We start from the raw sequence: 230686 nt of genomic DNA, 5'->3' as shown, positions 1-230686 counted from the left end.
AAAGTCATAACTGGAAACATTATGAAGCACGCCTCCAGGTACAGCGGGATTGTGAGCACGCAGAGTTCAGATTATATGTGCCTTCGGATCATGATCGTTGGCTTGACCATGTATCCACGGGGATGCTCTGGCTGGATCATATTTCGCTGCTTCCTTCTGATAGCGTAGGCAATGTACGTAAAGAAGTGATGGACATGACGAGAGACTTGAATGCCGGGATGATGCGTCTTGCTGGGAATTATATTAGTGCCTATCACTGGCAGCAGGCTATCGGCCCTGTCTATGAACGCCCTGCAGTCATTAATGAAGCATGGGGAGGCTGGACAAATAAATATTTCGGTACAGACGAGTTTATTGCATTTTGCCAGGAATTGAAGGTAGAGCCTCTTATCTGTGTAAATGATGGGTCGGGAACTCCGGAAGAAGCAGCCGAGTGGGTTGAATATTGCAATGGCAGCGTGCATACACCGATGGGTAAACTTCGTGCAGCCAATGGACATCCCAAGCCGTATGGCGTGAAATATTGGGAAATCGGGAACGAAGTATGGGGGGCATGGCAGGTTGGCCATTGCACGGCGGAGCAGTTCGCAGAACGTTATATGCGATTTGCGGAAAACATGAAAGCAGCTGATCCTGCTATTAAGTTGTTAGCCTGCGGTGATGACAAAATGGATTGGAATCAAACCTTACTAGAACAAGCTGCTGAGCACATTGATTTCTTAACCTTGCACTTGTATCACGGATGCAATCGTTTTGGAATGAATCATCGTACGTTAAGTGAAGAGCGTTATAAGGCCATAGTTTCTTATCCTGAATGGACAAGAGAAACCGTGCGTCGATTGCGGGAATTATTTGCAACATCAGACCGGTATGCCCACATTAAATTGGCGGTAACGGAGTACAACACCATGTATTATCCGAACACCATTCGTAAGGGTTTACCCAATGAACATACCCTTGAAGCAGCTGTGGCGAATGCAGCGAATTTGAATGAATTTATTCGAAATAGCGATTTGATCGAGATCGGCAGCTTCTCCGACTTAGTAAATGGCTGGCTTGGAGGGTGTATCCGGGTAGGGGATTTCTATGCTGACCAGTACCGGGGCAAATCTGCGGGAAGAAGCGAAAATGCCTTAACCATATATGGCTCGCCAACCTATTATGTCATGAAAATGTATGCGAACCGTGACCTTGGCTATGTCGTTGAATCCCACACCGATTGCGAAAGTTTTAGGGTAAGTAGTCCAGTCCAACTACCACATTTGGATGCCCTGCCGAATTTAGATGTCGTGGCTTGTACGAGCATTCAGGGAGATAAGCTGACGATTTTTGTAGTGAATCGAGGTCTCGAAGATACGATTACGGATATTCAGCTTGATGGATTTGCCGGAAAAGGTACTGCTCAATTGCTGGAAGTCACTGCGGATCATTATGAAAGCATCAATAATGTGCAAAATCCTGAAAACGTGGTCTGCACAGCCCAGGATCTGCCGATTTTAAAATCACAAGTGACTTGTCTATTGAGAGCTTCGTCTGTTTACGTATTAGAAATCACTCGCTAATGGGAGTAAAAGATAACCGAATGCGATGGGTTAAAAAAGCATGGAACATAGCCTTGGCTGTATGTGCCGCTATCCTAGTCATTGTGATTGTTGCTATGTATCCCCAAATGGGGGGCGGGAGGAGGCGAATAGGATGGAGGTATCCCTGGGTCAAACCTACCAGAATCCTTTTGTTTTGAATCAAGAATGGGAGGATTACGGTATTGGAGATCCTTACGTTCTGCGCTTTAACGGTAAATACTACTTGTATTGCAGCACGAAGGACAAAAGAGTCGGTGTTAAGGCATGGAGTTCAGATGATCTAGTGAATTGGCGTTACGAAGGATTGGTTACAGAGGAACCCGTTAGTGAAGGCGCGTATGCGCCGGAGGTTGTTTATTGGAACGGAGCGTTCTACATGTACACTTCTCCGGCAGGCAAAGGGCATTACGTCTTGCAAAGCGATAAGCCTACAGGACCTTTCGTGACAAAGACAGATAATCTCGGCTACACGATTGATGGCTCTGTCTTTATCGACGATGATGGGAAGTGGTATTTCACTCACGCGAAATTTGGCGGCATTATGATAAGCTCGATGCCCGATCCATATACCATCGAAGCAGGTAAGCAGTTGAACGCTTCGCTGGGTCATTGGACGGAAGGTTCAATGATCATCAAGCGAAATGGACGCTATTTCATCACTTACACGGGTAATCACGTTTTTAGCAAGGGCTACCGGGTTAATTACGGCGTGAATCACGAATCTCCCTCAAGTACATATACCATTCCTGAAAATAATCCGATCCTGATATCCACGGCGAACGATTTCAATGGACTTGGTCACAGTGCGACGGTTATGGGACCTAACCTGGATTCATACTACATCGTCTATCACAATCTGATAGGACGCTCTGCGGAAGGACCACCCGTCCGCAAGCTGAATCTGGATCGGCTTGTATTCAACGGAGACAAGATGTCTGTTCTTGGGCCGACACAGGGGACACCGCAAGAAGCACCCCGCATGCCGGAATTCCATGATGAGCTAGGTGCAATGCCATCCAGTGACAAATGGGAGAAGATCAGCCCATCTGGTGGTGGCGAGGCACTGCTGCTGACACGAATAGACACTGGCAGCAGTTATACGGCCGAGTACAATTTTCAAATGAATCAGCATGATAGTGTGCCTTCTTTGCTGGAAACTGTGTTCGCCTATACGGATGCGGAGAATTACTGGTCAACACGCCTAATTGAATCGTCGATGGAGCTTGCTCTCATTCATCGTGTGAACGGCAGCGAGACGGTTGTATCCACGAAGAAGCTGCCACAGGGCACCGATCTTACGAAGCTTCATACAATCCGCGTCGAAACCGGGAACTCAGGTATGATGATTTATTGGGACGGGCTGCTCAAGATCGAGCAGTCCAGCGTGGCGGCGAGTGCTGGCCGCATTGGCTATATGTGGCCGCTAGGAACGCAGCCCATACTGCATTACACGGCTTTTTCTAATGAATCGAATGGCAGCAGCGATCAGAAAGTGATCAAACCGCTGCCGGGTACGGTGGAAGCTGTTCATGGTGTTCAAGACGGTCATCCGAGCATCCGTTCCGGGATTACACCGGACGGTAGTGATGCCGTGATTTTGTCAGGTAAGGACGATGGACTGAGTTACCCGGTCAATATACGCCAAGATGGCAGCTATCTGCTGGCTGTGAATGTATCCAAAGCATCGGCAGGGTCAACGATATCGGTGGAAACGAATGGTGTGTTGAGGAAAATAAAGCTCGGAGCCTCCTTCTTTGCAGCCGATGCGGATTGGACGAAAGTACCGCTCGGAGTGTTCGAGCTGAAGAAAGGGACACAATGGCTGTCCCTACGCCATGTGTATGGAGAGATCGCGCTGAGGTATGTGGAAGCGAATCTCACCGTACCAGTGCCGGAACAGTCGGTCATTAAGCCGACGGCAGTAGGAATAGCCAATCGCTTCGGCGGCGATTGGGGTTGGACAGACTATACCGTCAGTTTTGAGTTGACCATGAAACAAGCTACAACGGACGAGGCAAGTATTCTGCTGCGAACGACGAATGAGTCGGAATTCAAGGAAAAGGTCAAAGATGCTTTCATGGGTTATGCACTTGCGTTTCATAACAGCAAGGTCAACCTAAGTCGAGTCAGCTATGAAAATGCTGTAGAAGAGGCAACCGGGTCTCTCGTTTTTGAGCCTGGCCAAACCCGAAAGGTGACTGTGGAGCTGAAAGGACCGACGATTAGCATCTTTTCCGATGCAAGCCAAAAGCCGCTCTTGAGTTGGACAGACCCGAATGCGTTTCTTAACGGGCGTATAGGTTTGCGAGGTGCTTCGCCCGATTGGGCGGTATCTCCACTGGCGGTAACTGGCAATAGATAAAAAAGAAGAGACACTGACGCGATATTACTGTGAGTGTCTTTTTTTCGCGGGGAATTGAACGTCAAGACTTATCTACTATTTGCATGGCACTCTCGACAAGAATATACTTAATATTGGTATAATCACATGTACGATGAAGGAGGCAATGACATAATGAAGCTTCGCTGCGCAATATTAGACGACTACCAGCAAGTGGCTTTAACTGCTGCGGATTGGTCATCGATTACGGACCAAGTAGAGGTCAAAAGCATCAATCGCCATATCGAGTCGTCAGATGAGCTTGTCGAACAAATCGGCGATTGCGAAATTGTCGTGATTATGCGTGAAAGGACTCCTTTCCGCGCATCTCTTCTTAAGCGGCTTCCCCAGTTGAAGCTGCTAGTTACCACGGGCATGCGGAATGCCTCCATTGACCTGGACGCTGCCGCTTCGCAAGGCATTACCGTTTGCGGAACGGGAGGCGCAGGCAATGCAACAGCTGAGCTTACTTGGGCATTGGTTCTTGGGCTCGCGCGCAACATCGTGCAAGAGCATAACGCAATTCGCAGCGGTCAGTGGCAGAGCACGATAGGAACAGATTTGTACGGCAAGACGCTTGGCGTGCTGGGCCTTGGCAAGCTTGGCACCAAGATCGCCAAGTTCGGCCAAGCGTTCGGCATGGATGTCGTAGCATGGAGCCAGAATTTAACGCAAGAGAAGGCCGATGAAGTTGGCGTGAGATTAGCTAGTTCCAAAGAAGAGCTGCTTGAGGGCAGCGACTTTGTGTCGATTCATCTTGTCTTAAGCGAAAGAACAAGAGGGCTGATCGGCGCGGCGGAGCTCAAGCGTATGCGGCCTTCTGCCTATCTGATTAATACGTCCCGTGCTCCAATCGTAGATCAAGAAGCACTTGCTGAAGCTTTGCAGAACCGCTGGTTCGCTGGAGCCGCAGTGGATGTCTTTGAGGTAGAACCGTTACCGCAAGATGACATCTACAGGACGCTTCCGAATCTTCTTTCTACGCCGCATATTGGCTATGTTTCCGAGGCGGGTTATCAGGCATTTTATAGAGATATAGTTGAAGATATTAAAGCCTATTTAGCGGGTTCACCGGTTCGAACTCTTTCCTGATTTACAAGGGAAGGTGGACAAAATCAATAACATGATCTAGTGGAAAATGAGCAGTTCCTGTGCAAGAAGGGGCTGCTCTTCTTATTGCTCAAGGGTGAAATAACAGGGATTTCTACTGTTAACAATGGCGCTGAGAGAGAGTTTTGTGGAATAAAAGGAGTTCCTCCAGTTCATAGGTAGGCAGCTTAAAAAGACAATTGCCACTATTTCGTGGCAGGACGCATAAGGGAAGTCGGGGACTTGATCGTTGACGCTCCATTCATGACAGTAAGTTTTTGGATAAGTCGGTGACTTGACAAGTGAATGTGAAAAACGTATTGTTAAGAGGCAAACAGTTAACTAATTAACTATTAAGACGGAGGTTATATCCTATAGAGAAGTGGAACCCTTTTGAACAATCTCCTCAACCAGTCAATGTTTTTTTGACGCTATATAAAACGAATCATCATTTGGTTCAGCAATTGGAGGAGCAACTCGTCAAGTTCGATTTGACCTTGGGCCGTTGGTGCGTCTTAGTTGCTCTTAAGTCGAGTGGAAGGGCAATGGTCCCATCGGAGATAAGCGATGACCTAGCCGTCACTAGAGCGAATATTAGCAACTTATTGAATTCATTGGAGAAAGCAGGACGCATCCAAAGAAATCTCGATCCAACCAACAGGAGAAGAATTCTAGTCAGTCTGACCCCAGAAGGTCATGAACTCATAGTACAAGTATGGCCTGTTTATGAACAGACTATTACACAAAATGTAGGTAATAAACTTAGCCATGAAGAACAAAATCAGTTGGCAACGTTGTTGAAAAAGTTGGTTTAAGCAATTACTTCTGTCCAATAGGGCAGATCTCCCAATAGTTAATTGATTAATTGTTAGTTGATTAATGAATAGGAACTTAAATTTATAAAACAAAAGGAGTTTTGGACATGTTAAAAGATAAAGTTGCAATTATTACTGGTGGCGGTGGCGGTATCGGGCTTGCCGCGGCTCGCATGTTTTCTGCAAAAGGAGCAAAAGTGCTAATCACGGGGCGCCAAATAGGTCCATTGGAAGAAATCGCAGCTAGCGATCCGAACATTAAAGCATTTGTAGCTGACGTAAGTGATCCAGAGTCGGCAAACAAAACGGTTGCAGCAGCACTAGAACATTGGGGACGTCTCGATATCGTCGTGAATAATGCAGGTGGTGGCGTTATTCAGCCGCTAGCAGATGTAAGTGCGAAATCAATTAGCGATATTTTCGCCGTTAATGTGACGGGTCCAACCTTGCTAGCTGCTGCCGCCATCCCGCACCTCGAAAAAACCAAGGGGGCCATCATCAACATGTCGAGTACTTACGGAAGTAAAGCAGCGGCAGGATTATCTCTTTATGCTTCGAGTAAAGCTGCTGTAGAACATCTGACACGTTGCTGGGCTCTTGAACTCGCTCCGAAGGGGATTCGTGTGAATGCCATTGCAAGTGGACCCGTAGAAACTGCTTTCCTACGAGATCGTATGGGACTTAGCGATGAGCAGATCAATGAAGTGAAGGAACAGGAACGCAAGATGATTCCACTTGGCCGTCGGGGTGTAACAGATGATGTCGCAAGTTGGGTTGTTAATTTGGCCGACAGAGACTCTGGCTGGATCACGGGACAAATTATTGGTGTCGATGGCGGACTCGTGATATCTTGATCCTTTTCAAATGAAGAATGAAGAACTGATAGCAATGAAAAAAGCAGCCATGAGACCATGGCTGCTTTTGGCTCTCAGGAAGAGCCATATCATGAGCATTCTTTGAATGCGATTACAAATCATTTTTTAAAGCTTTCCAAGTATTTGAGTGCGACTCCGAGTGCGCCAAGATAATAACCGATTAACAGTAAGAAGCCTGTAGGGTCAAGGGCCATCATATTGGAAAGCAAGAATAATGGGAATACGTAGAACAGTAAGTCTTTCAAGTAAGAGAGAAATAAAGAACTGGAGAACGTACCGGCTTTAAGAGCGGTGTATAAGTTGTATAAGAAGCTTAGGCCCATTAAACCGAGAACTACAAACATTGTGTAGAGCATCCATCCTGTAAGTGCTAGTGTCATTTGGATTCACCTCCCGATTGGGAAGATTTACTACTTAGATATCATATGTAGCTCGATGACAAGTCGTACTAGGACGAAGCACTCATTTTTTTGAAAAAGATAAAAATTGAATACATAATTTATATTATGTAAACAAATTTACAGCTGCATATTATTTCGGTAAATAAGAGGAGCCACGCCGACGTACTTTTTGAATAATCGTGAAAAGTAAAAGACGTCTTTAAACCCTAACGAATCAGCCACTTCCTTGACAGAATCCTCTGTATTCAGAAGAATGTTTTTCGCTTCAGCTATTTTCAAACGGTTGATATAAGCGTTGAGAGGATACCCTGTATACTCACTCACAACTCTACGAAGTGTTGAAATCGAGATGTGATGCCGCTTTGCGATACTTTTCGCATCGAAAGGCTGAAAGAGGGAATCCCCGAGATCATCCATAATATCGATGACTTGCTGTGTTTTCGTCGTTTGGGCTGTAGCTTGCGCTTTCAACATAAATTCAAAAAGCAACGTTTCCAGAAGCAGCGCGGCGCGATCAATGTTATCGGGTAATCCGCTCTCCATCAACATGAAGATACGTTCGATCCGGTTGAGTTGGGTGGCATCCTCATGGCCGACATGCTTCGCTTCATCGACATTCGTTAACCAACTGCCAAGCCATTCCTTTATACGGGCGCCCTCAAAGGTAAAATAATACTCATCCCAAAACCCATCCTGATCAGGACCATAATTATAAATAACGCCTGGTCGTAAGAAGAGGAGACTGCCGCTTTCCACGCGTTGTACGGGTCCATTATTTGCTTGATAAGACCCATTGCCACCAGACAAGTATATAAACGCCCATTTGGAGAAAGAAGCTTGATGTCGAAAAGAGATGCGTCCGGGCAAATGTCCGACGTTTGAAATAATTAAAGATTGCAGCCTAAGCTTGCTAGAATCGATAGGCAGCGTAATGATCCTCAGCGGATAAGGACTGATCATATAGTCCATGAATTTCGGCATTTCGTATATTCCCTCCGTATAATTCCTTGTCATTGTTGATTTGTAATAAATTTAATGGTGTTAACTAATTACATTGTATCTGAATATTTTATCCATGGGAAGCGTGAGGACGATTTAATTATTTTTCTTAAAGAGCTATAACCCTATGGTCAAAATAATAATTAATGACATTAATCATTAATGATATAAATTAAAAATAGCAGCTCAGTTTTGGGAGCTAGCTGTTGTTAAACAGACCATTTAGCTTCTCAAGAGCCCATATCTTTACTTTTAATTGTTTGGCAAAATGCAAAATGGGGGAATGCTCCGGAAGCTTGATCCCAAAAGAGGCTGGCAGGCTATTGATCCTAATGTTAGCCTCGGCCGATTGTAGGGGCCATGGTTCATGATCGATCTCGCCGCGATAGATCCTTCCACGGCGATCCTGACAATATAGACAATAACGCTCCGTAAGCCAGTATTCTAAAGTTCTTGGTACAGCATACCGAATGGGGGAGGAAGGACGGTACTCCGCTAAAAACTCACCATCCCGAGCGCGTGAATCTTGACGAACACTTCGGTAGAATGTGGTGTTATTTGCTATTTCCTTAACTTCAATTTGTGTATAGAAATAGGGGAGATGGAATAAAGTGCGCGCCGCTTCAACAGCGAATCTATTATGAGCGTCCAGGCTGAAGAAGTATACGCCTGGCTTACCATTAATTGTTACGTAGGTTCGGACATTGATTTCCGGGAATGAAGAGAAATAAGGCAAGGCAGGAATACCTCTGGGAGTGACACCTGTCATATGAAAAGGAACGACACCTAGCCAAGCCGTTCCATCAAAGGTGTCGATAGGAATAGGAGCAGGAACAAGTTCTCTTATAAGTTCGATAGGAATAGGCCAATGAGCGAATAGCAAATCGTTCCATATTTGATACATAATCCAGGGTCTTGCAGGTAGAGGCCACGAACGGCTCATAGTCGAAGCTCCTTCGTTAGAAGTATTCTATATCCATCATCGTATTGGTTAGCTTAATGGTTGTAAAGGGTTTTACTTATGTTTGGAGTTCGGGTAGGGAATGCGTGAGATATATGTTATAATGAAGCACAATCTCGAAAGAAAGCAGGCGACTCACACAACATGAATGGGCAAAATCGTAAAGATGTCCTGCCGGGAATCGAAGTCAATATTGTCTTGAAACAAGACCAACGGAGCGGAAAGCTAACAAGAGGAATTGTGAAAGACTTATTAACGAATTCACCGACACATCCACATGGCATTAAAGTAAGATTAACCGATGGACAAGTAGGAAGGGTTAAAGAAATTTTATCGCCGGCTAGGTGATTAGAACGCAGGGGGAGCGAGAATGGCAAAGGCGAAAGTTGCAAAAAGACCTACGCGCGACGAGTTTGTTTTAGAGGAAATTGGGAATCAACTCTCGGAAGCGAAGATGGAAAATTCAGAGATCGTCCTTACAGTTTGGGGTCGTGTAGAAACGGTACGTGGTCTTATCAAAACGATGGATTCACGAACAGGGCGGGTACATATGGAGACTAGCAACGGAGAATTGGATAAAGTTCCTTTTATGGATATTATGAAAGTGGAATACCCTAGAGATTAGCTCTTTTTCGGCCGAATTAGGCCGTTTTTTTCTGTCAAAAAAATTGCACTAAATCTATATTTAACGCAACTTAGATTCTAACGGACGGAGTGAACGAGGTTGGGACAAGTATTGGAGTATGATGACGACTATTTGGAGCTTTTTGATACCTGGATGAAGGATCAGGGATTTACCAAAAGAACGCAGCAAGCTTACTTAGGTGATGTTCGTTTATTTCTTTCGTCGATGGCTAAATCTTTAGACAACATAGAAGCCATTGATATTATGCGCTTTTTAACGAAAATGCGTCAGGGAGGGGCAGGCGATGCTGCACGTAATCGGTACTTGTCATCGATCCGAACTTTTTTCACAGCTTTGATCGAGCTTCAATTAGCGACTAGCAATCCATCTCTGAACATTAAGAAATCGAAGGTGGAGAAAAATCAGATTCCTACATTTCTAAGCGAGCAACTGCTGTCCGTTTTTCTGCAATCGATTGAGGGGAAATATCAAATTCGCAATGTAGCTATGTTTCTGTTGATGAGTTACGCAGGGTTGCGAGTAAGCGAACTGCATCGATTAAATACATCAGACTTCAACCTGACGACCAAATCACTACTGGTATATGGCAAAGGGCGGAAATGGCGCTTAATTCCACTGCCCGATGAATTGGTGAAAGTGCTGAATAAAGCACTGGCAGAGCGGTTGGATTCGCGCAGCAAAGGCGAGCAGCCTTTTTTCGTCTCGCAATTTGGGCGACGGATCAGTATTCGTATGATACAAACGATCGCAGAGAAACATTTTGAGGAACTGAAGAAGCATTATGCTGAGCTGCAAGGGAAGTCCATTTCCAGCCATAAACTGCGACATACATTTGCTACGATGCAGGTATTGGCAGGAACGGATATTCGAACTTTACAGGAATTGTTGGGTCATGCGAGCATACAGACAACTCAAATCTACACACACGTTGCGGACAAACAGAAGCAAGAGGCAATGAATCGGGTTACAGCGTTCATTCCGGCAGGGATGGGGATATAAATAGTTCAACCTAGGGTATATTTTTCTTTTTTGGCGCATATAAGGCAAAAGAGAGATTAAACCTTAGCAGTACAAGGGCATTGGTAGGAGGCATCCAAATGGCCATACAGCCCCCCATTTTACGCAGTGGTGACACCATAGGCATAGTTACGTTAGGAAGTCCGCTTGACGCTAGTATCATTGATGCAAGAATTGAGACGCTTGAAGGAATGGGTTTTGAAGTAATTGTAGGGAAATATGCGTATTCTTATGATGGAATCGTTGCTTCATCGGCTCAGCAGCGCGCAGAAGATTTTATGGCAATGATTTCGAATCCTCGGGTCAAAATGATATTGCCGACCAGGGGGGGCACAGGGGTAAGAGATATTTTACCGTATTTGGACTATCAGTTGATTAACAAACATCCCAAAATTATAACAGGCTACAGCGATATTACCATCTTATTGAATGTACTGAATCAATTTGCAAACTTAATTACCTTTCAAAGTCTTCTTTTAATTGATTTTAGCGCTAATACACCCGCCTATAATTTTGATCAGTTTTTCGCGGCGACATCGACATTAGTAAAGAGTAGAGTGATTCAAAATCCACCTGGGATGCAGTTGAAAAGTCTAGTTCAAGGCAATGTAAGTGGTCAAATTGTCGGAGGAAATCTGACCTCGTTCGTAGGATCACTGGGGACGCCGTATGAAATAAACACAACCGGTAAAATAGTGGTTATCGAAGAAACACATGAACCAACGAACACGATTTATCGCTATTTGACGCAATTGATTATGGCGGGTAAATTCCAACATTGCCAAGGGATTGTTATGGGTCAATGCACGAATTGTTCCGTTTCATATTCAACTTCTTATGAGGATATAATCAACAGTTTGATTTATCCGCTTGGTAAACCTCTTATGACGAATTTAAGTACCGCGCATGGTTACTACAAGGCTGCAATCCCAATCGGAGCCATGGCGGATCTGAACACATTCAATAACACGCTTACCGTACTTGAACCAACGGTTAAAATGTAGCATGAAAATTTGTTTACATAATATTAATTATGTAACGAATATAATAACCCTGACTCTACTATGAGACAGGGTTATTTGAATTCGAGAGGGAAGACTTTACACTCTGTCTCGTTGATTCATGAATTTCGGAACACATTGTATAATGTAATAAATGCTAGGTGTTATATAATATAACATATACAGTTATTGTAAATAACACGTCTATAACAGGGTGATAAGCGCAAGTTGAGGAGGAGCAGGATGAATTCAGAGCTTTCTCGTCAAAAGGTGGAAATATCATTGGATGGCGTATGCAAGGTGTTCGGTAAAAAAGGGAGGCAAGTGACAGTCCTCCAGGACATCACATTCGATGTGCTCCAGAATGAATTCGTATCCTTGCTTGGTCCGTCGGGCTGTGGTAAATCAACGCTGCTGCGAATAATGGCTGACTTGCTGCAACCCTCCAGCGGGCAAATTCTAATGGAGAAAGAGCATCCGCGGGAAGTTCGTTTGCGCAGAAAGTTCGGAATTGTGCTGCAGCAACCAACGTTATTTGAGTGGCGAACCGTGCAGGAAAATGTTGAACTTCCTCTCGAGGTACTAGGTCAAAGTCGCTCGGAGTATAGACATACGGTCGATCAGCTGCTGGAAACGGTTGGTTTAACCAAGTTTAAGGATTATTACCCTTGGCAGCTGAGCGGAGGCATGCAGCAAAGAGTCGCTATTGCGCGTGCTTTATCCTTGGATCCACCTATTTTATTTATGGATGAACCTTTTTCTGCGTTGGATGAGTTCACGAAGGATAAGCTGCAAATTGAGCTGCATGCGATTAAGAAAAAAACGAAGAAAACCATCGTTTTTGTTTCTCATAGCGTTTCCGAGGCCGTCTTCTTATCGGATCGAATCATTGTCTTAACGGCTCATCCAGGACGTATACATGCGATACATCACGTAGCCCTGGGAGAGGAACGAATCGCATTAACACGTGATTCTGACCCGTTTCATGCGATATCCGCCTCAATTCAATCAAGCTTGTACCAGAGTCAATCTTATAAATCTGAATGAAATATACATTTAACCTTAGCATCAAGGGATGTCTATCTCTTTATATACATAGAAATAATATAGGAGATTTTTTGGCAAGGATTACGAGGAGAGGAGGCTGTTTATGCCGAGTGAAGAACTGAGTGATCTGTCGACCAAGGAGGGGTTGCTTGAGAAAGATCGCAAATATGTGTGGCACCATATGTCTGCACATAACGAGAACCCTATGATACTGGCTTCCGGTGAAGGGAGTTGGGTGACGGATGTGGACGGCAACCGTTATTTAGACGGCATGTCGGGGTTATGGTGCGTGAATGTAGGCCATGGACGGAAGGAAATTGCCGAGGCCGCCGCTGCGCAAATGATGAAGCTTGCTTATGCCACCATGGTCCAATCTCACATCCCGTCCATTGAGCTTGCAGCGAAAATCAATGAGTGGCTGGATGGTGATTACCGAATCTTTTTCTCTAACTCGGGTTCGGATGCCAATGAAGTGGCTTTCAAAATTGCCAGGCAATACTACCACCAGAGTGGTAAAGCCACGAAACATAAGTTCATTTCTAGGCATCGCGCCTACCATGGGAATTCAATGGGGGCTTTAGGAGCAACAGGGCAAGCGCAGCGAAAGCTGAAATATGAACCACTCGGCGCCGGATTTCAGCATGTTCCGCCTCCATATTGCTATCGCTGTCCTTTCGGACAAAAGCAAGGGAGCTGTAGCTTGCAATGCGCTAAAGCCATTGAGGATGTCATTGTCTGGGAAGGTCCAGACTCCGTTGCTGGCGTCATTATGGAGCCCGTTATAACGGGAGGAGGCATGATTGTTCCACCGGACGAGTATTTGAAGACGGTCCGCAGCATATGTGATAAGTATGACGTTTTGCTCATCGTTGATGAAGTAATTTGCGGTTTTGGGCGTTCTGGTGAGAAATTCGGTCATCTTAATTATGGGGTTAGACCAGATATTGTAACGATGGCCAAAGGTATGACAAGCGCTTACTCACCGTTATCGGCAACGGCCGTTTCGGCGGAACTATATGATTCTTTCAAAAACAGCCAAGAACCCACAAGCCATTTACGCCATATTAACACGTTCGGGGGCAATCCGGTTTCCTGTGTTGTTGCTTTGAAAAATATCGAAATTTTAGAAAATGAAAATCTGGTGGCACGTTCGGCTCAAATCGGAAAAGCTTTTAAAGAAGGATTGAAGCCCTTAGTTAAACATCCGCATATAGGTGAAATTCGAATTTTTGGATCGGCAATGGGCATTGAACTAGTTGAAGATGTGCGGACCAAGGAGCCAGCAACGGCAGAGCGAGTGATGAGCATCATTACTGCTTGTAAGCAAAAAGGGCTGTTGATCGGCAAGAATGGGGACACCGTACCTGGGTACGCAAACATTCTTACTTTAAGTCCGCCATTCTCTTCAACAGATGAGGATATTGCATTCATCGTAGACACTTTACTTGCTGTGTTCGATGCCAATTAGGAGAAAGGATGAAGAACATTGTCTACAACACCTGGGATACAAATCAACACTTCACGCTTACATCAGCATATTCATGACCTTTCGCAGATCGGAAAAATCGGAGAAACTGGCGTGTGCCGATTGGCGCTCTCCAAAGAAGATCGCGATGGCGTAGAACTTGTGAAACAGTGGATGGAAGAAGCGGGGATGGAAGCTCACATCGATCCATTCGCCAATCTCATTGGGAAGTTGAAAGGCCGTAATCCAGATGCTCCAGTCCTCATGCTTGGATCTCACATCGACTCCCAGCCCTACGGCGGAAGATTCGATGGTGCAATAGGCGTGCTTGGCGCGATTGAGGTGGTTCAAACACTAGTCGATTCCGGCCAAACGCCTGAATGCGATATCGAAGTTGTGGCGTTCTGTGATGAGGAAGGATGCCGCTTCAATAAAGGTTTGTTCGGTGTCCGCGGAATGACTGGCAAGTTAGAAGACAATGAACTCGAACGGATGGATAAAAGTGGTGTTACCCGCCGGGAAGCGTTGATAGAATTCGGCTGTGACCCTGCAGATTTCGAAGGGTATGTGTTTCAACAAGGACGCATCGGTACGTTCCTGGAGCTGCACATCGAACAAGGGCCGATTCTCGAAACGTTGAATGCGCCAATCGGTATCGTTACAGGCATCTCCGGTCCGTTATGGCTCACAGTTGAGATGACAGGTTTTGCTGGTCATGCAGGCTCTGTACCGATGTCGATGCGACATGATGCTCTGCTTGGTTGCGCTAAGATTATCGTTGCTCTCAACGAGCTTGTTCAACAAGTGCCAGATGCCCCGACTGTTGGAACGGTTGGATCTCTCACGGTTTTTCCGGATTCTCGCAACATTATTCCCGAGAAAGTATCCTTCACGATTGACTTGCGCGATATCGATTTATCCCGTCGCAACGCGCTCGAGACGGAATTGTTGAGTGTGATCGAGAACGTTTCTAGGGAGCATGGACTTACCTATACGATTCGGGAGGATACGAACAGTGAACCCCGTTATTGCGCAGGTTGGATCATGCAAAGCTTGCGTGAGGAGGCTGGTGAGATGGGATTTGCTCCACCGGAGCTCATGAGCGGTCCGTTTCATGATTCTCTAGCTATGTCCCATGTTTGTGATTACGGGATGATTTTCGTTCGATGCTTGGAGGGGATCAGCCATAATCCCAAGGAGTATGCGAGTCCTGACGATATCACGTTAGGTACTGAGCTTCTTTATCGCACGGCGCGCCGGATTGCTTTGGAGAATCCAGGATCGCAGACTTGATGACAATCACCAGATAGTAAGCTTATACGCGCGGAGGTGTGGCAAATGGGGACATCATTTATTTCACTAAATGATTTGAAACGTAATTTCGCCGAAGTTAAAGCGGGCATGAAGCCGAAAGAGGCGATCGAAGAATCGAATCGATGTTTGTATTGTTATGATGCTCCTTGTGTACGCGCCTGTCCGACAGGGATTGAAATTCCTTCTTTTATTAAAAAGATCGCCTCAGGCAATCTCAAAGGCTCCGCCCGCATCATTATGGATGCTAATCCGGTAGGTGCTACATGCTCTAGAGTATGCCCGACGGAGGAACTCTGCGAAGGGGCTTGCGTACTTAATCATTCGTCCAAGCCTATTCTCATAGGGCAATTGCAGCGTTACGCAACAGACTGGGCGATGAAAAACGAGTCATTATTATTCAAAGCTGGAGCAAGCATTGGGAAATCTGTTGCCATCATTGGCAGCGGACCAGCGGGCCTCTCGGCAGCCAGAGAGCTCGCCCGATTCGGCTTCCAAGTGACGATTTTCGAAGCGAGAGATCAGGCAGGAGGGCTAGATACATACGGAATCGTTTCTTTCCGCTTGCCTCAGGAAATTTCACTCTGGGAAGTAGAGCAGATTCGCCAGCTTGGGGTTGATTTCAGATTGAACACACGGGTTGGCGTGGATATTACGGCTGAATCGCTGCTGGAAGACTATGATGCGATCGTGCTGGCGGTCGGGATGTCGAAGGTACCGATGCTCGGTATTGAAGGTGAAGCCTTAACAGGTGTCTTTGATGCTATTGATTTCGTTGAAGCTACGAAATCAGGCGGTGATCTGGATACGAACCTGATCGGGAAGCGTGTAGCCGTCATTGGCGCTGGAAATACGGCAATTGATGCAGCTACCTGTTCGGTAAGGCTTGGCGCAGATGAGGTTCAAATCGTATACCGGCGAACGCAAGCGGAAATGACGGCGTATGATTTTGAATTTGATTTTGCCAAGATGGATGGCGTTGAATTCAGATGGCTTACCGCTCCAAAACGGATCATTGGCGATGAAAACGGTAACGTAACAGCCTTGGAATGCGTTCGGATGGAACTAGTGGATGTTGAGGCTGGGCGCAAGCGGCCCGTCCCAATAGCCGGATCTGACTTTGTCCTACCGGTTGATGCCGTGATCAAAGCGATCGGACAAACGCGCCATGAATCCCTAATCGATCAATTCAAGCTAACGCATATCCGGGGGACAGTGACTGTGAATTCAGATACAGGTCAAACTTCGAATCCCAAAGTATTTGCAGCAGGTGATGTTATTTTCGGAGAAGGACAAGGGGAGGCGATGGTTGTTTCAGCCGCTCAGCAAGGGAAACAAGCAGCTTACGCCATCTACAAACAAATGCTTATTGCTCAGAACGAGTCTGCCTAATAGCTGGTCATTAATCGTACATCATACTGGAGGGATACTGCATGGCAGATTTACGCATCAATCTAGCAGGCATAACTTCACCAAACCCTTTCTGGTTGGCATCGGCACCCCCGACCAATACAGGTTACCAAGTCCAGCGAGCCTTCGAAGCCGGCTGGGGCGGGGCGGTATGGAAAACACTCGGAGACCCGATTATTAACACATCCTCACGGTTTGCTGCGGTTCATTTCAATGGACAACGTGTCGCCGGATTTAACAATATTGAATTGATCACGGACCGCCCGCTTGAGGTCAACTTGCAAGAAATATACGAGACTAAGAAGCGTTTTCCGGGTCATGCACTTGTTGTTTCACTGATGGTTGAACCCAAACGTGAAAAGTGGCATGAAATTGTAAAGAAGGTTGAAGCCGTCGGGGTGGACGGTCTCGAGTTGAACTTTGGCTGTCCGCACGGAATGGCGGAGCGCGGTATGGGATCAGCCTCTGGACAGCAGCCCGATCTTGTGGAAGCGCAAACGATGTGGGCGAAAGAAGCGGCGAAGACACCGGTCATCGTGAAGCTGACACCGAATATCACAGATATTACAAGCACGGCGAAGGCGGCAGTTCGAGGTGGAGCGGATGCGATCTCCTTGATCAATACGATTAATTCGCTAGCTGGTGTCGATATTGATACGTGGAATACCATTCCTCACGTCGGAGGGAAGGGCTCTCATGGTGGTTACTGCGGCCCCGCTGTGAAACCGATCGCGCTGCACATGGTCGCCGATTGTGCGCGCAATTCGGAGGTTGGCATCCCAATCTCAGGCATTGGCGGTATCTCTACCTGGCGCGATGCCGTTGAATTCATGTTGATGGGTGCTACAGGGGTACAGATATGTACGGCTGCCATGCATCATGGCTTCCGAATCGTCGAGGATATGATTGACGGATTGAACAATTATTTAGATGAAAAAGGGATCGCTAGCGTTATGGACTTGATCGGAAAATCCGTTCCCCGTTACTCGGATTGGGGGAATTTGGATTTAAACTACGCGGTTGTCGCCAAAATTGATAACGACACTTGCATTAACTGCAATAAATGCCATATTGCTTGTGAGGATACCTCTCATCAATGTATCGATATGCTGACAAGCGATAATGGACAGTCTTATTTGCAAGTGCGCGAAGAAGACTGTGTAGGGTGTAACTTATGCGCTATTGTTTGTCCTGTAGAAGGTGCGATCACCATGGTTGAGATGCCTAGCTCCGAGCCTCCCATGACATGGAACCAAAGGCAAGAGGCAATTACTAAGCTGTCCGAAGGGAATTCCAACAAAAAGGAGGCTGTATAACGATGGCCAAACTTATTAGGAATGGCACGGTTGTGACGGCTGCTGACCACTATCAAGCGGACGTTTTGATCGAGAACGGTATCATTGCACAAATTGGGCTTAATATTGAGGTAGAAGGCGCTGAAATCATCGATGCACAGGGACTTTATGTCTTCCCTGGCGGCATTGATCCGCACACGCATCTGGATATGCCTTTTGGGGGGACAGTTACAGCAGACAATTTTGAGACTGGAACGAAGGCTGCAGCGTTTGGAGGAACGACAACGATCATTGATTTTTGTCTGACGAATAAAGGTGTTCCGCTGAGTCAATCTGTTCAAACCTGGCATAACAAAGCGCAGGGCAAGGCAGTGATCGACTACAGCTTCCATCTAATGATTGCTGAAATCAACGATGATGTGCTGGCTGAGCTGCCCAAAATGATACATGACGAGGGGATCACATCGCTCAAAGTATTCATGGCGTACAAAAATGTATTTCAAGCCGATGACGGAACGCTTTATCGAACATTACTTGAAGCTAAGCGGCATGGAGCATTGGTCATGGTACACGCCGAGAATGGTGACGTGATTGATTATTTGATCAAGGAAGCGCTAGAGGCAGGGAATACGGAGCCGATCTACCATGCGCTGACACGTCCATCCTTGATTGAGGGGGAAGCAACGGGGCGCGCAGCCAAACTAACGGCTTTGGCAAACTCTCAGCTATATGTCGTTCATGTGACGTGCGAGGAAGCTGTTCAACAGATTGCCGAAGCGAGGAATCAAGGGGTCGATATTTGGGGAGAGACTTGTCCGCAGTACTTAATGTTGGATCAAACGTATTTAGAGAAGCCCAATTTTGAAGGTGCAAAATACGTGTGGTCGCCACCGCTTCGCCCGCAAAAGCATCAAGATGCGTTATGGACAGCACTTAAAAACGGACAGCTTCAAACGCTAGGATCCGACCACTGCTCCTTTAACTTCAAAGGTCAGAAGGAGCTGGGGCTGAGTGATTTTAGCAAAATCCCAAATGGTGGCCCTAGTATCGAAGATCGATTTTCGATTCTTTTTTCGGAAGGCGTACTGAAGGGGCGGATAACGCTCAACCAATTCGTTGATATCGTGTCTACGCGAAGTGCCAAATTGTTTGGTTTATTTCCTAGGAAAGGAACAATCGCTGTAGGCTGTGATGCCGATATTGTTATTTTTGATCCGAATGTAACTCGCGTTATTTCCTCCGACACTCACCATATGAATGTGGATTATAATCCATTTGAAGGTCTTGAAATTACTGGAGAGCCTGTTACAGTGCTATCGAGAGGGGAGTACGTGATCCAAAATAAACAATTCGTGGGTACGCCTGGTGTTGGTCAATATGTGAAACGGCATACCTATCCCTCTGAATCTCTTCAGGTTAAGCCTAAGCAAGATGCCGTTGATCAAAGGGGTGCAACACATGTCTGAGCATGCACAATTTATTCTCGAGAAGCAAAAGCTGGATGGTTTCGTTGCTCAGAAATTTAAGATCGTTGGGGTGAAGGAAGATTTGAGCGGCGCATGGTTGCAATTCGAACACCCCGGCGGTGAAACGGCGACCCTCCATCTGAAAACAGCGAATGCGAGGAAATATTATGCTACGTTGCTCATTCGGCAGGGTCAGGAACAGATCTAAGCTATGATTCCATGCATATATTCGTAACCATGGAGCGCTAACTCTATGGCCATCCTTTTGTCAGGCCGCATATAATCATCGCCTAATAGTAGGGCAATTTTGTCCAGACGGTGATATAGGGTTTGCCTTACGATGAAAAGCTCTTTGGCTGTTTCCTGTTTGGACCCGCTTAAAGCTAAATACATTTTCAGCGTTTTCAAAAGTTGACCATTTTTCTCCCGATCATAGAGCAGGATACGCCCGAGGTATTCTTCAATAAAGGATGCCAACGAGCCGCTTTGTTTCATCGTCAGAATGACTTTGCCCACGTGAAGTTCATCGTAGAAAGGTTTGGCCAGTACACCGATGTCTTTCTGAATTTCAATCGTATCAAGTGCGGTTTGATAGCTTATCTTGAGGAGAGAGGGATCACTGATTCTTTTGCCTATTCCTAGAAAAGGTGTGAAAAGCGCCGTCTCTTGCAGGTTTTCTGTCTTTTGCAAGCGCTGAATGGCCCTTATCATTCGATCCTGAAAGGGTGCTGCCCCTAGCTGATCAAGTAGAATGAAAACGAAATGAGAGTTGGTAAAGGCGGGGACCAAGTAGAAGCCTTCACCTTCGAAAATGGAGCGCGCTACCATGTGTTTTTGTAGGAGGTGCGCTTCATGATCGTTCGCGTCTTCACGTACAGATCTGCTTTCAATCACGCACACAATGGCTTGATCAAGCTTCACATGGGGTTTCAGGGCAAGCATGTAGTCTCGAATGACTTGCAGGTTATGCTTTCCGTTCAGCCAATCCATGACCCAAAGATCCTGCTTGTACCGCTTTTTCTCCTCCATATAGGTCGTGCGCATCATTTCTTGTGCAATAGCAGTTGCGAACCGGTCTAACGCAAGAATCTGAAATTCGCTCAACTCCTGTTCTCCGTACAAAAGAAGATCAGCAAACATGCGCTCAAGTGCTAGAATAGGGCGATGGGCAAGCTTGCTTTTTATATCAGGCAGTCGAAAGATTTCTCCAAATATCCATTGTTCGTAAAAGTGATCTGCTTCCGTCTTCGGTATTTCTGGGATAAACCGTGCTTCCTCTCCATATGGAAAAAAGGCGACCTGGGCTAGTGTCGTTTCGTGCAAAAGCCGTAAGAGTGGCTGCAGTCCTTTTCCTGAGAGGAGCAGCTGATTTAACTGTGTGGATAGAGCTTCAAGCTCAGACACCATCGTGTAATGCTGATGGATGAAATAGGCATGCAAATCTTGGGTAATATCTATATACCGGACTTCTTCATGGAAAAAGATAAGTGGAAAATGTTCGCTCAGGGCGAGCTCTTTCATTCGTTCGAGGGGCTGTTTCGTATAGGTTCCTAATTCAATACAAAGTCCAGATGCTCCGCTATCGATCAATTGTTGGAGGAAGGAGAGGCTTAATTCTTCGTTATCGTGCCAACCAATCCCTGTGTTGAGGATGAGTTCATGGCCATTCAATAGATGGCCTACTTGCGGTACTTCCATAATATGAACCCAACGAACAGAGCGGTTCAATGCTTCTTCACTTGCGATGGTCTCGACTTTCTGAAACAAAGGACGCTGCAAAATGTCTCTCACGGTTAATTGCAAAAGTGTCTGAACCAATTTCATCCACCGCCTATGTGTTAGTGAAGATAACATGAGTGCCGTATTGGTGATTTTTTACTATTATACAATGTGTCTAATGACTTGTGGAGATTATTCTTATAGGAAGAAGGAACCGCGAGCGATTGCGGTTTTTTTCTGCGTATATATTGACGCTAAGTCAGTCGTGAGGTGCCAGTAGTCCATGTTAGTGTTTTAAAATAGCTATTGAGCACGGGGTACTTCGTATTCCGTTGGATGATTTCCAATGAAAACGTCAATTATGTACCTAAAATGCACGTTCCATTGGACGAAATCCAATAGAAGTGCCATATCTAGCGATAAAACCCCACAATTTACCGACCTCATTGGATTTCATCCAATAGGATCGCTAATCGGGATCTAAATTCACTGTTTCCATTGGATTTCGTCCAATGAACTTGCAGACCCAACGCTAATCTGATTGCGCTTTCTCAGACTCAACTTCAATCTGATTGCACGCTATTCCACCCTCTCCCAGGCGGTGTTGATGATAATGAAAACGTGCGTTGTCGGTTGCAGTTCAATTTAGTATGATTGAATGTACGATTGGCAGAGGAGGACAATACTTAACGACATGAATAATTAATGTCATTAATAATCACTGGAGGCACTTACATAATGAAGGTGAAACCCAAAAAGAGTAACTCCATGGGACAGTATGCTGAGCTTTTAAGTCGATATTTGTTCCCGCAGAGAGGTACACTCGTTGTATTGACGCTGCTTTTGTTCGCTTCTATAGGATTACAGCTAGTCAATCCGCAAATTATCCGCTATTTTATTGATCAGGCACAAGCCGGCAGCGCCATGCAGCCGTTGATCACAGCAGCGATTTTCTTTATCGGTTTCTCGCTTGTGCAGCAGCTTGTCTCCGTTATAGCAACGTACTATAGCGAAAATGTCGGTTGGAAAACAACGAATAAATTACGCGTTGATTTGGCAGCACATTGCTTGTCGCTAGATATGTCCTTTCATAAATCGCATACGTCAGGCTCGCTTATCGAACGAGTGGACGGCGATGTGAATGCGCTTGCGAATTTCTTCTCCAGTATGATTATTCATCTATTCGGCAATCTGCTTTTGATGGCAGGCATTATCGTTTTATTATTCCGGGAGAATTGGATCATTGGCGCGGGAATGGCTTTTTTTGTCATCTTTGCAGTTTTTATGATTCAGTGGATTCGTAAATTCGCTGTTCCTGTGTGGGCGGGATGGCGGCAGGCGAATGCTGAGTTTTACGGCTTTATCGGTGAGCATTTGGAAGGGACGGAAGATATCCGCGCCAACGGAGCAGTAGGGTTCGTGATGAATCGTTTTTATACGATGCTAAGAAAAATGCTACCGCTGCGAGTCAAAGCCTTTCTAGGTTTCTGCGCGATGTGGAATATGTCGATTTTCGTTTTTGCATTGGGCAATGCCTTGGCTTTTGGCATTAGTGCATATCTGTGGTATAGCCAGAACATTTCCTTGGGTACGGTGTACTTAATTTTCTTTTATACAGAGCTGCTAGCTAAGCCAATCGAGAAAATCCGTACACAAATGGAGGATTTGCAGAAGGCGGATGCAAGTATTTCCCGAATTCGTGAGCTGTTTGCTACACAATCCGAGATTAAGGATGGGCCGGGTGCATTGCTGCCACAAGGGCCGCTTAGTGTTGAATTCCGTGATGTAACGTTCAGCTACGATGGGGACCAGCCTACGCTCAAAGGCGTAGAGTTGAACTTGAAGCCAGGGGAAGTCTTAGGCTTACTTGGGCGAACTGGCAGTGGCAAGTCAACAATGGCTAGACTTTTGCTGCGCTTTTATGATCCGCAAAGTGGCACAATCGCGCTAGGCGGGACCGATATACGCGATTGCACATTGGCAGAGCTGCGCAAACATGTCGCGCTGGTGACGCAAAATATTGAGATTATGCAGGGAACAATTCGCGATAATTTAACCTTTTATGATAACGCCATTACGGATAAAGAAATTGTTGACGTGCTTACTGAGCTTGGACTCGGCTCATGGTATGAGTCAATGCCTGAAGGGCTGGATACGATGCTTGCCTCTGGAGGAGGAAGCTTGTCGGCGGGGGAAGCGCAATTGCTGGCATTCGCACGGGTGTTTCTAACGAAACCAGGACTTGTCATTATGGATGAAGCATCTTCTCGGCTAGACCCTCTGACTGAGCAGCGCATCGAGAAAGCAGTATCTAGACTCTTGACCGAACGATCCTGTATCATGATCGCGCACCGATTAACTACGGTGCAGCGTGCGGATCATATCCTAATTTTGGATAATGGTCATGTGATGGAAACGGGAAGAAGAGAGCAGTTGGCCGCAGATCCCAAATCTCGATTCAGTCAATTACTTGCTACCGGGCTCGAGGAGGTATTGGTATGACTACGTTCCAATATTTGTGGCGGCTAATTATGTACCGTCCTTTGCGTTATTTTATTAATGCTCTTGCTTGGACAATTATTTACTTGGCGCCGATCGCGCCAGGCTTGATTACGAAACAATTTTTTGATTCTTTGACTGTGAATTCCACGCTCGGCTATGGCGTCTGGGGCTTGATCGCGCTGCTCATTGCTGCCGCTTTAGGGCGTATTTGCCTCATTATTATCGGGTTTATAACGGATGTTCATTTCCGCTTTCGGATGGGGATGCTGCTCAGAAGAAATTTGCTTGAGCATGTCTTAAAACAGCCAGGCGCACAAGCTATTCCCGTTTCTCCTGGGGAAGCGATTAGCCATTTCCGGGATGATGTGGATCAATCCGAAGAGGCGGTAAGCTGGTCTGTTGATGTATTTGGCATGACTTGTTTTGCACTCGTGTCCGGTTACATTCTGATTCGAATTGATGCTCAAATGACGCTGCTTGTGTTTCTGCCGATTGTGCTTGTTATTACGGCTGCGCAGCTAGCGACTGTTCGCCTTCAGAAATATCGCGCAGCGAGCAGGGAAGCAACGTCCAAGGTGACGGGGGAAATCAGTGAAATGTTCGGTAACGTACAAGCCATACAAGTGGCAGGAGCTGAGGACCGAGTCATTGAACGCTTCCGCAGCTTTGGCGACAATCGCCGCAAGGCGATGCTCAAGGATCGCTTAATGACGGAGCTGCTGGACTCCGTATTCTCCAATTCTGTGAATCTGGGAACAGGACTTATTCTCTTGTTAGCCGGCACGAAAATGAGAGCAGGTACCTTTACAGTCGGGGACTTCGCGCTGTTCGTCTACTATTTGACCTTTGTTACGCAATTTATAACGAATGTGGGTAAATTCATTACGTATTTTAAGCAGATGAGTGTATCGTTGGAACGGTTAACATTTCTTCTGCAGGGAGCTTCGGCGAAGGTTTTAACGATGGTTAATTCGCTGTATTTGAAGCCTAGCAGTGACAGCAGAGGCAAGCAGATGGAGCAGACGGAGCACCAAACGGGCCAGACCCAACCTGCTACGCACGGGGGTGCGAGCAGAACGGAGCTGACCGAGATTGCAACGCTCGGAAGCGAAGCTGCGCTGCAACGGCTTGAAGTGAATGGATTGAGCTACGCCTATGCGGATACAGGCAGAGGCATCTCGGACATTCGCCTTAGCTTGCAAAGAGGATCGTTCACCGTTGTAACGGGAGCGATCGGATCTGGCAAAACCACGCTGGTGCGCTCCCTTCTTGGGCTTCTGCCCAAAGGGAAAGGGACCATAGCGTGGAACGGAGTGCCCGTTGAAGACCCTGGCACCTTCTTCACCCCGCCGCGGAGCGCCTACACCGCGCAGGTGCCGCGGTTGTACAGCGATACGCTGCGCAACAATATTTTGCTCGGGCAAGCGGAGCAAAACGATAGCTTGCAGCAGGCGCTGCACGCGGCGGTGCTGGAGTACGACGTCGCGCAGCTGCCTGGTGGGCTGGACACCGTCATCGGCCCGCGCGGGGTGAAGCTCTCCGGCGGCCAGGCGCAGCGGACAGCTGCAGCGCGCATGCTCGTGCGCGACGCCGAGCTGTACGTCTTCGACGACCTGTCGAGCGCGCTCGATGTGGAGACGGAACAGAAGCTCTGGGAGCGTATGTTCCAGCGTCGAAGCGATGCGACTTGCTTGGTCGTCTCGCACCGCAAAACGGCTTTGACGCGTGCCGATCACATCATAGTGATGAAGGAGGGGCGCATCGAAGCCGAAGGTACATCAGAGGAGCTGCTGCAGCGAAGCGCGACTTTCCGAGAACTCTGGTATGGTGATGAGAGGCAATCAGAGTGATAGATGAAAAGGGAGCCATTAGGCTCTCTTTTTTTTGCGTATGTGGGAACTGGAGTCCCTTATTCATAGGAAAGCGGGCTGTTTTCACATTGAGCGGAACTAGGGGGTCTTATTTCGACTTCATGGCACGTTTTTCGGTGGAATCGGCAAAATAACGGCCTGGAGTTCTCTTCGAAATCGCTATGGCGATTTTTCATTATTTTTTAAACATTTTAGAGGGAATTACTGGTAGATAAACGAATACTTGATTTTAAGGGGGTTCAATTTTGAGGATTGGAGCGGAAAGCTTCGATATCCGGATTGTTTTTTATGCTAGAAAGGAGTGATGGCTCCCATGTTAAAAGCAATTATGTTTGATCTGGACGGAACGCTGCTGGATCGGCAGACATCTCTGAAAGCCTTTATTGAAAATCAACACCAGAGAATGACTGAACTTCAGCGCGTTGAAAAATCCGTGTACGTGAACAGGTTTATTGCCCTGGATCAAAGAGGTTACGTCTGGAAAGACAAAGTGTATCAGCAGCTCAAACTTGAATTCGATCTAGCCTTGCAATGGGAGGACTTGTTAGAAGATTACATGGAGCAGTTCAGCTCGCATTGTGCAGGGTTTCCAAATCTTCATGAACTTTTGACCTACTTGAAACATAGCGGATTTAAGCTTGGCCTGATTACCAATGGTTATGGTGTTTTTCAGACTAAAAATACAGAAGCACTAGGGATCTCGACCTATTTTGATACCATACTCGTTTCCGAAATAGAGGGGCTGCGCAAGCCAGAACCTGAGATTTTCCATAGAGCATTACATAGATTGGGAGCACAACCTAATGAGGCAGCCTATGTCGGTGATCATCCGAGAAATGATGTTTGGGCTAGCCGTAGTGTGGGGATGAGGGGAATCTGGAAGGAAGACGTCCATTTTGAAGGTGATTTTGAGCGAGATTATACAATTAGGGATTTGATGGAACTGAAGGATTATTTGGAGAAGCTTTAAGCTGGATCGGAATAGCGAAGGGGGAGAGCTAATGAATTCAGAGAAAATCGTAGGGCTTACAGCCGCTGCAGGCTTTCAGATTGGCGTTAGAAAGACGATTATTTTAAGCCAAGAGAAGACATGGGAACTGCTGATTTCGCCGCAAGGTCGCAAGCTTTGGTTAGGGGAGACTCCTACGATTACGTTCGAAAAAGGGCATGCATTTTGTACGAAAGAAGGGACTAATGGGGTTCTTCGCGTGGTTAAACCGAATGAGCAGCTGCGTCTATCTTGGCAGCCTGCTGGCTGGGCGGAAGCTTCAACTTTGCAAATTCGGCTGCTGCCCGCCGCATCTCCTGGCCGAACAACGATTAGTTTTCACCAAGAAAAGCTCGACAGCATGCAGCGCAGAGAAGAAATGAAGGTGCGTTGGGAAGCCGTTATGAACCGGCTGGTGGAGTTAACGACCAAATGACGATGACAAATACACTCATACTGGTTTTCATTTTAACGATGATCATTCATACCGCAGAAACTTTGTCTTACTCTGTACGTTTTGCTGGAGTGAAGGTGAACAAGCTGGCTGTTGCGCTTTCGCTAGTTGGGATTATCGTCCTCGTTTCCCGTACAGCCAATTTAATTCAAGCGCCTATGACGGCTAATTTCGTGGATTTTGCCAAGGCAGAGCCGACCTTTGATTTAGAAAGATACTTACGGATTACTTTGTTCGCGTCGTCCATTGGAACGCTGATTGCAATTGCTTTATTTCCTTCATTTATCAACATCAGTGTACGGGTTATTGCTCGTATCGAAGTGGCAGGCTCTATCCCGAAACTCATTTCTAGCGTAAAGATAGAGCAGTTGAAAAACACCAAAAGTTACTTGAAGAAGCCGAAGTTTAAGCTCAGCCAATTCCGCTATTTAGGCGTATCCAAAAGGTTTTTAGTCATCAATATCCTAGTAACGGCCTTCTACTCTGTGGGGGTGCTGTCTTCCTTGTATGCGGCACATTTGATACCTGAGTACGCAACTACGGCTTCCCAGGCATCAGGGCTTATTAATGGGATCGCGACGATATTGCTCACAATTTTCATCGATCCGCAGTTGGGACTCATCACAGATAAAGCGCTGCAAGACGAATCGCAACGTAGTCAGCTAGGGAAAATTTATGCACTTCTTATGACATCCCGTTTTCTAGGTACTTTGCTGGCACAAGCATTTCTTATTCCTTCGGCGTATTTTATCGGATGGATCGTCAAATGGATATTCTAAATCTTTCAATTCCTTTCTTTCAGGAGAGCAGCTTGTTATAATAGCTATTATCATAGTAGCGCAGCTAGAAACGGAGCCATGGCATGAAGAAGTTTAAAAAGTTTTATATTGAGATTACAAGTGTATGTAACCTAGCTTGTACGTTTTGTCCGCAAACGAAGCGGCAAGCTAATTTTATTAAAATAGATACGTTTACGAATATTCTTGATCAAATCAAGCCGCATACGGATCATATTTACCTCCATGTCAAAGGAGAGCCTTTACTGCATCCCAAGATCGACGAACTGCTTGATCTGAGCCATGAGAGAGGTTTTAAGGTCAATATTACAACCAACGGAACATTGATTAACAAAAATAAGCATAAGCTGTTGGACAAACCGGCGCTACGACAAATGAATTTTTCTTTGCACAGTTTTGATGGTCACGAAGGCTCAGAAGATAAAGAAGGCTATGTGATGAGCGTTTTGCGTTTTGCCAAGGAAATTGTAGCAAAGTCTAATGTCATTATTTCTTTCCGATTATGGAACTTAACGATGGATAACCAAACGAATCAAGAACGGCAGCGAAATCGCGAAGTGCTGGAGATGCTGGAGAAAGAGTTTGAGCTGGATTACAAGATCGATGAAGAATTTGTGCGTGGCAGTGGTGTGAAACTCGCAGAGCGCGTGTATCTGAATCAGGATCATGAGTTTCAATGGCCGGATCTGAAGGCCCAAGAAATTGAAGGACCAGGCTTCTGCCATGCCTTGCGGAATCAAGCAGGTATCCTAGTTGACGGCACGGTAATTCCTTGTTGTCTTGATGGAGAAGGCGTTATTAATTTGGGCAATATTAACCACACGCCATTCTCTGAAATTGTTGAAGGGGAGCGGGCGAATCGTTTATTCGAAGGCTTTTCCAGACGGGAAGTTGTGGAAGAATTATGCCGCAAATGCGGATATCGGGAACGTTTTAGTATGTAAAAAGAAGTTGATAATGGATGGAAAGCTTCTTCATCTCCACGGTTAAAGCGGAGTGAATGAGGCTTTTTTCTATCTTTCTTTGCATTTGTATCTAGTTAGTGAGATAATACAAGTTTGATTAGATTTCTATTTTTGGGGGCTTGCAACATGGGACGGTATCCATTTGAGTATGATCATTCACAGCCATTCATGCAGCAGGTTTCTGACTGGATTGCTGATTTATTTTATGAAGTTTTACCCGAAGCAGGGTTTGAAGTACGCGATGAGCAGATTTACATGGCGTTTCAACTCGAGCGGGCTTTTGCTGAGAAACAAACCATTTTTGCAGAAGCGGGTGTAGGTACAGGGAAGACACTTGTCTACTTGTTGTATGCGATTTGTTATTCGCGACTAACGAAGAAACCGGCCATCATCGCGTGTGCGGATGAATCGTTAATTGAGCAATTGGTCAAGCCAGGCGGCGATGTTGATAAATTAATGCGGCATTTGGATCTTGTGATTGATGCTCGTCTTGCCAAATCACCTGATCAGTATCTGTGTCTTCAGAAGCTGGATGAAGCTCGTTTTGGACACGAAGATTTAAGCTTATACCGGGAGCTACATGCTGGTTTGCCTGACTTCGTCCACACGCGGGAAGCTCTTCAATCTTTTTATGCCTATGGGGATCGTAAAGACTACCCGGATCTGAATGATGCACAGTGGGAACGTGTTAGTTGGGATGCTTATCAGGATTGTTTTGTCTGTGATAAACGACACCGCTGCGGTCAAACCTTGTCACGGGAGTCCTACCGGAAATCGGCGGATCTGATTATTTGTTCCCATGATTTCTATATGGAGCATGTTTGGACGTATGAGGGACGGAAGCGGGAAGGACAGCTGCCGCTATTGCCGGATCACTGCTCGGTAGTTTTCGATGAAGGACATTTGATGGAGTCGGCTGCGCAAAAAGCATTGACTTACAAGCTAAAGCATACCGTTTTTGAAGAATTAGTGGTTCGTTTGTTAAAAGGGGAAGTGCGCGAGACACTAGCAGTCTGTATTGATCAGGCGATTGAGCAAAGTGAACGGATGTTCGAAGTTCTCGAGAGCTGTTGTCAACCGATTGTGGGCTCGGATCGCAAGCAGATTGTGATGAATGATCGATTGCTGCGCGAAATTCACCGTTTATGTGATATTTTATCACAGATCGAAGAGGAGCTTGTCTTCGAAAGTGAGATGTTCACTTTGAATGACTATCAGCTCAAAATTGTCGAAGAGCATTTGGAAATGATGCAGAAGGCGCTGGCCTTGTTCCGCCATGATCAAGCTTTCATCTGTTGGGCAACGGAAAGTATAACGGGTCTGAGTTTGGTGATCATGCCAAGAACGGTGAAAGAAGTGCTGAGAGAGCAAGTGTTTTCTGCCAAAATGCCAATCGTTTTCTCCTCCGCTACGTTGTCCGTTGAGGGAACCTTTGATTATGTTGCGGATAGCTTGGGACTGGACAAGTATTTATCGTTCTCCGTGGATTCACCATATGATTATGCAGAACGAATGGAAGTGTTAGCTCCAACATGGACTTCTAGCGGGACTTTCCAGGAAAAAATGGAGATAGCCATAAAACTGCTGCAAAGAACGGAAGGACGGGCGTTAATTCTATTCCCGACCCACGAAGAGCTGCGCAGGTTTAAGCTGGAGATTCAGAAACGGAGCGAGTGCGAGAAGCTGCGGTTTTTATTCGAAGGAGATCAAGAAATCAGCCATCTCATCGCTTCTTTCCAAGGAGACGAGCATAGCGTGCTTGCAGCGGTAAGCTTATGGGAAGGACTTGATGTGCCAGGTCCTTCCTTATCGAACGTCATTATCTGGGCGCTTCCGTTTCCACCGCAAGATCCTGTTTTCATGGCGAAAAGGGAAGCAGCCACTAATCCTTTCGAGGAAGTGGACATTCCCTACATGCTGTTAAGGCTGAGACAAGGGATCGGCCGCTTAATCCGAACGCGGGAAGATAGTGGGATTATCGCTATCTTAAGCGAAGAGATTCACACGAATGACGCGCTTCGTGAGCATATTGTTGGTGTACTGCCTTCAGGAGTAGCGCTGAAATTTAGTCTGTAAGGCTGCCTGTTTAAGTGAACCAAATGTCGCGAAATCGTACCCACCCGAGAGAATCGAACGAAATGCCGCGTATGGACGGGTGGTAGGCGGTTTTGAGATGTTTCCGATATAGAAAAAGCAAACTGTAACGCTGCTTGAGCTGTGATTCTAACTGCTCAAGCAGCGTTTTTCTGCGTAGGGGCTCGATTTCAAAACGCAACAGCTGCAGGCAGTCATCGAGCAAAGACTTGACCTCAGGCGCCGCATGCTGCTGCATACTACTGTACATATCATAAAGCCGCAGTTCGCGGTGCTCATCCATCATGATGGCGAAAAGAACCAGATCAGCTGTCATGCGCAGCTCGCCATTGAACTGCTCCGCAGGAATGAGCATGATTTGGAGCTTGATGCCGGATTTCGCGTACATTTTCTGCAACAGAAGCGCATCCTGCTCGTATTGCGGAATCGTAGCGAGCATCAAAGTCTCTCCTTGATAACCTGCAGCGTGGAGCAACTGCTCGAATGTTGCTGATGGAAAAGAAGAAAGGGGAGCATTAGCATTCTCCTTAGCATGCACATCTTCTTCACCAACTGATTTCGGGAAAAATGAACGGGCCACTTCGATCACATCACCAGAAAGCTGCTCTAATAAATAAGCTTGATCTAATGCTTGGCTAAGAGCTTTGCGGATGAGTGGATTTCGTAAAGGACCTTCTTTCCTCTCATTAACCGTCATGAATTTCGTTGTCATACCCGATTGCCTCACCTGCTGCCAGCGCTGGGCATCCATGTCCGAAATTCGCACATTGTGCATGACTTGGAAAGGCTGCTTAGGATCGGAGTCAGACAGATGTTCATGCTCTGGCAGCGTCCACACTTCGACACGATCCAAGAAGCCTCTGCCTTGAAAGTACGCAGGAAATGCCTCCAGAATCCAAATGCCATGCTCGTGTCCCACTAAGCGAAAAGGACCCGTCCCGATAGGGTTCGTGCCCATCCAACCTCCGGCTGCTTCACACGCGTCTTCAGGAACAATCGCAGCGCGATTCGTGCTCAAGAATCCCAAAAACAATTCATTACGTTCTACGAGTTGGATGACAACTGTCGTGTTACTCGGGCAGGAAATATGCTTTATTCCCGCATATGCCCAGCTGTACAGCCCGCGCGGCGCTAAGCGCTGCAGTCTTTCGAGCGCATATTTGACGTCGCTAGCGGACATTTCGCGTCCATGATGAAAACGCACTCCTTTTCGGAGATAAAACGTCCAAACGTTTCTCGTTTCATCGACCTCCCATGCATGCGCCAAATGAGGCACGATGTGCTCACCCTTCGAGTCCATCCGAACGAGACCATCGAAGAGCTGGTTCACTAGATGGGATTCCCCAGCATAATGGATCGCAGCAGGGTCTAACGCGTGAATGGTTTGGGTCAGTGGGAAGCGCAGCACATCAGATCGCCGATCACCCTGCAGCTCGGAACGAAACCCGAATTGGCCGGACAACCATTCTTGAAACTGCTCTCTCAAGTGAGTGGGATGATCGGTTGTTTGCAGCAGCTCAAGAGCAGATTGCAGGTCTTGCTTGGCCACGAATTGTTTGGCTTCTTCCAGAAGCAATTGTTCTTTGCGCATATGAAAAATGAGGGTCGAGCGATTGCCGCGGCCTTTCTTGGGCTGCCAAGTGAGCCACTGCTCTTGCTGCATCCGTTTGAGGAGAAGCACCATGTTGCGGTGTGTACAGTCTACCTCCGCCGCAAGCTCTTCGAGCGTTGTCTCCAGTGGAGCCTCTTCATGGAGATGTGGAAAGGCATCCCGAAGTGTCAAATAATGCTTGCGAATTTTCATCAAAAGGCCTCCGTCATAAAATATGAAATTACTGAAATTAAACTTACACTTTTTGTTCTTGTTTTAAAGGTTACAATAAAAGGCAGGAATTATCAATTCCTTGCAATTCCATATCATTATGATTAAAGGAGAGAAAGTTCAATGAGAGATCCAGCTCCATGGCAAAGAAAATATAGCTACATGTTAGCGTACGCTTGTTTATTCGGACTGCTGGTGCAATATTTATTTATTGGCCGTCCAGCGGGTATTTCTGTATGTCTAAGCGTTGCCGGCTTCTATGGACTTTATTTTTATTCAATAAAAGGCAGATTAGGCGGATTTGAGCCGTGGAAAGGGCAAAGTACTGCCGGTTGGCTGCTGATGGTGCCGGTTACTTTGTTGGCGATGACCTATGCTTTGTTCGCAAACAGCTTTTTTCACTCTCTAAATATAATTGCTCTCCCGCTTTGTATCGTGATGCAGACGGTTGTGTTATCGAGGAATAGCAAACATGCCTGGTACCATGCTACATTCCTGCAAGACATGGTTAGGCACGTTATCAGCAGTCCGATTACTTATCTCCCTGTACCCTTCGGGATGGTCAAAGCATGGCTGCCAAACCGCGATAACCAAAAAGATTCGACTTGGGGGAAAGTTGTCAAAGTATTGGCTGGTCTTTTGCTGGCAGCGCCTATCTTGTTTATCGTTATCGGATTGTTAGCTTCTGCTGATCGGATCTTCTTATCTTGGATTGCGGAAGTTCCAGCTTGGTTCACTGGCGTGTCCATTGGGGAAGGGATAGGCCGAATCATTCTGGCAGTTGCCATTACCCTGTACACTTTTTGTTATATGTGGGGACTACTTTTCCCAAAAGTCATCGAAGCATCGCACCCATTTGACAGTACGGAAAATGAAACAGCTGCTGCTACTGCTGACGTGGTACGCAACAAACCCTTGCTTGATCCAATAACAGCAGGAACACTGCTTGTATGTGTGAATGTAGTTTATGTGTTGTTCGCGATCATCCAGTTTTCGTATTTATTCGGAGCCGCAGATGGCCTATTGCCATCAGGTGTCGCATATGCGGAATATGCTCGCAGAGGTTTTGCGGAGCTGGTTGTTGTCGCTCTTATCAATGTATCGCTGCTGTTTCCTGGTTTACATTGGATTCGCTCAAGCAGTCCATTAGGTGAAATGATTCGAAAAACTCTGCTAACTTTACTGGTAGCTTGTACAATAGTCATGCTAATTTCTGCTTATGGAAGGCTTTCGCTCTATGAAGAGGCTTATGGATTTACACAAACGAGACTGCTCGTGCATGGGTTCATGATCTTCCTTGGCATTTTGTTTATCCTTGCCTTTTTCCGGATTTGGGTGGAAAAGATGTCGATGTCCAGAGCTTACATAACGACTGCCATACTAGCGTATTTAGTGATGAATTACATGAATCTCGACCACCGGATTGCCATTAACAACATGGAGCGTTATGAAAAAACAGGAGTCATCGACCTGGATTATTTAGGTAATCTCTCAACGGATGTGGTTCCCGCTTTGAGGGATTTGCAGGTTAAGCATCCCGAGCTAAGTTCGGTTCAGCAAACCATAGATCGTGTGATGGGTGATCAAAGGGGCAAAACTTGGCCATCCTGGAATTTATCCAGCTATCGGGCGAAAAGGTAGGGAAATCGGTTTTTTTGGCGAATATAGACGAGAAATAAACATGGCAGGAGGTTGCCAGTGGGGAACCATAACGAAGTGCCAGGTCTAATACGACGTGTCAGAGAGGGAGATTCGATTGCTTTCGAATTGCTGCTCAGCGCGTATCGTTCAGCTGCCTTGTCATGGGCGCAAGCCATCGTTCGCGATGCGTTTCTTGCAGAAGATGTGGTGCAGGAAGCTTTTCTCAAAGTAAAAGACAATATACATGACCTGAAAGACGAAGAGAGATTCGGAGCTTGGTTCCGGGTTATGGTTCGCCGGATCGCGATGAATTCGATTCGTGGAGCTGCGAACCGGAGCGAATACATAACGGAGGAAATCCCAGAATCGAGTTGGGGAGAGCACAGCGGAAGCGAAGAGATTAGTCCACGAGCCTGGCAGGAGCGGGAAGAAGGCGAAGACCTGATTCGCAGTTCCATGCGCCCGCTTTCCGAGCAGGCACGTGAGGTTTTAAGCGCCAGCGCTTTTGATGAAGCGACCACGGAAGAACTTGCTGCCCGCTTCGGGATGAAGCAAAGCAATATCTATAATTTATTGTCTCGCGCGCGGGTGAAAGCGAATGAAGAGCGTTTCCGCAAGGAAATCGAGCGTTATCTGGAGGGACGGATAAGCAGTGGTCTGACAGTCAACAGAACGCTTCCTCCTCCAGTGTTTTCTCGGCCTTATGCGTTTCTGTCGGTTATGATCGGTGAAGCGCTTCGGACTGTAGGAGAGGAGAACCTTTCTCATACGGAGCTGATGGGAATCTCGGGTGATGCATTCCGTTTGAATGTAGCGAAAAGCAGTCACTCCCAAGGGTTCTCAACCTTTGACTGGAGTTACACCGCATATCGAATTCTTGAACGGTTAGGCATCCGCGGGACGTGCTTTGGGCGGCCTCAGCGAAAAACACTAACGCCGGAACAGCAAGTTCATATCTTATCCATCCTACATGGTTCTATCGATCAGGGTGTCCCCGCCATTATTTTGAATATGCAAAGTAGTGAGTTTGGATTTATTCATGGCTACAATGACAGTGAGCAGAAAATCTTGTATCTAGGTTATGACCGAGAGGAACACTCTGTTCGATATGACCAATTGGGACGAAAGGCTGATCAACCGCCGCTGTTCGTGCTAGGCATCCGCGGTAGAGTCGCACCTCCTCAGACAGAGGATGCTGCGCTCCGAGCGATAATAGAGCATGCAAGAGGGAAAGAACCTCCCTTGGATGGCTATGCTTTCGGTCTTGATGGTTACCGCCTCTGGCTGGAGGCTGTAGAAGATGGTTCACTTGATCTGCATGGACATGCCTATCAAGTTGCAATTCTAGCCGAAGCTCGGCAGCATGCGGCTCATTATTTGCAGAAGCTGTCGGAAAGCAGCAGCAATGTTTGGCGCAAGCAGCGTCTTGCTGAGGCGGGACTATGCTATACGCGAGTCAGCCAAGCCTTCACTCGCTTATACCCGAGCTTTCCCTTTGGTTACGGAGGCAGTCATGCAGGTCGAATGAGCAAGATTAGGGAAGAGCTGATGCTAGCGTGGGAGGCCGAAAAAGAAGGCATCCGCTTCATAGCAACTCTTTTTGAATGAATGTGATAGAAATGATGCAGCCGCTGTGTCTATACGTTGAACAATCAATTAAGGAGGAAATCGACTATGTCCCATCCGATTAACGCTTTTATGCCAGCTGTATTTGTTCCCGTTCAAGATCTAAAACGCTCCATTGAATGGTACGCGAAATTATTTCAGCGACCCATTGTTCCTCAACCGGATCAGGACACCCATGGTATTTATATTTTTGTTTTGGAGGACACTGAAATTATTCTAGACAAGAATACTTGGGGATCTCCGCCGACGGTTATGTTCGATACCGATGATATCCATGCTGCGCATCAATTTTGTAAGACTAAACCTCACACGGTCTTGACGGATGTTTTCCAAGATGAGTATATTTCAGTTTTCAATATGAACTCTCATATGGTTTGCAAAGCGAATCGTGATTTAGGTTTAACGGCGACAAGGCCTGCGAATGCTTTTCTGCGAAAAATTAGCCGCATCCTGGTGCATACCGATGATATCGATGATACGAAGGCATGGTATGAAGTTTTTGTTGGGAAAAGCGCAGGTTCAGACCCTAGGTTCAGTGATTTGCCGGCGATACCAATGGATCGAGGTGCTCATTTGCTTATTGATGATAACCGGTTAAGCCAGTCCTCAAGCAGATACTTTGAGCAGCTCCAGGTAGAAACACGCACCAATCCGATTATGATCATGGAGTCGCCGGATTTGGAAGCGGCCCTTGATCATGTCCGTTCTGTAGACGGCATTGTTAGGGAGGGGATTGAAAAGCGAATGGGTGTTACTTGTTTCCAATTTCAAGATCCGGACGGCAATGGATATCTGGTTGTGGAAGAAGCGGACAAAACAGCACAATAAGAGATGAAGCGGCGAGATGGCATATGGTGTCCAGCGATGTGAGTTTGGTAAAATTTGTTCAAACAGAGCAAGGAAGGGTTGAACATATGCCATTTTTATCATTGACGAGTTGGAGTTTGCACCGACTGTTAGGTCCATTGCGGTGGACACGCTGGGATGAATCGACACTTACACAAATCACGGCTCAGCAGGAGCAACCGGAACATCTTACGCTTCTTGAGCTTCCAGCTGTGCTAGCCAACAAAGGGTTTGCCTCTTTGGAAGTTTGCCATTTTCATTTTCCAGATACCAGTTCGCAGTATCTTAGTGCCTTGAAACAATCGTTTCAATCAGCAAATCTACGCTTATATACACTGTTACTCGAGTATGGGGATGTTTCTAGCGCTGATGAGGATCGCAGAGCCTCGGACATCGCATGGATCAAAGGATGGATTGATATTGCCGCGCTTGCGGGAGCAGAGCGAGTTCGGGTCATTGCAGGCGATGCGGAACCTTCAGATGTCCAAGCCTTAGCGCGTTCGGCTGATGCTTTACGAGAGTTAGGCGAGTACGCCAGCTCACGCGGTGTTAGGGTGGTTACGGAAAATTTCCATTCGCTGACTTCAGTAGCGGGTAATTGCCTTGCCTTATTGCAAAAATGCGAGGATGTCCTTGGATTCACTTCCGATTATGGCAATTTCAAAGGAAGTGATAAATTCGAATCGCTAGCCCAAACGATTCCATTCAGCGAATCCATCCATGCTAAAGCGCAAACGGATGCAGCAGGATTTCCGGATGAAGATGAGTTCATCCGCTGCATGGAGATTGCGAAGCAAGCAGGGTACGAAGGTCCGATTACTGTTGTCTATGACGGACCCGGCGACATGTGGGAAGGGATTGAGCGTGTTCGGAAGCTTGTCGCTCCGTATGTCACTTCATCATGAATGCGCAGCAGCCTACTGTATGACTTCCAGAAGTAGAGCGGAGCCGCAAAGTGGATACTCCATGAAGGATTGAGAAACGGCTGGAATTACCTGCAAAACATACAGTGAAATCAGCCGCTCAGTCTGAATTACTAACATTACCTGCATTTTGTGCAGGTAAATGCTATACAAACCGCCGAAACGGCTGATTTCCTCAACATTACCTGTACATTTTACAGGAAAACAGGTAAATCACGCGGTTTGGAGCGAATTAGCTGCACTTTTTGCAGCAGTTTCACCAAAGATGGCAAATGTGAGACTATCGGTGTAATTTGGATTAAAAAAAGGAACGGAGGCTTTGCCTCCAGTTCCTTTTTTTAATCCGTAATGTTATTCATATAGTAGGCGATAATATCTTTGCGGCGAATAATGCCCAGGAAAATTTGTTTGTCATCGACGACGGGAACAAAATTCTGATCGGCTGCTTTGGCCAGCATATCCTCCATATAAGCATCGATGGAGACACATTCGTTGCGAATATGCTTTTTAATACTGCTAACAGGGATCTCATCCATGTTGTCGAAGGTAACGCCTGGTTTATTTTTGAGCGTCCACAGGAGGTCACCTTCGGAAAGTGTTCCAACGTATTTTCCGCCTTCATCAACGATGGGAAGTGCTGTATAATAGTGCTGCTCTAATTGGTCCATTGCTTCCTTCATGGAAGAGGATGACTTAATAAAGGCTACTTTGTCTTTCGGAAAAAGAAATGAGGCAGTTTTCATGGTCGTAATTACCTTTCAGGGAATTTTCAAAACATGATACATCCATTAAACCATACTTTTGGCCAAATGGCCTTGAAAGATCTTTCCATAATCGAGAGAGACTTCATTATCATATACCCAAATCACTACAATTACTAACCGTATCCTACAAATTGTATCAAAAAAAATTAATAGAGAAAAGATTGTCATCTACGTATATACTTGTCTTATGGGAAACTATGCTAAATTGAACTACTAGGAGGAGTATGTCAACATGTTGAAAATTGCAATTGCCGGAACGGGATGGTTTGCCGATAAGCATGCAAGCTTGATAGCTGCTAGGGAGGATGCGCAAGTTGTTGCTTTTCTGGGTACTTCGCTACCCAAGGCAGAGAAGCTCGCGCAGAAATTTGCTGGCGCGCAAGCTTTTGACGATATCGAGCAAATGCTGGATACGGTTAAACCAGACGCAGTATACATAAGTGTACCACCTATGGCGCATGGTATGATTGAAGATGCAATTGTAGCACGAAATATCCCATTCCTGATTGAAAAACCGATTGGGTTGGACATGGAAACTGTGAATCGCATCCAATCTCAGGTGACAAACAAGAATATTATCACCTCTGTTGGCTATCATATCCGTTATACGGACACTGTACAAAAGGCCAAAGAACTGCTGGAAACCCGCAAAGTCGGTATGGCAGTTGGCAGCTGGCTAGGAGATATGCCAGGCGTTCCATGGTGGCGTAAGCAAAATGGCTCTGGCGGTCAATTTATCGAACAAACGACACACATTGTGGATTTGGTTCGCTATTTGGTTGGCGAGGTGGAGGAAGTATATGCGGTTTATGCGCAGCGCCATATGCACACGAAGCATGACGGCGTTGAAGTAGCTGATGTCGGAGCTGTGACTCTAAAGCTCGCAGGTGGAGCAGTTGCGTCCATCACGAATACGTGTATGCTGCCTTTCGGTCACCGGTCGGGCTTAGAACTGTTTACAGATAAAGGCGTTTTGGAAATTCAACAAAGTCGGTACTTAAAGAATCATGAAGGTACACAAACAACGGAGTATAAGAACCTCCTCAATCCATACGAAATCGAGACGGATGCCTTCTTGCATGCGATCAAAACGGGGGATCGGTCACGAATTTTGACAGATTACGCCGACGCGGCTGTTACGCTGCGCATTACCTTAGCAGCATTAGAGTCTTCTATAAGCGGGATGCCCGTTAAATTACGATAATAATAAGAATGAGAACAAACATCGCGAAGTGGCGGTGTTTTTTTCATGTATGCGTAATTTCATAGCCTGTCAGGTATAAGCCTTCAGCGTGACGTGTATATATAAAACATGTTGTTGGAAGTGGTTACAACTTGTCCAAAGAAGAAGCAAATCACCGATCTTATCCTCGGCCAAACATGCAGGAGTAGCTATCATGTCGAAGGAGGCGGTCATATGGAACTGTCCTTAACGGATGAACAGAATATGATTCGTGCTATGGTGCGGGATTTTGCCAAAAACGAAATTGAACCTACGGCTGCTCAAAGGGATGAAGAAGAACGATTCGATCGTACCTTGTTCGATAAAATGGGAGAGCTTGGCCTGACGGGCATTCCGTGGCCTGAAGCGTATGGGGGGATCGGTTCCGACTTCTTGACGTATGCCATTGTCGTCGAGGAACTCTCGAAGGCATGCGCTTCTACTGGCGTGATGCTTTCTGTGCATACCTCCCTAGTTTCTTGGGCGATCTCCAAGTACGGGACGGAAGCGCAGAAAATAACATTCTTGCGGCCGTTGGCCCAAGGGAAGAAGCTAGGTGCATACAGCTTGACAGAAAGCGGCTCCGGCTCTGATGCGGGAGCAATGAAAACAACGGCTATCAGGGACGGAGACCACTATGTGATCAATGGTTCCAAACTTTTTGTCACAAATGGTGGTGAAGCGGACCTTTATATCGTTTTTGCCATGACGGATCAACTGAACAAGAAGCGCGGGTGCAGCGCATTCCTCGTGGAGAAAGGGTCCGAGGGTTTTATTTTCGGCCACAAGGAGAAAAAACTGGGCATTCGCTCTTCGCCAACACTCGAGCTGCGATTTGAGAATTGCCGCGTACCTGCGGGTCATTTGCTAGGCGAGGAGGGCGAGGGCTTCCGGATTGCCATGCGAAGTCTGGACGGCGGGCGAATCGGCATAGCCGCGCAAGCGCTTGGAATCGCGCAGGCGGCGATGGAGGCTTCCATTGCCTATGCGAAGCAGCGCAAGCAGTTCGGCAAGCCGATCGGTGCGCAGCAGGCAATTGCTTTTAAACTTGCTGATATGGCGACCAAGATTGAAGCGGCAAGACTGCTGACATATCAAGCAGCGTGGAAGGAAAGCAAAGGCTTGCCGTATGGGAAGGAGGCTGCCATAGCGAAGCTTTTTGCCAGTGATACGGCTGTAGCTGTCAGTATTGAAGCTGTGCAAATTTTCGGAGGATATGGGTACACGAAAGATTATCCGGTAGAGCGCTATATGCGCGACGCGAAGGTCACACAAATCTATGAAGGGACGAATGAAATTCAGCGAATTGTGATTTCCCGCATGCTGCTTGCCGACTAGACGCGGCAGGAAGAGAGGAAAGGGAGCGATGAGATGAGTAACAGCTATCACCCTGGACTGGAGAATGTCATTGCAAGTGAGACGGGGATTTCCTTTCTGGATGTTGAGAATGAAGAAATTGTTGTTCGCGGGTATGATCTCATTGAGCTTGCGCAGCATGTTACCTATTTGGATGTTGCAGCGCTGTTGCTTGAAGGAGTACTACCTGATGAAGATGAACGAGTGTCGTTTGAAGCGAGAATTAAAAGTGAATATGGACTGCCATCGAACATTTGTTCTATCCTTCGCTTGCTGCCAGAGCAATCCAATCTAATGGATGTGCTCAGAACGGGGATTTCAGCTTTGGCTAGCTACGATAACGAGCTTGAAGATCGTTCTAGGGAGGCAAATACACGAAAAGCGATCAGGTTGCTGGCAAAGGTACCGCAAATTGTAGCAAATGGGTATCAAGCCAAGACCAAACAAACGTTCGTAGAGCCGCGTGAAGACTTATCCTATTCAGCTAATTTTCTATACATGATTACGGGTAAGGTACCTACGAAGATGGAAGAGGATATTTTTGACCAATCCCTCATCGTTTACAGTGAGCATGAAATGCCGAATTCGACATTCGCGGCAAGGGTGATTGCTTCGACGCAGTCCGATCTGTATGGCGCGCTTACTGGAGCAGTTGCTTCGTTGAAGGGAACGCTGCATGGAGGCGCCAACGAAGCTGTTATGGAGATGCTGCTTGCGGCAGGCTCGGAAGGCAACCTGGAAACACTCATGTTAAGCAAATTAGCTCGGAAGGAACGTATTATGGGTTTCGGCCATCGGGTTTATATGAAAAAAGCCGATCCACGCGCACTGCTGCTGAAAGATGCGCTAGCAGCGCTTGCCTTAGAGAAGAATCAACCTGAGCTGTACACGATGTGTGTGGTTGGTGAGGAAGTCATGAAGCGTGAGAAAAATCTGCACCCGAACTTGGACTATTATGCAGCCCCCGTCTATTATTTGCTCGGCATTCCGATTGAATTGTTCACACCGGTATTTCTCGCAGCCCGTACGATTGGCGTTAGCAGCCATGTGATGGAGCAGCACGCGAACAATCGGCTTTTCCGGCCTCGTGTACAGTACACAGGACCTCGCAACTTGCATCCTTGAACGCTGGAAATTAATTTACCAGAAAGGACGACATTGTGAATGAGTGGATTCGAGAACATAGCCGATAAGGAGATGACTTTTGACCCCTTAATTGAAGAAATAGCTGATTACACGTTAAACGCGCATATTGAAAGTGAAGAAGCGTATCACATTGCGCAGCATGTCTTATTGGATTCCCTTGGAACCGGCTTACTTGCGCTGCGTTTTCCTGAATGTACGAAACACTTGGGCCCGATTGTGCCAGGAGCGAGTTTGCCGGGAGGCGCCCGAGTACCTGGTACCCGGTATGAACTCGACCCCGTACATGCCGCATTCAATATCGGATGTATGATCCGTTGGCTCGACTATAACGATACATGGTTGGCTGCAGAATGGGGGCATCCTTCCGACAATTTAGGCTGTATTGTGGCGCTTGCCGACTATATTAGCCGCAGCAGAGTGGCAGAGGGCAAAATGCCGCTTTATGTGAAAGATATCCTCACAATGTCCATTAAGGCGCATGAGATTCAAGGCGTACTGGCGCTAGAAAATAGCTTAAATCGTGTAGGGTTAGACCATGTTCATCTTGTTAAAATAGCGTCAACTGCCGTGGCCACAGCCATGCTTGGTGGAACCAAAGCGGAGGTGTGCAGTGCTCTCTCGAATGCTTGGATAGATGGAGCCAGCTTAAGAACTTACAGGCATGCACCTAATACAGGCTCGCGCAAGTCCTGGGCTGCCGGGGATGCGACAAGTCGCGCCGTGCGTCTAGCCTTAATGGCTGTGGGTGGCGAAATGGGATATGCTACCGCACTTTCGGCCACAACGTGGGGCTTCCAAGATGTGTTATTCCGAGGCAAGGAGTTAACTTTAGGGCAAGCGCTCGGTTCTTATGTGATGGAACATATTTTATTCAAAATCTCATTTCCTGCCGAATTTCACGCACAGACGGCTGTGGAATGCGCGCTTGAGCTGCATCCTTTGATAAGTGAACGTATAGATGAAATCAAGTCTATCACGCTTACAACCCATCAATCCGCCATCCGGATCATCGATAAAAAAGGACCTTTGTCTAATCCGGCGGATCGGGATCATTGTTTGCAGTACATGGTTGCTATCGGACTGCTATATGGCACACTGACAGCTGAGCATTATGAAGAAAACATCGCGAAAGACCCGCGGATTGATGCGCTCAGGGCGAAGATGATCGTTACCGAAGAGGAACAGTACAGCAAGGATTATCTGGACCCGGACAAACGCTCGATTGCGAATGCTGTCCAAATTCATTTTCAGGATGGCACCTCTACGGAGAAGATTGTCTGTGAATACCCGATCGGTCATCGCAGGCGGCGTACAGAAGGGTTGCCTAAGGTGATAGAGAAATTTGAAAGTAACCTTCTAACCCGCTTCCCTAAGAAAAAATCGTCCGACATATTGACCCTTGCTCTCGATTATGAGCGTTTCATTCAGACACCATGTCAGGAGTTCGTTTCGCTATTTGTTATTTGACCACTGGTATGAAAGATGAAAGATAAAAGATGAAACATGATCATGCAGGAGGTTCCTATGGCATGGCTCATTGAAGAAGAACCTGATCAAGGGCAGTTAGCTGCCCGCTTTCGTCAACTCGTTGAAGCGGGTCCTATTGTCAAAATTCCCGGCGCACACGATGGGATGGCAGCTCTTCTTGCCAAGCAAGCCCAGTTTGAAGCTATTTATCTTTCTGGCGCCGCGTATACAGCTAGCAGAGGGCTGCCGGATTTGGGTCTCATTTACTCAAACGAAGTGGCAGAGCGCGCCCGTGAGCTGGTTCGCGCGGCAGGTCTTCCGCTGCTGGTTGATATCGACACTGGCTTCGGAGGTGTTCTGAATGCCGCACGAACGGCGAAAGAGATGGTGGAAGCCAAAGTCGCAGCCGTTCAAATGGAAGATCAAGAAATGCCGAAGAAATGCGGGCATTTGAACGGGAAAAAGCTGATTTCCGCTGAGGAGATGATGCAAAAAATCCAAACGATCAAGGCCGTTTCCCCTTCGTTATACCTGATTGCCCGCACGGATGCGAAAAGTGTGGAAGGATTGGAGGCAGCCATCGAGAGGGCGAAGCAATATGTGGCTGCGGGCGCAGATGCTATTTTCCCAGAAGCGCTTGAGAAGGAAGAGGAATTTCTTAGATTCAGCCAAGAGTTAAACTGTCCATTGCTGGCGAATATGACGGAGTTCGGAAGAACGCCCTATTTTACGGCGCAGCAGTTCGAAAGCTGGGGATTTCGCATGGTTATTTATCCGGTCACTTCCCTGCGTGTAGCGGCCAAGGCGATCGAGCAGGTGTTTGAGGAGATTCAGATGACTGGCACACAGAAGCAATCACTAAGCCAAATGCAAACACGCAGTGAACTGTACGAAACGATTCGTTATTTCGAATATGAAGCACTGGATGGGAAAATTGCCAAAACCGTTTTGCCCGAAAAGGGCTAGGCCTCACTGATACCTAATGTCGGTGGGGTTTTTGTGCACATCCGTCATCAGGGGGAGAGGAGGTTCAGCGGTGTCATCAGGCAATCATAAAGTGCGATTCGTCACTGCTTCCGCTTTGTTCGACGGTCATGATGTATCCATAACGATTATGCGGCGAATTCTGCAAGCTAGCGGAGCAGAAGTTATTCATCTGGGTCATAACCGGTCAGTTCAAGAGATTGTGCAGGCAGCGATTCAGGAGGACGTACAAGGCATTGCCGTTTCCTCTTATCAAGGCGGACATGTCGAATTTTTTACCTATATGATCGATTTGCTGCGTGAAAAAGGGGCCTCCCGTATCAAAGTTTTCGGTGGAGGGGGCGGCGTCATCCTGCCTTCGGAGATCAAACGGCTGCATGAATATGGCGTTACACGCCTTTTCACGCCTGACGATGGCAGGGAGCTAGGGCTTCAAGGAATGATTTCTTACATGATGATAGAATGCGATTTCTGTACCGTTGCTGCGGATTTGGAGGGAGGTAGCGGTACCAAGGAAAGGAAGGATCTTAGGTCACTGGCGCAGCGTATTACAGCGGCAGAACTTGCATGTGAGAACGCTGCGGACAGCCCGCCGGAAGAGCTGATCAACTTGCAGACACAGGTGCCAGCGTGCCCAATTGTTGGGATCACTGGCACAGGAGGAGCAGGTAAAAGCTCCTTAACGGATGAAATCGTCCAGCGTTTCCTGCGGCAATATCCCGATAAAACGATAGCGATTCTATCGGTGGACCCAACCAAACAGCGAAGCGGGGGAGCTTTGCTTGGGGACCGGATACGCATGAATGCTGTCCATTCCGAGCGCGTGTATATGCGCAGTATGGCTACACGCGGGTCGGGTAATGAGTTATCCGCTGCGATTAGCCCAGCTATTGCTGTTCTGAAAGAAGCGGGCTTTGATCTAATCCTCATCGAAACGAGCGGAATTGGTCAAGGGGATCACCAGATCACAAAACTCGCGGATGTTTCCCTCTATGTGATGACTAGCGAATTCGGCGCGCCTTCGCAATTGGAGAAGATCGATATGCTTGATTATGCAGACTTGGTGGCGATTAATAAATTCGACCGGCGAGGGTCAGAGGATGCTCTTCGGGATGTGAAGAAGCAGGTCCAGCGAAATCACAGCAGATTCTCTGAGCCCTATGAATCGATGCCTGTCTATGGCACGATGGCCAGTCAGTTTAACGATATTGGCGTGGATACGTTATTTAGGGCACTTATCCATACGCTGAACCGCAAGTGCTCATTGCAATGGCTAATAGATGGCTTCGCGCCAAAGGCTCAAACGAAAACGCATATCATTATTCCGGTGGATCGAACGCGATATTTGGGTGAAATCGCGCAGAGCATCCGGTCCTACCATACTTTTGCCGAAAAGGAAGCGGAGATGGCGAGTTCTTGTTATAGGCTGGATGGAGCAATTGCTGCCACAAGGCAAGTCCAAGCTCCAGATGAAAGCTTAGCTATGCTGCAAGCTATCAAGCTGAACTTAGAGAATCAAATGCATAAAGATACACTCCGTATGCTGGCGCAGTGGCCCGAGCGTCAGAAGCAATACAGCGGCAAGACGTTCATTACCCGTGTTCGGGATAAGGAAATGGTGACGGAACTCACTACGGCAAGCTTATCAGGACTAGATATCCCGAAGATCAGCTTACCTAAATACCGAGATACAGGCGATATTATTCGATGGCTGTACCGAGAGAATGTGCCTGGAGAATTTCCGTATACCGCTGGTGTGTTTCCATTTAAACGTACAGCAGAGGACCCCAAACGTCAGTTCGCAGGAGAGGGCACGCCAGAACGAACGAATTTGAGATTCCATTATTTATCCAAAAATGATCAAGCCAAACGTCTCAGCACAGCCTTTGACTCTGTCACGCTGTACGGGGAGGACCCTGATGAACGCCAAGATATTTATGGCAAAATTGGCGAAAGCGGCGTCAGTATCTGCACGTTAGATGATATGAAAAAGTTGTATGCCGGCTTCGATCTATGTGATCCAATGACTTCAGTCTCCATGACGATTAATGGGCCTGCGCCGATCATTTTGGCGATGTATATGAATACGGCGATGATGGATCAGATCGAACGTTTCGCGCAGAACTGCGGAAGAGAGCCAACAAAGGATGAGGCAGCCGAAATTCGCAGAACAACGCTGAAATCCGTCAGGGGAACGGTGCAAGCGGATATTTTGAAGGAGGATCAGGGACAGAACACCTGTATATTTTCCACAGAATTCGCGCTGCGGATGATGGGCGACATTCAGCAGTATTTTATCGATCAGGAAGTGCGGAATTATTATTCGGTTTCCATCTCGGGCTATCACATTGCGGAGGCTGGGGCGAACCCAATTTCACAGCTCGCTTTTACACTGGCCAATGGGTTTACTTATGTCGAATATTATTTGTCCCGTGGTATGTCAATTGATGACTTTGCGCCAAATCTTTCTTTCTTTTTCAGCAATGGGTTAGACCCGGAATATACCGTCATCGGGCGAGTAGCGCGCCGCATATGGGCTATGGCTATGAAAGTTAAGTATGGCGGGAACGATCGCAGTCAGAAGCTGAAATATCACATTCAAACCTCAGGACGTTCTTTGCATGCGCAGGAAATGGATTTTAATGACATTCGAACGACCCTTCAGGCATTGATGGCACTGCTGGATAACTGTAATTCACTGCATACGAATTCCTATGACGAGGCTGTAACGACACCTACGGAAGAGTCTGTTCGCCGAGCGATGGCGATTCAGTTGATCATTACGAAAGAGCTTGGTTTTATCAAAAACGAAAACATGCTTCAGGGTTCATTCATTATCGAGGAGTTGACAGATCTGGTTGAGGAAGCTGTTCTGCAAGAGCTAGAACGCATTAGTGATCGTGGCGGTGTGCTTGGCGCAATGGAGTCTCAGTATCAGAGGGGTAAAATTCAGAATGAATCTATGCTCTATGAAATGAAAAAACATCAGGGTGACTTACCGATCATTGGCGTCAATACGTTTCTGAATCCAAATCCACTTGAAGGGGACATGGATATTCCGCTAGCTCGGGCTTCAACAGACGAGAAAGATCAACAGATTTCCAATCTTCGGGAGTTTATAGGACGGAATCAACAGGCAGCTCCAGTAGCACTGCACAAGCTTCAAGAAGTAGCGCTCTCCGGCGGTAATATCTTCGCGGAATTGATGGATACTGTCAAGGTTGCGAGTCTCGGGCAAATTACGCGTGCACTGTATCAGGTCGGAGGCCAATATCGCAGAAACATGTAGAGAGCAGAAGAGGAGGAATGGCAATGTCTTCTCAGCACATTCTCAAACATCAACAGCTGGGTTTAACGGACGATGACGTGCTGAAGATGTATTCTTACATGCTGAAAGCGAGAAAATTTGATGAACGTGCTACACTGCTGCAAAGGTCTGGTAAAACAGCTTTTCACATTTCCAGCATCGGTCAAGAAGCAGCACAGGTGGCGGCGGCGTTTGCTTTGGATAAACAGCAGGACTATTTTCTTCCGTATTACAGAGATTATGCCTTTGTGCTAACGATCGGCATGACGGTCCAGGAGCTGCTGCTGGCTGCGCTGTTTAAAGCGGAGGACATTAACGGCGGCAGGCAAATGCCGGGACATTTCGGTTATAAGAAGCTCCATATCGTATCGGGCTCAAGCCCCGTGGCTACACAGGTTCTTCATGCGGTTGGGATTGCGCTCACGGCCTTGATGAGGAAGGAAGAGCATATTGCATTCGTGTCTTTTGGTGAAGGCTCGAGTAATCAGGGAGATGTGCATGAAGCTTTCAATTTCGCGGGTGTATTCAAGCTGCCTGTCATTTTCCTATGTGAAAACAATCAATACGCGATTTCTATTCCTGCTCATCGGCAGGTCGCAGGTCGTGTTGTTGATCGTGCCGCAGGGTATGGTTTTCCAGGCCAGCGTGTGGACGGTAATGATGCGCTGGAAGTGTATCGTGCGGTCAAAGAAGCGAGGGAACGTGCTGTTCGTGGCTATGGCCCCACATTGATTGAAGCGATGATGTATAGAATTCCGCCTCATTCCACAGCAGATGACGATATGCTTTATAGGACGAAGGAGGAAGTTGAGTACCACAAGGAACAGGATGGCGTCCAGCGGTTTCGGCGTTATTTGTTAGAGAGTGACGTGCTTAGTGAGGAGCTGGACCGCGCATTACAAGAGAATATTGCCAAAGAAGTGAATGAAGCCACTAAATACGCTGAAAAATCGCCATATCCGGCACCGGAGGACGTGCTGCGGCATGTGTATGCGGAAGATGGGGGTGATGTTTGAAATGCCAATCATAACCTACTTGGAGGCTATTCGTTCAGCGATGGCGGAGGAAATGGAGCGGGATGACTGCGTTTTTGTACTAGGCGAAGATATCGGCAAAGGGGGCGTCCTGAACGCTACGAAAGGCATGCGTGATAAGTTCGGGGAACTGAGGGTGCTCGATACGCCGCTTTCTGAATCTGCCATCGTGGGTGTCGCAATCGGGGCAGCGATGGTCGGGATGAGGCCGATTGCAGAAATCCAATTTGCTGATTTCATATTCCCGGCAGTAAACCAAATCATCAGTGAAGCCGCCAAAATCCGTTATCGCTCCAATAATGACTGGCATTGTCCGATCGTGATTCGCGCTCCTTATGGCGCCACAGGCGGAGGTGGCTTGTATCATTCACAGTGTCCTGAATCGGTGTTTTTTGGTACGCCAGGTCTCAAAATCGTTGCACCGTCAACAGCCTATGATGCCAAGGGATTATTGAAAGCAGCGATCAGGGACGAGGATCCAGTTCTCTTTTTTGAACATAAAAAATGTTATCTCTCCGTATCGGATGAGGTTCCTGCGGATGATTATATCGTGCCGATCGGTAAAGCGGTGACCCGTCGCCAAGGTACGGATATCACGGTCATTGCATACGGTCTATCTGTGCATCATGCCATGAAAGCAGCGGCTGAACTGGATTTAGAAGGAGTCAGTACAGAGCTGCTAGATCTGCGAACGCTTCATCCTCTCGATCAACCGGCTATTTTTGAGGCAGCAGCGAAAACAGGGAAAATTCTAATTGTCCATGAGGATAACAAGACAGGCGGCATTGGTGCTGAGATATCAGCTATGTTGGCTGAACATCTGTTGTACGAATTGGATGCTCCCATCATGCGCTGCTGTCCACCGGACGTTCCACCTGTCGGGATGGCTCCTACACTGGAGAAATTCTACCTGCCAAATGTGGATATTGTAAAGGATGCGATGCGCCAACTAGCGGAATTGTAGAGGAGGGTGGACATGGCGCATAACGAGAAGTTAGGTGCAGATGGGCTCCCAGGCGATCAAATGCTAGCTGTAACTCCAATGCGACAGGCGATTGCATCCCGTATGCAGCAAAGTGTCACTGAAATTCCGCATGCTTGGCTGATGATCGAGGTGGACGTTAGTCATCTTGTCGCGCTAAGGCAAAAGCTGAAGGATTCCTTCTTATTGACAGAAGGATTGCCGCTTACAATCTCCCCTTTTGTATTAAAAGGGATTGTGAATGCTTTAAAAGAATTCCCTCTGATGAATGCATCATGGACGCCCGAAGGCATTGCCGTCAAAAGGAATATAAATATCTCCATCGCAATTGGCTCCGAGGACGCGGTGATTGCACCTGTCATTCACCATGCAGACCGTAAGTCCATAGCTGGCTTGGCTTTTGAGCTGTATGATCTGGTTAACCGAGCTAAGGCTAGCTCATTACGGGTGACGGATATGCAAGGCGGTACGTTTACTTTTAATAATACGGGAGCCTTTGGCTCCATGCTTTCTTATCCCATTATTCAACACCCGCAAGCGGCTATTCTCACCTTTGAGAAAATAGTGCGAAAGCCCGTTGTGATCCAAGAAATGATTGCGATTAGATCCATAGTCTCTATCTGCCTTTCGTTTGATCATCGCCTGCTCGATGGCATGATTTGCGGTCGTTTTTTACAGAGAGTCAAGTATTATTTAGAAAAATATGATGAGGAAACTACGATCTACTGAGGCTACTCACCTTAGGAGGATTAACGTATGAGGGAAAGTGTCATTGTTGGAGGTGCTCGCACACCGTTTGGGAAATTTGGCGGCGGTTTAAAGGATGTCCCTGCAGTCGAGCTTGGCGGCACTGCCATTCGGGAGGCTGTTCAGCGTTCCTCACTAGAACCGTCTGCGATTGAGGCCGTCATCATGGGGATGGTTCTGCAAGGAGGAGCAGGGCAGAATCCCGCGCGTCAGGCAGCGCGCTTGGCGGGTCTGGACTGGAGCGTTACGGCAGAAACGATCAATAAAGTATGTGCATCGGGTCTGCGGAGCGTGACCCTTGCTGATCAAATGATCCGTTCTGGCGATGCAGCATGCATGGCTGCCGGGGGAATGGAGAGCATGAGCAGCGCACCTTACTTGCTGCCGAGCACCCGTTGGGGCGCGCGTATGGGGAATCAGACGACCATTGACTTGATGGTTCACGATGGATTGTTATGTCCATTTGAACAAGTCCAAATGTTCGTTCATGGCAGCGACGTAGCCGGAGAGTTCGGCTTAAGCCGTGAAGAGCAGGATAAGTGGGCCTTTCGTAGTCATGTTTTGGCGATTGAGGCGAGGAAGAAAGGTTACTTTTCGGAAGAAATCGTACCTATTGTTGTGCAAGCGAAGCATGGAACGAAGCTGATTGATCATGACGAAGGTCCGCGAGAAGATACGAGTATGGAGAAGCTTGCCGCATTGCCAGCACTGGTGAAAGGCGGGACGATTACAGCAGGAAATGCACCTAGCGTCAACGATGGGGCAGCAGCGATGGTCGTCATGTCGAAGGATCAAGCGTTGGCCCAAGGTATTAGCACGCTTGCAACGATTGTCGGTCATGCGAGCGTTGGGGAAAGAGCGCCGTACATTGCGATAACGCCTGCTCTGGCGATTCAAAAGCTTTTAAAGCAAACAGGCATGAAGCTGGATCAAATCGACCGGTTTGAAGTGAATGAAGCCTTCGCTGCTGTTTTGTTGACCAGCGAACAATTGCTTGGTTGGAATCCGAAGCTTGTTAACGTTATCGGGGGGGCTATTGCGCTCGGTCATCCCATTGGCGCAAGCGGTGCACGGATTCTGCTCACACTAATCCATGAGCTGCGAAGAAGCGGCGGCGGCTACGGAATAGCCGCAATTTGCAGTGGAGCTGCGCAAGGCGATGCCATTCTCATTCGCGTGGATGGATGAATAGGATTGAGGGGAGCGGGACTATGAACATACAGACTATCATGGTCATTGGCGCTGGACAAATGGGGAGCGGGATCGCACAGGTGGCTGCTGCTTCAGGCTTCCAGGTGCTGCTGCACGACTCATCCCTGGAATTTCTGAACAGGGGCCTGCTGGCAATTAACAAACAGCTAAACCGCAGTGTTGAAAAAGGTAAACTGACACCAGAAGGGATGTCTGAGATCGTTAGCCGCATACAACCAACTGAGTTTGTAGAGCTTGCGGAGCAAGCAGATCTGGTCATTGAAGCAATATCAGAGAATATGGCGCTGAAGGTCTTGCTGTTCCATAGGCTGGATGGCCTTTGCCCGCCTCATACGATTTTGGCGACGAATACGTCATCACTTCCTATTTCGGAAATTGCAGCTGTTACGGGTCGGCCTGAGAAAGTTATCGGGATGCATTTTATGAATCCAGTGCCGGTCATGCCTTTGGTTGAAGTGATCCGAGGATTGGAGACGTCACAGGAAGTGTTCGAGGTTGTTTATGAGCTGAGTCGGCGTATGGGAAAAACACCGGTTGAAGTGAATGATTTCCCAGGTTTTGTCTCTAATCGCATTCTGATGCCGATGATTAACGAAGCCATTTTCACCGTTTATGAAGGCGTAGCTTCTATTGAATCCGTGGATAAAGTGATGAAGCTCGGGATGAATCATCCGATGGGACCACTGGAACTAGCGGATTTCATTGGACTGGATACGTGTCTCTCGATCATGGAAATTCTATATGATGGTTTTAAAGATTCGAAGTATCGACCATGTCCGCTGCTGCGTAAATATGTGAAAGCGGGTCGATTAGGGCGTAAATCAGGGCAGGGATTTTACACCTATCAAGAATGAATGGCGCTCAGAAGGATGCTTCGAACAAAGCTAGGAGGGGACTACAGGACGTTATTTACTCTGAAAATGAGCGCTGCGACCATGTAGTTTCCTTATCTTAAGTTTGTGTTTACAGGGGAACAAATGTTTGGTAACATATGGTTATAAATTCCAATTTGGGGAGGCGAATGAAATGGGACGAGTTGTCTTATTTGAAATGAATAGTCAAGATCCTGAACGTGCGGCGAGTTTTTATTCTACTGTTTTTGGTTGGAAGATCGGGGCATCTAATTGGGGCTACTTACCGGTGACAACAGGAAATGAGGACAAGCCTGGCATTGATGGCGGTATTTCTAAAGGACCAAGCGACTATCCTCATGGCATTAGGATTCAAATTCAAGTAGATAACATAGATGAGGTTATACATAATTCCGTCGAAATGGGAGCTCAAGTTGTCAGAGGGAAGATGGAATTCGATACCTTCTATCTTGCTTATTTAGTTGATCCCGTAGGTAATGGTATCGGATTGATTCAGAATAAGTAGAGTGGGTTAGATTTAAGTAAAAGATACATCTCTGAATAGGGTGTTTTCTTAATGAATTGATCTAAATTTTGAATTGATTAAACTGAATTTTAAGTTTGGAAATGATTGGTCTTTCGTGGCATACCCCCGTAGAATGGTCTGGTAATGCGAACAAGTATACAGATGCAGTTAGTCATAATCATTTTAAATACACACGCTACTAGGGGCATCGTCTAATAAACAGCGAGAAGGAGCGAGTCATGTTAAAGAGATTGGAAGAACTGTTTGGTGTAGATTTGGGCACCTGTAATACGCTAATATATCAGCAAAAAAAGGGTATTGTTCTGCAAGAGCCGTCCGTAGTCGCCATTCAAACAGATACAGGGGAAATCAAAGCTATCGGCCAAGAAGCCTATGATATGATTGGGAGAACACCTGCGAATGTGGAGGTCATTTATCCGTTAAAAGATGGCGTTATAGCTAATTTTGATATGACCTTAGCGATGCTTAAATATTTTATTGGCAAAATTAGAAAAGGCTACAATTGGTTCCGGAGCTTTCACGTATTGATTTCAGTTCCGTGCGGTATTACCAATGTGCAGAAGCGGGCCGTTGAAGAGATGATCGTTCATAAAGGAGCGAGGCGGTCAACAACGGTGGAAGAACCATTAGCAGCTGCATTGGGAGCAGGTCTTCCTGTCGAAGAACCCATTGGCAGCATGGTTCTTGACATTGGAGGAGGAACGAGCCAAGTTGCGATTATCTCGCTTGGCGGCATTGTCGTAAGTGAAGCGATTCGTCGTGGAGGCATGTCCATCGACCAGGATATTATTGAATATGTGAAACGTGCTTACAATATGGTTATTGGTGAGCGCACAGCAGAGGACATCAAGAAAAATGTCGCAACTGTCGTGAAACCTGCTAAGGAAATCACGATGGACATTCGAGGTCGCGACTTGATGGAAGGATTGCCGCGAAGCATAACGATCACTTCATCGGAGATTTATGAAATTTTCGATGATTTTATGATTGCACTTGTGGAATGCATTCGACTTGCAATGGAGAAATGTCCTCCTGAGCTAGCTGGCGATGTTATGGAGCAGGGCATATTGCTTTGCGGAGGCGGCGCATTGCTCGAAGGGTTGGACAAGCGCCTTCAGCAAGAACTAGGCGTGCCCGTGTTTCTTGCGGAACATCCGATGGCATGTATTGCTCAAGGGACAGGGAAAATGCTAAACTTCAATGGGGCGATAATTGAACGATCTGCCAAACTGATCACACAGTCTGACAAGTTGATGACAGAGAATCAAGAGAGCGTCCAATAAAGGAGGCTTATCCATTGAAGTTTAGAGCTGTATCCGAGCAAACAAAAATGAATTATATGATGTGGAGCATTAGAAGAGAGATCATCAAAGAAAATGCTTATTTGAACGCTCTGCCTTATGATCCCACACCCATTATGGAGATCGTCAAGCAACTCTTGGATGCATGGGATCCTATCGGGCTTCTAGATATGAACGCTCTCGATGACGAATATGAGGGTGAAACACGTACGTTAACGATTTACATAACGAAACACCTGTTAGATTTAGATGCACATAGCCTTAGCACAGAGATCAATAAGTTGTTTCGTTCATCATTCGGCGAAGAGTATCAAGATCAGGATACTTCGGTTGAAATTGCAGCGGCAATTCTTCATACTCTCCGAACCAATCAAATTCTAGCTTAATGGTTGAAGCAAGTTTGGCACCAACTTTGGTGCCTTTTTTGCGTAATGCTGGACCCGTTATGGTTGCATTAACAAGCATTTTATAAGAGAATAGAGCGAAGGTATAGAGAAATGGGGTGTCATCGTGAGCGAAATGCTTAACAAATACTGTGCCAAATTATTTGGCAAAACCGGTTTTATTGTTGAAATTGGCGTCATTAAAAAAGTAACGAATCGGACCATCCACGTAGATTGGGGAACGAAGACGTGGATCTATCAGAATAAGGATTTTAAATGGATGCCGCTGGAGAAAGAAGAATTTGAACAAAAATATAAGAAGCCTAAATTCTCTGAAGCGGCACTAAACCGCGCTGTTGAATTAGGTTTGAAAATAACTTATAACTAACAGGTAGGCTATATAAATCGTAATGACTTGAGTTCCTCTGAGGAACTTCAGGTCATTTTTTAAAATGATGACTAAAGGGGATACAGGGATGAATATGCGAAAAGTTGCAGCAGTCACGGGCGGAGGCCATGGCATTGGACGGGCAATTGCACTTGCTTTTGCCCAAGAAGGATACGATGTTTCCATAGCGGATATTCACGAAGAGGCCGGTTTGGAGACGGTCAAGCTCTTGAACTCCTACACAGAGCATGTCGTGTTCACGAGGGTCGATGTTTCGAAGGAAGATGAAGTTAGGCATTGGATGGAACGCACGGTCTCTGAATTAGAAGGGATTGACGTTCTAGTTAATAATGCGGGGATTATGCATAATGTTGATGTCCTTGATCTCACGAGCGAACAGTTCCTGCGGGTCATCTCTGTGAATTTAGGTGGAGCTTTTATATGTTCGCAAGCCGCGGCGCGTGTGATAAAGGAGAAGGGGCAAGGCGGCGCCATTATCAATATCTCGTCTACACGGGCATTCATGTCAGAGCCTAACACAGAGGCTTATTCGGCATCAAAAGGCGGCATCTCTGCACTAACGCACGCGATGGCTATTAGCCTAGGAGAATATGGTATTCGTGTCAACGCCATTTCCCCGGGTTGGATTGAGGTTCGAGATTGGCACTATCCAGCTGTCAAGGATTTCATTGTTCACTCTGAAGTGGATAAAAAACAGCATCCAGTTGGCAGAGTAGGCAAACCAGAAGATATTGCCGCTGCTTGTCTATACCTAGCTGATGAGAAAGCTGGGTTCATTACGGGGCAGAATCTTACCATCGATGGCGGGATGACGGTTAAAATGGTATACGCAGAAGAGTAAATCTACATAGCGGATTATTAAAACAGCCCAAGACACATTGTCTGGGCTGTTTTTGTTATTTTTTATCTATAATAGCTACAGTGCAGCGTGAAATACATATCAGTTGATCTTTCTCATCGGAGATGCGAATGTCCCAAACCATCGTTTTGCGGCCTTTGTGAATGGGCGTGGCAACGGCTGTTACGATGCCGTCTCTTTTGCTTTTAAGGTGATTGGCATTGATTTCAAGTCCAACCGCCGCATATTTATCTTTGTCGATGATATTAATCTCCGAAGCAATCGAAGCTGCTGTTTCCGCCAATAGAACTGAGGCTCCGCCATGTAAAATGCCAGCAGGTTGATGAGTGCTAGGTCCGACCGGCATTGACATCACAACACGATCGGGCGCCAGCTCCACAAAGTCGATGCCGAGCGATTGGATAGCGGTGTGCAAGCTTCGTTCTTTCATAAAGGTGATAAATGACTCCTTATCCATCCCATACGACTGATAAATTTGTTCTGCTACAATCATTAGCAATATCCTCCTTCAGAGTTCGTACTCTTTCTAGTATACGTGTCGTTATGTTGCTAGTAGAAGGAAAAATTTTTGGAGAAAGGATAACAATTCCTTGATAGGAAATTCTAAGTTCAACAAAACGAAGGGGTTGGAAGCATGCAGGTTGATAATGAGATGTGGATGGAGTTTCAAGAGACTGAGCAAGTGGAAGACGCCGAATCAAAACATGATTATGAGTTGATTCGAGCGTATGCGGATCAGTTAAATGGAGAAGTTGAAGCTAGTGAGGAATAATCTAACCAGCGAATGAAGGAATGCCGCAATCTATGCGACATTTCTTTTGTTTTTAATGGTGGGAGCGAGCTGCAACGATGAAAAACATCGTTGCAGTACGCACGAGTCACGGTAGCGAGCATCGCAACGATGAAAAACATCGTTGGGAGCGAAGAACCGTGATTCGAGAAGGCAGCTGCGCAGCTGCAACGATGTAAAACATCGTTGTAGTACGCACGAGTCACGGTAGAGAGCACCGCAACGATGTAAAACATCGTTGGGAGCGAAGAACGGTGATTCGAGAAGGCAGTTGCGCAGCTGCAACGTTGAAAAGCATCGTTGGGAGGGAAGAACGGTGATCAGAGAAGGCAGCAGCGCAGCTGCAACGATGAAAAACATCGTTGTAGTACGCACGAGCCAAGGTAGAGAGTACCGCAACGATGTAAAACATCGTTGGGAGCGAAGAACCGTGATCCGAGAAGGCAGCAGCGCAGCTGCAACGATTTTAGCTGTTGACAAAAAGATACCCGAAGGCGTTATATGGATGTAATTAACAATGACATCTATAGCTAGAGGGGGCCCACCATGTTCTACTCGCTAAAAAACCGCTTAATCGTTTTTTTCGTCATCTTATTGTCCATCTCGTTCGGGTTGATGTCGTACTTGTTTTTCACGGAGTCACGATCCATTATACGTTCCTATATCGAATCGTCAGCTTTCGAAAAAATGGACGAGTACGGGTCTTTCGTCAATATGGCGCTGGTGCAAATTTATGATGTTTCATCCATTGTTTTTAATAGCTCAATGATAAAAAGCTGGGATAACGCGCTGTCAGATCCTGCTCTACCAGCAGGTGAAAAGATGCTGGCAAACATTAATTTGAGCCAATTTCTAACACAAACCACGAATAATTACTCTATTGTTTCGTCAGTGACGGTGTATAGGCAGGAAGGCATGTGGATCACAGCAGATAATCAGATGATGAACGATTCCTCGTTCAAGAAGGAACAGTGGTACGATCATTTTAAGACAAGAGGCATTCAATGGGTTTCTGCACATAAAGACCCAATTGAGTTGAATCGTTCGAAGACTTTTGATGTACTCAGTTTATTACTGCCAATCGGCACATTTGAACCTTCGCAGTCTAGAAATATGATGAAGATTAATGTTAGCTCTGAATTTTTCCTGGAACCGCTTAATCGGATTCATTTAGGGGAGAAAGGTACGATTTTCCTACTGGATGGCCAAGGAGAATCAGTTCTAGGACAGAGTGAATACAACTCTCACCCCGAAGCTGCCAAGCAAATGGAAACAATCCGCAATAGTTCGCAGCAAAACGGTGTCATTTATTTGGAGAATGAATCTGGTGCTAAGGACATTATGGTTTATAAAAAGCTGAAGTTAAACAATTGGCTGCTCGTTGGCATTGTGCCTGAAGTCGATCTGTACGGCAAGTTGTACAAGCTGCGCACAAGTTTATTCATCTTTGGGTCCTTGCTGCTAGTAGGTGCAATTGCTGCTGCCATCTGGCTTTCACATGGAATTTCGAAACCGCTCTCACGATTGGCATCCGGGATGCGTTATGTCCAGATGGGTGATTTTGACGGGGCAGAGAATCGTATACCTGCTGATGAGAAGGTGCGTAATGAAGTGAGTTACGTCACCGCAACTTTTCGAAACATGGTCAGTCGGCTCCGTTATCATATTAAAACTGAATTTGAGCTGAAGCTGTTAAAGCAGCAGGCGGAATATAAAGCTTTACTGATGCAGATTAACCCGCACTTTTTATTTAATACATTGGAATTACTAAGCAGTTTGGCCATGCAGCAACGTACACAGGATACGGTGAGGGTCATTGAAGCTTTGGGGAAAATGATGCGTTTCTCCCTGAAAATTAGCAACGATCTAACCCCGCTTGAAGAAGAACTGAAATATGTTCGCCATTATGCTTCTATTTTACAAATTCGCTTTGCCGATCGGCTGCACCTCTCGTTAGAGGAAGATGAACGGCTTCGTCAATGTGTTATCCCTAAATTCATTTTGCAACCACTGATTGAAAATGCTGTGAAATATAGCTTTAAGGAACAGGCAGAAGCGAAAGTCATAGTTAGAGTACGACGTGCAGATCAGCGTTTAATACTCACCGTTGCTGATAATGGTACTGGAATCACGTTGGAATTGTACCAGCAATTGCGCGCAGAATCGTTGACTTCCCATTTTGACCATATTTTGCGAACAAGGTCGGAGCAGATTGGCTTACGCAATGTATTAGCCAGATGCCAGCTCTACTACGGCAATTTGTTCGAATTTGAAATCATTCCGGGCGAATTAGAAGGAACGAGTATTTCACTGATTTTGCCTATTCAAGGAGGGACCTTAGATGTATAGTGTGCTAATTGTCGATGATGAACCAGAAATTCGTCTTGGTTTGAAGCTCAAGGTCGACTGGGAGAGTTTAGGCCTCAACATTACAGGTGAGGCAGGCAATGGAGCGGAAGCCATGGAGTGGCTGACACAACATCCTGTTGATGTGGTCATTACGGATATGAATATGCCTGTCATGAATGGTGTGTCATTTTTGGAAGCCTGTTATGAGCAATATCCTACTTTACGGTTGATTGTAATTACTGGTTATGAGGATTTTCATTATGCAAAAGCGGCGATTCGTAATCAGGCAAGGAATTATTTGCTTAAGCCTGTGACGCAAGATGAATTGACCGAAACGCTGAGCAAAATTGTTCAGGAGCTGGATGGTTTAAGGAATGAACGCGACCAACAAGTCATGATGCAGTGGCGGCTCTCGCAATATTACAAGGAAATGAAAGAGCATTTCCTTGTCCATCTTGTCAAAGAAGAGGTGGAACGGGAGTCCCTTCTTAGGGAGAGAGCCAAGTGGTTTCAACTGGATGCCTGGGAAAATCGCCAAGTGCGATTCGTTACCGTCGGTTCGATTGAACGACAAAATACGCAGCAGGAACGTTCGCCTGATAAAATGCGCTTACCTTTCGAAATGGTTTGCAGAGAAGCAGCGGAGAATTCAAATGGGCAGTATCATGTGTTTCGTGATGCGAATTATGCGGGGTTAATGCACTTCGTTACCGCAGCGGAGGATGGGGAACTGGAAGCTTTCGTGCATAGACTTTGCCATGCGGTAACTGAACATTTGGGCTTTGAGCCTGCGGTCGGCACGGGGCAGACCGTGATTGGACTAAGGCAGTGGAAGGATGGCTATTTATCTGCGCTATTAGCTTGGAATTTGAAAGGCAATCATGCTTCGAATGTTATTCAGCAGCAAACTGTGATGGAGGCTGTTCTCTCGGAAGAGACGACGAAGGTGCTGCAGCGTTATGTGACGCGAGGCGATTTATCGGCTTTTGAGCAAGCGATTCACAAAGAGTTAAATGCCGCTTTTGCCGCCTCGCAGGCCCGATTTGTGAAGCTAATTTTTCAGCTATATCTGATGCTGGATACAATGGCCTTTACAGCCGGCATTGCCTTAGAAAGCAGCGAACAGCTCTGGCTTCGTCCCGAGCAGGTCTGGGGCTTTGATACGACAGCTAAAGCTGCGCAATTTCTGAATAAACTGGCTGTGAAAATCATGGGCAGGCCAGAAAAGGGCGCGCTGGATGCCGAACATTCGATGATTCAGGCTGCCGAGCAATTTATTCAAGATAATTATATGTATGATCTGAATTTAACGATGTTAGCCGAACGTTTTAATTATAATTCTTCTTACTTTTCCGAGATGTTTAAAGCCAAAGCCGGTAAAACCTTTATTCAATATATCACAGATGTGCGGATGGCTAAGGCTGTGCAATTGCTGGAGGAAACCATGCTCAGTCTGTGGGACATCGCGGAGCTGACAGGCTTCTCGAATGCGAGTTATTTTAGTTCAAAATTTAAAAGGATGTACGGTATTTCTCCGTCCGATTACCGGATACGTCTAAAAGCACCTGAAAAATTTGATAATCAAGTACCGAAGAAATAGCATTCAAAGGAGCGCCGTAAATCCTTATGATGATCCTAATGGTGATAGATGGTCACCCGAAACGATCACGAAGGAGGAGGGCGCTCATGTCATCTCTACGTAAAACCGCCCTTTCGCGGCAAAATCGTACAGCCTATTTATTTTTATTGCCTTGGTTAGTCGGATTTTTCTGTTTAACGCTGGGGCCGATGCTGGGTTCGCTTTATCTGTCATTCACGAAATTCAATTTACTGAACAGCCCCCGGTTGCTGGGACTGGACAATTATGTGCAAATCTTCAAGGAAGATGACTCCTTTTTGCATTCCATGGGACTTACTTTCCAGTATGCCTTATTGTCAGTGCCTCTTCGACTGATTTTCGCTTTACTGGTGGCAATGGCGCTGAATAAAGGAATTCGTGCGCTAGGGGTTTACCGAACCGTCTATTACATCCCGTCTCTGCTTGGGGGAAGTGTTGCGATTGCGATCGTGTGGCGTAAAATATTCGACGGAGACGGACTGTTCAACCAATTTTTGAGCTGGTTTGGCATTGAGGGACCAGCCTGGGTGGCACATCCAGACTATATTTTGTCCACGATCATTACGTTATCGGTGTGGCAGTTTGGATCTGCGATGGTTATCTTTCTGGCTGGTCTGAAGCAAGTGCCTGCCGATCTGTATGAAGCTTCGCAAGTAGACGGTGCAGGAAAGATCAGACAGTTTTTTCAAATTACGCTGCCACTCTTGTCACCGGTTATCTTCTTCAACCTTGTCATGAGTATTATTAACTCGTTCCAGGTGTTTACGCCAGGTTATGTCATCGGTGACGGGCGCGGAGGTCCAGTTAACTCAACCCTATTTTATACCCTGTATCTGTATTTAAAAGGATTTGCTTTCTTCGACATGGGTTACGCGTCAGCACTTGCTTGGATCATGCTTGTTGTAATTGGCATATTAACGGCTGTTGTGTTCCTGACCTCAAAGTATTGGGTATTTTACGGCGATGGCAAGGATGAGAGGGGATGATTCAATGACTGTGAATAGGAACTATACAAAACTGCTCAAGCATTTGTTGATTATCGCTTTTGGCCTGCTGATGTTGTATCCCGTTTTGTGGCTGCTGAGCGCTTCGTTTAAGCCGAATCAGCTCATTTTCTCAACTACGAGCCTTTGGCCGTCAACGTTTACGTTTGACAATTATATCAACGGCTGGAGAGGTTTGCAGGGCACGACGTTTGGACGGTTTTTTCTGAATTCCGCACAAATTTCAGTGCTTTCCGTACTTGGGAATGTTATTACCTGCTCTTTTGCAGCTTATGCGTTTGCCCGATTGGATTTCAGGTTCAAAAAGCTTTGGTTCAGTCTCATGCTGGTGACGATTATGCTCCCTTACCATGTCACTTTGGTTCCGCAGTACATTATTTATAACAAGTTTGAGTGGATTAACACGTATCTACCGCTGATCGTACCTAAGTGGCTGGCACACGATTCATTCTTCATCCTACTCATGGTGCAGTTCATCCGAGGTATCCCGAAAGAACTTGACGAAAGTGCAACGATTGACGGCTGCGGACAAGGTCAAATCTATTTTCGGATTATGATGCCGTTACTGGTTCCAGCGTTAATTACAACCGCTATTTTCACTTTCATTTGGACTTGGGACGATTTTTTTTCGCAAATGATCTATTTGAACAACATCAAATTGTTTACGGTTCAACTAGGTATCCGCTCCTTGTTTGATCCATCCGGGGAGTCGGATTGGGGCGCGCTGCTTGCGATGTCTGTGCTTTCACTGGTACCGATCATGACGATATTCCTATCCTTTCAGAAATATTTCTTAGAAGGCATTGCGACTACAGGTCTGAAATAACCCGAAAAATTGAGTAGTCAACACCCGAAGAAATGACATTCTAAGTAAGCTTGAAATGCATTACGATCAGGATATCCACGATCATCATACGAAAAACAGGGGGAATTTATCTATGAAAAAACGGTTGATCATGACAACGTTGGCCATGTTGATGGCAGTGACATCGGCTTGTTCTTCAGGTACGGGTACAGGCAGCAGCACAACTAACACGCCAGCGGCAAGTACAGCTAGCGGAGCTGCGAAAACAGAGCCAGTTGAGCTGCGACTTATGTGGTGGGGCGATCAAAAACGTGCCGATCGCACGAATGAAGCGCTTCGCAAGTTCGAAGAGAAAAATCCGAATATCAAAATTGTCGGTGAGTTCGCGCCAAGCTCCGGATACTTTGATAAGCTCAATACGCAACTAGCTTCCGGCACAGCACCTGATGCGTTTTTCCTCGGCGGGAACGTCGTTGATTACGCCAACAAAAACGTTCTGCTAGAGATGGACCCTTATGTAGGCAAAGAGCTTGACCTTACCGATATGGATAAATCAATGATTCAATACGGGACCTTCAAGGGTAAGCTTCTGCATGTTTCTGCCGGAGCGAATGCAAGGGGAATCGTGGTCAATACGGAGTTGTTCAAAAAAGCGGGTATCCCGGTGCCGAAAGATGGTTGGACTTGGGAGGAATTCGGAAAAACCAGCAAAGAGATTTCTGATAAGCTAGGCAAAGATGTGTTCGGCACTTACAATTTCACCGTTGATGGTATGGATATATATCTGAAGCAAAGAGGCAAAATGCTTTACGACATGGATAATGCGAAGCTTGGCTTTGAGCAGCAGGATGCGGAAGAGTGGTTCGGATTATGGGATACAATGACCAAAGCTGGGGGCGTTGTAACACCTGCCTTGCAGGTATCGAATCCCCCTGCGGATACGAGTAAATCGCTCGTTGTGACGGGGAAAGTGGCAATGAGCTTGCTCGCTTCGAATCAGCTAGGCGCTCATCAGAACTTGATTCCAGATAAGCTGGAGCTAGTTCAACTGCCTCGCGGACCGAAAGGAACGGGTGTCGTATTCGAATCCAGCCAAGGCCTGTCCGGTTATGCAAAAACAAAGCATCCGAAGGAAGTGGCGATGCTGATGAATTACTGGATTAACGATCCGGATGCAGCGAAAATTTTGGGCAATGACCGTGGCGTTCCAGTTACTTCCAAAATGCGTGAGCTGTTGAAGAAGGATGCGAATCCAGTAGATCAAGTCATCTATGATTACACGAGTCGTGTTTCTGCAGCGACAAATAAAGAACCGTTCGCGGTCAGCTACAACCCTCCGGGCAATACGGAATATACGAAATTAATTGAAACTACCGTACAGGAAATCGGCTTTGGAAAAAAAGATGTAAAAAAAGGCGTGACCGACTTCTACACCGGGACTGTGAAGATTTTCAACAATAACAAATAAGGAATCCGCTTGCGGGAGAAAAGGCTGCCACTGGCAGTCTTTTCTTATCTGCTGAATGAGCTTGTTGGAATTCCTAATAGAGACAAGAAAAGAGGCTGAAGCATGAGAGAGGATTTGCTTACGAAACTTCGTGGGATTCAAACGGAGGAAAAGATCGGTGAACTCAGAAAAGCTTCTGATGGTCAAGTAGTCCAAGAATGGATGCAGCATGGCGTGAAATTTGCCGCATCCTCGGATAAATTTGAGGATGTCTACTACGAGGCTCTCCGCAAGTTGTTGGACTGTGTCGTTCCAACCCTCGGCGACAAGCCTATTTTACACGAAGGCGGCATCTATTTAGGGTGTTGGCTGGAAAGCACTGGGACGATTAATGCTGAGCTGCTTTCGCGGTTTATCCCATCCGTGTCGCAAACGACGTACGAAATGTTTGCTGACTACCAGCGTGAAGATGGTTTGATACCTTATAAATTGACCGAAAATGGCCCATCGTACAGACAAATCCAGCTGGTGACACCACTTGCGCGAAGCGTATGGAATCACTATCAAATGAATGGGAAGGATCAAACCTTCCTACGTAAAATGTACGCGGCAATGCAGCGCTATGATGAGTGGCTAGTCACTTATCGCAATACGCGAGGTACGGATGCTGTGGAAGCGTTCTGTACGTTCGATACGGGGCATGACTTGTCGCCGCGTTTCTGGCATGTACCAGATACGCCTCATAGGAATGATCCTCGAGAATACAATCCGGACTCGCCGATTTTACCGTTTATTGCACCGGATTTAACGGCAAATGTCTATTGTCAGCGCCTTTATTTGGCCAAAATGGCAGAAGAGTTAGGGGAAAGCGGTGAGCCATGGCGGGAAAAAGCAGCAATCAGTTTAAACCGATTATTCCAATACTGTTTCGATGAAACGGATCAGTTCTTCTATGATCGTGATAAAAATGACGAACTGGTCCGTGTTCAATCGGATGTCCTTCTGCGTGTGCTTGCTTGTGAAGTAGGCGATCAGGCATTCTTCGACCAAGCGCTGCGTAAATATTTGCTCAACACACGGAAATTTTTTGCCAAGTATCCTTTTACCTCAATTGCGATGGATGATCCTCGATTTGATCCTTTTTCATCCTACAACAGCTGGGCGGGCTCATCCAATTTTCTCAGCCTGATCCGTGCACCGCATGCCTTTGAGCATCATGGACGGTTCGTAGAGTTGACGTATGTGCTGTATCCAATCATGGCGGCTTTTCATAAAATGACACGTTTCGCTCAAGCGCTTAGCCCTTGGACAGGTGAAGAGGGTTTTACACAAACCTACTCACCGGCTATTATGTGCGTGCTGGATTATGTTGAACGTCTATGCGGAATTATGCCTAGACCGGATAATGAGCTTTGGTTCACGGGGCTGCTTCCGTATGCCGTCGACCACGGGGAAGAGATTGCTGATGCAACAGCCTATAGCCGTAATGTAGATGGCGTTACCTTTGAATTAGTGAATACAGTAGACGAATCTATCGTTTATCAGGACGGGAAAGTACTGCTTCGGTTTCCGAATGGACTCAGAGCCGTAACAGATCGAGAAGGAAAGCTGAAATCTTTGATAGGGATGAGTATTCGAACGGTTGAAGGCATTGTTTCTTATGAAGGGCAGGAGTGGCGTGTAGCTGTAAAAGGAAATGAACGATTCGATTTGGTTAATGGCATTGATCTGATCAAGATTGAGGCTGATAGGGGCGTTATCGCACCGACTTATCGGTAGTTCTATGTAAATAACCAAGTATAACCTCTCATCGATTAACAAATAATACCGTTGTTATGAGAAGGAGGGTATACAAGCTATGGTTGGAATTCGAAGCAAGCGGAGCATCGCTCTGTTAGCCGTCCTATTGGTTATGATGGCGGCCTCAGGGTGCGGGAAAAAGGAAACGGTCAAAGTCGGGATCGAGCAAAACTTCCGTCCGTTCACGTATATGGAAAACGGGGATAAGAAGGGCTTCGAGGTCGATTTGTGGCAAGCAATAGCGCAAAAAACGGATATAAAGTATGAGCTCGTTCCCATGGAGCATGGAGAATTAATCAAGAGCGTCAAGTCCGGTGCAGTTGATCTGGCGATGGCCGGCATGACAGTCAGCAACGCCCGTAAGAACAATTTTGAGTACTCCAGTCCTTATTTTCAAACGGGGCTAGTCGTGTTGACATCTACCGATAATGGTGTAATTAAAGGCAAGGAGGATTTAGCTCAAAAAGTGGTGGCAACCAAAAATGGATCGACAGCTTTTAACTACGCTGGTGAAATTCAAGGGGCTAAAATTCGGAGCTATTCCAATGTTGCGGATGTCTACAACGAATTAAAAAACAATACGGTGGATGCCGCCATATTCGATGAGCGAAACGCGCATGATTTTCTACAGGACAAAGCGCAAGGGCAAGTGAAAATGGTTGGAGAAACGTTCAACAAAGAAAGATACGCCGTCGTTGGGAAGAAACGCAATAAATATATTGGTAAAGTGAACCAAGGGATCGAGGCTATCAGTAAAGACGGGACATACGAAACGATGTATACGAAGTGGTTTGGCACTAAGCCGGATAAAATGCCAGATAAAATTAAAAAAGAGTTGGAATACGAAATGCAGCACGAAACTGTGAAAGGTCGCTAAGTAGCGGCCTTTATTGTTTTATCGTCGACCATTTCGGTTGACCTGGACTATACTCTAGGCAATAAGATGTTAGAGAGGAGGCTAAATATGGAACTTAAACTCTCAATCTCAGAGCTTTCTGAGAAGACGGGACTGACGATAGATACGATTCGGTATTATGAGAAACTCGGGATCCTACCGCTACCTAAGCGTAAAGGCAATGGACAGCGTGAATATACGAGCGGCGACCTTGAACGGTTCATTTTCATTACTCAACTGAAACGAACACAAATGCCGTTAAAAGAAATCGACCGATATATCCAGTTCTATATTGATCAAGACTATGAAAGTTGTTATCAAGTTCTTGATAAGCACAAAGTGGAGATAGAGGAACAAATGGCTGAAATGAGCATTGCTCTTGAGAAAATAAATTATAAATTGAATAATTTTAAGAGCCTAGTAACAGATCGGAATGGAGATCGAAGTTAATGTTCTAGTACTTGATGATATTTTGTGAGAGCCAACGTTTGTCCCTTTCCAATTTCCAGTAATCTCATAGTATAAACTGTAAGATTACTATAATGGAATAGGAAGTGACGAACTATGGGTTTCAGTTTCCGAAACGCCACGAATGCTGCACTGTTTATTTCCTTCGGATACTTTAATTTACTCTGTCGACCAACCACCTTTGTCAAAACAGGTTGGTACAGAGTGGACCCTGGGCAAACGAGACAAGTTTGGAGTGGGTTCGTTGGCGGGCAAACGTTTTATTATTATGCAGAGGATGCGTTCGGACGCCGCTGGGCAGGGCAATTCTTCACACAAGTACCTTCGACGCCGTATCGTTGGTGTTGGGACACAGGCTGCTCCACCTGTAGAACGGTTGGATTTAGAGGCATTCGAATGGGCTTACTTGTTGCGAATTTCACACTCACTTTAACCGCAATCCGTAGTGCGAATAAGGCTATTGGTCCCGTGGCGTTGCCGTCCAAGACCATCTCATCGCTGCGTAAAATTCCTACGGGTAAGCCGAGAAAAATGCAAGTGGGCAGACCTCTTCTGGGGGGCCGCACGTCAAATCGTTTGTGGCTGCCCAAAAAATAGTCACGCTTATAAATCCGCCTAACAGGCGGATTTATTGTTTTTAAGGGCAGCGAAAGGATAGTCAACTTTTATCGCGAATAATGGAAGTGCATAGAAAGTATTTACGCCACAGATTGACGCAAAGGAAGTGCTATGTGATGCAGGTTACCGTATTAGGCTGTGGGAGATGGGGATCCTTTTTATCCTGGTATGCGAGTAAACAAGGACATGATGTTAAGTTATGGGGAAGAGACGCTTCCCTTACTTATCAAAAGCTCTCGCAAACGAGAACGAATGATTATTTGCTTTTGCCACAAAATATTCAGTTAACGAATAACCTGGAAGAAGCCATTGCATTTGCTGAACTTATCTTCATCGCGATTAGCGCGCAAGAGCTTAGAGGCTTTGCTAAGCAGCTTACTTCATTGGATCTTACTAACAAGACTTTTGTTCTGTGTATGAAAGGTCTTGAGATGGAATCCGGGGAAAGGCTTACACGTGTGTTTCAGGAAGAAATTCAGCAGCCCGTTCGAGTTGCTATCTGGGTCGGTCCCGGTCATGTGCAAGATTTTGTGCAGGATATTCCGAACTGTATGGTCATTGACTCGGAGGATAATCACGTTACGAAGTTAATCGTAGATAGCTTGGGAAGTGAAACGATCCGCTTTTACTATGGGGAAGATGTATTAGGCAATGAGATTGGGGCGGCCGCGAAAAATGTGATCGGCATTGCAGCAGGGATATTGGATGGATTGGGTTATACAAGTTTGAAAGGCGCTTTAATGGCTAGAGGAACGAAAGAAATAGCCAGGTTAGTCAAGGCCATGGGCGGAAATGAGTTGACTGTATACGGATTGGGTCATCTGGGTGATTATGAGGCAACGGTATTTTCGAAGCATAGCCATAATCGGCGCTTTGGGGAGGCTTTTGTTAGACAGGAGCCTTTCGAGAAATTAGCTGAAGGGGCTGCCACTGTTAAAGCTTTACTTCAATTGTCTGCCAAGTATGAGGTAGAACTGCCCATTTGCCAGGCTGTGAATGCCATTGTTTGGGAAGCCCAAGATGCGCTAGAGCAGATTAATAAGCTATTTATGAGACCTGTTAAATTTGAGAACATTTAGATCATTACATAACTGGTGTTAGGGAAAAGTGTCAGCAACTTAATCGCTGGCACTTTTTTTCATGCTGGGATAAAAATATAATTGGATGAAAATACTAAAAAGTAGACGAGCATGTTGGATATGACTCATCTTCAGATGGTGTCGACAATAAGGAGGGAGGTTGTTTGGCTGAAGATACAGCGGTTTCCATAAACCCGATCGTTGAACATAACCTCGAACGAATTAAAAAGGATTTGGGCGGAAGCGATGACTTGGTCATCCGAGAGATCCGTTTCAATGAACAGTCAGACATTGCAGCAGCCGTCGTATATATCGATGGTTTGTCGGATACAACAGCCATTAATCATTATATTTATGACGTGTTAAATCATAAACTAAGCGTTGTCTCGCAGTTGGACAGTTTGGGTACAGAATCATTTGCCAAAGAACTATTAGTCGGAGTTGGATCGATTAACACAGTTACGGAAATGACGTCTTTGTTCACAAATTTACTTTCTGGTGAAGCCATCATTTTGCTCAAAGACACTAACATCGCTTATCGCGCAGACGTACGCGAATGGAAGGGACGCGAGGTGACCGAGTCGACGAACCAGACGTCCGTGCGCGGTCCAAGGGAAAGTTTCACGGAGACCCTTCGCACGAATACATCCCTGATCCGTCGTAAGATCAAGGACCCTCGGCTATGGCTTGAGACCATCTCGATTGGAGAAATAACCAAAACCGGTGTAAGCATCATGTATATCAACGGTTTAGCTAAGCCCTCAGTCGTTGACATGGTCCGTACGAGACTTAACTCCATTGTTATCGACAGTGTTCTTGACAGTGGTTATATCGAGGAATTGATTGAGGATAGAAAATTTACTTTATTTCCAACCATCTACAATTCCGAATTGCCTGATAACGTAGCTTCACAGCTGCTTGAGGGGAAAGTAGCGATTTTAGTTGATGGAACACCAAATCTATTGCTTGTTCCAAGTCAACTCATTACTTTTTTTCAATCGGCGGAAGACTATTACCAGCGTGCAGTTTATGCGAGTTTATTGAGACTATTGCGATTTGGGAGTGTATTCATTTCACTCTTGCTGCCATCCCTCTATATTGCCATTACAACCTTCCATCGGGACATGTTACCGGCTTCGCTGCTGATTGGACTGGCTGCGCAGAGGGAGGGGGTACCCTTACCCGCATTTGTTGAGGCACTTTTGATGGAGGTTACCTTTGAGATCTTACGTGAAGCTGGTCTGCGGATGCCACGCGCAATTGGTCAAGCCGTATCGGTTGTAGGCACGCTCGTTATTGGACAAGCTGCCGTTGAGGCAGGTATTGTTTCTGCAGCCATGGTTATTGTTGTATCTGTAACAGCAATATCCACCTTTACCTTGCCGGCATATGGGATGTCAATTCCAATACGCATTCTTCGCTTTGTGTTTATGGGTATAGCAGCCAGCTTTGGATTGTTTGGGATCATCATGGGCGTGTTTGTGCTCCTTCTGCATTTATGCTCACTACGTTCTTTTGGTGAGCCTTATATGTCCCCATTTTCTCCCTACAACAAAACGGATTTAGAGGATGCTCTTGTGCGCCTGCCAAGATGGATGATGTTTAAAAGGCCAGATACATCACAGGAAAACGGCAGCACTAGGGTACGTAAGCGTTAGGAAGGAGGAGCAGTCAACATGAAGCATAAATTGGCTGTTATTATACTCTGCTTGCTGATGTTGACCGGCTGTTGGAGCAGACGGGAATTGAACGAGCTGCTTATTGTTCTTGGAGTCGGTGTTGATTGGGAAGAGGGTGAGTATTTGATCTCGTTCCAGGTCGTTAATCCCAGTGAAATTTCGGCTCAAAGAAAAGGGGGAGAGCGTCCACCTAGTACGCTTTTTCAGGGGCGAGGCAAGACGATATTCGAGGCAGCAAGATCTTTGACAGCTGAGGCTCCGCGTAAAGTATATATGGGGCACCTGCAACTCTACGTGATCAGTGAAACATTGGCTAGAAGGGGGCTTAAAGATTTTATTGATAATTCATTTCGGGACAATGAGTTGCGAATGGATTTCAATATCGTTGTTGCAAGAGGGACAAAGGCGGAAAACATTTTAAAACTTTATACGCCACTCGAGAAATTATCCAGCCATAGCATGCAGCAATCTCTGCAAACTTCACAAAAAAATTGGGCGCCAACCGTTGCTATTACATTAGATGAAGTGCTGAATAAACTTTCTGAACCCGGTTTTGAGCTTGCGCTAACAGGCATCAAAATAATCGGGGAACCTCAAATGGGAGAATCGAAAGAAAATGTAGAATCATTTCTACCGCCGAGCCGCTTCCGATATACAGGCATCGCAGCCTTCAAAGAAGATAAGTTGATAGGCTGGCTTGATCAACAGGAGAGCAAGGGGTATACGGATATTACCGATAATCTGGATAGTACTTCCATTGATGTTGCGTGCGGAGGGCACAAATATATGGGAATCGAAGTCACTTCCTCCGACACCAAGCTAAAAACAAAGATACAGAATGGTCTACCTGAAGTTAATGTTCAAGTGAGAGCGGAAGCGAATATTGTCGATAGACCTTGCAACGATGTGGATTTGAGAGATCCTGCAACGATCCAGCATTTACAGGAAGAGGCAGAGAAAATTGTTCAATCCAACATCGAAGCGACTGTGGATAGAGCCAAACAGATTAAGTCTGATATCGTCGGGTTCGGGAATCAATTAGGGAAAGATCATCCCGATTATTGGGAGCAAGTCAAAGAAGATTGGAACGATGAAACATTCCCTAAGTCCAAAGTGCACTATGATATCCAGCTGTTAATCAGGCAAACAGGAACAATAGGAAATTCGACAATGAAATAGCAGGAGCGTAGAAAGGACGCGATTCAAGCATGTCCTCTTTTTTTGCTGTACTAGCGTTAGCGGCAGGAACATTCTGGCTGGAAGCTCCTGGACTAATCCGGCGTAAACACAAACGCGAGCTCGTTGTTTTCATAGTTCTCCTGTTATTGGCAACTGCTCTCTATGGAGCACTAACGTTAAAAGTAAACCTTCCGAATCCTTTTACCATTCTAAAATTGTTGTTTAAATGGTTGGACTAGCAATTAACCAGTGTTAGAAACAGAAAGGAGGGGGCAAATGAACGGTTATCACAATGGCAAGATATCCCTGCGTCAATTTACAATCTTGATCATTCTGGGAATCATTGGTGATTCCATCTTAATTTTACCGACAGTCATTGCCTCCTCAACGAAGCAGGATTCTTGGCTATCTATGATTGTAGCCACGTTCCTTGGATTCATCGCAGGGTGGCTATTCGCATCTATTGCAAACAAGCAACAACGAGTAAGCCTAATCATTTTCACACGTCAGAAGCTTGGTCGCTTCATAGGAGGCTGCTTCTGCTTGTTGTTCCTATTCGAATTTTTTATATGCATCCTCTCGCTTTTAAGTGAGATGAGTCAATTTATGACGACCCAAATGATGCCGGAAACGCCTGTTAACGCCATCATTATTGTATTTCTTACGGTAATTATTATCGCTTACAGGTATGGTATTGAAGCCTTCGCACGCATGAGCGAACTGTTATTTCCAGTGTTTATGCTGTTATTTCTCTTTCTCATCATCTTCTTGATGCCTCAAGTCGATTTCTCCAACTTAAGGCCGATTGCTTCCAGAGGCATGGGTCCAATATGGCAAGGTGCGATGCCAGCATTTACGTTCGGATTTACGGAAATGGTCATCTTACTCATGATGGTATCGCATGTTACTGGAAACACTAAATTGACAAAATCGATTCTGACGGGCATTGCTTTTGGTGGAGTCATCATGTTTCTCATTGTGCTGCTCTGCGTTCTCGTTCTCGGGACGAATCTAATGGAAACCAAATATTATCCGACTTTCGTATTGGCGCAGAAAATAACAATCGGTCATTTTTTGGAGCGCCTAGAGGTGATTCTCGCTTTTTTATGGATCACAACGGTTTTTTATAAAACGCTGCTGCTTTTTTTCTCGTTAACAACTGGCATCTCAGACTTGCTAAAACTGAAAGAAAATCATATGCTGACAATCCCAATAGGGATGATACTTCTGGTAGGTACCGTTGTAGGCACGCCTAATATCATCGTTTACATTGATCTTATGAAGGAATATTATGTCTGGTTTGATTTAAGTTTTTGTGTCGTTGTACCTTTGTTATTGTTTGTATTGCTTGTACTTGCTGATAAAAGAAACCCAGCTCTCTCGTCATCCAAATGAAATAGCATGTGGCTTACTTAGACACAAAAAGTTTACAAGTTGGTAACATGCACGTTACTCTAGAGAGGTATAATTTCACCGAGCATCCCTGTCCTTGATGTAAGAAATAATCAAAGGTTTGTGCGGGTGTCCATGGCATAATGAATGCGGAGGACGGATGGAGAAGACCAAAATATTACTGATTGAGGATGAAGCAGCGATTGCTGATCTTCTGGAATATGGCTTGCAAAAGGAAGGGTATAACATCCAAAAGGCATCCACAAGTGCCGAAGGCTTGAGACGGCTAGCATTGTTTCAACCAGACTTATTATTGCTGGACTGGATGCTTCCGGACGGGAATGGTCTGGATATTTGCAAAAAAGTTACCGCCTTATATAACATTCCAATTGTTATGCTGACAGCTAAATCGGATATTACAGATAAAATTCTTGGTTTGGAATTTGGAGCCGATGATTATATAACGAAGCCCTTTGATCTTCGGGAAGTAGTCGCCAGAATAAGAACGATATTGCGGCGGTTTGCTCAAGCGAATCGGACCACGAGCGAACCACAAGAAGAAGCTATCATCCAAATAAGAGAAATTACTATTTATACAAGTGAGCGTTTGATTCGCAGAAACAATGAACTCGTTGATTTGACCCCCAAAGAATATGATCTTCTGATGACGCTCTATCAATCCAAGGGGAAAATCTTCACCAGGACAGAACTGCTTGATCAGGTCTGGGGGTACGATTTCGCTGGAGATACAAGAACCGTGGATACTCACATTCAACGATTGCGCAAAAAGCTGTTACTAGGCGACCTGATTACTACCGTGTTTAGCATAGGCTACAAATTTGAAAAACAAGTGGACTTGTAACATGTTGAACACCATTAGAGGGAAGCTGCTCATTGGGTTCTTTCTCATTTTTCTTATTTTCTTTTTGATTTTAAATCAGATGGTAGCAAGAAATATAGAATCCGGTAACCAAAAGATGATGACTGATTCGTTAATTGCACTGAAAAATAACAGCAATGCCTATGTGCGGCAGTCCTTCATGATCCATCATTTTGCCAATGATGAACTGTATTTCGGACAAATCGCTGAGGAGATGGCGAAAGATTTGCTGCATGACACGTCCACAAGCATAGCTATGTATTCTGTAACTGGGGAAAAGCTGTACGCGACGGACACCTCTTTGTTCACGACGGATGGCGATGATTTGAGACAAGCCTTGCTCGGCAAGACCGCGTATCGAATCACTTATGAGAATAGCACAGCATCGGTTTTGTTCGCATTCCCAGTCATCGTGGATGGAACGAAGGTCGGGATTATTCGGTTTGCCAAGGATTTCACTTTGCTCTATGAGCAGAGCACACAAATAAGGCGAACAATCTTCGTGACTGCCATGGCTGTTTTTGCGGCAGCTTTCCTGTTCACTTACTTATTATCCCGGCATATTACTGTGCCATTAGTGAAATTGTCAGTTGCCTCTACTGAAGTCATGAAGGGCAAGCTAGACACTCGACTTACGTTTAGGCGTAAAGACGAGATCGGCAAGCTTGCTGCCAATTTCAATAACATGATTGAACGCATCCAGAATCAAATCACCACAATCGAGCAAGATCGGGATCAATTAGAAGAGCTGAATCAAGCGCGAAAGCTTTTTTTCGATAATGTGACCCATGAGCTGAAGACACCGCTTACAACCATCATGGGGTATGCCACCATTATTCGTGAGAACGGAATCCAAGATCAAGTGATGTTTGATAAGGGGATTACCCATATTATTGACGAGAGCAAAAGGTTGCATGATATGGTCTTAAAGCTGCTCGAACAGTCGAAGGAATCACAATTGGCGGATCGAGTAACTGTCGTGGATGTAGGCTATCTGCTAAGAGATGTTAGTGAAACAATGACGATTAAGGCCAAACGATATAAGAAATCGATTCGATGCTCTACGGAAGAAGGTTTATTCGTAAATGGACAGGCGGATAAACTGAGGCAGCTTTTCATTAATCTCCTGGATAACGCCATCAAATATGGCTATTCCCATAGCGACATTGAAGCAAAAGCAGAACTTGCTTCCAATGTTGTACGCTTGACGTTCACAAACAAAGGTCCCACGATGAGTCCGGAGCATCTCAGCCGGATTTTTGAGCCTTTCTATCGAGCTGATTCCACTAAGCATGAGGCTGATAGTGCAGGCCTAGGACTTAGCATTAGCAAAGGTATTGTTGAAGAGCATCAAGGCCGTATAAGCCTAACAAGTTACTTGGAGCAAACTACTGTCTCTATCGAAATGCCATACAAAAGATTGGAGAGTGACGAGGAATGAGTAGACGACTGCTTGTCGTGATTACGATTCTCTATCTTGTAACAGTTTTATTGGCAGGCTGCTCGATGAGGACACGATCGGAAACCATTATCATCCCAGATACCGGGGACACCTCAACGCTAAAAGGGGAACACGGCGTGTATGATGTCAAGACGATCTATCGCATACTTAGCAAATCAAGTACGCAGGGAACACCGTTAGGTTGGGTCAATCCCACATCTCTTCTGACCTTATTTGAGGGAAATGAGAAACTACCAAGTCTAGATCGTGTTGATGCTCCTTACGAAGAGCATCTAAAATTGCTCAGCATCGAAGCCAAGTCTACTTTCATGTCTGTCTCACCTAATGGCCAGTCGATTGCTTACGCCAAACAGACGAATGGAACGTTTGAATTGAAGCTCATTACTATGGTGGATCAGAAAGAATCGGTTATCGAGCCTATTGCATTAGAACAGGTTCGATCTTTGAAATTTGGATGGTCGAACAACGGTCGTTACCTCGTTTATATGACGATTAAGCCCGAGAATGTAGGGGCAATGATTGGTATATATGACATGATGGAGCATAGTATGAATAGCTATTCGTATGGTGGATGGAACCAAGCGGATATCATCAGTTCCATTCAACTAGCTGACGATGCCCAAAGTATTGCGATCGTCCGTTCAAGTCGGAAACAATCCTATGTAGAAATCGACACATACAGCGGCAGCGAAATAACTCGCCAATACGAACATCTCGCTGCTAATGACAGCCAAGTCGAGTGGATCCACAACGATCAAATCGCGTTTATCGGACAAGAGGGTACCTTATATGCCTATGACCGACGCAATGCTGCCCTTTCCGTCCTAGTAGAAGGGGTAAGTATGTTCCGTTTATCTACGGATCGCAAATCGATTGCCTTCTCACAGGATAAGGACACAGTCTATGCGGCTTCGTTATATGGAAACAATGTACTTAATAAAACTCAACTCTTCAAAGGTGTTGTACCCTCGTTTATGGCATGGAGCACGGATAATCAAAGGCTTCTCCTAAGTGGATGGAAGTCTTATGAGTGGGATAAGCCTCGAAGTGCTCCCGCTCCCGCCCCTGTGCCTGAACCAGCACCGCGCTCATCTTCGGCTCAAGTAGTTGAAGTAGGGTCTAATGTGAATCAACACTTAGTGATTGAATTTAAATAAAGAATCGAAGGGCCACCTTTCGGTTCTTTTTTTATTGACATCTCGTTGACATTTCGTTGACAAGTTGGTTAAGTGATCGCAACATCCTTGGTTTACATTGATCTTATAGGTAACAAATCAAATATTCTTAGGACAAGGATGGGGATAAAATTGAAGAAATCCAACTATTGGTTGGGGCTTGGCTTAAGCGTTCTCATGCTGGGAATGTCGGCATGCAGCTCGAACCCAAGCACGAGCACGAGCAATCTCAGCACGGACACAGGGAAAGCAGGAGAGTCAACCGCTCCACAACAAACTGGGACGAACGCGGCTAATCCTTCAAAAGGTGGCAAAGCAACGATTGTTTTCTCCACTTTTTGGCCGGATGAAGGACTTAAGAAGGCGAAGATGAGTTATGAAGCAGCCCATCCGAATATTACAATTGAGCTGCAAGATGTGGTGACGGATGATGCGCATTTGGAAGCCGAACTAGAGAAATATGTAACAGCGACGAATACAGCCATGTTATCAGGGAAAGGTCCTGATATGCTCGCTTTAGATATGCTGCCAAGTGAGAAATATGTCGGTCAACATTTACTTGCCGATCTAAGCGGGATGTTGAAAAAAGACCCTGGTTTTCTAAAGGGTGACTATTACAACAATATACTGGAGAGCTCTCAAACGAGTGGAGGTCTTTTCGGATTACCTTTATCCTTTTTCCTAAACGTATTAATTGGCGATGAAAAAGGAATTAAACAAACCGGTGTCCCGATCGACGATAAGAACTGGACTTGGGAAAAGTATGCCGATACGCTCAAGCAGCTAAGTCAGAAAGGACCCAGTAAAGCGTCAACAAGCGGAGCAGCAGGAGCAGCGCCCTCACAGGGGAAAGAAATGATGCAAATGCTGCTGGCTGAAATGGTAAAAGAAAATTATTCGCATCTGGTTAATGAGTCTACCAGGACAGCAAGCTTCGACTCGGCTGCTTTTACAGATATGATGGGACAGGTCAAAATGATGTACGATGAAGGCGTATTCGCCAGCACTCGCGGCAGTTCTTATTTCAGCCCTCGGAATGTGAATTCTGCCTGGGATTATCTCGTTACGATGAAGGAGTCTGGCAACGATGCGAGGTTGTATGCCAAACCAAGAGCAGAAGGAACAACAGCTGGAGGATACTTTTACCCGTACAAGGTCATCGGAATCAATGATAAATCAGCGGTTAAACAAGAGGCTTGGGAGTTTCTTCAGTACTTGATGTCTGAAAATGTCCAGCCTGCGCCAGAACGAGCCGGTTTCCCTGTCAACAAGAAAGTGTATGAAAAACAAGTTCAACAGCTCTTAGCCAGCGGAACCGTCAAAACCTATGAAGAAGGTCCACTGCACGGCCAATCGATTCCCGTCGATCCCGCCCAGATTCAATTGCTGAATGGCTATTTATCGGGCGCCATTCATCCCGTTGCCTTCCAGCCAACCAAGATCGAAGAAATCGTTCAAAAGGAGAGCGAGGCCTACTTCAGTGGTCAGAAACCCGCGAGTGACGTGGCGAAGCTTATCCAAAACAAGGTGATGACTTACTTGAATGAATAAATTCCAACTTCGCTCTTGGCTTGGGAAAGAAAGTATCGTGCCATGGATCTTCTTGGCGCCTAGCACAGCTGGCTTCATTCTGTTCTATATCATCCCGTTTGGAATGGGGATTGTTTACTCTTTTACAGATGCTACGATTGGGGGATCGTTTGTCGGTTTCGATAACTATACGGCACTGCTCAGCAGCAAGTCGTTTCACAAAGCTTCTATGAATACATTGCTTTTTACGAGTATAAGTGTGCCGCTTCTGATCCTATTATCCTTGATTCTGGCTATCCTGTTGAATCGGCAGCTCGTTATTCGTGATTGGCTGCAGACGTCATTCGTATTGCCGCTTGTCGTGCCGGTCGCTTCCATCATTATGATATGGCAAATTTTCATTGACTGGAATGGCGCTTTAAATGCATGGCTGCATAGCCATAACTGGGGAAGGATCGATTGGATGCAGTCTGATGGCTCGTTAGGGGTATTGGTGGTTTTATATATTTGGAAAAATATCGGGTACGACATGATCTTATTCCTGGCCGGACTTCAGGCGATTCCCATCTCCTATTATGAATCCGCCAGGATCGATGGGGCGAGCAAGCTGCGTCAGTTCGTTCATATCACGCTGGTCTATTTGACGCCAACGATGATTTTTGTCGTGCTGATCTCGATTATTAACTCGTTTAAAGTGTTCAGGGAGACGTACTTACTCGCAGGCGATTACCCCTATGACCGCATCTATATGCTGCAGCACTATATGAACAATATGTTCTTTTCGCTGGACATTCAGAAGCTTACGGCAGGGGCCACCCTTATGGTTGGGTGCATCCTGATCCTGGTGTTCGTACTGCTAGCTATCGAGAAGCGTTTTCAATCTTTTATGGAATAAAAGGAAGTGAAATCAATTGTGAAACGGCTGACCAAGGTTATAGCAACTCTCTTGTTAACGATGGCAGCAGGAATCTCCTTGGTTCCCATTGTGTTAACCTTTACGAATTCCCTGATGACGGAACGTGAGATAGGACTTAATTATGATTGGATCGGGAAAATGCCTGATGCGTCAACGGGGGATAAGGATGCATTCGTTAATCTGAAGTGGATACCGGATTGGCTTAGTTTCAGTCAATATGCGGAAGTCTTAGTGCGAAATCCGAAGTTTCTGCATATGTTCTGGAACTCAGTAGGGCTAGTCGTTCCCATCATCTTGGGGCAAGTTATTGTAGCTTCATTAGGAGCCTATGCTTTTGCCAAGCTTCGCTTCCCGGGCAGAGACAAATGGTTTCTATGCTATCTATTGACGATGCTAATGCCATTTCAAGTGACGTTAGTTCCGAACTATATTATTTTGGAAAAGCTCGGACTGTTGAACACGAACTCGGCTATTGTGCTGCCAGGCATCTTCGCAGCCTTCGGTGTCTTCATGCTGCGTCAGTTTATGCTTCATATTCCAGCCGTATTGACGGAAGCAGCCAAAATGGACGGAGCCGGGCATTTCACCATCTTTGGTCGGATTATTCTCCCACTTGTTAGACCAGGTCTAGCGGCATTAATCGTTCTGTTATTTGTTGACTACTGGAATATGGTCGAGCAGCCGCTCATCTTTCTGCAGGATGCAGTTAATCAGCCGCTATCGCTTTATTTGGCACAGATCAGCCAGGAGGCTAGAGGGGTTGTTTTCGCAGCATCCGTGCTCTATATGAGTCCTATGGTGATTCTATTTCTTTATGCTCAAAACTATTTCGTAGAAGGAATTCAGTTATCAGGGATAAAAGGATAGGGGGCAACACCCGGTCGATTGTGAGCAAATGTAAGATCAGGAGGAATCGTTTTGGATTTAGAAACGAATAATGGCAGAGGCAAAACCGGGAAACGCTGGCTGCACTTTGCAACCGTGCTGATGATGGCTGTGTTCGTGCTATCAACGTTGTTGAGCAACACGCTCTATGGCATGACACTTCCGAAGGTGTCGACACAAAGTGTTGGGCCTGGACAATTAGATCAGACATTTAAAGGCAGTGCTTTTCTGAAGCCAGTGGAAGTAAGAGAGGTTTCGGGACAGTTTGGCTGGCAAGTGACCAAGGTGCTGGTGCAAAAAGATGAAGTTGTTCATAAGGGTCAGGTGCTTGTACAGTACAACAATGAGGAAGCCCACGATCAGCTGCAAACAGAGCAAACAACACTGAACAAACTGATGTTGTCCATGGAAAAGCTGGAGTACGACTATGTGCAGGCGGAGCATAACGAAGATCAAGGAAACATCCTCGCTGCCAAAGCCGCGGTGGAAAGTGCCAAGCTTGATATCAGCGCGCAGCAGCAGAGAATCAGTGATATGAACGCTAAACTGGCGGCTAATCAATCACTGCTTGCTCCTTTTGACGGGAAGGTTGCGGAGATAAACGCAAAAGAAGGCATGGCGGGAGTCGCAAGCGCACCTGATATCTTGCTCTTGAATACACAGCAAGGTTACAAAATTAACTTGCTCATTCCTGCCTCGATTGCCGAGAGTCTTACTTTAGGCGAGGCAATCGAGGTTCAACTCCATGGTCAAGATATCCGGTCTATGTCAGGTAAAGTAACTAACTTGGAGGGTGCGGAGATCGTAAATGCCGCATTAATGGAGACTGCTGGCGGACAAACGGAGAACTCTGTGGAAACAACCCAGTTGACGGTACTGTTCCAAGATGCATCTCTTGTAGGAAATGAAAGGGCTGAAGTGAACATTACCAAAAAAGGAAAAGCCGGCGCGATGGTTGTTTCGAAGACGGCTGTACGGAGTGATGCAACTGGTACATTCGTGTACGCGGTAGAAGAAAAGCAAGGACCGCTTGGCAATGCCTTCCATGCCGTACGAAGAAACGTGAAAGTTGTTGAATCGAACGAGCAAGCTGCCGCCATCGAAGGACTGTTTCCCCAAGAGGTGGTTATTATTGAGAGCAGCGAACCGCTCTTGGATGGTAGCCGCGTACGAGTTGTCGAGTAGTTGGATATTGAATAATATTACATAACTAATATTATGTAAACAAAAAGCTAGTTGCACAAGATCCATGATCTTGTGCAGCTAGCTTTTTCATTTTAATGTTGCATAATCAAGTAATCATGAAAGGAATTGGCTATAATAAAACCAAAAAGCTTATAATGATACATATTTGTTATAATGTGCAACACTCAAATCATTGATTTTCAGTAAAGGGGTCTCGTCACGCATGCAAATAAAAGTATTGGCAATCGCCCCATACCCCGGGTTAAAGGGTTTAATCGAGAGTATAGCCAAAGATGATGCACGGATAAAGATCGACATTGAAGTTGCGGATCTACATAATGCTCTTCCAATCGTTCAAGCGGCCAAGGGGAAATATGATGTCATCTTGAGCCGTGGGGGAACATCGACATTAATAAAAAACCATGTAACAACACCTGTGGTCGATATTCCTGTATCCGGATATGACATTTTGAGGGTGCTCACATTGGTGAAAAATTCGAATAGCAAGGTAGCCATTATTGGTTTTCCTAATATTTGCCGCGGTGTCGCGGAGGTCTCCAGCCTGCTTGATTATGAAATTCCCATCTACTCGGTGGATCGGGCAGCTGACGTTCCTCAAGCATTAGAACAAGCTTTTGAGCATGATGCCCAAATCGTTCTTGGAGATGTCGTCACCGTGAATACGGCCGAACAAATGGGCTATAATGGCATTTTGATAACTAGCGGACGGGAGTCTGTGCTTGAAGCGCTTGAAGAGGTGAAAAGAATCTATGAGTTCGTCTGGAAAGCCCAGGAAAGCGAACATTTATTTGAGCATATCCTTGAACATCACCGGACAGGGGTAATGGCTGTCAACGAGAGTGGTGGAATCCTATATGCCAATGAAGCGGCTGCGTCATTATTAGGTTATAACAGCTCCGTCATTCGAGGGATGAATCTAGCAGGCATTGACCCGATATGGAGCCGCTATTTGGAGGAGGCTGGCAAGCGTACAACTGGCGGCGTAAATAAACAAACAAAGTGGTTTCAAAGAAGGCAGGTAAGCATTGAAATCATTGTGCCTTCCAAGCAAAGTCGACCAAGCTACAGTTACTTCGTTTATTTATATCCTACAGAAAATACTAGTAACAGTCCTGCTACTTACAATTTCCAAATAACCGACCGGATTGCTACGTTTGCCCAGGTTATGGGCTCCAGCAGTGTCATTATGCAAGCAATTAAGAGGGCTAAAGCGATGGCGCAAACACGTAATCCCATTTGGATAACAGGAGAAGAGGGCAGCGGAAAGCAGCTATTCTGTCAAGCCATCCATTCCGCAAGTAAGCGTGCAGGGGACGCTCTCTACATCATTCCTTGCGAACAATTATCGGAAGAGGAACAGGAAGCGGTTTTGCTTGGAACGGAAGATTATCCGGGATTACTTTTCAAAGAATCTGTCGGAACGATTTGTCTAGATAACATCCAGCATGTTAGTCCACAGCTGCAGCGCAAGCTGCTTTCTACGATGACAACGGGTACGCACGCCCGTCTCATTGTAACAACTTCGCACCCGATCAAGTTGATGCTAAAAAAAGAAGAAATGGAGCCGTCCTTTGTCCTCGCCTTTATGGATATGTACATGAACCTGCCGCCATTACGCGAAAGATTGGAAGATATCGATGAAATCGCCCGTGTTTTAATTGCGAATTATAACTCCCGCCATGGTAAACAAATTGTTGGTATCAGGCAAGAGGTTCTTGAAGATGATCTCATGCACAAGTTATGGCCAGGAAACATTCACCAATTAAGGATCGTTCTTGAGAGCATGCTTTCCTGCACGAACGGTCATTATATCGGCCCGAGTGAAGCCAAAGAGGGATGGCAGAAAGTAAAGGAATCGTTGCAAAATGAAGCATCGAGCCAGCTGGCAACCATCAATTTATCAGGCACATGGGATGAGATTGAACAGCGAATTCTTTTGGAAATATTAGAAAAAGAAGGAATGAATCAATCAAAAGCTGCGAAACGATTAGGAATTAATCGATCCACCCTTTGGAGAAAATTGAAAGACGTGTTGCAATTTTAAACGATTACCCCCGTTGTTCTAGCGGGACAGCTGTCATATAATCATCACATGGGCAATAACAAAAACATGTGTTGCATTATGCAACTCTATGCTCAATAAAACTTCTTAGGAGGAAGTACATCATGAGAATTAAAGCAACAATTGATCGTATTCCCGGAGGAATGATGATTGTTCCGCTAATTTTGGGGGCTATTATTACAACATTATTCCCTTCAATGGGTAAAACATTTGGATCTTTCACAGGCGCATTAATGACAGGATCTTTGCCAATTTTGGCTGTATTCTACGTCTGTATGGGTTCTACGATCAATTTTAAAGCGACTCCGTACATTTTGAAAAAGGGCGGTACTTTGCTAGGCACTAAAATATTAACCGCAATCATCGTAGGATTTATAGCCGCTAAGTTTCTAGGCAGTGGCATGATTAGCGAGGGCTTTTTTGCCGGCATTTCGGTTTTGGCCATTGTAGCGGCTATGAACGATACAAATGGTGGCTTGTACATGGCTCTAATGGGACAATTCGGCAAGAAAGAAGATGTTGGCGCTTACTCGGTTATGAGCTTGGAATCCGGGCCATTCTTTACCATGATTTCATTAGGAATCGCTGGCTTAGCTGCTTTCCCTTGGCAGACATTTGTTGGCGCGATCTTGCCACTAATCGTGGGTATGATCTTAGGAAATTTAGATAAAGACATGCGTGAGTTTTTATCCAAAGCTGTTCCTGTCTTAGTGCCGTTCTTTGCTTTTGCTTTAGGAGCAGGTTTGAATCTCCAGACGGTTTGGAAAGCAGGTTTCCTTGGCGTATTGCTGGGTATTGGAGTCGTGGCTGTTACGGGTCTTACTTTGACGCTTATCGACCGATTGATTGGCGGAAACGGTATTGCAGGTATATCCGCGGCTTCGACAGCAGGCAATGCGGCGGGGGTGCCGGCAGCAGTAGCCGCGGCAAATGCTGCTTATGCTCCGCTCGTGCCATCTGCAACAGCATTGGTAGCATCTTGCGTGATTGTCACAGCCATCCTTGTTCCAATCGTTACAGCGTGGTATGCCAAAAAAATTGGAGCTAAGAGTCAAATCAACTAAATCGTTATAGATTTGCATGGGAGGAACTGCACCATGAAACAAATTGCCATCATTGCAGATGACTTGACCGGAGCTTCCGATTCAGGTGTTCAATTTGCAAGAAAAGGGCTGCAAACACAAGTGTTTTTTGAGATCGAGCAAGTTTCTAAACAACAACAGGCGATGGAGGCTATCGTCATTGATACCGACAGCCGTTCCGTTGCGCAAGAGATCGCATATGCCAGGGTGAAGGAAGCAGCACTTCCTATTCATCAAGCGGATTTCCCACATATTTATAAGAAAATGGACTCTACACTTCGCGGAAATCTGGGTGTTGAAATTGACGCGGTCATGGATGTCATTCCCTTTGATTTTGCTGTTGTTGCTCCGGCTTTCCCTAAGATTGGCCGCACAACATCACAGGGCGTACATTATCTGAACGGAGTTCCGGTTAGTGAAACCGAAATAGCGAATGATCCGAAATGTCCGGTCAAAGAATCGGATTTGGTCAAGTTATTTTCTTCGCAATCCAAACGTAAAGTTGGCCTTATTCCTTTAGATATCCTGCGTGCAGGAAAAGATCAGGTGCTCCTGAACATACAATTACTCCTTGAAGCTAAAACTGAACTCATCGTTTTTGATGCTACAACCGAAGAAGATGTCGGGCATATCGCTGAATGGGTTGCCCAAACCAGCTATAAAACGCTATGGGCAGGTTCTGCTGGATTGGCTGATTTCCTACCTAGCGCTTTATCGCTTCCTGTTCATTCAAGTGACTCTTCTCAGCAAACACTGAGCGGGACGAAGCCTGTGATGCTAGTCGCAGGCAGCATTTCACAGGTGACCCGTGGTCAAGTAGCTGCTTATAACAAGGAGCCGCAAGTTATTGCATTAGAGTTAAATACGGTACAAGCTATTGGTTCCGAAGAAGGTTTAAAGGCAGAGATTGAACGTTGCGGAAGGGAGCTTCGAGCTGCGTTAATGAAGGGTTTCGATGTTTCTCTGAGTGCAAGTTCATCTCCTGAACAAGTGCAATTGACGAAGGCAGCAGGCTCACAAAGAGGATTAGACTCTAGGGAAGTATCCAACCAGATCTCGCATATTTTAGGCGGAATCGCCTCTGAAATTATGCAGAGTGTCGAACTTCAAGGTGTTATTTTAACAGGAGGAGATACCGCTAAAGGCGTTTGTAAACATCTAGGCGTGTCTTCTATCCAACTGATCAAAGAAATAGAACCAGGTATCCCCTTGGGGCTCCTTGTTCGTGAAAAACCCGTATGGGCTGTAACAAAAGCCGGAGCTTTCGGAAATGAACATAGCTTATCCAGGGCTAAAAAAGCATTAAAGGGGGAAGTATTTCAATGAATAGACCAATAATAGGCATTACGATGGGTGATGGAGCAGGCGTAGGCCCAGAAATCATCATGAAATCACTAAAGGATGCCCAGATTTATGAAACATGCCGTCCTTTTGTCATTGGAGACGCCAAATTATTAGAGAGAGCGGATCAGTTCGTTCATACAGGACTTCGTGTTCGCCGAATTTCTTCCGTGGCAGAAGCGCAGTTCGTACACGGAACCGTGGACTGTTATGATCTAGACTTATTGCCGGCCGATCTTCCAATTGGTCAAGTATCCAAAGAAGCCGGACATGCCGCATTCATGTATTTGAAACAGGCGATTGAACTTGCTAACGCAGGAGCAATTGATGCTATTTGTACAGCGCCGCTAAATAAAGAAGCCCTTCATAAAGGTGGACACATGTATCCAGGGCATACCGAGATTTTAGCAGATTTGACGGGTACTGAAGACTTTTCTATGATGCTCTCGGCGCCCAAATTGAAAGTTATTCATGTCACGACACATGTTGGTATTCTGGATGCTGTGCGGATGATCAATCCAGATCGTGTTTATAAAGTAATCCGAATGGCTCACGAAACTTTGCAAAAAGCTGGTTATGAGTCACCAAAAATTGCCGTCTGCGGGATTAACCCGCATGCGGGAGAAAATGGACTTTTTGGTTATGGGGAAGAAGATGAGAAAGTCGTTCCTGCGGTCAACAAGGCGCAAGAAGAAGGCATTCAAGTTGTAGGACCTCTGCCTGCCGATACACTATTCTTCCGCGCAACGCGGGGAGACTTCGATATCGTCGTTGCCATGTATCATGATCAAGGACATGGTCCGATCAAAGTATTAGGGCTGGAAGCCGGTGTCAATATTACAGTAGGTCTTCCGATTATCAGAACTAGCGTAGATCACGGTACAGCGTTCGATATTGCCGGCAAAGGAATTGCGGATGAGCAAAGTCTGAAAGAAGCTCTTAAACAAGCGATTGAATTGGCACCTCGACGCGAACAATAAAATGAAAAACCTCTGGATATGGCTGTTGAGCCTCGTTCAGAGGTTTTTTTGTATGGGGTTGGCGACGATCAATACCAAAAACAAGGTTTTAATAACGTGATGAAGAAATAGTAATTACATGCAAATAGGAGACAGGAGGAAACGAACAATGAATATTCGAGTTTTGGATGAGCCCGATGCTAGACTGTATCAAGATTTACGATTAAAAGCCTTGAAACTTAGCCCTGAGGCTTTTGGCTCGACCTATGAAAGAGAAGTGCAATTTTCCTTAGAAACCTTCGTTGAGAGAATAAAACCTGCGGATGGGAAGTTTGTACTTGGGGCTTTTGATGATAGCGGTTCGCTTGTTGGCATTGTAAGCTTTGTTCGAGAGAGCGGTCTGAAAAGCATTCATAAAGGAAATGTCTACGGGATGTATGTTGCACCTGAAGCGAGCGGGCATGGTCTTGGGAAAAAACTAATGCTGGAATTAGTTGGAAGAGCACACGTTTATGAGGGATTGGAGCAAATCAACTTAACCGTTATGTCAGAGAATATCATTGCCAAAAAACTGTACAAGTCCTTAGGTTTCGAAATCTACGGAGTGGAACGTAAAGCATTGAAGGTTAACGAACAGTATTTTGATGAGGATTTAATGGTGCTTTACATCTAGGGTAGAGGGTGATAGCCATATTAGCAGATCGTTATGATGCTGAATTTGTAAAAGAGTTCTTGCTTTCTAGGGAGAATTACAAGCCATTTCCAACTAGTCAGGAACGTACGGAATGGCATGAAGTTCCACAAAATTTGCAGCGTTTTTGGATTGAGAAAGCTGAACGCAAGCTCAATTATTCATGGCCAACTATCACAGCAACGCAATATATGGACTTCAGTAGAACTGGGAACCGTGTTAGATTTGACACGCTTTTATTAGAACGTAGGCAGGACCTCGCTTCTTTGGTCGTTGCTGAATGTATCGAGAACCAAGGGCGTTTTATGGATGATATCGTCAATGGGATCTGGTATATTTGTGAAGAAACATTCTGGGGGATCCCAGGACATGGTTATATGATGAAGAGACAGGACCCACTTCCCGATGTGGCGGATCCAATCATTGAATTGTTCGCAGCTGAAACTGCAGCACTGCTGTCATGGACATATTTTTTGCTAAAAAATAAACTTGATTCTATTAGCATTATGATTTGTGAGCGTATACATCTTGAGGTGAAGAATCGGATTCTGGACCCCTATTTACATCGTACTGATTTCTGGTGGATGGGGTTCAATCAAGAGAAGATGCTAAACAATTGGAACCCATGGTGCAACTCAAATTGCCTATTGGCCTTCTTGCTCTTGGAAGACGACCAGCAGCGTCGTGAAGATGCGGTTGTAAAGGCGATACGCAGTTTGGATAAGTATATACAACGACTAGATTCAGATGGCGGCTGTGAAGAAGGGCCGAAGTATTGGATATATGCAGGTGGAAAACTGTTTGATTGTCTGGAACTGCTTTATGGCGCGACGAGCGGAAGAATGGATGTTTTTCAAGAGCCTCTTATACAAAACGTGGGTCGTTATATCTACAAAGCTTATATTGACGGTGATTATTATGCCAATTTTGCTGATAGCTCGGCTAAAGTACACATTCCAGCTGAACTCATGTATCGATATGGCCGCCGTATTAAAGATGCAAAGCTATCTGGACTTGGCGCCATGGAGATGAGAAAAACGCGCGAGGAAGCAACCAATGTGGAGTTTTCAACCATGTTTCGCTTATTGTCAGCTATCTTTCATTACAAAGAAATGGAGCACCATATCGGAGAGTCTCCTTTCATGAGGGATGCTTGGCTTGGCGGGATTCAAGTGATGCTTGCGCGGGAACAGGAAGGCTCATCCAAGGGGTTGTACCTCGCGGCTAAGGGTGGACATAATGATGAAAGCCATAATCACAATGACATCGGTCACTTCATCGTTTATTGCGATGGTTCTCCAATGATAATTGATCCCGGTGTAGGGACTTATACATCCAAATCATTCTTTTCAGAACGCTATTCCATATGGACAAATCAGTCCGCTTATCACAATGTACCCCTAGTAAATGGGGTTCAGCAACTTGCTGGTAGACAGTATAGAGCTGATCACGTTATTTATCACCAAGAAGATACGGCTGCTTCCATCTCGATGAACATAGAGAACGCCTACGCTGATTCTGCCGGCATCACAAGTTGGAAGCGCTCCATTAGTCTCATTCGTGATTCAAACCCCTGTATTGAAATCAAGGATACTTTTCGACTGGAGCGCGTGATAGATGATCTTACTCTAATCTTGATGACTCCACACTCTCCTCAGATCGAGGGGATTGGCATCATTGCGCTACAAGATGACAATCATAATAAGTTGATTATCCAATACAATGATGAGATGTTTACGGCTTCAACAGACCTAATCGCTCTTGATGACGAAGTGATGAGTGAAGTATGGGGAGACCAGTTGTACAGAATCAAGCTTAGTGCAATAACGGCTATCGATCATGGCGAGTCCATGATAAAAATAAATAAGTTATAATTTTTTTTGTATCGTGTCGATTCTTTCGTCGTCCATTCGTTGTCCTTATAGAGACTGAAATTCAAGGCAGTAGAAAGAAGGAGATCTTCAATGGACACTATCACTTCGAAAGACGGCACCAAGATCGCGTATGATAAAATGGGGCATGGACCAGCAATCATCCTGGTAGGTGGAGCTTTCAGTTATCGCAAATTCCCAGATGTCGTACAACTGGCAAATTTATTATCACAGCATTTCACGGTGTACAACTACGACCGCCGTGGCCGCGGCAATAGTGGAGACAAGAACACTTACGCAATTGAACGCGAGTTTGAAGATCTTGATGCGTTAATTGAAGCAGCTGGCGGCTCGGCCTATGTATGGGGCTTGTCATCCGGGGCAGTGCTTTCCTTACAGGCCGCAGCAAGAGGGGCAAACATCACGAAATTAGCTTTGCACGAACCTCCGTTTGTGGTGAAAGAGACAGACCGTAAACCGCCTCACGATTTGGTTCAACAAGTTACTGAGCTTATAGCCGCTAATCGTCCTGCTGATGCCATCAAGTATTTTATGACCAAAGGTATGGGGGCACCTTCTTTCATAGTCACAATGATGCGCATGATGCCAGCTGTGTGGGCAAATCTCATGGCTGTTGCGCACACACTTCCATATGATGCAGCTTTACTAGCTGGTTATATGGACGGAAAGCCGCTCCCAACAGGCGAATGGGGAAATGTCACAACGCCAACTCTGGTGCTCGAAGGTGTTGAGAGTCCGGCTTCGCTGCGTCATGCTGCTCAAGCACTAGCCAGTGTGCTCCCTAATGCGGAATTGAGGAGTAAAAAGGGGCTTGGGCATACGAAGAAACTCAATTCCAAGCTTATATCCACGGAGCTTGCAGCTTTCTTTATGGAAACCAATAAAATCAGTTAATTTTCAATTCATAGGTTATACAAAATTAGGAGGGATACAAGATGAGATTCATGATGATCGTTAAAGCTACAACAGATTCAGAGGCAGGTAATTTGCCAAGCCAAGAACTTCTTGATGCCATGCAAAAGTATAACGAGGAATTAGTGCGCGCAGGTGTTTTACTTGCCGCGGATGGTTTGCAGCCTAGCTCTGGCGCTATACGGATCTCCTACCTAGAGCCTGGGGGCAAACCGAAAGTTGTTGATGGTCCGTTCACGGAAGCGAAAGAAATGATAGCTGGCTATACGTTGATTGAAGTTAAGTCCAGAGAAGAGGCCATCGAGTGGGCGCTGCGTATGCCGGATCCCCATGGATTCGGTCAAGGGGAAATTGAACTCAGACAGGTGTTCGAGATGGAGGAGTTAGCGGATGATCCCGAAACCATTGCGAAGGATGCAGCACTTCGTCAATTAGTAAGGGAGCAGCATAAAGCGTGAATTTGTCTTCTACACATCGAACTATTGAGACAATATGGCGAATCGAGTCGCCCAAAATTATCGCGGGATTAACACGAATGGTGCGTGACGTGGGCCTCGCAGAGGATCTTGCCCAGGACGCTCTGGTCATTGCCCTTAATCGATGGTCCGATCACAATATTCCGGACAATCCGGGCGCCTGGCTAATGACAACAGCCAAACGGCGAGCTATTGATCATATGCGCAGGAACAAACTCCGTGATCAAAAGTACATTGAAATGGCACACAACCTAGATTTGTATGAAGAAAATGACAAGAATTTGGATGAGGAGTTCGGCGACGATATCCTTCGTTTGATCTTTATGACTTGCCATCCTATCTTATCGCAGGATGCAAGAGTTGCACTGACGCTTCGCCTATTATGCGGGCTAACCACAGATGAGATAGCACGATCTTTCCTCGTCGCCGAACCAACGATTGCCCAGCGAATTGTTCGTGCTAAGAGGACTCTTAGTGCTGAGAAGGTACCTTTTGAAGTGCCATCTGGCGAGCTCAAGGTCCGTATATCCTCGGTACTTGAAGTCATTTACCTCATGTTCAATGAAGGATATTCGGCAACCTCAGGGCAACATTGGATCCGTCCCTTGTTGTGCCAGGAGGCACTGAGGCTCGGACGCGTACTAGCTGAGATTGCCCCGCAGGAACCTGAAGTGCATGGACTTGTCGCTTTGATGGAGCTTCAATCTTCAAGGTTTAAAGCACGAGTTGATATCAAGGGAGAACCCGTGCTGCTCAAGGATCAAAATCGTGCTCGATGGGATCAATTGTTGATCCGCCGTGGTTTGACGGCACTAGAAAGAAGCAGGAAGCTAGGACAGGCACTTGGTCCATACGCCATTCAGGCTGCAATTTCTGCCTGTCATGCACAGGCGAGAACGACAGCTGAGACGGATTGGGTCCGAATTGCTGCACTCTACGAAGCGCTTTCGATCGTATCGCCATCGCCGATTGTCGAATTAAACCAGGCTGTTGCTATATCAATGGCTTTTGGTCCGGCCTTCGGATTGCAGATGGTTGATGCCTTGCAGTCGGAATCATCTTTAAAGGGATATTATTTGTTACCGAGTGTTCGCGGTGATCTCTTGGTCAAGTTAGGGCGGCTTGAAGAAGCCTGTATGGAATTTGAACGTGCCGCATCCATGACGAAGAATGAGCGTGAAAAGGAACTTTTATTGAAACGGGTGGAAGAAATCAAATCTGCAGGTTTAAGATAGAGGAAGAGGCGAGGGCAGCGGAGCTTTGTGCCGTCTTCGTCGCAGTAACGAAAGAAAAGCCCCAGGAATGCTAAGCTTCCTGGGGCTTTAGTGTGTTTATTCAGCTGTACTTTCAAGATTTTTAAACTGATTGGAAAACATACGGGAATACGTACCATCTTGATTCATCAACGAGCTGTGATTGCCTTGTTCGGCGATCTCACCACGGTCAATGACCATAATTGTATCCGCATCCCGAATCGTATTCAGCCGATGTGCAATGATGAAGCTTGTGCGGCCCTTCATGATGGAGAGCAGGGCTTCCTGAATATGCAGTTCCGTCCGCGTATCAATACTGCTCGTCGCTTCATCCAGTATGAGAATGGAAGGATCAGCCAGTATGACGCGTGCGATCGCAAGCAATTGGCGCTGCCCTTGACTTAAATTCCCGCCGTTCTCGGAGAGCGGGGTGTCGTATCGCTTGGGCAACCGGCTGATGAAGGTATCTGCATTCGCGAGCCTAGCAGCGGTAACCACTTCAGCATCCGACGCATCCGGCTTGCTGTATTTAATGTTCTCCTTAATTGTGCCGGAGAACAAATACGTATCCTGCAGCACGATGCCGAAGCTGCGGCGAAGACTGTCGCGCGTATAGGATTTGATATCGCGTCCGTCAATGAAAATCGTGCCACTAGTGGCGTCATAGAACCGTGTCACTAAATTGACGATCGTCGTCTTGCCTGCACCTGTGGGTCCGACGAGCGCGAGGCTGCTGCCAGCCGGCGCATCAAAGCTGACTTGATTGATGATCGGCCGATCGGGTCGATATCCGAAGGTGACATCCTGGAAGGTGACGTGTCCGATAGGTTTCACCAGCTCGATAGCGCCAGGCTCATCTTCGACTTCCTCCGCTTCATCCAACACTTCAAAGGCGCGTTCTGCCCCAGCAACACCAGACTGCAATACGTTATAAGTGTTCGCAATCTCGTTAAGCGGCCTCACGAATTGGCGCGAATAGCTTAGGAAGCTGGCAATAACGCCAACCGTGATGTGACCTTTGACGGCGAGTACACCACCTACAATCGCAACAGCGGAGAAACCGATATTGTTGATGACACTCAGAAGAGGCATCAAAAAACCGGACCAGATCTGCGCCTTCAACCCAACTTCATAGAGTTTTCCGTTCACGTTATTGAACTCATCGATAGCTTTCTTCTCACGATTAAAAGCTTTGACAACGAGAAGTCCGGAAATGGTTTCCTCAATATGACCATTCAGCTTGCCGAGCTGTGCTTGTTGGTCTTTGAATAACACACTCGTTCGCTTGGTAATGGTCTTGGCTAGGAAGAATACGAGCGGAACGGTGATGAGACTCGCCAGCGTCAGGGTGGGACTTAGTATCAGCATCATTATTAAGGAACCAACGATGGCAATTGAACCTGACATCAACTGAGTTGTTGATTGCGAGATTGAGTTGCTCACGTTGTCAATATCATTCGATAACCGACTCATGATATCACCATGAGAGCGCCCATCGAAAAAAGCAAGAGGGAGCTTCTGCAGTTTCGCAAACATCGTTTGCCGAAGCCGCTTCACTACGCGCTGTGCAAGCCCAGCCATGACCCAGCTCTGCAAGAAAGTAAGCCCGCCATCTGCGATGTAGGTGGAAAGGAGAACGATCAGCGTCACATTAAGGACACTATAATTAACCTGACCTCCCGCCATTGCGTCAACGGCTACACCAATGAGATAAGGGCCAGCAAGCGTCAAGGCGGAGTCCGCAATAATGAATAGGAAAACAATCGTCAGCCATTTTCGTTCAGTACCTAAATAGGACCATAAACGGCGTAGGGTGCCTTTAAAATTCTTGGGCTTCACGGCAGCAACGCGGCCTCCCCGGCCTAGCGGTCCCGCGATCATCGGGACGTCAGGGGTTGGTTGACGCGATCCTTCATTCGGCTTTGACATGATGAGGCAGCTCCTTTCCGAATTGCGATTGGAAAATTTCCACATAGACGCGGCAGCTCTTCATCAATGCCTCGTGTGTTCCGATACCAACGATCTCACCATCGTCCACGACAACGATTTTATCAGCATCCATAACAGAGGTAATCCGCTGCGCAATGAGTAGACAAGTGACACCAGATGCGAATGTTTTGAGTGATTCTTTAATACTTGTCTCCGTTGTCGTATCCAGAGCGCTTGTACAATCATCAAGAATCAGAACATCCGGTTTCCGAATGAGTGCCCGAGCAATCGACAACCGTTGTTTCTGGCCGCCTGACAAGTTCACGCCACGTTGACCAAGCATAGTTTCATAGCCCTCGGGGAACGCAGTAATGAAGCTGTGCGCTTCTGCCATATTCGCAGCCTGCATAATCTCTTCACGCGAGGCATGCTCATTGCCCCAAAGCAAATTCTCTTCAATTGTGCCGCTGAACAGAATCGATTTCTGCGGCACGATGGCAATTCGATCGCGCAGCTTGGCCGGGTCAAGTTCCTGAGTGTCCACACCATCTACGAGGATCGAGCCGGTGCTCGTATCATAGAAACGGGGAATGAGGTTCACAAGACTGCTTTTTCCAGAGCCGGTAGACCCGATAATACCAATGGTTTCACCGGGCAGGCACGTTAAGTTGATATTTTTCAGCACAGGTTCTCCAGAAGCACCCTCATAGGCAAACGAAACATTGTCAAAGTCAATCTGGCATCCTTGACGCCCGGTGGGCAGTGCAGTAGATACGTCCCAAGTCATTGTATTTACTTGATCAAAAACTTCACCGATTCGATTGGCGGAAGCTTTCGCACGCACGAATAAGTTGAAAACCATGGAAATGGTCATCAGCGCAAACAAAATCTGAGTCATGTAATTGACGAATGCGACGATATGCCCGACTTGCATTTGATTGTTACTAACCCTTGAAGCTCCTAGCCATAACACGGCCGCGATCCCGAAATTGACGCTGAGCAGAATGGAGGGATTAAAAATAGCAAGAAGCCTCGTCACCTGTATAGATTTGTTCTGATATTCGATGTTAGCCTGTTGAAACTTGTCTGTCTCATGGTCAAAACGATTGAAAGCTTTGACGACGCGAACGCCAGACAGATACTCCCGCATAACCCGATTGACGCTGTCCAGCGACTTTTGCACGCCTACAAACCGGGCAAATCCCACTTTCAAGTTGAGCGCAACGAGCACACTGACGACCGGGACAACGATGAGCAGCACGACGGCCAAATTGGGATTGAGTCGCACAGCCATGATGAGACTCCCGATGCATAGGAGGGGAGCTTTAACAAAAATACGCATAAGACCGTTTACAAAATTCTGCACCTGTGTCACATCATTCGTTAATCGCGTAATTAATGATGCGCGTTCGAATTGCTCGATATTCGCGAACGAAAGTACTTGGATTTTTTCGAATAAATCCCGTCTTAGCTCCGTGCCGAATTTCTGTGAAACATGGCTTGCCACAATATTGCGCATCGAGGCAGCGACAGCCCCGAACGCGGTGATGATCAGCATCAAACCGCCCATGCGAAGCACATAGTCAAGCCGTTTCTCCGCTACACCTATGTCCAATATGTGCGACATAATGGTCGGTTGCAGCAGATCCGCGAGCGCTTCCAACGTCACGAAAAAGACAGCAACCAGAAATAGCTTCCAGTGCTTACTGACATAAACCTTCATAAAACCCATCGTGTACACTCCTTTTTCCGTGGTCAACCCCTCACTTGAAGATTACTCCGATTTTGGCAAATTGTCATCCTTTGTATCTGTTAAAACTGGAAAAAGGACGATTTTATTTTTCTCTTTATGCAATCGTTCGCAACCTTTATCATAAAGGATAAAAAATGAAGGCTCGGAATCGGAGGAAGATATGATGTTACCTTCTTTGGTTGACAAAACTATGGAGCAATTAAGCCGTTCTTTAAACACTCGAACGTCGAACATGGTTTCTCTTTATCTGTATGGTTCAGTTGCTTTAAAAGATTATATAGAAGGCTCCAGTGATATTGACTTTATTGCTTTTGTACGTGAACCACTTACTCAGTCGGATATTCAAGCCATTGTCGAAGCGCATCAAGAAGTCGAAGCTGAGATCCCAAACACAGATATGATGGGGACTTATCTACTTCTCGATGATCTAACGAATATACATAATGAAATTAGTCCCCAATTGACTTACTTTGATAAGCAAACCAATACCAATGGCAGGGGCGCAGATCTCAATCCAATTACGTGGTGGATATTAAAAAATCATGGCATCCGGGTTTATGGCTCCGAAATAACGTTCAATTACGATTTGGAAACTAATTTACTATGCAAATATGTCATTGATAACTTAAATAGCTACTGGGTTGGCTGGATAACCAGACTAGAGGGTAAATTACAGCTTGACCATGCGCAGGAACAAGAAATCAATGTTGAACAGCTTGATCAAGCTATCGAGTGGTGTACACTCGGTATGTTGCGCCAACTATACACGTTAAAAGAGCATGATATTACCAGCAAGGTTGGAGCAGGATTCTATGGCATTCGTCATGCACCGAGCCAGTGGCATGGACTTATTGAAGAAGCCATAGCGATAAAGCGACTTCAACCTAATCGTTTTTATCAATCACAAATGGAACGTTTAACTGATCTAATTGATTTACTTAAATTTATTCATTTGGAAGCTAATCGTGTGTAGAAAAAAGACTCTAAGCCCCTGATTCAAACAGGGGAGAGAGTCTTTTTTTGATTCATGTTAAATAGGCAGTGTAAACAGTGTGCGAAATTTCTGGGGATGCATCCCCGTGTATTTTTTAAATACGGTACTGAAATACGTTGAGTTTTCGTATCCGACCATTTCGGAGATGTCCAAAATTTTCAAATCAGGAGATTTTAGCAGTTCTTTTGCGGCTTCCATACGTACTTTCGTCAAATGCTCGGTGACACTTTCACCCGTTTCCTGTTTGAAAATGAGGCTGATGTAGTTCGGCGATAAATAAACTTCTTCGGACAGCCTAGCCACGGTGAGGTTCTCCATGTACTTTTGCGAGATGATGTCTTTGATTTTCTCAATGGTTCGGCTGTTTTTGTGAGTTTGCTTCTGCGCAAAATAGTCGGTCAACTTGACGAAAAAAGCTAACATCGTATCACGCAGCTCCGAAGCCTCACGTTTCGTGTAGACCTCGCTGAATAAAGTAGAATAATCAGTAATGATAAGTTGGATATTTTCTCCGAATTCGTAGAGCGTTCTTGAAGCCATATGGATAAGCTCAATGCAGATGCTTTGCACATAATCCACTGGTAAATTGTGATTAGCGCAAAGGGTATGAAAGATGTCCGCAACCATCCTGGACACTTCTGGCTTGTTGCCTAGCTTCATGAAGTTGATTAACTTATTTTCTACTTCATAAAGTTTAGGGTATTCCAGGTCGTTTTTTGTCGCTTGGAAATCGCCGATCTGAAGAATGGAGTCTTTCCCTGTGTAAAATTTGTATGCGATGGCCAGATGAGCTTCCTGGTAAGAGTAATGTAAATCATAAACTTTTAGAATCGAATTACCAACTCCTATAGAAGCGGACAACTTCAAAAACTTATTCACACAGTCAATCATTTCTTGGCAAATTTCGAGATGTCTATTTCCAGTGTGAGCAGATGGATTAAAAATGGTGACATATTCATTTTCGTTCATGCAGAAGGCAATACCAGCCTGGTTACGCTCTGAGATTTCTTCCAAAATGTTGGTAACGGAAAAGGTCAGTAGCTGTTTATGTTCCTCGCTATATCTTTCAATTGCTTTTTCATACTCGTCTATCTGCATGACTGCCACAACTAATGGGCTGTTAATGTCAAAAGGCAATCCAAAAAAATCCAGTTTACTCTGTGCATCTTGTTCGCTTTTGTACATACCCTTAGTCAAATTAGCTAGAAATTTCTCGCGAAGAACGGGCATGTTTTCGTGCAGCTGCTGCTTCAGCTGTTGATTTTTTTCCTCACGATTGCGTTCCATCGTAATCGAGGAGACGACTTTATTTACAGTTTCCTGGAGCTCGTGAATTTTGATAGGCTTCAGAATATAACCATCAGCATTCAAGCTCAACGCCGTTTTTGCATAATTGAAGTCCTGAGCCCCGCTAATAATGATGATTCGTACGGGATCTGCTAGTTCTTTCAACTTTAATGCGGCTTCCAGGCCATCCATCATCGGCATTCGAATATCCGTTAGCAAGATGTCAGGCTTTAATTGCTGACAAAGTTCGAACGCTTCTTGGCCGTCCTGTGCATCAGCAATGATTTCTATGCCCATTTCGGCCCATTGAACGACTTCCTTCAATCCTTCTCTGACATTAACCTCATCATCCGCTATGATCATCTTGAGCATTCTCATCCAACCCTTCTAGCGTAGAAACTGCGGGGAAAGTCACCGTGACCGTAATACCGGGGCCATCCAGATCTGTGTATCGAATACCCCAGCCTTCTCCGAACACTTGAACAATCCGTTGATTGACGTTGATCATTCCGAATGATTTACCCGAACTATTGTTATTTTGCAAGATTGCGTTCAATTCAGACACATCAGCACCCACGCCATTATCGCTAATTTCAATAACGATCTGATCATCCACCTTTCTTGCTTTAATGGTAATGTTGCCTTTACCGCGCCTTTTCTCAATGCCGTGAAGGAGAGAGTTCTCCACTAAGGGCTGTAAAATCAGTTTGACTGTATAGTGTCCATAGACTTCAGGCTCTACTTGCATGGTATAGGCCAGTCTTTCTTTAAAGCGAACCTGTTGGATCGTCAAATAACTCTCTACCTGCCTAAATTCGTCTTCAATCGGGATTATATTCCGGCCTTTACTTAGACTGTAGCGAAAAAAGTCTGATAAAGAGGTTACCATATGACTGATTTCTGGTACTTTGTTCCGCAGTGCGATCCAATTGATAGAGTCCAGCGTATTATACAAAAAATGCGGGTTAATTTGAGCTTGTAGTGCCTTTAGTTCCGCTTCTTTCTTCTTGAGTTCACTTACGTACAATTTATTGATCAATTCTTTGATCTGAAGTATCATTTTGTTATATTCGCTGAACAAGTAAGTGAATTCATCCTTACGTTTGTACTGAATTTGAATATCAAAGTTTCCTTCTTGCGCGTAGGACATTGATTTGATAAATTTACGAATCGGATTTGTAATATTTCCGGATAAGAGCAGGGCAATGACAAAAGCAAGAATCATGCATAACGCCAGTACAACGTACATCACTTTCCTGAAGGAGATAAGCTTGCCGTTCAAGTCGGTGATCGGAGAGACGGACACGACGGTCCATCCGAGCGAACCGATTTGTCTGTAGGATACCAGCATGGATTCCCCTTGGATGGTTTCTCCGAATGAGCCGGATCGGTACTTTTTCTTGATGATGTTCTGGATGTAGGGGGCTGTAGCGAGACTTTGGTTTAGCAAAGATAAGTCAGGACTTACAATCACAGCAGCATGACTGTCGATGATGAGAGTGGAGCTGTGCTCGGAAGGCTTCAGTTGCACAAGCATGTTGTTAAAATCGCCGATGTCGGCGTCGATCGTTAGCAGCCCCACATAGGGGATAATCATATTGTTCAAACCGAAAAGGCGCTTCGCTAGCTTAATGGTATAAGAGGTTCCATTAAGAGATGTATGCGCATTCAAACCGGCGATTGAATAGGGAGCTTTCGGCGGCAAATTGGCGTACCATTGTTCCTGTTCAATCTGGCTGATCGTCGATACATTTCTTGAAAAGTTGTATTGCAAGTATTCGGGCCTGTCGAGCATGTACAGCTTTGGTACAAATTGTGTTTGTGGACCGCCAGTTACACGATAACCGTCGATAATTTTATTAAGATTCGCAAGTTCATTTACGGTAGCAATTTGATCGGTTGGGTGATCCGCTGATAAGATGTCAATCATATCTGGGTTTAAATAGATCGACTCTGCTACCCCGTCCATTTCCTCAAATTTCTTCAGCAGAATGGTTTCTACCATGGTGAGGTTTTTTTGCACGGACACGTTCATGTTTTCTGTAATCGTTTGGTACGACTCGTTATAAATCGTAACGGAAATGATGGAAGTCGGCAGTATGACGAGAAATAAGAAGTAGAGTAGAAGACGGTACTTTAAACTTGTCCGTGTTAATGAAAGAATGGCTACAGCTTTCCGGAGCACGATGATCGCCTCCTTTTCTACCGGACTTGAGCTGCATTCAACCAACATTATAAGGGGAATTAATTATGATGAAAAGCTTTAGTTTGAGGTTGGTGAAACAGCTTAACGCTGGAATTGTCACGATAGTCCTATTGGCAACGATAGGATGCAGCGCCATGGATATCGACTTACCGAGTGAAGATTCAGCAGCTCCCATCGAGCAGAAAAGCAAAATAACTTTGGCTGTCCAATCCTCCGAGGAGTTAAAGGTCATCGAAAGTTTAATTGAACAATTCAACTCCGTCCATCCCAGCTACTATGTGGAGGTGGTCAACCTTCCGCGTGATCGATATGACCAAACGCTGAATATGCGTATGACTTCGGACGAAGGGCCTGATGTATTTCAAATTGGGACAGGCTGGTTAACGCCATATATATACAAGAACTGGCTTGTAGATTTGTCCGAAGTCATATCTGAGCAGGATATCAAAGCATTTCCACAGTGGGCTGTTGATTATACAAAGCAAAACAACCATTTTTATGCGATTCCATCCAACATGATGACGCTTCGACTCATTTACAATAAAGAGCTATTTACGAGAGCTGGTAACAATCCAGATAATCCTCCTATGACCTTGGAGGCATTGAAAACCTATGCGGATAAGATCTCAAAGGCGGGTACTGGCTATCAAAAATATGGCTTTGCGCTCCCAGCAGGTGAGGATTGGGCGGGATTTCAACAGTCGCTGGAGATTGCAAGCACGTATAGCGGTTTTAATTATTATAATTTTGCCTTGGGGAGATACGACTTCTCTGTTTACCAGACTTGGTTTCAAACTATGCTGGACATGAAGCAGCAGGGAGGGTTATTTCCTGGAGAAACTTCGCTGAAAAGCGACACCGCATTAACCCAATTTGCAGAAGGAAATATTGGGATGATGTATGTTACTAACCGCGATTTTGTCATGCTTGGACGAATGAAGACTCCAACTTTTGAATGGGGAATTGCGATGCCGCCGCTGATTGAACCATCTGATTCGGGAAACGGGGCTCTGATGATGTATCCCGAGCCGCCTTTCGCAATCAACGCGTACACCAAGCATAAGCAAGAAGCCGTTGAGCTTTGGAAATTTCTACATTCCCGTGAGTATCTAGGAACGTTGTATAAGGAAGGAGGCGCCATACCAACGTTTGATGGCATTACGAACGACCCGCAATACCTTCCGCTGCAGCCGAAGTTTGCTGCCTTTCTTCCGGGTAAAGAAGAATCACCGTATCCGAAGGAACCGAAATTCATTTTACAAAATATCCCGACGCTCTTTTCCCCGAAAAATTTGGGAGACACATCACGTATGAAGGCGTATAGAGATATCTTGCAGGGTATCCATTCACCCATTGAAGTATTAAATAACTTGACTATACAATATAATAATTCGCTCGACGATGCTGTCCTTAAAAAGTTAATTAATCTCAACGATTATATAAATCCTTTGTTTGAACCTCGGAATCCCTTGAAAGAAACACAATAGATTTTTGAATGTTGTCATAGATTATTTTATTCTGTTACAGAGTTGAAGCGTCTACAATGGGAACAGAAATGCCATTCATCCCATCGTTCAACTTATAAGGAGGGTTTTCCATGCTGAACAGACCCAAGAAGATTGGGGCGACGCTTCTAGCCTCAGTAACCGTTCTATCTATGGCGCTTGTAGGGTGCGCAAAAAGCGATCCCGTAAACGAAAGTCCATCGAAAAGTGAGCAGACGTCCACTGCGCCAAGCAGCAATCCAGTGCTGGAGCCGGTAGAACTATCGATCTACTATCCAGGTACGGAACAAAAGGATAAAGCTGCTGTAGAAGCGGAATTGAACAAACTGCTTAAGGACAAGATTAACGCCACTGTCAAAATCAATGCGATTGATTGGGGAAATTGGAGTCAGAAAATCAATTTGATGTCTGCTTCCGGGGAGCCATTTGATCTCCTATTCACGGCAGGTTGGGATAATTTCAGCGGCAACGTTGCGAAAGGAGCCTTTCTGGAGCTGAGCCCGTTGCTTGATAAATATGCGAAAGAAACCAAAAGCCAGATGAACCCGCTCCTTTTGTCTGGAACAGCCGTTGGCGGGAAGGTTTATGCCGTTCCAGTTGAGAAAGAGATGGCTAGTGAGTTCGGTGTTGTGCTTAACAAAGATCTTGTGGACAAATATAAGTTCGATATTAGCAAAATTAAATCCTACTCGGATTTGGAGCCGATGCTGCAAACAATTAAGGAGAAAGAACCGAATGTTACGCCATTCTGGGGCGGCAAAAACAACATTACCTTGATTCCTTTCGAGCAAATCGGAAACACCGCTGTACCAGGTGCTATTAAAATGGACGGCAGTACAAAAGTAGTCAACCAATGGGAAACGCCTGAGATGCAACAAATGCTAAAATTGATGAAAGAATGGAATCAAAAAGGATTTTTCCAGAAAGATCCTGCTACGCAAAAAGACGGAGCGCCAGCCAATAAAGCAGGTACGGTATTTGCCCAGTGGCAGCAACTGACACCAGGTAAGGATGCGGTTCTAAGCCAGCAATGGGGGCACCCTATGGTGCAGATTGAGCTTACGCAGCCTTACACATCGAGTGGCGACCTTAGCGGTGCCATGACCGCAATATCGCGAACATCCAAAAATGCAGATCGGGCGATGATGCTGATTAATTTAATGCATACGGACGAGAAGATTCTAAACACGCTTGTATTTGGTGTTGAAGGCAAGCATTATGTGAAAAAGAGCGGTAACATCATTGCAGTGCCAGACGGTATGAAAGCAGGGCAAACCGGTTACTCACCTGGAAACAATTATATGTTTGGCAAACAGTTTATCAATTACCTGTGGGATAATGAAGATCCGCAGAAGTGGGAGAAATACAAGAAGTTTAATGAATCGGCTAAGCCTTCCCAAATTGTTGGTTTTAGTTATAATGCAGAGCCAGTGAAAAATGAAGAAGCAGCCATCGTTAATATTTACAATGCGTATATCGACGGATTAAGTACGGGCTTATTAGATTATGAGAAAGAACTCCCTGCATTTATCGATAAGATGAAGAAGGCAGGACTCGATAAGGTAATTGCCGAGAAGCAAAAGCAGCTTGATGAGTTTTTAAAAACTAAAAAGTAATCAAGTCATTCCAAGAAACGCTGACAATCGTTGTGATTGTCAGCGTTTTTTCGTTGCTACGATGCGTTTTCAAGTGAATAGATATTTTAACATAATCTTAGATAATTTTATTCAGCAATGAACGAGGGTCTTTTACAATGAAAGTAACTTAGAAAAAGAGGAGTGGACCTAATGAGAAGTCGCACAGGATTTCTATTTAACCTTATCAAGTATCGTGCCTTATTCCTGATGCTGCTGTTTCCAGTATTGGTTTTGATTTTCAATAACTATATTCCCATGTTTGGTATCATTGTCGCTTTTAAGAATTACAATTTTGTTGATGGTATTCTAGGAAGCCCATGGGAAGGGATCGGCAATTTCAAATATTTATTCCAAACAGAGGACGCTTGGGTGGCAACGAGAAACACCTTGCTGTATAACGCTCTGTTTATTGTCTTGAATACGGTAATTGCCATCTTTCTGGCAATTGCTCTGAATGAGCTGAGAAATAGAAAGCTTGCGAAGTTTTTTCAAAGCAGCCTGTTGTTCCCGTACTTTCTTTCTTTTGTTGTTGTCAGTTATCTGGTATACGCCTTTCTTGGCGGTTACGGATATATTAATAAAGCCATACTTGAACCACTCGGCTATTCCGAAGTCTCTTGGTACACAGAATCCAAATATTGGACTGTGATCTTGCCACTCGTCAATCTCTGGAAAAATATTGGTTACAGCATGGTGGTTTATTTAGCAGCCATCGTCGGGATAGATCAAGAATATTATGAAGCTGCAGTCATTGATGGGGCATCCAAATGGCAGCAAATCCTGCGTATTACGATCCCCTTAATGACGCCCGTTATTATTGTATTAGTCATTTTGCAAATCGGGAGAATTTTCAATGCAGATTTCGGTTTATTTTATCAAGTGCCATTGAATACGGGAGCGTTGTATCCCACAACAAATGTCATTGACACTTTCGTATACCGTTCACTTCTTGTCAGCGGAAATGTGGGCATGTCAGCTGCTGCCGGATTGTATCAGGCGATGGTGGGGATCGTGCTTGTGCTGCTAACCAATATGATCGTTCGTAGGGTAAGCAAGGAAAATGCATTGTTTTAGGAGGATATTGAGATGAATACGCACTTTGACACACAAACACAGGTCTTAAAGAATAGTGAGAAAGTGGAAACTCACAATCACAGTAATCGAATCTCCTCAACAGCCAATGCGCTGCTAATCGCTTTGTTCGTGTTACTAAGTTTGGCTTGTTTATATCCGCTATTACTCGTTTTATCGGTTTCGTTCACGGACGAGCAAGCTATTATAACAAGCGGATACAACATTTTCCCAAAAGTATTTTCTTTCGATTCCTATCGATATCTATTCCAAGATGCTGAGAAAATATGGCTTGGATACGGCGTATCTATTCTTGTCACAGTAATTGGGACAATTGGCAGTCTGCTACTCACTTCCTTGATTGCGTTCCCCATATCTCGCCAAGATATGCCGTATCGTAACTTTCTCGCTTTTGCTGTCTTCTTCACGATGCTCTTTAGTGGAGGACTTGTTCCCTGGTATTTAACGTACTCGACCGCAGGGTTGAAAAATACGCTTTGGGCGCTCATCATTCCGCATTTAGTTACGCCTTTTAATGTCATTATTATGCGAACCTTTTTTTCCAATACGATTCCTATCTCGCTGATTGATTCAGCGAAAATCGACGGAGCAAGCGAGCTTAGGATATTCGGTCAAATCGTTCTGCCTCTTTCGCTGCCCGTTATGGCGACAATCGGACTATTCCAGACATTGAGTTATTGGAATGATTGGTTCACGAGTTCGGTTTTTATTAGTAACAACAATCTGGTTAGTCTGCAGTACTTGATGTATAAAGTCATCTACAATATTCAATATTTGAATTCGGGTATGGTGGATGCAACCGTAGCAGGCAACGCTGCTGCAACAATTCCGACGGAAACCGTTCGGATGGCGATGGCGATTGTTGGTGTGGGGCCAATTATTTTCGTTTATCCATTCTTGCAAAAATATTTTGTCAAAGGTTTAACTGTTGGCGCAGTTAAAGGATAGATCCATGTGAATACAAACTTTACAGGATGGTGAGATTATGTCGAGTTTATTAGAAAAATATGCCTTTGATCTTCGCAAAAGTGTTGCGCCTCCTAATCATATCGGGGTCAGCAGTTTATATAGTGTGACTGCACCACAGTATGGTACGGTTACAGGCGTGAAAGGATTCTATTCCCCACCGTATGCTGCAGGAGATATGTTACTGAATCTGCGGTTAGCTGCGGATGGCGTACCCATCGAGGATACGGGCAATTTGGGAAAAGAAGATTGCGGTTTGCTCTTTGCTGGAGCCATTTGGCAGCCAGATCGCATTATTCGTCGTGGAACGTATCACTGGTTGAAGGAAGGGAAATTAGTTTCCTTGAATGTCAGTAGTGATCTTATTCCCTTGACGGGACGAGCGGGGTTTCTTCTTGTAGTTCGTGTCACCAACCGTTGTGGGAGATCTATTCCGCTTACGATTGCTTCCGAGTTTCATCCAGGGCTTATCAATCAAGTACCGCTCAATGAATGGGGATTTTGTCCACCTAGTGGAGGACAGCTTGCACAAAACATCGACCCTCACATATGGGAAACGGAGTCCGTTCGAATTACGATGCTGCATGATCAACTTACAACTGAAATTGAGCAAGGGATGGAAGCTGTTTTCCGCATAGCCATGGTGTTTACTGCATCTAACTGCAGCATAGCGATACCGACAAGTCTAACTGAATGGGAGATGGAGACAGCTGATCGCTGGAGAGAGCGCCTTGAGCATGCAGAAGCTGCGATCCCACAGCTTCAAAGCGATATCCCAGGACTCGAAGCCTATTATCGGAGGTCATTGATCAGCGGTCTCATTTGTTTATGGGAACATCCTGATTTCAAAATTCAGCCGTTTCTGTCCGTATCCGGGATAGATGGCGGAGGTATCAGCTGCTACCCTTGGGATACGGCAGGTTATGTCGGACAAATGCTAACGATGCTGCTCGGCCCTGAGAAGTCATCAGACTTTTTAACCTTCATGTTCGAAGGCGGCATTGATCGGCATATCTGTTTTTTTCCGGATGGGACAGGTGATCAACCATTCCCGTATTCTTATAATTTATGGTCATTCTTCCATTTTGCTTGGTCCATGTTTAGCCAACATGGACCAGTGAAAGAGCTTTATCCCATGCTTGAGAGGATACTGTCAGTGGATGAAGAAAGATTGCCGCATGAGGGAGCACTGCTAAATTATGGCAATCATCACCACCTTCTCGAGATGCGCAGCAGCGGTTATGAGCATGCGGTCGCTAGTCCGAATGCGGAACGAGCGTGGTGTTATGACCGTATGGCCGAGCTGGCGAACTATTTCGGTATCGATGGAGCCAACGAATGGAAGGAGAAGGCCGCATCCATACGCCAAGCGATTAAAGAGCAACTGTGGGATAAGTCTGAAGAGTGGTTCTGCAGCAAGTACCCAGATGGGCATAAGGAGTATATTTATTCGATCCAATATTACGATTCTCTCCGAATGGGGGCCTGTGATCCGGAGATGGAGAGGGTACTTCTGTCTCACTTACGCGATGGAGCATTTCTCGGACAATACGGGGTATCCAGCATTTCTGCAGAGGACAATCTGCACTATGAGCTGAATGATCCTGACTGGTCGGGAGGCGGAAGCTTCGCCGGAGAAGGCCCTATACTAGCTCAAACGCTGTGGGAAACGGGACATCCTGAATTGGCTTGGGATGTGTTGAAGCGACATTTCTGGATGGGGAACCATTTGCCTTATTTTCCACAAGAGCATTATTGTGATCGGCCTCAAACTCCGGCACATAAGCGAGCTAATAATATTGCGGGTATGGCGGGGGCTCAGGCTATCATTACTGGCTTGGCGGGTATTCGCCCGCAGTTGGACGGAAGTCTATTCATTCATCCGCAACCACCGGCAGGAGGATCTGTATCCGTCACCGGGTATGTGTTTCGAGGAAAATCCATTGATGTTCACATGGAACCTGATTATTGTTGGATTATTTGCGATGGGAATGAGGTATACAGCGGTATTCCATCCATGCAAAGAGTAATCTGAGGGAGTATACGATTTGATAGCAAAAAGTCTGTCCCCTAAGTCAAGGAAATGACGGGGGACAGACTTTTTTGGTTGTTCATCTCTAAGCAAATTAGGCATTCCTAGAGTCTCTCTGAAAATAAATAAACAAATCAGTTATTAACTTGGCAAGGATAGTAACCAGGAAGTAAAGCAGAAATAAATAGAAATAATTCATTCTGCCGTACAAATGGAATAAATCGATGGTTGATAATAATGGTTTTAAGACGAATGCGAAGGCAGCGCACATAAGCGCTCCAAATAAATAGTAATTTTTTTTATGTTTTAGGGTCCATTGATACAGCAGCATAAGCACAACGGGATTAAAGGAAGCATCCATAGTGATGCTTGTTGGCAAATAAGGCACGATTTTATATGGAAATCCCCAAATATTATTTCTTTCGCCATATAGATGAATATAGGTAGCCATGATATGTACGCTGAAACCGTAAAAGCCGATTTGCAGCGCCTTTTTGCGGTCAAGAACGAACCAAAGAATAATTAAGGGAACGACGAACATAGCAAGATTGACCCAAAATTGCCATGTAGATGCATTTGAATATTGCACCCAATATTCGATCCAGGAGGTAGATAGCGACTTCTCCTTATTTAATAATTCTTCGTATACATGCTGTTGCTCTGGTGTCATAGAAGATCTCCCTGCATGTCTTTTTATTATTATGTGCGCTTTGCCTGATTTTACACGGGGTTATGGTAAATCTCACTTTCTGTTCGACAACACCCCCTGATATCGACAAAATACGACGAATCCTTTAAAAGCTATGCATAATTAAGGAGTGAATCAAGATGGCGACGAATACTTATAAACGCTTCATTCAAAATCAACTCGAAAAAGCGAAATCTACCGCTTCCGAATTCATTACTTCAAGAAGTGAAGAGCAAGAAGAAGACACGTTAGAACTGAGTCCTGACACCTATAATGAGCTGAGAGCAATCGCCGATATGCAGCATACGACCGTTCAGGAAATTGTCAATGGCATCATTGCGCAATACCTGGAAAGCGCACCATACGAAGTAACCCATATCTCGGTTGATCAAAAAGAAGATAACCCATTGCTGTATTTGGATGGTATATGCAGATTAGAGGATTAAGGAGTGATGACGTCATATGGATAATCACATGAACATACAGGATGCTATTTTCCTGGATGGAACAGCTTTAGCCGCGTTAATGAACCCTGAAGATGCCTGTTATGCGAAAGCACGTTCTTTGTTTCTGGATTTGCATGATCTAGAACGTAATTACGTAACAACCAACTCTATTATTTTTGATCTTCACGAATGGCTGCGCAATGCATACAGCTATCAGCGGGCAGAATATTTTCTGAGTGCAATCGATAAAGCAGTGAGTAAAGGCAAGTTAACCGTCATCTCCAGCAGCCCTGAATTCGAAGGGGAATCGCGTAGATTACTACTGGACAGGCCTGAGCTGCGTTTCTCGCTTAGTGAAGCATTCACTGCTGTGACTATGTCCTATTATCAGGTCAAACGCATCTTTACTTTTAATCGTAATTTCATGATGCTTGTTAATTTGGATAAAAACTTTCGCATAATCCCATCTAATTAAATAACTTAAGCCAAAAAGAGGCTGTCCGCTGTCACTGGATGACATGGGACAGCCTCTTTTTCGTAGTAACTCTATTGAACCAACTCTATGAACCTTCTTGCTGAAATGGAAAGAGGCATATTACGCATAGTCATAATGCCCACATGCGTAGGTGGCAGTTTCACGTCTAATTGAATTTCGAAGAGAGAACCCTCTTCAAGCTCTTTCGAAATAAATTCTTTGGTCACGTAAGAGATTCCTAATCCTTTCCGTGCAAACTCAATGAGAAGCTCCACGCTCCCGACCTCGATTTCAGGTTTGAGTTTATAACCGTAACTTTGGAATAATTCCGTAATGGCCATTCGTGCCCGGCTATTGCGCGAGAAGAGAATGACGGGATATTCGAGCAGCATTTCTAGTGATAAAGTTTCACCTTTAAGCTGTTCGTAACGTGGGCCTGCTACGAAGCAATCCTTAAGCTGTATGCTTTCTCTAACTTCAAGCTGGGAATCAACGATAGGCATACGCACAACGCCCAAATCAATCCTGCCTTCTTTTAGAAAAGAAATGATTTCTGGAGTAGTACCATGATTCAAGTGCAGCTTGATGCCAGGGTGCTTCTGATGAAATTCTTCCAAGTACGGTAGTAAATAATGCTTGAAGAGAGAATCGCTTCCGCCAATCCGCAGCTCGCCGCTGTCCAGATTTTTTAGCGCAGCCATTTTCTCCTCAGCCCTCGAAATGAAATTCTGCGACTGCTCAATGTAGGAATAAAGGATGGCACCTTCTTGCGTTAAAGCAACACCCTTGGAATTCCTGTAAAACAAAGCGAGCCCAAAACTGTCTTCCAACTGTTTAATAGCGTGACTGACGCTTGGTTGGGTAATGTACAGGGCTTTGGCAGCCTGTGTTAAACTGCCTGTTTTCGCCGCCCAATAAAAAACTTTGTACAATTCGTAATTATTTATCATAGATGAGGTCTATATCTCCTCTGAAATATAATGATTTCTTTTATAGGTGGTAATTATATTATAGTGGAGTTACGAAAAAGAAACCAGAGCCTACTGATTGATCGAGGAGCTCTGTTGGAAGGAGAGAGAATAAAATGGAGCCTACTACATTTGTCTTATTTGGAGCGACAGGGGATTTAGCAAAAAGAAAGATTTACCCTGCACTGTTTAATTTGTTTGTCGATCATAAACTGCCAGAATCATTCTCTTTGATTGGACTGGGAAGAAGAGAGCTGTCTGATGAAGCCTTCCAGGCGAATGTCGAACATTCTATCCATACTTTCTCCAGGCGCAAAGTAAATAATCCTGAAATATTGAAAAGCTTCTTACGTGCATTCCGTTATAGTGTACTTGATATAGACCGTAAAGAAGATTATCAGAAGCTGCTGCAGCTCATTGAACAACGGGAAGAAGAACTCCGCATTTTGCCGAACCGCATGTTTTATTTATCGGTGGGTCCTGAATACTTTGAAACGATCGCTGCGAATATCAAGGAAAGTGGACTTGGTTCCGCGAATGGCTGGAAGCGCCTAGTGATCGAGAAACCATTTGGCCATGATTTGCAATCTGCTCGGGATTTAAATGAGCAGCTAAGCAAAGCTTTTGCAGAAAATGAAATTTATCGAATCGACCATTATCTTGGTAAACCAATGGTTCAAAAACTTGAGGTTATCACGCAGTCCAATCCAGTCCTTCATGCGATATGGGCTAATAATTACATTGCCAATGTTCAAATTACCGCAAACGAAACTATTGGTGTTGAAGAAAGAGCTGGTTATTACGATCATGTAGGCGCGGTAAGAGACATGTTCCAAAACCATATGCTGCAATTGCTCATGATGCTGACGATGCACCTACCTAATGTAAGCAACTCCGAATTGGTGCGGTTCAAGAAGAAAAAAGTGCTGGAAAATCTCGAGCCGCTGATGAAACAGGATGTTGGTGCCAGCGTTATCCGCGGGCAATACAAAGAAGGAACCATTGGAGGAAAAACAGTCGTTGGTTATACTTCTGAACCGGGAATTGCCAGTACATCCATGAACGATACGTTTATTGCCGCTAAATTGCAGATCGACGATTTCTTTTGGCGGGGAGTTCCGATTTATATCCGAACAGGTAAACGAATGAACGAGAAATCAACACGGATTGTTATTGAGTTCAAAGAGCCGTCAACGAATCTTACTCAACCACATGATGATAGCCAAGTACCTAATCTTTTGATATTTGAAATTAGTCCTAATGAAAGTATTACGCTGCAATTAAATTCGAAAGATCCTCAGCATAATGGGAAATTCAAACCTATTCAAATAGATTTTCATGAAACTCAGGAGGATGTTCCCGAAGCTTATGAAAACTTGATCTTCGATGCTTTGCAAGGAGACCCGACATTCTTTGCACATTGGGACGAAGTCGAATTGGCCTGGGCTTGGGTGCAGCCTATCTTGGATGCTTTCCAAGAGAATCTAGTTCCGCTTCATCTATATGCCGCGGGTACGAATGGCCCTGCAGAATCTGATGCCTTATTAGCGGAGAATGGCCATCATTGGTGGTTTGATGCCAAGACCCCACTTGAAAATAAAAATGAAAATGAAACAAATGAAGAAAAATATTTTGCCCATCATACCAACTGATTTCAAAATCATTCACTAAAAGCAGGTTCAAAAGGAGAGGTTCCAGATGGCTATTTCATTTAATTATTCCAGTGCATTATCATTTATCCAGCAGCACGAAGTTGATTACTTTAGTGAGTTTGTGAAAGTGGCACATAACATGCTTCATGAGAAGAAAGGTCCAGGTTCCGATTACTTAGGCTGGGTAAATCTGCCGCTTCACTATGATAAAGAAGAGTTTGCAAGAATCAAAGAAGCTGCACAGCGCATTCGCTCAAATTCCGATGCCTTAGTCGTCATTGGTATTGGCGGCTCCTATCTGGGAGCAAGATCCGCGATCGAAGCCTTGTCTCACACTTTTCATAATCAGATGGATGGAAAAACACAAGTGTATTTTGCCGGACAAAATATCAGTTCTACGTACATCACCCATTTGTTAGAGCTGCTTGAGGGTAAGGATATTTCCTTGAACGTCATTTCCAAGTCGGGAACAACGACAGAACCTGCGATCGCATTCCGTATCCTGCGAGATTATATGGAGAAAAAATACGGCAAAGAAGAAGCGAAAAAACGTATCTATGCTACTACAGATTCATCTAAGGGAGCATTGAAAAAGCTTGCTGATGAAGAAGGCTATGAAACTTTTGTCATTCCTGACGATGTAGGCGGTCGCTATTCCGTACTTACTGCTGTAGGACTTCTACCGATTGCCGCTGCCGGACTCGACATTGATCAGATGATGGCGGGAGCCGCGGCTGCTGCACAGAAATACAATAATGCTGATCTATCTACCAATGAAAGCTATCAATATGCGGCGGTAAGAAATGCCCTCTACCGTAAAGGGAAAACGATCGAGCTGCTGGCGAACTTTGAACCGTCCTTACATTTCGTATCCGAATGGTGGAAGCAGTTGTTTGGCGAGAGCGAAGGTAAAGATCAGAAAGGGCTGTATCCCGCATCCGTTGATTTCACGACTGATTTGCATTCAATGGGCCAATATGTCCAAGAAGGTCGTCGTGATCTAATCGAAACCGTACTTTCTGTGAAGAAACCGAGAGTAGAGTTGACGATTGAAAAGGATTCGACCAATTTGGACGGCTTGAATTTTATTGCCGGCATGACGATGGACGAAGTGAATAAGAAGGCAGCGGAAGGTACTAGACTTGCCCATGTTGACGGTGGCGTTCCTAATCTGATTGTTGAACTGGATGCACTGAATGAATATACGTATGGAGAAATGGTGTATTTTTTTGAGAAAGCATGCGGCATCAGCGGCTTGCTGCTTGGGGTGAACCCTTTTGATCAGCCTGGTGTGGAAGCATACAAAACCAATATGTTTGCGCTGCTAGGTAAACCCGGTTTTGAAGCGCAAAAAGCCGAACTACAAAAACGTATAGCTGCAACAGAGCAGAACTAAGAGGAGGCAATTACAATGAGTAAACAACAAATTGGTGTGGTTGGCTTGGCCGTTATGGGTAAAAACTTGGCACTCAATATCGAAAGCAAAGGTTTCTCCGTTGCTTTGTATAATCGTTCACCAGAGAAAACGAATGAACTTCTGGCGGAAGCGCCAGGGAAGAACTTTGTTGGCACTTACAGCGCCGAAGAATTCGTTCAATCCCTAGAGTCTCCGCGTAAAATTTTGATCATGGTAAAAGCAGGGCAACCTACGGATGATACGATTAATTCGCTCATTCCTTACTTGAGCCCAGGGGATATTCTAATCGACGGCGGTAACGCCTATTTCCCTGATACACAGCGCAGAAATAAAGAGCTTCAAGCCCAAGGCTTCCGTTTTATCGGCGCTGGGGTTTCCGGTGGTGAAGAAGGGGCTCTTAATGGACCTGCAATTATGCCAGGGGGACAAAGAGACGCTTATGAACTGGTAGAGCCAATCTTGACGGCCATTTCGGCCAAAGTGAACGGGGATGCCTGTTCGACCTATATCGGAGAAGACGGCGCTGGACACTATGTTAAAATGGTTCATAACGGCATTGAATATGGCGATATGCAGCTTATTGGCGAAGCTTATCATTTGTTAAAAGATGTATTAAACTTAACTACTAGCGAATTGCATGATATTTTCACGGAATGGAACAATGGTGAGCTGGATAGCTATTTGATCGAAATCACAGCTGATATTTTCAAGAAAACAGATCCGGAAACAGGCAAACCGATGGTGGATGTGATCCTCGATTCGGCTGGTCAAAAAGGTACTGGTAAATGGACAAGCCAAAGCTCATTGGATTTGGGAGTTCCATTATCCATTATTACAGAATCTGTGTTTGCCCGATTTATCTCTGCGATGAAAGAAGAACGCGTGGCTGCAAGCAAACGTCTCAATGGTCCTGCGGCGTCAAGCTATGACGGCGATCCGAAAGAATTTATCGAGGCTGTTCGCAAAGCGTTGTATACAAGCAAAATCGCTTCATATGCGCAAGGGTTTGCTCAAATGAGAGCTGCTTCTGACGCTTACGGCTGGGATTTGAACTATGGCAATATTGCGATGATTTTCCGCGGTGGATGTATTATCCGCGCAAGATTTTTACAAAATATCAAGGATGCTTATGACCGTGACCCGGCACTTAAAAACTTGTTCCTTGACGAATACTTCGGCAAAATCGTCGATAACTATCAAGATGCTTGGAGAAAAGTCGTTTCGGTAGCCGTTACAAGAGGGATACCGGTTCCTGCATTTGCTTCCGCGCTAGCTTACTATGATAGCTATCGCACAGAGAGACTGCCAGCCAACTTGCTGCAAGCGCAAAGAGATTATTTTGGGGCGCATACGTTTGAGCGTGTAGATAAAAAAGGAAGCTTCCACTTCCAATGGATGGATACTAACGAATAAATCGATTTATAGCGTATAATAGAAGTCGCATAATTGCGACTTCTTTTTGTTTTCGCAACCATATTAGAGATGATGACGTCTAATCATCTGTCAGATTAACTCGAAGATGAGGAGCTTTCGATTGAGAAACCGTACTTTATGGAAGTTGTTTACTGTTGTGCCGTTTCTAGCGGTAATGATCTTGATCGGAATTATACATACTGTGCTGCTGGCAAGAGAACAGGTCATGCCGTATGCAGAATCTTATGGACGGGCGACACCACTTCCGGAGCTCGCTACGCAAGCAGGTCCTGTTCAAATGATCGGCACGAAATCTTTCGCGTACAGATCCGGAGATGAACTGATCTATGTGAAAATAGACAACGAGGGACGGAGCAGTTCTGAAGTGCGGCCAGTGCCGGACGCGGAGCTTTTTCAGTCTTATCATCTCAGCGGTGAGGGAGAAGCTGTTTGGATCGGAGCAAGCAGCAATCTATATACGAGTGAATGGAAGAATGGGACTTGGTCACCGAAAAGAAAGCTGAATGAGACCGTGATGAACGGCGTTCAGGCCATACAGGGGCAAAATGGCAAAAAGGTACTGCTCGCGTATAACGAAGATGCGCTCTTTGTGGGAATTACGCAAGGCATGGATTCGCCGAATTGGATGAAGCTAAATACGAGTGGAATTAAACAAGTGCAAGGGTTTATGAACTCAGACGGTATGCTGTCCGTTGTTTATGCGACAAGTAGGGAAGGGAATTCCGCCCTGAACATGGTAAAGTTAGATACTGCGTCTGGAAAGACGGTCGTCATGGAAAAGCTTAAAGAACTGGAGCTAGTTAACAGGTATTTGGAGGATTTCACCCTATATGCGGACAAATCTTTACTCAGGGTTGCCTACACGATCAGCTCAGCTAAGTCAGGGAAGAGTACTTTGCAGATGCTCACATACCCGTGGGATCAACCTGCTAACATGCAAGACGAACGTATAGACCTTCCAAGCTCTGCGACTAGCGATTCTGATACGATCTTGCAGCCCGTTTTCTCTCAGACAGCTGCTGGGGAAGTCACACTTGTGGTTTCATCGGTTTATGAGAAAAATCGGCGCATGAACAGCCAAGAAGTGTATGAGTTAACCTTTAACGACGCTCAGCTAGCCTCATCGACAAAGATCAGCCAATTCGGCGGATTCGCTCAATATCCGAACCTTGCACAAGAGCAAGATATTCGCTTTGCTGTTTGGCTTGATCCGGTTAACGAAACGTCATACCGCGTCTATTATGCCACGGATCAACAGCCTTACCAGGAGAGGATGAACCGGCTCACGGCAGAAGACCTACGGACGGCTGCCGAGAATCTGCCGCTGCTCTGGGGGATTGGTCTTGTAACTTGGTTTCTTAGTTTGAAATGGATCTTCTTGCCGGGAATATATGTGCTGGTGCTCAGCGCTTTTTGGCAGCATCACTATGATTCCCGTCCGCGGCTGCACTTTATCGTATCACTTGGCATGTATCTGGGTGTTAAGGCGCTATTCATCAGCGATTACCGAAAGGCTACGGCGCTTCAGGTGATGCCGGACGCATTACAGCCTATTCTGGTCTACTTATGTATTCTGATTATCATGGCATTGCTTGCTTATTTCTGTACGCGGGTATGGAGAAAAGGGCTAGATGATCGTAATATTGGTTTGGAATTGTTTTATTTTGTGCTGCTGGATATCTTTATGACGAATTTATGGTACTCCTATTTTATGTCACCGGCTACTTTTTAAAACTTTCTTTGGCTCCGCTCAGAATAAACAAGGCTGCCACGTAAATATGTGGCAGCCTTGCTGCGTTAATTTTATCTGTTAAGTTCGGCGCATATAGGCGATTACCGTGATTGGTGCAAAGATTGCCACAATGACAATGGCTCCAATAAGGGAAATGGTGAGATCCCAACCAACCGTGCCTGTGTTGGCAAGTTGCCGTACGGCTGAGACGAGGTGTGAGATCGGATTGATGTTAACGAACCATTGAAGCCAGCCTGGCATAGTATCTACAGGAACGAACGCATTGGAAAGAAACGTAAGGGGGAACAGGACAAGCATCGATATCCCTTGTACACTAGATGCCGTACGGGCAATTACACCGAAGAAGGCGAAGATCCAGCTTATAGCCCAAGAGCAGAAGATGACAAGAAGCGCAGCGATAGCCACATGCCCCAATCCACCTTCAGGCCGATAGCCCATGATAAATCCCATCGAGAAAGTTAGAACAGTCGCAATGGTATACCGAATCGTGTCAGCCAAGAGTGCACCTGCGAGCGGCGCTATCCTTGCGATTGGCAGTGACTTAAATCGGTCGAAAACGCCCTTATCCATGTCCTCACGCAATTGGACGCCAGTGACGATGGAGGTCGTGATCACGGTCTGCACGAGGATCCCAGGAATAATGACGGGCAAATAACTCACCACGTCGCCTGAGATGGCACCACCGAATATGTAGGTAAACATCAGTGTGAAAATGATGGGCTGCAGCGTGACATCGAACAATTGTTCAGGCGTGCGCCGGATCTTCAGAAGCCCTCGATAAGCCATTGTTAGGGAGTTGCGCACCGATTGGCTGAGGCTGGTATGGTTTTTCAATTGACGCTCGGCTGGCGGTAGGATTGAATTGCTTCTCATACTCTTGCCTCCTGTTTGCTGGTGGATGCATCGGATGTCTGCTGAGAGTGATCCTGAACACTTTGACCCGTAATGGTTAAAAATACTTCGTCTAGCGTCGGTTTCTGCACACTCATCTCCGCCAAATGAATACCAGCTTCCCGCAGGGAAATAAGCAAGTCTGTTACAAGATCAGCGTTTGCCATCGGCGCAGTAATTTTCCCGGAAGTCACCGTAGGGTGCACCTTGAGCACTTGTTCAATGGTTCGGCAGGCTGCCTCGATATCTTGTGGATTATGAACGATTAATTGCAAGGATGAGGTGCCGACGGATGCTTTCAGTTCATCCACGGTTCCTTCGGCGACAACACGCCCACGATCGATAACCGCTACCCGGTCAGCAAGTTGATCGGCTTCTTCGAGGTATTGCGTTGTTAACAAGATGGTAGACCCTGTGTTCACCAACCGACGGATGGTATCCCACATTTGTGAACGTGTGCGTGGATCTAGACCTGTAGTAGGTTCATCCAGGAAAATAAGAGGGGGCTGCGCAATGAGGCTTGCCGCGAGATCGAGTCTCCGACGCATACCGCCGGAGAAGTTTTTCAATGGCCGTTTAGCGGCCTCTGTCAAGCCAAATTCCTCAAGCAATTCTTCTGTCTTGTTCCTTGCCTCTGCACGCCCTAGTCCCAGAAGCCGGGAGAAGATCATTAGGTTTTCTGTAGCGCTAAGTGACTCATCAACCGAAGCGTATTGGCCGGTTACCCCAATCAATTGACGGACAATCTGTGACTCTTTCACAACATCGTGGCCGAAAATTTTTGCCGATCCCCCGTCGGGTCGAAGCAACGTTGCCAGCATATTAATGGTAGTCGTCTTGCCAGCACCATTAGGTCCAAGCACGCCATAGATCGTGCCAGCGCGAACGTTCAAATCTACGCCGTCTACCGCGCGATTTTGACCAAAAGCTTTGAAGAGCCCCCGTGCTTCGACGGCCAAAACTTCAGAGTTTGGTTCTCTGTTTAACAGATCCAATGCCAATTCCTCCTACTTAATAAGTTACGTGGATTATATCTTGCATTTTTAAACTGAATATAAACGGAACTTACGGAATTGTTTAAAAAACCTGATTTAACTCCAATGGCAAGAAGGCATATTCACCATGATGAACAATCTTACCTTTGCGAACGGCTATGGGTTGTTTAAATAGAGGACCATCTATGACAGTGGTATGGAATTCACCACCCTCCCCACAGGGATCGATACCACGAGCTACAAGCTCCTCCACAAAAGCAAGGGTTAACGTTCGACCAAGATCATCTTCCTGCATCCCTAATGCTAAATTTACAGTTACAACGATCGAAACAAATCCTAAGTTAATGAATTCTTCAACGGTTTCACGGTGGTCCATTTCCCATAGTGGCATCCCAAGTTTTAATCCAGCAATGCTCGATACCTTGTCTTGCCAGCAACCATGGGCAGTCAACTCGAGGTCTCCCGTTACTAGAATTTGTGCTCCTTGTTTCTTAGCGTCTTCTAAAAGACGGATAAACACTTCTTCGTAATCAGCCCAACTTGCAGGCGCTGTGAACACAGGCAAACCTATAGATTCGGCTTGGGCACGGATAAGTTCGGGAGGTGTCCCATGAGATCGGGAACGTTTTCCTTCTTCTTCCAGCATGACGATGAGTCCAAGAGCTTTTCCTATTTTCATTGCTTGATATAGAGCTAAGACACTATCTTTTCCTCCGCTAAAAGAGGCGATAAATGCATGTCCGCGAGCACCATTTTTCCAGTCTACACCATCTGTCATTTCTATCATTCCCCTTTGTAAATGCCTAAGATTTCATTGCCTAATTCTATCATGAGTTTCCTGTGAACGGCATCTCAACGGTACTGCACTTATTTAATCATCTGGGTATCATATGGGCAATGTTAAAAGTACTGAAATGATCGCACAAAAAAGCTCTCAGGAATCAATTCCTAAGAGCTTTTTTTATCAGAATAAAATTAGATGGTTGTTAACGTACCGCCATCAATTACATATTCGCTTCCTGTAATAGAGGCTGCGCGATCGGAAACCAGGAAGGCGGCAAGTTCAGCCACTTCCTCGGGTAAGCCCGGACGTCCAATAGGAATGCCTCCGAGGGAACTCATCAGCTCTTCCATAGCGGCTTCGCGGCTTCCTGCTACTGTAGCGATACGGTCAATCATACGATCCGCCGCTTCTGTCTGAATGAAGCCCGGTGCTATCGTATTTATGCGAATTCCTTTCGGGGAGAATTCCTTGGATAAGCCCTTGCTGTAATTGGTCAGAGCTGCTTTAGATGCGGCATATGCTAATGTCGTTTCGTATAGTGGCATTTTACGCTGAATGGAGCTTACGTGAATGATAGCCGCTTTCCCTTGCTTGACCATTAGCGGTAACAAACCTCTGTCCAATCGTACAGCACCTAGAAGGTTCATATTCAAGGTTTCCATCCAGTCTTCCTCTGTTAATGCCAACGCACCACCTGGTGGAGTGGAGGCACCGCCAACCGTATTAATTAAGATGTCGATACCGCCGAGTTTCTCTTTCACTGCTTCAATTATAATTGCTGTGCCTTCCGGCTTCGTAATGTCTGCTTGAATGAAATGCACGTTGGGGATCTCGTAATCTGTTGGGATCGTACGTGCTGTAGTGAGCACAGTAGCTCCGGCTTCCGCCAGCCTTTTCACGATTGCATAGCCCATACCCTTCGTTCCGCCAGTTACTAGTGCGCGTTTTCCTTGAAATTCATGTTCATATGAAGATAGCTTCATTTTATAAATCCTCCTGTATATAAAATCTGATGTTGTGAACCTAGATCACATGTCTAAGCTTACGTCCGAATGAATCATAAGTCTAATTTATATTAATAATAGATTACATTACTTATATTCATGAAAAATGAGTCTCATTGCGTGCCGGGCTTGCTTCAATCATTAACAATATGTATGATAACAACAGTAATCATGAATATTATGAATTTAGGAGAAGCGATATGGAGCTTACGCAATTAGAGTATTTCTTGAAGGTTGCCCAGATCGAACATCTGACGAGAGCTGCAGAAGTTTTATCCGTGACGCAGCCTGCGCTAAGTCATTCCATCTCGAAGTTGGAAGCTGAGCTAGGCGTTCCGCTATTTGAACGGAAGGGGCGTAACCTGCAAATTAACCGATACGGTACCATGTTCGCGAAGCGAGTCGAGAAGATTTTGCAGGAGGTAGAGCGGGGGAAACAGGAAATCGAAGAATGTTCTAACCCTGAGTCAGGTATCATTTATCTCTCTTATTTAAATATATTAGGTGTTGGTTTGATTCCTCAGTTGATTCGCGAATACCAGAAAGCCAACCCCAAAATCACCTTCGAACTGACGCAAGGAGACAAGGGGGCGATTGTGGAGCAGGTAGAGAACGGCTTTTCGGATGTAATGATCACTTCAGAAAGACCTGTGAGCGACACTTATGAATGGGTGCCAATCCTTTCGCTGCCGTTGTATTTGGTGGTCTCTTTCGATCACCGGTTTGCGGATAGGGATTCAATCAGCTTAAAAGAAATTACAGGAGAGCCGTTCGTGGGCTTGAAACATAACTGCTCTTTAAGAGATTCGCTCCTTACCCGCGTCCATCACATGAATTTTACTCTTGCGTCCACCTACGATGCAGAGGATCTTCCAACGGTTGCAGGGTTCGTAGCAGCAGGTCTCGGCGTTTCCGTCTTGCCGAAAACATCCGGCTTGCATCTGGAGGGTCTGCGATGGATTCAGATTCAAGAGGAAGGATGGCGGTGGGAAGTCGGTCTGCATATGAAAAAAGACCGATTTCTGTCCCCGGCAACTCAGAAATTCGTCAGTTTTATTAAAGATAAGGCCGGCGCCTTCACCAACTGAAATCATCTCAGAACATAAATCAACCAGAAAGGGACCGGTAACTTGAATTTACTTTTCAAAACATCTAGCCCTAATCATGAGATTTCCGTTTACGACACTACGGAGCTATATGGTGAGAAGGGAAGTTTTCGCGTTTTAGAGTTTTCCAATAGTGCCATTCAAGGTGCTTTGGATTTGAATGATCCTACACGTATTCTATTTGAATATCCGCGAGCTATTATACATGCAATTGAATATAATATCCCGGACTTCGAGTACGCTTTTATCATCGGACATGGGATTGGAACCATAGCGGCTTATTTAACTGAGAAGCAATGCAAGGTGGCAGAACTAGATGAGACAGTGGTGGAGCTAAGCAGAAGGTTTTTTGGATACAGTAGGAATAATGTCAGCATTGGTGATGGCCGTCAAATTCTTGCAAATGAAGAGCAGCATGCTTATGATACAATCGTACTGGATGCCTTTACCGAAAAAGGAACGCCTACACATTTGATCTCCAAAGAATTTTTTGAAATTTGTAGGGAAAAACTCGATTCTTCGGGACTGATCATCATGAACCTGTTCGGTAAGGGTGAGAAAGACCAGCTTGTGAACGCTATTCATACTACGGTGAGTGAGGAATTTACCTATATGAAAGCCTTCTCTTTACCACAAGAAGGCGTAGGTGACCTACAAAATATCATTCTCATAGGAAGAAATGAGCCGATTAGGTTCCAAGCACGCCATATGGCAGGCTTTACAGAGATTGAACTCGGGCAAGGTTATATGATTCGGGACAAAGTCGCGAAATAATAAAAAAGGTGCAGTCCATGTGGTTAATGGACTGCACCTTTTTACTGTTCCTAACTCGTTCCCAGGCGATAGAACCGAGCTGAATTGATGACTCGATGTTCGATCGGCGATGTTCGGCCAAGCAGTTGCCATCCAGCCGCGGCGATAGCTTCCTCGTTGATCGCTTCATACATGAGTCGTCGTATGCCTTCTGCTGTACGAATGGCTACCAAGGCGTCCGGATTCGTTCGGCGGATTTGCTCAAGTACTTGGTCCTTTTGCGTAACAAGGCTTGCAATAAACACATGTTGGTAATTGGTATAATCGAATTCCGCACCATCTCCTAGTATGACTCGCACTTTATCGCTTAAGTTGATCCGTTCCATCATGAAACGTGCAGCCTCGCAAGCGTCCGGATCGATATCTATACAGATGACACTCACATGCCACCTCAGATGGAGCTGCATGGCACTAAGCGGTAATGGCCCGCTTCCAACGAATACGATAGGCGAAGTGATCTCTTCCGGCCGACTAATCCTGCGGAGTTGCTTCAACTCTTCGCCAACAAGACTTTCATAATTCCCCCAGTTTTTATATTGGAACAAGCTAGCTAATCCGAATTCAGGCTGATTGCAGAGGTGGCGCGAGTCGAACAACTCCATCTGATACTCGGCTTCTGACAGCTTGGCAAGTAATCCTTTCTGCAACGTGGCGACATCGTCATTCCCCATCACATACTTTACTTCTTCTGGTGTGTATGCTTGCCTGAGTGCCTCTGTGAAAATAGAAATCAGTTTCGTGATCGCGGAATTTGAAGGGGTCAGATTCGACTCCCGTTGAAGGACATCATAGGTCTCTTTTACAAGAGTTATCAAATCTGATATCCGCTTAGACGGCTCTGTTATAGAACAATATTCCATAAGCGTTTACCTCCTGTCCATTTCCGTACAATTGCTTGAACCCAATATATTCGATAAGTTGGTTATTTAGAAATTAAATTCTGCTCTGACGGAAAAGATGGGAAGGATTGTTTTATCGTAGTGGAGAAAATTTACAGGAGATGAATAAGCAAGGGGGTTGTCCATTGGAGGAAGAAATCATTATTAATTTGCTTATAGAACCACACGAAGTTCCAAGTTTAAGAGAAATGGTGGGGTGGGACGGTCGACATGCGGATTACCCGATGTTATTTGAGCGGTGTAACTTCTGGGCTGGACTTAGGGATTCAAAAGGTGAGCTTATTGCATTCGGTTATGTAGCAGGAATGGGCTTGCAACATGGCTATATGGAAGACATTATTGTGCATCCCCAATTTCAGAATAAGGGAATAGGTCAGGCCTTGGTAAAGAAATTGCTGCAAGAAGCAGAGCGCATCGGCTTAGAGATTGTAACCTTGACCTTTGATTCGAAGCATACTTCCTTCTACGAAGCGAGTGGATTTACCCCTTGTTTCGGAGGATTGTGGAGAAGACAGGACTAATTCTATAGGGGGTTAACGAATGAGTTTTCATGGAACCAACCCAATTTTATATACGATACCAGAGAGCTTTGAGAGTAAACGTTTGCTAATAAGAGCTCCCTTATGGGATGATGGCACGATGGTCAACGAAGCTATTAAAGAAAGTATTGATGAGTTGCGTGCCTGGATGCCGTGGGCCAGAAATATCCCCACTATTGAAGAGTCTGAAATCAACATCCGACGCGCTAGGTTGCTATTCTTAGATCGCTCTGATCTAAGATTACTCCTTTTTCTGAAGGAAACCGGTCAACTCATTGGCAGCAGTGGGTTACATCGAATTGATTGGGAGTCGCGTAAATTTGAAATTGGTTATTGGTTGCGTACACCTTTTGGCAATAACGGATATATGACTGAAGCAGTAGCAGCCATTACAAATTATGCTGTACAAGAGTTGCAAGCTAATAGAATTGAAATCCGGTGTGATGGACGAAACGTTAGAAGTGCACGAGTTGCTGAACGTTTAGGATTTACGTTGGAAGGAATCCTTCGACAAGATAAGTGCGCGGAAGACGGCTCTTTGCGAGATACGATGGTATTTTCTAAAGTTCGCGGTAGTGAGTTTTAGGAACGATAGCGGAGGGGTGGATGTTGTGGCGGGTATACGGTTGGCTACTGTACATGATGTTGAGCAGCTTGTACAGATGCGCTGGGACTTTACTGCGGAAGATCAGGATCTGAGTGCAATTAACTTTAAGGAGTTTCATCAGACTTGTAGTGGAGAAACATTGGTGAACAAGGTGGTTTGAATACAAGAACCTGCGGTGATAAACCGCAGGTTCTTGTTCCTTACAAGTTCAATTCGAACGCATTTTGATTAAGCCTTCATTTTGGATGTCTGTATGAAACTGAAGATCCATTTTCAGCTGAGGATAGTATTCTGTTCGCCAATGCTCCAATTCTTTTCTTGGAATTTTGGTTCGGAAACGCTGCCCAATTCCTAGAATGTCAGCTTCACTTTTTTGGATTTTCGAAAATAGGATTTGAAATCGCTCTGAAATTAGCGTTTCTAATTCTTGTAAGACTAACGATTGAGAAGGACTTCCTTTGGTTTCTAAGATAACGACTTTTAAGTTAATTCGAGTATTCATGTATGGTTTATTGTCAACAAACTCGGTATTATGTTTCATCGAATTACTAACAATTAAGACGCTCGCATGATCCATCACTTCAATTTTCCCCTGCGTGCTTTCTTTGTTGAAGGCATTATAAAGGAGAGTTTCGTCGGAGCTGATTTGCTGAACCATCGCCCCATTTTTAATAACAGCAGACCCGACATATTCACAAGGCGAATTTTGACCTGATTTTACAAGAGGGATCGCGATGTCATTGGTGTAGGAATAAATACTACGATAAATCTGCCAAATCTGTGCTCTTGCGATCTGCGGGTTCCATCCCGCATTTTTTTCGAAAAAGTCGTAAACAAAAGCTCCTTTGGGAACCGTAGTTTTGGTCTCACCAGATAAAAACTTGGAAATGTCTTCATCACATATCGCAACGTACGCTTTAAGTGAAATTTCCCCGTTTCTCATAAAGCCAGAGACAATATCTTTCATTCCCTGCTCAGCTACTTTTCTTTCAATAAGGATAACTTTAATGTGGAGTAAGTCGACTTGCTTTTCCTTATTCATACTGATCTTATCTACCGCTTGGCTTATTGTTTTCCCGGTCTGGCTGATCATCCTCAATTTTATCGTATTCTGATCGAGTTCAGGGGTTTGCAGCATGACTTTATACTCATCATCTTGTTTCGTAATCCCCATAACTAGTGGCAGAGTGCGATGGTTGATGTCCTTATTATCCCAACAACCGCTCAGAGTAACTACCAGACCTAGAGTCACGAGAATTTGTAATGTAAACTTAATTGAGTTCATGACCCACCTTCCTTTTAAAGCGCAACCCAAGATAATAGGTAGACAACGGAACCGTCATTAAAATAAAGAATCTTAATGGGGAGTTCCATAAAAAAAGTTTTTCTACCGCTTTCCAGTCGGGAATCATTAAACATAAAACAAAGATTAAAACTGAGAGAACGAATGTTAGATAGATCGGCTTAACCATGGGAATGCATTGACTAATGATGCGGTTGGTCTCCCAAAATGTTATTGCGATAAAAAGCATGCTGAAAGCGATCAGTGTGAGCAAGAAAAACATGGTGACTCTGTCGAACATGAGCCAAGAAATATTTAGTGTCTCTGCTACAACAACAAAGGGGAAATGAAGAGTTACAGCTGTCGCCTCTCCGAAAGTGAGAATAGGAATATAGACAGAGAAGATAAAGAAGGGGATAAGAACAGCTGCCGCGAGTAAAACTTTTTTTCTTTGATAAGTAATAGATGCCTGTACGAAGCCAAGAAACAAATATCCTCCTGTGAAGGCAAAAAAACTTTGTAAATACGAGCCTTTCGTTAAGAATGAGAAATTTTGTTCGAAAAGGGGAAAGGTGTAATTCCAATCAATGTTCTGTAAGGAAGTGAAGCAAATGATGAAAATCGAGGGCAGAAAAATAATACCTAGAAGAACCCCGGTACGTAATATCGTTTCAACACCTTTGGATGCTAGATACATGGACACAAAGACTAATAAGATCATGATTGACCATAGAGGGGTACTGGATAAAAAGATGATAACAATGACTTCTGAATAGGAGCGCACGGCTAGGATAGCTATTACAAATAAATACAGTGCCATTGGTGCAAGAAAAATGAGGGATACTCCTTTTCCAGCATTCGAATAGATACGAATAATGTCCCAGTTTGGAAAAAAACTCAGACCTTTCATATAAATCGAAATGACTACAAAATGCACAATAACCCCTACAAGAATAGGAATCCAATGCGCTGATTCTGTGCTTCCAATAATATTTTCCGGATACAAGAAAAAAATAAGCCCTAAATGAGTGAGTAAATACGTGATCATGATCGATGAGCTTTTATCCATTTTTAGTTCGGTCCTTTGCCAGATGAATTTGAATATAAGGTACTCCAAAAGTAGTTAGACTCGCTAAGTAGGCACATACTAAGACTAAACCTGCTAAGATGCCTAACACACCGTAGATCGCTGCTAAAATAACGATTAAGTATTTAAACAAACGAATCGAGAGCGAATTTTGAAATCCAACTACAGTTGAATTCGCGATTGTAGTAGCAGCGAGGATGATAATGATGAGGTTACTCACCAACTTGGCTGCAACGATAGCTTCCCCGAGTATAATTCCGCCTACCATGGTAAGCGTTGGGCCAATACTTTTGGGCAATCGCACGCTGGCTTCCAGAATTAATTCCAAAAGCACAAGAATCATAAGGATCTCAACGAGTGCAGGATATGGCACACCATCACGGCTTTGGGAGACAGCTAACGCAAGTTCAATTCTCAACACTTCAGGATTAACGGCTACAAGAGCAACGTATAGAGCAGGAATAATTAAAGTCATTAAGACGCCAGTTATACGTAATAATCGGATAGACAGCATTAGGGGCACCGGATAATTGCGATCATTTTCCATTGCGAACATATCCCATAACAAGCTTGGCAGCACAAGTGCAAAAGGTAATCGATCAACAAAAAGAACAACTTTGCCCATACGTAAGGAATGAGCAACCTCTTGGGGAAGTTCTGTTGTGTTAAATTTAGAGAAAGGTCCCCAGGCAGAAAAACCCATTGTTCTTGATAAGTTTTGTAAATTGTTAACATCCTTGTCCACATTCATTTCGAGTTGACGAACAATGTTATTTACCAATTCCATTTGAACATGGCTATCACTGTACAGTAACGAAATCTTTTTTTTCTCATCCTTGCCGACATAAAACGATTTGACTAAAAGATGATCTGTGCTTAATTGTTTTCTTACAAGTCCAACATTTTGCTCAATGTCTTCTACAAAGGAACTTAACGGTCCTTGAAGAACATTTTCATTCGTAGGAGGTTCAGTAAACCGATTGAGTAATTTAGGTATGGGCTGCGAAACAACAAACCGATTATATTTCGCGAAGTAGATAATTAATTTGCCCTGCACAATAGAAGAAATGACTACATTGATATCGTTCTCTTTCACTTCACCGAACAGGCTCATAAATTCATCCATTGTTTTACTAGCTGAATTAGCATGCTCGATGTAGACATGGATGGCTTCCCGAGACTCTGTTAAATCAATCATCGTATTAAAGCCCATTAAGATCACAGGGCTATTCATAAAATAATCCTGTTGAAGAAAGAAATCATCGTTATTCAGAAATTTTTTTGTGATTTCTTTTATAAGTGGATCCATTGTCCTGATTCTCCCTTATATTTCAAAACTTTTTGTTATATTTTCCCACCAGTTAGAAATATATACAAAGAAAATCAGCAAATGATATGATAAGACTTAAGTGAAAATTATCATAGTACATACATTAACGGTGCATAGTAACCAAAAAGTGATAATTAAGGGAGATGATCATTCAACCATGAGAACGTATTATTGTAACCTTGAGGTTACTTTAGAAATAATCGGAGGGAAGTGGAAGGGGCTTATTTTGTATCATTTGATAAAAGGCCCTAAACGGACAAGCGAGTTAAAGCGACTAATCCCTAATATTACTCAAAAAATGCTCATACAAACGCTTAGAGAGCTAGAGACGAGTGGACTTTTACATAGAGAGATGTATAAACAAGTGCCGCCGAAAGTCGAGTATTCAACGACAGAACTTGCTCAATCGCTCGAACCTGTTTTGAGTTCACTTTGTAATTGGGGTCAAAATTATGCAGAGCAATCATTCGCTCAGGATGAGTTCGAAATTTTGCATGTGGATTAAAAGGGTTTAAAAAGAGGGCTGTGCAAAAGTGATCCTCGGACAGAGAGCGAAACCCCGGGCATCCGAGGTGGGTAGGGCATGTAACGATGTTTTACATCGTTAGTGCATCCCCCGCGTGCTGCCCTCGTACTGTAATGATGTTTTTCATCGTTGCAGAAACGCAGCCCTTTCGTGCTTGGGTGACAGGTACCTCCACTTTACGAATGAACGTTTTGTTTCATGTAATTGAAAAAGAGGATGCCCCGCGCCATAATCATGGCTGTTGGGACATCCTCTTTGTTATTACACTTGTGCAGTTCCGCCATCCACGAATAGTTCAATGCCATTGACATAGCTGCTTTCGTCAGAGGCAAGGAACATGACAGCATTTGCAATTTCCTCAGGTGTTCCCACTCTGCCTAGCGGTGTAACCGTTTTGGCATGCTCAAGGACATTTTCAACCTCGGATCCGAATAAGTAATCATACGCCGGGGTATGAACAAATCCAGGACTTACGACGTTTACACGAATTTTAGTTCCTCTTAGGTCAAGAATCCAGTTGCGGATAAGCTGTCTAATCGCTGCCTTAGAGGCGCCATAGACACTGAACGACGGGTCGCCAATCGAACCAGCGGTAGAACCAGTCAGGATAATTGTACCTACTTTGTTAGGAAACAATGGTAATGCCTTTTGAACAGTAAAAATCGTGCCTTTTACATTGACATCAAAAGTTTTGTAGTAGTGCTCCTCCGTAATCTCTCCTAAAGGGAGTAATGAGCCGAGTCCTGCATTTGCAAACAGGATGTCCAAATGTCCTTTTTCCTGCTTAATCGTCTCGTACAATTTATCTAGATCCGCTAGATTAGAAACATCCCCTTGAACACCAGTAACATTTGCTCCAATTAAGTTCACCGCTGCATCGAGCTCGCTTTGTCTGCGTCCAGTTATATAAACGTGTGCACCTTCTTTGGCAAATTGCTGCGCTGCTGCAAGACCAATACCGCTTGTACCTCCAGTTACAACTGCCACTTTCCCATTAAATTTTCCCATGATATGATCTCCTTTTATATAGTAGTAAATGAATAGAGTAGGTTGATATAGACTTATTAAATAATTAATTACCTCCCACGAATGTTATTATGGATCAAAGGGATAAATAATAATAGTACCCACTTTAATGTGATATAGTAACTAAAAAGTGATAATTGTAAACTAATAGACTTTTTAGCACGCAAAAAAACCTCCCAGAAGGGAGGTTTACATACAATTTAATAGGATTCAAAACTTATTTAGCATTTTCGCTATATTTTTTGAAATTATCTAGAAACGCCTGCCAGCCTGCTTTTTGCATCTCAACAGGATTAGCAGTTTCAGCATCAAAAGATTCAATTACCTTCGTATCATTATCTTGACGAATGAATGAAATCTCAACTTTTCTTCCATCTCCCATGGTATAAGAAATGAATTCATGCGTTCTCACTTCATCGTAAACGCCACCAAGATCAAATCCAAAACTTCCATCCTTGGCTTCCAATCTTGTAACGAATGTTCCGCCAACCTTTAAATCATTTTCGGCTCTTGGCGCATGCCAGTCATCAGAAGCAAAAGACCATTGCGTAATATGTTCTGGTTGTGTCCAAAATTCCCACACTTGTTCAACTGGTGCATGTACCGTGGTTTCTACCGTTACTGTTTGTTTAGCTGTTTCCATGACTATTACCGCCTCACTCTATGTAATTTGATGAACTATGGTAATTATACCATTAAATAACGGTGAACCAAAGTTGTGTTAGTTGAACCGCGGCATGTTGCTGAGGGTTCAATCCAGATGTTTTATTTAACCTCTACAACGATAGGATCTAATAGGATTCCGCGGACATAAGGGAGCAATCGCCAGCGCCCTGGCTCAGGCAGCATCATCGATGTCGGAAGACTTCTATCGGCGCCATTCAATGCGCCTCCCAAAGCATTTGCTGAGCTCAGAGGATTCGAAGCGAACACGGTTATCAGTGTATCCGAGCCTTCTTTTACTGCTCTCACCTCAAAAGGCCCATTGAGTTGTTCTTCCGTTCCCCAGAAGTGCCACATATACTTCTGCGCTTTCCCGGCCGCAAATCCTGCATCGATGAATCCGACACGATTCTCAATACCGCGCAGCCAATAATTACTTATCTGGAATTGTGGCGTAACATCCCAGGATGGACTTTGCATAGCTAATTTAACACTACCGTAACGGTTGCCGTCTAAGCTCACATTCAGTTCCCACATGCCATCGATAGGCAAAGCAAAACGGATCCCATATCGTTCAAGCGCTGGATATCCACTGCTTGGCTCTTGAATATGATCAATAGAGAGCATTTGTTTAATACCTGTTTTTATATGTACAGCATCAATCTCCATCGTTTTACCGTAGAAAGTTTGAAAAGGCGCTTCGAAATGAAAGATATATCCATTCATCTCACCGGCTTTTGCGCCAGGCTCGGGAGCAACAGAGAAGAGCAAGCTTCCATCTTTCATGTAAGCGGCTGTATGTTCTTTCATAGAGGAGCTTGAAGAACTGTATAGTGATGTAAGGAATGAAGGTTCGATTTCTTTTTTTTCAATAAGTAAAAAGATAAGCAAGCAGACGGCTGGAATTAACGATGCCGCGAGGATCCTTTTGAAACGGCGATGGCGCACTACTCGAGTTCGAGTTAGAACCTTATTTTTCAATATACGTGTAAAATGCTTCTCTCTAAAAGGGGATTCCGCTAGTTGTTTTGCCCAATCCGGCTTTTTTTCACCCATGTGCCTCACACCTCCTTATTTCCTTGCAGCCACTCGTTTAATGTCTTTTTTGCACGATGAGATCTGGATTTAACGGTACCTTCCGAAACATGCAGCAGCTTAGCAATATCTTTCTGTTTCAGCCCATAGTGATAATCCAAGATTAGTACTTCCCTATACTTTCTAGGAAGCCGCAATACCGTGTCCCATAATGTCCGATTTTCCATACGTTCAAACAAAACCTGCTCAGCAGGAGGGGAATAGCCTCTTGTGAATAATCGATCAGTCAAGGTTACTTTGCGGATGAAAGCACTTTGTAAATAATGCAGCGCTTTATTTCTGGTTATTGTAAGGAGCCAGCTCTTGACTGAACAGTCGCCACGAAAGGAGTAGATTCCGCGATAGGCTGCTAAAAAAACTTCTTGAGACAAATCATCTGCAGCTTCTTGTCGTCGTGTCAAAAAGAAGGAGAAATTCCAAACATCTTCCCCGAATCTTTCCATTAATTCACTCAGTACAAGATCGCGATCATATCCATGATCCAAATATTTTAAGTAATCCATTTCATCCGACACCTATGTCACCTCACTAGATAAGACCGTTCAAATGATAAAAGGTTCCATAAAATTCTAGATTTCTATGCTATACTTTTCATATTACACACAGTTGTTGATGGAGGGATAGTCATGCAAACGACCCTGCTGTACGGAAAAGGAACTTTAAAGGTAGAAGTGCCAGATCATTCTATGATCATCGAACCTTATCATTTGGAAGGATTACAAGAAGAGAAACAAGCTGTTATAGAGGCTCTTAGACATCCGATAGGTTTACCGCCTATGGCGGACATGGTCAAAGCTACAGACAAAGTAGCTATTGTCATTAGTGACATAACACGTCCAACCCCTAATGAGAAGTTGGTGCCCTGGATCATTGAGGAACTATCTCACGTGCCTAAAGAAAATTTCGTCATCATTAACGGCACGGGAACACATCGCGATCAAACAGAGGAAGAATTTGTTCAAATGTTGGGCAAGTCGGTCGTCGACCGTATCCGGGTGATCAATCATCACTGCCACAACAAAGATGAGCTGGTGAAAGTTGGCCATAGCCAGTTTGGATGTGATGTCTATTTGAATAAAGAGTATGTAGAGGCTGATTTCAGAATTGTTACTGGTTTTATAGAGCCTCACTTTTTTGCAGGTTTTTCGGGAGGACCAAAAGGGATCATGCCTGGCATCGCAGGAATTGATACAATCTTGACCTTTCATAACGCCCGAATGATTGGAGACCCCTTGGCTACGTGGGGAAATATGGTGAATAATCCTCTACAGGATATGACCCGGGAAGTGAATCGCATGTGCAAGCCCCATTTTATGCTCAATGTGACACTAAATAAATCGAAGGAAATCTCGCAAGTATTTGCTGGTGAGTTGTTTGAAGCCCATGACCAAGGATGTGCTTTCACTAAGCAGCATGCCATGATCCCAGTTGAAGGACGGTTTGATGTCGTGATTACTTCCAATTCGGGGTATCCGTTAGACCAGAATCTCTATCAGGCAGTCAAAGGGATGAGTGCGGCCCATAAGATTGTGAAAGAGGGCGGTACCATTATCTGTGCCTCCGAATGCTCAGATGGTATTCCGAATCACGGGAATTATGCGGAAATTCTGCAGTTGAGAAAAACACCACATGAGATTCTTGATATGATCAACGATGGAAGTTTTCAAAAGTTCGATCAATGGCAAGTACAAAAACAGGCCGTCATTCAGGTCTGGGCCGATGTTTATTTGTATTCCTCTTTGGCGGACGAAGATGTAGAAAAAGCGATGCTAAAAATCTCTCATGATATCGAAGCTACATTGGAGCAATTGAAAGAGAAGTATGGCAGCAATATGACAGTAGCCGTTTTGCCATTAGGGCCTTTAACAATTCCATATGTTAGTGGCGAATGAGTTTCTTTGAGGCTTGATGTTCCTTGTGTGTTAACCTGAAAAATGGTTCATCTACAGAGGCTTCAAGCCTTTATGTTTAAAATTAGTTGCAATAGCATCCTGTATCGCATATGATGATATTAGTTGCAATAGCATCCTATTTAAGGAGGTGTAAATTGAGCGATCATTGGAGCCCAGCTAACAAGGACACAACGGAATCACACGGTCAATACATCTCTGCTATATATCGACATATGCAGATATTGATTTCATCTGAGTTACAGCCTTATCGAATCGGAAGTGGACAGTATATTTTCCTTATGTCAATTGCTTTTCATCAGCCCATTACGCAGAAAGCACTTAGTGAGAGGCTTCTCATTGACAAGACAACTACTACCAAAGCGATCGCCAAACTGGAGGCAGAAGGATATGTTCGGCGGGAAGCAGATCCCGTAGACAACCGGTATCAACTGCTCTTTTTGACAGAGTCAGGACGTGAAGTAGTGCCTAAGGTACAAGAAGCATTGAGCCGCGTCAAGCAGAAAACTCGGAAGGGCATTACGGATGATCAGTATGACTTGTTAAATGACCTTCTTAAGACTGTCCTCAGCAATCTGAGCGAGCAAGAGGAGATGTAGAAGTAAGTGTTTCTAAATATGAACATAATGAAGGAGGTTTTAGGAAATGATAGCGAACCCTTTTATTGTTGTCGAGAACTGCAAAGACGAAATCAAGTACTATCAAAGCATATTTGGCGGTGAGATTGCTATTCTGCGCAAGCAAGGTGACGAGGTGCTTAATGCGGATCTTCATGTTGGGACAGCAACGCTAAAGTTTGCCGATACTGGGGCAGCGAAACCAGCGATGAAAGGTGATTACGTGAGAGTATTCCTGAGAATCGAATCTGAGGAATCGTTCCGTTCCATTTATGGAGCATTCGCCTCTGGTGGGACTATCAAAACGGAAGTTTATGAGGCTCCATTTAACGGCTTGCTAGCTACTGTTACTGACCGGAATGGCGTGTGCTGGGTGTTGTCCTTTTATCGCGTATAAAGCAAATATAAGTATAAGGCAGTTGGCCAAAGGGCTGCTGCCTTTTCTCATTCAACGAGCAGGATATTGGCAATGGCTGGAGAAGAGTTTAGAGGTGTGGAAAAGTAAAAAATAACCAAATTTTAATGAGATAAAGTCTAATATCACAATTTCATAAACAGAAAGGTGATAATCATGGATCCAATCATTTTTAATCAAAGAAAAAAGGTTACCTTGTTTGGGGTTTCTAAAATTCATGATCAGAACAAAGCATACGGTGATACGATTTTTGAATTGTTGGATAAAGTATGGAAGGAAGTACGTGCGAATGGACTCTCTCATAAAGGAACTAACCACGTAGTTTATGAAGATGGTTACAACATATTTGCTGGTATAGAATTACTCGATACCCCTAATGAAGATTCATTATTGAAAAAGAAGGATGTTATTTTAGAAAAATACGCCTACTGTAAGCATATCGGCCCTTATAGCGAGCTAGAGAGAACTTACGAAAGCATTCGTTCAATCGTAAAATCTTCAGGTGAACAACATGAGCTTCCGTTATTGGAGGTATATGGACATTGGAGTGAGGATGAATCCAAACTAGAAACGGAGATTTTCTATAATCTGAAACCATAGCAAGGGAGGAAGGACGCTAACGTGACTGAAACGAAAAAAAATTCTCATTCAATAGATGATCAGCAAACCAGGGTTATTCAACAATTCAAACAAGCGGTTGATAATAACGACCCAGAATCAGTAGGGCACTTGCTGCAAAGTTATCCATTGCTTGTTGCACGGATCGACGAACCATGTTTTGCTTTTGATACTCCAGCAATTGTCATTGCTGCATATAGAGGTAAGCGCGAGATGGTTGATGTGCTGCTGCAGTATGGGGCGGACATCAATGCCAAGAGTAAATGGTGGGCAGGCGGGTTTGGTGTGCTGCATCATGATCATCATCATTTATCCCATTACCTGATTGAACGAGGAGCTCATGTTGATCCGCACGCTGCTGCTGCACTCGGAATGATAGATGTTCTGCAAAAGATGCTGGAGGAGAATCCTGCTGTTGTGAATCAGCGTGGTCCTGATGGACAGGTTCCTCTGCATTACGCCGTTTCATCTGATGTCATCGATTTCCTGCTGAATCACGGGGCTAATATTGATATGCAGGATCTTGATCATAACAGCACACCTGCTCAGTATGCTATTAATAACCCGGACAAATGTAGACATCTGATTCATCGAGGTGCCCAGACGGATATCTTTATGGCCGTCAAACTAGGGGACATTGAACTTGTTCGCAACATTCTTAATGAGGATCCAATAGCCCTGCAAGTTCAGGTGGGAAAAGGGGACTTTACCTCTGGTGAATCGAGCGGCGGACACATTTATGAGTACAGTATCGGCATTGCGGCAAGGCCACTTTTTCTTGCGGCACACTTGGGACATGAAGCCATTATAGAGTTGATGTTGCCTTATAGTTCAGTTGAACAGAAATTCCTGCTTGCGTGCATGCGTGCGGATACCAAAACAGTCCATAACCTATTAAGTGAGTACCGGGATATAATCCACTCCCTTGATTCAGAAGATCAGAGTATCATCACAGATGCTGCATGGGATCATCGTGCTGAGGCCGTGCGGCTCATGTTAGAGGTTGGTTTTCAACCAGATGCGCGCCGTAATGACCATTCGATGACAGCTCTTCATCGCGCTGCGATACGAGGGGACCGTGAAATTGTTCAATTACTGGTCGAACGCGGAGCATCCATCGATATTCTTAATGAGTTTGGGGGTACCTCACTCAATAGCTGTATCTGGGGCTCGACTAATTACATGGATCCTCAAGGAGACTACGCCGCGGTAGCTGAGTGTCTCATTGCTGCTGGAGTCAGACTGCCTGAGCAAGCTTTGGGCAGCGAGGTTGTGAAGTCTGTTCTCATCCGGCACGGAGTACCGGAATGAGAATTCGAAGCATGATGATAAAAAAGGGTTATTCCAAATTAATGGAATAACCCTTTTGATTTATGAGTAGAGATCATGCTAATTTTTAGCCCATTGTAAGGCCGATTGCAGCATTATCGATCGGTGTACCTAACCAGTAGCCGTAAGCTAGGGCTACTTCAACAAAATGTTGTAACGCCGCTGGTTCCGGAGGACCCGGTGGCACGGAATCGACGGGACGCCCGATTTCATTGAAGAATTTCCCCATTTTAACCGTCGATGTGATCAGCAGTGTAGTTGGTTCATTCGTGGCGTTCCTCCAAGCATGCTTCTGGTTTCCCGGAATATCTAGCATTTCACCGACCCGGAATATAGTCCATGTATCTCCTGTCCAGGCTTCAATTTCCCCAGATAGAACAAAGAAGGTTTCGCGATCCTCATGACTATGAAGGGGGACGAAAACTCCTGGTCCAACCACACCTTTCATCAGGCAATAGGTCTCATCGTTCGATAACTCCGTTAAGTGCTGGATGCGTGGTCCAAGTACGTCTAAAATTTCTGACATGTATATATTCTCCTTTTTATATGAAATTATAATGTGTTACTAAGCTGCCAATCCTTCCAACTTCTCTATCCGCTGCAGCTATGTTAGGATTGTTAAAATTGATGATAACGCGAGAAGGATGGTCGCGGAACTTCCTCTTTGTTTTACAGATATAACACTTCGTTATGGGAGGACTATGTATGCAAGTAGAATGGTACCGAAGTTTTACAGAGGCGGCCAAATCGAAGAGCTTGTCCAAAGCCGCCGAAAAACTTAATTTGACTCAACCGGCAATCAGCAAACATATTCGTCAACTGGAAATGACCTATGATGTCGAACTTTTCCGCCGCTCGCACTCCGGTGTCGAATTGACTGAGGCTGGCAAATACTTTTTGGATAGAATTATACCCGTCGTACAAAAGCTTGAGGTAATTGAAGCGGAAATGCGCCGATTCTCAAACGAAACAAGCTACATACTCGGCAGTCTTCCAAGTGTAGCGATGCAGATCCTTCCCGAACGATTACGCGATTATCACGCCTCTGGCAAAACGATTACGGTAAAAATCCGGGAAACATCAACTGTGTTGCGAGAAGAACTTCATGAATGGGTTTTAGATGCCGCTTTGATGGATGCAACCCTAGTGGGAGGGCGTCTGTGGAGCCGTGAGCTATTCAGTGAAAACTATGTAGCTGTACTGCCAGAAGGGCATACGTTTCTAGGGCGAAACGAGCTCAGCCCGATAGAGTTGAAAGACGAGCCTTTTGTATTTACGTCAAATTGTGATTCTCTATCATCGTTCAAACGGATTGCGGGGAAATACGGATTCAGCCCCGACATTAAGATGGAAACAGATAACAATGACTTCTTACTGAACGTCGTAGCTGTTGGCACCGGTGTAACGGTGCTTCCCGAATTGTTTCGGGCAAAGGCAGAACAGTTAGGTTTGCACACAGTACCCATAGTGGAACCCGAATTGCAACGTACGATTGTGCTAGCTGCCCGAACTATGGAAATAGGTTCGAAGCTCTATAAGCTGCTGGATGCTGAGAATATTCCTTCCGCGTGATCGGAGTGGTAGCAAGAGTCTCATTGTAATATGAGAACGTTCGGTAAAAATAATTCTTTACCGAACGTTCCCAATGTGTTATAACTATATGCAAGGGAAGGAGGGGATGTGAAATGCCACGAGTCAAGGAATTTGATGTAGATGTGGTGTTGTTGAAAGCTGTGAGGTTGTTCTGGGAACAAGGTTATGAGAAAACCTCTATAAACGATCTAGTCGAGCATTTGAGTATTCATCGCAGAAGCTTGTACGATACTTTCGGTGACAAGCATCAATTATTTCTGCAGGCCATTGAACGTTACAACGAGTACTTGAGCGGGCAATTTCACTCAGGCATCACCCGCGCCGACAGTTCTAAGCAAGCCGTGCGATTTCTGTTTGACTTCATGATCGAAGGATATGACGACAAGCCTCCAGGCTGCCTGCTTGTCAATATGGCTGTAGAAGTTGCTCCATGGGATCACGAAGTGGATGCTAAGACCTTAGAAAGCTTCGATAAAGTAGAGAAGCTTCTCGCCGAACTGATCCAGCGGGGACAGGAAAGAGGAGAGTTCGCTACATCCCGAGAGGCAAGTGAGCTCGCGGAAAACATGCATAACACAATGCTGGGCTTGCGTGTACTCGCTCGAACTTCGGCCAACAAAGAAAAGCTTCACCGCATAGCTGATTCCGCTATATCGATGCTTGATATCTAAAAGGAGCAGCGCTTTTTTACACATATTAGAATGATCATTCTCAATAATCTTATAATAAAAAGGAGAAATTAAACATGAGTAAAGTATGGTTTATTACAGGAACTTCGACAGGATTTGGCCGTCATTTTGTGGAGCAACTTCTTCAAGCTGGAGATAGAGTAGTCGCTACAGCGCGCAGACTTGAAGCTATCCAGGACTTTAAAGCATTGGCTCCGGATCGTGTCCATCTTGTAGCTTTAGACGTTACCAAAGCAGATCAGATTCAATCCGCCGTTCAAGAAGCCGTTGATGTATTCGGTGGAATCGATATCGTCGTGAATAATGCGGGATACGGTCTGTTCGGCATGCTTGAGGAATATACGGATGAACAAATTCGGAAACAATTCGATGTCAATGTATTTGGCGTATTGGATGTCATTCGTGCGACACTTCCTGTTTTCAAGCGTCAAGGATCAGGTCATTATATTAATTTCTCATCATTCTTTGGTGTTGTGTCTTTCCCTCCGTTCAGTCTATATGCGGCTTCCAAGTTTGCGCTTGAAGGCTTCTCGGAAGCATTCGCGCAGGAATTCGCAAGCTTTGGGATCAAGACGACAATCGTGGAACCGGCTGTTTTTGCAACCGAGTTTCTGGGACATTCCTTGGAGCAGACGGAGAAAAAACCGGAATACATCCCATATTACGAGGCTTATGAAAAAGGATTATCAAACATCAAGATTGGCGAACCGGCCAAAGCCGTACAATATATTATCTCAGTAATCAAAAGCGATAATGCGCCGCTGCGTCTTCCTGTTGGATCCCAATCTGCCTATTCGATTCGCGATGCGTATACCAAAAGGATGGAAGAACTGAGCGCATGGTACGATCGTTCAGCTGAAGCTGACTCGAAATAAGTATAGATCCTTTGAAGAAGGCAGTACGCTGGTTATAGCGTGCTGTCTTTTTTGGCGTTCATGGAGTAGTTAGTTTTCAACTCTTGCTGACATTGTAAATATAGAAGAGAGCCGAAGAGATGACGTCCAGGGAGCACTGGAAAAATACATCGGGCCGCTTTGGGAAGATTATCATGATGGTAAGAATTCATAAGCAAATTTAGGTATCTTCAACAAGTAGGAGGAACTACAAGCCGCTATATCGCAGAAAAACTAGATTTTACGCCTGCAGGGGAACTACAGGCCGCTACTTTCACAATTTTACTGTAAAAACTTAATATGGATGCAAAATAAGTCCCTGTAGTTCCGATCAGAGTGGAAACAGCTTGTTTTTTCATGGAATAAGGGACTCCAGTTCCTCTAGACCGTCAGGTGAATTCAATCCCTGACGGTTTTTCTTATTTCCTCTTGAACCAATTGGATTATTATGGTGTAATAGATACAAACGTACGTTCGATTTTATGCAATAGTGGGTGATTAAATGAAACTAGAACGATTAATATCGATTACTTATGCGCTTTTAAATAATGAAGTGATTTCGGCTTCTGAGCTTGCGAACAAATATCAGGTCTCTCAACGAACCATTTATCGTGATATGGAGGCTATTTGTGCGGCAGGAATCCCTGTTGTATCCCATCAAGGCGTCAATGGCGGATATGGAATTATTAAAGAGTATAAAATGGAGAAAAGTTTATTGCACGCCAACGATATTGAGTCTTTAATTACGCTTCTTCACAGCACAGCGACAGTGTTCAATGATGAACGAGCAACGGAGACTATGCATAGGCTTCAAACCATTCAAAGAGATAAAATGCCAAGTCTAACCATAGATTTAGGCAGCTGGCGAGCCAACAATGCCATTCTGCATAACCTTCGAGCTGCCATAACGGCCAGACAGGTCATTCGTTTTGAATATTTGAACGCTAAGAATGAGAGGGCTAATCGGGTAGTTGAGCCTGTCAGCCTACTGTTTAAATATTATACTTGGTATTTACATGGGTATTGCAGAGCTCGTAAGGATTATCGTGTATTTAAGCTTACAAGAATGATTGATTTGGTTACCCTGCCTGAAATATATCAGTGTATTCACTCAACGCTTCTACAAGATTTTTCTTTGGACTATCAGAAACAAGAAATCGTGGGAGCTGTTCTTCATATCTCAGGCAAATCATTAGCGCATGCTTTGGATTGTTTTTATGCGGAGGATAAATATTTCAATGAAGATGGTACGCTTACGGTTACTATTATTAATCCTATAGAAGCTGAATGGTTAGTTGAAAAGATATTAAGTTTTGGTGAAGATGTAGAGGTGTTTGAACCACTCGCGTTAAGGCAATTAGTCCAAGTTAAAATTGAAAAAATGTTAAATCGATATCTATAACTATGACAGACAGTTGTCATACTTGTTTTATTATAATGAGCTTAAAGCGAAGGGAAATGATCTTAACTTGGAATTGGAGGGGCAAATCGTGCATCATTATCCGCATTTTTTTGAAGAGAAGATGAAAGAACATAATCTGGAACTCAAAGAGATTGAAAGTAATGCCTGGAAGTCGACGCGATCTATCGCGAAACCATTAAAATTCACCATGCTATCAGGCCTTTTAGCATTTATTGGACTGAAATGAGGAACGGCACCTCCCTGAATCATTTGGAGGTGTTTTCTTTTTTGGCAAGGGCGAAATATATTTTATTTGTTTTTGGTCTTGTATAATTCCACAGTCTGTTGTATTTTAAAGCGGACTATAAAGAAAGAGAACTACTAAAGTAGTTTTCAGGAGAGGGAAGTGAAAAATCATTATGAAGCAATACAATACTAAGGCTATTATGGCGTCACTGCTTATCTGCGGGTTCGTAGGTATGTTCAGCGAGACGGCACTCAACATAGCAATTAGTAATTTAATGGATGTGTTCCAGATATCAGCCGCAACTGCACAGTGGTTAACGACAGGGTTCTTGCTGACACTCGGTATTCTGATGCCGATGACAGGTTTACTGCTGCAGTGGTTGACAACAAGGCAAATGTTCGTATTATCACTTGCAAGCTCAATCGTTGGAACATTGATTGCTGCGTTAGCTGTCAATTTTGAGATGCTGATGGTCGCTCGCGTTCTTCAGGCAGCCGGTATGGGTTTATTGATTCCGCTCATGTTTAATACAATTCTTGTCGTATATCCTCCGGAGAAGCGCGGTGCAGCGATGGGCTTCGTTGGTCTAGTCATTATGTTCGCACCAGCAACCGGCCCTACTGTGGCGGGTCTTCTAATTGAATATTTAACTTGGCACTATATTTTCTGGTTATCTCTTCCGTTTTTGATCATTGGTCTATTCATTGGTTTGAAAAACTTAGATAACGTCACCGAGGTCACAAGACCGCGCATTGATCTAATTTCAATTATTTTATCAACCATAGGCTTCGGCGGTGTCGTATTTGGCTTCAGTAAAGCGGGCGAAGGAGATGGTGGCTGGACGAGTACAATCGTTCTCTCATCGATCATAATCGGCCTGATCGCTCTTGTTTTGTTCGCACTTCGCCAGATCTCAATGCGTGCGCCGATGATGAACTTGCGTGTCTTCAAGTACCCGATGTTTATTGTTGGATTGCTTCTAGTGCTATCATGTATGATGATTATCTTATCAACCATGATTATTTTACCGATGTATCTCCAGAACGGGATGAAGCTATCCGCGTTTACGACAGGACTCATGCTTCTGCCAGGTAGTGCGTTGAACGGTATCTTGTCTCCACGTATGGGACGCTTATTCGATAAGTATGGGCCTAAATGGCTTGTAGTCCCAGGTCTCGCCATTGTGGCTGTAATGTTATGGTTCTTCTCCAGTATTACAGTTGCCTCTTCTGTGGCGTTTATTGTGGTTCTGCATATTGGACTCATGGTGGGTATCTCCATGGTATGGATGCCGTCGCAGACGAACGGACTTAACCAACTTCCACCAGAACTTTATCCGCATGGTACGGCAGTCATGAATACGTTGCAACAGGTCGCAGGTGCTATCGGTACAGCCATCGCAATCAGTATTCTAACAAGTGGCATAGAGAAGTATCTCGTCAGCTCTTCAAAGCCGAGTGAACCAGTCGAGGCAGCAAAAGCCATGATGCTCGGTTCCCAGAACGTATTTTTGTTCGCTATGATTGTGACACTCATCGGGTTAGCCGTGGCATTCTTCATCCGCCGTGTCATCGTTAAGCATTCGACGATGAGTGCTATGCATTAAGTTTAGTAAGGAGCTCGCTTAGGCGGGCTTCTTTTTTTTGGATGGTATAAAAAAATCCGCCGCGCCGATTGGGGAACGGCGCGGCGGCAAGGGGAAGAGTCTACGTTTAACAATATATTCTAACCTTGTATTTATGTCGTAAGTCTTCTGCCTAATTTGGATCCACCAAATAAAGTAAAGTTCAATTAAGGGAGAAAAGACCGTTAACATGAAAACTGCCCTCCAGTAAACGGGGTATTTGTACGTTATAAGGCGTTATCGTACCTTATGGCGAAATCATTTTTCCCCTAAAATCAGTCATGAAAGCGCTACAAAAATCTAGATTTTATTACTGGGGGTATTCAAAGTGAGGGACTGGATGAAAGTGAGCAGTATCGCACTCGCATCAATCATGGCAGTTTCGCTTACAGCTTGTGGAACGGAAACGAAGAATGACACAGGCTCCAAAGCAACGCCAACCACATCAGCAGTACCAGCTGCGGCATCTCCTTCTGCACCGGCAGCGACTGCTGTTTCAACACCAGCAGATGCCGTTGTTAAGCTTAGCATCTATACCAATCATTTCGATGATGACACATCGAAGCCTTACGATTACGCGGTCGCGGAGCTTAAGAAAGAAATGCCAAACATTGAAGTTACTCTGGTACCTGGGCTGCAAGATAATGGACAGAAAATCAAAACGCAAATGGCAACAGGAGACTTGCCTGACATTATCGATACGAATTGGGATATCATGCAGATCGGCAGTAAGTCGAACAATATTTTGACATTAGATACTGCCCCAGAAACGGCACAATTCAAGAAAGATTTGAACAAAGGCAACGAAGCGAAATTGATTGCACCAGACGGCCACGTGTACGGCTATCCGTATGCCGGTACTGAATTTATCATTTTGTATTATAATAAGAAACTTTTTGCTGAAGCAGGTGTGCAAGCGCCGATCAAAACGATCGATCAATTAAAGGATGCAGCTAAAAAATTCAATGCAAAGGGAATCACTCCGCTCGCGATCTTCTCGAAAGAAAAATGGATTGGCAACGCATTATTACAAGGCTTCATGACGCGTGAGGAATCGAAAGGCTATGGTGCTCTCAATGGCGCGGCAGAGACACCTGAAGCTCTGAAGTTGGCTGCTAAGCAAGTAGAGGAGCTGCAAAAGGCAGGTTTATTCGCTAAAAACGCAACACAGACGAACTACGATCAAGCTTCCTCGCTATTTTACCAAGGCAAGGCTGCCATGTTCGTGAATGGCCAATGGGAAATTCCGAGTTCGCAAAAAAATCTGGGCGACAATGTTGAGTTCATGAACTTCCCTGCGAAAGATGAAGCTACTTATGAAAAAACAAAGTTCGCCATGAACGGAGCAGGTGGCCCAGGCGGTTTCGCCGTTTCTGCAAAAACGAAAAACAAAGAAGCTGCAATTAAAGTAGCGGCGTTCATGGCACGTAAATATGCGGAGTACAAGTACACGCAAGTGGGTACGCCGATTGTTTCAGTCAAGGTCGATAAGCCAATCACAGCGCAAGTGCCGGCGATGCTGTCTCGTCTTGGAAAAGAAGTGATCCCTAATATTACGAGCTTCGCCACCGTGCAGAATGATACGAATGTGAATCTGAGTATTGATGACAACTCGCAGAACTTGATAGTCGCAGGTTTTACCGCAGATCAATTCGTAACGAATCTCAATAAGTCCCTGAAGAAATAGATCCTTTCAGTACCTAATGGCTCACATCGACCTGTAAGTCGGTGTGAGTCTTTTCAAAGAAAGGGAGCATAGAGATGAAACAATACTTAGGAAACAAATGGGCAATTATAATTTTTCTAACTCCGGCAGTTGTTCTATATAGTGTAATTGTGTTTTATCCCATTCTTCAGACATTTTATCGTAGCTTTTTTGAGTGGGATGGACTTAGCGAAGCGACATTTATTGGCGTCAGAAACTATATCGAGCTTAGTCAAGATTATTTATTGACCACTTCACTCCGGAATGGCTTCTTATTCGCCCTAGTTCTGGTCATTTTCCAAATCGGTCTAGGCACTTTGTTAGCGCTTATTTGTTCGGATCCAACGGTGAAAGGAAGGAAAGTACTGAAAACAGCTTATTTCATTCCCGTTGTGCTGTCAGTCACTGTTGTGTGTCAGCTTTGGCTCTCGATGTATGACCCGGTTAACGGAATCATCAATAAATTGTTTCAAGCACTTGGGATGGACTATCGTCAAGACTGGCTGAACTCACCGAGCGTCTCGATTATTGCCATTGCTTTCGTCAATGCCTGGCAGTATATGGGGTTTCAGTTTGCCTTGCTTTATGCCGGCGCGAAGTCCGTACCAGAACATTACACAGAAGCAGCTCGAATCGATGGTGCGGGTAAATGGAGGGCACATTGGCACATCACGCTCCCATTGATGAAGGAGACGTTCAAGTTTTGTTTTATTATTGCCATTACAGCTGGAATAGGTGCTTATGTTCAAATGGCAATTATGACGAATGGCGGACCAGGCACGACAAACTATACGATCACGTTCATGATCATTCGGAACGCATTTTCCGGTAATCAATACGGGTATGCTTGTGCCATTTCGGTCTTGTTGATTGTGATTAGCCTAATCGCCACCATTATCATCAACAAAGTGTTTGATAGCAGAGAAACTGGTTTGGAACAGGGGTAAAGGAGAGTCATCGTATGAACAAAATCGTCAGTGTCGTCCTACAGTCCTTTTTATGGATATATTTCGTTATTTCTGTATATCCGTTAATATGGATGGTTTTCTATTCGTTGAAAAATAATGATGAAATCTTCGTTACCAATCCTTTCGGAATACCGTCACACTTCAGATACGAGAATTATGTGAATGCCTGGAATAAATTCAGTGTCCCTACTTATATCACTAATAGTATGGTTGTTTCTACGATTACGACGATCGGTGTTGTCCTCTTCGCCGTCATGTTTGCCTATGCAATTGCCAGGCTTCGTTGGAAATTCCGTGAAACGGTACGGATTTACATGATTATCGGGATGTTTATTCCGATGCAAGTCATTATCATTCCCTTGGCGATTATCGTGAAAGATTTTCACTTGACGAATACGTACGGCGCTTTATTGATCCCCTATGTGGCGTTCGGGCTGCCCTTTGCGTCGATGGTATTTTACGGCTTTCTGCGAGGAATCCCGCAAGAGCTGGAGGAGTCGGCATGTATGGATGGAGCCTCGATCTATCTCACATTCTTTCGCATCATGCTGCCAATCCTCACTCCAGCAGTCGCCACCATTGTTATTCTGCAGTTTATGGGAACGTGGAATGAGTTCTTCTTGGCATCGATATTGATTACCAAAGAGGAATTAATGACGTTGCCAATTGGGCTCATTTATTTTCAAGGTCTTCACGCGACCGACTGGGGTGGAATGGGCGCTGTCATGACGATCGCGAGCTTGCCAATGGTCGTGTTATATCTCATCTTCACCGAACAAGTGGAGAGCGCATTGACGGTCAGTTCCGCTGTGAAGGGATGAACGATCGAATTATTTAGGCTGCCGAGCTATTGCTCGGTAGCTTTTTCGTTAATTGGTAGAAACTAGGCGGAAATATGAAACTTTATATGAATTAATGTGTCTATACAGAGAGACTTCTGGAGGAAGGGTGCAAAGAAAGCATTGGAAACATATTGGAATCACAACACGGCATTTCACGAAGAATTGGATTTCTACTTCTCCCAATCCGCATCATGGACCGATTTCATGGCGGGATGCAAGATCCAAGTGTGCGAATTGCAGAACCTAAAGAATCCATTACGGAGTTTCGGCGAGTGGTAAATGAGATACTTCCAGGAGCAATTGTCCGGCGCCGTTTTTATTATCGCTATCTAATTTCTTGGGACAAACCGAAGGACAGTTAGTAATTGGGTATTATTCAGGTAAAAACCATTTTTAAGGAGGGTTTGATTTTATGACTACAAACATCTATTTTGTTCGTCATGGTATTGCACCATTTTCGCTTGAACTCGAACGAGCAGGAGGGGCAAGTCTCTCTGAACAAGGAAAAGCAGATGCTAAAAGAGTGGCAGAGTTATTAGGCAACGAAAATATTGATGTAATAGTTTCTAGTTCCTATTATCGAGCAAAAGAAACGGTTACTCCATTGGCTGAGCTGCTACAGAAGAGATCATTCAATATGATGAACTTATCGAAAGGCCTATTGCGAGCTTAACTTATCCAACTTCTGAAGAACAACTACTACTTGGGATTGAGAAATCATTCACAGACATTGATTATTGTATGCCTGAAGGCGAGACAACAAGACAAGCACAAGAACGAGCGATACCCATCATATTGAAATTACTGTCTGACTATGAGGGCAAGAAAATCGTTATAGGGACTCATGGAAATATTATGACGATCATATTAAAATATTTTGATACGAATTACGGTTTCGAATTTTGGAAGCAAACAAGCAAACCAGATATATATAAACTTGAAATTAAAGAAAAGGAATTAATAAGTGTTGCGAGGTTATGGAGATAGAGGTGGAGAGATGCAAAATTCAATCAAGCTGGTAAAACCGTCTTGTCTATATAAGGATGAATATATCTCGTTTTATGAGGACTGGAAAGCCAGTGGTGAAGATATTGTTCCATGGGTGGTTGAGAAGGAACCTTATGATTTCAATGTCATGGTGAACTTTTTATACGCGCAAGATTCAGAAGATAAGATAATTGACGAAAGTTTCGTGCCTCACTCTACCTATTGGTTGCTAAATGAGATTTCAGGAAAGATTGTTGGAGCTGCAAATGTCAGACATCGACTCAACGAAAAACTGCTCAATTCTGGTGGGCATATCGGATATGGCATACGTCCGTCAGAAAGGCGAAAAGGGTATGCCTCTCAATTATTAGCCTTAACCTTAGAACGGACGAAAGAAATGGGCCTGAACAAGGTACTTCTTGTTTGTGATAAGGGGAATGAGGCATCAGAGAGAACCATTCTAAAAAACGGTGGCCGATTTGAGTCGGAATACGTGGAGGATCCTGGAAATGTGGTTAGACGTTTTTGGATCCAGCTATGAAATTGGATGACTTGTACGTAACGCCGATTACTCCTGCTATTTCCAGCAATTGATCCACTTTTTCCTAAATAACTGGAATTTCCACTGTTAATGTCACCAGATCTAGCAGATTTCGTGCAGCTACCGATGATTAGCTGGAGTTTCTACCGCTATTTCATTCCCTGCCACAAAACAGTGAAGAATAGCGGTAGTTTTTCCATCTAACAGGAATTACCCAGACAGCCGGAGTATTTAGAAATTACGGATTAAGAAGTGACGAGATTACATGAGCGACTTCGGCTCTAGTTGCTGCTTCCTTAGGGGCAAATAGATTTCCAGGCCTGCCGCTTAATAGACCCGCTTTAGCCAAACTAGATACAGCCGATTTTGAACCCGTACTAATCTGGGCATCATCTGAAAAAGGCGATACTTCCGTTGATGTCAGTTGATTTCCAGTTTTGGTTTCATAGATCCACTTCATCGCAAGGGCCATTTCTTCCCGAGTAAAAGGGCTTTTCGGTTCCGAACCAACCAAACCGATAGCTTTTTCAACAGTTACTTCATCAACGCTAAGGGCTTTTGCTAGGATATCGATAACTTCACCTTGTGTGACCAATTGATTTGGGGCATAGCGTGCATTGTCCACACCGCCGATGATACCTTTGTTGCTGAGTTGATAAATTTCCTTTGCTGCCCAATAATCCGGCGCGATGTCCACGAATCCCTTCACATTGATGCGACCTTCCGCTTTCGCTCGAATCGTTTCGCTCTTTTTGGCGTATGCCACAAGTAGTTCAACGTCAGTAAGGGCTTCATTTGCTCCCACCAAGGTTTTCGCATCGCCGAACATGGTATATTTATCCCCGCCTGTGTACATGTAGTTGGAGAGTGCCAATTTGTAAACCTGCTGCTTATTCAGAGGCTGACCGTTTATCGTGACATTTTCGACTCGTTGACCTACGGGTTTGGTAGTGTCGTATGAATAGCTGGTACCGGAAGATACCTGTAGAAAACCACCTGCAAGCTTATCGACCGCGGAAACGCTCGTTTCGAGGGCTGCAGCTACCATTTCTCCGGTTACTTCTGCTACAACAATTTTGTTGCCGAATGGCAGAATCGATTTCGCGTCCTTGAGTGTAAAATTCCCTTTAGTGGAGCTTGCACGGATACCGCCGCCGTTCGCAACTGCGATGTCGGTCTTGTAGTAATCCTTATAAGCATCAGCAATCAAGTCGCCAATTGCCGTTTCTTGGTAGCGAGACTCATGGTTGTCCCCATAAATCAAATCACTCTCGGATATTGCGATCGTCTTACTTAATTCTTGATCAAGTTTGGACTGGTAATCCTTAGCCAGCTCGGCAAGTTGATCGTCATCTTTTACAGTTTCATCTACCTTCAGAATCTCATTCGCGAGAATCAGTTGTCCATCAGCTGCTTTACTTATATTTAGACGGATGATAGACCCCATATTACCTTGAGGTGAGAAAATATATCTTTTTCCGGAACCATCGAAGTCGTATACGAACGATTTTTCTTCTGCTTCTTCTTCTGTGAAAATAACACGAATGTCCGGTACCGCTTGCAAAAGTAACTTATCTTCTTGAACAGATTCTTGGGTTAGAGCGACGATTAAATCTGGTTGCTGTTCTTGCTTCAGCTTCTCGACAGTGGCTTTGGCGGACTCGATGACATCAGATTGCTGTACATTATCGTCCTGAGTTGTAGTATCCATCGCCGTAGTAAGACTGATGACACCAATGCGGATACCTTGTTTCTCATAAACTTTATATTGCGGCACATTACCGAACGAGTTACCGTCTTTTCCCGTCAGATTGGATGAGACCCATGTGAACTTCGAGGCTTTGACCAACTCAAGTGTATTCGCTGTGCCAGCATCAAAATCATGCTGTCCGAAGTTTGCAAGGTCAATCGGGATTTGATTGAAAGCTTCCACCATCGGAAACCCTTTGAATACACCTCCAAACAGTGTCCCGCCGCCGAGATCGCCGCCGAATGCTATGATTTTGTCTCCTTGTATACTGTCGATCAATGTTTTAACCCGCGCGACTCCACCACGTGTGCCGAGTTTATCGACAACGGGATTGATTTCATGACCGTCGTTGAAGTACAGAAACGAAACATTTCCTGCAGGTAATGTTTCTGCATGGACGGTTTCAGTGCTTCCATGCGGCAGTGCGATGAGGATAGAGGAAAGTAGGATGACAGGAATGATTTTTTTCTTCATGGAGTACCTCTTTCTTTTCTAGTTTTATGGGTGTTTACTTTTTCCGCATGGTTAACTTTAACGCTTCTATGTTTGGGAGATGTATGGCTACTATGAAGAATTGGTAAATGCAAAAAGCACAAAAGAGGCCCCGTACAAACGGCAGCCTCTTTCGTTAACTAGTAGATTTATTAAGATTTTTTTATCGTGTAAAAACCATACTGTTCGATTTCATCTATTGCCTTACGTCCAAAAGACTCAATGAGTTCATCGGCTCGGATTTTCGTGCCTCCAAGTGTAAGCCCGTCCCAGCGAACAATTCTTCCGTCCTTAACCAAATAATAATCATCCATATTATAGCCTCCCAAATTAACATTTTGGAAATCTGTTTGTTAGTATACGCAGAGTCAATCTGCCTATATGTATTTTAACATTATTTAGCTTTCCACGCATCCTGGAAAGCTAGGCCTGCGGGCCTTGTAGAGAAGTTAATGCGCCACGGTTTACAAAATAGGAGATATAGCCACAATCAAATAAGGTCAACCAGTAATCTGGCTGACCTTATACAGCACCGCGGCTTCCTTATTGCCCAGAATAGACAATTTGGAGCAAGTCCTGAATCATATGCCGAAGTTCAACAGAGCTCTTGGCAACCGTTTTATATCCTCGCAAAGCGCCTGTAATCAGTTGAGCCAGCCTTGCTGAAGATATACCATTCGCGGAGTTTGGGTGTACTTCGAGTAAAGTGGACAGCAAAGATTCCAGTTTTCCGTAGCTCGTGTCGAGCGCCTCACGAGCAAATTGATAGGAACTGTCTGTTATTTCTTTAAACTCCGGTGAAAGTAATGAATTATCGAAATCACGAACCGACCATACTTCGAAGGCATACATCATTTTCTCTACCGTCGTTTGTTGGGACAACAGACCCTTATTGATCTCCTCTAGGAGAATATCGCCGTGGTGAACAATCGCGGCGTTAAAAATTTCCTCCTTACTTTTAAAATACAGGTAAAGACCTGCGCGCGAAATACCCGCGGTTTCCGCAATTTCATTCATCGATACTCGCTTGTAACCGAACTTGAAGAACACATGTAATGCCACTGCAACAATATCCAGTCTCTTATTATTATCCATATCTCCATTTTATACATTTTACAAACTTTGTCCACTTGCATAAAATATTGGGCTGGAAAGAGGAGTCCGTTCTTGAGCGATCGACCCGGCAAAAAAAATAAAACCATTTGTTACTTAGTAAAGCACTTAGATTTTTTGTTAAAATTAATAAATAGAAGATAAAGGTGGAAAAAGATATGGTGACAGCTAATCAAAAGAATGAAATAAATGTACAAATAATTCGAAGTACGATCAGTGATAAGACCATATTCCGAAACTTAATGCAGCTTTATCTATATGATGAAAGTGAACATACGGGGGATTGTCCTGATTCACACGGCGTATTTGATTATCCGTATTTGGACCACTATTGGACGGAACAAGGAAGAAAGGAAGAGGGCAGGATCGCATTTTTAATAAAAGTTAATGATGAATTAGCTGGATTTGTGCTAAAAAATAATGTCTCATCCTTCCGAGAACGTGGGAAAGATACGCATACAATGGCAGAATTCTTCATCATGCGCAAATGGAGAAGATTAGGAATTGGTAAAATTGCTGCGCATGAAGTGTTCCGCAACTTCCCTGGGCATTGGGAGGTTAAGCAACTGAGAACAAACACAGCAGCGCAACAATTTTGGCAAGCCGTTATTCATGACTATACGCATGGTCATTTTGAGAATATTGATTCATTTCCTCCGAAATGGGACGGGTATATTCAGGTCTTTAACGTTAATTCCTAAGAAACCAGACCTTAATAATGATATCATCCTTTATTTCGTACATAGCAACAGCTTCCAAAATAGCGCCTTCTTCTAATCTACCCGTTATTTTCTCATGGTCGATGACATATTTGCCATGAATAATCCTTTTATCAACCGTTGCATACATATTAGGATAAGTTTCAAATAATCTTTGATAACGAGATCTCATGGCCTCTTGGCCTTCCATGGTAAGCGTGTCAGGAAAATCATAGATTTTCACATCCTCACTATAACACCCCATAAACAAGTCGATATTTTTATTGTTATAAGCCTGTAATTGTCTTTCTACTACTGAGTTTTCCATGTTCTTTCCTCCAAAATGAATGTCATTGTCAGTAGCTAGTATAAACGAAATAGACACTTTGTAGAAGAGTGACAAACTATATATAAATGGATGTCTACGCGGCTATTTGCTATGATTGAATTACTAATTCATATTGGAGGAATGGACATGAACCCAAACAACGAAACAAATACAGTCGCGACACAAGTAGGGGAATGCGAGATTGTGATCACCCGTATATTTGATGTTCCACGCGATGTTGTGTTTGATGCTTGGACGAATGAGGAGCAGCTGTCGAAATGGTGGGGGCCTCAAGGCTTTTCAACGACTTTTCAGAAGTTTGAAATGGAACCAGGGGGTACATGGGAGTTTATCATGCATAGTCCTGATGGCGTTGATTTTCCTAACACGAACGAGATTCTCGTGGTTGATAAACCAGAGCGAATCGTCCTCCAACACGCCGTGTTTCCTCATTTTATCGCGACAGCAACTTTTGAGGACTTAGAAGGGAAAACCAAACTCACGTATAGCTCGGTTTTTGAAGAAACAACTGCTGTATTTGAGAAAGTGAAAGTTTATGCCGTTCCAGGAGCTGAACAGACGATGGATCGCCTTGGAGAGCATCTGGCAAGTTTATCTTAATGTGCGGACAAGCCTTAAAACCAGCGGCAGTAGGAAATAGCCCAGTAATGCCGCTGGTTTTATCGTCCATTTGACAAACAAACGTATTTAAGATATTTTATATGCTATAGCATATATTATTTGAATAGAGAAAGGAGCGTACAGCATGGAGATTAATAACCTCACTGGTTTTCTTGTGCACCGAACAGATGTAAAAATGACTAATTTTTTCACAAAAAAGCTAAAGCAATATGAAGTGACTCCTGAGCAATGGGGGATCATCCTTGTACTTGACACAGAAAGAGCAACGAGCCAGAAAGAGCTTGCTGAAGCCATTGATAGAGATCAAACCACGGTTGTGAGAATGATTTATTCACTTGAAAAGAAAGAAATCGTAAGAAGAATACAAAATGATTCCGATAAACGTTCCCACAACCTGTTCCTTAGCGATAAAGGAATGAGTCTCAAAACAAAGCTTTTGCCAATTGTAACGGCAGCTCACGATCACGTTACCCAATATTTGAGTAGCGACGAGATTGAGCAGCTACATGAGCTGCTTAGCAAACTGTATGAAAGCGTGAAAGATGAATAAGTGCTTAGGCACTCTAAATATATGCTATAGCATATAAATTTAGTGGGTATATAACCAGAAAGAGAGTGAATCCGTTATGTTAATTATTATTTTACAAGTTATTTTGGGCATTTTCTTCCTAATAACAGGAACGAGAATAATTTCAGGCAAAATGGCAAAGGAATTTAGTCGATTTGGGCTTCCGTCTTTCTTTAACTTCTTAACAGGTTTTTTTGAAATCATTGGCTCAATTGGCATGATAGTAGGGATATGGTATCCAATCGTAGCTCTGTTATCCGGATTACTTCTAGGAGCGACAATGCTGGCTGCAGCCTGTACTTTGATTGTGATCGCGCGTGATCCATTTACAAAAGCGATCCCAGCAATCGTGTTATGTCTGCTGTCATTTGCGATTGCTCTTTATCATTTAAACCTCTGGAATTGAAACTAAAAGAACGAGACGAGGCTGCCGGTAACAAGTGGCAGCCTTCATTTTACTCTTGTCTAACTAGATGATACCACCGTTGTAGTTCTTGACCAATGTAATGCGGGTTCTCCTCAACTAAATGATGGTAACCCTTGCCAATATCGAGAGTCGTCAAGTTCTGTAGATTTGCTTGGCACCAGCTTAGTTGCGGTTCGCGCATGGTACATCCAGGCGTAGCGTAAAACAGAATTTTCGGCATGGAGGTCGCTGTGAACCATGTATTGCGTAATAGCACGGCTTGTACGACTTCATTCGGTTCACCCTCAATTGGTATTTGGTTCGGAAACACCCACATCGGTTTTCTTTTGTCCTGGTCTTTGAAGGTTCGCGATAGTGTTCATGCTCTTCTGCAGTTAAAGATCGGTTAATGATGATAGTAGGCATACCTTCAACGAACACGCTCTTATCCCGCATCAATGGCCATCCCAGCTCGGGATCGCGCAGCGTTTGAAAAAGCTTTTTCGCTTCAGCAGGCGTAAACTCTGCCCAAGACGGGCATGGATACAAGGCTTGCGGTTCAATCATCGCAACGGCCTTCACCTGATCTGGGTGATTCATAGCATAATGTAATCCAATCGCCATTCCCCAATCGTGCCCGACGAGAACCAAATTAGTAAGACCTAGTTTTTCGATAAACTGGCTAATATAGTCCACATGTATGACCATGTCGGGTTGCCGTGAAAGAATAAGATAGGATCTCCTGACCCTGATCGATATAATGCAATTGCTGACCATTTACCTGAAGAAAACGTGACTCGAAGGGATAATCTTTTCCAATTGGAAGGTTTTCATGGTTAGACATACTGCTGCAACTCCTTTTATATACAATGTTTCTACTTGATGTAAAAATAGTAATTGATCTAGTCTATTGTTCCTGTCTAAGCAGCATCGCTTTGAATTTACTATATAACAGATAGTTAATTCTTATCGATTGAGGTGATAGAATGGCGATCATTGAAGTATTTCCCAACAGCCAGACAGCCATACAAGATGCAGTTACATTAGCGAATGAAGGCGATGTTATTTGGGTACATAGAGGTGTGTACCATGAAAATATACAGGTATCAAGTGAGAAAAACAACATTAGAATCATCTCCAAACATAAGTATGGTGCGATTCTTGATGGAAACTGTACGCTACTAGAAGCATTTGAGTTAAACAGCGTTGCTGGTGTTGAAATTTACGGTTTTAGAATTAAAAACTACCTTTCACGTGGCATTCAGCTTATTAACGCGAAATCCAATCATATTCTTAATAACAAAATCAGTGATATTGGCGGAGGCGTTAATCCGCATGGTATTTTTGTAACTAATTCCGTGGGTAATCTGATCATGAAAAATGTAATTGAGCGAATTGGAATCTTGGGATCGGGATCAGGTATTACGCTTCAATCTGTTACAGGAAATTGGGTGATTAAGAATAAGCTGAAACACAATTCAGCCCAAGGTATCGAAGTCATAGATGGCAATCATAATGCAATTGTGGGCAATCAGATATCCAATAATAAAGGGGACGGGATTCTGGTGAATCGGTTAGATAATAACCTTATTTATGATAATAAGATATCTAACAATGGAAATAACGGCGTGAATGCGCAGAGCACGAATACGATCATTTTGGATAGCCAAATTAAAGATAACCGTGAAAATGGCTTGCTAATCTCGTTTAATTATAACTTTGCTGGATGTAATGAGATCAAAGATAATAAGCAAAGCGGTATTCAAATTTTCTCTGATTTCAATGACATTCAGAATAATAAAATTGAAAAAAATGAAGATAACGGCGTATTTATCCACAATCCACATACAGCAAATTTGGTGTTCGAAAATCAGTTCAAACGCAATAATCCGCATAACATCAAAGATCAAGGAGAGAACAATAATATTATCCAGAATTCAATCAAAGATTAATCATCATCCATGCAGCAAACAGGTTATCGAAGTTATATTGGCGGCAGCCTGTTTTGCATGCAACGAATCATAAAAAAACACAGTCGCATTAAAGTTAACACATGGAGTGTAGGATTCAATCCATGTAAGATCAAAGTAACCGATAATGGGCAAATATGGATGCGGATGGTGGTTCGATGTACAGAGCTCTGATTGTTGATGATGAAAAAATTGAACGCGAAGGCATCAAATTTTTAATAGAAACGATGGGGCTGAACCTGAATACGGCTGAAGCGGAAAATGGCGTTAAAGCAATGGACTATTTACAAGCTCACGAAGTAGATATTCTGTTTACTGATATTCGCATGCCATTTATGGATGGGCTCGCGCTTGCAGCGAAAGCAAAGAAGCTCAATCCCAAGCTTAAAGTTATTATTGTAAGCGCATACGGAGATTTCGAGTATGCCAAACAAGCCATCCAAATCCATGTTGTTCACTATTTGCTGAAGCCTGTTGAGGTAGCCGAGTTTCTGGAGGTTGTGGCCCAGGTTGTTAAGCTATGCGATGGAGATCGGGAGCAAAGAGAAAAAACGCTTAAGCTTCAGCAGGTATACGAAATCGGAAACCGTTACGTACAGGAGCAGATATTGCTTGAGTTATTACAAGGAGTCGAATCTACACGTTCCTTCGAATCGGGCGAGAATGCTTACGGCTGGCTGAACGAACACACAAGTTTTCGAATGATTTTATTAGATATGCGCAGGAAATTTTTTGATTCCGTTGATAATGGGTTCGAAGCTGAGATGCTATCAAGACTTCCTTGGGAATGTTTGTACGTGAACTTGAATGAATATCAAAGTGTTCTATTCTTACAAATGGAAGCCAGCTGGGACTACATGAGTTTAGAGCCATATAGCTTACAACTGCAAGAGTTTCTCATTGATAACTATAATGCTGATCATGTGCTTGTGTTCAGCAAGTTACTTAACGGCATTAGGATGATGGCTGCTGAGTATCAGGAGATGGAGAAAGTGCTCGAATATAAGTTTTTCCTGCCTGCAACGGCCATGATGTTTACCGAAGAAACGAACGCTCCACGGCAGGAAGAACCGGCAGATATCGACTATTTACTCAATGAAATTTCAACCTACATCAGCTACGGTGAATCTCATTTGATCCGTACCGGAATCGAAAGAATGTTTATGGAACTCCAAACCAGCAATAAACTATCCACCATTTATGTTAAATACATATGCACGGAAATTGCAAAGAAATATGTCCAGGCTTATAAACGTGAATGCACGACTACCTTTCAAAAGTTTGTTGAGCAAATTTATCTGACACAAAACCTGCTTCAGCTGAAGGATTTAATGATCGACTTGATAGAAGAGCGGGAGAAATCGGCTGGAGATTCCCCCAGGAAGGTGATCAGCGAAGTACTCAAGCTTATTCACCGCGATTATGGGCAGGATATCGGCTTGGATTCTTTGGCTGAGAAGGTATGCTTGTCCCCGAGCTATTTAAGCCACCTATTCAAGAAAGAAACAGGAGCTAGTCTTGTGAAATATATTACCTGCTACAGGTTGGACAAAGCGGGTGAACTGCTTCGAAGTACCAATAAGAAAATTTCCGATATCTCCCATGAGGTGGGCTATACGAGCTTCGCTTATTTCTGTTCCATATTCAAAAATTATTACGGGAAAACACCCGCCAAGTATAGGGAAGGGGACCCTGCATGAGCCGCTGGCTGGTCGTGTTTAGAAACATGCGCTTAAAACAAAAGCTAATTCTGTCTTACCTAGTCGTAAGCTTGATTCCTCTGGCTTTATTAGGAACCTATTCGTACAATCAATCCAAGCTTTTTCTCCAAAAACAAGCGATCCAAGGATTGCAGAATACCGTTGCAACGTTAGCAAGAGGGATGAATGATAAGACAGAGCAGGTTGAGCGGACGGTCGATTCTGTAGTTATGAATACAGGTCTACAGCGCATTTTTGGTATGAATTATACGAACCTTACCCTTCTTTCTGAGGACCTACGAAATTATGTGAGTCCCTATTTTAGTATGATCAAAAATTTGAACACTGACATCTTACAACTCACCGTGTATACCTCTGGCACAATGCCTGAGTATGGTGAGTTTATTCTTTCGCTCAATCGGATTAAGGAGACGAGCCAGTGGTATAGAGACGCTACAGAGCTTAAGAAAACGGGTTGGTTTCTTGAAGGACCGGAACTTGCGGTATACAGACAGTTTCCAACGATTCTATATGATCAGATGTCCGGCATCTTGTATTTGAAGCTGAACAAAGAACGTTATTTTGATTCGCTTACTTCGGTGACAACGGCGCAGTCCGCACGGGAGGGGATATTTATCTCGGGCCCAAATAATCGTATCGTCTACTCCAAGAACAATGATTCTGTAGCCATACAACAACAGTTGCTGCAGAATTCGGAAGGGTCCAAGGGGATGGTCGAAGTCGATGGCCTTCCTTACATCTTGATTCAGGAGCCTCTTCGTCAAGCCAATTGGTCGCTTTATTACTATATTCCAGAACAGGATATTTCCATGGATGCGACGAGTATTGTAAAAGCGACGATTGTGCTCATTCTTACCTGCATGGTCATATTGGTTGTCCTTATATCGGTATTTTCGCATACCATGATCAAACGTATATACCATCTCAATAAATTAATGAAGCAAGTGCAATTGGGTAATTGGCAAATGGATATCCGAAGCGAGAGTAGGGACGAAATAGGGGAATTAACGAATCGCTTCGGCATCATGCTGCGGCGTATTAATGAACTGGTGACGGAAGTCTATCAGAACAAGCTTATTCAGAAGGAAGCGGAGTTTAAAGCACTCCAGGCTCAAATAAATCCGCATTTTTTATACAATACATTGTCCGTCATTAATTGGAAATCATTGAAGATAGGTGCTGTGGATATAAGCCATGTCGTAACAATGCTGTCTAGATTTTACCGGACTGCTTTGAACCGTGGCGAAAGTTTGACCTCTCTCAAGGATGAGCTGCAGAACACTCAGTCGTTTGTAGAAATTCAGTTAGTGATGCACGATTACAGCTTTGAAGTCAGCTACCAGATCGATGATGAGATCTATCAGTACGATACGGTGAATCTATCGATTCAACCGCTTGTCGAGAATGCGATCGTACATGGGATTGACCAAAAGCAAGAAGGCGGCGGTAAGCTGATGATTAGGGCTCTGATAAACAAGGACGTGATTGAAATTAAAGTGACTGACAATGGACCCGGTATCGATAAGAAGCTGCTCGGTGAGATTCTGATTCAACAATCCAAAGGATATGGATTAAAAAATGTGAACGAGCGGATTAAATTAGTGTTCGGGAAAGAGTATGGCATTGAAGTTATTAGTGAAAAAGGACAAGGCACGACGATGAAAATGACGATTCCGAAATATAAAAATACGAAATAGCAATAAAACGATATTTTTCAAAAAAATGAGATAAATCAATGAAATAAGTGCTGTGCTATAGTAAATAACAAGTGAATGCGCATTCATTTCATTTTATGGGAAAGGAGAGGTCTTCTTGCAGGAATCTGTTGTTGCGAACCAAAGTACCGAAACCATTTCCAGAACGAAAAGCGAATTCAGACGGAAAATAAAAGGGTATCAAGTTCTTTACTTTATGCTGCTTCCAGGCTTGCTTTATTTTATTCTTTTTCATTATGTCCCGATCTATGGCGTTGTTCTTGCGTTTAAAAATTTCAAAATCATGCAGGGCATTATTGCCAGCCCATGGGTTGGATTCGAGCATTTTCAGAAAGTATTTGCGGATCCGAACTTTTATCGTGTTTTAAACAATACCCTCATAATCAGTCTGTATAAAATTGTATTTGCTTTCCCAATTCCGATTATATTCGCCCTCCTGTTAAGTGAAATAACGAGAGAACGGTTTAAAAGACTCGTACAGACGATCTCCTATTTGCCACATTTTATGTCTTGGGTCATTTTGGCAGGGATTTTCATTAGCATATTCTCGCTGAACGGTCCTGTTAACGCGATGGTTAAGCTGTTCGGCGGAGATCCTGTCCTATTTATGGCTGACGATCGTTACTTCCGTTCCATTCTGGTCATTACGGACATTTATCAAGGATTCGGTTGGGGCTCCATCGTTTATTTTGCGGCGATAGCCGGGATTGATCCGCAGCTTCAGGAAGCAGCCATCATGGACGGTGCCAATCGTTTCAAAAGAATGATCTACATTACGCTCCCAATGCTGTTACCTGTCATCTCCATAATGCTGATTCTTCGTATGGCGCATGTGCTGGATGCCGGCTTCGATCAAATTTTCAATATGTATAACCCCAAAGTGTACGGGGTATCTGACATTCTCGATACTTTCGTGTATAGAAAAGGTTTGCTGGAAACGAATTATAGCTACGCGACAGCGGTTGGGCTCTTTAAATCTGTCGTAGCTCTTGTTCTAATCGTGCTTGTGAATAAAGCCGTTCACATGATGGGAGGAAAGGACCATACCCTTTGGTAATCTGGCGAGAGGGATGGAGGAGATCAGCTTATGAAATATACGAAAAAAACAACCGCAGAGAAGATCGGCGAATTGTCGCTCTACCTGGTTATGATTGTGATCACGCTTATCACCTTGTACCCTTTCTGGAATCAAGTAGTGACGTCGGTTAGTGCTGAAAACACCTTATACACAACGGGAATGTTACTTTTTCCGAGCAAGCTTTCGTTTGAAAGCTACCATGTTATTTTTCAATACAAAGCGATTTGGACTGGTTATGGAAATACAATCCTTCGAACGCTTCTGGCTGTAAGTTTTAGTTTAACTTTTACCGCGTTGTTCGCCTACCCCTTATCCAAAAAAGATTTGCCGTTCAACCGAGCAATTACATCACTTGTTCTGTTCACTATGCTGTTCAGCGGAGGTTTAATTCCCAATTATCTGCTCATTAAGAAACTCGGCATTTATAACTCCATTTGGGCGCTTGTATTGCCTAGTATGATAAGTGCGTTCAATGCCTTAATTATGAGAAACTTCTTCCGATCCATTCCGGAAAGCTTGGAAGAGTCTGCGCGTGTGGACGGAGCAGGGTACTTCTTTATTTTTCGCAAAATAATTGTGCCTTTATCCAAACCAGTATTGGCTACTGTCGCCTTATGGATTGCCGTTCAACATTGGAATGCTTGGTTTGACGCATTGATTTATATTACTGACCCGAAGAAGCAGGTTCTGCAGGTCGTCCTCAGAAAAATCATCGTAGATAACAATATGGATCAATTGAATGCAATGCTGTATCAGTTCGATCAGAAGGACATGTTCTCTACACGCCAGTTGCAAGCTACGGTCATTATGTTTTCGGTCATTCCTATGTTGGTGATTTACCCTTTCGTGCAAAAGTATTTTGTTAAAGGGATCATGATCGGTGCCGTTAAAGGATAAACAATGGGGATAGAAAGGGTGATTAGATTGAAAAAGGTTATTCCAGTGACATTAAGCGTAGCTTTGTTTGGGGCAGTTCTGGCAGGCTGTTCGACGGAAAAAGGCGTAAATGGGGAACAGAGTGCTGCACCGCAGGTTGATAAAAAATTTAAGTTAAGCTATTTGAATCAGAACTTCGATAAAACTGTCAAAGATTCTTATGCCATCAAATATGTAGAGAATAAATTTAATGTCGAAATTGAACAGCTTCCAAGATCGAAAGATAACTACAAAGAGGAGCTTCTGTTAAAAGTGGCTTCTGGGGAAATCCCGGATGTTTGGGTGGATTTAGGCTTTCCCGAATATGAGAAACTGGTGAATCAAGGAGCTGTTGCCGAAATCCCGCAGGAGCTTATAGAGAAGAATGCCCCCAATTACTGGGCTTGGCTCAAAAAACATCTGGGTGATGATCCTTTGAAGTTATACAAGCGAGATGGGAAGAACTATTCCATGCCAATTATCCAGACACTAGGACCCGATCGTACGGTTGTTGGATTACGTAAAGATTGGCTAGATCAAGTTGGGATCACGAAAAATCCTGAAACTTTGGACGAATTCGAAGATGCTTTGCGCAAATTCCGCAATAACGATCCAGATAAAAACGGTAAAAAGGATACCTATGGTTGGACGGGTCAAGCTGTAGGTGTGAAAGATATATTCAGCCCGGTATTCGGGGCATTCGGCGTATTCCCAGGCACTTTCACAGATAAGGATGGTAAAATCGTGCGGGGTGAGATTGAGCCGGGAGCGAAACAAGCACTTACGCTTCTCAATAAATGGTACAAGGAAGAACTGCTTGACCCCGAATTCGTTCTGAACAAGGGTCAGAATGTGGACGATAAGATCATCTCAAGCAAAGCTGGAATTGTAACCGCTTCCTGGTATCAGTTTATTACGAAGGCCGCTTTTTTTGACGGAAAATATTACGATAAACTTCGCGCCAATGTGCCAGCTGCTAACTGGGTGTTAACCGCTGGACCCAAAGGTCCTGATGGACAACAGGGCACCGTCCAATTAAACCCGATCGCAAGCTCAGGCGGTCAATTCGGTAAACATATGGAAAATGATAAAGAGAAGATGGCCAAATATTTACAAGTTGCGGATGCGACCGCTTTTAATGCAGAGACTTTTGAGAATATTGTGTATGGGGAAAAAGGAAAAACCTACAATAAGGGCGAGAAAGGCGATTATAAGTATCTCCCCCCATTTGATAAAGAAGAAGAACAGATCAAGTTCGGTATCGGACAACAATATACGTTCCTTGGCAAATCGTTTAACGATTATGACTTCCAGACTCCCTACATGACCCTTAACGAGTTAATGTCCTTGCGGAAGGCCTCCGAGCATATTGGCAAAGGAAAATATGATATTATGCAGCCAATTGCGATTGCAGCCTATAACGAAAACGTCGATGCGCTCGATCAAATGACACTGAAATATTACATCGATATCATTACTGGACAGCGTCCTGTAAGCGATTTCGATAAGTATGTGGAAGAGTGGAATAAAGCGGGCGGTTCCAAGGTAATGGCCGAAGCCCAGAAGAAATATGAAGAAAATTTCAAGAAGTAAACGGGCACGACGATATCAATGATAGGAAGGAAGGTGTTAGCAATGAATGAGGCAGTACAGTCTGCACGCAAGCAGATTTGGCACCTGTCATCCCCGGATGGCAGGCTGCAGGTCAACGTGATGCTCGATGATCAAGGAAGCTTGTTCTATCATGTGGAAAAAAACGGTACTGAGTTGGTAGGAGCTTCTCCACTAGGGATTGTTACGGACCGGATGGCATTTACAGAAGGCTTACAGTTTATTAGCATAGCCACTACAGAAATTAATGAAAGCTATACGATGCCACATGGGAAAATGAAACATTGTAGCAATCAAGCCAATGAGTTAGCTCTTCATTTTTCTAAGAATGTACATACGCTGCAAGTGTTCTTCCGCGCTTACGACGATGCGATTGCTTTCCATTATCAAATGCCTGAAGAAGGTTTTATTCAGATACTCTCGGAACCAACGGGATTCGCGCTTCCTCAGGACCGTCTAATCAACGTGTGGGCGCAGAAATTCATGGAGTGCTATGAGCGAACCTATGATCATAGCATGCTTGAGCTGATGGAAGAGGATGGCTATGCGATGCCTATGCTGTTCCAGATCGGCAACGACGGCTGGATGCTTCTAAGCGAAGCCGGGGTTTATGGCAGCTACTGTGCCTCTCATGTGAAAGCAAGCAAGAAACAACCGCGTATGCTTGAACTTGCTTTTGCACCGGACCAGGAGGGACCGAATGTTACGGAGGGACCCTTCGCTACCCCTTGGAGAGTAGTTATCATCGGTGACGAGCTCTCGACGATTGTCGAATCCATGGTGATCTTTCATTTGAACCCGCCGAGCGTGATAGAAGACATGTCATGGATTCGTCCAGGCCGCTCCGCCTGGTCATGGTATTCAGACAGTGCTTCTTGCAGAGATCAGGAGAAGCAGTTCCGGTTCATTGACTTCGCAGCTGATATGGGATGGGAATATTCCCTTGTGGATGGCGGTTGGGACAGGGAGGAAAGCACGGTCAATGTGCCTGAGCTGATCCAGTACGCTGAGACTAAAGGTGTTGGTATCTGGCTATGGAGTCATTTCAAAGGGCTGAAAGAGGAAGCAACTTGCCGGAGCAAAATGGCTTTGTGGTCAGGGTGGGGAGTGAAAGGCGTCAAAGTCGACTTCTTCGATAGCGACTCGCAAGAAAGGATTCAAGTGTATGACATGATAGCTGTAGTGGCGCTCGAGTATCAACTAATGATCAATTACCATGGAGCTACTAAACCATCCGGTGAACAGCGGCGGTGGCCGCATGTCATGACCAGGGAAGGTATATTTGGAGCAGAGTATTGGAAAAATCCATTGAACGAAGGCCCGAATGCGGTGCATAACTGTACGGTACCTTTTACCCGCAATGTGGTCGGCTCTATGGACTATACACCTGTCACGTTCACCAATCTAACTCGTACCGGTCATTGTCATCAACTGGCGTTAGCCGTATTGTTCGAATCTGCGGTGCAAAACTTTGCAGACTCGATCGAAGCTTACGAGGATAGCGCAGGTAAGCCATTTCTGCAACAAGTGCCTGCAACTTGGGATCAAACGTTGCTGCTGGAAGGATTTCCGGGGCGGTATGTCACGATGGCACGTCGCAGTGGCTCCGATTGGTTCGTTGGCGCAATCTGTGCGGCCAGTGGAAGATCAGCTCGTGTGAACCTCGCGTTTCTCGAGGATGGCGTATCCTACACGGCAGAAATATACGAAGAAATATTCGATAAGCTGGACCATTACCGGTTTAAACATTCTACCGAAATTTCAGTTCGGCATGAAACGGTCACGAAGAAGGATTCTCTTCTTCTGAAACTAAGAGTGAACGGTGGCAGCGTGATTCGGATTGTAAAAGCTTATAGCTGAAAACAGAAAAAGGAAAGCAGGAGGCGACTGAACATGTCTGCCGCGTGCTTTCCTTTTTCTTTAGACCTGTTAATGCACTAACGCTGCACGTAGTGTCGTGATTCCGTGTTCCAGATAGCCTTTGAGACAAGTCAATGTATATACCCAGCCTTCTTTGTTGCCTACAAGCAAAGGGATGGACTCTTTGTCGTCAGCAAATCCTTCCTCGTTTACTTCAACAAGCGTGCTCATTTCGTCTCTTAGCGTGAAAGTTATGGTGACGAGGTGTACAACATTACCATAATCCCATTCGAATGTAATTTTCTTATCATTCACGATTTCTTTAACTTTAATTTCCCCATCTGCGTTGTATTCATCGTAGCGTAGCTTGATCGTCTTGCCAGATGCCCATCGCTCTGAACTGGAGGAAAACCAAAAGTTACCTATTTGATCAGGATCAACAAATGCTTCAAATACTTCATGAGCAGGTTTTGCAATCAACATCTTTGTTAAATTGTTCATTCGTCACCCTCGCTTTATTCGATTAGTCGTTCGTTAAGTTGCTTTCAAAAAACTTCTTATACTTATCGTGTAATCCTTGCCATCCATAAAGTACAGCATTGCTTCCGGCCATTGAAGGCATCTGTTTACCCTCGAGTATGCCAGTTAAGCCTTTCAAACACAAAGTCCAACCCGCGGCAAGAGAAGGAGCCATTTCATACTCAGTGAAGCGGTGACGCAGAATAAGAAGGGTGTTGTTATCACTCGAGCTTAATTCCCAGCGTAAAATGTCTATGCCCCATTTGAAAATAAGCAGGCGAGGGGCTTCAACGGCAAGAACTTCGCCTTGCCTTTTTACGTTTTCTTCTGAATAGTTCACATGGGAGAGCACGACTGGTCCTGTCGATACAAGATCCCTGTCAGTGGCAAAAGGGCCCCAAGCGGGCAGCTGCCCAGATTCGGTCAGAGCAGCCCAAACATCCTCATCGGATGCTTTAGTGTTCTTTTAAGAATTAATTCCCATTCTTCCTCCGATCGGGTAAGTATGGGATCAAGTTCTTCGTCGTGTGGTTTCATTAGCGTTTCTCCTCATTGATTCGTTTTTGCCAATCGAGATGTTCTTCCAGCTTATCGACGTGTCGATTCCACTTCTCACGGTAAGTGCTCAACCAATCATCGACACCGGCAAGTGGACTTGCGTCCAAGGAATAAATACGACGCTGCGCATCCGTTTGAACACGTACGAGGCCGCTTTCACGCAATAAACGCAGATGGCTGGAAATAAGCGGCTGTGATAAACCCAGCTCTTCCGTCAATTCTTTGACTGTTGAATCCGAACGTAGCAAACGGTCCAGGATTCGCCGCCGAGAGGGTTCAGCTATAATGGCATAAATGTCGGGCAGGATCATCACCTCATGTCTGATTTATAGTATAAATACTTGTTTATATAAATGCAAATGCATATATTTAGAACAAACAGGAATCTCTAATGCACAAGCACTTGGCGGAGCTCAGTATGGCTGGAGTCATTGGTGCGGCGAGCTTGAGAAGGTTTTGGCGCAATAATCTACTTATTAAGCGCCTTTTCATAAGGGCGGTTTTCTTGTCGTCCACGCCATGTTCTCACATTCGCGCCAAGCACCCCCGCGATAATGACAGCCGCGCCAATGATGTGATAATACGCAAGCTGTTCATTCAAGAAAACGAAGCCACCAACAATTGAAACCAAAGTAGCTAGATGATTGAATACACTTACTTTCGATGCTTCCAGCTTCGATAATGCGTAATTGCTAAGCAAACTGGAGATAAGAGAGGAGAGTACGCCTAAATAGAGAATTGACATCAGAAACACTGGGTTTGCAAGTGGCTGAAAATATAGGGAAAGCGATCCTTCTGCCAAATGCTGCCCAATAGCGATCAGGTTAAATACAAGGAAGCCAATCACTGTCATCACATAAGTCATTGCAAACACCTTCAAGCGCAAGGTAAGTTTCCTTGCAAGCACGCTGTATCCAGCTAGAGCGAGTGCTGACAAGAGAATGAATATCGTGCCCTTCATATTCGTAAGAGCTATTGTTGTGCCTTTCATGACAAAGATGAATATGACACCTGCTACGGAAAGTAACGTGGCAAGCTGTTGCAGCCTTGTCGTACGTTCCTTCAGCATATAGGCTGCCGCAACCATAGTAAAGATTGGCACGGTCGCATGGATGATGCCTGCTTCCGCGGAGGATGTGAATTGCAAGCCAAACGCTTGAAAAGCAAAAAACATCGTCGGATATAAAACGGCAAGTGGCAGAATAACCAGCACATCCCGCGGTGTAACTTGAAGCTTCACCCAACCTAATAGAACAGGAAGGGTGGCAGAGATAAAGGAGACAGTAAAGCGGTGAGCGAGGCTATCCAAAGGCGTTGCAACAGTTAAAGCTAATTTTCCAAAAAGAAAAGAGAGTCCTACAATGGTGGAATAAATAACGATGGCTGAATATGCGAAGCGCTTTGTTTTGGTATCGATTTGAGTGGCTTTCATGACGTTCCTCCTAGTGACTGTACTTGATTAGATATATCGTATCTCAGCCGCGATACATGCTACAATAAGGAAAAAAACCATCTGTACCGTTACAGATTTCGAGCAAGGAGTTGATCCGATGTACATATATTTGAAGCTTATGTATGAGCTAGAGGAACTGATTCTGAAGGAGCCATATAAGGATGGACAGAAACTTCCTTCAATCCGTACACTTTCGGAGCAATACGGTTGCAGCAAAAGTACAATCATTAAAGCATTGAATGAGCTTGAGAAGCGTCATCTCATTTATGCGATGCCCAAGAGCGGTTATTATATTGTCAAAGGCACGAATTCTACCCAGAGCCAATTGTCTCCAATTTTGGACTTTTCAGCTGCTGCCCCTGATCCCAATGTGTTTCCATATTTAGATTTTCAGCATTGCATCAATAAAGCGATCGACACCTATCAGAAAGATTTATTTGTTTACGGCACGGCCAAAGGCATGGCATCCCTGATCGATATCGTACGCAAGCAGTTAATGGGTTATCAGGTGTTTACCGAAGAGTGGAATATTTTTGTTGTATCCGGAGTTCAGCAGGCGCTTTCGTTGCTTGCTGCCATGCCGTTTCCAAATGGCAAGCATAAGGTGCTGATTGAACAGCCTGGCTATCATTTGTTTATCGAATATTTGGAGACTCGCGGTGTGCCGGTCATCGGTATTGAACGCCGGTTCGCCGGTATTGATTTTGACAGGTTAGAGAAAATTTTTCGTACGGAGAACATCAAATTTTTTTATACAATGCCACGGTTCCATAATCCTCTGGGCTGCTCCTATACGAATAAACAAAAGAAACGGCTTGCTAAACTTGCCGCCAAATATGATGTATACATCGTTGAGGATGATTACCTCGCCGATTTCGAGCAGGATAGCAAGGCTGATCCGATATTTGCACATGACGATTCTTCACATGTCATTTATTTAAAAAGTTACTCCAAAATTATTTTCCCCGGACTGCGCATCGGTCTTGCCGTCATCCCTGTTCAACTAGCAGAAACATTCAGTTTGTACAAGAAACAACACGATATCGACAGTTCCATGCTGTCGCAGGCTGCTCTTGAAATTTACTTGCGTAGTGGCATGTTCGACCGACATCTGGCCAAAATCCGGAGCAGATACACAGCAAGGGCGAAACTGCTTGATACTGCTCTTGCGAAGGAAGCTGAGCGCAGCGGCGGTGCCTTCATCTATGAGCGCTCAAATCATCCGTTCATACATACGCATATCTTGCTGGATAAAACAATTTCTTCTGCGAAGCTAATTGCAAAACTAAGGAGAGAATCGATCCTGCTAGAGTCATTGGATAGGAATTATTTGATCAATTTCGAGCGGGAAAATATGGTGAAGCTAAACGCTACGAATGTAAACGAAGATGATATTGAAAGAGGAATAGAACGGATTGGCACAATTCTTCGCGAATCAGCACACATGGTTTAACTTTGTATAATTTTCCACTTAAAGTGACACAATGAGGTGAGAAATTATTTGAGAAAAGAGTGATTAGAAGTGAATTCAGTCCCTCAATTATGGAAGGAGCTGAGCCAATCAGCGGATTTCGTATGCTACGAACATCGAATGAGCTCTGAACCTTTATTCATCGGCTATTTTAAATCTCTCGTAGAGCAAGAAGTCTTGCAGAAACACATTCTGGGCTGTTTGAGCAGCAAAATGGACATATCCTTCGAGGATTTGTACGCTTTGATACCCGTAGCGGAGAAAGAAATATCCTCCGACTGGGATCTCATTCAAAACAAGATTTATCGTGGATATGTAGCTATACAATATGGACTTCAAAGCCATCCATGCATTTTGGTCAATGCGGCAGCATCCAACGGGCGTAGTGTAACTATACCCGAAATCGAATTCACCGTGGAAGGACCGAGAGAAGCCTTTGTTGAATCCTTAGACGTCAATCTTAACTTGATTCGCAAGCGGCTTCCTAGTCCTGATTTACGTGTAAAAGAACTCACCATAGGAACCATATCCAAATCAAGAGTTGCGATTGTTTACATAGAAGGAATAACGAACGAACAATATTTAAATACATGCATTCAGCGCATAGAGGACGTTCAATTCGATCAAGTTACGGATAGCACGTTACTTCAACAAATGATTGAAGATAATTCTAACTCCATCTTTCCACAAACCATTGGAACTGAAAGGGCTGATTACGTTGCCTGGGCCGTATCTTCGGGGCAAATATGCGTATTGAAGGACGGATCTCCGACGGCTTTTTTTGCGCCGGTCAACTTATGGTTATTTTTCATTACGTATGAAGATTATTATTTGCCATGGATCATTGGCTCATCATTACGGATGATTCGCATGTTATCTGTACTGTTTTCCGTCTATGCCTCATCCTTTTATGTGGCTGTTATGACCTATCACGGTCAAAGTATCTCAACGATATTCTTGCCAACAATCGTTTCCTCGAGGATCAATGTACCATTTCCTCCAATTGTTGAAGTAATTATAATGGAGCTTGTTATTGAGTTGTTACGGGAAGCAGGCGCCAGATTACCTACGAAAATTGGACAAACCATTGGCATTGTTGGAGGTATTGTGCTCGGTACGGCGGCAGTAGAAGCTGCGCTTACGAGTAACTTTTTATTGATCATTGTAGCGCTATCGGCATTGGCTTCGTTCACAACACCTATCTTTCGAATGAGTGCTACTATACGAATTCTTCGTTTTCCCTTTATCATTGCAGCACAGATATGGGGATTACTTGGTATTTTTATCTGTACACTTGCACTGGTTGCACATCTTTTGCGACTAACATCACTCGGGATGCCTTACTTGGTGCCTTTTTATCCTTTCCGTACATCCGATTTATATGATACAGTGATTCGTCCACCTTATTCAAAATATCATCATAGATTTAGCTTTTTAAGATCACCAAAACCCGAAAGATTCAATAAGAAGAATGCTAACAAAAAAAGAGACATCGATGAATGAATCAGCTCTGGGAGTGAAATGAGGATGAAGTCAACGGAACATCTGCGATTTACCATATCACCCTATCTGGTATTCGTTTTAATTCTATCCATGCAGTTCGGACCTGAATATCTCTCCATGTCTAACAGTCCGATTCAAATAACCGGCCAAGACACTTGGATCTCTGTCATCCTTTGCGGTATCAGTTTCCACATCGTTATTTGGATGATGTATCGAGTTCTCAACCATAATGAGACGGATCTTATCCATATTCATCAACATTCTTTTGGAAAATGGGTAGGAGGAGGACTTAACTTTATCTTTATCCTTTACTTCCTGCTGAACGCAAGTTTTCAAATTCGTTTCTTTATAGAAATCATACAAGTATGGCTATTTCCTGATCTTAAAACATGGTCGTTGGCATTAGTTATCCTCCTGCTTGTTTATTACATTGTTGCTGGAGGTTTTCGAGTCATCGTGGGTATTTGTATGTTCAGCATGGTACGAATTATAACGTTAGTAGCCATGTTCTTTCCAGCGGCTATGTTTCATTATAACAATTTAACCCCCGTATTCGATCATTCGTTAAACGAAATCATCCAAGCAAGTAAGGAGATGACTTTTCCTTTTTTAGGCGTGGAGATCCTTTTATTTTGTTACACCTTCATTAATGAACCTAAAAAATCACAAAAGTGGGCTTATTTAGCTAATATTACAACAACCGTATTTTATCTTTTAATTATCTTCTTCTCGTTGTTATTGTTCAAACCGGAACAATTATCAAATGAAATATGGCCGCAATTAACCAAATATAAATTTATTCATTTTCCATTTATTGAACGATTTGAATATATTGGAGCTGCATCACAGATCCTATGGATAATTCCAATCATTTGCCTCAGTCTTTGGACTTCAAGTCGAATATGTAAATTCATGTTTACAGTGAAACAATTGTCAGTCTTACCGGTTTTATTAATTCTGGTCTTTATTGCCGTTTGTCTGATTCCAGGTCGTAGTCATACGGAAGGTGTTCAAGCGTTGTTAACGAAGATCGGATTTTACATGGTTTATGCCTATATACCATTTGTATTTATATTTGACGTTGTCAGAATGAAAGTGAGAAGAGCTGTATGATGATGCGTTTTCTTTACTTATTATTGCTGCTCATCAGTTTCCTGCTGACGGGGTGTGTAAAGCAAGAGGTTTTGGAGAAAATCACTATTTCGTTTGTCTGCGCCTTTGATGAAGCCCCTAACGATGAAATTGAATTTACGTTAGCAGTGCCTAAGTTTCAGGCTGGTAAATCTGGTTTCGTTTCCAATATCTTGTTTTCAAAGGTTGGCCATACGACTAGGAGCATTACAGACTTAATGGAAATGCAATTAAACCGGCCTATTAAACCTGGGAAACTTTCGGTGATTTTAGTTGGAAAAGAGTTAGCGGAAAAAGGTTTAGCAGACAAATTGGATGTGATCTTGCGTGATGCTCAAGCTTCGAGAAAGATTTACATAGCTATTGTTGATGGAAGAGCGAAGGATATACTGGAAACGGATTTCAGTTTAAATGAAGAAAAAGGGATGTTTCTATATCATTTACTTGATACGAACATACGTACAGGACACCTTCCAAGGCAGAATCTTCACGATTTTGAGTACTCTTATTTAGGCAAAGGCTTAGATCCTTTTTTGCCATTTCTTACCTTGCAGCAAAATAATCGAGTTCAGATCACCGGTTTAGCCTTATTTAAAGGTGATAAATATATCAGGTCACTAAACGAAAAGCAAATGAGAGTCATGAAACTTCTTCTCGGAAATGTGAGGTACGGTACACTTGAAACAAAGCTGGAAAATGGACCTTACATTGCTGTGAAAAATATCGGTTCAAAAGTGGATTATCAACTCGGGAAAGAACCGAAAGGCCCAAAAGTGTTGATAAATCTTAACCTAAAAGCTGAAGTTATTGATTCAAAAGGGATTCAATTAACCAATGATGAGAAGCAGAGAATCAAAGAGCGTCTAGAAGAGGATTTAACTGAAACCGGAATGGATCTACTTCAGGTATTTAAAAATGAAGGCATTGATCCGCTCGGATTAGGGGATTTCGATAGAAGTAAAACACGACATTGGAGCGAAGCGGCGTGGAATGAAGAGTATCCTACTATGAACGTTAAATTGCATGTTAAGGTGAATCTTGCGGAGATGGGGATTCGGAAATGAATGGGGAGCTCGCCGGACAGGTGGAAGAGGACAAGAAAATATATGCATAATGTGCCGCGTTTAACGCGTTTTTTTATTTTATGGATATAACTTCTTGTCCTTTCTAAAAGACAAGAAGTTGTATCGTTTTCCAATAAAGGACACGAAGAAAATACCTTCCCCGAAGTTGCTAAACGATACAGATTATTGGTCAATTAAACATAAAATAATACATCTTTATGTCCCAAAATTCGGGTTTCATTACAAGTTACTATTGGAACAAAGAGATGTAAAACACAGGCTCACGCTGTTACAAAAGTAAGCGGTCTTAAATCGGCTAATTATGTTCAACTAACGGAAAGAATAGTTAAGGAGATAGCTTCAGGACAGCTCCTCTTTTGGTGCTATTGAGTTAACATCATTTCACGAATACTGGTTGCGGAAAAGTGCTACCGATCCTGGTATCCTTTTTGAGTTGGAGGCAGGAGCATGGCCATTGTTGGAGAATCATTACAGCAAGAAAGTAAGAAGTGGAGTTAAAGAGGCTACGATGAACCCTTTGAAGGTTATGGATAACTATAATATTGAACATTATTTTGAAAATGCATCTCTTATTTGACCTTCGCTTTGAATTCAAGATAATACCGCAGCGGAGGCACAGAAACTTGTTCTACAACATAGTAAGGTTCACCAGGGATACCAGTCATTCATTAGATCTGAAAGAAACTCCGTTGTGCGGGGTTTTTCTTTTTTTAATTAGAAAAACCGTAATACAGTTGGCCAAGGGGTAAACCGGAAGAGAGCCTAATTAGCAGGTTCTTGCAACATTCAAAAACAGAACCAACAGAAACCATGCAACAAAATCAAATAAATCAGCTGTTGTACTGAATAATTGATAAAGTAACAGTTAACTTTTTTGGACAATGGCTACAGCAAGCATTGAAAGGGGTTAGTGAAGTCAGAGTACCTAACTGGGAGCAAATAATTATAGTGTTGCTCCAAGTAATGGTACTCTAATTAATTGCTGTTTCAAACCACCTGAAACCAAAGAGCCCTTTAAATACAAGTGTCCGTTAATAACTAGGGCAGCAAAACATGCACTTGGTAAAATGAAATCATATACTCCAACAGCAGTGGGTGTATAATAACCCCACTGAGCAAAATAAAGAACTGCAGAGATTAGCAACATGCTAAAGAAATAATCGCGCTAGTGACTGCAATCATTAGCCTGACAAGATCAATCCTCGCCTTCATCGTCACAATGAGCAGCTAAACTCAACTGGTCCCGCTTAGGCGAACCTCCCTTAACGGGATGGTGAAATATAAAAGATGTAATCAAGTATATCACAGAGGAGCTGGAAGTGCGTTTCTTGCAATGGGGAACAATTAAACCCCAGTTTTATACTCAGCAATGACGTGATCTCCTATTTGAAGTTGCTCATTCTTACGATTGCTTATTAGTTACTTGCTGCTTAAGGGCAGAAGTTTGCTATATAGCCCATCCACAGATTGCATGCTACGATAAATCAATTGTTTGTCATGCCCTCGTTCAAAAATAGCGATACATGGCACGCTGGTAACTTGCCATTCGCGACTAATTTGAGGTAGAAAATTAATGTTGCTCTTATAAAGCGGCAAAGCAGGCTGAATTGTCGAAATGATATCTAACATACGTTCTGTCACTTTGCAGGTTCCACAGAATGGCGTGTACAAAAATACAGCAATGGACTCCTCCTGCCTGTTAACGATCTCTAACAATTCCTGTTGAGAAAGCTCCTTCATGCTAAACCTCCTCGTTCATCTAACCATTGGAGTAGTAGTGATAGCGCAATTATTCTCATGGGTTTCCCAACTGCTGCCATATAGTATATCTAATATAATAATATCGTAACTAGAAGCTGATACTGATTTAAGACCAGTTTATAAATTTTGTTCTACACTAATATAAATGGGTTCAATTTGAAAATGATTAATATATGATTAGTACTCTTCAATGAATAATACCTAAATGCTTTTTACACTAATTTTGCTATTTATGATGTGCCTGATTTATGTTTATCCCCTGCTCGGGTAGTAATCAATGATCAGTTGACGTCGAGTTCCTATTGGCAAAACGTAAGAGAAGTCTGTAAACGTAAGAATAACTTATTGAATAAACTATGTGAAGTTAGCAATCACCAAAAACCTGTAAATAAATTAAATTTCGTCAAGTTTTGATTATACGCTATTAGTTTCAAGAACGGGTACACTCCTTATCACTAATTTCTACAGTTCCATAACTATAGAAATAAATAATAGCAATAAGTCATTCAAAAGTAAAGGGGAATCATTTGCTCATCGCTTGCCATTTTCGCCACATTTTGCTTAATTACGTATTGCTTATTAAAACCTTGAAAAATAAGGGAATAATTGTGTTATTACACCAAAAGAAGAAACTCGTTCCCCTTGACGAGTTTTGAAATGTGAATTTGGTTTGTCCTTGTTAAACGTAGGTTCACGAATGGGAGCGCAAATAAAGAAATGAGAATGACAGATTCGCTTGTGAAAGAATGAAGGATAGGCATACAGGTCATTTAGAATTTGATTTGCTGGAGATCTAGAAAAAGGAGTTTCCTGAACAAGTATGCACCTACAAACAATGTGTTTAATTGTAATGTTTTCAATGAGTTGATTTTTGCTTATCTTGTGATTTAAACTTCTTTGTAGAACGTCCTCCTGAATGATGGAATTTTGGGCTTTCGTTCTATCGAACTGAGGCGCTCGTTTTCTAATCCAGTTAAAGGAATTTAACGCTGATTAGTATTGTTAAAATGAGTTATGTTACGATTTAAATGCATGATTCGTCTGTAGAGGTGACTCAAGAAAATGATGGGGGAAAACGGATGAGGAAAATTGTGGTTGGATGCAGAAAAAGTGCACTTGCTTTGACACAAACGGAACAAGTAATTTCCGATTTGACACGACTTAGCCAAAAGTACGGTATGGATTTTACGTTTGAATTAAAAAAAATAATCACCAAAGGTGACCTGATTTTGGATGTAACCCTGTCTAAAGTTGGGGGTAAGGGTCTTTTCGTAAAAGAGATTGAACAGGCCATGCTCGACCTGGAAATCGACATGGCGGTGCACTGTCTAAAGGACATGCCTTTTGAGCTTCCTAGTGGCCTTGTTAATGGTGCTGTTCCAAAACGTGAAGACCCGCGTGATTGTCTGATCTCTAGAAGCGGCGCCGGACTAAAAGAATTATTGTATGGTGCGCGTGTAGGGACAAGCAGTCTGCGGAGATCGAGCCAGTTAGCGGCACTACGACCTGATCTTATCATCGAGCCGATACGGGGGAATATTGACTCACGTCTCCGTAAGTTAGATAATGAGGAATTTGACGCGATTATCTTAGCAGTCGCAGGCCTTAAAAGGATGGGCTGGGAAAACCGCATTACAGAAATTTTATCTCCAGAAACATTCTTGCCTGCTGTCGGGCAAGGCGCTCTCGGTATTGAATGTCGTGAAAATGATGCTGAGTTAAGGAAGTTACTAGACTTGTATAATGATCCACAGACAGCTTTGGAGGTAACAGCAGAGAGAGCATTTCTCGGGGTATTGAATGGTGGATGTCACGTTCCAATTGGTGCATTGGCTGTATTGAATCAAACTCCAAAAAGAAATGCACAAGCAACGGAACATGCTTTACCGGAGATATCGCTAACGGGAATGGTAGGAAAACCGGACGGTTCAATTATACTTAGAGAATCCCATCAAGGTGAGTCCCCGTTTCAAGTAGGTGAAGATGTAGCAAAATTGTTGATTGGTATTGGAGCTGAGAAGATTTTGACTGAAACAACGTCACACTGACTCAGAATGTTAGAATGATGAGATCCTGATAAAACAATATTGATTGTACTTATTTATTTGTTTCAGATGCCACTTTAGTAGGATATATGGATACATTAGATCCGAAACTAAGTGAAAACGCTAATACTAGAAGTTTTCAAAGTTGGAACTCCACCAATCAAACGTTTTTAGTTAAAGCTCAACAGGTTGGGTGGGAAGACGAACCAGAAGCGAAGGAAGCGGTCAGGCACTTTAGGATTCACGGTAGAGCGGACATGAAGTCGTTTATTGACGAAGAAAAAGTTTCAAACAGTCAAACGGCTTCTTTTCCCAATATTGATTATTCCCATTCCAATCCACTCATAGAGGAATATCAGTGTTTATTTAGCACTAATGGAAGGTTGAAGTTGAATAGGCCAAAGATGTTTTGGCAGTTGGTATTGAGGAACCTGCCTCCTTTAATAAGCAAACGGGTTCTTACTTTAAAACCATTAATGACTAAAAGGGTTCCAGAGAATGAAGATAGCTTACTAATGAAAATGACCAGTTGCTGCAGCTTATTATGTACATTATCATGAGCATTTAACCGCAGGAATAGCGTAGAGACAAAATGGGGGATATAGGCCTCGTTGTCATGTTCCCGCCGCTCTCCTCTATTATAGGAGCTGCTGTCCTGAAGTTAGAGCTGTTCATCTGGCGGCGACATGTTTCCAATGTTTATGCAGAGCATGCTGATGAAGATGGCATTCAAATCTTGCGCTTGATCCTATATTCTGGAGCGATTTTGAACGTGCGGCTTGCCCATACATTTCCCAAACATCTGTAAACTAGGCTTATTATTGGATATGCGCTTCGTTTTTACGAAGTGCGCCTAGAATCGCCCTTTACTTTTGAACGGCGTGATGGTACTATTGATTTCGATAGTTATAGAATTGCTGAATAGATCAGGGAGGTGATAATGGTGGGAGAAAATCAAAAAGATATGACTCAAGCAGTTAAATTGTATAAAGCTTTGGGGGAACCTACCCGACTGAAAATCGCTTTGCTGCTTGTGAAGGAGAGTAATTTATGTTTTACCGCCATCGGTGAAAAGCTAGAATCAGTTGCAGGATCGACACTATCGCATCATCTGAAGCAATTGACGGACTCTGGCTTGATTGATTTTCGTAAGCATGGATCGTTCATTCACTATAACGTCAACCGAGAATTAGCGGAGAAATTTGCGCCTTATTTGTTCGAGTAATTTTTTTTATGGATCATTTCTATAGATTTAGAACTGTAAAATTTAATGACGCATGCTTGAACGAAACTTAGTGAACAACATTAAACAGTATATTAATAAACATAAAAAGGAGTGAATAATTATGAGCGGTCAAGTTAATACGATGGAGATTGGAATGAGCACATTCCTCCATGCAAATCCGGGAGATGGTGGGGTATCGCACGCCCAGAGGCTACGTCAAGCGATTGAAGAGATTCAATTGGCAGATCAAGTCGGCCTTGACGTCTATGCTATCGGGGAGCATCATCGAATTGATTACACAAGTTCGTCGCCAGCAGTCATTCTGGCCACCGCTGCTGCTACAACGAAGAGGATCCGGCTCTCAAGCGCTGTAACGGTGTTATCTTCGGATGATCCGGTGCGGGTATACCAGGACTTCGCAACGTTAGACGGTCTATCGAATGGACGAGCGGAGATCATGGCTGGGCGGGGTTCGTTCATCGAATCGTTTCCACTATTCGGTTATGACCTAAAAAGTTACGAGGAATTGTTCGAAGAGAAACTGGAACTGTTGTTGAAGATTCGCGAATCCGAAAAGGTGACCTGGATCGGAGGTCATCGTCCTGCAATTGACAGCATGGGCATCTATCCTCGTGCCCTACAGGAGATTCTTCCTGTCTGGATCGGCACGGGTGGCAACCCGGAATCGGCTATTCGTGCCGGCTTGTTGGGACTTCCAATTGCCTTCTCGATACTGGGGGGGGCACCAGAGAGATTTGCGCCTTTGGTGGAGTTATATAAGGAAGCCGCGGTGAAAGCAGGTCACGATCCGAATAAGTTGCAAATTGCGACTCATTCGCATGGCTTTATTTCGGATACGACACAAGATGCTACAGAACGGTATTACTCGGTCATGGCCTCTCAAATGAACAAGATTGGACGGGAACGAGGCTGGTCTCCTTATTCACGTGACACGTACGATGCAGCCCGGAGCTTTCACGGTGCTCTTTATGTCGGAGACCCCGAATATGTCGCAGAGAAGATCGTACTGTTGCACAAGAACCTAGGCTTGACTCGTTTCATGATGTACATCGATTTCAGTTCGTTGCCGCATCGTGACTTGCTGAGGACAATTGAGCTCCTCGGTACAAAAGTAGCACCGATTGTGCGTAAGGAACTCGCTCGTCAGAAGTCTGGACATGACGCTTAAAATGTCGGAAGAACATTGTTACGAGAAATTTGATTGTAAAAGAAAATCTTATATTTTTTTAATCATGACTTCTATATTTCTAGAAATATAAAATTAAGGGGAGAGAACCAGATCAGATGAGAAAATCATTGATAATTTATATTCTCGCTATTATTAGCTTTTTAGTCGGTACTTCGGAATTCGTAATTGCTGGCATTTTGGATATGGTTGCAAGTGATGTTGGAGTGTCGTTAGCAGGGGCAGGACAGCTGGTTACGGTCTACTCACTTGCTTATGCCATAGGCACCCCGATTCTTATTGCACTCACGGGAAAAATGGACCGAAGAAAGATTATGCTATCGGCTTTGGCATTGTTTTTCGTAGGGAACTTGATCACTGTCACAACCACAGGCTACGGCATGCTGATCGGAGCAAGAATTCTATTGGCAATAAGCACGGGGGTATTTATGGTCGTCGCCCTGACCGTTGCGGCTAAGATATCTCAACCAGGAAAACAGGGCAGCGCGATCGCTAAGGTTTTATTGGGCTTTAACCTCGCGCTTATACTAGGCGTCCCGCTAGGGAGGATTTTTGCAGGGTCGTTTGATTGGAGAATGATCTTCACCGGGATTGGGGCACTCAGCTTGATCGCGATGTTTGTCATTTTGCTGACGATTCCGAAATCGGAAGGAGAGGCTCCTGTTCCGATTCGGGAACAACTTGCCTTGTTAAAAAACCCCCGAATCGCTGTCGCGCTTTCCATCGTTTTTTTCTGGATAATGGGATATATGATTTTGTACACCTATATATCGCCGTTTCTCCTGACCATTACGGGCATGAGCGAACGGATGGTAAGCATCGGGTTGTTTGCATTTGGGCTAGCCAGTCTCCTAGGCTCCCAAGTTGGTGGATTCGGTGTTGATAAATGGGGTATCCCCCGCTCGATGATTGGAAGCTTGATTTTACATTCCGGAGTATTATTTTTACTGACGGCGTTCTCCCATTCGTCCATGGTTGTTTTACCTTTGCTTATGTTATGGTCCTTTTTCGCTTGGTCGCAGGGGCCGGTTCAACAAGTTTATTTAATTGGCATGGCTCCTCAAGCTTCGGGACTCATTCTTAGTTTGAATAGTTCTATCGTTCAGTTAGGCACGGCCGTAGGGGCTGTAATCGGGGGCATTGTTGTAGAAAACATTTCCCTAACAGCAGTCGGTTGGCTTGGTGGAGTTGGGGTAGCAATTGCACTCATTCCGGCTATTATTTCTTTATCCATGCGTCGTAGATCTGCGATAGTGGAAAAAAATTGATTTTAACTGGTAATCCGCAAGTTTGAAAAGATTATCTAGTGACGGCAGGCATGTTTGCCTGACGGAAGAGTCCTGGAGAATCCCAGGAGAACTCTCCAGGACTCTTTAATTGCTTTTCGTATACTTGCGCTTTACACTATTTCCGCATCAAAGTATGAAAGTAGAATATACTTCCAAATACCTTCAAGCCGATATGGACGATGCCTCTAACTACGCAAAATACGCGGGTTATGGGTAATTCTCATTCGGCTTGTTATTTTTGCGAATCAGATAAAAAGCTGCGTAAATGCAGCTTTTTTATTTTATGACATCAAGTTCTTGTCACGAGCCAATGACAAGAACCTGATGTCATTCCCGATTTTGACAAGAACTTGATGTCATTCCCGACGGAGCAGTTCCAGGTAGAGCGCATTCGAGGGCAGGGGGAAGAGCCATTTTGAAAAGACGACAGGAAGGTTCCGCGGCAGCTTAACGGTTTTGCTAAGCTTTAGTAATCGTCAAATACGATTTTTATTTTGTAACTCAAGATGACAAATCTTGTTTGATGGTTAAAATTACGTTTCTTTGCTAAAAATAAATTCTATAGCTGTTCTGTTCATATTTAGCTGAAGAGGAGGATTTGTTCATGCGCGACATTCATTTGGTTCCAGTTTCCTATTTCCCATCAGAAAATCTTGAATTTCCCATGGTTGCCAACCTCCAAACCATTACACCGAATCAATTATTTTACGTCAGAAATCATTTTGAATACCCGACAATCGATATAAACACCTGGTACCTTTCAATTGAAGAATTAGTGGATCAACCAATTAAATTTACGTATGCTGATTTGAAAAACATGAATAAGGTCACGCTATCCGCTACTCTAGAGTGTGCAGGAAACAAGCGTTCGTTATTTGAAAGGAAAGCACAAGGTAACCAATTCAAGCTCGGTGCGATAAGCAACGCCATTTGGGGAGGCGTTCGACTGAAGGATGTATTAGACCAAGCAGGAGTATCCCCAAGTGCGACTGAGATTGTTTTTGAAGGATTAGATTACGGTCAACGAAATGACATGGAAGGACAGGTGTTTTTCAAAAGAAGTCTACCTGTTGCCAAGGCACTACACCCAGATACTTTATTGGCTTATGAAATGAATGGTGAACCGCTCTCCGATAAACATGGTTTTCCAATAAGGCTAATTGTGCCTGGATGGTACGCAGTTGCGTCTGTTAAATGGCTGCATAGGATCAGAGTTGTAGATCAGCCATTCAAGGGACCATTTCAAAGTATAGATTATGTCATTCTAAAAAAAACAAACGACTACAAACATGCACGACCACTATCACCAGTTTTAATCAATTCAACGATAGCATCTCCTACAGAAGAGCAAGAGATGGCTGTTGGCACCAACGTGGTACAAGGGTATGCTTGGGCTGGCGAGCATTCTGTAACGAAAGTAGAGATTAGCACAGATGGCGGGACACTCTGGAATGAAGCAAACATACTTGATCCTGATGTTCCCTATTCATGGAGGAGATGGTCTTTTGCGTGGGATGCGCAAAAACCAGGTCAATACACGATTCTGAGCAAGGCAACGAACGAGCATGGAGAAGTTCAACCGCTGAAGGCTGAATGGAATGTAAAAGGTTACCAAAATAACTCCATCCACGCCGTAAATGTTCATTTGACAGCCCCTAATTTGGTAAATTCAGTAAATAATATTCTGCAGGAAACAAACCAACATGGAGTGTTTGAGATGCTTACATTGGAGATTGCGAAACAATTGCTCGAGGTTGCGGAACAGAAAGCCCGTCAAATGGGACTCGCCTTCGATATCGCAATCGTCGACGCCGGGGCGAACTTGGTCGCCTTCCACCGGATGGACCATGCCCGGATCGCCGGGATCGAAATCTCCAAGGGGAAGGCCTGGACGAGTGTAGCCATGCAAATGCCCACGGCTAACTTAGCCCAGTCGGCGCTTCCCGGCGGTCAACACTATGGGGTCAACACGACAAACCAAGGGACAGTTACCATCTTGGGAGGCGGCATCCCACTCGTTCGCGAAGGCACGACCGTCGGCGGTATCGGCGTGGCCGGAGGCACCATGGAGCAAGACATGGAAGTGGCCAATGCCGCCGTTCAAGCGTTCGCCGCTGTAGTAGGAATGAAATAGCTAGTACAAAAGAGACAATTTTACCGCCTTTTCAAAAGGGCGGTTTTCTTTGTTCAAAACTCAACATTCGAAATTAACATTGGCCGTCATAAACTTTTACACAAAATCGCCTTCCCCGGTATTATCGGAGGCGGGCTCGGAGTATTGATGTATCTGGCCGCCATCAGGGGCATCCTGGATGAACTCCACGATGCAGCGGCAATTGAAGGCTGTGCGATTCCGATAGATTCCGATAGCACCTTCTTATTAAACCATCGCCAAGAAGCGATGGTTATTTTTTATGAACACAGGAAGGGAATGAGATAAAGTTCTTGTCATTTATGACATCAAGTTCTTGTCATCCGACATGCATTCAGGGACTCAACACAACTATTATGTAAGGAATACATATTCACAAAACCCGTATTTTATACATATGTCTATTTTGTTGATTATTCCCCTTTGATGCAAAATTCGATAATTGTCTAATGACACAAATGTGCCTACATTAATGACACAAATGTGCCTACATTTAAATTTTGCCTGGGCGCCCCTTTAATCAATTCAAATATTTCCAAATAAAAATGTCTTCGGTTTTCCTTCTCCACTTTTCTCAGTGCACTTATAAAAAAATGTGGGTTAGTTTCATTATGCGGTTACCCAGTCGACAATGCTGCCCGTTCGGACTCTATCGTCAAATCACATACTCAGGTCGCCTTCGACATAGTTGAATGCGTAACCCGTTCGCATCGGTGTAACGTTCTTAAAGCCGGGGAGCTTCATGACAATCTCCACTTCTAGCTTATCTATGTGCTGGGCTGGCTGCAGGGGTAGACGAGAATTTTAACTTTACCGCTCCTAGCAGACAGATTTATATCAACCTTTGCCGCCCTTGTCACTAAGCCATTGTAAATGAAACAAAACAGATGCTTGCTTTGTTGATCTTTTATCGATACTACTAATTAGCCTTCAACCTTCACTCCGCTCATTTCCTCGCTCATTGTCCACAAACGTTCCGCCAACTCCGGATCAACGGCCCAAGGAAGAACACCGGTATATTGCTGTCCCATCTCTCCCATCTTAAAGTCAGCGTTCAATTCTGCAATGTTGCAGTCCATGCAGTAAACACCGCCTTTTCCATCTAGTTGAGGACTTGTTGCACACCAAACGCTTGTCGCTGCACCTTGTCCCGTTGTTTTGTATACACCGCCAACAGCAGCTTCTTGGGAAGATAAATGCCGTGACAGATCCGTCTCGATTCGGCCAGGATGCACTGAGAACGCGCGGATGCCATCAACATACCCATGTTTGTCCAGCCCTACAGCAAACAAAGCGTTAGCCGATTTCGCTTGCCCGTAAGCTTTCCATTTGTCGTATTCGCGCTTTTCAAAATTAGGATCTTCGAAGTCGACACCGCTAAAACGAATTCCTGCCGAGGAAAGTGATACGACCCGGGCGTCCCCTGCTCGCTTCAATGCCGGCCATAAACGCAGCGTCAATTGGAAGTGGCCCAAATGATTCGTAACGAATTGAGATTCATAGCCGCGAGCATCGCGAACTAGCGGCGGAGCCATAATCCCCGCGTTAGCAATTAAGATGTGAAGGGGTCTACCGGTAGCAAGGAACCTTTGAGCAAAAGCATCAACGGAAGCAGGGTTGATTAAATCGAGCGCTTCTACTTCTACACCGGTAATTCCAGCAAGAGCAGTGCCTGCCTGCTCCGGTGAACGAGCACCTACGATGACTGTAGCCCCTGCTGCCGCGAGTGCTCGAGTCGTTTCAAGTCCAATACCGGAATGCCCACCAGTTACGATCGCGATTTTCCCATGAAGATCGATGCCATTCACGACTTCCAGAGCATTCGTTTCTGCACTAAAGCCCGATGAGATAGGTGACTGTGGAGTAATTTTGTATTCGTTGTTTCTTGTCGTCATAATTTAATTCCTCCTGGGGAAAATGTGATCTAGTGAACTTGTCTAACCATCTGCTTGTCATCTCCTCATAGATGGTCGATTCGATTCGATTTTGTTTAGCATTCTTATTCGTGTACATCGTAACGTATGGAGTTAACTCCATGTCAATCTGCCGAAATCGCAATCACCACCTTAATATTTACCATTTTCCCTGATTCACTCAAAAAATGTTTGCAGCATTAAGGGTTTCTGTCCAATTAGTAAATTCATCTTCTATATTTGCAACAATTCTGCCCGATAAAAAAAGCAGCATGCCGTGGCACCTGCTCATTGATAATCTTATTAATCAAACGTTCTTTCGTTAGTTTAATAAGATATCCAGTTAGACAAGTAATTTTTTTTCCTTGCGATGAGCAGCGCGGGAGCGCCCCCGAACATAGCGAATCCACTCTCCGTCAGAACGACTGTCTGATCATGACGCACTTTTCCAGTACGTGTTGAAGTGACGCGTATTGATCAGGTTATGGTTCCGATAAAAAAGTGCTCCAAATCGTATTTGACTTGCTCCAACCCTTCGAGGGCAAGCCGCTGGGGTGGATTGAAAACCTCCGGTTTGAAGACGGCTGTGCTTAACAATCAGAGCCCGAACTGCGTCGTCTATCTCGCTCGCTACCCGAACGGCTTAAATTGGCCCGAAATTATACTGGCTGTTCGGTAACAAGAAAGTGCAACTGTATCTAACAACATCCCCCCTGCTCTAACTTGCGTATGAATCAGTTGAACGAAACACTCCGAGTTAAGCGTTCTACTACTAGGAGAGTAAAACAAGGGAAAAGGCAGCTTATTAGCGTCCCTCTCCCTCTTCTTTATTGACGTGAATAACGAGTACTCTGTGTTCGATCTTCGTATGGCCCCCAAGAAAGGAAATGGCCCCATCGCCATTCATCATAAAGCTGACGAAATATTCCATATACTTGAAGGCGAAGCACGTTTCCATGTTGATGGAAAAGAATTCAATGCAGTCACAGGCGATGTCCTTGTCGTTCACAGCAACGGGCTGTAGGTCATAATTATTTATATGTTAAAGGGGGGCAGTACTATTATAGGCTTGATTCATTAAAGCTATAGGATTTCATTCTTGTTACATTTTTTAAGCTAACGTTCGCCTTTAGTTCAATGCCACTTCCATTGCGCCTAATCGCCTTATGTTAATACCATGCTGAGCTATAGTTTTCTGTTAGTTTGTGAATCTTTCGTAACGTATGATTTTGCGATACATCCGCTTATCGGAAAGGGCATTAAAAATGTATTTATCCGGCCGCGTATTGACCTCTATGATCCAAGGCTTCATCTCTTTATCAATGCCTATATCCACCCCATATGACCTAAAATTCGGGAAAATTCCACTCATATGTTTACTGATCTTAACGCCTAGCGCCTTAAGCGATTCAACATAGGAAACCTGCTCCTTTTTAGATATAAAAGGGGAAAGTAGCCAACCCACCGGCATTGGCCTCCCACCGCTATGGTAGTTCGTCACGACCTTATTAGGCAAGGCTAATCGTCCTACGATGCCGGTAACCTCCCACTTACGCTGGCGGTTTCTCTGCACCATAATACGCAGATCAAACGGACGTCCCTGATATTGGAGTAAGGGGATGCCCTTCTGCACCAAGTAGGTTTTCTTCCTTTTTGCTTTCTGGAAAGCGACGTACGTTCCCTTAAAGGTTGAGAATGAACGGGACTGTGTGCCGTTCTCCAACCGATAACCGGAATCAGTGCGAGACAACTTAAAAATGCCATAGCCTCCGGTGCCGTTACTCGGTTTAAGATAGACGACATGATATTTTTCTACCATCCCCTCCACTTTTGCATCGGTTGCAAGGATTGTTGGTGGTAGATTAAACGCTAGTTCCTCATTCGTTAATAACGCCTTGTATTTGCCTAACTTGTTATTCCAGTAAACCATACCTTCACCCCAATTTGTAGATAACCGTTCTACCAATCCGGTACAACCCGATAAACGTTTTTCTTCCCTGCATTTTGCAAAATGCGGGTTGGTACATTTGACATTTTCAACACGTCCGTTGTTCCTTTTGCATTTTTCGTTACTTTTAACATCAAGATTGATCCTCGCAGTCTAGCGGTATGCCGGGGAAGTTCCGTGGATACGAAATTTCCCAGAGAAGACGCCGCTACCCGATTTCTAATGACTCCGTCGATGTCCTTCACCTTAAACATTCTTATCGGATGCAGTACATGGGGATGCGCTCCCAGCACTACATTAACACCTTGTTTAAACAGCAGCTGCATGAGTCTGATTTGGTTGCGGTTGGGATATGTTCGAAATTCTTTCCCGAAATGTAGGCAAGCGATGATAAAATCTGTTCTACTCTTCAAACTTCGTACGTCCGCTATTATTTTTTGATGGTTTATCCGGTTGACTAACCATGGTTCTGGCACTGAGATCCCATTCATGCCTTTCGTATAAGCCAATATTCCGATGTTTATTCCCTTTACATTAAAAATTAGTTTCTGGTGGGCTTCCTGTGCAGAGCGATACGTTCCCGTATGTCGCAGGCCATGTCGATCGAGGACATCTAATGTTCGTATCAAACCGGACTGTTTCCCGTCCATACAATGGTTATTGGCTGTGCCTACCACATCAAAGCCCAAGTTCCGGAGCGTAGCAGCGAATTCATCAGGGGTATTGAACAATAGCTTTCCAGGCTCTTCGCGAAAATCGTTGCCGGAGAATGTCGTCTCCAGATTGCCTATGGTTAAGTCAGCTTTCTGCAGATAAGGTTTTACTTTGGAAAAAATAGGGTCAAATCCGCCTTCCCGTGCGGCTGAGGAGATCATCTTCTTTTTCATCAACAAATCCCCGACTGCAGCGATTGTGATTGTCGTCAATCCACCCACTCCTTCCATGATTACACCTTATGCGTTAGAAAAGCGAAATGCTTGAAAGTTGGGCGCCTTTATGTAGGTAAATTTGTGTCACTGGAAAATAAAAAGGAGCTGTCTGGTGTCAGCTCCTTGAATTGAAATTCTCAGTATCGACTCATGCCTTTTTCAAGAATTACTCAAGGATCCTTATAGCCAAAGTACAAGCTAATTTTTCATATCCCAGTGATTTAGCAATTGCTACTGACGAACTATTGGACATTAATGTTTGATAATGCATCGTGAAACCATCTTCTAACCCTTTCCTAGTTAAAGCACTTACAACTGCTTTGGCGTGTCCTTTACCTCGATAATCTGGGTGACTTAAAATACCTACGCTAAGAAAACCAGATTCCTCTACTCTCCAAGAACCTGCTGCTACAATTCTTTTTTCAGATATCCTTGCTAATATTGGTTGTCTATTGAATTCTATGGAGCTATGCTCCCACTCTGTTTCAGTGCAAGATTTACGTAAATCATTCAGTAGAGATAGTTGATTTGTAGTTACAAGTTCTACAACTTCAAGGGAAGATGCTTCAAGAAATGAAGCCCTGTCAATGTATCCCTGAAATGCAGGACCAATAACCTTATATTTATCAATATCAATTGACTTTATAAGAAAATTCGCATCAAAGGTTTCCATTGGATGTCTGCCACTGAAGGCCCTTTTTATAGATGAGGTATATTTAGTGGGAGACGATATAATGGTTGTCGTTCCATTGAAGAAGCAATAAATTCCATTATATCCTTCCAAAGTCTTGGAGTGTTCACGAACTATGACGTTCGGAATGGTCATTGATGAAATATTACAATCAAATCGCTCTGCCCAATCCTTATAAACCTTAAATCTGGTTTCTTCATCCAACTAACATACCCCCATTCTTCCATAATGTGTTTTGGCTCTTCCATGCTGCCCATTAGTTGAGCAAAGGCTGCCGAAAATGCCGGCAGCCTCATGTTAGTTGTGTATGTAACTAACGTTCGCCGTTAGTTTAACTCTCTTTTAACTTCCTTTAGCCATTAATGCATTCAATAAAATGTCGGTTTATAAAGTTGTATTTTCATCAAGACTATTAGTCAAGATAATGTAGATAATGAAGGAGACCGGCATTGTCAAAATAAAGATTAATCTAATACCAAATGAGGAAATTCCAAAGAATTCCGCAATACCTCCGCAGACTCCTTGCAACGATTTGTCACTTGAGGACCTTTTCAATTTATTCTTAATCAAAGTAGCCCCCTCCTAATTTATCTTTTATTAGCCAATCCATTATACCATATATTGGAAACCTTCTGTCTTTTGCTTAAAGAAAAATGGAGCAGTTACCGATGGAAAACTGCTCCTTGGTTTGTTCAACTATCGTTTTCCGTTAGTTTAATACAATATCCGATGCTTTATGGGACCTCAGAGGAGTTTTAAAAAGGCTTATTTTAAACTTGCAAAAAAATCCGCCCCTTTTATATAACTTCATCAAAAGCTCGTCAAGGTCGAACACGGGTGACATCGAGGTGCATCCGTAGCAGGGGTCCGCCGTTTGAGTTAGCGACGCCGATGACGACGAACCCTACAGATTCATAAAACGCCTTCGCGTGTTTGGTGGACACCTCTATACGCAAACCGTGGCGTGCAATGTCAGCGATCAGCGTACTGGCAACGCCTTGTCTCCTATAGTCAGGATCAGTGAACAGATCCTCGAGTTCGAGGAAGTCGTCGACCGGACACGCCGATGCGAAGCCGACGACCCGCCCGTCAACAACAGCAACATTCGCGAACGGCAGCATCGCGACGTCCCACACGAGCCATTCGGGATGAGCGGCGACTAGCTGGTGGTCGGCTTTGTTTGTCAGCGAAGCTCGGCGATAGACGTCACGTATCGTGTCAACGTCGCCCGTGACCGCGCTCCGAATGACGAGGTCAGACGATATGAATCGTGAGGTCGGCAACCCATCGTCAAACTGATGAATCCACTCTCCTTCTCGCTTGAGGTTTTCAATCCTGTCTCGGATCAACTCGGCGATTTGACTCTCACCCTCTCCATCAACTAATGCTTTCTCTAATGCTTTTATCTCGATTGAAATGATAAATCGCTTAAGCTCAGCCACATTCATAGTGAACGCTCCTCGTCCGACGGTTAAACCGTCACAGTATACTGGATATATACTATCAATGAACAAGTCTTAGTCTATCGAGTTGTCGATCTCGGATCGCTCATTAAAAAAGAACCGCCAGCCCAGTCGAATCGTTTATTACCGATCAAAGCGTATTCCCTAAGGAATGATCGCTATCTTCCACCATGCAATCCTGCCCGATAGCACAAAAGCTGCACACAGCAGCATTTTTAGGTTTGTTCAACTATCGTACCTGTTAGTTGAATCAACTTGTGGTTATACATTTCTGATTTCCGAAGAAGAGCAGAAAGTCCTCGAGGTTTTCTTTTATGTATTTCGCTGTGTGACCACCATTATTGGAGCGATAAGTAACTCTATATTGCCGATTATGAAGTATTTCATAAAGCTCATGGTTAGCGTTTAGAAAGGAATCATCACTCCCACAATTCAAGTAAATTTCCAAAGAAGTTAAATCTATACTCTGAGCTAACAATAAGGGGTCTCTACTGTGCCTAACTTCATCATTAGGATACATCCAATTATATACTTGCTTGTTGGTTTCATATTTCTGAATACCAGTTCCCATTCCGGATTTTGAAGCTAAAACGAAGATTCATATTTTACACTCAGGGGTTGGGCATTAGTGCAGAATCAGGTAAAGGAAAATCATACGATTTCCGGATACTTTGTATTTTTCTTAATCGGCGTTTCCCAAGCTGCCGCCAACATTTTTAATTTTCAAAGTATTGTCCTTGGGGATGCCGGTCAAGATGCTTGGATATCGATTATCCTAATGGGTTTGAGCCTGCATCTAATCATTTGGATGGTTTATAAGATGCTCGGTAATCCAGCTAAAGACGTAATTGACTTACATCGATCGATTTTCGGCAAATTCATTGGCAATACCGTTTCTCTGTTATTAGTCGGATACTATTTCATAATGGCTCTATTTTACTTCCGAGCTTACATTGAACTTATTCAAGTGTGGGTATTTCCAAGCTTTAAAACATGGGCAATGGCAGGTTTCTTAATTTGCGTGATATATTATGTTGTATCCGGCGGGTTCAGGGTTGTTGCTGGGTTTAGCTTTTTTTACTTAGCACTGATCCCTTTACTCTTTTTGCTTTACTTCCCGATTCGACAAGGTAATCTGCATAATTTATTGCCTGTACTCAATCATTCTTCTCTTGATTTGCTTAAAGGTTCTAAATCTTCCAGTTTCATTTTCTTCGGACTTGAAGCTTTGCTTATTTACTTTCCTTTCTTAAAATCACCCCAAAAAAACGTGAAATGGGCGCATTTCGCCTTGCTATTCACTACATTTAAATATACGGCAATAATTATTGTAACCCTAATGTATTTTAGTCAGGGACTGCTGAAACATACGCTATGGCCAACTTTGGCGATGTCGAAAATCATTGAGTTATCCTTCATTGCAAGGTTCGAATATCTTTATATTTTTATGTGGCTTATGGTTATCATTCCCACGATTTGTATCTCTATTTGGTGCTGTACAAGAATTATGAAAAGAGTTGCTACGCTTAAACCTCGAGTATCTTTACCTATTATTCTGGCTGCCCTTTTCTTAGCCGCGCTTATGTTTAACGAACGAACGAAGATCGATGCATTAGAAAAAATTATATTTGAGTTAGGATTTTATTTCATCTTTTCGTATATCCCGTTACTTTTTATAATTTCTAGAGTTTCATTAAAGTTTAAATCCAACGTTGTCAAATAATTGAGAAACTGATTTAGCCCATTTTCAAAGTTAACGAACGGAAAGAAAAAGAGTCTTTGATAGACTCTTTTTCAATAAGGATTATGTTAAACTTTGTCCTAATTATTAAAACTTTCGGGCTAATTCACGAGAATTGCCTTTCGAGCTAACTGATGAGATTATTGACAGTAAGCCCGCAGGAATCAATAGTGCCGCAAGTCCTCCTGTGTCTGACCCATTATGAATCCTAATCACAATAAACAAAACGATTGTAATAGCCGAAGCAAAAAATCCGAAATATGAAGCACCTCTTTGCTCGGGATGGTTGTAACAATAATTTTCATTTCACCATACCCCTCTGGTATGTACGTCCAATTACCTTTTGGAGAAGGAATAGTTTCTATTTTGAAATAAGGGGAAGCTGCTTGCAGCACATTCACTGAAGTAAACAAGAATAGACAAATAAAAAAGAGAATCTTTCTTAGCATGTTAATCCCTCCTGAAGGTAACATGCCCAATTTATTCGGATTGTAGCTAATCTGCCCGTTAGCGTGGAAAAGGCAGCCGCTTGATGTGACTGCCTTCCTGCTGTTTTTATTAAGCTATAGTTCCCGTTAAATCATTCCTCTAGTAGCTAATAATTTTTTAAGTAATTCAGTTAAGCCATTAGGATATAGAATTCTTTGCCCGAGTTCAAAATCAGCAACTGGTATCCATGTCGCATAGGTGATTTTTTCACCTTCATTGACCTCAAATCGTTCTTGCTCATATAGATTTGGATCATTTAATTCTACTAGGTATATTTGAGTTATTTCATGCCCAATATCCTCATCGATCTTATATATGTTTTCTATACATTTGACATGACTTTTTATTGTTATTTGAACACCTAGTTCCTCTTGGAATTCTCTTACAAGTGTCTCTTGAGAGTGTTCCCCAAGTTCGATTGTTCCACCTATTGGTCTATAGTAAAAACCTGTACCCTTTGAATGTTTGCCTGATTGCTCCTCAACAAGAACTTGTTTATTTCGAGTAACGATTCCTAAAACATTGGCACGTGGATACAAGTATCTTCCTCCTCAAACCAGAATTGCTTTTATTCAATACTACCACAATTTGGATGAAATTCACTCCGCTAGTCTGCCCGTACTTCAATAATAAAGGGAGCAGCTGCCGGCCCCGCGGCAAACTGCTCCCTTACTTTTATTGTTTCTGATTTTCGAAGATAACAAATCCTATAACGACACTAATCATTCCAATTATTAATACTTTTAACCATGATATTTTTGCAATAGTAACATCAGAACCAATATGTTCGAACTCGAATATTGACCACCATTCATCAGATTTGTGAAGGAATAACGAGAAGGCAAACCAAAAAATGAACACTACTATTATTGCGAATACGAATATGTATAATGCCACCTTTTTCAATACCCCACCTCCTGCATTTATACCTATATGTTTGAACGCTAATATATATACTTGCTTCTGATAATACCCGTTTTTTAAATCATTGAAAAAGGCAGCTGAGCACAATCAGCTGCCTTAATATCGTGATTAAACTATAGTACTTCCATTAGTTAAACGATTTAGTTATTGAATAGGTTGAAATGCAACGTTCCAAATACCATCTTCGTCTTTAATCATTTGGAAACCAGACTTAGCTTCTGCATCTTTTCTTGATTGATATTCAATAAATCCTTCAAAATCGCTTGTTTGTATGAACTTGCCTATTTCAATATTTTTAAATGGTTTAAGAATCTCTTCTTTTGTCCCTCTGTCTGAAACCGGAAAATTTTCAAACTCTTCTTTTGTCCATAGAACATGCCCTTTTCTATCCGTGTACAGAGCATAAGTGACATCTCTGTTATTATCCAATGAGGCTTTAACGTATATCTTAGCTATACTTATTGGTTCTAACCCTTTTAAATGCTGTTCATTTAAATCTTTTTGAAAATTATTATACACCTCTTGTTCTTTGGATGATAACTTAAAATCAGATGATGAGGTTGGAGGAGTAGTCGGAAGTTGTATTGGGTCAGCAATCTTGCTTTCCTTGTTTAAGCAACCTGTAAGTGCGACAAGTATTACCGCCAATGTTAAAATAATTTTCAACTTCATTTTCATTAATTAAAACCTCCTTTCCATTTCCGTAATTCACGCACCGATATAGCTGTTTTGAAAGCCACATTATTACGTCTTTATATATTCGTAATTGTCTTTCTTCAACAGACGGTATCACTGAGATTATACTCATCCCCTTCCTTTTATAAGGAGACGAAATGTACATGGTTTAAGTTGTAAATTACTTTAATCTGCCCCTTAGTTGGAGAAAACGGCAGCCATCATGCCGGCTGCCGTTTCATCTTGTTCCTTAAGCTAAAGTTGACCACTAGCTCAACACTACGGTTCATTGGCTGTCATTGAATCTCCCCATAACAATTGTATTATAGTATTCACCCAAGCCAATAAAATCAGTAACCGTAGTATACCATTGAACTAATCCCCATTACTTCAACGACAACGGCAGCCCGAGCTATTTTGAAAGTCCTTGACTGCCGCTGTTTTTTAACTATTTGGAATTGTATTGAGTTTTATCCCAGATCAAAGAATCGTAGACTAGTGCTGAAATTGGAACCAAATCGGCGATTGGGAAATTCGATCCGGCAAATCCATTAGGAGGAGTGACTACCGGTGAATGCCTCAAATTCGTAAGTATCGTAATCGTCATATTATAAACCGGATCGATAATGGTTAACGTACCGGTCCACCCTTGGTGACCATAGGTGCTTCTGCTGGGACCCCAATTGTAATAGTAGTAAGCGGAGGAACTTTTGGAATGCACCCGCCATCCCAATCCGATGGTGGACAAATCGACTCGGTTTGGATCCGGATCATAAGGTGCGGTAAATTCATCAGCAACTTCTTTGGTGAAAAACTGTTTGCCGTTATAAATGCCGCCATTGAGCATAAGCTGCGTCAAGACGCCCATATCGCCTACGGTAGAGAATAATCCGGCATGGCCGGCTACGCCTCCCATAGAATACCAGGCCTTCTCATCATGCACTTCGCCTTGCAATGTATATTTTCTAATATTAACAGGCGAATTATCGTCCATGATTCCGAAATTGACATTTCCATCACGGGTATTTCCATTTAATTCAGTAGCCGCAATTTCTGATTTGGAGTAGCCTTTGGTGAGAGGATTATAAACGGTATGCTTTAATCCAAGCGGCTTATAAATATTCTTTTCGACATACTGATCTAAAGACATGCCTGTAATCTGTTCAACCAGCAAGCCTAAGATCATAAAATCCACGTCGCTGTAAGCAAACGTTGTTCTAGGTGTGTATTTTAAAGGGGTCTTGCTGATGATATCTATGATTCCAGCACGATCGGTGTAATCATCTTTTTGATACCATAGAGCGCCAGCCGAAGTTTTGTTAGGGTATTCCGGATCTGGAATAAGACCGCCATAGTGATGCAGTATATCGCGTATCGTAACTGTTTCCTTACCGGTACGCGGAGTTAAAGCAAGCCCACCGCTGCCACCGAGCGTCCATTTCCCCGTATAAACCGTATAGCTATCTTTATAATTTTCCCAGCCGGGGAAAGAACTGAGTGTTTGATCCAGGTTTAATTTGCCTTCAGAAACCAATTTCTGGATGGCGTAATTTGTTGCGTACATTTTCGTGTTGGAAGCCAAATCAAATAGCGTATCTACTTTAATCCTCTTCCACTTGGATTCTGGTAACAGCTTCGCCGGCTCGTATTGCCCATCCTCAAAGGCGGTATCATATTTTTTCAAATAACCGTATGAGGATTCCTTTACAATTTTTCCGTCTTTTACAACAATCATTGCTGCTCCCGGGAAACCAGCCTGGACTTGTTGATTGATAAAATCATCAATTTTGTCTAGTTTTTCAGAGGAAAAGCCAACCTCTTCCGGAGTATCCACACGGGTAATTTGATCGTAGGCTGCAAACTGTTTATTCAGCAAGTATTCGTTGCTTCCGACCGTTAGAGCGGCTACTTGGAACAGCCTCTCAATGTATCCCAACGACAAGTAGTATTTGTTGTCCTTGTAAAATCCATCTACGTCATGAAAAACGAGATCGTTATATGCATTTAACATGTTGCTCGTCACATTGGAGCCTATTCTATTGGCATTTATATTGATTTCAAAATAATCCCGACCAAGGGAAATGGTCAAGATGTTAGCAGTTCCTACTGCGGCACCGTCAAATTTATACGTGTTTTTCCCGTACTTATAAGTAAGGTTTAATATATTTTTTAAATCTTCAACGGCAACGTAGCCTTTATCATCCTTCTTAATGATTAATGCCGGATTTATGGTCATGGGCGCACTGTACACGCGCGCATCGCCGTCGATAAGCCATATCTCTGCCAGACCGTTTTTGGCTCTGACATATCTTTTATCGCGAGGGAAAACACTATCTTTCTTTACGGTGACACCTATGTAAGCACTTTCATCTAAATTTACAAAATTAAAAGTCATTTTAAGTCCATATTCGTCGTATGTTGTTTCCGTAACGGTACCTTTGACCTTACTGTTGAAAGCGGTTGCTTCGATTTCTTTCTCAATGTGTTTATCCTTATCCGTTTTAGGATAATGGACAATGAGCTGTGTGTTTGTTGCCGCATGAGTTGAGCCTAAAGGGAAGAACGTAATCAACAAAGACATGATCATAAGCAAGGAGATAAGCCTTTTCAAGTTCATGTGAATCCCTCCATAACATTTTTATTTTTCAAGTATATTATATAATGTTTAATTTTGTAAATATATTTTATTTTATTAATAAATTTTGAAATTTTATTTCACAAGTGCTCTTTCCGCTTGCTATAACAAACCCTTTTCGGCATTTACCTGTTATGCTGCGCGTTAAAGTAACGCATATTTTATTATAAAAGTTCGCCTTTGGAAGTATGAACTAAAGCACAAACTTCTTATTACATTGCTATCTTAAGCCCACAATCTTTGTAGCTTTCATTCCAACTGAACGTTTCCTAGCCCACAATGTCGCCAGGTTTATGAAAAATAAAAATTTCATCTTTCCTGTCTTCTGATATAGCAGTAAATCCTTCATTCGATAAGACTTGTCCCATTACGTCAGTAGTCAAAATATATTGTCAGTTCAATAAATCATATCCCATTCTTTCTAGCACTGTAGGGATATGCATAAATGGTTTTATAGACTTGAAGCTTGTATTCCTAAAAATTGCGATTAATCCTCTCTTACATTATTATCCTGGTTACTATTGATACTAAACTATTGTTCATCGTTAGCGTAAGCCAGAGCATGACTATTGCCGACTATCGCAGGATGAACTCCCCCTGCTCTTATAACATATGCCATAAAGTATTAGGCAAAGAAGTGTACAAATAGGCTGCCGATCCATTGTTTTCGGCAGCCTTCTCCTGATGTTTGTATAGCTATAGTTTTCCTTTTTCCGTGTACTGCATATTGCTCATGCCCTCGTAATCTATAACAACTGCCGTTCCAAATACAAGTTGCTAATGATCGGGAAGTGGTCGGATGCTTGCGTCTGAATAACGCGGGCATTCTCACGTTTGTCGAGCATTACTTCACTGGAAGCTAAAATATAATCAATTGTAGCGTGCGGATTAAACGAATCAAAGGTAAATGCGTTAGGTTGGTCTGCGAATTGATTCTGAAATTCCTTCATAAAGTTGGTCATTTCCGGAGCATAGGGTCTCGCGTTGAAGTCACCCACAAGAATTTTCGGTCCGCTTCGCCTCGCCATAATGTCTAAGATTTCATCCGCATGGATATTGCGCTGAACGGCATCCAGTCCCATATGAGTAGAATAAAAGCTTAGCTGAACCCCTTGAATGTCAATGGTCGTCTCAAGCAACCCACGCTGCTCCTGACCTAAGCTCGTCAGCAGATAGTTGTGATTCTGCACGATTGGGTACTTGCTCAAAACAGCTGTGCCATATTAGCTTCGAGGCTGCCCCGGTTGTGACGACGGATGGTCCAGATTAGCCCCGTACGCGAACTGCATCCCAAGCATATCGGACAATCTTTGAATCATATCTTCGTTGTTGCTGCGGCTGGAATAATAGCGGTCCACTTCCTGCAGTCCGACGATCTCAGCGCCGGACTGCTTAATGACATCAGCTATTCTTTCCAGACTGTAATTTTCAAACGGGTCGGCACCGTGACGAATGTTATACGACATTACTTTAATAGGAAAATGCAAGTCTGTTTTCTCCTCTGTTCAATTACTTCTTGTAGCGATCGTATGCGGCTTGGTAAATTTTCATATATTCGTCGAGACCCATTTTCTTGATGGTGTCGACATACTTGTTCCAATCGGATAATGGCACTGCGCCAGTAATAAATTTGGTTGTCATTTCATCCACATATGCGGTAATATCGGTGTTCAACGCCTGCATACTATCGGTTTCTTTTTCCGTGTAGCTGAATGACGGCCAAACCTCCTTAGGCAGATCCGCTGCAACTTTCTTAGCGGCTTCCAGAGATTCCGGCAAGCTTTCCGCACCCTTAAAGTATTTCTCTCTCACGATGCCCGGATAGCCACCACCCGGCCAGGTCACGTATTTGACAAGTGCCTGTTCAAAGGTCAAGCCCTGCGGGTTCTTGTTAATTTCATCCGTATACTCGACGTTCCCATCGGGTTTCTCAATGTAGCTTTTGTCTTTGAATCCCATGAAGAATAATTTGTTGCCTTCCTCGCTATAGAAGTAGTCCATCCAACGAACGGTTGCTTCCGGATTTTTGTTTTTGTCCGTAATCACGAAAGCTCCTGAATTCGCAACGGCCGGGCGGTATTCGGCGTGCAGTTTATCACCTCTTGGACCTGCAAGTGAAGGAGCACCGATATAACCGGTTTGCTTCATCAGCGTTAACGGGCTGCTTACGCGAATGGCGCCAAACACGCCTTCCGCCCCTTTAGCGAAAAATTTGTTTTGATCCTTCTCGTTAACCAGGATATCCTTATCGATCAACCCTTCACTCCACAGCTTATTGAAATAAGTGAGAAGTTCCTTATAGCGATCGTCTGTCGGGATAAAGCGCAGTTGGTTGTTCTCTCCCATATCGACGAAAGGATGGCTCGCTCCACGATTTTGAAGCCCGAAGTACCCTTTGAAGTGGAGAAATATATCCTTCAGTTTAGGCGCGCTTAATGGAACTTCGTCCTGCTTGCCGTTTTTGTTCAAATCGGTGTTTTTAACTGCTTTCAGATAATTGTAAAATTCCTCGGTCGTTTTCGGTTCCTGCATCCCTAAGGCATCAAGCCATTCCTTTTTCAGCCATAGTTTGCCGCCCATACGAACGGACGGGAAGTCAGGAGAGAGCATGTTCGGGAAGCTGTAGATGTTGCCGTCCGGCATCGTGATCGCCTTTTTAACTTCAGGATATTGATCCATGATCTTCTTCAAGTTAGGCGCATACTTGTCGATCAGGTCGTTCAGTTTGATTAATGCACCTTGGCCGCCGTACTTCATTAAATCGTCAGTGCTAAATCGTCCCAGATAAACCGCATCGGGGTAATCGCCACCTGCCATCATCAAATTTCGTTTCTCCGTCAGCGCGTCAAAAGGTACGAGCAGGAAGTCTACTTGAATGTTGGTCATTTTGGCGTATTCCTGCCACAGCATTGTTTCATTCCAATTGTTGGCTGTTGTTGGTGCTTTACCTGCCATCATCGTCAGCTTGATCGGCTCTTTCACGATTGGAAACCCGGTAGCACTAAGCTTGTCGTTCCCATCGGGGCTAGTCGTGTTCTTATTGCCTGATCCGGCGTCACTGTCTCCACAGCCTGCGACTAGTCCGGCAGATACCGCCGTTGACAAGATCAAAGATATCCATTTTTTCGATTTCATCGATAAACCTCCCTGTTTGTTATGAAACATGGATCTATCCTTTAAGGGCTCCAATCATTACGCCCTTAACGAAATACTTCTGTAATAGTGGATACAGCAAAAGCACTGGCAAATTGGCAATGACAACGACGGCGTACTTGATGACTTCGACTTCCATGAGCTTCTTCGCCAGTGAATCATCAGCCATATCAATCATGGCCGCCATTTGCCCCTGAATTAATATTTCTCTTAATATGAGTTGCAGCGGGTATTTAGCACGATCCGATAAATAGATCAACGCGTTAAAGAATGCATTCCAGTGTCCGACCGCGTAGAACAGAACCATGACCGCAATGATTGGCATTGACAACGGCAGCACCACGCGCAGTAAAATCCGGAAATTGTTGCAGCCATCAATCGAAGCCGCCTCTTGTATCTCTTGAGGAATGCTGCTTTGGAAGAACGTCCTCATGATGATCACGTTATATACCGAAATCGCATTGGGAATAATCAGTGCCCAAATGGTGTTGAGCATACCCAGATTTTTCACCAACAAATATGATGGAATTAATCCACCACTGAAAAAAATCGTAAATACGATAACTGCGGTAATAACGTTGCGTCCACGGAAGTCCGGCCTCGACAGCGGATATGCTGCGCATATCGTCAGCACGAGGTTGATCACCGTACCAATCAGGGTGTACACAATCGTATTCATGTACCCTGTCAATATCTCCTTATTTTGAAAGACGCGCTCGTAACCGACGAAGTTAACACCCTTGGGCAGCAGCCAGAGCTGACCTCTGGCTACCACGGAGGGTTCGCTGATAGATGCACTTAGTACAAACACAAGAGGATACAAAACGATAACGGTAATTAGTACAAGTAATAGGGTATTAATGGCATCAAACACCCGGTCTCCCCGGCTATTATCCATGTGGTGTCGCCTCCATTACCATAGGCTGGTTTGATTCATTCGCTTGGCTGCAAAGTTAACGAGTATGAGAAGAGTAAAGTTGATGATCGAGTTAAATAGGCCGATTGCTGCGGAAAAGCTGTACTGTGCCTGGATGATACCGCTTTTGTACACGTAAGTGGAAATAACTTCGGAGCTTTCTAAGTTAAGATCGTTCTGCATGAGAAAAACCTTTTCGAAACCAACGCCCATGATTGATCCCATGTTTAGAATCAGCAATATGATAATTGTTGGCATAATTCCCGGCAAATTGACGTGCCAGATTCGCTGCAGTCGGGTCGCCCCGTCTACCTTGGCCGATTCGTGAAGCTGAGGATCAATGCCCGCCAGCGCCGCAAGGTAAATGATCGAGCTCCACCCCATTTGCTGCCATACACCCGATCCGACGTAAATCGTTTTGAACCAAGCCGGCTCCGTAATAAACGAAATAGGCTGTCCACCGAAAAGCACGATTAACTTATTGATCATGCCAGTTTCTGGAGCGAGGAACATAACGACTATGCCGACGAGCACAACTGTGGAGAGAAAGTGCGGCGCGTATGTAACGGTTTGCACGACCTTTTTAAAAAACACCCTCGATTGCTTGACTTCATTAATCATTAAAGCAAGAATAATTGGCACTGGGAACCCCACTACCAGCTGATATAAGCTCACTCCCAGCGTATTGATAATGAGCCGCCAGAAGAAATAGCTGTCGAAAAAACGCTCGAAATGCCTCATGCCTACCCATGAACTGCCCCATATCCCTTTGGTGGCGACAAAGTTTTTAAAAGCGATTTGAACGCCGTACATTGGAATATATTCGAAGATGATAAAGTAAGCTAGAACCGGGGAAATAAGCACATATAGCTCCCAGTTTCTAAGATAAGGCCTCAAGATCGTCCGCGTTCTCGTTTTGGTCTGAACAACTCTTTGCGGCGGCAATGAAGTGTCCTGCAAAAACATTCACCTCTTCCTAAAGCACAGTTTAGAAGATATATCGTACCCTTGTCTTCATCAGGGTTCTGGAAGATCAGTAATGCTTTACCTGTATTGTCTTGCCCTGCTCAACAGATTCATAAGCAGACCATGCCACTTCGGCGGCACGCAGTCCATCCAAGCCAGTGATGCTGGACTGGCGGTTTTCACGAATGCTAGCGATAAATTCCGCAACCAGAGCAGTGTTGGACCTATCGCCCCAGTTTACATATTTATGTGAATGGGTGGAGCCGTTTTCCCACAAGCTGCCCGCCTGCGCAAACGCATCCAAGTGAATGGCGCCTTTCTTGCCGATAATCCGCATGGTGACGTCGCCCCAAGTGGAGAACGATTCCGGCCTTGACCAGCTCGTGTCCAAAGTAGCGATTACGCCGTTATCGAAGATCATGGAAAGCAGTCCGCAATCGTCGACCGGGATATCGTGCAGGAGCGTATCGGCCTCTGCATATACTTCCTTCACTTCGCTCTGTAGGAACCATCTCATCAGGTCTACAACATGGACCGTATGGTCGAGAACCGCACCACCGCCGGATAAAGCATTGTCGATAAACCAACCTCCAGGCATTTTCCCGTGATTCGTCGCCGCAATGGCAACAATCTCGCCGATATCGCCGGAGTCGATTTGGTTCTTAACTTTTTTCACCGACTCGTTCTCACGTACGGGAAAGGCAGTTTGCAGCACGAGATTTTGCTTAGCGCACAAGTCAATCAGCTCACGGGCCTCCACCCCATCCGTGGTAATTGGCTTTTCGACCAAAATGTGCTTTTTCGCTATAGCCGCTTCAATGGCCAAAAGATAGTGCTTCTTATTCTCGGAAGAGATGACGACCCCGTCGATCTGCTGCAAGAGCTGTTTATAGTCAGGGTAAAATGTTGTGTTGAAGCGTTTGGCAGCTTCTTGTCCACGCTTCGTGTCATCATCGTAGACTCCGGTAACTTCTACACCCTCAATGGTCTGCAGCCCTGCTGCATAGCTGTTAGCATGGCCTATGTGGGCGAAACTGATCATTCCGATCCTCAGCTTGCTCATCGATAACCAACCTCCATATCGACTGGTTTGTTGCTTTGTGCGGAAAGCAAGGCGGCGAGCCCTATCTTAAGCGATACCAAAGCTTCCTCGCCTGAAGTGAGTGGAACTTCCTTATTCTTTACACAGTGAATAAAATGTTCCAGTTCAAGCGCATAAGGGCTTTTCGCCAGCGGGCTATCCGGCACGCCGGATTCCGATGTAATAGCGCTGAACTGAACGATAGAATTTGATTTGTCTCTATCGTATTGAACTATTCCTTTGGTGCCCGCGATCTCTAGTGAAGTCTGGAAAGGCGCGCCCTGCGGGTAAGCCCAGCTTGCTTCTACATGCGCCATGACGCCGCTCTCGAAGCGAATCAGTGTAAGCGAGTGATCAAATTTTTCGTATTTCCCTCCGAGCGTTCGGCTGAATACCCGGCGGACTGGCCCGAAGCACCATTGCAAAAAGTCAATATCATGAATGGCGAGATCGATAATCGGTCCCCCGCTTCTCGCATAATCACCAAACCAGGCTGACCATTTGGGAAACGCGCCGGAGCGGATCGTGCGCACAACGCCCGGCTTGCCTAGCCTCTCGGATTGCAGCAGTTCTCTTGCCGAGCGATATTCTGGGAAAAAACGAACGACGTGGCCTACCATCAGCGTCACATCTGCCTTTTTGCAGGCTTCAATCATGGCCGTAGCGTCATCCACTGTAAGCGCAATAGGCTTCTCGCAGAAAACATGCTTGCCATATGCGGCTGCAAGCTCTACCGCCTCACGGTGAAGATCGGTAGGCAGACAAATATCGACTGCATCAATGTCTGCATGTTCCAACATATCCTTCAGACAGCTGTATATATCGGCGTTCCATCCAAAGGCAATTTTCTGAGCCTTTTCTTCGTCTACATCGCAAACTGCTTTAATGATTACGTCCGTTAGCTGCCTATACGCTCGATTGTGCGTGTTGCCCATCGTACCGGCTCCCACTAAGCCTATTTTAAACATGAGGCGCCCTCTCCGTTCTGTCTCCCATTTCGAAACTGACATTTTGAAAAAAATGGTTTAAAGCTAACGATCCCGCACCAATAATTCCTGCGTTTAAACGGGTCAAACATTCCTCAATTTGTACGTGTTCTGAAAACACACGCATATTGCGCGTTTTTACATGCTTTTTCACCTGTTCGAACAAACGCTCGTTATTTAATGCAAGCTCACCTCCTATTAGAATTAATGAAGGATTAAACAAATTGACTAAAGTCACAATCCCTCTTCCAAGCATCTCTCCCGCATAATCCATCAAGCGCCCTGCAACGAGCTCCCCTTCGTTGCTAAGCCTCACAAGCTCCGCTAGTGAGGGAACATCTTCACTGCCAGTCCAGCTACGCCATTGGTTCATCAACATCTCGGCCCCGATCAATTTCCCAAGACACCCAGTATTGCCGCAATGGCAAGAGGGACCAGATTGGTCAACGGAAATGTGTCCGAATTCCCCAGCGCCTCCAGCTCCTCCCGTAAACAAGTTACCTGAGAGAAACAGCCCGGCTCCAACTGCTTTGCCCACGTGAAGGTACAGAAAATTCTGTATATTCTGACTTCGTCCATAAAGAAACTCTCCATAGGCGGCTGCATTTGCATCGTTCTCCAACAGAGTCGGAACTTTGAAATGCCTTTCCAACTCCTCTTTCAGCGACAAATGGTTAATCTTCAAGCTTGTGGCAGTTATGACCCTGCTCTTATTCGGGTCAATGATGCCTGGTACGGCAATGCCAATACCAAGCAAACGCGGACCTTGAACTTCTCGGATCATCTCGTTAATTGCATCAAGTAGGATCGCGATCAGGTCACCTTGCTTGAGGTCAGGAATTGGTTTAGTGATCAGGAACTCGGCATTCATATTGAGGATGGCGGCACGGCTTTGCTCCAGATCAATGGCGACCACCATTCCAGCGTCCTTCGCCAGCTCGACAAGTATGGGCTTCCTGCCTCCACTGGAATCTCCCTTACCTACTTCTTCTACGAAACCATTGGCAATGAAATGATCCACAATCACTGTTGCCGTGCTCGGGCTTAACCGCAAATCCTTTGCTAATTGAGAACGGGACAAAGGCCCTTTCTCCCGAATGGCATTAAATATCAATGCCTGATTAATTTCTTTCATTAGCTGAAGATTTCCGGTCCGAGCCATTTCTGTATTCATTAATAACTTAGCCCCTTCCAATTTGCAGTTACTTTTTCCAATGAAAAAAATAAGTATTTTAAAGATATTCAATGCATTTTCGAAAATTCCTTCACACATTTCTCAAATCTTATTATTTTTTTGGAAAATTATGAAAAGTTGAAATAAGGCACATAAAGTTTAATGCTGTTTAAGGAATTCCATGAACTTCGCTAATGCAACGGTCTGTTCAGTCTGAAACCCTTGGGGCTCTCCTCCCTGCCTTTAGGCTCGAACTCCACGGGGCATGAAGCTGCAAGCCAAACCACGATAAAACGAAACAGAAGAGGCCCTTGCATGCTAGCCAGCAAGGGCCGCTTCTGTTTCGTGGATTCTAGTTTGTTTAAATTATGTTTTTATGTTAGATGAACGATTTTTGCAAGACTAACTTTTTGTTAAAGTTATTATCGATGGTTGAGTTCCTTAATCGAGACACGCCGCTGGACGGATGCTTTCCTTTCTGCTCGATTAATTTGAGGCGAGTATCCTTCAACCTCTTGAATTCTTTGCACCAATCGCTCACGAAGCTGATCAGTAATCTGTTCGTAGGCTTCCAGTCCAATTATATTTGTCAGCTCGTATGGATCAGCCTCCAGATCATAGAGAAATTCCTCCGTAAATGTATCAGATGCTGCATCATTCCACCCATGCTTATCCAGCGCGGATACGCTGTATTTCCAGCGTGGCGTACGTATGGCACGACCCACCTGTGATTCACTAATCTGCACAAAAACCTCGTCTGGCCGATCTTCTTTTAACTTGTTAATCACTGGCATAATCGAATGTCCCTCCATAGCGTCGGGCACTGGAATCGAAGCTGCCTCCAGGATTGTTGGCGGCAGGTCAATCAGACTGACCAGGCGCTGAAGCCTGCCTCCCCCGTTAAAGCCTGGTCCGATAAACGCAGTCGGCACACGAAGAGAGCTATCATGGCAGGAACGCTTATACTCGCTGTTTCTTGTTTTGAAATGACACCCATGATCCGAGGTGAACAGGATGATCGTATGATCGGATAGACCCAAGCTGCGAACGGCGTCCATCAGCCGGCCAAGCCCTTCATCCAAACGCTTAACCATGCCGTAGTACCCACCTAAGTGCTGAGGAGCACTCCCGCCTAAAGCAGTTAAGTCCGGAGGTGACCACCTTCCTGTATACTGACCTTCATATCCGATTGGTGCAGGATAATTATCTAGATGATTCTGATGATGAGGCTCTATATACGACAAGAATAAAAAGAATGGATCCTCCTGATGCTTGTCGATATAACGAATGGCTGCGTCCGTCATCGCGTCGACTCGATAGCCTGGAAGCTTAACCGCTTGATTCTCCCCGTCATACATGACGGTGTCGTAGGAATCCGAAGTGAATTCTAGCAAATTTGAAGATAGCCAGTAGTCATATCCTCCTCTCTTCCCGGCTGGCACCGGCTCTTCATCCGCAAGATGCCATTTGCCAATGTAACCGGTGCGGTAACCAGCCTCGGAGAAATAATCGGCCAGAGTTTTCGTTTCTTCTGGCAGCGGGATGCCGTTACGGTAGCATCCCGTTGTTGTCGCGTATCTGCCGGTTTGAAGGCATGAACGTGCCGGACCGCATACTGGCTGGCATGTAAACGATTGGGCTATATGAGTGCCCTCTTGGGCCATGCGGTCGAAGTTTGGCGTTAAACCAAGCGGGTTGCCATGTACGCCGGTAGTATCCCAGCGCTGCTGATCGGTAAAGAATACAATGACATTCGGTTGGGATTGTTTTGTCATAAGCCTCTCCTAGGACCCTCGGCGGGTCGATTATTTGTTCGAAATGTATCCATTACGCTTTGACTTCTTTTGTTGAATCCCGCACTATTAATCGGGTAGGCAGAACGGTTTGAATTCTGGCATACGTTTTCTGCTTCAGCAGCTGGTCAAACGATTTAACCGCCATTTCCCCAATACTTGCAATCGGCTGGTGAACCGTTGTCATCGGTGGAGTCATCATGGGAGAAATCGCATAATCGCCAAAACCAACTAAAGAAATATCATCCGGTACACGGACACCCAATCGCTGCAGTTCACTGCTGACAGCTAATGTGCCTCGATGGGTTGTGCAAAAAATAGCAGTCGGCCGAACCTCTTGAATAACCTTCTTTATGGTTTGTTGCAGCCGATCACCCTGTGTATCCAGTTCGTGGACCCATGTATTTTCCGTAGAAATCCCTTCATTTTGAAACGCGTTATAGTATCCCGTAACCCGGTCTACGTCGCATGGATGCAAAATCGGTGAATGAAATAATACAATACGCTTATGCCCTAACCCAATAAGATGCTGTACCGCTTCACGGCATCCTCCAATATTGTCGATATCAACCCATGAAACATCCGTATCCTTATAGGAAGCCGCTAGAATAACATGTGGAATGTTATGCCGGACGAGAGATTCCGGTAAGAATGATTTTAGCGGAGGGTTGATGACTAGAAGCCCCTGCAGACCATTTGACCGACAAAAATGTGTATGATCCTGTGTCTCGCTTAGCGCTTTACCCATGTAAGGAATCAGTGTTAAATGCCTATCCAGCGAGTAGGCTGTTTCCATGATTCCGTTCATTAATTCTCCCATATACTCGGGAAATGAGATGGTTGGCGTGATGACCCCTATGGTATTCTGGCGGTTCGCCATGACCGTAGGCTGAAAACCATACTCATTCATCACTTGAATCACTTTATCTCGTGTGTGTGTGTTTACATCCGGCTTATTATTTAGAATGCGGGAAACGGTGGATACAGAAACTCCGCATATCTCAGCAATATTTCTGATGTTCAATGAAGGACCCCTTTCTCATGCAACTTGACCGGCAGCTCAATTTGATCCGGGTGATCTTTGCAGCTGCAGCAACTGCTCCCTTTGAAATTGATGTGCCCTCTCATTTTCAGTCTCCGGTGAACAAATACGTCTAAGCTCCGCTTCCAGTTCGTCCGCCTTATGCGGATACAAGTTAAACAAATTGTGAAGTTCTTCAGGATCGTCCTGCAGTTGGAAAAGCTGGTGAGTTCCTTCACAGTAATGAATCAGCTTCCATTGACCTTTGCGAATCATAAAGGCCCCACCTCGGGTGCCATGCCCATGATACTCGGAGAATACGACCCGCTCCGTCTCTTCATCTGGTATGGCTTGCAGCGGCTCACCGACCCAGTGTTCAGGTCTTTCAATCTGGGCTGAGAAAAACAAAGATGCTTGTATGTCGTGGGAGTCCACAGGAGTTTTCACACGCTTACCTTTCTGAAAATCGGGGCCTGCCGCAATACAGGGGATTCGTACAGAATCTTCATATAGCGAACATTTCCACCACATACCGAATTTGCCGAGCATCTCTCCATGATCGGATGAATAGATGATATTCGTTTCTCTATCAAGTCCCCTATCTTGCACATAATCCAGCAATCTTCCCAACTGCTGATCGATAAAGCTAACGTTACCTAAATAGCCTCTTCGAAGACCTTTAATCTGTGCATCTGTAAATAAATCCGTCTGGAAATGATTGCGAAGGTCCTGTGCATAGGGATGCTTCGCGCTTTCCTCTTCTTTACCGTAGCGAGGCAGATCCGCTCCCTCAGGGTAAAGGTCCCAGAACTCTTGTGTATTCCACTGAGGGAAGTGCGGGTTCAACAAGTTAATGGTTAAACACCACGGCTGATTCAGTGTCGGAGCCACCTGTTCGAGCCATTCAAGTGCGCCTTGCATGACCTTAAGATCGTCATCAAATGCGGTGTCCTTTACCCCGTAGCCGTCTGCTCTTACGGCGGCATCTTGGCGGATCGCCAAGGGTTTACGCTCAAAGTTGATATCGCCAGGCCATTTCTGATCCTTACTGTGTTGAATTTCGGAGAATCCAAGCTTCTCCCCCTGATCGTAAACATGCGTTTTACCGAAGTGAGCGGTATAAACTCCCTGATCCTTAAGCACTTTACCGTAAGTTGGAAAGTCGGAACGGAGTCCAACGTTACAGTTGCTGTAGGCTTGAAGGTCATGTACTCGCCTGCCTGACATGAACGCTGAACGGCTTGGAGAACAAAGAGGTGAAGGACAATAAGCGTTCTCGTATAACGTGCCTTGCTCGGCTAAACGCTCCATGTTCGGCGTCCTGAGAAAACGATGGCCATACACCGAGGAATAGAGAGGGTTGTGTTCATCCGAAATCAATAAGATGCTGTTACTCATATGATTTCCTCCTCTGTTATTTAAGTTCTGTATAATTATTTGCTGTATAGTCTTGCTTCAGATTCCAATTTGGAAATGCAAAATCTTTCAAATCCACGTTAGCACCGGTTGCCTTCACCTTGATGACCGCATCTTCCAGGCCTTTATTTAACTTGTCATTATACCCCTTTAATTGGGAGGAAGCGTCTTTTTGCGCACCCGACAACAAAGCTTGCAAAATTTCACTATATCCTGGCTTAATCTTTGGCTGATCTATCGAACCCAGTTCGACGATAACTTTGGCCGTCAGCGGATTTCTCACTGCATAGTCCGGTCTAACTCGAAGCAGATCCTTATGGAGCTGAATGAAGGTTTCAAACTCCGGGTACGGGTACAAGGATTTGTTCGTGTTAATGCTGTCAATAGGGGTCAAAGCAACGCCGCTCTTTAAGTATTTCTCATAAAACATCGGACCTGTAAAACCGTTTTCGAGAAACATGCCTACTTCCTTTGGATGCTTTGTCGTGGAAGAAATCATATAGCCTGTTGGATTCGAAGGGACGTAATAATAAGTCGGCTTGCTGCCATCCGGAGTGGGTGCGGCGGCTAGACCGAATTTGGCTTCCGGCGTATCTCTTTTCACCAGCCACATACGAGCACGGCTATCAATCATGAAAGCAGCTTTATTTTGACCGAAAAGGACCGCAGCCTCTGCCAATTTTATCGTATAAGACGAAGGAAGAATACTTCCGTCCTGCTTCAGCTTTTGAAGCAAGTCAAATGATTCCTGTGCCGCTTTACCATCATAGGTATATTTGCCCGTCTGGTAATTGAACCCTCCTACTTGCTCAGGCGCGACACCGGCGCTAAAAGCATTGACAAAGCCTGTTACCCCTGTTTCACCGCCTCCGAGTACGAAGCCATATACATCGCCTTTTCCTTTCTCAGTCACAACTTTGGACATTTCCCTGAGCTCATCCCACGTTCTAGGCGGTTTTTCAGGATCTAAACCGGCTTTACTCAGGACATCCTTATTGTAGTATAAAATAGATCCCAACTGCGGTCCGGTTAACGGCCAACTAAAGGTTTTGCCGTCGATCACATTCACGCCTTCCGCAAAACTTCCTTCCAGGTATCTGCCTTTCCAGCTGTCCGATACAAGGCCGTCAAATGGCAGCACTTGCCCGTTCGCTACAAAGGTTCGGATATCAGAGTTGGACGGTGTCTGGAAAATATCCGGAAGTTCGTTTGAGGTCATGGCGGCTTGGATGGCTGTGTTATATTCAGCAGCTGGCATATACCTGCCTTCAACTCGGATTTTGCCTTTGTTTTTCTCATTAAACTCGCTGATCATTCGCTGCCCCGGGCTTTCCTCGCCCTTTAAGAAATCACTTAGTCCCCAAACCGTGATGACCGTTTCTTTCCCATCAGACGTATCCGTTTGTGATGCTCCATTTGGAACGCTTTCCGAGCATCCTGCCGTAAGCAGCATAGCGACCCCTACGGATCCTGCCATCATAACTTGCCATTTCTTTTTGAACATGAGAACCCCTCCATTTCATAATCAGTCTCGACGCTTTAAGATTTAACAGCGCCAGCGACCCCTTCGATAAAATATTTTTGCAGCAGAAGGAATACCGTCAATATTGGAATTAACGAAATGCTGGCCGCAGCCGCCATTCCTGTCCAATCCATCGTATGCTCTCCTACGAATTGGAACATGCCCACTCCTAGTGTCCGCAGTTTAGGCTTGCCTAAAGTCAATACCAGTGGCATTAGAAAGGCATTCCACGTAAACATAAACTGCATAATGGCCGTTGTGGCCACTATGGGTTTAGCCAACGGCAGCATAATTTGGGCGAAAGTTCGTAAAAAACTGCTCCCATCTACCTCAGCTGATTCCTCCAGCTCCTTGGGCAGCCCCCGAAAATAGGCAACGAACAGCAAAATAAACAGAACATGCGCACCTCCGGCCTCCGCCAGAATAACTCCCCAAAGCGTGTTGTTCAAGCCAAGTTGATTGACTAGCGTATATATGGGAATAATCGTATACCCTTTAGGCATAAACATCGTTGCTGTAATGGCCGAAATAAAAATCAGCCGCCCTTTGAAGCGATATCGGCCTACCGCGTATCCCGTCATCGAGCACACGGCAATCACAATGAGTACGACTGCAACTGTAATCACCACTGTGTTCCAAAAGTACACGGAGAAGTTAGACGTTTCCCATGCTCTCTTATAATTAGAGAATTGAAATTGATCCGGCCATAACGTGATCCCTGAATTGATATACTCATTGTTCGTCTTAAATGCCGCCATGATCATCCATACAAAAGGGTAGATCCATATTAAACCTACACCGATGAGTAACAAATGAGCGATTAGTATGTACGGCGATCTTTTTCTATATGGTTTAACCATACAATCACCTCCTAATTATTTGGGAATTTTGCTATTTTGACGCCCACCGCTTATTTTCACTATAAGCCCCAAACCAAGTGAAATTAACATGACGACAATACCGTATAGGACCCCTGCGGCAGATGCGAAGCCAACCCGAGCCTCTCCTTTACCAGAGAACGCATAGCGGTATATATACACATCCACCATATCCGTTTTGAATACCGGACCCCCATCCGTCATCGCTTTGACTAAGTCAAAAACATGAAGAGCATTAACGGCGGAGATAAGCAGTATCACACTCCCGACTGGAAGAAGCAGAGGAATTGTGATGTATCGAAGCATTTGGAGGGGACCGGCTCCGTCAATTTTAGCTGATTCAAAGACATCTTTTGGCAAAGATTGAATGCCAGCCAACCAATAGATCAACTTCATCCCAAAGCTTTTCCAGACTCCAACGAGTACGACTATTAAAAAAGCCGTATCGATTGAACCAAGCCAATCAACCGGGGTGTTCAATAGGCCAATTCGGATCAGAACCTCATTGACAAGCCCTTTATAGGCACCGAATATAAATCGCATGACTAAACCGACAACCGCCGTGGTTGTTACTACCGGCAGGAAATAAATCATCCGATAGATGGTCTTACCTTTCATCCACTCCGCATTTAGCAGCAAGGCCATCAGTAAAGCTAGAGGAACTTGGATGACGACAACATACAGCATGAACGTTAGACTGTTACGAAACGCATTCCAAAAAATCGGATCATACAGCGTTTCCTTAAAATTGGAAAAGCCCACAAAGTCATTGAGGCTGCCGAAACCGCTCCAATCATAGAAGGAATAAACGTAGCTCATCACGATCGGATACAGAGTAAATAACAGGAACAATAAAAGTTGAGGTGCGATGAACAGTAAACACCATAACTCCTTTTGAGCACGATAGCTAACCCTACCTCTCCTCCCTATTTTTCCTATTCGACGGCGGCTCACTGAATTATCCATAGGCCTTCTCCTTCCCTTATTGCATGTGATATAACCCCATATTGCTTCTTATTCGAAACAGTTCCGGTACAGTACCGAAAAACACAAAAAAGGAGACTACGCAGTAAAACGCGTGTCTCCGGTTGGCCGGTCAACATCCATATTGTATAAAACAAATTCCTACTTATTTACTTTGATTTAGTTTATCAACATCCCTACATGGCGTCAACCTTTTTTTGCACGTACGACTTTATTTAATGATCTCCTCACCTGGGCAGCGGCTGTTCTTGTTTCGCTGCCATTCTTGTGTTCTTTCAGAGATAGGAGGATATCACCCAAGTGCCCCCACGAACGAAACGCCTGCCCAAAAAAGGCCGTAAGCCCTCCGAAACGAACGATTAGTACAAGAGGGTAATTTGAGGTTATGATGATTAGGGGTGATAAATTGAGGCAAGCAAAATTAGTTTTATTAGTGCTAGTAATAATATCCTTAGTGTCAGCATGTAGTAGTGGCAACACAGATAAGACCGTGAGTGAAAGCTATCTCGTAAAACATTATTAAGCTATCGCTCTCGAACGGCATCTACCAAGTTCTTGTGTAAATTATATATCTCTTTCGATTCAACGCTTAGGAATGTAACCGCTGTTCCGAATCAACGCTTATCTTCTTGATAGTTTAAATCCGGAACAACACAACTAAAACCAAAACCAACATCGTTAATGATTTGATTTGCAATTTTAATAAAATCAATTGCTTCTTCACGAGGCTCATACTTAAAATAAATCTTGATATTTTTATTTCTGTCTCTAGATTTAGGATATTTTTTTCCATTTCTCCAAAAGCTTTACGATCATTCACACGCGAGAGGGATTGCAGCTTTTCCATCAGCTTTTAAAGGATCTTGAAGCCACGACTGGACAAAAACCAATGGTTATTCTAGAGGCTACGGTGCATTACAATGCTCCAGTCACACAGTTTTTAGATGATCAGAACTACTTGTACATTGTTGTTAACCCTATTCTGTCTTATCAATCTAAAAAATCTTCGAGCTTACGTAAAGTAAAAACAAATGCCATTGATGCCTATGCCTTAGTTAGTAGCAAATCTCTAGTATTTATCAGTCCCATTCATTATTGGGCTATACTAAGACAAATGCCTATTAATTTGTTTACATCCACTTAATGTATTGGAGGCCATATACAGAGCCAACTGTCATAATAATCGACCAAACGACTAAACTAATCCCCATCCAAGTGATTACTCTAACTTTAGATGAACCAAGCAATAGAGCTGTTAAAGCAGCTAAATCTGTTCCAAGTATCGAGGGAGAAAGCAAAGCAAACACCGGAAGACCGTATTTTTCCCAGATATGTCTGGCTCTAGTTTCTTTTTTTGAAGGCTTTGATTTCCCCTTTTTATCTCTCCGTTTGTTACGCCATTCAGAAATTTGTCTAAAAAACATGGCAAAGATTAAAACCATAATAAAATTTCCTGCAAAAGCAATAATTCCAACAGCTACAGGTGATATCCCCAACGCAATACCAACTGGAATAATATAAAAAACATCCAGAAATGGTAATATTGATATTAATAATAATGCGATGTATTTCCAAATTCCATCTAATTGTTGAACCCATTCAATCATTTGAACACCACCTGGTATCATAATATAATCTCTAACCTAATTTTTCTTTTATTTGTTTTATAGTCAATCCTTCTTCTTCTTCTTCTTCTTCCCTTTATCTACAAGGTTTTCTACAACCATGGTCGGCAATCGGACAATGTTCTTCTCACGAATCGGATCAAGTTCCGGATTTCTGTGTTCCCGTGGGGGATTAGATACAATTGTCCCCGGTAAATTCGTAGAATTAATAAATTCTCTAATCGAGGCAGTTGGCGAAGGAGAGTTGTTCGATATGGAAGATGATGAATACGTACCTCAAAGATAGTACCCTCTTCTTTCGTTATTAGCTTTAGTGTGCCGGGGCTGTTGATTAATGTTCGAAGTACTGTGCGAGCCGCGAATATAGTGGAAAACACCTCGACCTCTGTACCAGCCATATCCCCATGAGATTCTGGTGCCATTCGTTTTGCTTTAACTTTCGTACTTCATTGATTCTTACTGAATTTTCATTCATACAAAGATGTTTAGCAACCAACCGTTTAAACTTTGTAGATGAAAACTCAAATACATTGTTTGCTTCAGCATTGACGGTTTTCTTATTCTCAAGGGAAATCATTAAAAGTATTGATATAAGAAAAAGACATACTTTCCTCATTCAACGTCACCGCCAATAACTCTTCTTTTTCCCATAAATTTATGCACTAACACATTACTCCATTCTCACTCCACGAATGCTCCACAAGCCTTCCTAGTCGCTCTAAAAGGTCTAGAAATATCATATAAATAATTTTCTGTCGAAGTTAAGCATTTTAGCAATGGAGGTGAAATTTGCATGATTAAAAAACTAACTATTAATGTAGTAACCGTATTTTTTCTTTTGATATTCAATGGAGTAGCTTATGCACAACAACCAACTTTAATGAGCATTAAAACTATTCCTGCTCCTGAAGGTAATTGGGTTCTTGCCTGAAGGTGATGGACAGATGGTTATTCATGTATCTACCGAATATTTAAATACACTTAAAATATGGAGAGTTCCTACTGGAACACAGCAATGGGAAAATCGTATGAATTTATAATGAAAAAGGAAACAAAATTGACTGGACTTGTGTCTGGAGATATACCAAGGACGATACTATTCATAACCATTTTGTTGTTGAAGCTTCTGGAGAAGGTGGGAGTATCCAAGGTAGCAAGTTTACGACTACGATTAATCGGATCATCAAACGTGGCTCTAGTAGACTAAGGCATTCCCCTTTTCGGCAATCGGGGAATATCATGTGAAAATAATAAAGCCTGATTCCTCAGGCATTTACAATAAAAGTTATGTAGGTACTTTTGTGTCATTAGACAGCAAGAAGATATTTTTCGGCTGCCTGGTTTTTTTGAAAACTTTTTATATGTAAGCAGCTTCCATCTTCAGAGTAAAAAACACTATCACTAATAAAGCCATAGTTGCGTGCTGAAGGAAAGCTGTTCAAAGTAGCAATAATTGCTTGTGTGAATAAACTCATCCACTGGATTTTTGCAATTTTAACTACAAAAGAAAGATTCCGTTTAGACTAAGTAACACAAATGGAATTATATGGGATATTTATCCGTGCCATGTGGGACAGCTCTTTCGCATGAATTTATTTAATTATTCCACCTCTTAAATCCTCCATTAATAATTAAATCTTGACAAGCTATTAGCTGGAATAGTTGAACAAAAGCCGGCTAAATATCATGAAGCATTTAGTTGTTTGACGTGCTCACGAAAATATAAAACAATCCTAATGATACATACCCAACCTCTCGATGCCTTTAGAACAATTACATCGTCTTGCTTTCCCATGTTCCTTACCTACATCAATATCCTTTGTTCTAGAGGAAGCTGTGCCCGTTCCTGCAGATCCACCAGACCTCTATAGGATATGTTTATTTCCTATTCCATTCAGTTGCCAGCTTTGGTTTACATCTATGATGAAAACCCCTTCAGTATCATCACTGAAGGGGTTGCTATTCAAATCGATTTGCTTTATTACTTATGGTGGTTATGACCGTTATCACCGTGAGATGGATGGTCGTTCTTATAAATAACGAGCTCAGTTGTTATGGGCAAGTGATCCGCTGCGTTTGTGTTTATAACCTTCCCTGCTTTTATTTTTACATCATCAGACGTATAGATATAGTCGATGCGACGATTAGGCTTGTCTGAATAATAATAAGACGTATAGGCATCATTTAGACCAAGTTCCGCAAATGTGTCATGATACTGCGCAGACATTTTTATAATTTCTGGACTATCTGGTGTGGCATTAAAGTCTCCCACTAAAATACTTGTTCCTTTATTTTGATTTACAATGTCCAGGATCTCGTTGACTTGTATATCTCTTTGTTCAGGTCTTTTATTGTCAAGATGCGTATTGTAGAAATTAATATGATTGCCTTTCACATTAATTACCGTTTTCGCAAGACCGCGTTGCTCTGAAGGATATTGCGTATTATCGAGTAAATGATTTTCGCTAGAAAGAATAGGATATTTACTTAATATAACCGTTCCGTATTGACGACGAGGTTCCCCCACATTTAAGGGATCATTGTCAAGATTCGCAGCAAATTGATAATGCATGCCTAAGTAATTGGCTAGCCATTTCGCCTGATCCTCGAAATTACTACGCGTGGAGAAATGATTATCGACTTCTTGCAGACCAATGATATCAGCACCCGATGATTTAATAACGTCGCCAATTCTGTTCAAATTCAGAATGTCATCCATGCCTTCTGCATGATGAATATTATACTCCATCACTTTGATGGCAGTCTCTTTTCCTTTATTAAAGTCTGAGGCATAAGATTCACTACTTAACGAAAACATAGGAATCATAGACATCAATAAAACTGAAGAGACAATAACTGACTTTTTAAGCATGCACAACATCCTCTCGAAGTTTTCAATGATAGGTGAATATGCTACTATAATTTCATATTCTGGCTTCCATTTCCATAGGCTGATAGATGTAGATTGTTCTTTGCAAATATTGTCTTTTACTAGGACCATGTGTAAAGGAATTGTAATTTTAAATCGTTTTCATCATAAGATTCTTGCTCTAGCATAGCAAAAAGAGGCGCAGATCCTCTGCCCCTCTTTCCACTAACCGCTATTCTGACTTCATCTCAACGCCCGCCGGCAATACCCGCTCGACATGCTCACGAAGTGACGTATTCGTATATAACTCCTCACTGAAATCGCAATAATCCTGTTGTCCTCACGCGTTCGGATCAACCTACCCGTACCTTGACGCAAGCGAAGCAGCATGTTGTCTTAAACAACGATATTGTATGAACAAGTTTATCGAGCGTATCGCATAATCAATAACCATCCCTATTATAAATAAAAGGTGATCCATTGTGGTCGCCCTCTGAAGTCAATAATATTAATTTTAGGGTTTGGTAAGTTAAGCATCAACTTAATTAATCTTCAACTAAACTGCCCAATAACGTAATGAGGTTGCCGATCAATTTCGCGGTAGCCTCATTTTTTATTCTTTTATTTCTCTTATCAAAGCATCCATTAGGTTTTCACCTACTTCCACTTGTCCACCAGGAAATACCCACCCGCCATGTTTGTCTTTACTAAAGAACATGTCCTTGTTCATTTTCTACGATACCGCCTACAGCTACAATATAGGTTGGCATTGCCATGCTTATTAACCTGCGGAGAATGACTCACCAAAAAAGATTAAAAGAATAAATTATAACAGAATTACATACAAAGGAGGTTAATGTATTGTGTCACAAACAAACATACCTAATATTCCACCAAATATTTCCGTAACACGTGATCAAGCGATCAATTTATTGCTTTCGTCGATAGCCATGGAAGAGCTTGGGTTAAGTCATATACTCAATGCGGAAGGTGAAAAACTCCAGTATGTACTATGAAAATCCTACTTATAATTCCAATTACCAACATAATAAGAGGACCTAAAACTGTAATTCCAATTATTACTGCAATAAATTTAAGAGGAGTTGATATTCCTCTCTGTTCCCCAATAATATCTAATCTTTGATTTATTTTTTTAAGTTCATCAAGTATTTCCCGATTATACTCTTCCGACATTATCTTAACCCTCCCTTTTAGAATCATTCAATACACTTTATATACACCTTTTCTGAATTCACATATTTACACATGCTGTTCTTCATTAGAATGGGCAACGGCGTAATCAGTCGTCATTTTTACTTTCATTCTGTTGAGTTATTTTATTTTGTTTGTAACGCATAATGGCAACAGGTAAGTTCCCTATTCCCATAAGAAAACAAACTACAGGAGGTATCAACTGAGGCAACGAAGGGTAATTTGGTTTTCCGTCACCTACAGCTCCTATTTTAGGCTGATGAATATCCCAATAATTATAAAATACCAAGATGACCGGTAATATAATACATACGACACATGCAACTATATGAAATATAAACCTGTTCAAGCGGTTCCCTCCAAACAACGTAATAGACCTCATTATTATTCTCCATGTAATTTTATACTTTTCCTTCGATTGGAAGTTGCATTAAAATTCTGCCTTAGTGAAGAGAAGGGCTGCCAAGCGGCAGCCCTTCAATTGTTTAACTATAGTTTTCCGTTAGGATAATATACTTTGGCACCTAAAGGTATATGCAGTTAAATATTACAAAATTTATTATAGGGGGTGAAAAAGTGACTTTGCATCGTTTTATCGTGCCTCTATTGACTTAGAGCACGCTCTAAGATGTAAACTTACTCTATGGAAAAATATTTAAGCATTCAAGCCATTTCTAACCTTACTGACATCACCGTACACACCTTGCGTTACTATGAGAAAAATGGTCTGATTCATGCGATAGCTAGGGGTTCGAACGGTCGCCGCCAATATTCTGCAAACGATCTAGCATGGATTCGTTTTTTGGTAAGGCTTCGAATGACAGGAATGACCATACGGCAAATGCAACAGATCGCTGACTTGAGAAGACAAGGTTCCGCTACAACCAAAGAAAGGAGAATTCTGCTGGAAGCCCACAAGAAAAAGTTGGCAGAACAGATCGAGAGACTTCATGAACATGATGAAGTCATCAACGAAAAAATAGAGATTTACCGTCAATGGGAATTAGAAAACCAATAACTGGAGGTAGTTGAGCAATGAACTCATCATTTGAAAACGGAAAAAAACTGTTTCAAGAAACTGATGAAGCAGGTATTCAGGGAGTCATTAATGGTTTAAGTCACGTATCCCCACACATCAGTAGATACATTATTGAATTTTTCGGGCAACTTTTTAGTAATCCCGTACTAAACTATCAACAAAGAGAAATGATTGTGATCTCTGCGTTAATTTCATTAGGCGATACTCCAAATCAACTCAAATGGCACATGAAATTCGGCTTAAAAGTTGGGATCACGCCGAACGAAATTATAGAAATTGCTACCCATTGCATTCCGTTTTGCGGCTTTCCTCGTGCTTTAAATGCCGTTGGAGTTGCAAAACAACTTTTTGCTGAACAAAATATCGAAGTAAACATCGAGGACGAGCTTCTACAAAATATAGGAGAACGGCGAGAACGAGGCGTGGCAAAACTTCAGGAAATCGATGGCAAACATGGCGAAGAGGTTGTAGATTCACTTGCGGCTATTGCTCCTCTGTTAGCTGAACAAATCATCGAATTTTCGTTTGGTGAAATCTACAGTCGCCCAGGATTGAACCCTAGACAACGTCAACTCGTCACGTTAGGAGCCTTAACTGCTCAAGGTGGGTGCGAGCCGCAGTTGCATGTTCATCTCAATGCCGCAATTCGTGTAGGTCTTACGAGACAAGAAGCGATTGAGGCACTACTACAATGCTCCCCTTACACGGGATTCCCTAAAGTGTTGAACGCCATAAAAGTTGCGAAAGAGATCTTCTTACCGCATTAATAGTTGAATTTGATTGGACTGCCACTTGGTGGCCCTTTTCACAACTAACGTTCTTTCGTTAGCTTAGCGAAGTCTGCGGCGGAAGACCAATAATCATCTGCCTCTCTTAGACCTTTTAACACTTTGTTCGCTACTTTGTCGTAAATATTGCCTAAGAAACTTTGTTTGTTATATCTAAACCAATTGTCCTTATCTCCAATCCCTAATCTATTATCGAGATGTAAATCATGTGCGGTTACTTTGTTAAGAGGGACTTTTTCTCCCCAATGATGGGTGTGACCCTCCGGTGAACAAAGGGCTATCTCAATAATCATTACCCCAATCAAAGGCAGGTACTAAGTCGTACTCTTTCAGCCTTTGAAATAAGGATACCGAATCAATGATAAGTCAGAAAATACTGTGTTGGTCTCTTCTTTTGAATCACCTTCTCCTTATCTGCTGGCTAATCTTGTCTCCAGAACGTTTACATTAGTCATGGTTAAATCCCCCAGTATAAACTCGTAATGCTACAATCCATATTAACACATATTGGAAGTAACCTGCCCGTTAATTGAATGAAAGGCTGCCGATCGTGCCGGCAGCCTCCTATTGTCAGTAGAATCATCATGACCGGCTGCTGTGGCGTCTTTATTCTGCTAACGTTCCTCGTTAATCAGTTTGAAAATACTCCTCCATGCCTTCCTTAGGGAATGAGATCAAGTTCTTGCCATTGGCTCGTGACAAGAATTTGATTCTATAAAACAAAAAAGCCACGATTTTCGCGGCCATTAATGAGATAATGCTCAAAAACAAAGATGATATACTTTTCTTCAGAAAATGCATGTAGATCTCTTGATTTAACAAATAAATATCTGGATACTCGGTCTCTCGTATTTCCCTGACATTATCTGCCCTCATTCGTTTCATATCTTGCCAAGATAATATCTTTTTAATTACAGCTTATGAAAGATTCTGTACATGATGGCGGCCGTTTCTGCGCGGGTGGCCTTCTCCCGTGGGTGAAGAAGGCTTCCGTCACCGCTTACAATCTCTTCTTTCACCATCGCAGCGATATCTTCGAGTGCATACGCAGCTACATCCGCTCGATCGCTGAAATCCTGAATTTGTTCCACGCTGCCCTGATTCGTCAGAATGCCTGCGATTCGCAATGCTCTTGCGCTAAGAACCATCAAATCTTGACGGGAAATATATGCCGTAGCATTGAAGATATTGCCGTCGGTTCCATTCGCGATCCCGAGCTGTTTTGCAATGCCCAATGCTTCGTAATAATAGTCCGATTGGCTGACATCGCTGAAATTACCGCTGAAGTTCGCTGTTAATCCCAATGTTTTCATCAATAGAAGCAGGAAGTCTCCTCTAGTAATCTTCTCTTCGGGATGGAACGCAGTCTCTGAGACACCGTTGATAATACCTTTAGAGGCTAACACTTCAATTGGAACTTGCGCCCATGGGTATACTCCGGCATCTTTAAAGGTCTTATAAACATAGGACACGGCATATTTACTGAAGTGAGAAGCACGGAAGGTTACCGTTTCGGTCTTCTCATCGTATTTGGCATTTGGAACTTTAACAGCGTTCCCTGCTCCATCGATATACCAAACGACCAAATGTTCAGGATTCTCCCCAGGTTGAGGAATATACTTGACGGATACTTGGACTGGTGCTGCTTTATTTTCCCAATTAATTACCTTGCCGTCTATTTTCAAGTTCAATTCTACGATTGGCCTCTCTCCAATAGCTTCTTTCAAAATCGGGTCTGTCACAGTGGAGATATCAACCGCTTCAATCGAAACGGAAATGGTAGAGCTTCCCGCCGCTGAAGAGGATTTTACCATATTGCCCGGCAACTCAATGACGCCTACCGGTGTATGAAGTTCGATAAGCTGCTTGTTTCCACCTTGCACTAGCGCGCTTGACGGCAATATCAATTCGTAAGCTTTCGCACCGTCTACGGGTTCCAAACTAATTTTGACCGTCTTGATACCTTTGTTGTCGGCAGCAGCATGAGTTAGCGCATCGTTAATAGCTTCCTCTGAGACTTCAGCTAATGCTGAAGCTATTGTGCTATCAAGATTAGTCGTCAACGTGATCATTGAACCGTTAACCGTTGGCGTGGAATTATTATTCGTCGAGGTATTACCGCCGCTGCCTGTATGATTACCTGAGCTCCCGTTGCCGCTGTTAGTATTGTTATCCTCTCCACCGGTACTGCCTTCGCCGACCTTTAACGCCAAACTAACCGTTTGGTTGATTCCATTTACTTTGCCAGTTAGCGTGTATTGACCGTCAGTGTCTGTTTGCGGTATGTTGGTCCACAGAACACCGACCTCCCGGTTAGCTCCATCATCAAAGATAGCAATGACAGAGCTTGGCAATACGACAGCTGCGCCTTTGGCTACAACCACCTGATTCAAAGTCCGGAATCCGACGATGCTCTCTTCCTTTACGATATTGAAGTCCTGAAGCATCACCTTCTCATTGCTCGCGGAGCTGACATATCCCTGGTATTCTCCCTTTGGCAGCAAGGTGGCAAACGTGAATTCCCCGTTTACAAGAACCGCTTGATCCGTGTATATTACGGAGTTCGTTTGCTTTTGCATGACCAGTATGGATACCGAATCATTTGACGCTGCAGCATCAACTACTTGAAATGCAGCTCTATTATTCTCAACAGTTTGACTAACGGTTAGCGTTGAGTTGGCGAACACTCTCACAGGGCTTGCTTGGAGAAGCATCGCTGAGAATAACAGCACTGCCAATAACATCCGTAAGTATCTGAAGCAATTGGTTGTCATATTTTCGCCCCTCATTTAGATTGCATATCAATCTCGTTGGCTTCGAACCGAATTCCAATTATTGAACTGACTTTTCATTCGAAATTCTCATGCCCTCTGTCAAGCTATTGATCACGAATGCTTTAATTCTGAGTCCCTCTTGATTCAACGGAGTGCTAAACCCTGCTTGCACTGTCTTGGTTTGCCCGGCATTGAACTGCGACTTCACATAGGAAGTGCCCAGCACATTATCGTTGGCGTCACTTAGCTGGATCGCAATTACAGCATCCTGTACCGCTATGGCGTTCTTTTTAACCGTAACTTCAGCTACCGCATTCGATCCAGGCACAAGCTCTGTCAAGACATTCCCCCATAGATCGGTGACTTTAATATCCTGTACGTCAAATGTATTCGAGAGCGCGATGTTGGAGAATTTCGCCGTATTGTAGTAAATATTGGAGATCGACGGTTGTGAGGCATCTACGGCAAAACCGATATAGGCCTCTTTCCCCATAGCAAATTCCTTCCTGGCAAGCTCCTTCCACTCATTCCCGTCTATCGAGGTGTAGGTAATTACCGTATTCTCCACTCGTTCGATTTTTAGCCAAGCTGGCAACGTGTGATCCGTTAGTGCCGGCAAATAGTCTTGCGGGTAATCGCTGCTATTGAGTGTTTGGGCTGTCTCGCCTTTGTTCATTCTGGTTGAAAAATAAGTCGCGTAATACGTGTCATCTTTATCTCCGTTTAAATTCTCGTCTCGGTCAGCCTTCACGATGGAGGTGCTAATGATCGCCTCAGCGGCATCGGGATCCAGACTTTCACGGAGCATAAGGCCAGAAATCGCGTTATTGTCCAGCAACGCGATAGAATCCAGTCTCGCCGTCAAGGACGCATTGCCGCTGATGGGTTGATAAACATAGTGGAAGCTATCCTTTGTTCCGGTTATTTTACCCGATCCCTTAACCGTTAAAGTACCAGCGGCATCCATGCTACTGCTTCCTTGTACGGCAGTGCTACCAATATCAGCAGATTGCCAGGGAGCCTGCACCTCGGCGCCGTTCACGTGTATCGGCAAGGAGGTCGACTGTGTCGCATTTCCTAAGTTATCGTAAGCTCTGGCGGAGATAAAATAAGTGCCTGCTGCCGCCTGATCCAATATGTAACTATATGGAGCTTCGGTGTCTTCTCCAAGCTTTTCGTCATTCTTATAAAACTCTACTTTAGCAATACCATCCGCATCCTCCGCATCCACTTTAATTTCCATCGAGCCGTCTTCCGCATACAGTGCGTTGTAAGTAGGCGTTGTCACCCTCACTACCGGGTTCTCAGGTGTATAAGAAAGATCGGCCAAGCTGCTCAGATAGATTTCCAGATTGCTGTAGCCGCTTGCCGTGATGGCTTTACCGTCGGACGCATCGTTCTTGTTCAAGCTGTGCGCATTCTCCCAAGCATCGGGCATACCGTCATGATCCGTATCTACCGGAACGGTCCCTGTTGTCAGCTCCGGATAACCGCCTACTTCGTATTCCCTGTTGATGATTCTGCCAGTGCCGTTGATCACATCCTGGATCACTCGGGCATCCGCTGCATCGCGTCTCGGCAGAATAGCGCCGACTTGACGGATCACTTTGTCATAGGCATTCTGAGAATCTTCGATTTGCAGCAAGGTATAGCCATCGTCAACAAATGGTGTGCTGAAAATTTTGGCGGTCGCGCTCTGGTCTTGAATCCCTTTGCTGTTGTCCGTGCTTGACGCAGGATTGCCAACCATGAAATTCCCGTTTACGTAAAAACCGCCGTCGCTAGGATTAACGATTCTCCCTTTCACCGAATTGAAAGTTGCCGGACCTGGTTTATAATAGTTACTTATAACATTGGAGTTAAGTCCTGCTGTTCCACCATACATGTTATTAAAGCCCCAGTTATAAATCACATTGTTAGCAATCGTCACAATTCCCGGAGTTGTCCCGTTACCCACCCTCGCCATCCGGCTCGTATGCGTGGAGAACAGATTATGATGAAAGCTTGTCTCATTGCCGCCCCAGATACCGCCGTATCCATGCTTCCCTTTATAGTGGCCGGATAAAGTCAAGCTCTCGCTGATCAAGCTCCATTGAACGGTCAAGTGATTGTTCTCATAAAAGGAAAGCGATTCGTCCGTAGACCAGCCCGCGGATACGTGATCGATCATCACATAATTGGAGCCTCTGCCCCCAAGTGAATCCGGCTCACTTGCGATATTCGCAGCACCTGGTCTAAACCGGAGATATCGAATAATGATGTTATTGGCATTGCTGACATCTGTGTTGAAGCCGGCAATGCAGATCCCGTCTCCCGGAGCCGTTTGTCCCGCAACTGTTATATTTTTCCGATTCGTAAAGTTTAAAGAGCTTGATAACTGAATCGTTCCCGAAACACGGAACACGACCATTCGATTATCCGCGCTGATGGCATCTCTTAAAGATCCCGGGCCGGAATCATTCAGGTTGGTAACTTCATACACATCATAACCACGCCCGCCGCTCGCATACATGCCTCCGCCCTCAGCACCGGGAAATGCCGGTATGGTTGAAGGCGCTGCCGCACCTTCGGCCTGAACCGCCCCTGCCACAGGCAAGGATGTAAAGCCTAATACTCCGCATATCACAGCCATTACAAGTTTCTTCTTCATGTGTAGGTATCCTCCCCATTTCGCCTTACTTCAGCACAATCACATCGGATACAGGTTGCATCTGGACGACATTATCCCAAATGAAAACTTTTAACGTGTATCCGCTCACATCATCCGGAAGCTTCATACGTGCGGCAAATTGCTCAGCTTCTCCGTTCGCTAAAGTTTCTGACGTGTAAATAAATTTCACCAGATTGTTGTGCTCATCATAAAGACCTGTAAACATCACAGCATCCTTCGTTGAAGCAATGAAGTTGTCTACCTGCGCCGTAACAACGATATCCTTTCCTGACGCTAATTTCGTAACGGCTTGACCGTTGGCATCATAGAAGTTGATGGTTGTTGCTTTGTACGTATAGGTAACATGATATTTCGTTGTAGAGACATAACCGTAGTCATCAGATGCTTGGATGTCGATATCATTCAAACCTGGCGACAAGACTAACGTGGTGTTAAACGTTTCACCCTTGTTTAATCTCAGACTTGTTTGCTCACCCTTGAGTTTAACAGGCACACCATTATTCGTGATGGTTAAGGTGCTCTGTTTGTCTACTTTGCCGCTGATAGGCAGCAATGCGCTGTATACTTGACTTGCCGGTTCTGCGGAAGTCATCGTAATAACGGGAGGCACGGAAGCGGAAGCAGTAGGAACGACACTTATCACCGTGGATGGCACACTCTCCCCGCTTGCGTTGCTTGCCGTCATGACGAAATAATACGTCTGATAGTTAGCCAATCCTTTTATTTCAGCTTGATAGGTGGAATCGGCAACTGTTTTTGCAAGTGTAAAAGGTCCCTGCGGACTCGTGCTGTATTTGACTGTATAAGAAGTTGCTGTTGGAAGCGCATCCCATGTGATCATCGCACTCTCGTTATATGGCTTAGCGGTGATATTTTTGGGGGCGATCGGCTTTCCTTCGTTTGAATCAAAAGCTACCGTTCCATCCGCCAATACAATTCTGACATCCTCAAATGTCGCTGTTATGCTCTTGCTTGCATTCGATGAAGTAGCCAGCAAACCTACAAAAAGCTCTTTGGGATTTCCATTGGCATCCAAGCCAAGGTTAGTAGCGGTAGCGGTGCTGATAATTAAAGAATCGGATGCTGTCGGCTCCTTAGGGATTGGAGCGGAGCTGATAATCGATGTAATTTTATCTCCGACCTTGGTTAACTGCAGATAGGCTGTGCCGCTAAGAGGGAAGTTATTATTGGACCCGTTGGAAGAACCGCTGTACCGGAACATTTTTCTACCGCCTACCGCCGTGCTGGCATATTGCTCCAATTGTGTAAAGTGATAGCTGTTCGGATCAAGGCTCTCCCGGATCGTCAGCCCTGGGTTACCGTAAACCCCTGGGGCATAGCCAACAAAAGTAGCTTTCGTACTGATCGTATAGTCACCCTTGATCTTAACGGCTTTTAAATAGAGTTGGTCGAGTCCGGTTGCGTTTTTATTGATACCCGTACCTGAGCCGGTGAGCGTGAATACATTGGTATCGTCGTCAAAGCTCGAAGAACCTGCGATAGCCGGGCTGCCCACATCCGCACCAACGAAATCCTGGGGCTTAATTCTCACGTTGTGCCCCGGAGTGATGGTTACTATATTGGAAGCGGTGCTCTCTCCATAGGCATTACTTGCAGTAACAATAACATTGTAGGTTGTTCTATAGGTCAAGCCTGATAACGTATAAGAGGTTGTGTTTGCATCGTTTACTGTATGAACCATAGGATAGACGCCACTTGCGGTACCTGCCTTAATCTGATAAGAAGTTGCTCCTGGTACCGTATTCCATGTAATAGTTGCCGAAGCTCCGCCCTCCGTAGCATGAATGGATGGTGCGGAGGGCGCAATCCCTGAAGCACCGGGTTTGACGGTTACTACATTTGAATGAACACTTTCGATAAGTCCGTCGGAAGCCGTTACGACAAACTGATAGACTGTTCCGTTCGTCAAACCGGAGTAGGTATAAGAAGTGACGGTTGGACTGTTAATTCCATAGACCATGTTGAAAACCGTACTGTCCATCGGCTTCCCTTTTACTGTGTAGTAAGTAGCCCCTGTGACGGTAGTCCATGCAATCGTTGCATGACCATTTCCGGCATTTGCCGAGATGACTGGTGCGATGGGGCCAGGTGTATAAAACTTAGGTGTCCAATCGCCACCTAAATAAGCGGCTACATCGGTAACTGCCGTATCAGCGGTAAGCACTTTTCCTCTTCTGGCCGAAGTATCCACCGGCTGACCGTTATAAGTCGTGTTATATTCGTAAAAGCTTGCATTCTCCGGAGTCGAGCTGCTCATTGACGTCCAGCCTTGGGGAGTAATTAACGAGCTGTCTTGGAGCCTTGTATCCAGAAATTTCACTTTGGCGTCTTGTCCCCAAGGTCTTCCAAAATGACCGGGAGCCTGAACCTTGCTCGCAGTTCCTGTTATCGCAGAGCCCCTGAACAAATAGCCGAAAAATTGCGGATTGCTAGACGCTGAAGGCTTAGCTGCTGTAATGTAGCCCCCGGAGCCAGTATCGCTATATCCGGTGAAGTTCAAGGTACAATTATCGAATACCGCATTGCCATCCCCGAAAATATAGTCCGTATTCCCCTCGATGAAACAGTCTTTGTAGTACTGATTCGTTACAGAGTTACCTGTATACAGCGTATCTTGGCTCGATAGAAATTTGCTGTTGTAGAATTCAACATTATCGGCTTCAACGCCGACAGCCGCAGCTCGTTCCGTTGCTGCCCTGGAAGTAACGTCAAGACTCAATGTTCTTACGGTAAGATTCGTCGGTGTGCTGATTGTCGTCACCTGAACGCCGTCATCCAGCTCTTCTTGCGTTACGTATTTGTTGAACGAATTCTCGAATACGATGCTTTCGGCTCTGAACCCTTTGGCAGCGTTTGTCAGGAAAACGGTTGCCCCCCACTTGAAGTTGCCCGGGTAGCCTTTGGCATATTTATCGAACGCGCGATCTTCGTTGTAGGAACCATCAGGCCCGGCACTGTAGTAATCATATCCGACGCCGTAGTACCACGTGATTTTGACTTCCTTACTCGGATCTGTATTAACAAAGCTGATATAAGGAGTCGTCACCTTCAGTTGTTCCCGGTAAACGCCAGGAGCAATATGGATCGTGATTCGCTGCGCTTCACTGGCTGGATTCATCCGTGCAGCAGTCGTTAGCGCTTCTTTCACCGTTGCGAAGTGATTAGCCTTGGAGCTGTCTCCCACATACAAATCGCCTACCCATGGGAGTGCAGATGGGGGCGTTGTCGTCGAAAATTTCACATCCTTAATTGTGCTGCCTCCACTCACCACGACATGTCCAATGGTTGAATATGTTGGATCAGAGCTGATGGCTGAAATGGCATAGGCGCCGTCTCTAAGCTTGACCGAATACCCTCCATCTATCCCATTGCCAGAGCCGGTCACCGTACCGGGATAGCTATAACCGTCATCCACATTCGTAAATTTAATGCTGGAAATGCTAATGGTCGACGGAAGTCCTACAAATGTGCCCGTTGCCGAATGAACCGCTTTGGGGGCTACCTTCAAATCTTGCATTAGGTTTGTGCTTGTATAAACGCTGTTTCCGCCTGTAAGCTCATAATCGTTCACACCGGAAAGCGTAGCTGTGTATGCTACACCTGCTCTGACATCGACTGTGTATGTCATATTCGTTTTATTGAGATTAGCCTCAACGACCGGGGCAAGACTTTCTTCAGGCGGGTTGAACGTGATCTTGAAGTTATCCAAGCTATAGCCGCTGTCAAACCCCATTATGCTGCCGTTAACTGTTGCCATTGAGGTTTGAGTTACATCCAAATTTACATTGTTGATACCGCTTACAATTTGTGATGTCGAAGTGATCAAAGTTTTCGTGGTGTCAGATATCGAATACTCCGAGCTGACGCCTTGAAGAACAGCCGTATACGTATAATCGGCATGGAGGGTTGCCTCATAAGTCCCATCCGAGTTCAGCGTTGCATTTAGAATATCGCCAGTGGATTCGTTCTGGAAAAGAAGCGAATGCCCCGAAAGCGCATATCCATTCAGATTCAGCATGCCGCTTACTTTCACGCCAGGCGTTCTGACGATTCTGGCGACATTCGGTTTAATACTTGCCGTCGAATTTGTATAATAAACTTTTAAGCTCCCGGAATCTTTAGCTAAATACGTAACCTTCTTGCCATTTTGATCAACTGTAGCCGTATTTTCTTTCGTTGTTCCGTTGGTCGGGCTTGTTAAATCAAAATTAACATTGGACGTGCCCGTACCATTCGTGACAAATCCATAAAGTGTAATGGTATCTCCGGCAACCACATGATTCAGCTTGATGTACTTGGTTGTATCGTCCCCGTTACCACCGGCGTAGATAGATCCTTTGGACACATATCCGTCGCTGAAGGTCTTGCTCGTAGGATTGCCATACGATAATGCACCGTTCGCACTCCCGTCATAATAGTAGAGTCTGTTATGCGTGCCGGTTGTGAATAAGGTTAAGTCACCGAAAGGAGCATTGGCTTTAAACACGCCTTTGGCAGGCGATCCTCCCGATGATACATAGTCAGTTAATCCATTAAGCAATCTTACCGTGATGTGATTGACATAGTTTTCCTCAGCAGCCGCTGCTCCACCGAAATCCCACACATCAAAACTTCGGGTATTCGTCGTATCGCTAGCCAGAGCTGATCTGCTGCATACACCCAGCAACGTAGTTGCCAGCATAAAAAGCACCATAAATTTGCTTATACAGCTTTGCAATCGTTTGTCCATTTCATTCTCCCCTGTCATAGTTTGGCAATCCCGATTCCCATCTGACAAGCTAGCATAGCCTCAACTCTCCGAACCATGACTTCAGCTATGCAACGATATGTAAGCACCTTGAAGATCGGGTACCGTCTAGAGAAAAAGTTGTTCTCTTCATTGTTCTCCTCCTACCTTATGTCATGCCTATATTATGACCTCTAGGGGGAATGTCAGGCTATAGCTGTTGGATAACCTCTTTACCGTTCTACCCTTTTAGCTCCGCAATAGCTTTTAATTAACTACATATGCCAGTTCAAACTGCCGCACAATTACGAGAGACAAAAGCACCCTGCCACCTCAACCGAGGATTTGCAAGGTGCTTTACTGTGACAGATTAACCTCAAATCTTGCTTTTTGAATTATGGAATATCCGATGTGACCACCGTAATAAAGTTTTTCGCTATTGCGAATTCGGACATCAATCTTTCCCACAACTCGCATTTGACCTTTTAAGACGACTTTGTATTTATAAGCAGGAACGAAACCTTTAACTTAATCTGCTGGAACTTTATCTTCAATAACCAAATCTATCTCCTCACCACTTATCAAGTCAAAATCTAAGAACTTAAAAGCCACATTCATCCCTCTTTTACTTATAAATTCAATACTTATTTGCATTTCTCACAAAAAACTGATGTAAACCTCTCAGCAGTCCTCTAAATGTGAGAACACCTTAATCAACTAAGCTCCAATTCGATAGGCAATAAACCAATCTCCTACAAGTTGTTGAGTAGTATCAAGAATAAGTTTTATTATTCCATGATCCATTCTCCGTAATGATAAAGTTGGTCCGGGGATTAACCTCATTGCTTAAATCGAAGTTCCACAGACCTTCTTGCGCTATTCCCCATTGCATCTCACGTAAAAAGACTGTATCTGCTTCATCTGCGGTTTTTATCCAATTGTTGCCTTGAGGGGATTTAAGTCTAAAATACAACTCTTTCTCCTATATTATGAACATAAAAACGGACTTTCTCCTTATTACCATCAGTAATTGCTTTATATGTTAACGAAGCAGAACCTTGACCATTACAATTCATTGTCTGGTTTAACATAGCACCTTGTAAGGCTGCATCATCAGGTATTGTAGCACCCTCGAGTGCTGTGAAAGTGTGTTCTTCAGCAGGCAAAAATACTACCTATTACTTAAACGGGCAACGGCAGCCCAGTGTGTGCCGGCTGCCTTGATGTCGTGATGGAACTATCGTTCTTTCGTTAGCTAAATCGATTTTTCACTTAAAATATTTAAGATATCCCCAAAGAAGTAAAATCGGGATAGCTGCAAGAAAACATGCTATCGAGATACTGTCCCTTTGTTTTTTATCATTTGTGGTTTCTGTATTATCATTAGCTCGTTGGCGGTCACCTGATAACAGTGAGCCACTTGTAATAATAGTAGTGATTATTAGAATTAATCCAATGCAGCCCGATATTCGTTGACTAAAACCACTGTTTAGAAATAATGACAAGATATAAAAAATTATAGTAACAATGAGTCCACTTAAAAGAGATAATTTAGCTAATTTCAAGTGTAAACGCCTCCCCTAAGCCTTCACCCTCATTTTACCACATATTGGAACTAAGTAGAGTAAAGGACTGGGGATCCCAGCCCCTCCTCATCAAACCGTACGTGCAGTTTTCCCGCATACGGCTTTCCGACGTTCTTCATCTAGGA

At 44.3% G+C, this 230686-nt stretch carries 209 protein-coding genes and 2 pseudogenes (1 of these 211 cut by a window edge); 140 read left to right on the top strand and 71 right to left on the bottom strand.

Annotated elements, in window-relative coordinates; translation table 11 throughout:
* From AC58VC_RS21050 to AC58VC_RS21030, 5 genes are all read left to right on the top strand, one after another.
* On the top strand, nucleotides 1-1562 hold the 3' portion of the coding sequence (locus tag AC58VC_RS21050) for an alpha-L-arabinofuranosidase family protein (protein WP_497370957.1). 451 nt of this gene lie to the left of the window's left edge; 1562 of the gene's 2013 nt are visible here — the last part of the coding sequence; its start codon lies beyond the left edge, outside the window; it ends in the stop codon at nucleotides 1560-1562.
* 133 nt (nucleotides 1563-1695) lie between these two features.
* Nucleotides 1696-3945: a family 43 glycosylhydrolase gene (locus tag AC58VC_RS21045; protein ID WP_497370954.1), complete on the top strand. Its 2250-nt coding sequence runs from the start codon at nucleotides 1696-1698 to the stop codon at nucleotides 3943-3945.
* 153 nt (nucleotides 3946-4098) lie between these two features.
* Nucleotides 4099-5055, top strand: coding sequence for a D-2-hydroxyacid dehydrogenase family protein (locus AC58VC_RS21040; protein ID WP_497370952.1), 957 nt, complete (start codon nucleotides 4099-4101; stop codon nucleotides 5053-5055).
* Between the two features lie 422 nt (nucleotides 5056-5477).
* Nucleotides 5478-5867, top strand: coding sequence for a MarR family winged helix-turn-helix transcriptional regulator (locus AC58VC_RS21035; protein ID WP_497370950.1), 390 nt, complete (start codon nucleotides 5478-5480; stop codon nucleotides 5865-5867).
* 107 nt (nucleotides 5868-5974) lie between these two features.
* The gene (locus tag AC58VC_RS21030; protein ID WP_497370948.1) at nucleotides 5975-6721 is read left to right on the top strand and encodes an SDR family NAD(P)-dependent oxidoreductase; all 747 of its coding nucleotides are present in this window, start codon (nucleotides 5975-5977) and stop codon (nucleotides 6719-6721) included.
* Between the two features lie 119 nt (nucleotides 6722-6840).
* Here AC58VC_RS21030 and AC58VC_RS21025 read toward each other — a convergent pair whose 3' ends face one another.
* The 3 genes from AC58VC_RS21025 to AC58VC_RS21015 all read right to left on the bottom strand — a co-directional run bounded on the left by AC58VC_RS21025 (nucleotide 6841) and on the right by AC58VC_RS21015 (nucleotide 9085).
* Entirely contained in the window at nucleotides 6841-7122 is a 282-nt protein-coding gene (locus AC58VC_RS21025; protein ID WP_497370946.1) for a hypothetical protein, read from the bottom strand.
* A 138-nt stretch (nucleotides 7123-7260) separates the two neighbouring features.
* Nucleotides 7261-8124, bottom strand: coding sequence for a helix-turn-helix domain-containing protein (locus AC58VC_RS21020; RefSeq protein ID WP_497370944.1), 864 nt, complete (start codon nucleotides 8122-8124; stop codon nucleotides 7261-7263).
* 217 nt (nucleotides 8125-8341) lie between these two features.
* Nucleotides 8342-9085 (bottom strand): YqjF family protein, encoded by a 744-nt coding sequence (locus AC58VC_RS21015; RefSeq protein ID WP_497370942.1) that lies wholly within the window; start codon nucleotides 9083-9085, stop codon nucleotides 8342-8344.
* Nucleotides 9086-9247: 162 nt separating this feature from the next.
* Here AC58VC_RS21015 and AC58VC_RS21010 point away from each other — a divergent pair, with 162 nt between their 5' ends.
* The 11 genes from AC58VC_RS21010 (at nucleotide 9248) to AC58VC_RS20960 (ending at nucleotide 19969) form a co-directional block, all read left to right on the top strand.
* The gene (locus tag AC58VC_RS21010) at nucleotides 9248-9451 is read left to right on the top strand and encodes a YwbE family protein (protein ID WP_145663343.1); all 204 of its coding nucleotides are present in this window, start codon (nucleotides 9248-9250) and stop codon (nucleotides 9449-9451) included.
* 22 nt (nucleotides 9452-9473) lie between these two features.
* A complete protein-coding gene (locus AC58VC_RS21005) occupies nucleotides 9474-9728 on the top strand; it encodes a YolD-like family protein (protein ID WP_497370940.1) in 255 nt (84 codons plus the stop codon).
* A 99-nt stretch (nucleotides 9729-9827) separates the two neighbouring features.
* Complete coding sequence (locus AC58VC_RS21000) at nucleotides 9828-10748, top strand: tyrosine-type recombinase/integrase (RefSeq protein ID WP_497370938.1); 921 nt, start codon at nucleotides 9828-9830, stop codon at nucleotides 10746-10748.
* 98 nt (nucleotides 10749-10846) lie between these two features.
* Nucleotides 10847-11770: a S66 peptidase family protein gene (locus AC58VC_RS20995; protein ID WP_497370936.1), complete on the top strand. Its 924-nt coding sequence runs from the start codon at nucleotides 10847-10849 to the stop codon at nucleotides 11768-11770.
* A gap of 240 nt (nucleotides 11771-12010) precedes the next feature.
* Nucleotides 12011-12814 (top strand): ABC transporter ATP-binding protein, encoded by an 804-nt coding sequence (locus tag AC58VC_RS20990; protein WP_497370934.1) that lies wholly within the window; start codon nucleotides 12011-12013, stop codon nucleotides 12812-12814.
* Between the two features lie 103 nt (nucleotides 12815-12917).
* Nucleotides 12918-14282: an aspartate aminotransferase family protein gene (locus AC58VC_RS20985; protein ID WP_497370932.1), complete on the top strand. Its 1365-nt coding sequence runs from the start codon at nucleotides 12918-12920 to the stop codon at nucleotides 14280-14282.
* 18 nt (nucleotides 14283-14300) lie between these two features.
* Nucleotides 14301-15572, top strand: coding sequence for a M20 family metallo-hydrolase (locus AC58VC_RS20980; RefSeq protein ID WP_497370930.1), 1272 nt, complete (start codon nucleotides 14301-14303; stop codon nucleotides 15570-15572).
* Between the two features lie 45 nt (nucleotides 15573-15617).
* Nucleotides 15618-16982 (top strand): NAD(P)-dependent oxidoreductase, encoded by a 1365-nt coding sequence (locus AC58VC_RS20975; RefSeq protein WP_497370928.1) that lies wholly within the window; start codon nucleotides 15618-15620, stop codon nucleotides 16980-16982.
* A gap of 41 nt (nucleotides 16983-17023) precedes the next feature.
* Nucleotides 17024-18316, top strand: a complete 1293-nt coding sequence (gene preA, locus AC58VC_RS20970; protein ID WP_497370926.1) for an NAD-dependent dihydropyrimidine dehydrogenase subunit PreA — start codon at nucleotides 17024-17026, stop codon at nucleotides 18314-18316.
* 2 nt (nucleotides 18317-18318) lie between these two features.
* Entirely contained in the window at nucleotides 18319-19761 is a 1443-nt protein-coding gene (gene hydA / locus AC58VC_RS20965; RefSeq protein ID WP_497370924.1) for a dihydropyrimidinase, read from the top strand.
* Nucleotides 19754-19969: a hypothetical protein gene (locus AC58VC_RS20960; RefSeq protein ID WP_497370922.1), complete on the top strand. Its 216-nt coding sequence runs from the start codon at nucleotides 19754-19756 to the stop codon at nucleotides 19967-19969. The genes hydA and AC58VC_RS20960 overlap by 8 nt, the downstream gene beginning before the upstream one ends.
* Here the strand turns inward: AC58VC_RS20960 and AC58VC_RS20955 are convergent.
* Nucleotides 19966-21579 (bottom strand): PucR family transcriptional regulator, encoded by a 1614-nt coding sequence (locus tag AC58VC_RS20955; protein ID WP_497370920.1) that lies wholly within the window; start codon nucleotides 21577-21579, stop codon nucleotides 19966-19968. The genes AC58VC_RS20960 and AC58VC_RS20955 overlap by 4 nt on opposite strands.
* Nucleotides 21580-22218: 639 nt before the next feature.
* Here AC58VC_RS20955 and AC58VC_RS20950 point away from each other — a divergent pair.
* The 7 genes from AC58VC_RS20950 to AC58VC_RS20920 all read left to right on the top strand — a co-directional run bounded on the left by AC58VC_RS20950 (nucleotide 22219) and on the right by AC58VC_RS20920 (nucleotide 31133).
* A complete protein-coding gene (locus AC58VC_RS20950; RefSeq protein WP_497370918.1) occupies nucleotides 22219-23982 on the top strand; it encodes an ABC transporter ATP-binding protein in 1764 nt (587 codons plus the stop codon).
* Complete coding sequence (locus tag AC58VC_RS20945) at nucleotides 23979-25832, top strand: ABC transporter ATP-binding protein (protein ID WP_497370916.1); 1854 nt, start codon at nucleotides 23979-23981, stop codon at nucleotides 25830-25832. The genes AC58VC_RS20950 and AC58VC_RS20945 overlap by 4 nt, the downstream gene beginning before the upstream one ends.
* A 334-nt stretch (nucleotides 25833-26166) precedes the next feature.
* Entirely contained in the window at nucleotides 26167-26823 is a 657-nt protein-coding gene (locus tag AC58VC_RS20940) for an HAD family hydrolase (protein ID WP_497370914.1), read from the top strand.
* Between the two features lie 31 nt (nucleotides 26824-26854).
* The gene (locus AC58VC_RS20935; protein ID WP_497370912.1) at nucleotides 26855-27277 is read left to right on the top strand and encodes an SRPBCC domain-containing protein; all 423 of its coding nucleotides are present in this window, start codon (nucleotides 26855-26857) and stop codon (nucleotides 27275-27277) included.
* Between the two features lie 2 nt (nucleotides 27278-27279).
* A complete protein-coding gene (locus AC58VC_RS20930) occupies nucleotides 27280-28074 on the top strand; it encodes a lipid II flippase Amj family protein (RefSeq protein ID WP_497371364.1) in 795 nt (264 codons plus the stop codon).
* Nucleotides 28075-28157: 83 nt separating this feature from the next.
* A complete protein-coding gene (locus AC58VC_RS20925; protein WP_497370910.1) occupies nucleotides 28158-29036 on the top strand; it encodes a radical SAM/SPASM domain-containing protein in 879 nt (292 codons plus the stop codon).
* A gap of 147 nt (nucleotides 29037-29183) precedes the next feature.
* On the top strand, nucleotides 29184-31133 hold the full coding sequence (locus AC58VC_RS20920; RefSeq protein WP_497370908.1) for an ATP-dependent DNA helicase: 1950 nt from the start codon (nucleotides 29184-29186) through the stop codon (nucleotides 31131-31133).
* A gap of 10 nt (nucleotides 31134-31143) precedes the next feature.
* Here AC58VC_RS20920 and AC58VC_RS20915 read toward each other — a convergent pair whose 3' ends face one another.
* Nucleotides 31144-32955, bottom strand: coding sequence for an ABC transporter substrate-binding protein (locus AC58VC_RS20915; RefSeq protein WP_497370906.1), 1812 nt, complete (start codon nucleotides 32953-32955; stop codon nucleotides 31144-31146).
* Between the two features lie 141 nt (nucleotides 32956-33096).
* Here AC58VC_RS20915 and AC58VC_RS20910 point away from each other — a divergent pair, with 141 nt between their 5' ends.
* The 4 genes from AC58VC_RS20910 to AC58VC_RS20895 all read left to right on the top strand — a co-directional run bounded on the left by AC58VC_RS20910 (nucleotide 33097) and on the right by AC58VC_RS20895 (nucleotide 37991).
* Nucleotides 33097-34614, top strand: coding sequence for a DUF4153 domain-containing protein (locus AC58VC_RS20910; RefSeq protein WP_497370904.1), 1518 nt, complete (start codon nucleotides 33097-33099; stop codon nucleotides 34612-34614).
* Between the two features lie 57 nt (nucleotides 34615-34671).
* Nucleotides 34672-36222, top strand: coding sequence for an RNA polymerase sigma factor (locus AC58VC_RS20905; RefSeq protein ID WP_497370902.1), 1551 nt, complete (start codon nucleotides 34672-34674; stop codon nucleotides 36220-36222).
* Between the two features lie 66 nt (nucleotides 36223-36288).
* Nucleotides 36289-37068 (top strand): VOC family protein, encoded by a 780-nt coding sequence (locus AC58VC_RS20900; protein WP_497370900.1) that lies wholly within the window; start codon nucleotides 36289-36291, stop codon nucleotides 37066-37068.
* Between the two features lie 86 nt (nucleotides 37069-37154).
* Nucleotides 37155-37991 carry a sugar phosphate isomerase/epimerase family protein gene (locus tag AC58VC_RS20895; RefSeq protein ID WP_497370898.1) on the top strand — a complete coding sequence of 279 codons (837 nt, stop codon included), beginning with the start codon at nucleotides 37155-37157 and terminating at the stop codon, nucleotides 37989-37991.
* 356 nt (nucleotides 37992-38347) lie between these two features.
* On the opposite strand, the gene AC58VC_RS20890 is transcribed toward AC58VC_RS20895, so the two are convergent.
* A complete protein-coding gene (locus AC58VC_RS20890) occupies nucleotides 38348-38752 on the bottom strand; it encodes a CBS domain-containing protein (RefSeq protein ID WP_497370896.1) in 405 nt (134 codons plus the stop codon).
* Between the two features lie 253 nt (nucleotides 38753-39005).
* Between AC58VC_RS20890 and AC58VC_RS20885 the strand changes: the two genes are divergently transcribed.
* The 16 genes from AC58VC_RS20885 to AC58VC_RS20810 all read left to right on the top strand — a co-directional run bounded on the left by AC58VC_RS20885 (nucleotide 39006) and on the right by AC58VC_RS20810 (nucleotide 56562).
* On the top strand, nucleotides 39006-39977 hold the full coding sequence (locus AC58VC_RS20885) for a Gfo/Idh/MocA family protein (RefSeq protein ID WP_497370894.1): 972 nt from the start codon (nucleotides 39006-39008) through the stop codon (nucleotides 39975-39977).
* Nucleotides 39978-40190: 213 nt separating this feature from the next.
* Nucleotides 40191-41333 carry an acyl-CoA dehydrogenase gene (locus AC58VC_RS20880; RefSeq protein ID WP_497370892.1) on the top strand — a complete coding sequence of 381 codons (1143 nt, stop codon included), beginning with the start codon at nucleotides 40191-40193 and terminating at the stop codon, nucleotides 41331-41333.
* A gap of 33 nt (nucleotides 41334-41366) precedes the next feature.
* Nucleotides 41367-42476, top strand: coding sequence for a citrate synthase (gene mmgD / locus AC58VC_RS20875; RefSeq protein WP_497370890.1), 1110 nt, complete (start codon nucleotides 41367-41369; stop codon nucleotides 42474-42476).
* A 39-nt stretch (nucleotides 42477-42515) separates the two neighbouring features.
* On the top strand, nucleotides 42516-43964 hold the full coding sequence (locus AC58VC_RS20870; RefSeq protein ID WP_497370888.1) for a bifunctional 2-methylcitrate dehydratase/aconitate hydratase: 1449 nt from the start codon (nucleotides 42516-42518) through the stop codon (nucleotides 43962-43964).
* A gap of 57 nt (nucleotides 43965-44021) precedes the next feature.
* Nucleotides 44022-44930, top strand: coding sequence for a methylisocitrate lyase (prpB, locus tag AC58VC_RS20865; RefSeq protein WP_497370886.1), 909 nt, complete (start codon nucleotides 44022-44024; stop codon nucleotides 44928-44930).
* Nucleotides 44931-45000: 70 nt separating this feature from the next.
* On the top strand, nucleotides 45001-48237 hold the full coding sequence (icmF, locus tag AC58VC_RS20860; RefSeq protein ID WP_497370884.1) for a fused isobutyryl-CoA mutase/GTPase IcmF: 3237 nt from the start codon (nucleotides 45001-45003) through the stop codon (nucleotides 48235-48237).
* A 23-nt stretch (nucleotides 48238-48260) separates the two neighbouring features.
* Nucleotides 48261-49271, top strand: coding sequence for a thiamine pyrophosphate-dependent dehydrogenase E1 component subunit alpha (locus AC58VC_RS20855; protein WP_497370882.1), 1011 nt, complete (start codon nucleotides 48261-48263; stop codon nucleotides 49269-49271).
* A gap of 1 nt (nucleotide 49272) precedes the next feature.
* Nucleotides 49273-50253 (top strand): alpha-ketoacid dehydrogenase subunit beta, encoded by a 981-nt coding sequence (locus AC58VC_RS20850; RefSeq protein ID WP_497370880.1) that lies wholly within the window; start codon nucleotides 49273-49275, stop codon nucleotides 50251-50253.
* Nucleotides 50254-50265: 12 nt separating this feature from the next.
* A complete protein-coding gene (locus tag AC58VC_RS20845) occupies nucleotides 50266-51000 on the top strand; it encodes a dihydrolipoamide acetyltransferase family protein (protein WP_497370878.1) in 735 nt (244 codons plus the stop codon).
* A 27-nt stretch (nucleotides 51001-51027) separates the two neighbouring features.
* Nucleotides 51028-52206, top strand: a complete 1179-nt coding sequence (locus tag AC58VC_RS20840; protein ID WP_497370876.1) for an acetyl-CoA C-acetyltransferase — start codon at nucleotides 51028-51030, stop codon at nucleotides 52204-52206.
* 23 nt (nucleotides 52207-52229) lie between these two features.
* Complete coding sequence (locus tag AC58VC_RS20835) at nucleotides 52230-53084, top strand: 3-hydroxybutyryl-CoA dehydrogenase (RefSeq protein WP_497370874.1); 855 nt, start codon at nucleotides 52230-52232, stop codon at nucleotides 53082-53084.
* A gap of 172 nt (nucleotides 53085-53256) precedes the next feature.
* A complete protein-coding gene (locus AC58VC_RS20830; RefSeq protein WP_497370872.1) occupies nucleotides 53257-53607 on the top strand; it encodes a VOC family protein in 351 nt (116 codons plus the stop codon).
* Between the two features lie 239 nt (nucleotides 53608-53846).
* The gene (locus AC58VC_RS20825) at nucleotides 53847-54911 is read left to right on the top strand and encodes a rod shape-determining protein (protein ID WP_497370870.1); all 1065 of its coding nucleotides are present in this window, start codon (nucleotides 53847-53849) and stop codon (nucleotides 54909-54911) included.
* 14 nt (nucleotides 54912-54925) lie between these two features.
* On the top strand, nucleotides 54926-55315 hold the full coding sequence (locus tag AC58VC_RS20820; RefSeq protein ID WP_497370868.1) for a hypothetical protein: 390 nt from the start codon (nucleotides 54926-54928) through the stop codon (nucleotides 55313-55315).
* A 124-nt stretch (nucleotides 55316-55439) separates the two neighbouring features.
* On the top strand, nucleotides 55440-55700 hold the full coding sequence (locus AC58VC_RS20815; RefSeq protein WP_497370866.1) for a hypothetical protein: 261 nt from the start codon (nucleotides 55440-55442) through the stop codon (nucleotides 55698-55700).
* A gap of 88 nt (nucleotides 55701-55788) precedes the next feature.
* Complete coding sequence (locus AC58VC_RS20810) at nucleotides 55789-56562, top strand: glucose 1-dehydrogenase (protein WP_497370864.1); 774 nt, start codon at nucleotides 55789-55791, stop codon at nucleotides 56560-56562.
* 55 nt (nucleotides 56563-56617) lie between these two features.
* Here the strand turns inward: AC58VC_RS20810 and AC58VC_RS20805 are convergent, their stop codons facing one another.
* Nucleotides 56618-57010: a PaaI family thioesterase gene (locus AC58VC_RS20805; protein WP_497371362.1), complete on the bottom strand. Its 393-nt coding sequence runs from the start codon at nucleotides 57008-57010 to the stop codon at nucleotides 56618-56620.
* Between the two features lie 204 nt (nucleotides 57011-57214).
* On the opposite strand from AC58VC_RS20805, the gene AC58VC_RS20800 reads away from it, so the two are divergent.
* The 32 genes from AC58VC_RS20800 (at nucleotide 57215) to AC58VC_RS20645 (ending at nucleotide 92407) form a co-directional block, all read left to right on the top strand.
* A complete protein-coding gene (locus tag AC58VC_RS20800) occupies nucleotides 57215-57352 on the top strand; it encodes a hypothetical protein (RefSeq protein WP_497370862.1) in 138 nt (45 codons plus the stop codon).
* 334 nt (nucleotides 57353-57686) lie between these two features.
* Nucleotides 57687-57881 carry a hypothetical protein gene (locus tag AC58VC_RS20795; RefSeq protein ID WP_497370860.1) on the top strand — a complete coding sequence of 65 codons (195 nt, stop codon included), beginning with the start codon at nucleotides 57687-57689 and terminating at the stop codon, nucleotides 57879-57881.
* 35 nt (nucleotides 57882-57916) lie between these two features.
* Entirely contained in the window at nucleotides 57917-59719 is a 1803-nt protein-coding gene (locus tag AC58VC_RS20790; RefSeq protein WP_497370858.1) for a sensor histidine kinase, read from the top strand.
* Entirely contained in the window at nucleotides 59712-61319 is a 1608-nt protein-coding gene (locus AC58VC_RS20785) for a response regulator transcription factor (RefSeq protein WP_497370856.1), read from the top strand. The genes AC58VC_RS20790 and AC58VC_RS20785 overlap by 8 nt, the downstream gene beginning before the upstream one ends.
* A gap of 86 nt (nucleotides 61320-61405) precedes the next feature.
* Nucleotides 61406-62323, top strand: coding sequence for a carbohydrate ABC transporter permease (locus AC58VC_RS20780; protein WP_497370854.1), 918 nt, complete (start codon nucleotides 61406-61408; stop codon nucleotides 62321-62323).
* 4 nt (nucleotides 62324-62327) lie between these two features.
* Nucleotides 62328-63167, top strand: a complete 840-nt coding sequence (locus AC58VC_RS20775; RefSeq protein ID WP_497370852.1) for a carbohydrate ABC transporter permease — start codon at nucleotides 62328-62330, stop codon at nucleotides 63165-63167.
* Nucleotides 63168-63279: 112 nt separating this feature from the next.
* On the top strand, nucleotides 63280-64614 hold the full coding sequence (locus AC58VC_RS20770; protein ID WP_497370850.1) for an ABC transporter substrate-binding protein: 1335 nt from the start codon (nucleotides 63280-63282) through the stop codon (nucleotides 64612-64614).
* Nucleotides 64615-64716: 102 nt separating this feature from the next.
* Nucleotides 64717-66372 carry an MGH1-like glycoside hydrolase domain-containing protein gene (locus AC58VC_RS20765; protein ID WP_497370848.1) on the top strand — a complete coding sequence of 552 codons (1656 nt, stop codon included), beginning with the start codon at nucleotides 64717-64719 and terminating at the stop codon, nucleotides 66370-66372.
* 79 nt (nucleotides 66373-66451) lie between these two features.
* Nucleotides 66452-67270: a substrate-binding periplasmic protein gene (locus AC58VC_RS20760; protein ID WP_497370846.1), complete on the top strand. Its 819-nt coding sequence runs from the start codon at nucleotides 66452-66454 to the stop codon at nucleotides 67268-67270.
* An 87-nt stretch (nucleotides 67271-67357) separates the two neighbouring features.
* Complete coding sequence (locus AC58VC_RS20755) at nucleotides 67358-67738, top strand: MerR family transcriptional regulator (protein ID WP_497370844.1); 381 nt, start codon at nucleotides 67358-67360, stop codon at nucleotides 67736-67738.
* 114 nt (nucleotides 67739-67852) lie between these two features.
* Nucleotides 67853-68353 carry a DUF1036 domain-containing protein gene (locus AC58VC_RS20750; protein WP_497370842.1) on the top strand — a complete coding sequence of 167 codons (501 nt, stop codon included), beginning with the start codon at nucleotides 67853-67855 and terminating at the stop codon, nucleotides 68351-68353.
* Between the two features lie 137 nt (nucleotides 68354-68490).
* Complete coding sequence (locus AC58VC_RS20745; RefSeq protein ID WP_497370840.1) at nucleotides 68491-69453, top strand: NAD(P)H-dependent glycerol-3-phosphate dehydrogenase; 963 nt, start codon at nucleotides 68491-68493, stop codon at nucleotides 69451-69453.
* 164 nt (nucleotides 69454-69617) lie between these two features.
* Nucleotides 69618-71111, top strand: a complete 1494-nt coding sequence (locus AC58VC_RS20740; RefSeq protein WP_497370838.1) for a spore germination protein — start codon at nucleotides 69618-69620, stop codon at nucleotides 71109-71111.
* A gap of 18 nt (nucleotides 71112-71129) precedes the next feature.
* Nucleotides 71130-72311 (top strand): Ger(x)C family spore germination protein, encoded by a 1182-nt coding sequence (locus AC58VC_RS20735; protein WP_497370831.1) that lies wholly within the window; start codon nucleotides 71130-71132, stop codon nucleotides 72309-72311.
* Between the two features lie 29 nt (nucleotides 72312-72340).
* Entirely contained in the window at nucleotides 72341-72550 is a 210-nt protein-coding gene (locus AC58VC_RS20730; protein WP_497370829.1) for a hypothetical protein, read from the top strand.
* 37 nt (nucleotides 72551-72587) lie between these two features.
* A complete protein-coding gene (locus AC58VC_RS20725; protein WP_497370827.1) occupies nucleotides 72588-73706 on the top strand; it encodes a GerAB/ArcD/ProY family transporter in 1119 nt (372 codons plus the stop codon).
* 157 nt (nucleotides 73707-73863) lie between these two features.
* Complete coding sequence (locus AC58VC_RS20720) at nucleotides 73864-74565, top strand: response regulator (protein ID WP_497370825.1); 702 nt, start codon at nucleotides 73864-73866, stop codon at nucleotides 74563-74565.
* A gap of 529 nt (nucleotides 74566-75094) precedes the next feature.
* Nucleotides 75095-76024 (top strand): sensor histidine kinase, encoded by a 930-nt coding sequence (locus tag AC58VC_RS20715; protein WP_497371360.1) that lies wholly within the window; start codon nucleotides 75095-75097, stop codon nucleotides 76022-76024.
* Nucleotides 76021-77202 carry a hypothetical protein gene (locus tag AC58VC_RS20710; RefSeq protein WP_497370823.1) on the top strand — a complete coding sequence of 394 codons (1182 nt, stop codon included), beginning with the start codon at nucleotides 76021-76023 and terminating at the stop codon, nucleotides 77200-77202. Before AC58VC_RS20715 ends, AC58VC_RS20710 begins: the two co-directional genes overlap by 4 nt.
* A 150-nt stretch (nucleotides 77203-77352) precedes the next feature.
* Nucleotides 77353-78771 (top strand): ABC transporter substrate-binding protein, encoded by a 1419-nt coding sequence (locus tag AC58VC_RS20705; protein WP_497370821.1) that lies wholly within the window; start codon nucleotides 77353-77355, stop codon nucleotides 78769-78771.
* Nucleotides 78764-79645 carry a carbohydrate ABC transporter permease gene (locus AC58VC_RS20700; protein ID WP_497370819.1) on the top strand — a complete coding sequence of 294 codons (882 nt, stop codon included), beginning with the start codon at nucleotides 78764-78766 and terminating at the stop codon, nucleotides 79643-79645. Before AC58VC_RS20705 ends, AC58VC_RS20700 begins: the two co-directional genes overlap by 8 nt.
* A 60-nt stretch (nucleotides 79646-79705) precedes the next feature.
* Entirely contained in the window at nucleotides 79706-80533 is an 828-nt protein-coding gene (locus tag AC58VC_RS20695; RefSeq protein WP_497371358.1) for a carbohydrate ABC transporter permease, read from the top strand.
* A gap of 51 nt (nucleotides 80534-80584) precedes the next feature.
* Nucleotides 80585-81736 (top strand): efflux RND transporter periplasmic adaptor subunit, encoded by a 1152-nt coding sequence (locus AC58VC_RS20690; protein ID WP_497370817.1) that lies wholly within the window; start codon nucleotides 80585-80587, stop codon nucleotides 81734-81736.
* 223 nt (nucleotides 81737-81959) lie between these two features.
* On the top strand, nucleotides 81960-83801 hold the full coding sequence (locus AC58VC_RS20685; protein ID WP_497370815.1) for a sigma-54-dependent Fis family transcriptional regulator: 1842 nt from the start codon (nucleotides 81960-81962) through the stop codon (nucleotides 83799-83801).
* A 122-nt stretch (nucleotides 83802-83923) separates the two neighbouring features.
* On the top strand, nucleotides 83924-84883 hold the full coding sequence (locus AC58VC_RS20680) for a 2-keto-3-deoxygluconate permease (RefSeq protein WP_497370813.1): 960 nt from the start codon (nucleotides 83924-83926) through the stop codon (nucleotides 84881-84883).
* Between the two features lie 33 nt (nucleotides 84884-84916).
* On the top strand, nucleotides 84917-86227 hold the full coding sequence (locus AC58VC_RS20675; RefSeq protein ID WP_497370811.1) for a four-carbon acid sugar kinase family protein: 1311 nt from the start codon (nucleotides 84917-84919) through the stop codon (nucleotides 86225-86227).
* Entirely contained in the window at nucleotides 86224-87222 is a 999-nt protein-coding gene (pdxA, locus tag AC58VC_RS20670; RefSeq protein WP_497370809.1) for a 4-hydroxythreonine-4-phosphate dehydrogenase PdxA, read from the top strand. Before AC58VC_RS20675 ends, pdxA begins: the two co-directional genes overlap by 4 nt.
* 148 nt (nucleotides 87223-87370) lie before the next feature.
* Entirely contained in the window at nucleotides 87371-87874 is a 504-nt protein-coding gene (locus tag AC58VC_RS20665) for a GNAT family N-acetyltransferase (protein WP_497370807.1), read from the top strand.
* An 8-nt stretch (nucleotides 87875-87882) separates the two neighbouring features.
* Nucleotides 87883-89766, top strand: coding sequence for a heparinase II/III domain-containing protein (locus AC58VC_RS20660; RefSeq protein ID WP_497370805.1), 1884 nt, complete (start codon nucleotides 87883-87885; stop codon nucleotides 89764-89766).
* A gap of 90 nt (nucleotides 89767-89856) precedes the next feature.
* The gene (locus AC58VC_RS20655; protein ID WP_497370804.1) at nucleotides 89857-90678 is read left to right on the top strand and encodes an alpha/beta fold hydrolase; all 822 of its coding nucleotides are present in this window, start codon (nucleotides 89857-89859) and stop codon (nucleotides 90676-90678) included.
* A 41-nt stretch (nucleotides 90679-90719) separates the two neighbouring features.
* Nucleotides 90720-91154 carry a YciI family protein gene (locus AC58VC_RS20650; protein WP_497370802.1) on the top strand — a complete coding sequence of 145 codons (435 nt, stop codon included), beginning with the start codon at nucleotides 90720-90722 and terminating at the stop codon, nucleotides 91152-91154.
* Nucleotides 91151-92407: an RNA polymerase sigma factor gene (locus tag AC58VC_RS20645; protein WP_497370800.1), complete on the top strand. Its 1257-nt coding sequence runs from the start codon at nucleotides 91151-91153 to the stop codon at nucleotides 92405-92407. Before AC58VC_RS20650 ends, AC58VC_RS20645 begins: the two co-directional genes overlap by 4 nt.
* A gap of 96 nt (nucleotides 92408-92503) precedes the next feature.
* Here AC58VC_RS20645 and AC58VC_RS20640 read toward each other — a convergent pair whose 3' ends face one another.
* On the bottom strand, nucleotides 92504-94306 hold the full coding sequence (locus AC58VC_RS20640; RefSeq protein WP_497371356.1) for an ABC transporter ATP-binding protein: 1803 nt from the start codon (nucleotides 94304-94306) through the stop codon (nucleotides 92504-92506).
* Nucleotides 94307-94337: 31 nt separating this feature from the next.
* Nucleotides 94338-96086, bottom strand: coding sequence for an ABC transporter ATP-binding protein (locus tag AC58VC_RS20635; protein WP_497370798.1), 1749 nt, complete (start codon nucleotides 96084-96086; stop codon nucleotides 94338-94340).
* A 184-nt stretch (nucleotides 96087-96270) separates the two neighbouring features.
* Here AC58VC_RS20635 and AC58VC_RS20630 point away from each other — a divergent pair, with 184 nt between their 5' ends.
* The gene (locus tag AC58VC_RS20630; RefSeq protein WP_497370796.1) at nucleotides 96271-97080 is read left to right on the top strand and encodes an aminoglycoside adenylyltransferase domain-containing protein; all 810 of its coding nucleotides are present in this window, start codon (nucleotides 96271-96273) and stop codon (nucleotides 97078-97080) included.
* Nucleotides 97081-97137: 57 nt separating this feature from the next.
* Here the strand turns inward: AC58VC_RS20630 and AC58VC_RS20625 are convergent, their stop codons facing one another.
* On the bottom strand, nucleotides 97138-98766 hold the full coding sequence (locus AC58VC_RS20625; RefSeq protein WP_497370794.1) for a response regulator: 1629 nt from the start codon (nucleotides 98764-98766) through the stop codon (nucleotides 97138-97140).
* The gene (locus AC58VC_RS20620) at nucleotides 98735-100573 is read right to left on the bottom strand and encodes a cache domain-containing sensor histidine kinase (RefSeq protein WP_497370792.1); all 1839 of its coding nucleotides are present in this window, start codon (nucleotides 100571-100573) and stop codon (nucleotides 98735-98737) included. Before AC58VC_RS20620 ends, AC58VC_RS20625 begins: the two co-directional genes overlap by 32 nt.
* 65 nt (nucleotides 100574-100638) lie before the next feature.
* Between AC58VC_RS20620 and AC58VC_RS20615 the strand changes: the two genes are divergently transcribed.
* From AC58VC_RS20615 to AC58VC_RS20595, 5 genes are all read left to right on the top strand, one after another.
* The gene (locus AC58VC_RS20615; protein WP_497370790.1) at nucleotides 100639-102081 is read left to right on the top strand and encodes an ABC transporter substrate-binding protein; all 1443 of its coding nucleotides are present in this window, start codon (nucleotides 100639-100641) and stop codon (nucleotides 102079-102081) included.
* A gap of 110 nt (nucleotides 102082-102191) precedes the next feature.
* Entirely contained in the window at nucleotides 102192-103715 is a 1524-nt protein-coding gene (locus AC58VC_RS20610) for an ABC transporter substrate-binding protein (RefSeq protein WP_497370788.1), read from the top strand.
* Between the two features lie 171 nt (nucleotides 103716-103886).
* On the top strand, nucleotides 103887-104810 hold the full coding sequence (locus AC58VC_RS20605; protein ID WP_497370786.1) for an ABC transporter permease: 924 nt from the start codon (nucleotides 103887-103889) through the stop codon (nucleotides 104808-104810).
* A 12-nt stretch (nucleotides 104811-104822) separates the two neighbouring features.
* A complete protein-coding gene (locus AC58VC_RS20600) occupies nucleotides 104823-105776 on the top strand; it encodes a carbohydrate ABC transporter permease (RefSeq protein ID WP_497370784.1) in 954 nt (317 codons plus the stop codon).
* Nucleotides 105777-105813: 37 nt separating this feature from the next.
* Entirely contained in the window at nucleotides 105814-107829 is a 2016-nt protein-coding gene (locus AC58VC_RS20595) for an MGH1-like glycoside hydrolase domain-containing protein (protein ID WP_497370782.1), read from the top strand.
* Nucleotides 107830-107920: 91 nt separating this feature from the next.
* Here the strand turns inward: AC58VC_RS20595 and AC58VC_RS20590 are convergent, their stop codons facing one another.
* Complete coding sequence (locus AC58VC_RS20590) at nucleotides 107921-108496, bottom strand: CBO0543 family protein (protein ID WP_497370780.1); 576 nt, start codon at nucleotides 108494-108496, stop codon at nucleotides 107921-107923.
* Between the two features lie 158 nt (nucleotides 108497-108654).
* Here AC58VC_RS20590 and AC58VC_RS20585 point away from each other — a divergent pair, with 158 nt between their 5' ends.
* Nucleotides 108655-108960, top strand: a complete 306-nt coding sequence (locus tag AC58VC_RS20585) for a hypothetical protein (RefSeq protein WP_497370778.1) — start codon at nucleotides 108655-108657, stop codon at nucleotides 108958-108960.
* Between the two features lie 16 nt (nucleotides 108961-108976).
* The gene (locus AC58VC_RS20580) at nucleotides 108977-109435 is read left to right on the top strand and encodes a type II toxin-antitoxin system VapC family toxin (RefSeq protein ID WP_497370776.1); all 459 of its coding nucleotides are present in this window, start codon (nucleotides 108977-108979) and stop codon (nucleotides 109433-109435) included.
* 71 nt (nucleotides 109436-109506) lie between these two features.
* On the opposite strand, the gene AC58VC_RS20575 is transcribed toward AC58VC_RS20580, so the two are convergent.
* Complete coding sequence (locus tag AC58VC_RS20575; protein WP_497370774.1) at nucleotides 109507-110385, bottom strand: LysR family transcriptional regulator; 879 nt, start codon at nucleotides 110383-110385, stop codon at nucleotides 109507-109509.
* A 134-nt stretch (nucleotides 110386-110519) separates the two neighbouring features.
* Between AC58VC_RS20575 and zwf the strand changes: the two genes are divergently transcribed.
* From zwf to AC58VC_RS20555, 4 genes are all read left to right on the top strand, one after another.
* Nucleotides 110520-112055: a glucose-6-phosphate dehydrogenase gene (zwf, locus tag AC58VC_RS20570; protein ID WP_497370772.1), complete on the top strand. Its 1536-nt coding sequence runs from the start codon at nucleotides 110520-110522 to the stop codon at nucleotides 112053-112055.
* A 46-nt stretch (nucleotides 112056-112101) separates the two neighbouring features.
* Nucleotides 112102-113451, top strand: a complete 1350-nt coding sequence (locus AC58VC_RS20565; RefSeq protein WP_497370770.1) for a glucose-6-phosphate isomerase — start codon at nucleotides 112102-112104, stop codon at nucleotides 113449-113451.
* 15 nt (nucleotides 113452-113466) lie between these two features.
* The gene (gnd, locus tag AC58VC_RS20560; RefSeq protein WP_497370768.1) at nucleotides 113467-114885 is read left to right on the top strand and encodes an NADP-dependent phosphogluconate dehydrogenase; all 1419 of its coding nucleotides are present in this window, start codon (nucleotides 113467-113469) and stop codon (nucleotides 114883-114885) included.
* 121 nt (nucleotides 114886-115006) lie between these two features.
* Nucleotides 115007-116638, top strand: coding sequence for a hypothetical protein (locus AC58VC_RS20555; protein WP_497370766.1), 1632 nt, complete (start codon nucleotides 115007-115009; stop codon nucleotides 116636-116638).
* 78 nt (nucleotides 116639-116716) lie between these two features.
* Here AC58VC_RS20555 and AC58VC_RS20550 read toward each other — a convergent pair whose 3' ends face one another.
* From AC58VC_RS20550 to AC58VC_RS20535, 4 genes are all read right to left on the bottom strand, one after another.
* Nucleotides 116717-117532 (bottom strand): ABC transporter permease, encoded by an 816-nt coding sequence (locus tag AC58VC_RS20550; protein ID WP_497370764.1) that lies wholly within the window; start codon nucleotides 117530-117532, stop codon nucleotides 116717-116719.
* Nucleotides 117529-118545, bottom strand: a complete 1017-nt coding sequence (locus AC58VC_RS20545) for an ATP-binding cassette domain-containing protein (RefSeq protein ID WP_497370762.1) — start codon at nucleotides 118543-118545, stop codon at nucleotides 117529-117531. Before AC58VC_RS20545 ends, AC58VC_RS20550 begins: the two co-directional genes overlap by 4 nt.
* Before the next feature lie 82 nt (nucleotides 118546-118627).
* Entirely contained in the window at nucleotides 118628-119323 is a 696-nt protein-coding gene (locus AC58VC_RS20540) for a Dph6-related ATP pyrophosphatase (RefSeq protein WP_497370760.1), read from the bottom strand.
* A gap of 197 nt (nucleotides 119324-119520) precedes the next feature.
* Nucleotides 119521-120312 (bottom strand): SDR family oxidoreductase, encoded by a 792-nt coding sequence (locus AC58VC_RS20535; RefSeq protein WP_497370758.1) that lies wholly within the window; start codon nucleotides 120310-120312, stop codon nucleotides 119521-119523.
* Between the two features lie 221 nt (nucleotides 120313-120533).
* Between AC58VC_RS20535 and AC58VC_RS20530 the strand changes: the two genes are divergently transcribed.
* Together AC58VC_RS20530 and AC58VC_RS20525 are read left to right on the top strand one after the other, a co-directional pair.
* Nucleotides 120534-121421, top strand: coding sequence for a LysR family transcriptional regulator (locus AC58VC_RS20530; RefSeq protein WP_497370756.1), 888 nt, complete (start codon nucleotides 120534-120536; stop codon nucleotides 121419-121421).
* 42 nt (nucleotides 121422-121463) lie between these two features.
* A complete protein-coding gene (locus AC58VC_RS20525; protein WP_497370754.1) occupies nucleotides 121464-122213 on the top strand; it encodes a spermidine synthase in 750 nt (249 codons plus the stop codon).
* Nucleotides 122214-122263: 50 nt separating this feature from the next.
* Here the strand turns inward: AC58VC_RS20525 and AC58VC_RS20520 are convergent, their stop codons facing one another.
* The gene (locus AC58VC_RS20520; protein WP_497370752.1) at nucleotides 122264-123112 is read right to left on the bottom strand and encodes a nicotianamine synthase family protein; all 849 of its coding nucleotides are present in this window, start codon (nucleotides 123110-123112) and stop codon (nucleotides 122264-122266) included.
* 164 nt (nucleotides 123113-123276) lie between these two features.
* Between AC58VC_RS20520 and AC58VC_RS20515 the strand changes: the two genes are divergently transcribed.
* Genes AC58VC_RS20515 through AC58VC_RS20505 form a run of 3 tightly spaced genes read left to right on the top strand, consistent with a single transcriptional unit; the run spans nucleotide 123277 to nucleotide 124457 of the window.
* Complete coding sequence (locus AC58VC_RS20515; RefSeq protein ID WP_497370750.1) at nucleotides 123277-123672, top strand: GNAT family N-acetyltransferase; 396 nt, start codon at nucleotides 123277-123279, stop codon at nucleotides 123670-123672.
* A gap of 19 nt (nucleotides 123673-123691) precedes the next feature.
* Nucleotides 123692-124276, top strand: coding sequence for a GNAT family N-acetyltransferase (locus AC58VC_RS20510; RefSeq protein ID WP_497370748.1), 585 nt, complete (start codon nucleotides 123692-123694; stop codon nucleotides 124274-124276).
* 25 nt (nucleotides 124277-124301) lie between these two features.
* Nucleotides 124302-124457: a hypothetical protein gene (locus AC58VC_RS20505; protein ID WP_497370746.1), complete on the top strand. Its 156-nt coding sequence runs from the start codon at nucleotides 124302-124304 to the stop codon at nucleotides 124455-124457.
* 48 nt (nucleotides 124458-124505) lie between these two features.
* On the opposite strand, the gene AC58VC_RS20500 is transcribed toward AC58VC_RS20505, so the two are convergent.
* From AC58VC_RS20500 to AC58VC_RS20490, 3 genes are read right to left on the bottom strand one after another with little or no spacing between them, the layout of a single operon-like run.
* Nucleotides 124506-125582, bottom strand: a complete 1077-nt coding sequence (locus AC58VC_RS20500) for a Ger(x)C family spore germination protein (RefSeq protein WP_497370744.1) — start codon at nucleotides 125580-125582, stop codon at nucleotides 124506-124508.
* On the bottom strand, nucleotides 125569-126648 hold the full coding sequence (locus AC58VC_RS20495) for a GerAB/ArcD/ProY family transporter (protein WP_497370742.1): 1080 nt from the start codon (nucleotides 126646-126648) through the stop codon (nucleotides 125569-125571). Before AC58VC_RS20495 ends, AC58VC_RS20500 begins: the two co-directional genes overlap by 14 nt.
* Nucleotides 126641-127975 carry a spore germination protein gene (locus AC58VC_RS20490; protein ID WP_497370740.1) on the bottom strand — a complete coding sequence of 445 codons (1335 nt, stop codon included), beginning with the start codon at nucleotides 127973-127975 and terminating at the stop codon, nucleotides 126641-126643. Before AC58VC_RS20490 ends, AC58VC_RS20495 begins: the two co-directional genes overlap by 8 nt.
* Before the next feature lie 178 nt (nucleotides 127976-128153).
* On the opposite strand from AC58VC_RS20490, the gene AC58VC_RS20485 reads away from it, so the two are divergent.
* The gene (locus AC58VC_RS20485; RefSeq protein ID WP_497370738.1) at nucleotides 128154-128501 is read left to right on the top strand and encodes a winged helix-turn-helix transcriptional regulator; all 348 of its coding nucleotides are present in this window, start codon (nucleotides 128154-128156) and stop codon (nucleotides 128499-128501) included.
* 282 nt (nucleotides 128502-128783) lie between these two features.
* Here AC58VC_RS20485 and AC58VC_RS20480 read toward each other — a convergent pair whose 3' ends face one another.
* The 4 genes from AC58VC_RS20480 to AC58VC_RS20465 form a co-directional block, all read right to left on the bottom strand.
* The gene (locus tag AC58VC_RS20480; protein WP_497370736.1) at nucleotides 128784-129530 is read right to left on the bottom strand and encodes an SDR family NAD(P)-dependent oxidoreductase; all 747 of its coding nucleotides are present in this window, start codon (nucleotides 129528-129530) and stop codon (nucleotides 128784-128786) included.
* A 235-nt stretch (nucleotides 129531-129765) separates the two neighbouring features.
* Nucleotides 129766-130191 carry an SRPBCC family protein gene (locus AC58VC_RS20475; RefSeq protein ID WP_497370734.1) on the bottom strand — a complete coding sequence of 142 codons (426 nt, stop codon included), beginning with the start codon at nucleotides 130189-130191 and terminating at the stop codon, nucleotides 129766-129768.
* A 122-nt stretch (nucleotides 130192-130313) separates the two neighbouring features.
* On the bottom strand, nucleotides 130314-131267 hold the full coding sequence (locus tag AC58VC_RS20470; protein WP_497370732.1) for a DUF4871 domain-containing protein: 954 nt from the start codon (nucleotides 131265-131267) through the stop codon (nucleotides 130314-130316).
* 5 nt (nucleotides 131268-131272) lie between these two features.
* Complete coding sequence (locus tag AC58VC_RS20465; RefSeq protein WP_497370730.1) at nucleotides 131273-131809, bottom strand: RNA polymerase sigma factor; 537 nt, start codon at nucleotides 131807-131809, stop codon at nucleotides 131273-131275.
* Between the two features lie 123 nt (nucleotides 131810-131932).
* Here AC58VC_RS20465 and larA point away from each other — a divergent pair, with 123 nt between their 5' ends.
* From larA to AC58VC_RS20440, 5 genes are all read left to right on the top strand, one after another.
* Entirely contained in the window at nucleotides 131933-133198 is a 1266-nt protein-coding gene (larA, locus tag AC58VC_RS20460; protein ID WP_497370728.1) for a nickel-dependent lactate racemase, read from the top strand.
* Nucleotides 133199-133353: 155 nt separating this feature from the next.
* Nucleotides 133354-133815: a MarR family winged helix-turn-helix transcriptional regulator gene (locus AC58VC_RS20455; protein ID WP_497370726.1), complete on the top strand. Its 462-nt coding sequence runs from the start codon at nucleotides 133354-133356 to the stop codon at nucleotides 133813-133815.
* 46 nt (nucleotides 133816-133861) lie between these two features.
* Nucleotides 133862-134230 (top strand): VOC family protein, encoded by a 369-nt coding sequence (locus tag AC58VC_RS20450; protein ID WP_497370724.1) that lies wholly within the window; start codon nucleotides 133862-133864, stop codon nucleotides 134228-134230.
* A 174-nt stretch (nucleotides 134231-134404) separates the two neighbouring features.
* Nucleotides 134405-134848 (top strand): GyrI-like domain-containing protein, encoded by a 444-nt coding sequence (locus AC58VC_RS20445; protein ID WP_497370722.1) that lies wholly within the window; start codon nucleotides 134405-134407, stop codon nucleotides 134846-134848.
* 21 nt (nucleotides 134849-134869) lie between these two features.
* The gene (locus tag AC58VC_RS20440; protein ID WP_497370720.1) at nucleotides 134870-136177 is read left to right on the top strand and encodes an ankyrin repeat domain-containing protein; all 1308 of its coding nucleotides are present in this window, start codon (nucleotides 134870-134872) and stop codon (nucleotides 136175-136177) included.
* A gap of 85 nt (nucleotides 136178-136262) precedes the next feature.
* Here the strand turns inward: AC58VC_RS20440 and AC58VC_RS20435 are convergent, their stop codons facing one another.
* Nucleotides 136263-136721 carry a cupin domain-containing protein gene (locus AC58VC_RS20435; RefSeq protein WP_497370718.1) on the bottom strand — a complete coding sequence of 153 codons (459 nt, stop codon included), beginning with the start codon at nucleotides 136719-136721 and terminating at the stop codon, nucleotides 136263-136265.
* 179 nt (nucleotides 136722-136900) lie between these two features.
* Here AC58VC_RS20435 and AC58VC_RS20430 point away from each other — a divergent pair, with 179 nt between their 5' ends.
* The 13 genes from AC58VC_RS20430 (at nucleotide 136901) to AC58VC_RS20370 (ending at nucleotide 147686) form a co-directional block, all read left to right on the top strand.
* The gene (locus AC58VC_RS20430; RefSeq protein ID WP_497370716.1) at nucleotides 136901-137767 is read left to right on the top strand and encodes a LysR family transcriptional regulator; all 867 of its coding nucleotides are present in this window, start codon (nucleotides 136901-136903) and stop codon (nucleotides 137765-137767) included.
* 113 nt (nucleotides 137768-137880) lie between these two features.
* A complete protein-coding gene (locus AC58VC_RS20425; RefSeq protein ID WP_497370714.1) occupies nucleotides 137881-138459 on the top strand; it encodes a TetR/AcrR family transcriptional regulator in 579 nt (192 codons plus the stop codon).
* 74 nt (nucleotides 138460-138533) lie between these two features.
* On the top strand, nucleotides 138534-139352 hold the full coding sequence (locus tag AC58VC_RS20420; protein ID WP_497370712.1) for an SDR family NAD(P)-dependent oxidoreductase: 819 nt from the start codon (nucleotides 138534-138536) through the stop codon (nucleotides 139350-139352).
* Between the two features lie 520 nt (nucleotides 139353-139872).
* On the top strand, nucleotides 139873-140772 hold the full coding sequence (locus tag AC58VC_RS20415) for a helix-turn-helix transcriptional regulator (RefSeq protein WP_497370710.1): 900 nt from the start codon (nucleotides 139873-139875) through the stop codon (nucleotides 140770-140772).
* Nucleotides 140773-140860: 88 nt separating this feature from the next.
* Complete coding sequence (locus AC58VC_RS20410; RefSeq protein ID WP_497370708.1) at nucleotides 140861-141019, top strand: hypothetical protein; 159 nt, start codon at nucleotides 140861-140863, stop codon at nucleotides 141017-141019.
* 172 nt (nucleotides 141020-141191) lie between these two features.
* A complete protein-coding gene (locus AC58VC_RS20405; RefSeq protein WP_497370706.1) occupies nucleotides 141192-142625 on the top strand; it encodes a DHA2 family efflux MFS transporter permease subunit in 1434 nt (477 codons plus the stop codon).
* 346 nt (nucleotides 142626-142971) lie between these two features.
* On the top strand, nucleotides 142972-144330 hold the full coding sequence (locus tag AC58VC_RS20400; RefSeq protein WP_497370704.1) for an ABC transporter substrate-binding protein: 1359 nt from the start codon (nucleotides 142972-142974) through the stop codon (nucleotides 144328-144330).
* Nucleotides 144331-144404: 74 nt separating this feature from the next.
* Nucleotides 144405-145295: a carbohydrate ABC transporter permease gene (locus tag AC58VC_RS20395; protein ID WP_497370702.1), complete on the top strand. Its 891-nt coding sequence runs from the start codon at nucleotides 144405-144407 to the stop codon at nucleotides 145293-145295.
* A gap of 14 nt (nucleotides 145296-145309) precedes the next feature.
* Entirely contained in the window at nucleotides 145310-146137 is an 828-nt protein-coding gene (locus AC58VC_RS20390; protein WP_497370700.1) for a carbohydrate ABC transporter permease, read from the top strand.
* 152 nt (nucleotides 146138-146289) lie between these two features.
* Nucleotides 146290-146520 (top strand): hypothetical protein, encoded by a 231-nt coding sequence (locus AC58VC_RS20385; RefSeq protein ID WP_497370698.1) that lies wholly within the window; start codon nucleotides 146290-146292, stop codon nucleotides 146518-146520.
* A gap of 50 nt (nucleotides 146521-146570) precedes the next feature.
* Complete coding sequence (locus tag AC58VC_RS20380) at nucleotides 146571-146831, top strand: histidine phosphatase family protein (protein WP_497370696.1); 261 nt, start codon at nucleotides 146571-146573, stop codon at nucleotides 146829-146831.
* 68 nt (nucleotides 146832-146899) lie between these two features.
* Nucleotides 146900-147145 carry a histidine phosphatase family protein gene (locus tag AC58VC_RS20375; protein WP_497370694.1) on the top strand — a complete coding sequence of 82 codons (246 nt, stop codon included), beginning with the start codon at nucleotides 146900-146902 and terminating at the stop codon, nucleotides 147143-147145.
* 10 nt (nucleotides 147146-147155) lie between these two features.
* Nucleotides 147156-147686: a GNAT family N-acetyltransferase gene (locus AC58VC_RS20370; protein ID WP_497370692.1), complete on the top strand. Its 531-nt coding sequence runs from the start codon at nucleotides 147156-147158 to the stop codon at nucleotides 147684-147686.
* Nucleotides 147687-147924: 238 nt separating this feature from the next.
* On the opposite strand, the gene AC58VC_RS20365 is transcribed toward AC58VC_RS20370, so the two are convergent.
* The 3 genes from AC58VC_RS20365 to AC58VC_RS20355 form a co-directional block, all read right to left on the bottom strand.
* A complete protein-coding gene (locus tag AC58VC_RS20365; RefSeq protein ID WP_497370690.1) occupies nucleotides 147925-149910 on the bottom strand; it encodes a 5'-nucleotidase C-terminal domain-containing protein in 1986 nt (661 codons plus the stop codon).
* A 170-nt stretch (nucleotides 149911-150080) separates the two neighbouring features.
* On the bottom strand, nucleotides 150081-150242 hold the full coding sequence (locus tag AC58VC_RS20360; RefSeq protein ID WP_497370688.1) for a hypothetical protein: 162 nt from the start codon (nucleotides 150240-150242) through the stop codon (nucleotides 150081-150083).
* 229 nt (nucleotides 150243-150471) lie between these two features.
* The gene (locus AC58VC_RS20355) at nucleotides 150472-151023 is read right to left on the bottom strand and encodes a TetR/AcrR family transcriptional regulator (protein WP_497370686.1); all 552 of its coding nucleotides are present in this window, start codon (nucleotides 151021-151023) and stop codon (nucleotides 150472-150474) included.
* A gap of 164 nt (nucleotides 151024-151187) precedes the next feature.
* On the opposite strand from AC58VC_RS20355, the gene AC58VC_RS20350 reads away from it, so the two are divergent.
* The gene (locus AC58VC_RS20350) at nucleotides 151188-151742 is read left to right on the top strand and encodes a GNAT family N-acetyltransferase (protein ID WP_497370684.1); all 555 of its coding nucleotides are present in this window, start codon (nucleotides 151188-151190) and stop codon (nucleotides 151740-151742) included.
* Here AC58VC_RS20350 and AC58VC_RS20345 read toward each other — a convergent pair.
* Nucleotides 151732-152067 (bottom strand): nuclear transport factor 2 family protein, encoded by a 336-nt coding sequence (locus tag AC58VC_RS20345; protein WP_497370682.1) that lies wholly within the window; start codon nucleotides 152065-152067, stop codon nucleotides 151732-151734. The two genes, AC58VC_RS20350 and AC58VC_RS20345, sit on opposite strands and share 11 nt — an antisense overlap.
* A gap of 147 nt (nucleotides 152068-152214) precedes the next feature.
* Between AC58VC_RS20345 and AC58VC_RS20340 the strand changes: the two genes are divergently transcribed.
* The 3 genes from AC58VC_RS20340 to AC58VC_RS20330 all read left to right on the top strand — a co-directional run bounded on the left by AC58VC_RS20340 (nucleotide 152215) and on the right by AC58VC_RS20330 (nucleotide 153683).
* Nucleotides 152215-152688 carry an SRPBCC family protein gene (locus AC58VC_RS20340; protein WP_497370680.1) on the top strand — a complete coding sequence of 158 codons (474 nt, stop codon included), beginning with the start codon at nucleotides 152215-152217 and terminating at the stop codon, nucleotides 152686-152688.
* Nucleotides 152689-152833: 145 nt separating this feature from the next.
* Nucleotides 152834-153259 (top strand): MarR family winged helix-turn-helix transcriptional regulator, encoded by a 426-nt coding sequence (locus AC58VC_RS20335; protein ID WP_497370678.1) that lies wholly within the window; start codon nucleotides 152834-152836, stop codon nucleotides 153257-153259.
* 76 nt (nucleotides 153260-153335) lie between these two features.
* Nucleotides 153336-153683 carry a DoxX family protein gene (locus AC58VC_RS20330; RefSeq protein ID WP_497370676.1) on the top strand — a complete coding sequence of 116 codons (348 nt, stop codon included), beginning with the start codon at nucleotides 153336-153338 and terminating at the stop codon, nucleotides 153681-153683.
* A 183-nt stretch (nucleotides 153684-153866) separates the two neighbouring features.
* Here the strand turns inward: AC58VC_RS20330 and AC58VC_RS20325 are convergent, their stop codons facing one another.
* Nucleotides 153867-154391, bottom strand: a complete 525-nt coding sequence (locus tag AC58VC_RS20325) for an alpha/beta fold hydrolase (RefSeq protein ID WP_497370674.1) — start codon at nucleotides 154389-154391, stop codon at nucleotides 153867-153869.
* Between the two features lie 278 nt (nucleotides 154392-154669).
* Here AC58VC_RS20325 and AC58VC_RS20320 point away from each other — a divergent pair, with 278 nt between their 5' ends.
* From AC58VC_RS20320 to AC58VC_RS20290, 7 genes are all read left to right on the top strand, one after another.
* Complete coding sequence (locus AC58VC_RS20320; protein WP_497370672.1) at nucleotides 154670-155635, top strand: right-handed parallel beta-helix repeat-containing protein; 966 nt, start codon at nucleotides 154670-154672, stop codon at nucleotides 155633-155635.
* 176 nt (nucleotides 155636-155811) lie between these two features.
* Nucleotides 155812-157353 (top strand): response regulator, encoded by a 1542-nt coding sequence (locus AC58VC_RS20315; RefSeq protein ID WP_497370670.1) that lies wholly within the window; start codon nucleotides 155812-155814, stop codon nucleotides 157351-157353.
* Nucleotides 157350-159071 carry a sensor histidine kinase gene (locus AC58VC_RS20310; RefSeq protein WP_497370668.1) on the top strand — a complete coding sequence of 574 codons (1722 nt, stop codon included), beginning with the start codon at nucleotides 157350-157352 and terminating at the stop codon, nucleotides 159069-159071. Before AC58VC_RS20315 ends, AC58VC_RS20310 begins: the two co-directional genes overlap by 4 nt.
* Nucleotides 159072-159186: 115 nt before the next feature.
* Nucleotides 159187-160146 carry an ABC transporter permease gene (locus tag AC58VC_RS20305; RefSeq protein ID WP_497370666.1) on the top strand — a complete coding sequence of 320 codons (960 nt, stop codon included), beginning with the start codon at nucleotides 159187-159189 and terminating at the stop codon, nucleotides 160144-160146.
* A gap of 30 nt (nucleotides 160147-160176) precedes the next feature.
* The gene (locus AC58VC_RS20300; protein WP_497370664.1) at nucleotides 160177-161064 is read left to right on the top strand and encodes a carbohydrate ABC transporter permease; all 888 of its coding nucleotides are present in this window, start codon (nucleotides 160177-160179) and stop codon (nucleotides 161062-161064) included.
* An 18-nt stretch (nucleotides 161065-161082) separates the two neighbouring features.
* Nucleotides 161083-162675: a type 2 periplasmic-binding domain-containing protein gene (locus AC58VC_RS20295; RefSeq protein ID WP_497370662.1), complete on the top strand. Its 1593-nt coding sequence runs from the start codon at nucleotides 161083-161085 to the stop codon at nucleotides 162673-162675.
* Between the two features lie 42 nt (nucleotides 162676-162717).
* Nucleotides 162718-164553, top strand: a complete 1836-nt coding sequence (locus AC58VC_RS20290; protein WP_497370660.1) for a glycoside hydrolase family 97 protein — start codon at nucleotides 162718-162720, stop codon at nucleotides 164551-164553.
* A 69-nt stretch (nucleotides 164554-164622) separates the two neighbouring features.
* On the opposite strand, the gene AC58VC_RS20285 is transcribed toward AC58VC_RS20290, so the two are convergent.
* The 4 genes from AC58VC_RS20285 to AC58VC_RS20270 form a co-directional block, all read right to left on the bottom strand.
* Nucleotides 164623-165054, bottom strand: coding sequence for an SRPBCC family protein (locus AC58VC_RS20285; protein ID WP_497370659.1), 432 nt, complete (start codon nucleotides 165052-165054; stop codon nucleotides 164623-164625).
* Nucleotides 165055-165076: 22 nt separating this feature from the next.
* Nucleotides 165077-165481 carry an SRPBCC domain-containing protein gene (locus AC58VC_RS20280; protein WP_497371354.1) on the bottom strand — a complete coding sequence of 135 codons (405 nt, stop codon included), beginning with the start codon at nucleotides 165479-165481 and terminating at the stop codon, nucleotides 165077-165079.
* Nucleotides 165482-165608: 127 nt separating this feature from the next.
* Nucleotides 165609-165941: an ArsR/SmtB family transcription factor gene (locus AC58VC_RS20275; RefSeq protein WP_497370658.1), complete on the bottom strand. Its 333-nt coding sequence runs from the start codon at nucleotides 165939-165941 to the stop codon at nucleotides 165609-165611.
* A 158-nt stretch (nucleotides 165942-166099) separates the two neighbouring features.
* Nucleotides 166100-167062: a DMT family transporter gene (locus tag AC58VC_RS20270; RefSeq protein ID WP_497370657.1), complete on the bottom strand. Its 963-nt coding sequence runs from the start codon at nucleotides 167060-167062 to the stop codon at nucleotides 166100-166102.
* 118 nt (nucleotides 167063-167180) lie between these two features.
* Here AC58VC_RS20270 and AC58VC_RS20265 point away from each other — a divergent pair, with 118 nt between their 5' ends.
* The 4 genes from AC58VC_RS20265 to AC58VC_RS20250 all read left to right on the top strand — a co-directional run bounded on the left by AC58VC_RS20265 (nucleotide 167181) and on the right by AC58VC_RS20250 (nucleotide 172252).
* On the top strand, nucleotides 167181-168536 hold the full coding sequence (locus tag AC58VC_RS20265) for an aminotransferase-like domain-containing protein (RefSeq protein WP_497370656.1): 1356 nt from the start codon (nucleotides 167181-167183) through the stop codon (nucleotides 168534-168536).
* A gap of 69 nt (nucleotides 168537-168605) precedes the next feature.
* Complete coding sequence (locus tag AC58VC_RS20260; RefSeq protein ID WP_497370655.1) at nucleotides 168606-170057, top strand: spore germination protein; 1452 nt, start codon at nucleotides 168606-168608, stop codon at nucleotides 170055-170057.
* A gap of 24 nt (nucleotides 170058-170081) precedes the next feature.
* Entirely contained in the window at nucleotides 170082-171170 is a 1089-nt protein-coding gene (locus AC58VC_RS20255) for a GerAB/ArcD/ProY family transporter (RefSeq protein WP_497370654.1), read from the top strand.
* On the top strand, nucleotides 171167-172252 hold the full coding sequence (locus tag AC58VC_RS20250; protein ID WP_497370653.1) for a Ger(x)C family spore germination protein: 1086 nt from the start codon (nucleotides 171167-171169) through the stop codon (nucleotides 172250-172252). The genes AC58VC_RS20255 and AC58VC_RS20250 overlap by 4 nt, the downstream gene beginning before the upstream one ends.
* A 1440-nt stretch (nucleotides 172253-173692) precedes the next feature.
* On the opposite strand, the gene AC58VC_RS20245 is transcribed toward AC58VC_RS20250, so the two are convergent.
* Entirely contained in the window at nucleotides 173693-174013 is a 321-nt protein-coding gene (locus AC58VC_RS20245) for a thioredoxin family protein (protein ID WP_497370652.1), read from the bottom strand.
* 1100 nt (nucleotides 174014-175113) lie between these two features.
* Between AC58VC_RS20245 and hemC the strand changes: the two genes are divergently transcribed.
* The 8 genes from hemC (at nucleotide 175114) to AC58VC_RS20205 (ending at nucleotide 182240) form a co-directional block, all read left to right on the top strand.
* Nucleotides 175114-176082 carry a hydroxymethylbilane synthase gene (gene hemC, locus AC58VC_RS20240; protein ID WP_497370651.1) on the top strand — a complete coding sequence of 323 codons (969 nt, stop codon included), beginning with the start codon at nucleotides 175114-175116 and terminating at the stop codon, nucleotides 176080-176082.
* 86 nt (nucleotides 176083-176168) lie between these two features.
* Nucleotides 176169-176639, top strand: coding sequence for a hypothetical protein (locus tag AC58VC_RS20235; protein ID WP_497370650.1), 471 nt, complete (start codon nucleotides 176169-176171; stop codon nucleotides 176637-176639).
* 32 nt (nucleotides 176640-176671) lie between these two features.
* A complete protein-coding gene (locus tag AC58VC_RS20230) occupies nucleotides 176672-176887 on the top strand; it encodes a hypothetical protein (RefSeq protein ID WP_497370649.1) in 216 nt (71 codons plus the stop codon).
* A 132-nt stretch (nucleotides 176888-177019) separates the two neighbouring features.
* A complete protein-coding gene (locus tag AC58VC_RS20225; protein WP_497370648.1) occupies nucleotides 177020-177304 on the top strand; it encodes an ArsR/SmtB family transcription factor in 285 nt (94 codons plus the stop codon).
* Nucleotides 177305-177425: 121 nt separating this feature from the next.
* Nucleotides 177426-178493: an LLM class flavin-dependent oxidoreductase gene (locus AC58VC_RS20220; RefSeq protein ID WP_497370647.1), complete on the top strand. Its 1068-nt coding sequence runs from the start codon at nucleotides 177426-177428 to the stop codon at nucleotides 178491-178493.
* 116 nt (nucleotides 178494-178609) lie between these two features.
* Nucleotides 178610-179779 carry an MFS transporter gene (locus AC58VC_RS20215; RefSeq protein WP_497370646.1) on the top strand — a complete coding sequence of 390 codons (1170 nt, stop codon included), beginning with the start codon at nucleotides 178610-178612 and terminating at the stop codon, nucleotides 179777-179779.
* A 625-nt stretch (nucleotides 179780-180404) separates the two neighbouring features.
* Nucleotides 180405-181934: a molybdopterin-dependent oxidoreductase gene (locus AC58VC_RS20210; protein WP_497370645.1), complete on the top strand. Its 1530-nt coding sequence runs from the start codon at nucleotides 180405-180407 to the stop codon at nucleotides 181932-181934.
* Between the two features lie 144 nt (nucleotides 181935-182078).
* Nucleotides 182079-182240: a hypothetical protein gene (locus AC58VC_RS20205; RefSeq protein ID WP_497370644.1), complete on the top strand. Its 162-nt coding sequence runs from the start codon at nucleotides 182079-182081 to the stop codon at nucleotides 182238-182240.
* Nucleotides 182241-182875: 635 nt separating this feature from the next.
* Here AC58VC_RS20205 and AC58VC_RS20200 read toward each other — a convergent pair.
* Nucleotides 182876-183847 (bottom strand): oxidoreductase, encoded by a 972-nt coding sequence (locus AC58VC_RS20200; RefSeq protein ID WP_497370643.1) that lies wholly within the window; start codon nucleotides 183845-183847, stop codon nucleotides 182876-182878.
* 853 nt (nucleotides 183848-184700) lie between these two features.
* Between AC58VC_RS20200 and AC58VC_RS20195 the strand changes: the two genes are divergently transcribed.
* Complete coding sequence (locus tag AC58VC_RS20195) at nucleotides 184701-184889, top strand: cupin domain-containing protein (RefSeq protein WP_497370642.1); 189 nt, start codon at nucleotides 184701-184703, stop codon at nucleotides 184887-184889.
* Between the two features lie 174 nt (nucleotides 184890-185063).
* On the opposite strand, the gene AC58VC_RS20190 is transcribed toward AC58VC_RS20195, so the two are convergent.
* The 5 genes from AC58VC_RS20190 to AC58VC_RS20170 all read right to left on the bottom strand — a co-directional run bounded on the left by AC58VC_RS20190 (nucleotide 185064) and on the right by AC58VC_RS20170 (nucleotide 188881).
* Nucleotides 185064-185795 (bottom strand): YheC/YheD family protein, encoded by a 732-nt coding sequence (locus tag AC58VC_RS20190; protein ID WP_497370641.1) that lies wholly within the window; start codon nucleotides 185793-185795, stop codon nucleotides 185064-185066.
* A 29-nt stretch (nucleotides 185796-185824) separates the two neighbouring features.
* On the bottom strand, nucleotides 185825-186739 hold the full coding sequence (locus AC58VC_RS20185) for a CapA family protein (RefSeq protein ID WP_497370640.1): 915 nt from the start codon (nucleotides 186737-186739) through the stop codon (nucleotides 185825-185827).
* 169 nt (nucleotides 186740-186908) lie between these two features.
* Nucleotides 186909-187637, bottom strand: a complete 729-nt coding sequence (locus AC58VC_RS20180; protein ID WP_497370639.1) for a GNAT family N-acetyltransferase — start codon at nucleotides 187635-187637, stop codon at nucleotides 186909-186911.
* A gap of 180 nt (nucleotides 187638-187817) precedes the next feature.
* Nucleotides 187818-187988: a PspC domain-containing protein gene (locus AC58VC_RS20175; RefSeq protein WP_497371352.1), complete on the bottom strand. Its 171-nt coding sequence runs from the start codon at nucleotides 187986-187988 to the stop codon at nucleotides 187818-187820.
* A gap of 266 nt (nucleotides 187989-188254) precedes the next feature.
* On the bottom strand, nucleotides 188255-188881 hold the full coding sequence (locus tag AC58VC_RS20170; RefSeq protein WP_497370638.1) for a GNAT family N-acetyltransferase: 627 nt from the start codon (nucleotides 188879-188881) through the stop codon (nucleotides 188255-188257).
* Nucleotides 188882-189524: 643 nt separating this feature from the next.
* On the opposite strand from AC58VC_RS20170, the gene AC58VC_RS20165 reads away from it, so the two are divergent.
* The gene (locus tag AC58VC_RS20165) at nucleotides 189525-190619 is read left to right on the top strand and encodes a GerAB/ArcD/ProY family transporter (protein WP_497370637.1); all 1095 of its coding nucleotides are present in this window, start codon (nucleotides 189525-189527) and stop codon (nucleotides 190617-190619) included.
* 230 nt (nucleotides 190620-190849) lie between these two features.
* On the opposite strand, the gene AC58VC_RS20160 is transcribed toward AC58VC_RS20165, so the two are convergent.
* From AC58VC_RS20160 to AC58VC_RS20075, 18 genes and pseudogenes are all read right to left on the bottom strand, one after another.
* A complete protein-coding gene (locus AC58VC_RS20160; protein ID WP_497370636.1) occupies nucleotides 190850-191086 on the bottom strand; it encodes a hypothetical protein in 237 nt (78 codons plus the stop codon).
* A 126-nt stretch (nucleotides 191087-191212) separates the two neighbouring features.
* Nucleotides 191213-191665 carry an NUDIX hydrolase gene (locus AC58VC_RS20155; RefSeq protein ID WP_497370635.1) on the bottom strand — a complete coding sequence of 151 codons (453 nt, stop codon included), beginning with the start codon at nucleotides 191663-191665 and terminating at the stop codon, nucleotides 191213-191215.
* Between the two features lie 529 nt (nucleotides 191666-192194).
* On the bottom strand, nucleotides 192195-192728 hold the full coding sequence (locus tag AC58VC_RS20150; RefSeq protein WP_497370634.1) for an RNA polymerase subunit sigma: 534 nt from the start codon (nucleotides 192726-192728) through the stop codon (nucleotides 192195-192197).
* 445 nt (nucleotides 192729-193173) lie between these two features.
* A complete protein-coding gene (gene pbp4b / locus AC58VC_RS20145; RefSeq protein ID WP_497370633.1) occupies nucleotides 193174-195342 on the bottom strand; it encodes a penicillin binding protein PBP4B in 2169 nt (722 codons plus the stop codon).
* Between the two features lie 764 nt (nucleotides 195343-196106).
* Nucleotides 196107-196826 (bottom strand): annotated as a pseudogene (locus AC58VC_RS20140) (endonuclease/exonuclease/phosphatase family protein).
* Nucleotides 196827-196869: 43 nt separating this feature from the next.
* Entirely contained in the window at nucleotides 196870-198495 is a 1626-nt protein-coding gene (locus tag AC58VC_RS20135; RefSeq protein WP_497370632.1) for an extracellular solute-binding protein, read from the bottom strand.
* A 34-nt stretch (nucleotides 198496-198529) separates the two neighbouring features.
* Complete coding sequence (locus tag AC58VC_RS20130) at nucleotides 198530-199411, bottom strand: carbohydrate ABC transporter permease (RefSeq protein ID WP_497370631.1); 882 nt, start codon at nucleotides 199409-199411, stop codon at nucleotides 198530-198532.
* Nucleotides 199412-199426: 15 nt separating this feature from the next.
* The gene (locus AC58VC_RS20125) at nucleotides 199427-200395 is read right to left on the bottom strand and encodes an ABC transporter permease (RefSeq protein WP_497370630.1); all 969 of its coding nucleotides are present in this window, start codon (nucleotides 200393-200395) and stop codon (nucleotides 199427-199429) included.
* A gap of 67 nt (nucleotides 200396-200462) precedes the next feature.
* Nucleotides 200463-201458 carry a Gfo/Idh/MocA family protein gene (locus AC58VC_RS20120; protein WP_497370629.1) on the bottom strand — a complete coding sequence of 332 codons (996 nt, stop codon included), beginning with the start codon at nucleotides 201456-201458 and terminating at the stop codon, nucleotides 200463-200465.
* Nucleotides 201455-202444 (bottom strand): Gfo/Idh/MocA family protein, encoded by a 990-nt coding sequence (locus AC58VC_RS20115; protein ID WP_497370628.1) that lies wholly within the window; start codon nucleotides 202442-202444, stop codon nucleotides 201455-201457. The genes AC58VC_RS20120 and AC58VC_RS20115 overlap by 4 nt, the downstream gene beginning before the upstream one ends.
* A complete protein-coding gene (locus tag AC58VC_RS20110; protein WP_497370627.1) occupies nucleotides 202437-203636 on the bottom strand; it encodes an ROK family transcriptional regulator in 1200 nt (399 codons plus the stop codon). The genes AC58VC_RS20115 and AC58VC_RS20110 overlap by 8 nt, the downstream gene beginning before the upstream one ends.
* A gap of 422 nt (nucleotides 203637-204058) precedes the next feature.
* Nucleotides 204059-205411, bottom strand: a complete 1353-nt coding sequence (locus AC58VC_RS20105; protein WP_497370626.1) for a sulfatase family protein — start codon at nucleotides 205409-205411, stop codon at nucleotides 204059-204061.
* 52 nt (nucleotides 205412-205463) lie between these two features.
* A complete protein-coding gene (locus AC58VC_RS20100; RefSeq protein ID WP_497370625.1) occupies nucleotides 205464-206453 on the bottom strand; it encodes a LacI family DNA-binding transcriptional regulator in 990 nt (329 codons plus the stop codon).
* Nucleotides 206454-206489: 36 nt separating this feature from the next.
* Nucleotides 206490-207848, bottom strand: a complete 1359-nt coding sequence (locus tag AC58VC_RS20095) for a sulfatase family protein (RefSeq protein ID WP_497370624.1) — start codon at nucleotides 207846-207848, stop codon at nucleotides 206490-206492.
* A 16-nt stretch (nucleotides 207849-207864) separates the two neighbouring features.
* The gene (locus AC58VC_RS20090) at nucleotides 207865-209370 is read right to left on the bottom strand and encodes an ABC transporter substrate-binding protein (RefSeq protein ID WP_497370623.1); all 1506 of its coding nucleotides are present in this window, start codon (nucleotides 209368-209370) and stop codon (nucleotides 207865-207867) included.
* Between the two features lie 35 nt (nucleotides 209371-209405).
* A complete protein-coding gene (locus AC58VC_RS20085) occupies nucleotides 209406-210248 on the bottom strand; it encodes a carbohydrate ABC transporter permease (protein WP_497370622.1) in 843 nt (280 codons plus the stop codon).
* Between the two features lie 15 nt (nucleotides 210249-210263).
* Complete coding sequence (locus tag AC58VC_RS20080; RefSeq protein WP_497370621.1) at nucleotides 210264-211232, bottom strand: carbohydrate ABC transporter permease; 969 nt, start codon at nucleotides 211230-211232, stop codon at nucleotides 210264-210266.
* A gap of 632 nt (nucleotides 211233-211864) precedes the next feature.
* Nucleotides 211865-211996 (bottom strand): hypothetical protein, encoded by a 132-nt coding sequence (locus tag AC58VC_RS20075; RefSeq protein WP_497371350.1) that lies wholly within the window; start codon nucleotides 211994-211996, stop codon nucleotides 211865-211867.
* Nucleotides 211997-212082: 86 nt separating this feature from the next.
* Between AC58VC_RS20075 and AC58VC_RS20070 the strand changes: the two genes are divergently transcribed.
* Nucleotides 212083-212394, top strand: a complete 312-nt coding sequence (locus tag AC58VC_RS20070; RefSeq protein WP_497370620.1) for an IS110 family transposase — start codon at nucleotides 212083-212085, stop codon at nucleotides 212392-212394.
* Here AC58VC_RS20070 and AC58VC_RS20065 read toward each other — a convergent pair.
* Nucleotides 212381-212857, bottom strand: coding sequence for a small multi-drug export protein (locus tag AC58VC_RS20065; protein ID WP_497370619.1), 477 nt, complete (start codon nucleotides 212855-212857; stop codon nucleotides 212381-212383). The two genes, AC58VC_RS20070 and AC58VC_RS20065, sit on opposite strands and share 14 nt — an antisense overlap.
* An 811-nt stretch (nucleotides 212858-213668) precedes the next feature.
* On the opposite strand from AC58VC_RS20065, the gene AC58VC_RS20060 reads away from it, so the two are divergent.
* A complete protein-coding gene (locus AC58VC_RS20060) occupies nucleotides 213669-213806 on the top strand; it encodes a hypothetical protein (RefSeq protein WP_497370618.1) in 138 nt (45 codons plus the stop codon).
* A gap of 1050 nt (nucleotides 213807-214856) precedes the next feature.
* On the opposite strand, the gene AC58VC_RS20055 is transcribed toward AC58VC_RS20060, so the two are convergent.
* The 4 genes and pseudogenes from AC58VC_RS20055 to AC58VC_RS20040 form a co-directional block, all read right to left on the bottom strand.
* Nucleotides 214857-215747 (bottom strand): endonuclease/exonuclease/phosphatase family protein, encoded by an 891-nt coding sequence (locus AC58VC_RS20055; RefSeq protein ID WP_497370617.1) that lies wholly within the window; start codon nucleotides 215745-215747, stop codon nucleotides 214857-214859.
* A gap of 613 nt (nucleotides 215748-216360) precedes the next feature.
* Nucleotides 216361-216520: pseudogene (locus tag AC58VC_RS20050) on the bottom strand (NUDIX domain-containing protein); the annotation flags it as partial.
* Between the two features lie 202 nt (nucleotides 216521-216722).
* Nucleotides 216723-216938, bottom strand: a complete 216-nt coding sequence (locus AC58VC_RS20045) for a hypothetical protein (protein WP_497371378.1) — start codon at nucleotides 216936-216938, stop codon at nucleotides 216723-216725.
* 106 nt (nucleotides 216939-217044) lie between these two features.
* Nucleotides 217045-217305 carry a hypothetical protein gene (locus AC58VC_RS20040; RefSeq protein WP_497370616.1) on the bottom strand — a complete coding sequence of 87 codons (261 nt, stop codon included), beginning with the start codon at nucleotides 217303-217305 and terminating at the stop codon, nucleotides 217045-217047.
* A 294-nt stretch (nucleotides 217306-217599) separates the two neighbouring features.
* Here AC58VC_RS20040 and AC58VC_RS20035 point away from each other — a divergent pair, with 294 nt between their 5' ends.
* Together AC58VC_RS20035 and AC58VC_RS20030 are read left to right on the top strand one after the other, a co-directional pair.
* A complete protein-coding gene (locus AC58VC_RS20035) occupies nucleotides 217600-217974 on the top strand; it encodes a MerR family transcriptional regulator (RefSeq protein ID WP_497370615.1) in 375 nt (124 codons plus the stop codon).
* Nucleotides 217975-217991: 17 nt separating this feature from the next.
* On the top strand, nucleotides 217992-218762 hold the full coding sequence (locus tag AC58VC_RS20030) for a carboxymuconolactone decarboxylase family protein (RefSeq protein ID WP_497370614.1): 771 nt from the start codon (nucleotides 217992-217994) through the stop codon (nucleotides 218760-218762).
* 44 nt (nucleotides 218763-218806) lie between these two features.
* On the opposite strand, the gene AC58VC_RS20025 is transcribed toward AC58VC_RS20030, so the two are convergent.
* The 6 genes from AC58VC_RS20025 to AC58VC_RS20000 all read right to left on the bottom strand — a co-directional run bounded on the left by AC58VC_RS20025 (nucleotide 218807) and on the right by AC58VC_RS20000 (nucleotide 230540).
* Nucleotides 218807-219088: a hypothetical protein gene (locus tag AC58VC_RS20025; protein ID WP_497370613.1), complete on the bottom strand. Its 282-nt coding sequence runs from the start codon at nucleotides 219086-219088 to the stop codon at nucleotides 218807-218809.
* A gap of 606 nt (nucleotides 219089-219694) precedes the next feature.
* Entirely contained in the window at nucleotides 219695-221557 is a 1863-nt protein-coding gene (locus AC58VC_RS20020) for an S-layer homology domain-containing protein (RefSeq protein ID WP_497370612.1), read from the bottom strand.
* A 58-nt stretch (nucleotides 221558-221615) separates the two neighbouring features.
* Nucleotides 221616-224207 carry an Ig-like domain-containing protein gene (locus AC58VC_RS20015; RefSeq protein ID WP_497370611.1) on the bottom strand — a complete coding sequence of 864 codons (2592 nt, stop codon included), beginning with the start codon at nucleotides 224205-224207 and terminating at the stop codon, nucleotides 221616-221618.
* A 25-nt stretch (nucleotides 224208-224232) separates the two neighbouring features.
* Nucleotides 224233-228978, bottom strand: coding sequence for a pectinesterase family protein (locus tag AC58VC_RS20010; RefSeq protein WP_497370610.1), 4746 nt, complete (start codon nucleotides 228976-228978; stop codon nucleotides 224233-224235).
* Between the two features lie 959 nt (nucleotides 228979-229937).
* A complete protein-coding gene (locus tag AC58VC_RS20005; RefSeq protein WP_497370609.1) occupies nucleotides 229938-230141 on the bottom strand; it encodes a hypothetical protein in 204 nt (67 codons plus the stop codon).
* 102 nt (nucleotides 230142-230243) lie between these two features.
* On the bottom strand, nucleotides 230244-230540 hold the full coding sequence (locus tag AC58VC_RS20000; RefSeq protein ID WP_497370608.1) for a DUF5316 family protein: 297 nt from the start codon (nucleotides 230538-230540) through the stop codon (nucleotides 230244-230246).
* Between the last annotated feature and the right edge of the window lie 146 nt (nucleotides 230541-230686).

This window comes from Paenibacillus sp. J22R67 (genome assembly GCF_059692175.1).
Note: the sequence above shows the minus strand (reverse complement) of the source record. Positions and strands in the feature narration are given on the sequence as shown.

Bases quoted from the DNA above. Each gene is read 5' to 3' on its own strand.
- AC58VC_RS20760 (WP_497370846.1), top strand. From the start codon at position 66,452: ATGGTTGGAATTCGAAGCAAGCGGAGCATCGCTCTGTTAGCCGTCCTA.
- AC58VC_RS20885 (WP_497370894.1), top strand. From the start codon at position 39,006: ATGTTGAAAATTGCAATTGCCGGAACGGGATGGTTTGCCGATAAGCAT.
- AC58VC_RS20395 (WP_497370702.1), top strand. From the start codon at position 144,405: ATGAAACAATACTTAGGAAACAAATGGGCAATTATAATTTTTCTAACT.
- AC58VC_RS21015 (WP_497370942.1), bottom strand. From the start codon at position 9,085: ATGAGCCGTTCGTGGCCTCTACCTGCAAGACCCTGGATTATGTATCAA.
- pdxA (WP_497370809.1), top strand. From the start codon at position 86,224: ATGAATAGACCAATAATAGGCATTACGATGGGTGATGGAGCAGGCGTA.
- AC58VC_RS20415 (WP_497370710.1), top strand. From the start codon at position 139,873: ATGAAACTAGAACGATTAATATCGATTACTTATGCGCTTTTAAATAAT.
- AC58VC_RS20065 (WP_497370619.1), bottom strand. From the start codon at position 212,857: ATGATTGAATGGGTTCAACAATTAGATGGAATTTGGAAATACATCGCA.
- larA (WP_497370728.1), top strand. From the start codon at position 131,933: ATGCAAACGACCCTGCTGTACGGAAAAGGAACTTTAAAGGTAGAAGTG.
- AC58VC_RS20365 (WP_497370690.1), bottom strand. From the start codon at position 149,910: ATGAAGAAAAAAATCATTCCTGTCATCCTACTTTCCTCTATCCTCATC.
- AC58VC_RS20730 (WP_497370829.1), top strand. From the start codon at position 72,341: ATGTCCTCTTTTTTTGCTGTACTAGCGTTAGCGGCAGGAACATTCTGG.
- AC58VC_RS20030 (WP_497370614.1), top strand. From the start codon at position 217,992: ATGAACTCATCATTTGAAAACGGAAAAAAACTGTTTCAAGAAACTGAT.
- hydA (WP_497370924.1), top strand. From the start codon at position 18,319: ATGGCCAAACTTATTAGGAATGGCACGGTTGTGACGGCTGCTGACCAC.
- AC58VC_RS20190 (WP_497370641.1), bottom strand. From the start codon at position 185,795: ATGGTTTACTGGAATAACAAGTTAGGCAAATACAAGGCGTTATTAACG.
- AC58VC_RS20790 (WP_497370858.1), top strand. From the start codon at position 57,917: ATGTTCTACTCGCTAAAAAACCGCTTAATCGTTTTTTTCGTCATCTTA.
- AC58VC_RS20435 (WP_497370718.1), bottom strand. From the start codon at position 136,721: ATGTCAGAAATTTTAGACGTACTTGGACCACGCATCCAGCACTTAACG.
- AC58VC_RS20375 (WP_497370694.1), top strand. From the start codon at position 146,900: ATGCCTGAAGGCGAGACAACAAGACAAGCACAAGAACGAGCGATACCC.
- AC58VC_RS20870 (WP_497370888.1), top strand. From the start codon at position 42,516: ATGAGTGGATTCGAGAACATAGCCGATAAGGAGATGACTTTTGACCCC.
- AC58VC_RS20320 (WP_497370672.1), top strand. From the start codon at position 154,670: ATGGCGATCATTGAAGTATTTCCCAACAGCCAGACAGCCATACAAGAT.
- preA (WP_497370926.1), top strand. From the start codon at position 17,024: ATGGCAGATTTACGCATCAATCTAGCAGGCATAACTTCACCAAACCCT.
- AC58VC_RS20640 (WP_497371356.1), bottom strand. From the start codon at position 94,306: ATGATCGCGGGACCGCTAGGCCGGGGAGGCCGCGTTGCTGCCGTGAAG.
- AC58VC_RS20710 (WP_497370823.1), top strand. From the start codon at position 76,021: ATGAGTAGACGACTGCTTGTCGTGATTACGATTCTCTATCTTGTAACA.
- AC58VC_RS20630 (WP_497370796.1), top strand. From the start codon at position 96,271: ATGTTACCTTCTTTGGTTGACAAAACTATGGAGCAATTAAGCCGTTCT.
- AC58VC_RS20325 (WP_497370674.1), bottom strand. From the start codon at position 154,391: ATGGTCATACATGTGGACTATATTAGCCAGTTTATCGAAAAACTAGGT.
- AC58VC_RS20200 (WP_497370643.1), bottom strand. From the start codon at position 183,847: ATGACGACAAGAAACAACGAATACAAAATTACTCCACAGTCACCTATC.
- AC58VC_RS20935 (WP_497370912.1), top strand. From the start codon at position 26,855: ATGAATTCAGAGAAAATCGTAGGGCTTACAGCCGCTGCAGGCTTTCAG.
- AC58VC_RS20635 (WP_497370798.1), bottom strand. From the start codon at position 96,086: ATGGGTTTTATGAAGGTTTATGTCAGTAAGCACTGGAAGCTATTTCTG.
- AC58VC_RS20290 (WP_497370660.1), top strand. From the start codon at position 162,718: ATGAATGAGGCAGTACAGTCTGCACGCAAGCAGATTTGGCACCTGTCA.
- AC58VC_RS20130 (WP_497370631.1), bottom strand. From the start codon at position 199,411: ATGGATAATAGCCGGGGAGACCGGGTGTTTGATGCCATTAATACCCTA.
- AC58VC_RS20105 (WP_497370626.1), bottom strand. From the start codon at position 205,411: ATGACAAAACAATCCCAACCGAATGTCATTGTATTCTTTACCGATCAG.
- AC58VC_RS20520 (WP_497370752.1), bottom strand. From the start codon at position 123,112: ATGGAATATTGTTCTATAACAGAGCCGTCTAAGCGGATATCAGATTTG.
- AC58VC_RS20500 (WP_497370744.1), bottom strand. From the start codon at position 125,582: ATGAACTCAATTAAGTTTACATTACAAATTCTCGTGACTCTAGGTCTG.
- AC58VC_RS20300 (WP_497370664.1), top strand. From the start codon at position 160,177: ATGAAATATACGAAAAAAACAACCGCAGAGAAGATCGGCGAATTGTCG.
- AC58VC_RS20425 (WP_497370714.1), top strand. From the start codon at position 137,881: ATGCCACGAGTCAAGGAATTTGATGTAGATGTGGTGTTGTTGAAAGCT.
- AC58VC_RS21020 (WP_497370944.1), bottom strand. From the start codon at position 8,124: ATGCCGAAATTCATGGACTATATGATCAGTCCTTATCCGCTGAGGATC.
- AC58VC_RS20700 (WP_497370819.1), top strand. From the start codon at position 78,764: ATGAATAAATTCCAACTTCGCTCTTGGCTTGGGAAAGAAAGTATCGTG.
- AC58VC_RS20910 (WP_497370904.1), top strand. From the start codon at position 33,097: ATGAGAGATCCAGCTCCATGGCAAAGAAAATATAGCTACATGTTAGCG.
- AC58VC_RS21025 (WP_497370946.1), bottom strand. From the start codon at position 7,122: ATGACACTAGCACTTACAGGATGGATGCTCTACACAATGTTTGTAGTT.
- AC58VC_RS20600 (WP_497370784.1), top strand. From the start codon at position 104,823: ATGAATACGCACTTTGACACACAAACACAGGTCTTAAAGAATAGTGAG.
- AC58VC_RS20655 (WP_497370804.1), top strand. From the start codon at position 89,857: ATGGACACTATCACTTCGAAAGACGGCACCAAGATCGCGTATGATAAA.
- AC58VC_RS20045 (WP_497371378.1), bottom strand. From the start codon at position 216,938: ATGTCGGAAGAGTATAATCGGGAAATACTTGATGAACTTAAAAAAATA.
- AC58VC_RS20615 (WP_497370790.1), top strand. From the start codon at position 100,639: ATGATGAAAAGCTTTAGTTTGAGGTTGGTGAAACAGCTTAACGCTGGA.
- AC58VC_RS20940 (WP_497370914.1), top strand. From the start codon at position 26,167: ATGTTAAAAGCAATTATGTTTGATCTGGACGGAACGCTGCTGGATCGG.
- AC58VC_RS20575 (WP_497370774.1), bottom strand. From the start codon at position 110,385: ATGATAAATAATTACGAATTGTACAAAGTTTTTTATTGGGCGGCGAAA.
- AC58VC_RS20770 (WP_497370850.1), top strand. From the start codon at position 63,280: ATGAAAAAACGGTTGATCATGACAACGTTGGCCATGTTGATGGCAGTG.
- gnd (WP_497370768.1), top strand. From the start codon at position 113,467: ATGAGTAAACAACAAATTGGTGTGGTTGGCTTGGCCGTTATGGGTAAA.
- AC58VC_RS20270 (WP_497370657.1), bottom strand. From the start codon at position 167,062: ATGAAAGCCACTCAAATCGATACCAAAACAAAGCGCTTCGCATATTCA.
- AC58VC_RS20035 (WP_497370615.1), top strand. From the start codon at position 217,600: ATGGAAAAATATTTAAGCATTCAAGCCATTTCTAACCTTACTGACATC.
- AC58VC_RS20665 (WP_497370807.1), top strand. From the start codon at position 87,371: ATGAATATTCGAGTTTTGGATGAGCCCGATGCTAGACTGTATCAAGAT.
- AC58VC_RS20125 (WP_497370630.1), bottom strand. From the start codon at position 200,395: ATGTTTTTGCAGGACACTTCATTGCCGCCGCAAAGAGTTGTTCAGACC.
- AC58VC_RS20475 (WP_497370734.1), bottom strand. From the start codon at position 130,191: ATGGAAACAGCTAAACAAACAGTAACGGTAGAAACCACGGTACATGCA.
- AC58VC_RS20340 (WP_497370680.1), top strand. From the start codon at position 152,215: ATGAACCCAAACAACGAAACAAATACAGTCGCGACACAAGTAGGGGAA.
- AC58VC_RS20530 (WP_497370756.1), top strand. From the start codon at position 120,534: ATGGAGCTTACGCAATTAGAGTATTTCTTGAAGGTTGCCCAGATCGAA.
- AC58VC_RS20315 (WP_497370670.1), top strand. From the start codon at position 155,812: ATGTACAGAGCTCTGATTGTTGATGATGAAAAAATTGAACGCGAAGGC.
- pbp4b (WP_497370633.1), bottom strand. From the start codon at position 195,342: ATGAACTTGAAAAGGCTTATCTCCTTGCTTATGATCATGTCTTTGTTG.
- AC58VC_RS20925 (WP_497370910.1), top strand. From the start codon at position 28,158: ATGAAGAAGTTTAAAAAGTTTTATATTGAGATTACAAGTGTATGTAAC.
- AC58VC_RS20780 (WP_497370854.1), top strand. From the start codon at position 61,406: ATGTCATCTCTACGTAAAACCGCCCTTTCGCGGCAAAATCGTACAGCC.
- AC58VC_RS20995 (WP_497370936.1), top strand. From the start codon at position 10,847: ATGGCCATACAGCCCCCCATTTTACGCAGTGGTGACACCATAGGCATA.
- AC58VC_RS20335 (WP_497370678.1), top strand. From the start codon at position 152,834: ATGGAGATTAATAACCTCACTGGTTTTCTTGTGCACCGAACAGATGTA.
- AC58VC_RS20275 (WP_497370658.1), bottom strand. From the start codon at position 165,941: ATGATCCTGCCCGACATTTATGCCATTATAGCTGAACCCTCTCGGCGG.
- AC58VC_RS20945 (WP_497370916.1), top strand. From the start codon at position 23,979: ATGACTACGTTCCAATATTTGTGGCGGCTAATTATGTACCGTCCTTTG.
- AC58VC_RS20490 (WP_497370740.1), bottom strand. From the start codon at position 127,975: ATGGATCCACTTATAAAAGAAATCACAAAAAAATTTCTGAATAACGAT.
- AC58VC_RS20010 (WP_497370610.1), bottom strand. From the start codon at position 228,978: ATGGACAAACGATTGCAAAGCTGTATAAGCAAATTTATGGTGCTTTTT.
- zwf (WP_497370772.1), top strand. From the start codon at position 110,520: ATGGAGCCTACTACATTTGTCTTATTTGGAGCGACAGGGGATTTAGCA.
- AC58VC_RS20210 (WP_497370645.1), top strand. From the start codon at position 180,405: ATGCGCGACATTCATTTGGTTCCAGTTTCCTATTTCCCATCAGAAAAT.
- AC58VC_RS20055 (WP_497370617.1), bottom strand. From the start codon at position 215,747: ATGCTTAAAAAGTCAGTTATTGTCTCTTCAGTTTTATTGATGTCTATG.
- AC58VC_RS20090 (WP_497370623.1), bottom strand. From the start codon at position 209,370: ATGTTCAAAAAGAAATGGCAAGTTATGATGGCAGGATCCGTAGGGGTC.
- AC58VC_RS20590 (WP_497370780.1), bottom strand. From the start codon at position 108,496: ATGACACCAGAGCAACAGCATGTATACGAAGAATTATTAAATAAGGAG.
- prpB (WP_497370886.1), top strand. From the start codon at position 44,022: ATGGCATGGCTCATTGAAGAAGAACCTGATCAAGGGCAGTTAGCTGCC.
- AC58VC_RS20095 (WP_497370624.1), bottom strand. From the start codon at position 207,848: ATGAGTAACAGCATCTTATTGATTTCGGATGAACACAACCCTCTCTAT.
- AC58VC_RS20485 (WP_497370738.1), top strand. From the start codon at position 128,154: ATGAGAACGTATTATTGTAACCTTGAGGTTACTTTAGAAATAATCGGA.
- AC58VC_RS20890 (WP_497370896.1), bottom strand. From the start codon at position 38,752: ATGAAAACTGCCTCATTTCTTTTTCCGAAAGACAAAGTAGCCTTTATT.
- AC58VC_RS20085 (WP_497370622.1), bottom strand. From the start codon at position 210,248: ATGGTTAAACCATATAGAAAAAGATCGCCGTACATACTAATCGCTCAT.
- AC58VC_RS20330 (WP_497370676.1), top strand. From the start codon at position 153,336: ATGTTAATTATTATTTTACAAGTTATTTTGGGCATTTTCTTCCTAATA.
- AC58VC_RS20430 (WP_497370716.1), top strand. From the start codon at position 136,901: ATGCAAGTAGAATGGTACCGAAGTTTTACAGAGGCGGCCAAATCGAAG.
- AC58VC_RS20880 (WP_497370892.1), top strand. From the start codon at position 40,191: ATGGAACTGTCCTTAACGGATGAACAGAATATGATTCGTGCTATGGTG.
- AC58VC_RS20135 (WP_497370632.1), bottom strand. From the start codon at position 198,495: ATGAAATCGAAAAAATGGATATCTTTGATCTTGTCAACGGCGGTATCT.
- AC58VC_RS20855 (WP_497370882.1), top strand. From the start codon at position 48,261: ATGTCTTCTCAGCACATTCTCAAACATCAACAGCTGGGTTTAACGGAC.
- AC58VC_RS20900 (WP_497370900.1), top strand. From the start codon at position 36,289: ATGTCCCATCCGATTAACGCTTTTATGCCAGCTGTATTTGTTCCCGTT.
- AC58VC_RS20225 (WP_497370648.1), top strand. From the start codon at position 177,020: ATGGTGGGAGAAAATCAAAAAGATATGACTCAAGCAGTTAAATTGTAT.
- AC58VC_RS20850 (WP_497370880.1), top strand. From the start codon at position 49,273: ATGCCAATCATAACCTACTTGGAGGCTATTCGTTCAGCGATGGCGGAG.
- AC58VC_RS20585 (WP_497370778.1), top strand. From the start codon at position 108,655: ATGGCGACGAATACTTATAAACGCTTCATTCAAAATCAACTCGAAAAA.
- AC58VC_RS20895 (WP_497370898.1), top strand. From the start codon at position 37,155: ATGCCATTTTTATCATTGACGAGTTGGAGTTTGCACCGACTGTTAGGT.
- AC58VC_RS20235 (WP_497370650.1), top strand. From the start codon at position 176,169: ATGGATACATTAGATCCGAAACTAAGTGAAAACGCTAATACTAGAAGT.
- AC58VC_RS20355 (WP_497370686.1), bottom strand. From the start codon at position 151,023: ATGGATAATAATAAGAGACTGGATATTGTTGCAGTGGCATTACATGTG.
- AC58VC_RS20020 (WP_497370612.1), bottom strand. From the start codon at position 221,557: ATGACAACCAATTGCTTCAGATACTTACGGATGTTATTGGCAGTGCTG.
- AC58VC_RS20380 (WP_497370696.1), top strand. From the start codon at position 146,571: ATGACTACAAACATCTATTTTGTTCGTCATGGTATTGCACCATTTTCG.
- AC58VC_RS20720 (WP_497370825.1), top strand. From the start codon at position 73,864: ATGGAGAAGACCAAAATATTACTGATTGAGGATGAAGCAGCGATTGCT.
- hemC (WP_497370651.1), top strand. From the start codon at position 175,114: ATGAGGAAAATTGTGGTTGGATGCAGAAAAAGTGCACTTGCTTTGACA.
- AC58VC_RS20735 (WP_497370831.1), top strand. From the start codon at position 71,130: ATGAAGCATAAATTGGCTGTTATTATACTCTGCTTGCTGATGTTGACC.
- AC58VC_RS20345 (WP_497370682.1), bottom strand. From the start codon at position 152,067: ATGGAAAACTCAGTAGTAGAAAGACAATTACAGGCTTATAACAATAAA.
- AC58VC_RS20115 (WP_497370628.1), bottom strand. From the start codon at position 202,444: ATGTTTAAAATAGGCTTAGTGGGAGCCGGTACGATGGGCAACACGCAC.
- AC58VC_RS20675 (WP_497370811.1), top strand. From the start codon at position 84,917: ATGAAACAAATTGCCATCATTGCAGATGACTTGACCGGAGCTTCCGAT.
- AC58VC_RS20535 (WP_497370758.1), bottom strand. From the start codon at position 120,312: ATGAAGCTATCTTCATATGAACATGAATTTCAAGGAAAACGCGCACTA.
- AC58VC_RS20445 (WP_497370722.1), top strand. From the start codon at position 134,405: ATGGATCCAATCATTTTTAATCAAAGAAAAAAGGTTACCTTGTTTGGG.
- AC58VC_RS20845 (WP_497370878.1), top strand. From the start codon at position 50,266: ATGGCGCATAACGAGAAGTTAGGTGCAGATGGGCTCCCAGGCGATCAA.
- AC58VC_RS20840 (WP_497370876.1), top strand. From the start codon at position 51,028: ATGAGGGAAAGTGTCATTGTTGGAGGTGCTCGCACACCGTTTGGGAAA.
- AC58VC_RS20470 (WP_497370732.1), bottom strand. From the start codon at position 131,267: ATGGGTGAAAAAAAGCCGGATTGGGCAAAACAACTAGCGGAATCCCCT.
- AC58VC_RS20800 (WP_497370862.1), top strand. From the start codon at position 57,215: ATGCAGGTTGATAATGAGATGTGGATGGAGTTTCAAGAGACTGAGCAA.
- AC58VC_RS20650 (WP_497370802.1), top strand. From the start codon at position 90,720: ATGAGATTCATGATGATCGTTAAAGCTACAACAGATTCAGAGGCAGGT.
- AC58VC_RS20725 (WP_497370827.1), top strand. From the start codon at position 72,588: ATGAACGGTTATCACAATGGCAAGATATCCCTGCGTCAATTTACAATC.
- AC58VC_RS20595 (WP_497370782.1), top strand. From the start codon at position 105,814: ATGTCGAGTTTATTAGAAAAATATGCCTTTGATCTTCGCAAAAGTGTT.
- AC58VC_RS20230 (WP_497370649.1), top strand. From the start codon at position 176,672: ATGGGGGATATAGGCCTCGTTGTCATGTTCCCGCCGCTCTCCTCTATT.
- mmgD (WP_497370890.1), top strand. From the start codon at position 41,367: ATGAGTAACAGCTATCACCCTGGACTGGAGAATGTCATTGCAAGTGAG.
- AC58VC_RS20745 (WP_497370840.1), top strand. From the start codon at position 68,491: ATGCAGGTTACCGTATTAGGCTGTGGGAGATGGGGATCCTTTTTATCC.
- AC58VC_RS20920 (WP_497370908.1), top strand. From the start codon at position 29,184: ATGGGACGGTATCCATTTGAGTATGATCATTCACAGCCATTCATGCAG.
- AC58VC_RS20960 (WP_497370922.1), top strand. From the start codon at position 19,754: ATGTCTGAGCATGCACAATTTATTCTCGAGAAGCAAAAGCTGGATGGT.
- AC58VC_RS20285 (WP_497370659.1), bottom strand. From the start codon at position 165,054: ATGAACAATTTAACAAAGATGTTGATTGCAAAACCTGCTCATGAAGTA.
- AC58VC_RS21040 (WP_497370952.1), top strand. From the start codon at position 4,099: ATGAAGCTTCGCTGCGCAATATTAGACGACTACCAGCAAGTGGCTTTA.
- AC58VC_RS20540 (WP_497370760.1), bottom strand. From the start codon at position 119,323: ATGACAGATGGTGTAGACTGGAAAAATGGTGCTCGCGGACATGCATTT.
- AC58VC_RS20360 (WP_497370688.1), bottom strand. From the start codon at position 150,242: ATGGATGATTATTATTTGGTTAAGGACGGAAGAATTGTTCGCTGGGAC.
- AC58VC_RS20265 (WP_497370656.1), top strand. From the start codon at position 167,181: ATGTACATATATTTGAAGCTTATGTATGAGCTAGAGGAACTGATTCTG.
- AC58VC_RS20060 (WP_497370618.1), top strand. From the start codon at position 213,669: ATGATTAAAAAACTAACTATTAATGTAGTAACCGTATTTTTTCTTTTG.
- AC58VC_RS21010 (WP_145663343.1), top strand. From the start codon at position 9,248: ATGAATGGGCAAAATCGTAAAGATGTCCTGCCGGGAATCGAAGTCAAT.
- AC58VC_RS20480 (WP_497370736.1), bottom strand. From the start codon at position 129,530: ATGGGAAAATTTAATGGGAAAGTGGCAGTTGTAACTGGAGGTACAAGC.
- AC58VC_RS20370 (WP_497370692.1), top strand. From the start codon at position 147,156: ATGCAAAATTCAATCAAGCTGGTAAAACCGTCTTGTCTATATAAGGAT.
- AC58VC_RS20610 (WP_497370788.1), top strand. From the start codon at position 102,192: ATGCTGAACAGACCCAAGAAGATTGGGGCGACGCTTCTAGCCTCAGTA.
- AC58VC_RS20975 (WP_497370928.1), top strand. From the start codon at position 15,618: ATGGGGACATCATTTATTTCACTAAATGATTTGAAACGTAATTTCGCC.
- AC58VC_RS20160 (WP_497370636.1), bottom strand. From the start codon at position 191,086: ATGCTAAGAAAGATTCTCTTTTTTATTTGTCTATTCTTGTTTACTTCA.
- AC58VC_RS20255 (WP_497370654.1), top strand. From the start codon at position 170,082: ATGAAGTCAACGGAACATCTGCGATTTACCATATCACCCTATCTGGTA.
- AC58VC_RS20580 (WP_497370776.1), top strand. From the start codon at position 108,977: ATGGATAATCACATGAACATACAGGATGCTATTTTCCTGGATGGAACA.
- AC58VC_RS21030 (WP_497370948.1), top strand. From the start codon at position 5,975: ATGTTAAAAGATAAAGTTGCAATTATTACTGGTGGCGGTGGCGGTATC.
- AC58VC_RS20750 (WP_497370842.1), top strand. From the start codon at position 67,853: ATGGGTTTCAGTTTCCGAAACGCCACGAATGCTGCACTGTTTATTTCC.
- AC58VC_RS21045 (WP_497370954.1), top strand. From the start codon at position 1,696: ATGGAGGTATCCCTGGGTCAAACCTACCAGAATCCTTTTGTTTTGAAT.
- AC58VC_RS20625 (WP_497370794.1), bottom strand. From the start codon at position 98,766: ATGAGAATGCTCAAGATGATCATAGCGGATGATGAGGTTAATGTCAGA.
- AC58VC_RS21005 (WP_497370940.1), top strand. From the start codon at position 9,474: ATGGCAAAGGCGAAAGTTGCAAAAAGACCTACGCGCGACGAGTTTGTT.
- AC58VC_RS20565 (WP_497370770.1), top strand. From the start codon at position 112,102: ATGGCTATTTCATTTAATTATTCCAGTGCATTATCATTTATCCAGCAG.
- AC58VC_RS20420 (WP_497370712.1), top strand. From the start codon at position 138,534: ATGAGTAAAGTATGGTTTATTACAGGAACTTCGACAGGATTTGGCCGT.
- AC58VC_RS20685 (WP_497370815.1), top strand. From the start codon at position 81,960: ATGCAAATAAAAGTATTGGCAATCGCCCCATACCCCGGGTTAAAGGGT.
- AC58VC_RS20250 (WP_497370653.1), top strand. From the start codon at position 171,167: ATGATGATGCGTTTTCTTTACTTATTATTGCTGCTCATCAGTTTCCTG.
- AC58VC_RS20915 (WP_497370906.1), bottom strand. From the start codon at position 32,955: ATGAAAATTCGCAAGCATTATTTGACACTTCGGGATGCCTTTCCACAT.
- AC58VC_RS20775 (WP_497370852.1), top strand. From the start codon at position 62,328: ATGACTGTGAATAGGAACTATACAAAACTGCTCAAGCATTTGTTGATT.
- AC58VC_RS20450 (WP_497370724.1), top strand. From the start codon at position 133,862: ATGATAGCGAACCCTTTTATTGTTGTCGAGAACTGCAAAGACGAAATC.
- AC58VC_RS20680 (WP_497370813.1), top strand. From the start codon at position 83,924: ATGAGAATTAAAGCAACAATTGATCGTATTCCCGGAGGAATGATGATT.
- AC58VC_RS20835 (WP_497370874.1), top strand. From the start codon at position 52,230: ATGAACATACAGACTATCATGGTCATTGGCGCTGGACAAATGGGGAGC.
- AC58VC_RS20170 (WP_497370638.1), bottom strand. From the start codon at position 188,881: ATGAATGTGGCTGAGCTTAAGCGATTTATCATTTCAATCGAGATAAAA.
- AC58VC_RS20465 (WP_497370730.1), bottom strand. From the start codon at position 131,809: ATGGATTACTTAAAATATTTGGATCATGGATATGATCGCGATCTTGTA.
- AC58VC_RS20950 (WP_497370918.1), top strand. From the start codon at position 22,219: ATGAAGGTGAAACCCAAAAAGAGTAACTCCATGGGACAGTATGCTGAG.
- AC58VC_RS20985 (WP_497370932.1), top strand. From the start codon at position 12,918: ATGCCGAGTGAAGAACTGAGTGATCTGTCGACCAAGGAGGGGTTGCTT.
- AC58VC_RS20080 (WP_497370621.1), bottom strand. From the start codon at position 211,232: ATGGATAATTCAGTGAGCCGCCGTCGAATAGGAAAAATAGGGAGGAGA.
- AC58VC_RS20510 (WP_497370748.1), top strand. From the start codon at position 123,692: ATGAGTTTTCATGGAACCAACCCAATTTTATATACGATACCAGAGAGC.
- AC58VC_RS20990 (WP_497370934.1), top strand. From the start codon at position 12,011: ATGAATTCAGAGCTTTCTCGTCAAAAGGTGGAAATATCATTGGATGGC.
- AC58VC_RS20825 (WP_497370870.1), top strand. From the start codon at position 53,847: ATGTTAAAGAGATTGGAAGAACTGTTTGGTGTAGATTTGGGCACCTGT.
- AC58VC_RS20715 (WP_497371360.1), top strand. From the start codon at position 75,095: ATGGCTGTTTTTGCGGCAGCTTTCCTGTTCACTTACTTATTATCCCGG.
- AC58VC_RS20110 (WP_497370627.1), bottom strand. From the start codon at position 203,636: ATGAATACAGAAATGGCTCGGACCGGAAATCTTCAGCTAATGAAAGAA.
- AC58VC_RS20605 (WP_497370786.1), top strand. From the start codon at position 103,887: ATGAGAAGTCGCACAGGATTTCTATTTAACCTTATCAAGTATCGTGCC.
- AC58VC_RS20805 (WP_497371362.1), bottom strand. From the start codon at position 57,010: ATGAAAGAACGAAGCTTGCACACCGCTATCCAATCGCTCGGCATCGAC.
- AC58VC_RS20405 (WP_497370706.1), top strand. From the start codon at position 141,192: ATGAAGCAATACAATACTAAGGCTATTATGGCGTCACTGCTTATCTGC.
- AC58VC_RS20015 (WP_497370611.1), bottom strand. From the start codon at position 224,207: ATGAAGAAGAAACTTGTAATGGCTGTGATATGCGGAGTATTAGGCTTT.
- AC58VC_RS20495 (WP_497370742.1), bottom strand. From the start codon at position 126,648: ATGGATAAAAGCTCATCGATCATGATCACGTATTTACTCACTCATTTA.
- AC58VC_RS20245 (WP_497370652.1), bottom strand. From the start codon at position 174,013: ATGAAGGAGCTTTCTCAACAGGAATTGTTAGAGATCGTTAACAGGCAG.
- AC58VC_RS20830 (WP_497370872.1), top strand. From the start codon at position 53,257: ATGGGACGAGTTGTCTTATTTGAAATGAATAGTCAAGATCCTGAACGT.
- AC58VC_RS20695 (WP_497371358.1), top strand. From the start codon at position 79,706: ATGGCAGCAGGAATCTCCTTGGTTCCCATTGTGTTAACCTTTACGAAT.
- AC58VC_RS20755 (WP_497370844.1), top strand. From the start codon at position 67,358: ATGGAACTTAAACTCTCAATCTCAGAGCTTTCTGAGAAGACGGGACTG.
- AC58VC_RS20390 (WP_497370700.1), top strand. From the start codon at position 145,310: ATGAACAAAATCGTCAGTGTCGTCCTACAGTCCTTTTTATGGATATAT.
- AC58VC_RS20550 (WP_497370764.1), bottom strand. From the start codon at position 117,532: ATGAGAAGCAATTCAATCCTACCGCCAGCCGAGCGTCAATTGAAAAAC.
- AC58VC_RS20150 (WP_497370634.1), bottom strand. From the start codon at position 192,728: ATGAAAATGAAGTTGAAAATTATTTTAACATTGGCGGTAATACTTGTC.
- AC58VC_RS20310 (WP_497370668.1), top strand. From the start codon at position 157,350: ATGAGCCGCTGGCTGGTCGTGTTTAGAAACATGCGCTTAAAACAAAAG.
- AC58VC_RS20220 (WP_497370647.1), top strand. From the start codon at position 177,426: ATGAGCGGTCAAGTTAATACGATGGAGATTGGAATGAGCACATTCCTC.
- AC58VC_RS20765 (WP_497370848.1), top strand. From the start codon at position 64,717: ATGAGAGAGGATTTGCTTACGAAACTTCGTGGGATTCAAACGGAGGAA.
- AC58VC_RS20930 (WP_497371364.1), top strand. From the start codon at position 27,280: ATGACAAATACACTCATACTGGTTTTCATTTTAACGATGATCATTCAT.
- AC58VC_RS20120 (WP_497370629.1), bottom strand. From the start codon at position 201,458: ATGAGCAAGCTGAGGATCGGAATGATCAGTTTCGCCCACATAGGCCAT.
- AC58VC_RS20215 (WP_497370646.1), top strand. From the start codon at position 178,610: ATGAGAAAATCATTGATAATTTATATTCTCGCTATTATTAGCTTTTTA.
- AC58VC_RS20810 (WP_497370864.1), top strand. From the start codon at position 55,789: ATGAATATGCGAAAAGTTGCAGCAGTCACGGGCGGAGGCCATGGCATT.
- AC58VC_RS20785 (WP_497370856.1), top strand. From the start codon at position 59,712: ATGTATAGTGTGCTAATTGTCGATGATGAACCAGAAATTCGTCTTGGT.